Here is a 215,197-nt window from a genome sequence, read left to right on the forward strand (position 1 = left end):
CCCGGAACGGGGGCGCTCGACGACCGACGGGGGACCGAGTTCCGACCCGGCGCCCGAGCCGGGGGCGGTCGACGCGGCGGACGGTGCGGCCGCGGTCGACCCCGGTTCCGACCGCTTCGTCGCGGCGGTCGCCGTCGACGGCGAGGTCCTGTTCGCCGGTCCGTCGGTGCCGGCGGTGCTCGGCGTCGAACGCGAGGCGCTGCTCGGCGAGGACCTGCTGGCACGCGTCCACCCGAACGACCGCGACCCCGTCTCCGACGCGCTCTCCGCGGTCGCGACCGACCGGACCGTCACCCATCGGCTCCGGCACGCGAGCGGCGGCTTCGTCTGGGTCGAGTCCGTCGTCGACGAGGAGCTCGCGCCGGAGTTCGGCGGGCGCGTCGTCACCGCCCGTCGGGTCGACGTCGACCGCGCCTTCCCGGAGCGGTTCCGGCAGTTCCTCGAATACGGGACCGACCTCGTCACCGTCGTCGACGCCGACGGCCGGGTCCGGTACGAGAGCCCGTCCGTCGAGGAGGTGCTCGGCTACGAGCAGGGGTCGACGGTCGGCCGGTCGCCGCTCGGCTACGTCCACCCGGACGACCGCGAGCGCGTGACGGAGCGGTTCTATCACGCCCTCGACGACCCCGAGGCGGCGCCCACCATGGAGTACCGGTACCGCACCGCCGACGGCGACTGGGTCTGGCTGGAGTCGCGGACGCGCTCCCTGCCGGACGACGCCGCGGTCGGTCGCCTCCTCGTCAACTCCCGCGACGTGAGCGACCGGAAGGCGCGCGAGCGCCGGCTCGCCGACCGCAACGAGCGGCTTGACCGGTTCGCGGGCATCGTCTCGCACGACCTCCGGAACCCGCTGTCCGTGATCCGCGGGTCGATGGAGATGGCGCGGCTGAAGGGGGACACCGACCCGCTGGAGCGCGGCGAGCGCGCGGTCGACCGGATCGACCGGCTCGTCTCCGAGCTGCTGACGCTCGCCCGACAGGGGTCGGGGATCGACGAGCCGACCGAGTTCGACCTCGAAGGGGTCGTCCGCGACGCGTGGGCCACCGCGGGGAGCGAGGACGCGACGCTCGTCGTCGGCGCCGACGCCCGGGTCCGCGGCGACCGCGGGCGCCTGCGGCAGGCGCTGGAGAACCTCTTCCGCAACGCGGTCGAACACGCCTGCGAGGTCGACGCCGACCTCACGGTCGTCGTGAGCGCGACCGACGGGGGGGTGATCGTCGCCGACGACGGCGCCGGGATCGACCCGGCGCACCGCGAGGACGCCTTCGAGCCCGGCTTCACCACCACCCCCGACGGGACGGGTTACGGCCTCGATATCGTCCGCGAAATCGTCGAGTCGCACGGCTGGACCGTCGAGCTCCGTCCGGACGCGGACCCCCCGCTCCCGCCCGGAGCCCCCCGTCCCGACGGCGCGTGCTTCGCGATCGAGGCGCCCGGTCCCGACGCGGTCCCGGGGACCGAGCCGTGGATCGACGGCTGAGGCGGCCGGACCGTCCGGCGACCGCTCTCGGGGTCCGCCGTCCCGTCGCGTTTATTCCTCCCGCCCGCCAACTCCGACCGTGATACCCGTCGACGCCGCGATCCGCCGGGTCGAGCGCGCGGACCTGCTCGCGGTAGTGCGGATCGAGCGGGCGTGCTTCGCGGACCCGTGGCCGTACGACGCCTTCGAGCGCCTGCTCGACGAGCCGGCGTTCCTCGTGGCCGAGCGCGACGACGGGGTGGTCGGCTACGTCGTCGCGGACGCCACGCCGAACCACGGCCGCGACATCGGCCACGTCAAGGACCTCGCGGTCCACCCGGAGGCGCGGGGCGAGGGGCTCGGACGGGGCCTCCTCCGCTCGGCGCTCGCGCGGCTCCGCGGCGTCGGCGTCGCGGTCGTGCGCTTGGAGGTCCGCGAGAGCAACGCGGTCGCGCGGTCGCTGTACGCGGACGAGGGGTTCGAGCCGGTCCGCCGCGTCTCGAACTACTACCGGGACGGAGAGGACGCCGTCGTGCTCGTCGTCGACCTCGCCGAGTGGGCGACGGGAGCGTGATCGTCCCCGGCGCTCGTCGACGCTCGCTCACCCGCGAGCGTCCGCGTTTGACAAGGCTTAGTGCGCGCGGCGCGAACCGATCGGTATGAGTTCGGTTCCCGAGCGGGCGGAGATCGACGAGGCGTACAAGTGGGACCTCCGCGGGATCTACGCGGACGACGAGGCGTGGGAGGCGGCCTACGAGACGGTCGCCGACCGGATCGACGAGCTGCGCGACTACGAGGGACGCGTCACCGAGGACGCCGCCACTCTCTCGGAGCTGCTCGAACTCCGCGAGGAGATCTTCCGCGAGCTCCGGCAGGTGGCGACGTACGCCCGCCTCCGCAGCGCCGAGGACACCCGGAATCAGGAGTATCAGGCGATGTCGGCCAAGGCGTCCTCGCTGGGCTCCGAGGCGTCGAGCGCGGTCTCGTACCTCGAACCGGAGCTCCAGACGCTCACGGAGGCCGACGTCGAGGCCTTCGTCGACGACGAGCCCGCCCTCGCGGCGTACGAGCACTACCTCGACGACGTGTTGCGGATGAAAAACCACACGCGCTCGGCGGAGGTCGAGGAGGTGCTCGCCGACCTCTCGGAGGTCACCGACGCGCCGAGCGAGATCTACTCGATGTTGACGAACGCCGACATGACCTACGGCGTCGTCGAGGACCCGGACGGAGAGGACGTGGAGATCACGCAGTCGAACTTCACCAAGCTCCAGACGAACCCGGACCGAGCGTTCCGCGAGCGCGTCCACGAGACGTTCTACGAGCAGTGGGGCGACGTCCGCAACACGGTCGGCACCTCCCTGGAGAAGGCCGTCCGCGAGCACGCGACGAGCGCCGAGATCCGCGGCTACGACAGCGCCCGCGCCGCCGCGCTCGACGGCTCGAACGTCCCGGTCGAGGTGTACGACACCCTCGTCGAGACGGTCGACGACAACCTCGACGTGCTCCACCGGCACGCGGAGCTGAAGGAGCGGGCGCTCGGCGTCGACCAACTCGAAAGCCACGACCTCTACATGTCGCTGACGGGCGACCAGGGCCCGGACGTCGAGTACGACCGGGCGGTCGAGTGGGTGACCGAGGCGGTCGCGCCGCTCGGCGAGGCGTACCAGGACCGGATGGCCGAGGGGCTCGACTCGCGGTGGGTCGACGTGTACGAGAACCGCGGGAAGCGCTCCGGGGCGTTCTCCTCCGGCACCTACGACACCCAGCCGTACATCATGATGAACTACCAGGACGACATCGCCTCGCTGTTCACGCTGGCCCACGAGCTCGGCCACTCGATGCACTCCGAGCTGGCAGCCGACGCCCAGCCGTGGCACGACGCGAGCTACGAGATCTTCGTCGCGGAGATCGCCTCCACGGTCAACGAGACCCTGCTCACCCACCACCTGCTCGACACCGTCGAGGACGACGAGCTCCGCACCCACGTGCTCGACGAGTACCTCGAACGCTTCCGCTCGACCCTCTTCCGGCAGACGATGTTCGCGACGTTCGAACAGGAGATCCACGAGCGCGTGGAGGCCGGCGACGCGCTCACCCCGGACGCCTTCGACGAGCTCTACGCCGACCTGAAGGGCGACTACTACGCGCCCGCCGAGCTGACCGGCGGCATCGAGCGCGAGTGGGAGCGGATTCCGCACTTCTACTACGACTTCTACGTCTACCAGTACGCGACCGGCATCTCCGCGGCCGCCGCGATCGTCGAGCGCGTCCTCGACGAGGGCGAGCCCGCCGCCGCCGACTACCGCGAGATGCTGAAGGCCGGCGGCTCCGACTACCCCCTGAACGTCGTCGAACTCGCCGGCATCGACATGGCCTCGCCCGAGCCGATCGAGGCCGCCGTCGGGATCTACGACGACTACCTCGACGAGATCGCGGCGCTGCTCGACCTGGAGTAACGGCCGCGTTCGGGCCTCGTCCGGCCGGACGAGCCACACAAGGCCTTTATTCCGCTCGGCTCTACCCGCTCGGCGCGATGGACCGCAGGCTCCTCGCCGTCCCAGGCGCCCTCCTCCTCCTCGTCCTAGTCGCGGACGTGAGCGTCGTCGGCTGGCGGGCGGCGTTTTACCCGGGACTGGGGCTCAACCAGCACCCGGCCGTGAACGCGGCCGACCTCCCCGCGCGGTGCGCCGACGCCGCGGTCGCCCTCGCCGACGGGAACAACGTCTCGATCCGCGGATATCGGATCGCCCCCGGGTCCGTTGACCTCCTCCTAGAACACACGTCGGCCGTCGGGGAGTGGGCCATCGGCGAGACCAACTGCGCGGACCGCCTCGCCGGGGTCGACAATCTGCGCGTCGACGGGGAGTCGTACGGGGTCCTCGGAAGCTACTCGCGCGACCGGCTGGACCGAACCCCGCTGGCCGGGCTGGCGAGGCTCGGAAGCGGGATCGCCGGCGTCGCACTGCTCGCGGTCGGGCTCTTCGCAGCCGTTCACCGGGATTCCGGGTGACGGCCTCGTCGCGTTCCGACGAGACTATTTAAGTAACAGCGGTGGCGCGTGCCGACGAGCAGCCGGCAGGCTGCGAGTCGCACGCGCGAGGGAGTCGCGAGCGCTTTTAAGCGCGAGCGACGAGGCTGGGGAGGTGTGAGGCGCTGTGCGGTTGCGGTCGGGCGGGACTCAAAGGGGCAGCCGCGAGGCGGGCGCAGGTGATGCAAGGACCGCAGGGAGCGAGCACCGCGAGCGACCGAGGACCGCAGCGAGCGTGCGCCCGCCTCGCGGCTGGGGCTTTGGCGGTGTTCGCCCCTGATCTGCGATGAGTCATTTATAACCGAGCGACTGGGGCCTTGGAAGTATCTCCCACCGATCTGCGAGTGGCGATTTATAAATAAGCGACCGACTCACCGGCGAGAGTCGTCCCCGCGCCGTCGACTATTTATAAATAATCGCTGTCCCGGCACCGATTTACCCCTTCCCCGCGACGTATCCAGTACTCATGGACGAACGCGTACGCGAGCACGCCGAGGTGCTCGTCGACTGGAGCGCGCGGGTCGAGGCCGGCGACGACGTCGTCGTCAGCGTCGCCGAGGACGCCCACGACCTGGGCGTCGCCGTCGCCGAGGCGCTCGGCGAGCGCGGGGCGAACGTCACGACGCTGTACGGCTCCGACGAGCTTTCCCGGGCCTATTTAAAAGGCGCCGAGGCGAGAGCTGACGGCGACCGCAGCGGCGACAACCCCGACGACGACCCCGACGACGATTCCGCCGCCGACCCCGACGACCCCGGCGGAGTCCCCGACTTCGACGACGACCCGGCGGTCGACCGCGCGATCTTCGAGGCCGCCGACGCCTACCTCCGGATCGGGGGCGGGCGCAACACCACCGCGAGCGCCGACGTGGCGAGCGAGACGCGGCAGGCGTACGCCAAAGCGAGGAAAGGCGTCCGCGAGGCCCGGATGGACACCGACTGGGTGTCGACGGTCCACCCCACCCGGAGCCTCGCCCAGCAGGCGGGGATGGCGTACGAGGAGTATCAGGAGTTCGTCTACGACGCCGTCCTCCGCGACTGGGAGGCGCTCGCGGCCGAGATGGCCCGGATGAAGGAGGTCCTCGACGCGGGCGAGGAGGTCCGGATCGTCACCGAGCGCGACGGCGCGCCCGACACCGACGTGGCGATGTCGATCGCGGGTCGCACCGCGGTCAACTCCGCCGCCTCCGTGGCGTACGACTCCCACAACCTCCCGAGCGGCGAGGTGTTCACGGCGCCGTACGACGCCGAGGGCGAGGCCTTCTTCGACGTGCCGATGACGATCGACGCGACCCGCGTCCGAGACGTGCGCCTCGTCTTCGAGGGCGGCGAGGTCGTCGACTTCTCGGCGGAGGCCGGCGAGGACGCGCTCGCGAGCGTGCTCGACACCGACGCGGGGGCCCGGCGGCTCGGCGAGCTCGGGATCGGGATGAACCGCGGTATCGACCGCTTCACCGACTCGATCCTCTTCGACGAGAAGATGGGCGACACGGTCCACCTCGCGGTCGGCCGCGCCTACGACGCCTGCCTCCCGGCGGGCGAGTCCGGCAACGACAGCGCGGTCCACGTCGACATGATAAGCGACGTGGGCGAGCGCTCACGGCTGGAGGTCGACGGCGAGGTCGTCCAACGCGACGGCGCCTTCCGGTGGGAGGAGGGGTTCGAGGGGTAGCTCTCGCCGGCCGCGACGCCCCCGGCGGGATTGTCGAACCGCTATCGCGCCGGCGACCGCCCGGCCGCGTCGATGACCGTCGTCGCGTCGCGCACCGCGTCCCACTCCTCGGCGCACGGCACGCAGAGGTAGTAGGCGAACCCGTCGACGTCGTGGTGTGAGACCGACGCGTCCTCGCTGCAGCGTTCGCAGTTCATACCCGGCGGATACGCGAAAATAAATATATGCCTTGTGGTCAAATTATCGGAGCGCGTCGAGGTCGAACTCGAAGGCCGCGACCGGGACCTCCAGGTCGTGTTCGACGAGGACCGCGGGATGCACCTCGCCGATCACGCCGACCCGCTCGCCGTCGATCTCGACCGCGGCGGTCCGACCGTCGATGAACGACGGGTGCTCGGTGCGGGGCGTCGCCAGCTCGGCGCCGAAGTCGTCACAGACCGCCTGCAGGCGCCCCTTCGCGGCCTCGTAGGAGGCGTCGCGGCGGGCGACCGCGCCGGCGACGTGGCGCCGCTCGGCGACGCTCGTGTTCGCCGCGTCGTCGCGCTCGGCGACGAAGCCGACCTCCGCGACGTCCTGCGGGTACGCGTTGTGCGTGTTCCGCTCCAACAGCATGACGAGCGAGGGGAGCGCCCACGTGCGGAGCTGGGTGTACTCCTCGCTGTACGGCTCGGTGATCTCGACGGGGTCGCCGCCGCCGAAGGCGTCGGTCCCCGGCTCCAGGTTCATCCGGTCGTAGTTCTCCGTCCCGCTCGTCATGTGGAAGTTCAGCAGGTCCTCGAAGCCGAGCCCGACGAGGCTCGTCCGGACCGCGTCCTCCAGTCGGGAGCGCTCGTGGCGCCCGCCGACGGTCCCCACGTCGGGGTAGCGCGGCTCCAGCTCGTCGAAGCCGTACGCGCGTCCCACGTCGTCGACGAGGTCGAGCGGGTGGAGCACGTCGACGCGGTACGGCGGGATCTCGGCCTCGTAGGTGACGTCCTCGTCGAGGGTGTAGGAGGCGTCGAGCCCGGCGCGCTCGAAGCAGTCGACCACCTCCTCGGGCTCGAAGTCGACGCCGAGCAGCGTCTCGATCCGGTCGTGGCTCACCGACTTCTCGTCGGTGTCGAAGTTCGGACGGACGAGCTCGGCGCCGTACTCGTCGGGAGCGGCCGCGCCGTCGGCGTAGGTCACCTCGACCTCCTCGATCGTCGCGCCCCGCGCCGAGAGCGCGTAGCAGACGATGTTGCACATCCGGTCGATCGTCCACTGGTCGGTGCCGGTGAGCTCGACGAACAGCTCGCGCGAGCCCGTCGTCACCTCGGTGCGCTTCCCGTTGATCACGGGCGGGAACGAGAAGAGGCCGAGCTCGTCGTAGATCGCGGGGTACCGCTCCAGGTCCTCGACGAGGTCGGCGTACGTCCGGCCCGTGTCGTGCTCGTCGAGCACCGCGGCCGGGGTCAGCTCGTCGTTCGCGTCCAGCGGGACGAACGTGTCGCCCTCGGGGTCGACGCCGCGGTAGGTGATCGACGGCTCGGACCCCTCCTGGAGCGGCGCGCCCTTGATCATCGCGAGGTCGTGGATCCCGATCGCGCCCTTGGCGCGGCCGCGGCCCATCGTCGCGTGGAGCTTCTCCTGGAGTTGGATGAGGGATTCCAGCGCGCCCTCGTCGAGGTCGACCCCGCGGACCACGGCGCCCGTGACGTAGGGGCGCTCGTCGGGGACCGTCTCGTCGACCTCGATCGTCCACTCGGGGTCGTTCGTCTCGGGGACGTAGACGCCGCGGTCGTCGCCGTAGTGGTAGCGCAGCGAGCGCGCGACCCCCTCGACCGAGAGCCGGTCGAGCCGGTCGGGCGCGAACTCGAACTGGAGGAGGCCGTCGTCGGTCTTGCCCTCGAACTCCAGGCCGAGCCCGAACAGGTCCTCCTTGAACTCCTCGTCGGTCGCGTCGGTGCGGCCGGTGAGCCCGCGCAGCTCGTCGGTGTCGATGTCGACGACGGGCATCAGTAGCTCACCTCCGCGTTCCGCAGGAAGTCGATGTCGGCCAGCGTCCCGTGGAGGTCGCGGATGTCCTCCGCGCCCGTCGTCAGCATCGCGAGCCGTTCGAGGGCGAGCCCCCACGCCATCACGTCGCAGTCGACGCCGAGCGGGCCGGTGACCTCCTCGCGGAAGACGCCGGAGTTGCCGATCTCGATCTCCTCGCCGGTCTCCGGGTGCTCGCCGAACAGCTCGAAGGAGGGCTCGGTGTATGGGTTGTAGTGGGGCTTGAACCGGATGTCCGTAATTCCGAACTGCCGGTAGAACTCCTCGAAGGTGCCCATCAGGTCGCGCACCGAGAGGTCCTCGGCCATCACCCACCCCTCGATCTGGAAGAACTCCAGGAGGTGCGTCGGGTCGAGGGTGTCGTTGCGGTACACCTTCTCGACGGAGAAGTAGCGCTGCGGCGGCTCCAGCTCCGCGCCGGCGACCCCCGAGAGGTACCGCATCGACAGCGAGGTGGTGTGGCCGCGCAGGGCGACCTCGCGGGCGAACGCCTCTGACCACGGCGAGTGGTAGCCGTCGCCGTCCTCGCCCCACCCCTCCCGGTGGGCCGACTCGACCCGCCGGATCAGCTCCTCCGGAATCTCGTCCATCGGGTCGACGTCCAGCGCGAACCGGTCCCAGTGGGTCCGCGCCGGGTGGTCCTGCGGCATGAACAGGCAGTCGTTGATCCAGAAGTCGCTGTCGGCGTGGGGGCCCTCCATCTCCCGGAACCCCATGCCGACGAGGACGTCCTTCACGCGGTCGGCGGTCCGGCGGAGCACGTGCTTCCGGCCGCCGGAGACGCCGGGCGCGTCGGCCTCCACGTTGTACGCGGAGAACTCCACGTCGCGCCACTCGCCGCTGGCGAGCAGCTCGGGCGTGAGCTCCGAGACGGTCTCCGTCGCCTCGACGCCCGTCATCAGCGCGTCGACGCCCTCGTCGGTGAGCGTCACCGACCGGGTGACCGACTCGCCGCGGTCGACGAGTCCGCGGGAGTCGAGCCGTTCGAGGACCGCGTCGTCGGCGTCCGGGGTCTCACCGTCGGCGAGGGCCGCGAGCGCGGCCGCCTCCGGGTCGGCGTCGGGGGCGGCGTCGGGGTCGACGCGGAGCTCGCCCGAGTCGATCGAGCCGAACCCCTTCCGCGCGAAGTTCGAGAGCGCGATCTCGACCGCGGGGCCGTCGAGGTCGGCCTCGCCGATGACCCGCCCCATCGAGACCGGCGCCTCGTCGGCGTCGAGCGCGAGCCCCGCCCGGTAGAGCCGCGTCTCGGGGAGCCCGTCGTCGACGTAGCGCCGCCCCTCGTCGGTGAGGTCCAGGGTCTCGGCGGCGGTCTCGACGACGGACAGCAGTCCCTCGTCGCGGAGGTCGAAGGCGGCGCCGACGACCGTCTCGGGCTTCAGCCCGGTCTCCGCCGCGATCTCGTCTATCGTCCGTTCGTCCGTCGCGCTCGCGGCCTCGAGGACCGCGAGCTGTCGTTCCGGGAGTCGCATTCGAGTTGTATCCATACGCGTGTGGCTGGTTGGTAACGGTTCCGGCACGTCGCCGTCGCGGGGCGGCGCGGGGGGCGCGGAGAGCGCGGAACGGCGCGGGGCGGTTCGACTCCTCCCCCGCCGCCCTCTCTCCGTCGTCTTCTCTCCATCGTCTCCTCGCCGCCGATCCGCGCGGTTTCGCCGTCCGACCGCGGGACGGGTCCGCCGCGCGCCGATCAGTCGAAAAAGAGCTCGAACGCGTCGCCGTCGACTCTCCGGGCGATCCCAGCCGTGGCGCGTTCGAGTGCCATGCGAAAACGTCTCACACAAACGCTGTTAACCGTTTCGCTCCGGCCGACCGACCGGTCGAGTCAGTCGAATTATCAGTTCTGATTAACGACGGGGGGCGTTTATATACCGGTTCGGCGAACTGCCGGGTATGAGCAGTGTTCCGACGGGCGCTTCCGACGCCGGCCCGCTCCGCGGTGCGGTCCGCGTCGCTCACGGCCGCGACGACCGCTCCCCGAGCCGCGCGGTCGTCGAGGCGATCGCCGACCTCGCCGGCGTCGAGCCGACCGCGCTCGCCGACGAGGCGGACATCGTCCTGTACGACCACGTCGACCCCGACGCGCTCGACTCGCTCGTCGGGGGCGGTCCCGACGCCGACGTCTCCCTCTCGTTCTCCGTCGCCGAGTACGACGTGCGGGTCGACCGCGACGAGGTCGTCGCCCGACCGGCCGAGTAGCGCCGACACCGACGCGCCTCGCCCGTTCAGCGCTCGCCGTCCGCCCGTTCTCGAAGCGCCGCGATCCGGTCGCCGAGGGGCGGCTGCACCTCGAACCACGTCGACCAGTCGCCCGTCTCGGGCTCAACCCCGCGGATCGCGGCGGCGCGCTCGAAGGCGTCGGCGACGCGCCCCGCGCCGACCGCGTCCGCGGCGCGGTCGTCGGCCGCGTACTGCACTCGCCGCCCGACCCAGAACGCGGCGAGCCCCACGGCGACGAGCGACGCGAACCCGGCCTGAAACGGCACCGCGACCGTCACGATCGCCGCCAGCACCGCGAGCACCGCCGCGACGGCGACCGCGCGGAACTCGCCGTAGTACGTCTGGACGCGTCCCGCCTCCGCCGCGAGGAGGCCGATCGCGACGTCCTCGTCGAGGTCGTCGAGCACGCCCTCCGTAATGAACAGGACCCGCCTGCCGGGCGGGCCGCGGACGCCGACTTCGACCCGGCCGACGTTCGACCCGTCCTCGCCCTCGTCAGCCGTCGATTCGGCGTCGGTCTCGATCGCGACCCGTTCGACGTCGAGCCCGGCGGTCTCGCGGAGGGAGGCGAGCCGCGCGCGTTCCGCGTCGGTCGGCTCCCGCAGGTCCCGGAAGCGGTCGGCCGCGTAGAGGGGGCCGACCTCGATCACGAGGAAGGCGACGACGGCGACGGCGACGAGGAACGCGGCCGTGAGCATGACTCCCGGTCCGCCCCCGATCGGGTAAAACGACCCGATGTCCTCGCGCCGGACGACCCGTCAGCGGGGGACCCGCCCGGCCAGCTCCTCGATCGCCCGCGCGGCGTCGCCGTCGGGCGCGGCGTCGACGACCGGCCGCTCCGCGGCGACGGACCGCCCGACTCGCGGGTCGGCGGGGACCGCCGCCGCCGGCGCTCCCAGCGCGTCGGCGACGGCGTCCGTCGGCGGCTCCTCGGTCACTCGATTGACGGCGCAGCCGACGAGTCCGGCGTCCAGCTCGCGGGCGAGCTCCCGCGTCCGGATCGCGTCGGCCAGCGCGAACGCCCGCGGGGAGACGACCAGCAGACACGCCCTCGCGACCGCGAGCGGGACGCCGGCGTCCGCGCGCCGGCCGGCCGGACAGTCGAGGACGACGGTTCCGTGTTCCCGCTCGATCGCGGCCGTCGCCGCACCCAGCGCCGACAGGTCGGCGGCGCGGGCGCCGGCGAGCGTCCGCCCGCAGGGGACGATGTCGACGGGGCCCGTTCGAACGATTTCCGTCGGGTCGGCGCGCCCGGCGAGCACGTCGTGGAGGTCCGGGCCGCGACCGCCGGGGAGGTCGGCCATGCCGAGGTCCGCGTCGACGACGACCGCGTCGAGCGCGGCGGCGACGTTGTACGCGAGCGTCGTCTTCCCGACGCCGCCCTTGCCGCCGGCGACGGCGAGGATCACGAGAGCCGCTCCAGCGCGTCGACCGGGACGTCGGTCTCCGCCGCGCGCTCCGCCAGCGACGCCGCGCGCTCGCTCACCGACCGGAGCCGCTCCGCGTCGTCGTCGAGCCGGTCGTCGAGCTCGGCGAGCGCGTCGACGCCGCCCGCGTCCCCGACCACCTCCGTCGCCGTCTCGACGTCGGCGCCGGCCAGCCGCTCCGCCCGCTCGATCCGGGACTTGACCGCGGCGAACCAGTCGTCGACCGAATCGGGGTCCGTTCGCGTAAGCGCGCCGTCGTCCCCGACTTCGTCATCGTCCTCGGCGTCGCCCGCAGCACCGTCGTCGCCCTCGGCGTCGTCGTCCCCGGTGCCGTCCGCAGCACCGTCGTCGCCCTCGGCGTCGTCGCTCCCGACCTCGCCGGGACCACCGTCGTGACCGCGTCCGTCTCCGGCCGCCGCGGTGTCCTCCGACCGACCCCCGACCTCGGGATTCGCGTCCACCGCCGCCCGCGGCGGCCGGTGTTCGGCGAGCTCGCGGAGCGCGGCGGCCGGCGTCGAGCCGACGCCCCCGCCGTCGGCGGTGGGACCGGCGACATCCCGCCCGGATCCGTCGGGGTCGCTCGCGTCGACCGGCTCGACGGCGACGATCTCCACCGGCGGATCGACGGGCGGTGCCGGTGTCGCGAAGCCGAACCCGCGACGCTCGTCCGGACCCATCCGCAGGGTCACCCCGCTCGCGTCCCAGCCGTCCGCCGGCACGCCCGCCCGTCGCGGCGGGAGCACCGGCGCGTCGAACTCGCTCTCCACCCGCACGCGTCGCGGGGCGGCGTCGTCGTTGCGAACCCGACAGCGAACCAGCGACGCGTCGCCCGCCCGGTCGACGGTCCACGAGAGCTCCATACGCCGGCTGTCTCGGGATCTCATTTAAACTCCGGCCGGTACCGCCGCCGTTCACGAGTCGGGCGCGGCGGCCGGGGGGTCACCCGGACGAGCGATCGGGACGGGCGACCGCCGCGTCGAGCACCGCTTCCGGCGATCGCTCCCCTCGCTCGGCGAGCCAGCGGGCGGCCTCGACGCCGAGCGTGACCGCCCCGTCGAGGTCCGCGATCCGGACCGCCGCGAGCGACGCGGCGAGCCGCGGCCCGTCGTATTCCGACGGTTCCGAGCCGGCTCGTGACCGGGTACCGCCGGGGACCGCGGCGAGGGCGTCGCGGAACGCCGGATACGCTTCGCCGGCGAGCTCGCGGCGGGCCTCCCGTCGGCGGTTCCGCAGCCGGTCTCCGAGTTCGAGCCGTCGCTCCCGCTCGTCGCGGGCGCGGGCGGCCCGCTCGCGGGCCCGTTCGAGCGCCTGCTCCGCCGCGATCCGTTCGGTCTGCGCGGCCGAGAGCTCCGCCGCGACGGACTCGAGGTCGCCGAGCGCCCCGTCAGTCTCCGCGTCCACGGCTCGCCGCGCCCGGACGTCGCCGCGGAGCGCCGCGACGCGCTCCTTCAGTCGCTCCTCCTCGCCGCTCGCGTCGGCGACCCGCCGACGGGCCGCGGCGAGATCGACCGCGTCGACCTCGATCGCCGCGATCTCGTCGCGGAGCCGACCGAGCTCGCCTCTCGCCGACGACTCGTGCCCCCGAGACCGGGCGGCCGCCGCGAGCTCCCGCCGGAGGCTGGTCCCGGTCGGCACCCGACCGAGGACCGCCTCGGGCGCGGGGAGCGGGCGCTCGCTCGGCTCCGCGGGCTCCCCCGGCGTCGCCGGCTCCCGCCCGCCCGTCACAGCTCTTCGCCCTTCAACCGGTCCGGGTTCGGATGCTCCGTTCCGGCCGCGAACGCGGCGTACGGCGTCGACTTCGCGTCCCGATCCGCGTACGCGCTCGCGGCCTCGCGGACCGAGTCGTCGAGCGCGACGAACTCGTTGAACGGTTCCGTCCGCTCGATCTGGACGTCGCCGCCGTGCGACTCCCGGAGCCGCACGGCGAGGAACGCGGCGTACGCCGTCGCGTCGAGCAGCGCCGCCCGCCCGAACCGCCGAACGACCGGCTCCTCGTGGCGCCGACAGAGGTTTCGGAGGCCGGTGCGCGCCGCCTCCGAGTACGTCACGATCAGCAGCATGGACGCGGCTGATCGGAGGCCGAACTTATCGGTTCCGAACTACTCCGACTCCGTTACTCGTTCGACCTCGAACTCGATGACTGAGCCGTTTTCGTCGTTTGTCGGACTATTTGAACTATCGGACCCCTCCGCGTCGCTCGCGTCGGCCTTCGAGAGCGCGAGCACGCGCTCGCGGGCGGCCGGCGCGGAGGGGGCGACGACGACCCGCCCGTCGACCGGCTCGTCGCCGACCGCGCGGAACACGCCGCCGTCGCCGTCGAACTCCGTGGCGTAGGTGCGGAGCACCGCCGCCACCCGGCGCTCCGTGTCGGCGAGGTCGGCCTCGCCGTTCTCGAACGCGCGCAGGGCGTCCTCGACGTTCCGTATCGCGGAGATCCGGTCCATCTACGTCGTCCGCAGGTGGCCCTGCTTCGGCTCGTACACCTCGCCCCTCGTGCGGAGCTTCTCGATCTCCTGTTCCGCCTTCCCGGGGTCCATCCCGATCTCGCCGGCGCGGTCGAGCACCTCGTCGACGGGCGCGCCCTCCTGGTACTCCTCCTCGATGTCGGCGATGAGCCCCTTGATGTTCTTGATGCGGTCGCGCTGGCTCTTGGACGTGCCCGTCTCGACGACGTCGGCGTCGAACTGCCCCGTCTCGGGGTCGACGCCGATGTCCTTGAGACAGGACTCGACGATGTCGGTGGCGCGGTCGGCGTCCTCGCGCTCGACCGTGTCCGAGAGCCGGAGCCGCGCGCTCGCCTCCGCGAGCCGCACCATCGCCTCCAGCTTCCGAGCGGTGACGGGCACCGGCGCGTCCTCGTCGGCGCCCTTCGAGCGCAGGTCGACGTAGAACTCCTCGATCAGCTCCTTCGCCTCCTCCGTCATCGTCGGGTAACAGGAGCGCTTCGCGTGGGCGATGTACTTCCGGAGCAGCTCCGCGTCGATCTCCGGGGCGACCTCCTGGGTCACCTCCGCCACCTGGTCCGAGGTGAACTCCGAGCTCGCCAGCTCCTCGCGCTGGGTGTTGAGCTCGCCGGCGTAGTTCGTCTTGATGATGTGTTTCGCCAGCCGGGAGTCGTGTTCCGGGTCCGGGCTGTCGGTCACCGTGAAGATGAGGTCGAACCGCGAGATGAGCGCGGGCTCTAAGTCGATCTGCTCGCCGATCGGCTCGTACTGGTCGAACCGGCCGTACTTGGGGTTCGCGGCGCCGAGCAGGGAACACCGCGCCTTCAGCGTCGCGTTGATCCCGGCCTTCGAGACGGAGATCTTCTGCTGTTCGAGGCCCTCGTGCATCGCGGAGCGGTCGCTCGAATCCATTTTATCCAGCTCGTCGACTGCGGCGATTCCCTTGTCCGCGAGCACGAGAGCGCCGGCTTCGAGCGACCACTGCTGGCCGTCACCGAAGTCGTCGCGAACCGCTGCAGCGGTAAGGCCGGCCGCCGAGCTGCCTTTACCGGACGTATAAACCGATCTGGGGGCAATATTCTCGACATACGAGATCATCTGCGAGTTGTGAGATACGACCCCGTTTCCGAGATACGTATGCGTGTCTGCTACCTCGAGGTCGTATACCCACTCGTAGTCCGGTTCGACCGATTCGATGGACTCGATCCGGTCCCAGTGGATGTCGTTCGAACACAGGCGATCGAGTTCAGCGACGTCTGGACCCACCGATAAGGCCTCGTCGAGCCGATCCAAAATCACGCCCTTTGCGGCCGCTGTCTGTCCACCGTCGGGAGCAACACCGTTCCGCTCGTAGTAACTGATCGCGGTCTGAGAGACGTCCATACCGTCCGACAGCGTCTTTTGGGAGATATTCAGTTCTTCCCGCAGTGTCTCGACCGCTTGCCAGTTTCCGTCCAACAGTTCGTCACGCTTCTCTCGAAGCCAGTCCAAGCGAGTCTCGAACGTGTCGACAACCGTTCTCAGGCTCGATCTACTCGGGTTTCTGTCGTCACGTTCATAATGTTGATACGTGGGACGCGGCAATCCGATGTCGAACTGCGACAACGCGAGCGCCTCGCGGATCCGCCGGAGGTCGTCACTCAGTCCGGGAATCACGTCGGTGTTTGTGTTCTCTGGAACGTCGTCGAACGCTTTCGAGGCCGTCACTTTGCGATCGGTAACGAATCCAATCTTGTCGACGTATTTGACGAAATCCCGTCCACTGATCCGCAGTCGATAGCTGTCGTTGTGTCGTTTCCGAAGATGGCTCTGGATCCCGAACGCGAGGAGTAACGTCTGTACTCCGGTCAGCAGTTCTCTGCTCATCGAGGAAACGGTGATCTCACGTTCTTTGGGTGAGACCGTTCCCTCGCTGTCAACGTACGCCTGTAAGAACGCCTTCTTGTTCTCCGGACTCGCCCGTTTGAGACAACCTGGGACGAGTTGATCCTCAGAGTTTTTGAGTATCGCCGGTTCGAGTTCTCTGAGGAATCGGACGAACTCCAACGAAGAGCAGCTAACGATCTCAGCGGTCTCATGGCCCTGTTTATTTCGGCGAGACCACCGAACACCCAACTTCCGGAAGCAGTGTTCCACGTCCGTTAGAATCTCTTCATCGACGTTCGTGATCGCGGTAGCGGCGCTTGACTCCGACATGTGAGTGTGGCCCTCAGCAATGATATAGCCGAGAAGCCGCGCCAGTACGGGGTCGATCTGACTGGGAGGGGTGAAAGAATTTGCATTGTAGGTTTCGACCCGCTGGAACGAAACGTCGAGGGAATCATCCCAATCCGCGTCGATGTTTCCTGGGACGGCAATGAGGTCTCCTTCCGCCAATTGATCCGCTCGCTGGGGTGACAACCCTCTGTCCAACTGCCTGAAAAGGGGGTGCGACGGCGTCACTTCTACCTCTCGTCCCGAGGCCATTGTAATCTGGCACATCCGGTCTGGAGCTTCTCGTTTCCAGACTTTTGTCGCGGTCCCGGTCTCGATTTCTCCCGCTTCTGTTACGGTTTGAAGATCAATGTCAATTGATTCGTACACTCCATCATCAACTTCCATCGGATCTTCGAGGTTCGATTCTACTATCTCTCCGATAGCCCGTTCTGTTCCGTCAGCTAGTGTCACCTTAGTATCATATTTTTGACACTTACCAGTACCCGGATCTCCGATAAGGAGCATATGCAGGTCCCCCCGAATCCGCGACCCGTCGGGGAGGTGTTTGGTGACGCCGGAGAACAACTGGAGGATCATCGCGAGCTTCTCTTCCTCGTAGCCGTAGATGGCGGGCGCGATGGAGCCGACCATCGCCTCGTAGATGTCGTCGCGGTTGGAGAGCTCGATGATCTCGCGTTTGTCCGCTTCGGTGATGTCCATGTCCTCGAACTCCTCGTCCTCGATGGCGATGGAGACGCCGTCCATGTAGAGGTCGAAGATGGCGGACTTCTCGTTGCCCTGTTCGACCTGTTCGATGTGGAGGACGCCGACGCAGGTGACGTGGTCGCCGGGGCTCACCTTCCCGGTGATGTCGTCGACGATGTCGACGTCGAGCGACTGGGGCGTCTCACCGCCCCGGAGCCCCTCGGGTGACTCTTGGATGCGGAGCTTCTGGGAGTCGATGAACTCCGACTGGTCGAAGTTGACGCGGAAGGGGCCCTGTCGCTCGCAGCCCTGACACTCGTGGGGCTCCTGGAAGCCGCCGTCGCTCTGCGGGATGTACGTCATCGTGCCGCAGCGCTGGCACTCGAAGGCGGCCTCGGTCACCTTCGGGCGCACGTCGGTCGCCTTGCGGACGATCCCCTTCACGGAGACGAGCTTGCCGATGTGGTCGTCGTGGACGCGGATGCCGCGGATGTCGATGCTCTCGGGGAGGTTCTCGATCCGGACGTGCGCGCGGCCGAGGCTGACGTCGGCGGGGAGGTCGTAGAGCCGCAGCGCCTCCTCGGCGTACTCGCGCATCTGGTCCGGCTTCGTGCGGAAGTCCTCGGCGAGGTCGCGGTCGAACTGGAACAGATCGTCGTAGTCGACGTACAGGGAGCGCTGTTCGTTGGGGTACTTCTGTGCGAGGGTGCCGATCTCCTCGCGGTAGTAGTTGCGGTAGAACTGAATGAACCGCTCCGTGAGGTCCTGATTCCCGGCCTGAGCCATTACGAAACCCCTTCGTCGGCATCACGTATGAACCTCATGCTCGGGGCGGAGGTGGATCTCGGCACTCTTGTCAGACCGGAAATCCGGTTCCGTTCGGTCCGGACCGGCCCCGCTACGCCTTCGTCACGAACGTCGCGTCGGCGGAGGTACGGCCGTCGTTGAACGAGAGCACCTTCGCGCGGATCACGTCGCCTTTCCCCACGTCGCCGGGAATGTCCTCGGTGAAGAGGACGAACCCCTCGACCTTACCGACGGCGACCTCCTCGCCGGAGTGGTGGTCGGTGAGCTCGGTGACGCCGAACTCGTACGTCTCGCCGATCTCGACCGGCGGGTCGCGCTCCTGGGCCGCGTCGTGGGCACGCTTCGACTCCTTCGCCTCCCCGGACGGACCGCGCAGGCGACTGACGAGTGTTAACAGGACGAGCAGGGCGATCACGGCCACGGCCCCCAAGACGATAGGATCTGACGGTATCATACCGGTCGGTCGATCCCCGGTCACCTAAACGCTCGGGGTCGGCGGCGCGGTTCGGGCCCGCCGGACGCCAGATTCCGCCCCGACCGCTTTCGCCGCCCACATGAGAAACGCCTTTGGGCTGGAGCCCCCGGTTCGACGTGATGCGAACGACTCTCGGTCGCCGTCCGGTCGCCCGCGGGCGTGGTGCGGCGTGAAGGTCGCGGACGCGGTGCCGGAGTTCGCCGACGCCTTCGGGTTCGAGGAGTTCAACCGGATGCAACGCGAGGCGCTGCCGGGGATCTTGGAGACCGACCACAACGTGGTCGCGTCGGCGCCGACGGCGTCCGGCAAGACCGCGCTCGCCGAGCTCGCGATCTGCAGGACGCTCTCGGCGGGCGGCACCGCCCTCTTCGTCGCCCCGCTCCGCGCGCTCACCAACGAGAAGGAGAGCGAGTGGGAGCGGTTCGAGGAGTTGGGGTACTCGGTGTACGTCGTCTCCGGCGAGCGCGACCTCAACCCCCGCCGCGCCGAGCGCGCGGACGTGCTCGTGACCACCCCCGAGAAGGCCGACAGCGCGACCCGCAAACACGACTCCGCGCGCTACTCCTTCATCACCGACGTCGACTGCGTCGTCATCGACGAGGTCCACCTGCTCGACTCCGAGAAGCGCGGCGCGGTGCTCGAAGTCACCGTCTCGCGGCTCCGCCGCCTGCAGGACCCGCGCGTGGTCGCGCTCTCGGCGACGATGCCGAACGTCGCGGACGTCGCCGAGTGGCTCAACGCGCCCGCGGAGACGACGTACGCCTTCGGCGACGAGTACCGCCCGGTCGACCTGGAGACGGGCGTGAAGACGTACTCGCACGGCTCGAACGCCTTCGCCGACAAGTACCGGCGGCTCTACCGCGCGCTCGACCTAGCCGAGCCGCACGTGCGCGAGGACGGGCAGGCCTTGGTGTTCGTCTCCTCGCGACAGGACACGGTGCAGGCGGCCAAGAAGGCGCGCGACGAGATCACCGACCGCGACATCCCGATCGACTCCCGCGACGACTACGACTTCCACAACGAGGCGAAAGAGCTGACCAACGACGCGCTCCGCCAGTCGGTCACCGACGGCGTCGGCTTCCACCACGCCGGCCTCGGGAAGGACGACCGGGACCGCGTCGAGGAGTGGTTCAAGCAGGGGAAGATCAAGTTCCTCTTCTCGACCTCCACGCTCGCGTGGGGGGTGAACCTCCCGGCCCGGTGCGTCGTCATCCGCGACACGAAGTACCACGACCCGCTGGAGGGCGAGACCGACATCTCGCCGCTGGACGTGCTCCAGATGCTCGGTCGCGCCGGCCGCCCGGAGTACGACGACGTGGGGTACGGCTGGGTGGTCTGCGACCGCGCGGACGCCGACAAGTACCGGAAACTGCTTCGCGAGGGCAAAGAGATCGAGTCGCGGCTCGCCGCCGACCTCGAATCGCACCTCAACGCCGAGATCGCGATGGGGACGATCCGCGGGCTGGAGGACGTGATGGCGTGGTTGGAGACCACCTTCTACTACGTCCGCGCGGCGTCGAAGCCCGACGAGTACGACTTCGCCACCCTCCGCGACCGCGTTCGCGACACCCTCGACTCGCTCGTCGACGACGGCTTCGTCGCGGCCGACGACGACCTCGCGATCGAGCCGACGGCGCTGGGCCGACTCGCCTCGAAGTACTACCTGCGGCTGGACACGGCCCGCCGGTTCCGGCGGCTCGCGGACCGGGAGACGCTGACGGTCGACCGGATCTTGGAGGCCGTCGCGTCGGCCGGCGAGTTCGACTCGGTGTCGGCGCGGTCGGCCGAGTCGGACGCGATCGACCGGATCCTCGACGGCCGCGACACCGACCTGGAGGACGGCCACCGCAAGGTGTTCGCCATCCTGCTGGCCGGGATGGCCGACTCGATCCCCTCGGACCTGCGCTCGGACGCGTGGGTGATCCGGCAGAACGCGCTCCGCCTGATCGCGGCGCTCGCGGAGTTCCTCGACCGCTTCGCCGGCCCCCGCGCCGCCAACCTCGCGTGCCGCGTCGAGGCGCGCGTCGAGCACGGCGTCTCGCGAGAGGCGGTCGCGCTCACCGCGATCGACGGCGTCGGTTCCGGGCGCGCCGAGCGGCTCGCGGACGCCGGCCTCACCTCGCCCGCCGCCGTCGTCGACGCCGGCGCGAGCGTGCTGGAGGACGCCGGCATGAGCGACTCCGTCGCCGAGCGGATCGTCGACGCCGCGCGCGACTGCCCCCGGATCGACGTCGACTGGGGCGACTTCCCCGACGCGATCGCGGTCGGCGAGAACGAGCTGTGCGAGGTCGCGGTCTCGACCGTCTCCGGGAGCGCGCGCACGGGGATCCGAGTCACCGTCAACGACGTGGAGATGACGGCGACGACGACGTACCTCGACGGCGAGACGGCGGTCCCGGTCGGCGTCTTCGGTCCCCCCGACGCCGACGAGCTGGAGTTCGTCGTCGAGGTCGTCTTCCCCGACTTGCCGCTGATGCCGGTCAGGGCGACGCGGACGGTTCGCGTGGAGTAGGGGCGTCGGTTTCGGAAAATAGAGAAGCGGTGGCGCGCGCCTCCGAGTGGCCGGCAGGCCACGAGGAGCGCCGCGCGAGGGACGCGGTGAGCGCTCGGAGAGCGCGAACCGCGAGGTTGGGGAGGCCTGAAGCGCGGTGGCTGTGTGGTGCAGGGTGGGATTCAAAAGGGCAGCCGGGAGGCGGGCGCAGGTGATGTAAGCACCGCAGGAACGAGCGGAGCGAGTGACGAGGAGCGCAGCGAGCGTGCGCTCGCCTCCCGGCTGGGGCTTTTGAGGTGTTCACCGCAGGGGTTCCGATCACGTACGACCGAGCGGCTGGGGCTTTGGCGGTGTTCATAGTCGATCCGCTGTCGGTCACCCGGAAGCGGTCGACCGGAGCTCCGGCCCCATTCACCGCGCTAGCAACGAGAGATACCCCATATCGATCACTCGCGACACCCGCTCTATATCCCTCATAAATCCCCGCAACGACCGCTTTTCACCCATACCGCGGCCACCCGTCGTATGCCAGAACGACTCCGCGTGTTCGCCGGCGACTGCCGAGTGACCGAGCGCGGCGACCGCTCCCGGACGCACCGGGGGCGCGTCGTCGTCCTGATCAAGCCCGACGACACCACCCTCGTCCACGACGCCGACGGCTACCAGCCGGTCGCGTGGCTCACCCGGCCCGACTCGGTCGTCGTCGAGCGCGACGGCGACGGCTTCTCCGTCACCGCCCGCGACGGCACCCGGCGGCTGCGGGTCGTCGCCGAGGAGGCGACCGCCGCCCGCGCGCTGCCGGTCACGGAGGCCGGGATCCCGGTCGGTACCTGCCCCGAAGACGGCGGGCCGCTCGTGCGGTCGCGCGGCGACGTGGTCTGTCTCGACTGCGAGGAGCGGTGGGGGCTCCCGGCCGGCGCGAGCGTCACCGACGGGGTCTGTGACGACTGCGGCCTGCCGAAGATCCGGGTCGAGCGCGGCGAGCCGTTCCACCTCTGTCTCGATCCCGCCTGCGACCCGATGGAAGAGGCCGTCAGCGACCGGTTCGACCGCGTCTGGGACTGCCCCGACTGCGGCGGCGAACTGCTCGTGAAGTCGGCGCCAGGCCGCGTCTACCTCGGCTGCGAGAACCACCCCGACTGCGAGACGACGTTCTCGATCCCCTCCGGCGTCGTCGTCGACGAGTGCGACTGCGGGCTCGCGGTATTCGAGACGGCGACCGGTCGCGACTGCCTCGACGGGACCTGCGAGCGCGGGGGACGCGCGGCGGGCGAGACGGCGGGGGAGTGATCCGAAACGCGGTCGAAGCCGCCTACTCCGCCAGCTGCTCGCGTCCCGGCGCGATGAGCCGGTCGAGGTACTCCGCGAGCGCGCCCTTCGCGTCGGCGGGGTGGAGCTCGCCGGACTCCAGGTCGGCCTCGAGGGCGTCGTACCCGTCGTACTCCAGGTCGCCGCCGTACTCCGCCGGCCGCTCGACGCGGACGGTCTCGAACCGCGGGAAGACGTGGTACTCGAACACCTGGAGGACGGGGTTCTCGCGCTCGACGCCGTCGTCGGTCGGCTCGGGGTCGGCGGTCGGCGGGCAGTACGCGTCGTTCACCTTCGACTCGATGTCGTCGCGGGAGTCCTCCATCGAGATCGTGACGCCCGCGCTGGAGGACATCTTCCCGCGGCCGGTGCCCAGGTCGGCGATGAGCGGGGTGTGGAGGCTCGTCGGCGGCTCGCGGTCGATGCTCGGGAGCACGTCGCGCGCGAGCATGTGGACTTTCCGCTGCTCCATCCCGCCGACCGCGAGGTCGACGCCGAGGTACGGGATATCGAGCGCCTGCATCAGCGGGTACACCGCCTGCGACACCTTCACCGAGTCGCCGGAGGTGATCTCGGCCATCGCGCGCTCGGCCCGCGCGAGCGTCGTCTCCAGTTCGAGGGCGTGGAGGTCGAGGGTGTAGTCGTCGTCGAGCTGGAAGTCCGAGCCGAGCACGAACTGCGTGTTCGACTCGTCGAGCCCGTACGCGATGAACTGGTCGCGCATGCGCTCGGCGGTGTGGCGGATCTCCTCGAACGACCCCTTGTCGTTGAGGTAGGCGTGCACGTCGGCGAGCAGCACCGTCACCTCGAACCCGGCCTCTTGGAGGTCGATGAGCTTGTTCGCGGTGAGCATGTGCCCGATGTGGAGGACCCCCGAGGGCTCGTAGCCGACGTACGCCCGCTTCCCGTCGGGGTCGTCGGCCAGCGCCTCGATCTCCTCTTCGGTGACCACCTCGGCCGCGTTCCGGGTGATCCGCTCGTAAGCGTCCATACTCCCGATTGTGCGGTTGTCGGACATATGACTTCTGGAAGCGTGCGGGCGGGTGGCGAGGGCGATTCCGCCCGGCTGGGTCGCCAGCCGACCGCTATTCCTCGGTCTCGGGCAGCGTCCGCCCCGCCCGGTGCTCCGAGATGATCCGGTCGAGGTGCTCCTGCTTCTCCGCCTTCCGCCGCCGCTCCGCCCGCGTCTCCCAGTCGTCGATCGCGGCCTCCAGCTCCGCCTCGCCCGCGACCGCCAGCTCGTCGACCTCGCGGACGGGGACCGCGTCGGCCGGGACGACCGGCACGTCGTGGTCGAAGAGGACCCGGTCGGCGACGTCCGAGAGGTTCCCGTCGCGGATCACCGCCCGCGGATCGGTCTCGGCCAGCCGCTCGGCGGTCCGGCGGCCGGCCCCGGAGGCGTCCCGGAGGTAGACCACGTCGCCGGCGACGAGCCCGTACGCCTCGTCGGCGGCCGCTAACGCGTCGAGCGTGAACTGCTCGACCGCCTTCACGCTGACGAGCCCCCGGTCCGCGGCCACGTCGTCGAAGTTGGAGTGGTCGAGCCGCCACAGCTCCTTCAGCGTCTCCACCTTGGTCTCCAGCTCCGCGACGGTCTCGCGCGCCTCGTCGCGCTCGCGCTCCAGCCGGTCGGTCTCGCGTTCGAGCCGGGAGACGGCGCGGCGGGAGCGCGCCTCGATGCGCTCCTCGCGCTTCGCCTCCTCCAGCTCCCCCTCCAGCTCTTCGATCCGCTCGTCGCGCTCGGCGAGGTCCGCTTCCAGCGACTCCGCGTGCGACTCCAGCCGCTCGACCCGCTCGCGGAGCCGGCGGATCGTCTCCTCCTCCTCTGTGCGCTCGGGCTCGGTGGGGTCCGTCTCGTCCGCGTCGGCGTCGCCGCTTCCGTCGCTGCTCCCGTCGTCCTCGCTGAGGTCGGCGATGACCGACTCCACCGAGGCGTCGCCGGCGACGACACCCGCGATCACCGCCCCGCGGTCGAGCCGAGGCGGGGTCTTCGCCGCGACCCGCTCGAACTGGTCCTCGTGGTCGTCGTAGGCGTACAGCGCCGCCGCCAGCGCGTCGCGCTCGTGGTCGTTGTCGTAGCTCGCCTCGCGGGTCCGGTGGAGCTTCTCGTCGACGGGGAGGTCCGTGGTCGGTCGCCACCCGGCGGCGTCGAACGACCGCCGGAACTTCTCGACGGTCTCCGGCATCGGCTCCACGTCGGCGGCGACGATGATCGGGCGGCCCTGCTCGATGATCCACTCGGTCACGTCGGCGGTGTCGGCGGTCCGCGAGGAGTACAGGGCGTGAACGGTGCCGTCGAGTCCGACGACGGCCGCCGCGGTGGTCGTCCCCGGATCGATCCCGACGATCACCCGGTCGCGGCGCTGCACGAGCGGCTCGTACTCGATCCCGTCGCGGCGCTCGCGCTCGACCTCGACGCGGACGTCGCCGGCCCGCGAGTTCGACACCGGAATCTCCTCGGGGCGCGCCTCGACCGTGAACGTCGCGTTCGCGTAGCCGCCGTACTTCTCGGTCACGTCGCGTTCGAAGTCGAGGTTCGCCGCCTTCAGCTCCGACTGGACCTGCCGGGTCCGCTTCCGGACGTTACCGTGGATCCGTCGCGTGTAGCGGTCCTGGCTCCAGCCGCCCTTCCCGGTCGAGCGGCCGCGCGACACCTTCACCGTCGTCTCGTCGGTGAACGCGGTCACCTCGTGGCCGACGTTGGCCGCGGCCAGCCGGGCCGACGCCTCCGCCTCCTTCATCGGCTTCTTGCCGTACGGGATCCCGTGGCGGGAGGCGACCCGCGAGAGCGGCTCCGGGCGCTCCGCGCCGGTCACCTGCACGAGCCGGGTGCCGTCGGGCAGCGACCGGAGGAACCCCACGAGTTCGCCCTTGTCCGCCGCCAGCTCGTAGGCGTTGTCGGTGGCGACGTAGAGGGGTTCGCGGTCGTCGATCAGCCGGCAGAGCTTCCGGAACGACACCACGTCGCGGGTCACCCGCGCCATCGGTCCGTCGGCGTCGGGCGCGTCCGGGTCGTCCTCGTCGACAGGGTCCAGGATGACGAGGGCGTAGGAGGGGTCGTCGCCGCGGACGTCGCCGCTGTGCACGTCGACGCCGAACACCGGCCGGTCGCGGGCGCGGATGGTCCGGGCTGTCACGGGTTCACGTATGCCGTTCGCGCCTATATACCCCACGCCGGGTGCGGCGGTTTCGCCGCGGGATCAGGCTCCGTAGTTCTGGGGGGCTCTGACTTTCGACCAATAGGGAGAGCGGGTGAAGCAGATCGACAGTGACGATACGGTATTTAAATAACCGCGAGTGGCAGCAGCAGTTATTTATAAACGAGCGGCGCGGTGGCGCGTGCCTCCGAACGCCCGTAGGGCGTGAGGAGCACGCGCGAGGGACGCGGTGAGCGCTCGAAGAGCGCGAACCGCGAGGCTGGGGAGGTGTGAGGTGCTGTGCGGAGCGGTGCGGGGCGGGACTCAAAGGGGCAGCCGGGAGGGCGCAGCAGGCGACGCAAGCACCGCAAGGAGCGAGTGAAACGAGCGACTAAGGAGCGCAGCGAGCGTGCGGCGCCCTCCCGGCTGGGGCTTCGGAGGAGTTCACCGCGGAGTCCCCGATTACGTACTACCGGGCGGCTGGGGCTTTGGATGTCTGCTCCACAGCGCCGGCACTCACGTATAAATATCCGACTCAGTACAGATCTTCAAGCCCCTCCTCCACGTGCGAGTGCTCGTCGGCCGGGAACTCGTCGCTCTCGACGGCCTCCCGGTACGCCTCAACGGCGTCGAACATCTCGCTCCGCACGTCGCCGAACCGCCGGGAGAACGGGGGCGACCATTCGCCGAGCCCCACCACGTCGTTGATCACGAGCACCTGCCCGTCGCAGTCGGGGCCCGCGCCGATGCCGATCGTCGGGATCTCCAGCGCCTCCGTGACGGCGCCAGCGAGGTTCGCCGGGACGTGCTCCAAGACGAGCGCGAACGCGCCGGCGTCGGCGTGCGCGCCCGCGAGATCGATTATCTCCTCGGCGGCGTCTCGGTCGGTCCCCTGTCTGGTGTACCCGCCCAGCCGGTTGACGTGCTGGGGGGTCAAGCCGAGGTGCGCCATCACGGGGATCCCCACGTCGGTCATCCGTCGCGTCATCTCGACGGTGTGGGGGCCGCTCTCGATCTTCACCGCGTCGGCGCTCGCCTCCTTCAGCAGTCGGCCGGCGTTGCGGACGGACTCCGCCGGCTCGACGCCGAACGAGAGGAACGGCATGTCGGCGACGACGAGGGCGTCCTCGGCCGCGCGGGCGACCGCCGCGGTCCGGCTCGCGACCTCGTCGAGCGTGACGGGGAGCGTGGAGTCGTAGCCCAAGGCGGTGTTCCCCATGCTGTCGCCCACGAGGATCACGTCGATCCCGGCCTCGTCGACGACCGCCGCGGTGGGGGCGTCGTACGCGGTCAGCATCGTGATCGGCGCCTCGCGGTCCCGGAGTCCCCGCGTCGTGGTCATACCGGAACACGCCCCCGCGACCGGTTAAAATCGCCGGGATTCGGCGGCCGGCCCCGCTCTCCCCTCGCCCCCTCCCCGCCCCACCCCGATTCGCGTCCCGCCCCTGTTCCGTCCCGCTTCGCGCCCGCCGCGCGACCGCCACCGATTTGCCCCTCGGCGCCCGAGGAGAGGGCGTGCAACCTGTCGAGCGGGCCGAGTTCGAGGGGATCGACTACGGCTGGGTGATGCAGACGACGTTCGTGCTCACCATCGTCGTCGGCGCCCCGGTCGTCGCGGTCCTCTCCGCGTTCGTCACGCTCGACTCGTGGGGGGCCCGCGCCGCGTTCGCGGTCCGCGTCGGCGCGCCGATCTGGTTCATCACCGCCGTCGGCGTCGCGCTCTACGCGCGCCGCACCGACGCCGGGGACGGCGGGGTGGAGACGGACGATGACGGCGCCGAGGCCAGCGAAGGCGACGACGCCGAACCAGCCGAGAGCGACCGCGCGACCGACGCCGAGAGCTAGACCAAGTCCGCCGCCCACGCGAACGCGACCCCGGCGCGTTCCGCCGCCTCCGCGTCGCGCCGCGAGTCGCCGACGAAGAGGGCGTCCTCGGGCGCCGCGCCGAGCCTGTCGACCGCAGCGAGCAGCGACTCCGGGTCCGGCTTGTGCGACCCGACGGTGTCGCGGCCGACGATCGCGTCCGGATCGAGCGCGTCGCCGAGCCCGTGAGTCTCCACGGCGATCCGGCACGCCTCCTCGCAGTTGAGCGAGCAGACGCCGGCCGGCGGCGTGCCAGGCCGATCGCCGGCCCCCTCGGCCAGTCGCTCGCCGAGCGCGAGCAGCGTCGAGTCGCGCGCGCCGGCCCGCTCGTGGAGCGCGATCGCCTCCTCGACCGGCTCGCCGATCCCGTACTCGCCGGCCGCCTCCATGAGGTCCCACAGCTCGTCGGTCGGCGGCTTGACGGCGTGCTCGGCGTACACGTCGAGGACCGACGCCGCGACCGCGTCCCAGTCGACCGCGAGGTCGACGAGGGTCCCGTCGAGGTCGTAGACGACCGCGTCGTAGCCCGCGAGGCCGCCGGAGACCCCCTCCGCGACGGCGCCGTCGGCGGTCGGGGCGGCGCCGTCGGCGGTCGGAGCGGCGCCGTCCGCCCCGGGCTCGCTCGTCATTCGCCCACCACCCCCCGCGCGATGATCGTCTTCTGGATCTCCGTGGTCCCCTCGTAGATCTCCGTGATCTTCGCGTCGCGGTAGAGGCGCTCGACGTCGAAGTCGGTCGTGTAGCCGTAGCCGCCGTGGATCTGGACGGCCTCGTTGGTCACCGACATCGCCGCCTCGCTGGCGCGGTACTTCGCCTTCGAGGCCGCGACGCGGTTGTCCTCGCCCGCCTCGGCCTGCCGGCACGCCTCGCGGACGAGCAGGCGGGCCGCGGAGACGTCCGTCGCCATCTCCGCGAGCTTGTGCCGGATCGTCTGAATCTCGGCGATCGGCTCGCCGAACTGCTCGCGCTCGGCGGCGTACGACTTCGCCTCGTCGAGCGCGGCCTGCGCGACCCCGACCGCCTGCGCCGCGATCCCGATCCGGCCGCCGGTCAGGCTCCGGAACGCGGCCGAGAGCCCCTCTCCCTCCTCGGTGAGCCGGTTCTCCGCGGGGATCCGACAGCCGTCGAGGCTGATCCCGGTCGTGTCCGAGGCGCGGAGCCCGAGCTTCTCCTCCTTCTTCCCGACCTCGAACCCCTCGGCGTCGGCCGGGACGAGGAACTGGGTGATCGACCCGCGGCCGTCGCCGTCGTCCGCCGCCGGGTCGCTCTCGGCCGCCTCCTCCGCGTCGGGGCGGACGGCCTTCGCGAAGACGACGGCGACGCCGCCCCGTTCCCCGTTCGTGATCCACTGCTTCTCGCCGTTCAGGACGTACTCGTCGGCCTCGGCGTCGTACTCCGCGGTCGTCGACATCTCCGCCGGGTTCGACCCGGCGTGCGGCTCGGAGAGACAGAACATCCCGACCGGGCGCCCCGCCGCCGCCATCTCCGGGAGCCAGCGCTCCCGCTGGGCCTCGTTCCCGAACTCCGCGATGCAGGAGGTCGCGAGACAGTGGACGGAGAGCGCGGTCGCGACCGCGAGGTGGCCGTACGCCAGCTCCTCGTTGACGACCGCGTAGGTCGTCTCGTCGGCGTCGAAGCCGCCGTGCGCCTCGGGCGTCGTCAGCCCGGTCAGCCCGAGCTCCGCGAGCCCGTCCCAGGCGTCCTCCGGGAACGTCTCCGTCTCGTCGGCCTCGCCGGCCCCGGGCCGGAGCTCCTCGACCGCGAACTCCCGGACGAGCTCCCGGATCGCCTCCTGCTCGTCGGTGAGCGACGAGCCGACGCGTGCGCCAGTCATGGCTCGGAGTTCGAGCGCGCGCGGAAAAAAGGTGAGCGATCGGGGTGGGGAGGCGAGACCGCGGTGAGTCCCGGCGCGGGCCGCGACCCACGCGTCAGTCCCAGAGCGGGTAGAGCTCGTCGCGCGGCGGCTCCTCGATCCGGTCGCCGTCGAGGAGGACGGTGCCCGCCTCGGGGGTCTCGCCGTCCTCGCCGTCCCCGCCGCCCGGCGCCCGCACCTCGCCGATCTCGCCGACGCCGATCCCGGCGGCGTCAAGCGCGTCGGTCGCCTCGCCGACGCGCTCCGGGGGCACCGCCGCCAGCAGCGCGCCGGAGCCGAACGTCGCCAGCGGGTCGACGCCGACCGCCGCGCAGCAGGCCTCCGTTTCGGGCCGGACCGGGACCCGGTCGCGCTCGACCGCGAGGACCGCCCCGCTCGCGCTCGCGGTCTCGACGAGCGCGGTCAGTAGGCCCCCCTCGGTCGGGTCGTGCATGGCGCTCGCGGCGTCGCGGACCGCGGCCGCGTCGGGGACGACGCTCACCTCGTCGAGGAACGCGGCGGCGGAGTCGAGCGTCGCGGCCGGCACGCCCGCATCGGCGCACCGCTCGCGGAAGTCCGTCGCGAGGATCGCGGTCGCCTCGATCCCGGCGCCCTTCGTGAGGAGGATCCGGTCGCCCGGCTCGGCGTCCCCGCTCGACACGAACCGTTCCGTGGTCCCGAGCGCGGTCATCGAGCAGAGCGGGCGCTCCAGCGACGGCAGCACCTCGGTGTGGCCGCCGACGACCGCGACCCCGAGCCCCGCCGCCGTCGCGTCCACCTGCTCCGCGACGGTCCGGAGGCGGTCCGGGTCGCCGTCGGGCAGGAAGAGCGTGTGCGTGAGCCAGCGCGGGTCCGCGCCGCTCGCGGCCACGTCGTTGCAGGCGACGTGGACCGCCAGCTCGCCCACGGCGTCGGCCGCCAGCGACAGCGGGTCCGCGGCGACGACGAGCGTCGGCTCCGCGCCGGTCAGGTCGATCGCGGCCGCGTCCTCGCCGTAGGCGGGCCCCGCCTCGACCGCGGCGTCGTCGGCCCCGGTCGCCGCGAGCACCTCGGCGAGCGCCTCGGGTCCGAGCTTGCCGGTCATCGGTCGCGCAACCAGGCGGCGACCGCCTCCGGGTCGGCGTCGAGCCCGCCCCCCTGCGCGAACGTCGGTCCGCCGCCCCCGCCGCCGCCGAACTCGTCGGTGACCGCGTCCACGACCGCGCCGGCATCGGGGCCCCCGCCGCCCGGGCCGTCCCCGCCGGCGGCCCCCTCCGCGACCGCCGCGACCACGAACGGCGCGCTGCCGGTGCCGACCGCCGCGACCGCGTCGGGGGCGTCGCCGTCGGTCACGTCCCCGTCGCCCGCGAGGAGCGCCTCCGCCGGCTCGCGCAGGTCGTTCGGGTCGGCGTCGTCGACCGTGCCGACGGCCCACGTCGCCCCGTCGACCTCGACCGTCGGGAACTCGGCGAGCCGGGCGGTCAGCAGGTCGGCGCGGGCCGCCCTGAGCTCGCCCTCCAGCCGGTCGACCTCGTCGCGGAGACGGTCGACGGCGTCGGGGAGGTCGCCGACCCGCGCGTCGAGGCTCGTCGCGGCGTCGAGCGCGGCCGCGTGGACCGCGGCGTCGTGGTCGATCGCGGTCGGCCCGACCGCGAACTCGACGCGGGTCACCCCCTCGCCGGGGTTCGACCGGTCGAGCACCGATATCGGCCCGATCTCGCGCGTGTTCCGGACGTGCGTGCCGCCGCAGGCGGCGACGTCCCACGCCGACGCGGCGTCGGACTCCCGGTCAGCGTCGGCCTCGTCGCGCCCGCCGACCGTCACGACGCGGACCGCCTCGCCCCCGCTCATCGCGCCCTCCTCGGTCTTCGTGTTGAACGCGATCCCCGGCACCGCGCGGGCCTCCGCCTCCGGGAGCGTCTCCCACGAGACGGGCAGCGAGTCCCACACGGCGCGGTTGGCGAGCCGCTCCAACTCGACGAGGTCCGCGTCGTCGAGGGGCTCGGCCGTCGTCAGGTCGACCCGGACCTTCTCCGCCGAGATGTCGAAGCCGGCGTAGCCCAGCTCCTCGCAGGTCCGGCGCGCGGCGCCGTACAGCACGTGCGAGGCGGTGTGCGCCCGGGCGCAGTACGTCCGGAACGCGTCGTCGACGACCGCCGAGACCGTCTCGCCGACCGCGACGGACTCCGGGGGCGCCTCGCTCAGCACGTGGACGACCCGGCCGTCGCGCTCGGTCACGTCGTCGAGGAGGACGCCGTCTATCGTTCCCCGGTCCGCCGGCTGGCCGCCCGACTCGGCGTAGAAGAACGTCTCGCTCAGGACGACCTCGCGGCCGTCGACCGACTCCACCGTCGCCTCGAACGCCCTGACCTCGGGCTCCGCCGGCGCGCGTGACGCAGTCATTGCCGGCCCGTGGTGGCGGTCGGGTAAATAGGTGTCCGCCCGTCCAAATACTGATTACCGTGACGCCTCCATCCTCACGGAACGCATGCCCGAGAAACCGATCGCCGACTGGAACCTCTCCGAGCGGGACGCGATCATCCTACAGGAGCTCGCGCGGGACCCCCAGCTCACCTCCCGCGGGCTCCGCGACCTCCTCGCCGAGGAGCACGACATCGACGTCTCCCACGTCACGGTCAACGAGTCGATCCGCCGAATGCGCGACGACGGCGTGTTCCGCGAGGCGCTGGTCCCCAACGAGGAGCACCTCTTCTTCTCGCTGTTCGAGTTCCAGTTCAACCCCGAGGGGTTCGACGAGCACTGGCGTGACGCGCTCGAACACGTCCGGTCGAGCCGCCACACGTTCATGTACTTCCTCTCGGACGGCGACTACCAGTGGAAGACGATCATGATGTTCGAGGACCGGGAGCAGGAGTCGAAGTGGATCCACGAGTTCTACAAGGAGTACGGCGAGCTCGTCAACAACCTCCGCAACTCCGTCGTGACGAACGTCCTCAAGTTCGGGACCGACCCAGAGCTGTTCGAGGTGTTCCAAGCGGACGGCGACGACGAGTGACGTCGGGGGAACAGGGGGCGACCGCCGCCCTCGACCGCCGGCTCAGTCGAACTCGCCGAACCGCGTGACCGACGCCAGCTCCTCGGTCGGCGGGTCCGCGAAGGCGTCCCGCGCGATCGACCGGCGGTGGACCTCGTCGGCGCCGTCGACGAGCCGGAACTGCCGGACGTTCTCGTGGAAGCGCGCGATCGGCAGGTCGTACGCGATCCCGTTGCCGCCGCAGAACTGGAGCGCGTCGTCGATCGCCTCCTGGACGACGTTCGCGGCGAACGTCTTCGCCATCGCCACCTCGATCCGCGCCTCGTGGCCGTCGGCGATCCGCCCGGCGGCGTGCCTGACCATCGTGCGGGCGGCGTGGAGCTCGGTGCGGCGGTCGGCGATCCGGAACCGGGGGCCCTGCTTCTCCGAGAGCGGCTCGCCGAACCCCTCCCGCTCCGAGAGGTAGGCGGTCGCGATGTCGAGCGCGCGGTCGGCCATCCCGGCGTACCGCATACAGTGGGTGAGCCGGGCCGGCCCGAGCCGCCGCTGGACGAGGGTGAACCCCTCGTTCTCCTCGCCGAGCGTGTTCTCGACCGGGACCCGAACGTTATCGAACCGGATCTCGGCGTGGGTCGTCCCGACCAGCCCCTCGCCGAGGTGCGGGATGTTCCGGACGACCTCGACGCCGTCGGCGTCGGCGGGCACGAGGATGACCGAACAGCCGGCGTACGGGTGCGCCTCCCGATCGGTACGGGCGAAGACCAGCAGCAGCTCCGCCTCGACGCCCCCGGTCGTCCACCACTTGTGGCCGTTTATCACCCACTCGTCGCCGTCCTTCTCGGCCGTCGTGCCGAGCATCTTCGGGTCCGACCCCCCGCCCTGCATCGGCTCGGTCATCGCGAACCCCGAGTCGATCTCGCCGGCCGCCAGCGGGCGGAGCCACCGCTCCTTCTGCTCGTCCGTGGCCGCGATCTCCAGCGTGTGCATGTTGCCCTCGTCGGGCGCCGCACACCGGAGCGCGGTCGGTCCGAGCAGGCTCCGGCCCGCCTCCTCGAACACCGGGAGCATCTCGCGGAAGCCGAGCCCGAGCCCCCCGTACTCCTCGTCGACCTGCGGGGCGTAGACCCCCGCGTCGCGCGCGGCGTCGCGCAGCGCCTCGACCTCCGCCGGCGGGATCGGCCCCCGCCCGAGCCACTCGCGCTCGACCGGCAACACCGTCTCGTCGACGAACTCCCTGACGGCCGCGGCGATCTCCGGCCCGCGACCGATGTCGTCGTACTCCATGGTGTCGCTTGTTTAGCAATGTAAATAGTAGTTCCGGCAACGCGCGCCCAAAAGGCTATAAATCCCGAGCCTAACCGCTCTTGTATCCCAGATAGATTTACAATGTTAGTCAAATACGCCGGAAAGAGCGAACTTCGTTCGGCTCCGTCGCGGGGGGAGGACCCCCGGCCATGACGGACGCCGACTACCTCGACCGGCTGGTCGACGACGACGCGCTCGGGGCGTACCTGACCGCCGAGTTCGGGCCGGCGGACGCGTTCGCGGTCGAGCGGCACGCCGAGGGGCACTCCAACGAGACGCTGTTCGTCACGTGGGGCGACCGGGAGCTGGTGGTCAGGCGACCGCCCCCCGGCGAGACGGCCGACACGGCCCACGACGTGCTCCGAGAGCACCGCGTCGTCGACGCGCTCGGCGACACCGCGGTCCCGGTCCCCGAGGCCCTGCGGGCCTGCGACGACCACGCGGTCCTCGGCAGCGACTTCTACCTGATGGAGCGCGCCGAGGGCGACGTGCTCAGGGAGACGGAGCCGGAGCGCTTCGCCGACCCCGCCGCCCGCGAGCGGATCGGGACCGAGCTCGTCGACACCCTCGCCGCGATCCACGCGGTCGACTACGAGGCGGTCGGCCTCGGCGAGTTCGGCCGCCCCGCGGGGTACACGGCCCGACAGGTCGAGCGCTGGACCGGCCAGCTCGACTGGGCGTTCGAGACGACCGAGGTCGTCAGGGAGGTCCCAGACCTGGTCGCCGTCGGCGAGTGGCTCGCCGACAACGTCCCGGACGACCACGCCGAGACGCTCGTCCACGGCGACTTCAAGCTCGACAACGTGATGTACGGCCCCGGGACGCCGCCGGAAGTCGTCGCCGTCTTCGACTGGGAGCTGTCGACGCTCGGCGACCCGCTCGCCGACCTCGGCTGGCTGCTGCTGTTCTGGCACGACGAGGGCGACCCGGAGCCGCCGATGCCCGACCTGATGTCGACGTTCACCGCCCGGGAGGGGTACCCGACCCGCGCGGCGCTGATCGAGCGCTACGAGACCGCGACGGGCCGCGCGTTCGCCCACGAGCGGTTCTATCGGACGCTCGCGGCCTACAAGATGGCGGCGCTCGGCGAGATGTTCCTCGCGCGGCACCTGAACGACGACAGCGACGACCCGCTGTACCCGAAGATGGAGACGCAGGTGCCCGCGCTCGCGGCGCGCACCCTGGCGTACGTCGAGGGCGAGACGGAGCGGCTGTAGGCCCTCAGCGGGGCCGTCGACGGCGACGACTCACCGCGCCGTCCAGCCGCCGTCGGCCGCGAGCGTCTCGCCGGTGACGAAGCTCGCGGCGTCGCTGGCGAGGAAGGCGACCGGGCCCGCCATTTCCATCGGGTCGGCGAACCGATCGAGCGGCGTCCGGTCGAGGATCGACTCCCGGAGCCGCTCGTTCTCCCGGAGCGTCTCCGTGAGCTCCGTCGCGACGTACCCCGGCGCGACCGCGTTCACCCGAACCTCGGGCGCCCAGTCCAGCGCCGCGCTCTTCGTGAGCCCGACGAGCCCGTGCTTCGAGGCGACGTACGGGTGCTGTCTCGGCAGGCCGACCTCGCCCGCGACGCTGGCGACGTTGACGACGCTGCCGCCCGCCGCTCTCAGGTGCGGGCCGGCGGCGCGGAGGGTCCGGAACGCCCCCCGCAGGTTCACGTCGAGCACGTCGTCGACCGCGTCGCTCTCGACCTCGGCGGGGTCGCCGAGCGCGTCGCCGGGGTTGAACCCCGCGTTGTTGACGAGGACATCGAGCGAGCCGAACGCGTCGACCGCCTCGTCGACGAGCGCCTCGACGTCGGCGTCGTCGGTCACGTCGGCGGTGACCCCTCGCGCCTCGACGCCGAGCTCGCGGGCCTCGGCGGCGACCGCCTCGACCTCCGCCGCGGTCCGCGCCGAGGGGACGACCGTCGCCCCCGCGGCGGCCAGCCCGAGCGCGATCGCCTTCCCGATCCCGCGGCCGCCGCCGGTGACGACGGCGACCTCCCCGGAGAGGTCCGGGAGGGCGTCGTCCGGCGTCGGGGGGGTCTCGCCGCTCATTCCTCGCCCCCCGCCCCGGGCGCGTACGGGAGGTCCGGGTCGTCGACGGCCTCCCGGAGCGTCTTCTTGTCGAACTTCCCGGTCGCGGTCTTCGGGATCTCCTCGCGGAACCGCACGTCGTCCGGGAGCCACCACCGCGGGAACTCGTCGGCGAGGAACGCGCGCACGGCCTCGACGTCGAGCTCGCGGCCCGCCTTCGGCACGACGAACGCCAGCGGGCGCTCCTGCCAGCGCTCGTGCGAGGCGGCGATCACGACCGCCTCGGCGACGTCCTCGTGGGCCATCAGGGCGTTCTCCAGCTCGATGCTGGAGATCCACTCGCCGCCCGACTTGATCACGTCCTTGACGCGGTCGACGACCTCGACGTAGCCGTCCTCGTCGACGGTGGCGATGTCGCCGGTGCGGAGCCACCGCGCCCCGCCGTCGTCGGCCTCGGCGAAGTCGGTCTCGTCGGCCTCCGGGCGGTCGTAGTACTCGCCGACGACGGTGGGCCCCCGGACGAGCAGCTCGCCGAACGCCTCGCCGTCCCACGCGACCGGGTCGCCGTCGTCGTCGACGACCCGCATCTCCAGCCCGGGCGAGAGCAGCCCCTGTTTCGCCCGCTTGTCGAGCTCCGCCTCGCGGTCGGCGCCGGCCATCGCCGACGTCGGCCGGGAGACCGACCCGATGCTCATCGTCTCGGTCATCCCCCACGCGTGTTCGATCGTCACGTCGTGTTCGTCCTCGTACCGGCGCATAACTTCCCGGGGCGCCGCGCTGCCGCCGACGACGATCCGCTCCAACGAGGAGAGGTCGCCGCCGTGCTCGTCGAGGTGGTCCAGGACGTCGATCCACACCGTGGGGACGCCCGCGGTGAGCGTCACGTCCTCGGCCTCGATCAGCTCGACGAGGTCCGCCGGGTCCGGCGACGGACCCGGGTACACCTGCTTCGCGCCGGCCATCGTGACGGCGTACGGGAACTCCCACGAGTTCACGTGGAACATCGGGACGACGGGCATCACCACGTCGTCCTCGGCGATGTCGAGCGCGGCGGGCGTCATCACCATCATCGCGTGGGCGTAGATCATCTTGTGGGTGTACTCGACGCCCTTCGGCTTCCCCGTCGTCCCGGAGGTGTAACACATCCCGGCCGGGTCGTCCTCCGAGAGCGGCGGCCACGACGCCACCGGGTCGGCGTCGGCGATCAGCTCCTCGAACGCCGACAGCGGTATCTCCGACGCCGTCTCCGGGACCGAGTCGCCCATCACGACGACCTCGCGGACGCCGTCGATCCGGTCCCACAGCCGGTCGAGCGTCGCGACGGCGTCCTCGTCGACGATCAGCACGTCGTCCGCGGCGTCGTTGACGATGTACTCGACGTGGTCGTCCTGTAGGAGGAGGTTCACCGTGTGCAGCTGCGCGCCCGAGAGGGGGACCGCGTAGTACGCCTCGAAGTGCCGGTGCGTGTTCCAGCCGAGCGTCCCGACGCGGTCGCCGGGCTCGACGCCGAGGTCCGCGAGGGCGCCAGCCAGCCGCCGGACGCGGTCCCCGAAGTCGGCGTACGTGTACCGGTCGACCCCCTCGCGAGTGCGCGAGACGACCTCCGTCTCCGGGAACAGCCGGGTCGCCCGCCAGAAGAACGGGCGGAGGGTGAGCTCCTCAGGCATCCGCGCTCCCCACGGAGAGGTACGTTTCGAGGAGGTCGTCGCGGTCGCGGATCTCCTCGACGGTGCCGTCGAAGACGATCTGGCCGGTGTCCATGATGTATCCCCGCTCGGCGAGGTCGAACGCGAAGTCGACGTTCTGCTCGGTCAGCAGGACGGTGACGTTCTCGTCGACGACCGTCTGGACGATCTCGCGCAGGTCGTCGACGATGACCGGGGCGAGCCCCTCGGTCGGCTCGTCGAGGAGCAGCACGTCGGGCGCCTGCACCAGCGCGCGGGCGACCGACACCATCTGCTGTTCGCCGCCGCTGAGGTTCCGCCCCCTGTTCCCTCGGAGGGAGTCGAGCGCGGGGAACAGCTCGTACATCTCCTCGACCGGCCGCGGGTCGCTCGCGAGGTTGCGCGCGAGCCGGAGGTTCTCCCGGACCGTCAGGGTGGGGAACACCCGGCGGTCCTCCGGGACGAGCGAGATCCCGAGCGCGTTGATCTCGTCCGGGGACTTCCCGGCGATCTCCTCGCCGCGGAACGTGATCGACCCGGACCGCGGCGGCGACGCGCCGACGACGGACCGCATCGTCGTCGTCTTCCCCGCCCCGTTCCGTCCGAGCAGGGTCACGACCTCGCCCTCGTCGATCGAGAGCGAGACCTCGTGGAGGACGTGGCTGTTCCCGTAGTACGTGTCGATGTCGTCGACGTCGAGTATCGTCATACGCTATCACTCCCCAGGTACGCCTCCGTCACCCGCTCGTCCGTCAGCACGTCCTCCGGCGTCCCGTCGGCGAGGATCGCGCCCTCGGCGAGGACGACGATCCGGTCGGAGATGTCGGTGACGACGTCCATGTTGTGTTCGGTCACGACGAACGTGGCGTCCAGGTCGGCGTCGAGCTCGCGGATCAGCGAGACGATCTCGGTGACCTCCGTCGGGTTCATCCCCGCGGTCGGCTCGTCCATCAGGAACACGTTCGGCTCGATGGCGAGCGCCAGAGCGATCTCGACGGTCCGCTTCTCGCCGTGGCTCAGGGTGTCACACGACGTGTCCGCGATCCCGGTGAGCCCCGTCAGCTCCAGCAGCTCCTCGATGTCCGCCTCGACCGCCTCGTCCCCGGTCGCCCGCGACCGGAAGTCGAGGCGCGTCTTCTCGTGGCTGATCCGGGCGACCCGGACGTTCTCGCGCACGGTGAGCCCCTCGAAGATATTCGTGATCTGGTAGGAACGCGAGAGCCCGGCCTGCGCGACCTCGTGCGGCTCGGCGTCGGTGACGTCGCGGAGGCCGTCGTCGCCCGCCGCGGCGTCGCCGCTCCGTAGCCAGACCGAGCCCGCGGTCGGCCGGAGCACGCCCGTCAGCAGGTTGTAGAACGTGGTCTTGCCGGCCCCGTTCGGGCCGATGATGCTGGTGATATCGCCGTCGTCGATCTCGATCGACACGTCGTCGACGGCGGTCAGTTCGCCGAACTGCTTGCGGAGGTCTTCGGTCTTGAGAACGGTCGTCACGAGTCGTCACCTCGGTGGGGCCGCGAGTCGTCGCGCGGTGCGCCTGCGGCGGATCCGCCGTCGGCGGTCGCGTCGTCAGTTGCGCGACCGCCGTCGATGGTCGCGTCGTCGGCTGCGCGACCACCGTCGATGATCGCGTCGTCGGCTGCGCGACCGCCGTCGATGATCGCGTCGTCGGCTGCGCGACCGCCATCGGTCGCGGCGCCGTCGCCCGCGTCGGTCGCCTCGGAGCCGCCGGAGTCACCGGAGTCGCCGCCGCCGGCGTCCCCGTCCCCGAGCAGCCGATCGCGAAGCAGCAGGAGCCCGCCGACGGCCCCCTGCTTGAAGAACAGCACGACGGCGATGAGCAGCGCGCCGAAGAACAGCTCCCAGTACGCTTCGAGCGTCGGGAAGCGGCTGATCGCCCAGCGGATGTACAGGAAGACGAACGCGCCCACGATCGGTCCGGAGAAGTAGGTCGCGCCGCCGATCACGGTCGCGATGACGGCGATCGCGCTCGTCGACCAGTGCGTCAGCCCCGGGGACGCGACGCTCGCGAGCCCCGCGCGCAACACGCCGGCGATCCCGACGACCGTCGCCGAGACGATGAACGTCATCCAGCGGTGGTGCCTGACGTCGATCCCGAGCGCGGACGCCCGGTCGGGGCTCTCGCGGATCGCCTTACAGACGGTGCCGAACGGGGAGTTGACGACGCGCCACACCCCGTACGTCGTCGCGAGCACGGTGACGACCGTGAGCGCGTAGTACACCTGCCGACCGCCGAGCCGGACGCTCGCGGCCCCCAGGTCGACGCTCCCGAGCAGGACGATGACCCCGTCGGTCCCGTTCGTCAGCCCCGCCGGGTCCTGGATGATCAGCGAGTAGCCGAGCATCCCGAACGCGAGCGTGATCAGCGCGAAGTAGATCTCTTCGAGCCGGACGCTGAGCCACCCGACGGGCACCGCCACGGCGACGACGAGCGTCAGCCCGACGACGCCGCCGACGACGAACGTCGCGAGCGGGGCGACCCCGGCGCCGACGACGTCGGCGACGACCGGGCTCAGGTCCCGTAACACGATCGCGAGCCCGTAGGCGCCGCCCGCGTAGAACAGGCCGTGTCCGAACGACAGCAGTCCCGTGTAACCGTACAGCAGGTTGAAGCCGAGCGCGAACAGCGCGACGACGAGGAAGTCGGTGAACAGGTAGACCTGGAACGTCGGCCCGAACGCCAACAGGACCAGGCCGACCGCGGCGAGCAGGCCGAACCGTTCGCGGGTCCAGCCGTCGGCGACGGCCGCGCCGAACGCGCGGACCCGGCCGCCGGTGTCGGTCGCGCTCATTCGCCGATCCCCCCGAACAGCCCCTCCGGGCGGAACAGCAGCACGATCACCATCGCGAGGAAGGGGATCGCGATGCTACCGGCGCTGATGAACTGCGGGCCGAGGCTCTGCATCATGCCGATGAGCATCGCGCCGACGAACGCCCCGCTCATGGAGCCGAGCCCGCCGATGACGACGACGATGAACGCGTCGATGATCACCTGGTCGCCGAGCGCCGGACTGGTCGACTGCAGGGGCGAGGAGAGCGCGCCGCCGAGCCCGGCGAGCACGCTCCCGAGGAAGAAGACGCCGGTGTACAGCCGCGGCACGTCGACGCCGAGCATCGCCGCCATCTCGCGGTCCGAGGAGGTGCCCCTGACCAGCGAGCCGAAGTACGTCCGCGTGATGAACAGCCAGAGGCTCGCCAACACCGCGACGGCTAGGCCGATGACGACCAGCCGGTACGCGCTGAACGTGCTCCCGCCGAGCGACACGGAGAAGTTGAACACGTCGGGCGGGTCGATCGAGTACGACCCCGACCCCCAGACGAACCGGACGGTCTCGTGGATCACGAGCACGAACCCGAACGTGACGATGAGCTGGTCGAGGTCGGCGTCGACCCGGTCGTAGAGCCGCCGGATCGCCGCGAACTCGATGACGGCGCCGACGACGCCGACCGCGAGAGCGCCGGCGACGGCGGCGAGCCAGAAGTTGTCCACGACGTTCGTCACGACGGCGAGCGTGACGTACGCGCCGAGCATGTAGAACCCGCCGTGCGCGAAGTTGAGGACGCCGAGCACGCCGAAGATGAGGCTCAGCCCGACCGCGATCAGGAAGAGCCGGCTGCCGAGGCTCAGCCCGATGACGACGTCGGCGACCCCGATCAGTGGAACGAGAGATGGGAGACTCATGGAGGCGGCGGCGGGTTAGATTCCCGTCGGGAGGTCGGAGTCGCCGAGCGCCTCCGACAGCACCTCGGGGCCGGCGTCGTACCGGTCCACGGGGTCGAGCACGTTGCTCTCCCACTCCTCGTCGTACGTGACGGTGCCCCAGACGGACGCGACCGTCGCCTGGTTCGTCTCGCTGAACTCGTAGTCGCCGACCGGGCCCGAGTGCTCCATCCCGGTGAACTCCTCGACGAGCGCGTCGGCCTCCGTGCTCCCGGCCGACTCGATCGCCTGCTTGTACAGGTGGAGGGCGCGGTAGGCGCCCTCGGCGTTGTACGTCGGCAGCGACCCGTACTCCTCGTAGTAGGCCTCGCGGAACGAGTTGTTCGTCTCGGTGTCGGGCACGAACGGGTCGTACCGCGTGGAGGCGTACTCGCCCTCCGGGAGCGGGCTCCCCTCGCTCGGGTAGTCAGTGCCCATGCCGACGCTGAACAGCGTGTGGTCGATCTGGTCGAACCAGCCCGCGTCCTCGGCCTGCCCGATGAACGTCGTGAGGTCGGCGCCCCACAGCGGGGTGAGCACCGCGTCGGGGTCCGCGTCGAGGATGGAGCTGATGAAGGGGGTGTAGTCGCTCGTCGCCAGCGCCGGGAACTGCTCGGCCGTGAACTCGGCCTCCACGCCGAGCCCGTCGCAGAACGCCTGGAAGTAGTCCCACGTCTCGTAGCCGAACGCGTAGTCGGGGCCGATGGTGGCCCACTCGGTGGCGTCGAGCCCCTCGGCGGTGCGGGCGGCCCCGTAGATGTCCTGCGCGAGGCTGTTGGAGTCGCGGAACACGTACTCGTTCCCGACCGAGTCCTCGTGTTCCCCCTCCGGCGAGGTGACGAACGGCGTCGCGGCGTGGGTGATCATGAACGGCATCTGGAGCTGCGCCACCTGCGGCGCCACGGCCTGCGCGACCCCGCTGGAGTCGAGTCCGAACAGCCCGTCGACGTCGTCCTCCTGCACGAGGCTCCGGATCTGCTGGATCGCGGTGTCCGCGCTCGCCTCCGTGTCGCGGACGACGACCTCGACGTCCCGCCCGTCGATGCCGCCGTTGTCGTTGATCTCCGACTGCGCGAACTCGATCCCCCGCTCCGCCTCCTCGCCGTACAGCGAGGCGAACCCGGAGAGGATGTACGTGGCCCCGAGCGTCACCGGACCGCCGCCTCCGCCACCGCCCGAACAGCCGGCCAGCGCGACGGTCGCGCCGGCGCCGGCGGCCTGCAGGAACCGTCGTCGATCGACCGACGATCGGGTTTCCGAATCCGTCTCGACATCGCCAGTTCGGTTACTCTTGTTTCCGACATTCGAATCTGAACTTACCATTGTTAACGATTGTCCGTGTGTGTCCACTCCACATAAATATGTAGGTCAGAGACGCCCACTCTCGCCGCCGGACCCCCGGGAACGGCGGTAATGGCGGACGTCACGCGACGAAGACGTGTCAGTCGAGACGATAGCCTGCGCGCTCGGCCGCGCTTCTCGAAGGGGTCATAAAAAACGGAACCCGCCCGCGACTCCCCCGCGAGCGTCTCGCCTCGACGGCTCTCGGCGCTTCGTCCGAGGCTTTCGGCGCTTCGTCCGAGGCTTTCGGCGCTTCGTCCGAGGCTTTCGGCGCTTCGTCCGAGGCTTTCGGCGCTTCGTCCGAGGCTTTCGGCGCTTCGTCCGAGGCTCTCGACGCCTCAGTCCGACAGCTCGAACGCGACCTCGACCTCCGCCTGGTACTCCCGGTCGGCCGCGCTCTGTAGCTCCACGCCGAACTCCTCGACCTCCGCCCAGTAGACGTTTTCGAGCGTGTCCTCGGCGCGGTCGATCGCGTCGTCCGCGGCGGCGTCGAAGCTCTCCTCGCTCGTCCCGATCAGCGTGATCTTCTTGAACACCATGTCACGCGTTGATTGGACGCACGGGAGTATAAAACGGGGCGGTGAAAACGCCGTCAGGGGCTGCCGGGCGCGCCTTCCATCACCGCGAAGTCCTCGCCGTCGGCGTCGATGCCGATGACCGCCCAGTCGTACGGGGGCTTCTTCGAGACGAGGCGGTCGCGGAGGTCGCCGGCCCGGTCGCGCCACGTGACGAAACAGCGAAGCCGCGGGGTCTCGCCGCCGTCCGTCAGATACGGGTCCAGGTCGTCGTCGTCCATGCAAAGCACCGTCACGAGCACGCGTCGCCACTTCCGCTCCGCGACGAACTCCTGTCCGCCCTCGGAGACGGTGTAGCCGAGTTCACGGAAGACGTCTCTGGCCTCGGTCGTCGGTGGGATGCTCGCAGTGGCCATCTGTCTCGTCGTTCGCCGTCGTCCGTGATAAACCTTCTCACGATTTCTCGACGGCGGTTATTCGTGCGCTGCGTCCCACTCGTCGGGCTTTCGGATGTTGCCGCACTCCGTGCACTGGATCCGGCCCATCGTGTCCATCGCGGTGTCGAACGACTCGCAGTTCCCGCAGCGGAATCCCCACCGATCCGACCCGTCGGCGTCCGCGAAGACGACGTAGAACGGCCCCTCGGCGCCCCGCTCGGCCATCGTCCGATCGGTGTACACCCGCTCGCCGTCGGTCGTCGTCGACCCGTCGAGACTCATACCCGTCACTACCGGTCGGAACCGGTTAAAAACGTGCGTCGACGGCGACGCGGGGAGGGGCGGCCGGCGCGTCGCCTCACGTCCGGAACGACTCGCCGCAGCCGCACTCGGAGACGACGTTCGGGTTCTCGACCTCGAAGCCGGCCGCCTGCAGGCCGTGCTCGTAGTCGAGCTTGCTCCCGCCGATGTAGTTCCGGCTCGCGGGGTCGACGAACACGCGGAGCCCGTGGTGTTCGACGACGAGGTCGTCGTCCTCCGGCTCCGTGTCGAACCGCATCCCGTACGAGAGGCCCGCGCAGCCGCCCTGCTGGACGAACAGCCGGAGCCCGGCCTCCTCCGTGTCGAGGTCCTCGCCCTCCAGCAGGGAGAGCGCCTCTTCCGCGGCGTCGGGGGTCACCTCGATCGCCGGGTCGCTCGACGCGTCGACCGTTTCGGTGCTCATACGAACCAGTTCCGTTCGCACGGTAAAAACCCTGCCGGCGGAACCCCGCCCGTCGTTGCCGATGACGGTTACGTTCGCCGGCCGCGCCGCTCGCCTCCGATCCCCGCCGACCGGTGTCCCGGCCAGCGCGACCGTCCGCGGTACGTTTGTGTGGCTCGAACGCCTACTGGCCCCGTGAGCGTCCCGTCAGAGGCGGCGTTCGCCCGGCGGTACCGGTCGCTCTCGGCGGCCGAGCGGCGCGAGTTCGTTGCCGCGCTGTGGACCGCGCGCGGCTGGGAGCGAGTCCGTCGGGCGGACGAGTCGAACGTCGTCGTCGTCCGACGCGACGGCCGAGAGCGGCGCGTCGCGGTCGGGACGCCCGTCCCGGACGACGCCGACGCGGTCGTCGGCGACGGGTCGCGACGGCCCTTCTCCGCCTCGCCGCGTCGGCGGGCCGAGGCGGTCGGCGCGACGTACCTCTCCCCGGCCGACCTCCGCGAGCGGCTCCTCTACGGGGTCGACCGTGACGCGGCGGACCGCCTGTTCCGCGAGCGGTTCGGCGTCTCCCTCGCGACCGCCGCGGCGACCGACGACGGGGGGCGGGAGGGCGTCCGACGCCGCCTCTCGCGGGTCCGACGGGCGGCGGCGATCGACGGGCGAGGCGCGCTCCTCGCCGTCGTCCTCGTCGCGCTGCTGGCGGCTGCCGTCGCGGTCCTCGCCGCCGGCGGACCGCCCGCGCTCGCCGGCGTCCCCGGGTTCGGACCCGCCGCCGGCGACGCGGCCCCGGTCGCGCCCTCGCCGCCGGCCGACGGGGAGTACGCGGCCGCAGCGAGCGCGATCGGGACGGCCGAGTCCGCGGAGCGCGGCGCGGCCGCGCTCGACGACGCGGCGTCCCTCGGGCTCGACGAGGAGGCGCTCACGGGGACGATCGGGTCGACCGCCAGGACGCCGCCCGGCGTCTTCCTGACCGGGGTGTACGACCCGGACGCGCTCGCCGAGGCTCACGTCGCCACCGCGGCGAACCTCTCGTCCGCGTCCGTCCTCCTCGTCGCCTCGGGCCCGGCGAACGCGACCGATCTCGACGCGGCGACCGGCGGTCGCGTGGGGATCGCCGGCGACGGCGGCGTCGAGGTCGCGGTCGCGTCGGCGCGCCGGTACCGGCTCACCGGCTCCGCGAACGCGTCGGTCGTGAACGCGACCCGCGACGGGGTCGTCGAGGTGTTCGCCGACGGCGACGCCGTCTACCAGCGGGCCGCGGGGCCGGCGGGCGTGGAGACCCGCCGCGTCGCCCCCTCGGCGGCGCCGAACGCGACGAGGCTCGCCGCGACGGTCGCCGAGGAGCCGATCCGGCGGTTTCTGAACGGGAGCGAGTCGACCGTCCGCGCGGCCGCCACCGAGGTCCCGCTGTACCGGATCGAGGTGCGCGGCGAGCCGCGCGCGCTCGGCGACGAGGTCGACGACTTCCGGTCGGTCGCGTTCGTCACCGCCGACGGGCTGGTGCTCGAACTGTCGGCGACGTACGTCCACGAACCGACCGGGGAGCGGGTCCGGGTCGCGTTCCGGTACGACCGCCTCGGCGACACCGCCGCGGTCCCGCCGGCGTGGTACCCGGAGGTCGCGTCCGAGGAGGACGACGGCGACGGGGCGGGGTGACCGTCGCTCCGATCCTCCGAATCCCGCACCCACCGCGCTCGCCGAACTCGCTCACCGCGTTCGGTCGTCCGCGCCGTTCGCTCTCGGACGCCCCGCCCCCTCGGGCGAGCCAGCATCGACGAGCCCGATCAGCTCGCGGAGGCTCCCGATCTCGGCCGCCGGCTCGACGCCGAGGTCAAGGTCGGCGTTGTGCTCGCGCCTGAGGAACACTCCGTCGAGCCCGGCGCGCTCGGCGGCGATCACGTCGGTCGCGCGGTCGCCGACGTAGAGCCCGCCGCGGGCGCCGAGCGCGTCGAGGGCCTCGTCGAGGTAGTACGGGTCCGGCTTGCGGCGGCGGAACCCCTCGGGGCCGAGGTCCCGGCCGCGGACGAACGAGAACGCGTCGAGCCGGAAGTGGTCGACGACGAACTCGACGGTCGGGTGGTAGTTGTTGCTCACGAGCCCGACCGGGACGCGCTCGGCGACCGCGTCGATCGCGTCGACGTCGGGACAGAGCCGTCTCGTCCCGGCCGCCAGCCGCTCGACCGAGCGCTTCGCGCTCCGCTCCTCGCGGGCGCGGAACAGCGCCGCCGGGTCGACGCCGAGCGCCGCGCAGGCGTCACGGAACCCCTCGTCGTACGCGTCCGATTCGAGCGAGCGGCGGCGGTCGCCGGCGACCTCCAGTCCGCGCTCGTCGAGGACGTCGTCGAGCGCGCGGGCGTGGACCGCCGAATCGGTCCCCCAGCCGTCGAGGACCACGCCGTCCATGTCGAAGAGGACGACTTCGTCGTTCCGTCCGTCAGTCCGGGCGTCGGTATCGTGAGTCATTATCATGTATCTCGTGTCTCGTCGTCCGTTCGCGGATCGACCGCGGCGCGAGCCGTTCGTACTTACCTACCGTTCCATCTCGGCGGACCGAAGCCGGGACTGCCCCGCAGACAGGGAGTTTCAGCGCACCTTCCGGCGGGCGTACGCCGACACCCCCTCGCTCACCAGCACGACGCCGAGGATGGCGACCAGAAGCGCCGACACCGTCCGCCACGCGAACGAGTCGATCGCCTCGAACAGCTGGACGCCGATCCCGCCGGCACCGACGAACCCGAGGATCGTCGCCGCGCGGACGTTGATGTCCCAGCGGTACACGCTGAGCCCGACTAAGGCGGGCTTGATCTGCGGGACGATCCCGTAGATAAGCAGCTGAGCGGGGCTCGCGCCGGTCGCGCGGACTCCATCCACCTGTCCAAAGTCGATCTCCTCGATCTCCTCGCCGAGGAGCTTCGCGAGAAACCCGATCGACCGGACCGCGGTCGCGACGGTCCCCGCGAGCGCGCCCGGCCCGAGCATCACGACGAACAGCAGCGCCCAGACGATCGTGTGGACCGACCGCGAGACGGTGACGATGAGCTTCCCCAAGGCGTACGTCGCCCGGTTCGGCGTCGTGTTCTCGGCGGAGATGTACGCGACCGGGGCCGCCATCATCACCGCCGCGATCGTCCCGACGACGGCGATCTGTATCGTCTCGGCGAGCGGGCCGACCGCGTTCGGCAGGTACCCCCAGTCCGGCGGGACCATCCGCCCGAAGAGGTCGCCGACCTGCGCCGGCGCGGTGCTCACGTACTGGAGGCTCATGTCGAGCCACTCCCACGAGGCGACCACGACGGCGACGGCGACGGCGACGGACCCGATCCGGAAGAGCCGCTCGCGCGCGTCGAACCGGCTCCACTCGCGCGTGGCGCCCGCCATTACTGGACCCTCCGCCTGACGACGGCACTCACGAACTCGGCGACGAGGACCACGGCGATGATCGCGACGAGGATCGCCGCCACGTAGTCGTACTCGTACCGTTGGTAGGCTCGCTGGAGGAGGACGCCGATCCCACCGGCGCCGACGATCCCGACGATCGTTGACGACCGGATGTTGATGTCCCATCGGTAGACGGCGAGGCCGGCGAACCGCGGAACGACCTGTGGGACGACCCCGTAGACCACGCTCTGAAAGCCTGTCGCGCCGGTCGCTCGGACTGCCTCGACACCGCCCACGTCGATGTCCTCCAGGTCCTCGGCGAACAGTTTCGAGAAGAAGCCGATCGTCTTGAAGCTGATCGCGACGATCCCCGCGAGCGGGCCGAACCCGAGCGCGATGACAGCGATGATCGCGACGATCAGTCCATCGATGGCGCGCGTGGCGCTGATGATCCCGCGGCTCAGGTAGTACACCGGCCGCGGCGCGAGGTTCTCCGCCGCTCCGAACGCGACCGGCAGGCTGATCGCGATCCCGGCGACGGTGGCGACCATCGCCATCGCGATCGTCTCGATCATGCGGTCGAACAGCCTGAGCGTGTATTCGCTGCCGGTCTCGGGTGGCAGCATCGAGTCGATCAGCTCGTAGCCGTAGCCGAGTCCCGAGAGGAACCGCCCGAGGGTGATCTGTAGGCTCGCCACCGACCAGACGACGAGCGCGAGGACGGCCCCGTACACCGCCCACTTCGTGTACCGGTTCCGGAACGCGGTCGGGCGCCGCCACGTCCGCCGATCCGCCGCGCCCGTTGACCCCGTCGGCGAAGACGACTCGGTCGCCACGGGTCAGTCCTCCGCGGGCAGGCGGTCGGACCCGGCGTTCTGCCCGTTCCGCGAGTTCGACTCGTCGTCCGGACCCGACAGCCAGTCCGGGTCCGTCGCGGCCGATTCCGGCGGCTCCTCGCCGCGGTAGATGATTCCCTTCGACTCGTCGGTGAGGTCGCTCGCCGGCCCGTCGAAGACGAGTTCGCCGGCGTGGAGCCCGAGGATTCGGTCCGCGTACGCCTCCGCGAGGTCGACCTCGTGGATGTTGATCAGCACGGGCACGTCGCGGTCCTCGGCGATGTCGGTGAGCAGTTCCATCACGTCGCGGGAGGTCTCGGGGTCGAGGCTCGAGGTCGGCTCGTCGGCCAGCAGGATCTTCGGCTCCTGGACGACCGCCCTCGCGATGCCGACGCGCTGGCGCTGCCCGCCGGAGAGCTCGTCGACCCGCTTGTCCTCCATGCCGTCGAGCCCGACGAGGTCCAAGAGCTCGTAGGCGCGCTCGACGTCCTCCGGCGGGAAGTTCCGTCGGAGAGCCGCCCAGTTCGAGACGTAGCCGAGCCGCCCGGAGAGCACGTTCTCCATCACGGTGAGCCGCTCGACGAGGTTGTACTCCTGGAACACCATCCCGATGTTCCGGCGCGCGTCCCGCAGCCCGTCGTCGTCCAGCGCGGTCAGCTCCGTCTCGTCGAGGCGAACGCTCCCCGTCGTCGGCTCGACCAGCCGGTTGATACACCGGACGAACGTGCTCTTGCCGGCCCCGCTCGGCCCGATCATCGCGACGACCTCGCGGCCGTCGATCCGCACGGAAACGTCGCTGAGCGCCTCGTCACCGGTCGGGTACGTCTTTCCGAGGCTGTCCGTTTCGAGCATCGTTACAGGTTCCCGCTCTCGTACTCGACGCCGTTGTACCGCTGGATGATCAGGATGTCGTTGAAGACGTTCTTGTAGTCGATTTCGACGTACTCGGCCTCACCGGTGTTTTCGGCGTACTCGGTGTCCGTCCAGTCGGTCCCGATGGTCGCTTCTTTGATCCCTTCGACGATGTCCGGGTGGAGGTCGTAGCGGTGGACCATCGGACCCGGCGGGAACGGGTTGCTCGCCCAGACCACTTTGAAATCGTCGTAGTCGATGTCCTCTGTCGCCTGGACGAGGTCGTCGACGCAGGTGCTGCAGATCGGCCCGGCGTCGTAGTCGCCCACCGCGATGCCGCGGGCGGTCTGGTCGTGGCCGCCCGAGAAGTTGACCTCGTAGTCCTCTCCGGCCGTCACGTCGAAGAACTGGTCGAAAAGCGCCGACGGCGCCTGATTGCCCGAGTTCGACGCCGGTTCGGAGTGTGCGATCTCGACGTCGTCGCGCGCGAAGTCGTTGACCGACTGGATATCGTGCTCGTCGTCGCGGGTGACCGCCAGCAGCCGGTAGCCGAACTGTCCGGAGGGACTTATCGGGACCGCGAACGGGACGACGCCGCCGAGGTTGACCCCGAAGGCGGACGTTCCGGTCGAGATATCGCCCAAGTGTCCGCGTCCCGCCCGAAACGACTCGACCGTCGCCGCGTTGGAGTCGACGGGCTGCCACTCGACCGTCCGGCCCGTGGTCTCTTCGAGTCGGTCCAGCAGCGGCTGGATGGTATCCTGGTACTGCGTCTGGCCGGACTCGCCGGGCTTGTCCACGAAAATGAGCGGGTCGGGGTCGACCCACTCGCTCTCGTCGTCGGGCAGCTCCCGTGGCGGGTCGCCGTGAGCTATCTCCTCGACGTCCTGGTTCCGCATGTTCTCCAGGTCCGTCTGGCTCCCCTGGAAGTAGTCGTTCTCCGAGACCGCCGTCATCAGGTAGTTATTCTCCTCCCAGTTGGGCTCGGCTGGATCGAACTCCGAGGCGTCCGCAAGCATCGGGTCGCCCGATCCCCCGTCACCGCCGTCCCCGCCGTCGCCGCCGTCCAAGCCCGCGCCGGCCTCGTCGTTACCGCTACCGCCGCTGCTCCCACCGGTACAGCCTGCCAGTCCGGCGATGCCGACCGCTCCGCCGGCCATGATGAACTTACGCCGCGAACTCGACTCCCGCCGTTGGCCGCTGTCTTCCACCATTGCGGATCGAAAACCGCGTTTTACGGGCAAGAAGCCTGCTATGAGCCGAATATGGCCGTCTAAACCGCTCTGTGGTGGGGCGGCACACACTGTGCGGGAACGAACCGTCCCGTACCCGCTCGGACTGATCTGTGACAGTATATACCGCTCCGGAGACAAGCGTCCGCTCCGGGTCAGGCAGGGGCGGGGTGCGGGGAGGCAGCGGGACGGTAAGTCACTCGAACCGCTTCCGGACGCTCTCGGCGTGCGCCTCCAACCCCTCGGCCTCCGCGAGCGTCGTGACCGTCTCCGAGAGGTCGGCGAGCGCGTCGCGGTCGAGCCGCTGGACCGTCGACGACCGGAGGAAGGTGTCGACTGAGAGCCCGCCGTAGCGCTTCGCGCCGCCGTTCGTCGGCAGCACGTGGTTCGTGCCGGTTGCGTAGTCGCCGGCGGCCACGGGGGAGTACGGGCCGAGGAAGACGGAGCCCGCGTTCGAGATCCGGTCGAGGAGGGCCTCGTCGTCGTCGGCGACGATCGAGAGGTGCTCGGCGGCGTACTCCTCGGCGAACAGCACCGCCTCGGGCATCGAGCGCGCGTGGAGCACGCCCGAGGCCTCGTTGTCGAGGGCGGCGCGGATCGTCTCCTCGCGCTCGCGCCCCGCGGCCTGTGCGTCGACCGCCTCGGCGACCGCCTCGGCGAGGTCGGCGTCGGCGGTGACCGCGACGACCGAGGCGTTCGGGTCGTGCTCGGCCTGCGCGACGAGGTCGGCCGCGACGAGCTCGGGGTCGGCCGTGTCGTCGGCGAGCACGAGCACCTCGCTCGGCCCCGCGAGGAAGTCGATCTCGACGTCGCCCTGCACGACCGCCTTCGCGGCGGTGACCCACTTGTTGCCGGGGCCGACCACCTTCTGCGCGTTCGTCACCGTCTCGGTGCCGTACGCGAGCGCGGCGATCGCCTGCGCGCCGCCGACCTGATAGACGGCGTCGGCGCCGGCCTCGTGGATCGCCGCGAGCGTGACCCGGTTCAGCTCCTCGGCCGGCGGGGTCGCGACGGCGACGTGGTCGACGCCGGCGACGACCGCCGGGATGACGCCCATCAGCGCGCTGGAGGGGTACGCCGCCGCGCCGCCGGGCACGTACACCCCCGCGCGGTCGATCGGGCGGAACCGGCGGCCCAGCTCCCGGCCGCCGAACTCGTCGCGCCAGTCCTCGGGGCGCTGCCGCTCGTGGAACGCCCGTACGTTGGCGGCGGCCTCGCGGACCGCGTCGAGGACCGGGTCGTCCGCGTCGTCCAGTTCGGCGTGCGCGCGCTCGGCGTCGTCCGTCACGTCGATGTTGCCGACCGTCACGCCGTCGAACTCCTCGGCGAACTCCCGCAGGGCGACGTCGCCCTCCTCGCGCACTCGGCCGACGATCTCGCTCACGTCGTCGCGGACCGCGTCGACGCCGGCGTCGCGCTCGAAGAGGGCGCGCCGCTCGGCCGGCGAGAGGTCGGCAACGGTTCGTACGTTCATACGACCCCTGCGAGCCGCGGTCAAAAGGGCGTTCCGACTTCGCCCACCTCGGTCGGACGCCCGGATGTCACCGACTGGGCTTCTGTTGTGCGGTATTTAAATAACCGCGAGCGACGACGACAACCAGTCATAAACCGGTGCGGTGGCGCGTGCCTCCGAGTGGCCGCCCTCGGCGGCCAAGAGGAGCGCGCGAGGGAGGCGGCGGGTCAGCGCGGCGTCGCCCGCGCTGACCCGCCCGCCGAGGCTGGGGAGGCGTGAGGTGCGGTCGCTGTGCGGGCGGGGTGGGACTCAAAGGGGCAGCCGCGAGGACGACTCAGGCGACGTAAGCACCGCAAGGAGCGAGTGAAACGAGCGACTGAGGAGCGAGTGAAACGAGCGACTGAGGAGCGCAGCGAGCGTAAGTCGTCCTCGCGGCTGGGGCTTTGGGGGTGTCCGTCGCGGATTCGATGCCAGGAGCGTATCGTCGAGCGGTTAGGGCCGTGCGGTTGATCTCGATGTCGCCGGTCGCGTTCGGCCGAGCAGCCGGGGCGTTGGAGGCGTTCAGCGCGGAGAAGTCGATCACTCCAACTCTCTAACTCCCGTCACGTCGAGCGTCGCGAGGACGACGAGGACCGCAAGCAGCCCCGCGGCGACAAAGAGGATCGGCGCCGACAGCGCCACGGCCAGCTCGTACGGCGCGAGGAGGCGGGTCGTGCCGCGGACGACGAACGACAGAAAGACGAGTCCGAAGGCGAGCAGCGCGAGGCCGACGAAGCGGGACCGGTTCATTCCGACCCCCGACGCCCCGGTCCCCGGCGCCCCGGATCCCCCACGCTCAGTCCGACTGCGCGACGCCCGAGCCGTGCGGCCCGTGCTCCCGGTGGTCGCGGGCGCCGTCGAAGCCGCGGCACATCTCGTAGAACACCGCCTCGGGGTCCCTGTTCCACTGCCACTTCCAGCGCGTCCGGACGAGCAGCGAGATCTTGCGGGTAAAGGAGAGCTCCGGCGTCGTCGACACCGTGTCGTACCCCAGGTTCCGAATGAGCCGGTGGTGGTCAGCGTACAGCACCGCCGCGAGCAGCACCGCCAGCTGGCAGTCCTCGGGGAGGTACTTGATCCCCGCGACCCCCTCCTCGTAGAGCCGCTCCGTCCGGGCGAGCTCCTCGCGGATCGCGGCCGCGACGTTCGCGTCGAACTCGAGGTCGAGGATCTGCTCCTCGGTCACGTCGTGCCGCCGGAGCGTCTCCAAGGGGAGGTAGATCCGGTCGCGCTCCACGACGTCCTCCCGGACGTCCCGGATGAAGTTCGTCATCTGGAACGCCTCGCCGAGCTTGGTGGCGTGCGGGAGCGCCGCGGCCTCGGTCTCCTCGTCGAGCTCCATGATCGCCGTCATCATCCGGCCGACCGCGGCCGCGGAGCCGTCCATGTACGCCTCCAGCTCCTCGTACGTCTCGTAGCGGTCGGTGTCGATGTCGCTCTCCATCGCGTCGACGAACGAGTGGACGTCCTCGTCGGCGATCCCGTGCTCGGCCTTGATCTCGGCGAACGCCTCCAGCACCGGGTCGTCCGTCGCCTCCTCGCCGAGCGCGGCCCGCCGGAGCCGGTCGAGCTCGGCGCGCTGTTCGGCCGGGGGGTCGGTGTCCTCCGCGTCGACGACCTCGTCGGCGATCCGGAAGAAGCCGTACAGCACGTACGTGGCGTGGCGGATCCGCTCCGGCAGCAGCCGCGTGGCGACGTGGAACGTCTTCCCCGTGCGACGCTGGATCCGCTTGCTCCGGGCAACCTGGGTGTGCTCTACCATGATGACCCCTGGCGGTCGGCGAAGAGGGTCGAGAGCGGGTCGCCGGTCATGGCAGAAAAATCGACCTCCAAGAACATAACAGTTCGCACATCCATTGTTGTTTTCACCCCGACGCCCGTTGATTCCGTCTCGATCCGAGAGACGCGAAGGGGGTCCGGTCGAGCGAAAACCGGGGCGCCGCGGCGCTCCGCGCTCAGTAGAAGGTGTCGCTACAGTCGTAGACGACGCCGTGAGCCGGACAGACGTACTTGCAGTGTCGATGGTACATCGGCGTCCCGCAGCGCGGGCACGGTCGGCCGCCCCGGCCGGCCGCCGTCTCCTCCGAAGCGGTCCCGTCGCCGTCGCCCTCGGTCATACCGTCCCGTACCGACGCCGGAGGCATAACAGATCCCCCTCCGCGCCGCGGATCGCCCCCCGGTCATCACCGTCGTCCCTAACGAGTCAGGTCGCCGCCAGCGACTCGTACACCGACTCCGCGACGCGCTCCTCGCCGAACGGGAGCGTCAGCACCCCGCCCCACCCGTCGTCGGTCAGCGCGCTCACCGTCGGCTCGTCCAGCTCGACCCGCCGGACCTCGGTCCCGTCGAGCGTCATCGACGCGACGAACCGCTCCGGCTCGCCGACCGCGCCCGACGCCGCCAGCCGCTCCTGGAAGGCGTCGACCCCGTCGCCGTCGAGCGCGACGTACACGAGGTACTCGCCGTCGCCGTCGAAGACGCCCTCCACCTCGTCGAGGTCGGCCGCGCCGAACAGCCGCCGGTCGACCTCCCCGTCGCGGAGGAGCCGCGCCTCGAACGGGGCGTCCGGGTCGGCGTCGACCGCGCCGGCCGAGCCGCCGCTCTCGCCCGCCCCGGCCGAACCCCCGCCCACCGGGTCGCCGTCGATCGGTCCGCCGCCGCCCGCGCCGGCGTCGCTCGCGGCCCCGCCGTCCGACACCGCCGTCGCCCCGGCGAACCCGACGGCGCCGACCGCGCAGGCGGCGCCGACGCCCGCGAGCATCCCGCGTCGAGAGAGTTCCATACCCGACCGTTCCCGCCGGGGTTCAAAAGGGTTACACGCCGATTTGCGCGGCTGATAACGACGCGCCGGCCGATTCACGCCTCCGCGAACTCGACGTCCCCGAGGGCCGTCGTCTCGCCGAACAGCCAGTCCGCGTGGTCGACGGCGTACTCGCGGTGGTCCTCGGTGATGTACCCCAGCGCGTCCTCGACGACGACGGGCCGGTAGTCGCGGAGCCCCGCGCTGCCGGCGGTGTGGAGGACGCAGACGTTCGCGAGCGTCCCGCAGATCAGCAGGTCAGAGATCCCGTGCGCGTCGAGGTGTCCCTCCAGATCGGTGTTGTAGAAGGCGTCGTAGGTGTGCTTCTCGACGACGTGGTCGGCCTCGCCCACGTCGAGCCCCTCGACGAGCTCGGCGTCCCACGACCCCTCGACGACGTGCTCGCCCCAGCGGTCGAACTCGTCGTAGTAGTGCGCGTCGTCGAACTGCTCCGGCGGGTGGACGTCGCGGGTGTAGACGACGCTCGCGCCGGCCTCGCGCGCCCGTTCGACCAGCGCCGTCACCGGCCCGATCGCCGCCTCGCTCGGCTCGGCGTAGAGGCTCCCGTCCGGGTGACAGAACCCGTTCTGCATGTCGACGACGATCACCGCGGTTTCGGTCGGATCGTACGGCATGGGCGACGGTTGGGCGTCGCGACCCAAAAATCCGAAGCCGGAGCGGGGGCGACCGTCGGGCGCGTCCGGGCCGACCGCCGGGTGCGTCCGGGCCGACCGCCGGGTGCGTCCGGGCCGCCACCGCGGACCGTCCCCGGGCCGACCGCCGCACCGACGGCGCCCCCGGAGCCGCCGCACCGACAAACTACTTATCCGGTCGGTCGTAATCGCCCCTATGCGACGGGTTCTCACCCTCTCGGTCGTCGCCGCCGCGATCGCCCTCCTCTCGCTCGGCGTCGGCGGGGTCGCCGCCGCCGGCCCGGTCGCCGCCGGTCCGGTCGCCGAAAGCGTCGCGGTCAACTCGGCGGCCGCCGGGGGCGCCGCGCCGGCCAGCGCGACCGCGGCCGAGTGCGAGGCCGGCGACGGCGCCGACCTCGTCGGCTGCTGGAACGGGACCCACTACGAGGAGGAGCTCTCCTTCAACCAGAGCGACGGGCTCAACGAGTCCGAGCTGGAGGCGCTGACGCACCTGACGATGGCGCGCGTCGAGCACCTCCGCGAGCGGCCGTTCCGGGAGGACGTGCCGGTCGCGACCGTCACCCGGAGCGAGTACGCCAACGACACCGCGAGCGGCGGGAACGGCTCGACCGACGAGGCGTTCCGGCGCTGGAACGACCAGGTGTGGGAGGCGCTGTTCGTCGTCGGCGAGGACGAGAACGCGAACGACGAGATCGACGCGGTGTTCGGCGGCGCCGTCTCCGGCTTCTACTCGCCGGCGCAGGACCGGATCGTCCTCGTCGTCCCCGAGGGCGAGGAGGCCCGGATCGACCCCTCGACGCTGGCGCACGAGCTCGTCCACGGGATGCAGGACCAGTACCACGACCTCACGCGGCCCCGATACGCCGGCGCCACGCAGGACGGCGACCTCGCGGTCGACGGGATCGTCGAGGGCGAGGCCGTTCACGTCGAGGAGCTGTACGCCGCCCGCTGCGCGGCCGACTGGACCTGCCTCGACGCGCCGAGCGGCGGGGGCGGCGGGTCGCCGGCCGACTTCAACTTCGGCATCCTCCAGACCGTGCTCCAGCCGTACTCGGACGGCGCGCTCTACGTCGAGGAGCTGGTCGACGAGGGCGGGTGGGAGGCCGTCAACGAGACGATGACCGAGCCGCCGGGGAGCACCGCCGAGGTGATCCACCGGAACCCAGAGTACGAGACCCGTAACGTGACGTTCGAGGACGCCGCGACCGGCGAGTGGGAGACGTATCCCGACCAGGGGGTCGACGGCGCTGAGACGACCGGCGAGGCGTCGATGTTCGTGATGTTCTGGTACCAGAGCTTCGAGTACGGGTACCCGGTGCTCGACCCGGACGCGAGCCCCCGCGAGAACGTCCGGATCCACACGCGGCCGGACGAGGAGCTCCGGACCCGCGCGAACTACAACTACGCCCACGAGTCGACCGACGGCTGGGCGGGCGACGAGCTCTACCCGTACCGCGCCGGCGACGGCGACGACGCCCGCGACGGCTACGTCTGGGTGACGGAGTGGCAGACCCCCGGCGACGCCGCCGACTTCCGCGAGACGTACGTCACGATGATCACCGCTCACGGCGGCGACGAGTACGAGGCGGGCCGGGTGTACGAGATCGACGGCGGCGACTTCCCCGGCGCCTACGGCGTCGTGCGCGACGGGACTCGCGTGACGATCGCGCACGCCCCGACGCCCGACGGCGTCCTTGAAGTGCGTCCCGACGCGGACCTCGCGCCGCCCGCGACCGACGGCGACGGGACCGATGACACCGGCGACGGCGGCGCGGGCGACGAGGGCGGTTCGGACGGTGACGACGGGACCGACGAGGGGATCGACGGCGACGACGCCGACGGCTCGTCGGGACCGGACGCCTCGACCGGAGACGCGGCCCCCGGGTTCGGGGTCGTCGCCGCCCTCCTCGGACTGCTGGCGGCGGTGTCGCTGCTCGCGCGCCGGACCCGAGACTGACCGGCGCCGGCGGGCCGGAGGTCGGTGGAGCGTCGGCGTCGGACCCGGACCGCTTTTCTCTCGCGCGGGCCTGTTCCGTGACATGACCGAGTTCGACATCGTCGACGCGGCCGCGATCCGCGACGGTCGGGCGACGGACGCCTACTTCGAGCGGACCGAGGCCGCGCTGGAGGGCGCCGGCCGGAACCCGCGGGTCGTCGCCGAGGTGACCGCCGACCAGTTCCCCGACGGCGACTTCGAGCTGTTCGCCGGGCTGAAGGACGCGCTCGCGCTGTTGGAGGGGCGCGACGTCGACGTCGACGCGGTCCCCGAGGGCCGGCTGTTCGACGGCGGCCCGGTGATGCGGATCGAGGGGCCGTACCTCGCGTTCGCGCGGCTGGAGACCGCCCTCCTCGGCTTCCTCTCGCACGCCTCGGGGATGGCGACCGCCGCGCTCGACTGCCGGGTCGCGGCGCCGGAGTCGTCGGTGCTCTCCTTCGGCGCGCGCCACGTCCACCCCTCGATGACGGCGGCGGTCGAGCGGTCGGCGCTCGTCGCGGGGTTCGACGGGTTCTCGCACGTCGCCGCCGGTGACCTCATCGGCCGGGAGGCGTCGGGGACGATGCCCCACGCGCTCTCCATCTGCTTCGGCCGCGGCGCACAGGAGGCCGCGTGGCGCGCCTTCGACGAGGCCGTCGACGAGTCGGTGCCCCGGATCGCGCTCTGTGACACCTACTCCGACGAGGTCGACGAGACGCTCCGGGCGGTCGACGCGCTCGGCGACCGGCTGGACGGCGTCCGGCTCGACACCACCGGCTCGCGCCGCGGCGACTTCAGACACATCGTTCGCGAAGTCCAGTGGGAGCTCGACGCCCGCGGCCACGCCGACGTCGACGTGTACGTCTCCGGCGGGCTCGGTCCCGCCGACCTCCGGGAGCTTCGGGACGTCGTCGACGGCTTCGGCGTGGGCGGGTACGTCTCCAACGCCGACCCGGTCGACTTCGCGCTCGATGTCGTCGCCGTCGACGGCGAGCCGGCCGCGAAGCGCGGCAAGCTCTCGGGCGCGAAGGCCGTCTACCGCACCGCCGACGGCGCACACGCGGTCGGGCTCGCCGACCGCTCGGGCCCCGAGGACGCGGAGTCGCTCATGGAGCCGGCGATCCGCGACGGCGAGGTCGTCGCCGACGACATCGCCGACCTCGCGGGCGCGACAAAGCGCGCGCTCGCGGACGCGGAGGCGGTCGGGTACGGAACGGACGGATAGGGGGCGAAGAAGTGCGCGGATCGGCCGCGGTTCCGGCCGGTTACAGCTCCTCGACGGCGCCGCCGTCGGCGCGCTCTCGGAACACCTGGCCCTCGATGAGCGTCACCATCGTCTCCTCGTCCTGCCAAGCGTCCGGGGCCAGCTTCGCCTTCCGGCAGGCGCGCGAGAGGAACTCGGCGCCGGACCAGCCGTTCTCGACGGGCACGGTCGGGTAGAGCCAGCCGTGCGAGTTGCCGCCGTCGACGGCGACGCCGTGGGTGCCGATCTCCAGGTCGGCGAGGGGGTCGTTGGTGAGCACCGTGTTCGAGACGACGAACACGGAGACGGTGAGGTTGTCGAGCTCCTGCGGCTCGACCTCCGAGCCGCAGGAGTCGTCGGAGGCGGCCTTGATCGCGGCCTCGACGATCGCGTGGCCGAGCTGGTCGGAGGTCTCCCACGCGCCGGCGCAGCCGCGGAGCCGGCCTCGGCCCCTGGTGGACTCCAGTCGAACGAACGCCCCGGTGCGGGCGTAGAACGCCTCGCGCATGCTGCCGGGTTGTTCGCGTTGTCCGTGTCGGACGAACGACTCGACCGCCTCCCGCGCGAGTTCGACCGCTCGTGCACCGTCGTCGTACGACAGCTGAACGGTCTGGGCCTCGGACATAAAGGACCATTACGTTGCTGACGACTTGAACGCTTCCCTTGCGAATCGATAGCACGGCGTCACCGCCGAGCGTCCCCGTCTCGGTCCCGATCGCCATCGTTTCGGCTCCGATCGTTCCCGTCTCGGCTCCGACCGTCCCCGTCTCGCCCGCCAATCGGGCTCGGCCGACCCCCGACCGAATCGCTTATTCGCGCCCCCGGCGAACGTCGGGCCGGACAGAGGGAGCCCGACTCCCGTGCCTCCGGCATGAGGAAAGTCCCCCCACCGGCCGGACGGGCGACCGGGCACACGCCCGGAGTCGGAGACGGCTGGCTCTGGAACAGCAACGACACCCCCCGCCCCGACCTGTGAATCGCGTTCGGTCGGCTCGGCGACCGGCGGCGTTCGCGGGGTCACCCGCGAACGAGCGAACCGACCCGCGAGGGAAGGGAGTTAACCCGAGGAGGATCGACGGGCGGGAACGGATGGAACGGCGAATCCTCGCCGGTGCAAGTCCGCGCCACAAGGTAGTCCGGCCACGGCGCGGACGCTCAGCCGAATGTCGGGACGAACCGAAGGGGGCTTACTCCCCTCAGTCCACCGCTACTCGATAGCTGATGGTGTTTCGCTCGTTTGGTTATAACTCATTGCTTGTTCGGTCTTGGTGGACACCCCCAAAGCCCCAGCCGCTCGGTTACACGTGGGTGTCACCGGATCCCCGGTAAACACCTCCAAAGCCCCAGCCGGGAGACGGGCGCACGCTCGCTGCGCTCCTCACTCGGTCGCTCACTTTGTTCGCTTCCTCGTTGCGGTGCTTACGTCGCCTGCGCCCGCCTCCCGGCTGCCCCTTTGAGCCCCGCCCCGCACAGCACCGCGACCGCAGCCTCACGCCTCCCCAACCTCGTCGGTGGTCCTCCGCTTCGCTCCGGACCACCGACTTCCCTCGCGCGTGCTCCTCACACCCTGCGGGTGCTCGGAGGCACGCGCCGCCGCCTCAGTCGCTTACAACATCCCGTCGCCGTCGAAGGAACCCTCGATTCGCTGCCTGACGAATCAAACCGGTAGCAGCGCCGCGCTGCCGCCGGCCGCTGCTCGGAGCTCGTCGCTGTAAGCGATGGTGATGTACAGGATCGTGAAGATGACGGCGTTGTGGAGGCCGTGGAGCAGCGCCGGAACGACGAGGTTCCCGGTGTACTCGTACACCGCGCCGAAGACGATGCTCGGGAAGAAGAGGATGGCGATTGTGGTGAGTCGCCCGGAGATCCCGCCCGTCAGCGCCATCACGTGGACCGCCGCGAAGATCGCGGAGGCGATGAGGATCGCGGGCGCCGGCGACAGCGTCTCCCGGAGCCGCCCCTGCACGACGCCGCGGTACAGGATCTCCTCGGAGGGCCCGATCACGAGGAACGACGCCGCGACGAGGAGGGGAATGATCGCGGGGTTCTGCATCGCCAGCTCCGCGCTCTGATTGGACGCGGTCTCGGTGCCGAGCTGCTGGATCACGGCCGAGACGGCCGTGATCGCGACCAGGATGAGCGCCCAGCTCCCGATCACGAGGCCGATCTCCTTCAGGCTCGGCCGCCGCACCCCGAGGTACGCGACGATCCCGGCGCGGTCGAGCCCCCGCCACGCGAGGTAGCCGAGCGCCAGCCCGCCGAACGCGACGTACTGGCCCAACACCAGCGTGAGCGCGAGGCTCGCGGCGAGCGGGAGCCCGCCGGTCACGGTGTTGATCCCGAGCACCACGCCCCCGCTGGCGAGGGCGATCGCGGGACCGAGGACCCCCAGGAGCAGGGCCGTCCCGATCGCGACCGCGACGGCGCGACCGCCCGGGCCCTCCGGCGCGGTCGAGGCGACGGCGTCGTCGGCGGTCGCCGGCCCGTCGCCGGGCGCGGTCGAGCCGTCCGCCGGCTCGCCGCCGTCGGGAGCGCTCGGTTCGCCGCCGGAAGCCCCCGGCTCCCGTCGATTCCCGTCGTCGCTGGAGGGGTCAGCCATTACCCGGCGTACGGGCCCACGCATAATAGGGCTGTTCGTGCCGGGGCCCCGGGTGCGGTCGTCGCCGGCCCCACTCCCGCCTCACCGGTGCAGCAGCTCGTACCAGAGCACGGCGGTCACGGCCCGCCCGTCGCGCAGCCCCTCGTCGACGACGGCCGACAGCAGGTCGTCGTACGGGACCGTCTCGACCGCGATCGACTCGTTGTGGTCGAGGTCGCGCTCGGCCGTCGGTTCGCAGCCCGTCGCGAGGAAGTGGTGGTGGACCGCGTCCGCCATCCCGTTCGTCGGCTCGACGGTCGTCAGGCGCTCGAAGGCGTCGGCCTCGTACCCCGTCTCCTCGGCGAGCTCGCGGGCCGCGGCCCGTTCGAGGTCGGCGGCGTCCTCCGGCTCGACCGTCCCGGCCGGGAGCCCGCGGTTGACCCGGCCGACCGCCTGCCGCCACTCGTCGATGACGACGACGTCGCCGTCGGGGGTCAACGGGAGCACCACGACCGCCGGCGGCTCGTCGACGTAGTGGAAGCCGTCGGTCTCGCCGCCCGGGAACCGCACTTCGTCGCGACGCACGTCGAAGCCGGGACAGCGGTAGTCGATCTCGGTGCCGAGCGTCTCCCACGCCAGATCGTCCATGCGTCCGGGTCGGCGCTCGGGCACCTAAATCCCCTCACTCGGTCGGATCCGATCCGCTTCGAGCCCGGAACGCCTCGACCGCGCGGACCGCGACCGCGCCGGCGACCCACGCGAGCGTGCCCAAGACCAGGGCCTCGACGCCGACGAAGACGAGGCCGTCGACCGACAGCAGCGCGGCGACTCGCTCCCCGGCCGGGCGCCCGGAGAGCCCGAGCAGGTAGTGGTCGGCGCTGTACCCGAGGAGCGCGCCGTAGACGGCCGCCCACGCGAGCGCCAGCCCGGCCCGTCGATAGGCGAGGGCTACGGCCGCGACGGCGCCGAGGAGCGCCGCCTGTCCCGCGAGGAACACGACCCCGCCGGAGACCTCGAAGACCCCGAGCGCGTAGGCGGCGAAGGAGGCGAGGAACAACAGCGGCGGGGCGAGGAGCCGGTTCCGACGCGGCGAGCCGTTCCGATTCGAGCCGAGGAGGACGCGGCGAGCGAGGGACACGTTCCCGGATCGTCGCGGTCGCCTGATAAATCCACGCGCCGGTCCCGGCGTCGCTACCGCTCTCGCTCGCGGCGTCGCCGACGGTCCTCGTCGGCGGCCCCGCGGCCGAGCCTCACCCCCACTCCCCGAGCGACGCCTGGCCCTCACCGCGCTCGCTCGCCCGCCGGTCCCGCGACTCGTCCGTCTCGCCCCGGTCCCCGGCGCTCGGCTCACCGCCGACCCAGTCGGTGAGCTTGCCGCCGTCGCCGTCGGTGGCGACCGAGCGCGTCCGGCCCTCGCGGCCGCGGTCGCTCGCGGTCCCGCCTCCGCCCCCCGTCCCCTCGCCCGCGTCGAACCCTCCGAGGGTCGACTGGTCGCTCTCGGCGAAGTCGAGGTTGGAGACGCGCACGCCGAGCTTGCGGACGCGGTCGTCGGCGAACTCGTCGAGGAGGTCGAACGCGACCGACTCCACGAGGTCGGGGTCGTCGACCGGCCCGGGGAGGCTCCGCGCCCGGGTGTTGACGTCGTAGGGCGGCTGGACCGCCTTGATCCCGATGGTGCGGTAGAGGCACCCGCGCTCGCGGGTCCGCCGGGCCACGTCGGCCGCGAGCGCCGCCACGGTCTCTCGCTTCGTCCCCTCGTCCGCCGTCGGCGACAGCGACGACTCCCGCGAGAGGCTCTTGGGGAGCCCGGTCGGGGTGACCTCCCGGTCGTCGTCGCCGCGGGCGCGCCGGTGCAGTTCCGGGCCGCGCTCGCCCAGCTCGTCGGCGAGGCGGTCGGGGTCGGCGGCCGCGAGGTCGGCGGCGGTCTCGATCCCCATCTCGGCGAGCGTCCGCTCCGTCACGGGGCCGACGCCGTGGATCTCGGCGGTCGGGAGCGGCGCGAGGAACGACTCGACCGCGCCCGGCGGCACGACCACGAGCCCGTCCGGCTTGTCGGCGTCGCTGGCGACCTTCGCGGTCGACATGTTCGGCGCCACGCCGACGCTCGCCGGCACCCCGGCCTCGCGCTCGATGCGCTCCTTGACGTGCCGGGCGTACCCCTCCGCGAGGGTCCGCGCCTCGGCGGGGCCGGCCGCGGCGCTCGGCGGAGGACCGCCGCCGTCGCTCTCCCCCGCCGCCGCGCTCCCCCCGGCGACGTCCCACGCGGTCCGGTCGGTGACGTCGAGGTACGCCTCGTCGACGCTCACCTCGCGGAGCGTGTCGGCGCAGTCGCGGAGGACGGCCTTCACGTCGCCCGCGACCGCCTTGTAGAAGTCGAGGTCGACGGGGAGGTACCGGCCGGCCGCCTCGGGGTCCGGCGCGTCCGGGTCGTCGGGGTCGGCGTCGGCGCGGCGGGGGAGCAGGTCGAGCGCCTCCGAGATCGGCATCGCGCTCTCGACGCCGAACGCGCGGGCCTCGTAGCTCGCGGTCGCGACCGCGCCGATCGTCTCGCCCTCCTCGTACCCCATGCCGACGACCACGGGCTCGCCCGCGAGCTCGGGGCGCCGCAAGCGCTCGCAGGAGGCGTAAAAACAGTCCATGTCGACGTGGAACACGACGCGGTCGCTCCCGTCCGCCTCGTCGGTCGCCGTCCCGGGGAGCGTGCCGCCCGCCATCGCCCGAGGCTCCGCGCCCCGTCGCCTTAAGAATCAGCCACGCGCGGCGGTAGTGGAACCGGGGGTCGGCGTCTCGTCGTTCGGCGTCCCGCCGTCCGGCCCCGCCCCGCGCCCTCCGCCGGTTCGATCCTCAGAACTGATACCCGGGGCGGTATTCGTTTAACGGGCCGCCCCGTACCGGGTGCCATGCCCGAACGGATCGACGTGTTACACGTCGACGACGACCCCTCCGTGCTCGACCTGACGGAGGCGTACCTGGAACGCGAACTGGAGTCTGTCGCGGTGACGAGCGTCACGTCGCCCTCGGACGCGCTGGACGAGCTCGACGGCGGTCGGTTCGACTGCATCGTCAGCGACTACGACATGCCCGGCATGGACGGGCTGGCGTTCTTCGAGCGGCTCCGCGAGACCGACCGCTCGATCCCCTTCGTGCTGTACACCGGGAAGGGGAGCGAGGAGATCGCGAGCCAGGCGCTCAACGCCGGCGTCACCGGCTACTTCCAGAAGGGCGGCCCGGAGCAGCTCCGCCGGCTCGCGAACCGGGTTCACCAGGCGGTCGACGAGCACCGCACCCGGGAGATCGCGGACCGCTACTCCACCGTCATCGAGGCGCTCGGCTACCCGGTCTACGTCGTCGACGAGACCGGCGTCTTCCGGTTCGTCAACGAGCCGTTCGCGGAGCTGACCGGCTACGACCGCGAGGAGATAATCGGCAGTCCGCCGGGCTTCATCAAGGACGACGAGGCCGTCGAGGAGGCGGAGGACCGGCTCGGCACCATCCTCTCCGACGACGGCCCCGACGTCCAGCACTTCCCGGTCGACATCGTCCCGAGGGAGGGCGAGCCGGTCCCCTGCCGGGACCACATGGCGGCGCTGCCGTACGACGGGGAGTGCTTCGAGGGGAGCGTCGGTATCCTGCGCGACGTCTCGGACGAGGTGGAGCGGCGCGAGGAGCTGGAGACGAAGACCCGCGCGCTCGACGAGGCGCCCGTCGGCATCACCATCACGGACCCCGACCTGCCGGACAACCCGATGGTGTACGTCAACGACCGGTTCGTCGAGATGACCGGCTACGATCGCGAGGAGTCGATCGGCGTGAACTGCCGGTTCCTGCAGGGGCCCGACACCGACGAGGAGCCCGTCTCCGAGCTCCGCCGAGCGGTCGAGGCCGAGGAGCCGACGAGCGTCGAGCTGCTGAACTACCGGAAGGACGGCACCGAGTTCTGGAACCGGGTCAGCATCGCCCCCATCCGTGACGCGGACGGGCGGGTCACCGAGTGGGTCGGCTTCCAGGAGGACATCACGGGGTTCAAGGAGCGCGAGGCGGCGCTCGAACGCCAGAACGAGCGGCTCGACTCCTTCGCCGGCATCGTCTCGCACGACCTCCGGAACCCGCTCAACGTCGCGCAGGGCCGCGTCGACCTGGCGCAGATGACGACGGACGAGGCCGACGAGCACCTCGACGCCGCCGCCGCCGCCCTCGACCGGATCGAGTCGATCGTCGAGCACACGCTCACCCTCGCCCGCGAGGGCGACACCGTCGGCGACCCCGAGTCGGTCGACCTCGCGGCGGTCGCCGCGGACAGCTGGGAGACAGTCGACACCGGCGCGGCCGAGCTGGCGGTCGAGACCGACCGCGAGGCGCTAGCCGACCCCGACCGGCTCCGGAACCTCTTCGAGAACCTCATCCGGAACGCCGTGGAGCACGGCGGCCCGGACGTGACGGTCCGCGTCGGCGACCTCGACGGCGGCTTCTACGTCGCCGATGACGGGCCGGGGATCCCGGAGGGGGTCGCCGACGACCTCTTCGAGCCCGGCCAGAGCGGCGTCGAGGGGAACACCGGCTTCGGGCTGGCGATCGTCCAGGAGATCGCCACCGCCCACGGCTGGACCGTCTCGGCGACCGAGTCGGCCGAGGGCGGCGCGAGGTTCGAGATCCGCGGGATCGAGCGCCGTCGCCCGCCGCTGGCGGAGGCGTAGGAGTCGACGGCCTCCTCGCCTCGACCCTCCGCGAGTCGGACCGGACCGCCCGGAACCGGAACGACTCCCGCCGTTCGCAAACGCCTTTGTAATCCCGACCGAAGCGGAAGAAAATGGGGACGCTCTCCGGTATCGCCGACACCGACCGACGGGTCATCGTGCTCGCGCTCGCCCGGATGGTCGGGGCCGCCGGCAACTCCTTCCTCATCGTCGTGCTGCCGCTGTACGTCGCGAGCGACCTGATCGACGTCAGCGCGCTCCTCGGGACGGAGGTCGGCGTCGGCGCGGCGTCGGTCACCGTGACCGAGCCGCTGCTCATCGGGATCGTCCTCTCGCTGTTCGGCTTCCTCAACAGCCTCTCGCAGCCGGTCACCGGACGGCTCTCCGACCGGATGGGCGTCCGGCGACCCTTCGTGCTGATCGGCATCCTCCTCTTGGGGACCGCGAGCGGGCTGTACACCGTCGCGACCGTCTACTGGCAGCTGGTCGTCCTGCGGGCGATACAGGGGTTCGGCGCGTCCCTGATCATCCCCGCGACGGTCGCGCTGGTCAACGAGTACGCGGCGGCCGACGCCGACCGCGGCGGCAACTTCGGCGTCTACAACACCTTCCGGCTGATCGGCTTCGGCTTCGGGCCGGTGCTGGCCGGCGCCGTCGTCGAGGCGGGCCCGTACGACCTCACGGCGGTCGGACTCCCCGTGATCGACGGCTTCGACGCCGCCTTCGCCGCCGCCTGCGGCGGGGCGTACCTCAGCTTCGCCCTCGTCTTCCTCCTGGTCCGCGACGCGGCCGAGTCCAGCGAGGCGAGCGACGACCTCTCGATCCGCGTGCGGGGCGAGGGCGACCGCCTGCTCGACCCCGTGTTCGCGCTCGGGCTGGCGACGGTGGCGATGGGGATGTGTATCGCGCTGTTCGCGACGCTCCAGAACCAGGTGAACGTCCGGCTCGACCAGGCGCCGGTGTGGTTCGGAGTCCAGTTCGGCGCGGTCACCGTCGCGAACGTCCTCCTGCAGGTGCCGGTCGGCCAGGCCAGCGACCGGATCGGGCGCCGGCCGTTCCTGCTCGCCGGCTTCGTCCTCCTCGTCCCGACGACGCTGCTGCAGGGGATCGTCACGGACCCGATCGTGATGACGCTCGTCCGGCTGGGACAGGGCGTCGCCGTCGCGTTCGTCTTCGCGCCGTCGCTCGCGATCGCCGGCGACCTCGCGCGGGAGGGCGAGTCCGGGACGACCCTCTCCGTCCTCACGATGGGATTCGGCTTCGGCATCGCGCTCGGTCCCCTCGCGTCCGGCTGGCTCGTCGGCTTCGGCTTCGTCGTCCCCTTCGCGGTCGGCGCGGCGCTCGCGGTCGTCGCGTTCGCGGCGGTCGTGACGCAGGTCGAGGAGACGCTCGGCGCGAGCGACGACGCCGGCGCGGTCGCGGCGGACTGAGGGCGACCGACCGCCGCTATCTACGAAATCCGTGTCCCGACCGCAACCGATCCGTGTCCCGACTGCGACTGATCCCCGTGGCGCGCCGCCGAGCGGCCGCCCCCGGCGGCCGCGAGGCGACCGCGAGGGAGGCGGCGGGTCAGCGCGGCATCGCCCGCGCTGACCCGTCCGCCGAGGCTGGGGAGGCGTGAGGCGCGGTTGCGGTGCTGTGCGGGGCGGGACTCGAAGGGGCAGTCGCGAGGCGGGCGCAGGCGACGTAAGCACCGCAAGGAGCGAGTGAAACGAGCGACTGAGGAGCACAGCGAGCGTGCGCCCGTCTCGCGACTGGGGCTTTGTGGGAGTCTACCGTCGATCCGCAGCCAGTCACGCACAGTCGAGCGGCCGGGACTTCGGAGGCGTCTACCGTCGATCGGGCGAGATTTATTTATAAACGATCAGCGGAGTGCTCGGAGAGCGACACCGGAGTAGCGGTCGATCGCTTATAAGTTCGTGACCCGCCAACCCCGTCCACGTGCCGAACGACCGCGTTCGCTGCGTCGACTGCCGCGAGCCGATCCCGAGCGACGCCCGGGTCTGTCCCCACTGCGAGACCGTCCAGCCGTCGCCGCTCGTCGACGTCGCGGTGGCCGTCGCCGGCGTCTTCGCGTTCGCCTTCGGCCTGCTCCTCGCGACCCAGACGATCGGGACGAGCCGGCTGCTCGGCTTCCTGCTGCTCGTCGTCGGCTTCGGCCTCGCCGTCGGCGGTTACACCCGTCACGTCGACCGGCAGGCGGGGCGGCGGGCGCGGTGAGGTCGACGGGACCGACCGGTCCCCTCAGCGGCGGGACCGCCGCGACCGCCCGGTCCGGCGGCTTTTAACCGTCGCCGGCGAAAAGCCGGGCGTATGCTCACCCCAGTCAACGCCGGACTCGTCCTCGCGGGGCTGCTCCTCGCGTTCGTCGGCGCCGCGGTCTCCGTCTACGCCGTCACGCTGACCGGGCTGCTCGTCGGGGGCGGCGCGGGCTACCTCGCCGCGCCGGGCCTCGTCGGGCTGCTCGCGGTCGACGGGCTGGTCCTGACGAGCGTCGCGGTCGCGGTCGGCGCCGCCGTCGGCGGCTTCCTCGCGTACGCCGGGCTCTCGTTCGCCGTCGTCGCCATCGGCGGGCTGGTCGGCGGCTTCGCCGGTCGGTTCGCGGTCGGCCCGCTGTACGCGGCCGACGCGGCCGGGATCGAGGGGACGCTCCTGCTGGTCGGCGCGACGCTCGCGGGCGTCGCGGTCGGCGCGCTGCTCGGGTTCGTCCTGAGCCGGACGACGCTCGTCGTCTCGACCGCGTTCATCGGCGCGGCGTTCGCGTCGCGGTCGATCACCCCCGCGACGCTCGACGCGGCCGCCGCCGGGCCGTCGGTCGAGCCGCTCCTGTTCGACGTCAGCGCGCCGGCCTTCGTCGCCGTGTTCGCCCTCGGCGCGCTCTCGCAGCTGGGGCTGTTCCGGTTCGGCTACGTGACGAAACTGGTCGGGCTCCTCCCCGGCGCGCGCCGGTGGACCGCGGACGACGACCGGGACGCGAAGGGCGCCTGAGTCGGGCGCGCCCCGGCCGCCTCTCTCGTCTCCCTCGTCTTCCCCTACTCGCCGTACTCGTAGAACCCGCGCCCCGTCTTCTTGCCGAGGTCGCCGGCCTCCACCTTGCGCTTGACGAGGTACGCCGGCTTGTAGCGGTCGCCGAGCTCCGCGTGGAGCGTCTCGCTGGCGTCGAGGACCACGTCGAGGCCGATGTGGTCGGCGAGCTCTAAGGGCCCCATCGGGACGTTCGTCCCGAGCTTCATTCCGCGGTCGATGTCGGCCTTGTCGGCGACGCCCTCGTCGAAGGCGCGGACGCCCTCGTTGATCCACGGCATCAGGATCCGGTTCGTGACGAAGCCGGGCTTGTCGTCGGCCTCCCACGTCTCCTTGCCGAGGTCCGCGGCGAAGGCGTGCGCGAACTCGACGACCGGGTCCGCGGTGCGCTCCCCGACGACGACCTCCACGCCGTCCATGACCGGAACCGGGTTCATGAAGTGGAGGCCGATCACGTCGCTCGCGCGGTCCGTGGCGCTCGCGATGGTCGTGATCGACAGCGTCGAGGTGTTCGTCGCGAGGACGACGTCGTCGTCGGTCACGTCGTCGAGGTCGGCGAAGACGTCCCGTTTCACGTCCATCTCCTCGACCGCCGCCTCGACGACGAGGTCGGCGGTCGCGAGGTCGTCGAGGTCCGTGGTGCCCGCGATCCGGTCGCGGATCGCACCGGGGTCCTCGTCGAGGGCGCCCTTCGACGCCAACCGGTCGAGGCTGTCGTCGATACTTCCGAGGCCGCGCTCGACGTACTCCCGTTCGATGTCGCGCATCACGACCTCGTAGCCGGCGGTCGCGGCGACCTGCGCGATCCCGTTGCCCATCGTGCCGGCCCCTACCACGCCGACGACGTCGATGTCGGATAGCTCCCGCATGCGAATCGCTGCCCCGCCGCGGCTGGTAAGTATTGCGGCTCCGTCGGCGCGATCCCTCCGGTCGGTTCCGGCTCCTCGACCGGTTGCGACTCTCGAATCGGTTGCGATCCCCTGCCCGACCGCGACCTCCTTCTCCACCGCGACCTCCTTCTCCACCGCGACCCGCTCCGGCGGGGATCGTTTCGGACGAGAGATAATTAACTATCTGAGTAGTAAGTATGAACCACGCGAACCTCCCTTTTGAACGCGAGCGAAGCGGGCCGAGCCCGCCGAATTCGTTTCTTTACGTCCGCCGAAACGACCATAGCGTTTTTTATCGATGTAACGGGAGTACGTACTGATGCTTCCTCACGCCGCCGACGACATCTCCCGCGACGGCAAATCGCTGATCCTGGCGTACGACCACGGGATCGAGCACGGACCGGTCGACTTCGAGCCGAACCCGGACACGGCCGACCCCGAGCGGATCTTCGAGCTCGCCACCCACGAGGCGGTCACCTCGCTGGCCGTCCAGAAGGGGCTCGCCGAGGCGTACTACCCGGACTACGAGGACGAGGTGAACCTCCTGTTGAAGCTCAACGGGACCTCGAACCTCTGGATGGGCGAGCCGGACAGCGCGGTCAACTGCACGCCGGAGTACGCGGCCGAGCTCGGCGCCGACGCGATCGGGTTCACCGTCTACGGCGGCTCGAACCACGAGGTCGAGATGGCCGAGGAGTTCCGCCGGGCCCAGGAGGGCGCCCGCGCCCACGACATGGGCGTCGTCATGTGGTCGTACCCGCGCGGTCAGGGGCTCCGCAACGACGGGAGCCCGGACGTGATCTCGTACGGCGCGCGGCTCGGCCTGGAGCTCGGCGCCGACGTGGTGAAGGTGAAGTACCCCGGCTCCGCCGAGGCGATGGGCCACGCCGTCGAGATGGCCGGCCCCGCCAACGTCGTGATGTCCGGCGGAACGATGCGCGACGACGAGGAGTTCCTCCGGAACGTCTCGAACGCCATCGACGCGGGCGCGACCGGGATCGCGGTCGGCCGGAACGTCTTCCAGCGCGACGAGCCCGAGCGCATCCTCGACGCCTTGGAGGCCGTGATCTTCGACGAGGAGTCCCCGGTCGAGGCGCTCGCGGCCGCCGAGAGCGCCGACTGATGAGCGATCCCGACCCCGGCGACGACCGCGCCGACGACGACGCCGACCCCGGCGGCGCCGATCCCGCCGACTCGACCGTCGAGGCCGTCTTCGACGCGGTCGCCGCGACCGCCCCCGAGATCCGCGCCGCGCTCCCCGGCCGCCGCGTCGAGAGCGGGACGGACAACCCCTCGGGCGAGTCGGTGCTGGCCGGCGACCTCTACGCCGACGAGCTGCTCGGCGAGGCGATCACCGCGATCGACGGCGTCGGCTCGTTCGTCAGCGAGGAGCGCGAGGCCGCCGTCGACGCCGGCGGCGCGGTCGGGAGCGACGGCGACGGCGGTCCCTACGCGGTCGCGATCGACCCCCTCGACGGCTCCTCGAACCTCCGGTCGAACAACGCGATGGGCACCGTCGTCGGGGTCTACGACGCCCCGCTGCCCGCGACCGGTCGCGACCTCGTCGCCGCCGGCTACGTCCTCTACGGCCCGATCACGACGATGGTCGTCGCCGACGAGTCGGGCGTCCGCGAGGAGGTGGTGGAGGCCGATCCCGGCGGCGGTGGCGACGACGGCCCCGCCGTCTCCCGCTCCGTCGTCGAGGCCGACCTGACGCTCCCCGACCACCCCCTCGTCTACGGGTTCGGCGGGCGCGTCCCGGACTGGCCCGACGACTTCACCGCCTACGCCCGCGAGATCGAGGACGAGCTGAAGCTCCGGTACGGCGGCGCCATGGTCGGCGACGTGAACCAGGTGCTCACCTACGGCGGGATCTTCGCGTACCCGGCGCTCGTCGACGCGCCCGAGGGGAAGCTCCGGCTCTCCTTCGAGGCGAACCCGATCGCCTACGTCGTCGAGCGGGCGGGCGGCGCGGCCACCGACGGCGAGATCGACATCCTCGACGTCGAGCCAGAGGGCGTCCACGACCGCGTGCCGCTGTACGTCGGCAACGAGGAGCTGATCGAGCGGCTGCAGGCGGCGCTGGACTGACCGGCGCCGCCGAGCCGGGGTCGGCGGCGTCCGAACCCGCATGGAAAACTGTTTAGGACTCTCCGCAAATCTTGCGCCCATGAGAGTCCACGTCGGCGCGGCGGCGACGCCGGAGGAGGCCGAGGCGATCGCGAAGTCGCTCGCGGAGCACCTCGGCGTCGACGTCGACGTCCACGTCGGCGACGCGGCGGAGCCCGCCGCGAGCGCCGAGCCCCCCGAGACGGCCTACCCCCTCGACGACGACCTCGGCCCCACCGACCGCGAGCGCGACCTCCGGGCGGAGATCGACGACATCCTGCAGGGGGGACCGGAGAAGTACCGCGAGCGGCTCGCGGAGCGGGGGAAGCTGTTCGTCCGCGACCGGCTTGACCTCTGGTTCGGCGGCGAGGGCGGGACGCGCGGCGCGGGCGACGCGAGCGCGAGCGACGGCGACCCGGCCGGGCTCCACTTCGAGGACGGGAAGTTCGCCGCGTTCGACGACTGGCACCCGAACGCGCCGAATCGCGACGCCGACGACGAGGGCGACGAGCCCGAGGGGTCCGGCGACCGCCTCCCCGCCGACGGCCTGCTCACCGGGGCCGCCGAGTTCGAGGGGCGCGACGTCCACTTCATGGCCAACGACTTCACCGTGAAGGCCGGGTCGATGGCCGCGAAGGGCGTCGAGAAGTTCCTCCGGATGCAGCAGCGGGCCCTGAAGACGGGCAAGCCGGTGCTCTACCTGATGGACTCCTCGGGCGGTCGGATCGACCAGCAGACCGGCTTCTTCGCCAACCGCGAGGGGATCGGGAAGTACTACTACAACCACTCGATGCTCTCCGGCGCCGTGCCGCAGATCTGCGTCCTCTACGGCCCCTGTATCGCCGGCGCCGCCTACACGCCCGTCTTCGCCGACTTCACCGTGATGGTCGAGGGGATGTCCGCGATGGCGATCGCCTCCCCGCGGATGGTGGAGATGGTCACCGGCGAGGAGATCGAGCTGGAGGAGCTGGGCGGCCCCCGCGTCCACGCCGAGGAGTCCGGCTCCGCGGACCTGATCGCCCGCGACGAGGAGCACGCCCGCGAGCTCGTCGCCGACCTGATCGGCTACCTCCCCGACCGGGCGGGCGAGAAGCCCCCGAAACGCGAGACGAAGCCCCCGAAATACTCGCCCGAGGGGATCGACGAGGTGATCCCGGAGGCGCCGAACCGCCCGTACGACGCCCGCGACCTGCTCGACCGGATCGCCGACGCGGAGTCGGTGTTCGAGCTGAAGGAGGGGTACGGCCCGGAGATCGTCACGGCGTTCTGTCGGATCGACGGCCGCCCCGTCGGCGTCGTCGCGAACCAGCCGACGGAGCGCTCGGGCGCGATCTTCCCGGACGCCGCGGAGAAGGCCGCGGAGTTCATCTGGACCTGCGACGCCTACGGGATCCCCCTGTTGTACCTCTGTGACACGCCCGGCTTCATGGCCGGCTCGGGGGTCGAGAAGGACGCAATCCTGGAGAAGGGGAAGAAGATGATCTACGCCACCTCCTCCGCGACGGTGCCGAAGCAGACCGTCGTCGTCCGGAAGGCGTACGGCGCGGGGATCTACGCGATGGGCGGGCCCGCCTACGACCCCGAGAGCGTGATCGGGCTCCCCTCGGGCGAGATCGGTATCATGGGGCCCGAGGCCGCGATCAACGCCGTCTACGCCCGGAGGCTCGCCGCGATCGACGACCCCGACGAGCGCGCGGCCGAGGAGGAGCGCCTCCGCGAGGAGTACCGCGAGGACATCGACGTCCATCGGATGGCCAGCGAGGTCGTCATCGACGAGATCGTCCCCCCGTCGACGCTCCGCGAGGAGCTCGCGGCCCGGTTCGCCTTCTACGAGGGCGTGGAGAAGGACCTGCCGGAGAAGAAACACGGGACCGTGCTGTGAGGGCGGGACGGGTCTGCCCGGCCTACAGCGCCGCGACCAGCTCGCTCCCGTACGCGCCGACCGCGCCGTCGAGCCCGAAGCCGACGGCCAGCCCGACCGCGAGCAGCGCGCCGGCGTAGGCGGCGGACCCGACCAGCGACGCGGCGGCGAACCGCGGCGCGGTGACAGACGAGGCGTTCGCGGTCGGCACGGCGAGCCAGCCGCGCGTGCCGGGCACCGCGTTCGAGGCCGCCACCGCGGGGAGCCCCCACCGGTCGAACCAGCGCCCCGCGCCGTCCAGCCGCGCCTCGCCGACCGGAACGAGGGGGAGCGACGTCGGGTCCGCGTCGAACCGGCGGACGCCGACGAAGAGGAGGGACTGCCCGACCGTCGCGCCGGTCACCGCCGCGGCGAACACCGGGAGCACCGCGACCGCCTCGACGCCCGCGGCGACCACCGCCGCGACGAACAGCGTCCGCGCCGGTAACACCTTCCCTACGAGGGCCCCTTCGAGGGCGAAGACGGCGAAGACGGCGACGGCCCCGTAGGTACCGACGAGGGCGAGCAGCGTCTCCGCGTGGGGTCCGATCACGACCATACTCCGCGTCCCACGCGTATAACTCCCGTCGAGAGGGACGGTAGCACCCGTCAACGCGCCCACTATCGAGCGGCATGGGGCCCGCTCCGTTCGTTCCCGCACGGCCGGGGCGTGGCTATTTACTCCGGGCGCGCGCACCGATCCCCGTGACACCCGCATGATCGACGTCGGCGACACGGCCCCGGACTTCGCCGCGCCCGCGGTCACGGGCGAGCGCGCCGACGAGCTGGCGCTGTTCCGGCTCGTTGAGGCGCACGATGCGGTCGCGCTCTGTTTCGCCCCCGCGGACTTCGTCCCGACCTGCACGGCCGAGTTCGCCGCGGTGCGGGACGCGGGCTGGCACGACCGCGACGACCTCGCCGTCGTCGCGCTCACGGGCGACTCGCTGTACGCGGGGTTCGCGTACGCCGACCGGTTCGACCTCCCCTTCCCGGTCGTCTCGGACTTCCACGGCGGCGTCGCGGAGTCGTACGACCTGCTCGCCGACTCGTGGGAGGGGCATTCGGACATCCCGCGCCGCGCGACGGTCGTCGTCGGCGGGGACTGGACCGTCCGGTTCGCCGAGGCGACGGCAGACGCGCTCGACCGCCCGGCGCCCTCGCCCGTTCAGAACGCGACCGCGGCGCTCCGCGAACTCGGCGTCGACGTCGACCGGCCGCGGGTGAACTACGACGGGCCGTGGTGAGGGCGTCGCCGCCGCGGTCGGCGGCCGCCGTGTCGAGGTTATTTGAGGCCCCCGCGCCGACGGTCCGGCATGGAAGCCGCCTTCGCGGAGTACCTCGACGAGTTCACGCGCCGGGACTGGGAGACGCTCGACCCGACCGCCGTCACCGACCCCGTCCGAGTCGCGGTCGTCGGCGCCGGCTGGTTCGCCCGCGACTGGGCGCTGCCGGGCATCTCGCGGTCGGCGTACACCGAGGCGACGGTCGTCACCGACGTCGACGAGGACGCCGTCGAGGCCGTCGCCGCCGAGCGCGACGTGACCGGCGTCACGCCCGACGAGTTCCGGGCGGGCGCCGTCGCGGACGCGTACGACGCCGTGTACGTCGCGACGCCCAACGCGACCCACCTGGAGTACGTCCGGGCCGCCGCGGCGCAGGGGAAGGCGGTCCTCTGCGAGAAGCCGCTCGAAGCGACCCTCGACCGCGCCCGCAGGCTCGTGGCCGCGTGCGAGGACGCCGGCGTCCCCCTGATGGTCGGCTACCGGATGCAGACCGACCCCGCCGTCCGGCGGCTGCGCGACCTCCTCGACGCGGGCGTCGCCGGCGACGTGGTCGGCGTCCACGCGGCGATGTCGCAGACGATGCTCGGCGAGCTCGACGGCGACGCCGACCAGTGGCGGCTCGACCCGGCGCTGTCCGGCGGCTGCGCGGCCATGGACCTCGGGGTCTACCCGATCAACACCGCGCGGTTCGCGCTCGGCGAGGACCCGGAGCGCGTGTCGGGGCGGACCCGCTCGGAGCACGAGGCGTTCGCCGGCGTCGACGAGCACGCGACGTTCCGGCTGGAGTTCCCCGACGGCGTGGACGCGCTGTGCACGGTGAGCCAGAACGCCCAGCACGCGAGCCGGCTGGAGGTCACCGGCACCGAGGCCAGGCTCGTCCTCGACCCGGCGTTCTACGAGCGCGAGGACCGCGGGTTCGCGGTCGTCCGCGACGGGACCCGCGTCGACCTCGACTTCGACCAGGTCCACCAGATCGAGGAGGAGTTCGCGTACTTCGGCCACCAGCTGCTGGCGGACGAGCCGTTCCACCCGGACGGCGAGCACGCGCTCACGGACATGCGCGCGCTCGACGGGATCTACGAGTCGGCCGACACCGGGCGGCCGGTCGCGCTCGGCGACGACGCGGCGTGAGGAGGGCGAGCGACGACCGCCGGTCACGAGTCCCTACCGCTCGATGCCGTACACGTCGCTCGTCCAGTCGCGGGCCGGAGTGTCGTACACCGGCGCGTCGCGGTCGCGCTCGTCGAGGCGCCGCCGGTCGGCGTCGTCGAGCGCCCAGTCGAGGTCGGCGTTGGCCCGGACGTGGTCCGGCGTCGACGACCGCGGGAGCGGGACGACGCCCCGGTCGATCGCCCACCGGATCACGACCTGTGCGGGGTGTTTATCGTACTTCTCCGCCAGCTCGGCGACGACCTCGTCGCCGAACACGTCCGTCCGCGCGAGCGGCGCGGCCGCCTCGATCGCGGTGTCGGTCTCGCGGCAGTAGTCGACGAGGTCCGGGCGCTGGAACCACGGGTGGAACTCGATCTGGTTCACCGCGATCGGGACGTCCGAGACGTGGTGCGCGCAGCTCAGTTGGTACGCGCTGAAGTTCGAGACGCCGACGTCGCGGACGAGCCCGCGGTCGCGCAGCTCGGCCATCGCCCGGAGCGTCTCGCGCAGCGAGATGGCCGGGTTCGGCCAGTGGATGAGGTATAAGTCGAGGTAGTCGACCCCGAGCCGGTCGAGCGACGCCTCGCACGACTCGATCACCGACTCGTAGTTGAGGTTCTTCGCGAGCACCTTCGAGGTGAGGAAGACGTCGTCGCGGTCGTACTCGGCGAGGACCTCGCCGATCGCTTCCTCGTTGTGATACCCCTCGGCCGTGTCGACGTGCGCGTAGCCGGCGTCGAGCGCCGCGCGCACGCTCGCCGCCGTCTCGTCGTCGTCGAGGTCGTACGTGCCCAGTCCGAGCGCCGGCAGCTCGGCGCCGCTCGGGAGCGTCTTCGTTGGAACGGTCACACGCACGGGTTCGACGGATCGCCGATTGAAACTACCGGTCGGCGAACGATGCCCCGACGAAAACCTATGCCGTGGCGCGCGCCCGTGAGCGCCCGGCTGGCGCGAACGGCGCGTGCGAGGGAGTCGCTGGCTCCCGGAGCGAAGCGGAGGGTGCCAGCGACGAGGCTGGGGAGGCGTGAGGTGCGGTCGCTGTGCGGTGCCGTGAGAGAAACCCGATCCGTCAGTCGGGGGTCGCGACCGTTACGAGACCCTCCAGAACTCGCCTCGTGTGATTAAGAACGGCACCGGCCGAGACTCCCCGCGAGCAGCGCGAGCGGGGAGTCAGGCCGGTGGATCTTCGAGCGCAGCGAGAAGATCCACCGGCCGAGATTTGAACTAGGGAAAGACGGTCCTGCTCGCTCGCTCCGCTCGCTGCGCGGGCTGCGTCTTTCTGAGTTCAAATCCCTCTCGGTGATTTTGCTCACTCCGTTCGCAAAATGCACCGGCCGAGATTTGAACTCGGGTTGCAACCATGGCAAGGTTGCGTGATACCACTACACTACCGGTGCGTGCTTCGCGTCTGCACATAGTCCGAGTCGGAGATATAAGGGTTCCGAACGAGGGTCGGCGGAAGGGTCATCGGTGCCGCGGTCCCAGACGCACCCGAACGATGACCGACACCTCCGACCGCATCGACAGACGCACCGCCCTCCGCGCCGCCGTCGGGGTCACGGGCGCCGCCGCGCTCCCCGCGGTCGCCGGCTGTCTCGGCGACGGCGAGGGCACCGGCGCGGACGGTACCGATGGATCCGGCGACGGCTCCGACCCCACGCCCGACGACGGCGCCGACGTCGACTACGCGGTCGAGACCGTCGCCGAGGGGTTCGAAAGCCCGTGGGGCCTCGCGTTCCTCCCGGGCGACGGCCGCCTGCTGGTCACCGAACGGCCCGGCCGACTGTCGCTCGTCGACCCCGCGGACGGGAGCGTCGAGGCGGTCGCTGGCGCGCCCGAGGCGTTCGCGGCCGGACAGGGCGGCCTGCTCGACGTCGCGGTCCACCCCGATTACCCGGACGACGCGCGCGTGTACCTCACGTACTCGGCGCGCGCCGAGGACTCGCCCGCCGGCGGCGACGCGGACGGCGCGACGACCCACGTCGGCGCCGGCCGGCTCTCGCTCGACGGCGGCGACGCCCCGACGCTGTCGGCGTTCGAGGCGGTCCGCGTCGCCGAGCCGTTCCGCGACACGGACCTCCACTTCGGCTCGCGGGCGACGTTCGGCCCCGACGGCGCGCTGTTCGTCACGGTCGGCGACCGGCGGGACACCGACTTCGGGCCGGACCACGTCTCGCAGGACCGGTCGAACGAGCTCGGCGCGACGCTCCGGCTGACCCCCGACGGCGACGCCCACCCCGACAACCCGTTCGTCGGCGAGCCGGACGCGGCGGACGCGGTGTACAGCTACGGTCACCGGAACCCGCAGGCGATGGCGGTACGGCCCGAGACGGGGGCGGTCTGGCAGTGCGAGCACGGCGAGGAGGACGGCGACGAGATCAACGTCGTCGAGCGCGGCGGCAACTACGGCTGGCCGATAGCCAGCGAGGCGTGTCGGTACGGGACCGACGACCCCGTCGCGCCCGGCCACGACGAGCGGGACGACGCCGTCGCGCCCGTCCACTACTGGCCGTGCGGCTCCGGCGGGTTCCCGCCGAGCGGCGCCGTCTTCTACGACGGCGACGCCTTTCCCGAGTGGCGCGGCGACCTGTTCGCCGGCACGCTCGCCGCGCAGTACCTGGGTCGGTTCGCGGTCGAGGGGGCGGGCGCCGCCGGCGCCGACGTCACCGAGCGCGACCCGCTGCTCGCCGACCGCGGCTGGCGCGTCCGGGCGCTCGCGGTCGAGCCGGCCACGGGTCACCTCTACGTCGCTGTCGACGACGCGGACGCGCCGGTCGCGCGGATTGTCCCGGACTGAACCGCGGCGGTCGCACTCGGACCGTGCGACGGACTCCCTCGATCGTCGCCCGAATCGCCCGCCAGACCCCGTGTGAACGCGCCACAGTCCGAAATCCGGACCGCTATCCTTTTACGGTGCCGTCCGAAATCGAGGGGTACAGTCTCGCCACGATGCGTACCGAAGACGGACTCACGATCTGCGTCCCGTCTTCGGTCGTCCGGGAGGCCGAGGACGATCGCGAGGCGACTCGCAAACTCGGCTACGTCGCCCGCGCGGCGGCGGTGTTCCGGGCGGATCGACTGGTCGTCTTCCCGGACCGGGAAGGCGAGCGGCGACGGGGCGGCGAGTACGTTCGGACCGTGCTGGGGTACGCCGCGACCCCTCCGGGGCTCCGCAAGGACCTCTGGGGGGAGCGCGACGAGCTCCGGTACGCCGGCGTGCTCCCGCCGCTCCGCGTGCCGTGGCGGACCGGCTCGACCCCGAACGGGGGAGAGTCGAAAACACAGGGACTCGTGACCGAGGTCGGACCTGAAGGCCGCGTCCGGGTCAATTCCCCGCTGCGGGAACACCCGATCTCCCTGCTCGTCCCCTCCGGAACGGAGGTCGAGCGGGGGGAGCGCGTCACCATCAGGGTCTCTTCGAGAGAACCGGTCCGCGCCCGCATCACCGGGAAGCCGGAGGACGGCTTCCAGGTCGTGGCCGCGGACCTGTCGGAAGCGCTCGCCGGCGACGGACTGGCCGTCGCGACGTCGCGACACGGGGAGGAACTCTCCGTCTCGCGGCTCGGCGGCATCGTCTCGGACGCGCGGGAGGCCGGCGGCTACGCCGTCGCCTTCGGCGCGCCCGAGCGGGGGCTTCCGGAGATGCTCGGGCTCTCGCCCGACGACATTCGGGCGGCCGTCGCCGACGGCCGTCCGGTCGAACCCGATCCGGGGTTCGACCTCTGGCTGAATACGATCCCGGCACAGGCGAGCGAGGTCGTCCGAACGGAGGAGGCTCTGTTCGTGACTCTCGGCTCGCTCACACTCACGGAGTAAACACATGCCACAACCAAGCCGACCACGAAAAGGCTCGCTGGGCTACGGCCCGCGCACCCGCGCAGACCGAGAGGTCCCGCGCATTCGCTCGTGGCCAGACGACGACGGAGCCCCCGCGCTGCAGGGGTTCGCCGGCTACAAGGCCGGAATGACGCACGTCGTGATGGTCAACGACGAGGCCAACTCGCCGCGTGAGGGGATGGAAGAGTCCGTTCCCGTCACCGTCGTCGAGACGCCGCCGATGTACGCGGTGGCCCTGCGTGCCTACGAACAGACGGCGTACGGAAAGAAGCCGGTCGAAGAGGTCTGGGCGACCGAGTTCCACGAGGAGCTCGACCGCGCCCTCGACCTCCCGGCGGAAGACACCTTCGAGGAGGACGCCGAGGAGCTGCGCGCGTTGCTCGACGACGACGTCGTCGACGACGTCCGCGTCATCACCCACACCGTCCCCTCGGAGCTCGCGAACGTACCCAAGAAGAAGCCCGACGTCATGGAGACCCGAGTCGGCGGCGGCTCCCTCAAGGAGCGCGTCGACTTCGGGCTCGACCTGGTCGGGGAGGGCGGCGCCCACGAGTTCGGCGACGTCTTCCGCGCCGGTCAGTACACCGACGTCTCGGGCATCACGAAGGGGAAGGGGACCCAGGGTCCCGTCAAGCGCTGGGGCGTCCAGAAGCGGAAGGGCAAACACGCCCGCCAGGGATGGCGGCGCCGGATCGGCAACCTCGGTCCGTGGAACCCCTCCCGCGTGCGCTCCACCGTCCCCCAGCAGGGGCAGACCGGCTACCACCAGCGCACCGAGCTCAACAAGCGCCTCATCGACTTCGGCGAGGGCGACGACGCCTCCGTCGACGGCGGCTTCGTCAACTACGGCGAGGTCGACGGCGAGTACGCGCTCATCAAGGGCTCGCTGCCCGGTCCGGACCAGCGCCTGCTTCGGTTCCGCCCGGCCATCCGGCCGAACGACCAGCCGCGCCTCGACCCCGAGGTCCGGTACGTATCCACCGCATCCAACCAGGGATAACACATGAACGCAACAGTACACGACCTGGACGGCGGGGACGCGGGCAGTATCGAGCTGCCGGCGATCTTCGAGACCGCGTTCCGACCGGACCTCATCGGTCGGGCGGTCTCCGCCGCACAGGCCAACCGGAAACAGGCCTACGGCGCCGACGAGTTCGCCGGGCTGCGGACTCCCGCGGAGTCGTTCGGCTCCGGGCGCGGGCTCGCACATATCCCGCGCTCCGAGAACGTCGCCCGCCGCGTCCCGAGCGCCGTCTCGGGCCGCGCCGCGCACCCGCCGAAGGCCGAGAAGGACCAGAGCAAGAAACTGAACGACAAGGAGCGGCAGTTCGCGATCCGGTCGGCCGTCGCGGCCACGACCGACGCCGAGCTCGTCGCCGAGCGCGGCCACGCGTTCGACGACGACCTCGCGCTCCCGCTCGTCGTGAGCGACGAGTTCGAGGACCTCCAGAAGACCCAGGACGCCCTGGGCGTGCTGGAGGCCGTCGGCGCCGACGCCGACATCGAGCGCGCCGAGGAGGGCCGCTCCGTCCGCGCCGGACAGGGCAAGGCCCGCGGCCGCAAGTACAGCCAGCCGAAGTCCGTCCTCGTCGTCACCAGCGAGGAGCCGTCCCGCGCCGCCCGCAACCTCGCGGGCGTCGACGTCGCGACCGCGGGCGAGGTCAACGCGGAGGACCTCGCGCCCGGCGGACACCCGGGGCGACTCACGCTGTGGACCGAGAGCGCCGTCGAGGAGGTGGCCGACCGATGAACTCCGTCATCGAGCACCCGCTCGTCACCGAGCAGGCGATGAACGAGATGGACTTCAAGAACAAGCTGCTGTTCCTCGTCGACGTCGACGCGACGAAGCCCGACGTCCGCGAGGAGGTCCAGGACCGCTACGACGTCACCGTCACCGACGTGAACACGCAGGTGACCTCGAAGGGCAAGAAGAAGGCGACCGTCACGCTCTCCGAGGACGACGACGCGACCGAAATCGCCTCGCGCATCGGGGTGTTCTGAGATGGGACGACGAATCCAAGGACAGCGGCGTGGACGCGGCGGCCCGACGTTCCGGGCCCCCTCCCACCGCTACAAGGCGGAACTGTCGCACAAGAAGCTCGAAGACGTGGACACGGTCACCGGCGAGATCGTCGGGATCGAACACGACCCCGCCCGCTCGGCCCCCCTCGCGGAGGTCGAGTTCGAGGACGACGACCGTCGGCTCGTGCTCGCGCCGGAAGGCGTGCGCGTGGGCGAGACGATCCAGGTCGGCGTCTCGGCGGAGATCAAGCCCGGGAACACGCTCCCGCTGGCCGAGATCCCCGAGGGCGTCCCGGTCTGTAACGTCGAGAGCAACCGCGGGGACGGCGGGAAGTTCGCGCGCGCCTCCGGCGTGTCCGCGACGCTTCTCACCCACGACCGCGACGTCGCGGTCGTCCAGCTCCCCAGCGGGGAAGTGAAGCGGCTCGACCCGCAGTGCCGCGCCACGATCGGCGTGGTCGCGGGCGGCGGCCGGACGGAGAAGCCCTTCGTCAAGGCCGGCAACAAGCACCACAAGATGAAGGCGCGCGGGACCAAATACCCGCGCGTGCGCGGCGTCGCGATGAACGCCGTCGACCACCCCTTCGGCGGGGGCGGTCGCCAACACCCCGGCCAGCCGAAGTCCGTCTCGCGGGACGCCCCGCCGGGACGGAAGGTGGGTGACATCGCATCCAAGCGCACCGGACGAGGTGGCAACAAATGAGTTCCAACTACCGAACCGGCCGCGAGGGCAAGGAGTTCGCCTACCGCGGTCACTCGCTCGACGAGCTGCAGGAGATGGACGTCGAAGAGGTCGCGGAACTGCTCCCCGCACGCCAGCGGCGAAGCATCGTTCGCGGCCTCGGCACCGAACAGCAGAAGCTGCTGGAGACGGTGCGGAGCCGCGACAAGGAGACGACGGCGGACGACCCGATCCGGACGCACCTGCGCGACATGCCGGTGCTGCCGGAGTTCGTCGGCGTCACCTTCTCCGTGTACAACGGACACAGCTTCGAACGCGTGCAGGTCGAGCCCCAGATGATCGGACACTACCTGGGCGAGTTCCACCTCACGCGAAGCACCGTCGAACACGGTCAGGCCGGCATCGGCGCGACCCGGTCCTCGAAGTTCGTGCCCCTCAAGTAACAATGGGAATCAACTACAGCGTCGAGGCCGACCCGGAGACCACCGCCAAGGGGATGCTCCGCGACCGGCCCATCAGCGTGAAGGACAGCAAGGAGATCTCCCGGGAGATCAAAGGCGAGACCGTCGCCGACGCCGAGGAGTTCCTCCAGGAGGTCATCGACGAGGAGACGTCGGTGCCCATGCGCCAGCACAACGCCGGCGCGGGCCACCGCTCCGACATCGACGGCTGGGACGCGGGACGGTACCCCGAGAAGGCCGCCAAGGACTTCCTGAAGCTCTTAGAGAACGTCAAGAACAACGCGACCGAACAGGGGTTCGACGGCGACGAGATGGTCATCAAACACGTCGCCCCGCACAAGGTCGGCGAGCGACCCGGACGGAACCCGCGGGCCGCGGGCGCCACGCAGTGGAACACCACCCTCGCCGATGTCGAGCTCATCATCGAGGACCCGGAGGCCGACGACTAATGGCTGACGAACACCAATTCATCGAGGACGGCCTGCGCCGTTCACAGATCAACGAGTTCTTCGCGGACGAGCTCGGCCGAGCCGGCTACGGCGGCATGGACGTCGCCAAGACGCCGATGGGCACGCAGATCGTCCTGAAGGCCGAGAAGCCCGGCATGGTGATCGGGAAGGGCGGGAAGAACATCCGCAAGATCACCACCGAGCTGGAGGACCGCTTCGACATGGACGACCCGCAGATCGACGTTCAGGAGGTCGACGAGCCCGACCTGAACGCCCAGATCGTCGCGGACCGTCTCGCGAACGCCCTCGAACGCGGCTGGTACTTCCGGAAGGCCGGTCACACGACGATCGACCGGATCATGGACGCCGGCGCGCTGGGCGCCGAGATCGTCCTGAGCGGGAAGGTCACCGGCGCGCGCTCGCGCGTCGAGAAGTTCAACCGCGGCTATATCAAGCACAACGGCGAGCCCGCGGAGGAGGTCGTCGACCACGGCCAGGGCGTCGCGGTGATGAAGCTCGGGACGATCGGCGTCAACGTGAAGATCATCCCGCCGGGCGCGCAGCTCCCGGACGACTTCGAGGTCCGCGAGGACGCCGAGGTCCCGGAGGTCGAGCAGGCCGCCGCCGCCGGTGACGACGAGGGCGTCGAGGCGCTCCTCGAAGAGGAGCCCGAGGAGGTCCCCGACGTCGGCGCGGACGACGACGACGTCGAGGTGCCCGACGAGGACCCGACCGACCTCATCGACGAGGAGGTCGTCGAAGAGGTCGTCGAGGAGACGCAGGACACGGCCGCGGAGGCGACCGACGTCGCCGCCGAGGAACCGGTCGGCGACGCCGAGGCGGACGACGTCGACGAGCTCGACGAGGAGATCGAATCGGAGGCGGCGGACCTGGTCGCCGAGATGGAAGCCGCGGACGACGAGGAGGAGGACGAATAATGGCGATCCTCTACACCGACGAGATCCGCGACATGACGGCGGCCGAGCGCCAGGTCGAGCTCGAGGAGCTGGAGACCGAGCTGCTCAACTCCAAGGCGCAGCGCGCGGCCGGCGGCATGCCGGAGAGCCCGGGCCGCGTGAAGGAGCTGAAGAAGACGATCGCGCGGATCAAGACGATCCAGCAGGAAGAAGGCGACTTCGAGGACGAATAACGATGATATCCCCCGACACGCTCGTCCGGCACGAACTCGTCGGCCTCCCGGTTCGGGTGGCCGACGCCGCCAGCGACGCCCACGCGGGCGTCGCCGGCCGCGTGCTGTCCGAGACGTTCGGCACCCTCGTGGTCCGGACGCCGTCGGGGGACAAGCGCGTGCCCAAGTCGGGCGCGACGTTCGAGTTCGGCGTCGTCGAGACGCCGACCGCTCGCACAGATGAAGCCGCCGACGGCGCGCAGTCGTCGGGGTCCGCGTCCCAACTCGGGTCGGATACTACGGGGGTCCGCCCCCGTCAGTCTGGCCCGTCCGGGTCCGAAAGCGTCGTCACCGGTGACGGCGCGGATCCGGCGAGCCACCGCGGCGAGTGCAAAGACGCGGTCTACGTGACGGTGGATGGCGATCGGTTGCGGCATCGGCCCGCCGAACGCACCGAACGAGGTGTCACACAATGGCGATAGGAATCGACGTACCCACGCCTCCGGAGCCAGACAACCCGGAGGATTACGACTACGAGAAGTGCCCGTTCCACGGGCAGCTCTCCGTCCGCGGCCAGACCCGGGAGGGAACGGTCGTGTCGACGGATATGGAAAAGACCGTCATCGTCGAGCGAGAGTACGACGTGTTCGTACCGAAATACGACCGGTACATGAAGCGTCGCTCGCGCATCCCGGCCCACGTGCCGGGCGTGCTCGACTCGCTCGAAGTCGGTGACGAAGTGACGATCGCGGAGACGCGACCGCTCTCGAAGACGAAGTCCCACGTCGTCGTCGAGAACCTGTCGGGTGATCGGTGATGGAGGCCCTCAAGGCCGACGTCACGCAGGGGCTCTCGAAGGGCTCGCTGATCGCGTGCGCCGACAACACCGGCGCCCGCGAGCTGAAGGTGATCTCCGTGTCGGGCTACTCCGGCACGAAGAACCGCCACCCGAAGGCAGGTATCGGCGACAAGGTGACCGTCTCGGTCACCAAGGGGACCCCGGAGATGCGGCGGCAGGTGCTGGAGGCGGTCGTCGTCCGCCAGCGCAAGCCGATCCGCCGCCCGAGCGGGACCCGAGTGAAGTTCGAGGACAACGCGGCCGTCGTCATCGACGACCTCGAGGAGCCGCGGGGCACGGAGATCAAGGGCCCCGTCGCCCGCGAGGTCGCCGAACGATTCGGGAGCATCGCCTCGACCGCGACGATGATCGTCTGATCATGACGAAACAGCCACGCAAACAGCGAAAACGGTCGGAGACCGCGCCGCTCCACGAGCGGCAGAACCAGGTCCGGGCCACCCTCACGGACGACCTCCGCGAGGAGTACGGACAGCGCAACGTCCGCGTCAACGCCGGCGACACCGTCGAGGTGCTTCGCGGCGACGCGGCCGGGACGGAGGCGGAGGTCGTCGCCGTCGACCTGTCCGCGGAACGGATCACCGTCGAGGACGTCACCGTCGAGAAGGCGGACGGGGAGGAGGTTCCCCGTCCCATCCCGGCGAGCAACGTCCGGGTGACCGATCTGGACCTGGAAGACGACCGCCGTGCGGCGCGGCTCCGGGAGGACAACGAATGACGCGACACCAGAAGCGACTGTCGGTACCGAACTCCTGGCCGGTCGAGCGCAAGACGAACACGTTCACCGTGAAGGCGGGCGCGGGCCCGCACGGCGAGGCGGGCGTTCCGCTCGTCGTCCTGCTGCGGGACGTGCTCGGCTACGTCGACTCGACGAAGGAGGCGCGCTACGCGCTGAACAACGACTCGGTCCTCGTCAACGGGGACGCGGTGTCGGACGAGCAGCGTCCGATCGGGATGTTCGACATCCTGGCGTTCCCCGAGCGCGGGGAGTTCTTCCGCGTCTTCCCCGACGAGGGCGGTCGGCTCGCGCTGACCCCCGTCGACGAGGAGGCCGCGGGCAGCCGGCTCGGGAAGATCACGAACAAGACCGTCGTCCCCGGCGGCGCCGTCCAGCTGACGCTCCACGACGGGGCGAACGTCCGCGTCGACGACGACGCGCCGTACGACACCAAGGACTCGATCGTCGTCGACAACGAGTCGAAGGAGATCGTCGCCCACTTCGAGTACGAGGAGGGCGCCCTGGTCACCGCCGTCGCCGGCCAGCACGCCGGCCGGATCGGCGAGGTCGACGACATCGACGTGACGCTCGGCTCGGGCTCGAACACCGTGTACGTCGACGACGACGACGGCGGCTACGAGACGGTCGAGGAGTACCTCGTCGTCATCGACGAGAACTTCACGGGCGAGGAGGACGACGCGACCGACGCCGAGGAGGCGGGTGATTCGGATGAGTGAGTCCGAGAGCGCCGCCCACGAGATGCGCGAGCCGTACCTGGAAAAGGTCGTCGTCCACATGGGCGTCGGGCAGGGCGGTGAGCCGCTCGCCGACGCCGAGGAGATCATCGAGGAGATCACGGGCCAGCAGTCGGTCCGGACCACCTCGAAGCGCACCATCGCCGAGTTCGGGATCCGCAAGGGCGACCCGATCGGCGTCAAGGTGACGCTGCGGGGCGAGGACGCGCACGACTTCCTCGCGACCGCGCTCGACGTCGTCGACGTCTCGCGGAGCCAGTTCGACGACACGGGCAACCTGAGCTTCGGGGTCGAGGACCACACCGACTTCCCGAGCCAGGAGTACGACCCGAACATCGGCATCTACGGGCTCGACGTGACGACGACGATCGTCCGGCCCGGCTACCGCGTGTCGAAGCGGGACAAGGCGACGGCGTCTATCCCCGCGAACCACCGGATGACCGTCGAGGACGCGGCCGCGTTCCTCGAGACCAACTTCGACGTAGAGGTAACGGAATGAGCGAAGCGAACAACGACACGGGCGAACACGCGGCGAAGCGCACCGACTCCCGGCACAGCTGCCGGCGGTGCGACCGCGAGCAGGGGCTCGTCGGGAAGTACGACATCAACCTCTGCCGGCAGTGTTTCCGCGAGGTCGCCCGAGACATGGGATTCGAGAAGTACAGCTAATCATGACAGGAAACGATCCATTCACCAACGCGCTCGCCGGCATGGACAACGCCGAGAGCGTTGGCCACCTGTCGTACACGGTTGAGCCCGCCTCCAACATCATCGGCTCCGTCCTCGAGGTCCTCTACGACCGCGGGTACGTCGACGGCTTCGAGTACGTCGACGACGGGAAGGCCGGGAAGTTCGAGGTCGAACTGAAAGGCGCGATCAACGAGTGTGGCGCCGTCAAGCCCCGCTACTCCGCGGGCGCAGACGAGTTCGAGAAGTGGGAGAAGCGATACCTCCCCGCCCGCGACTACGGGACGCTCATCGTCACGACGAGCCACGGCGTCATGAGCCACTACGAGGCCCGCGAGGAGGGCATCGGCGGCCAAGTGATCGCATACGTCTACTAACAATGAACAGAGTCGAAATCGAGATTCCGGACGACGTCTCCGCCGAGACCGACCACCTCGAACTCACCGTCGAGGGTCCCAACGGGAGCGTCACGCGACGCCTCTGGTACCCCGACGTCGAGGTCACGGTCGAGGACGGTGTCGTCGCGATCGCCTCCGAGAGCGAGGACGCGAAGACGAACGCCACGGTCGGCACCTTCGAGAGCCACGTCGCCAACATGATCCACGGCGTCACCGACGGATGGGAGTACACGATGGAAGTGTACTACGCCCACTTCCCGATGCAGGTGACCGTGGAGGGCGACGAGGTCGTCATCGAGAACTTCCTCGGCGAGCGAGCACAGCGACGCACCCCGATCCGCGGGGACACGGACGTACAGGTCGACGGCGAGACGGTCACGCTCTCGGGCTCCGACAAGGAGGCCGTGGGGCAGACCGCCGCCGACATCGAACAGCTGACGAAGGTGACCGACAAGGACACGCGCGTCTTCCAGGACGGCGTGTACATCGTCGAGAAGCCGACCGGAGGTGCCTAACCGATGGCAGACGAACTGGAAGACATCAGCGGCGTCGGTCCCTCGAAGGCGGACGCCCTTCGCGAGGCCGGCTACGAGACGGTCGAGGACGTGAAGGCCGCCTCCCAATCGGAGCTCTCCGAGGTCGACGGCGTCGGCAACGCGCTCGCGGCGCGCATCAAGGCCGACGTCGGCGGGCTGGAGGTCGACGAGGAGGCGGACGCGGAGATCGAAGACGAGACCGAGGAGGAGGCGGCCGACGAGGCCGAATCCGACGAGGCGGTCGAGACGGAGCTTCGCCCCCGCGGCCACGCCGACAAGACGCCGGCGCTGGACGACGAGACCGCTCGCGCGCTCGCACAGAAGCACCGCGAGGGGAAACCGCAGTTCAACCGGCAGGACTACCACAAGAAGAAGCGGATCCCGACGTCGTGGCGCAAGCCGCGCGGCGGGCTCTCCAAGCAGCGCCGCCGCATGAAGGCGAAGGGGCCCGTCGTCGAGGCCGGCTTCCGCTCGCCGAAGGCGGCCCGCGACCTGCACCCGAGCGGCTTCGAGGAGGTCCGCGTGCACAACACGGACGACCTCGAGGGCGTCGACGGTGACACGCAGGCGGTGCGGATCGCCTCGAAGGTCGGCGGTCGCAAGCGCGAACTGATCGAAGACGAGGCGGCGGAGCGCGAGATCCGCGTGCTGAACCCGACCTACGTCGAAGTGGAGGTCGACGACGATGAGTGACCTGAAAGCACAGAAGCGGCTCGCGGCGGACGAGTTAGACGTCGGCAAGGGCCGCGTCTGGCTCGACCCCGAGGCACAGGAGGAGATCGAGGACGCCATCACGCGAGAGGACGTCCGCGAGCTCATCGAGCAGGGCACGATCCGCGCGAAGGACGCGAAGACGAACTCCCGCGGACAGGCCCGCGAGCGCGCCGAGAAGCGCTCGTACGGACACAAGTCCGGCGCCGGGACCCGGAAGGGGAAGGCCGGCGCGCGACAGAACACGAAGGACGACTGGAAGGCGCGGATCCGCGCGCAGCGCGCCCGCCTGAAGGAGCTCCGCGACGACGAGGACGTCCTCGACGCCAGCGAGTACCGCACGCTCTACAACAAGGCGAGCGGCGGCGAGTTCGAGGACGTGGCGCGACTGGAGGCGTACATCCAGACGCAGTACGGTTACGAGGTGACGGACTAATGGCGACAGGACCACGATACAAGGTGCCGATGCGGCGCCGCCGCGAGGTCCGGACGGATTACCATCAGAGGTTGCGCCTGCTGAAATCGGGCAAGCCTCGCCTGGTCGCTCGGGTGAGCAACGCTCACGTCAGGGCGCAGCTGGTGACTCCCGGACCCGACGGCGACGAGACCCACGCGGCCGCCTCCAGCGAGGACCTCGCTGCGTACGGCTGGGAGGCCCCTACGGGGAACCTCCCCAGCGCGTACCTCACGGGGTACCTCGCGGGGGCCCGCGCCGTCGACGCCGGCCTCGACGAGGCCGTCCTCGACATCGGGCTCAACACGGCGACGCCCGGCAACAAGACGTTCGCAGTACAGGAAGGAGCGATCGACGCCGGCCTCGAGATCCCGCACAACGACGGCGTGCTGGCCGACTGGTCGCGTACGCGAGGCGAGCACATCGCCGCGTACGACGAGCAGCTCGACGAGCCGCTGTACGGCGGCGAGTTCGACGCGGCCGACGTACCCGAGCACTTCGACGACGTGCTCGCGACAATCCAGGAGGACCATGAGTAGACACAACGACGGCTGGGAACCGCGGACGCGACTCGGCCGCAAGGTGCAGAACGGCGACATCTCGTCAATGGAACAGGCGCTCGACTCCGGCCTCCCGCTGAAGGAGGCCGAGATCGTCGACCAGCTCCTCCCGGGGCTGGAAGACGAGGTGCTGGACATCAACATGGTCCAGCGCATGACCGACTCCGGCCGCCGCGTGAAGTTCCGCTGCGTGGTCGCCGTGGGCAACCGCGACGGCTATCTCGGCTACGCGCAGGCCCGGGACGACCAGGTCGGCGGCGCCATCCAGAAGGCGATCGACGTCGCGAAGCTGAACATCATCTCCGTCGACCGCGGCTCCGGCTCCTGGGAGGACCAGCCCGGCGGCACCAACTCCCTGACCCGGACGGCGACCGGGAAGGCCGGCTCCGTCACGGTCGAGATCAAGCCGGCCCCGCAGGGGCTGGGCCTCGCGGCCGCGGAGACGGTCCGGAACATCTTAGAGCTCGCCGGCGTCGAGGACGCCTGGACGAACTCCGACGGCAACACCCGCACCACGGTGAACCTCGCGAAGGCGACGTTCAACGCCTTGGAGAACGCGGCGCAGTCCCGCACTCCCCAGCACGCGCGCGAGGTCCACTACGACGAGGTGAGCGAGTGATGCAGGCGATCGTCCAGCTCCGCGGCGACGTCAACCTCGAGTACGGCGTCGAGGACACGCTCGACATGCTGAACGTCGGGCGCGTCAACCACGCGACGTTCGTCCCCGAGACGGACTCGTACCGCGGCATGATCACGAAGGTCAACGACGTCGTCGCGTTCGGGGAACCGAGCGTCGACGCGGTCGCGACCACCATCGCGCGACGCGGCGAGCCCCTGGAGGGCTCGGCCGATGTCGACGACGAGTGGATCGAATCGAACACCGACTACGCCGACCTGGAGGCGCTGGCGGAGGCGCTCGTCGACGAGGAGACGACCCTGCGCGAGCAGGGCCTCTCGCCGACGCTCCGGCTCCACGCGCCCCGCGGCGGTCACGAGGGAATCAAGCATCCCGTGATCGAGGGCGGCGAACTCGGGAGACACACGACCGAGGAGATCGACGACCTCCTGGAGGCGATGCGATGACGAGCAAGAAACGGCGACAGCGCGGGTCTCGCACCCACGGCGGCGGCACGCACAAGAACCGGCGCGGCGCCGGTCACCGCGGCGGCCGCGGCGCGGCCGGCCGCGCGAAACACGAGTTCCACAACTACGGACCGCTCGGCAAGTACGGCTTCAAGCGGCCCGAGGACGCGCAGACGGACGTCCTCGAAGTCAAGGTCCAGAAGCTCGACGAGGACGCGGCGCTGTACGCCGCGGAGGGCCTCGCCGAGGAGGACGGCGACGCGTACGTGATCGACGCGCGCGACGTCGTCGACGACGGCCGCGACGCCGACGTGGTGAAGGTGCTCGGCGGCGGACAGGTCCGCCGCGAGCTCCACGTCACGGCCGACGCGTTCACCGCCGGCGCGGTCGAACTGATCGAGGAGGCCGGCGGCGAGGCGACGCTCTCCGAGCGCGCCGAGGAGGCCGCCGCCGAATCAGAAAACACTTCAGACGACGAGACTGACGAGGCGTAATCATGAGCTGGAAGGAGGCCGCCGAACCGGTGCTCTCGCGGATGCCCGTCGTGGAGCGACCGGCGGGGCACGTCCCGTTCAAACGGAAGCTCACGTGGACGGCCGGCATCCTGGTCGTCTACTTCTTCCTGACCAACATCAACCCGTTCGGGTTGGCGGTCGGACAGGGATCCGACTTCTTCGGGCAGTTCCGGTCGGTGCTCGCCGGCTCGTCCGGCTCGCTGTTACAGGTCGGTATCGGACCGATCGTCACGGCGTCCATCGTCCTCCAGCTGTTGGGCGGTGCGAACCTCCTCGGACTCGACACCGACGACCCGCGCGACCAGGTCCTGTATCAGGGCCTCCAGAAGCTGTTGGTGATCATCGTGACGGCGCTGACGGCGGCGCCGATGGTGTTCACCGGCGGGTTCCTGCCCGCGGATTCGGCCGTCGGGCAGGCGCTCGGTATCGGGACGTTCGGCGTTCAGGCGCTGATCTTCGCGCAGATCTTCGTCGGCGGCGTCCTCCTTCTGTTCATGGACGAGATCGTGAGCAAGTGGGGCGTCGGCTCCGGCGTCGGGCTGTTCATCATCGCGTCGGTGAGCCAGCAGATCGTCGGCGGCTTCTTCAGCTTCTCCGCGCTCGGTGCGCGGGGCTTCCTGGCGAACTGGTACGCGATCGCCACGGGCGGCACCGAGCTGGGGTCGCCGTTCACCGCCGGCGGGATCGACTCGCTGCTGTTCGCGCCCGGAAACCTCCTCGCGCTGTTCACGACGGTGTTCATCTTCGGGATCGTCGTCTACGCGGAGTCGGTCCGCGTCGAGATCCCGCTGTCGCACGCCCGGGTGAAGGGCGCGCGCGGCCGGTTCCCGGTGAAGCTCATCTACGCGTCCGTCCTGCCGATGATCCTCGTCCGCGCGCTGCAGGCGAACATCCAGTTCGTCGGGCAGCTCCTCTCCTCGCAGTGGGCGGGGATGCCGGCCTGGCTGGGGATGTACAGCGATCAGGGACAGCCCACGTCCGGGCTGTTCTACTACCTGAACCCCATCCAGCAGCCGGAGCAGTGGATGTGGTTCCGCGGCACGGCGACCGGCGAACCGTGGATGATCGCGATCCGGCTCGGGATCGACCTCACCTTCATGATCGTCGGCGGGGCGATCTTCGCCATCTTCTGGGTCGAGACGACCGGGATGGGCCCGGAGGCGACCGCCAAGCAGATCCAGAACTCCGGGATGCAGATCCCCGGCTTCCGCCGGAACCCGCAGGTCGTCGAGAAGGTGATGGAGCGGTACATCCCGCAGGTGACCGTCATCGGCGGCGCACTCGTCGGGTTCCTCGCCGTGATGGCGAACCTGCTCGGCACCATCGGTTCGGTCTCCGGGACCGGCCTGCTGCTCGCGGTCTCGATCACGTACAAGCTGTACGAGGAGATCGCCGAGGAGCAGCTGATGGAGATGCACCCGATGATGCGCCAGATGTTCGGCTCAGACGACTGAATATCCGCGGGCCTTAGGCCCGCTAACGGTTTCTCTTTCTTTCTTAGCAAACCGAAGAGACGTATCCGGATATCCTGATCAGACACCGCTAGCAGCTGCTCCGGGGGTGACGGCCTGATGGCGGTCTGTACCGCCCTCGGCTGTACCGCCGACGCCGAGGTCGTCATCCGCCTTGACGACGGCCGCGAACGTCCCGTCTGCCCCGACGACGCCGACGCGGGCGAGGTGGTCGACGATGTCTGACGAGGATGTCTCCGCCCGTGACGCGCTCGCAATCGCGCAGCGAGCGCTCGCGAAGGCCAACCGCGTGGACGACCTCGAAGACGAGATCAACGAACTCCAGGAAGAGGTGGCCGTGCTGGAGCTCCGGCTCTCGGAGTTCGACGACGATCGTGATTACCAGCAGCTGAGCCGCGCCGAGCGTGTCGGCCTCGTCCGCGAGCACGCCTTCCAGAAGGCCACGGCCGGGAGCGGCGTCGCCGCGCTCGACTACGACGACATCAAGTGGGAGGTGTTCGAGGGCGAACCCTCGGCGGACTACTGCTACACGTTGATGCAGCTCGCCGCCGACGTCCGCGGCTTCGAAGTACGGACGCCGGCGAACGGCAACCGCAGCCTCACCGTCGACGCCCAGGAGGCGAAGCGCGGTGCCGTGTTTTCGTCCGCGAATAAAACCGCCTCGGAGGAGGTGCGCTAGCGATGGCGGTCTTCTCCCGTGGGATTCCGCCGCCGCTTGTACTCCTCATAGATCACCACAAGCAGCGCTGTGTAAGCAATGGTCCGTTAGCTGTGAGGCCGTCGTTCTGGCCGGCGTCTGGCCGGCGTCGTTCGACGGTCCGAGCGGTTGGACGGGCTTTATTCGCGGACAAAAACCCACGATGTCCACCACCCACGACCGACGCAAGGAGAACGAGACGCTGACTGAGACGCTGATCCGGTTCTACCGGGAACGGTACCGTGACGCGGTCGGCACGCTCGCCCAGCGGTACGATGACCAGAAGTCACTCGTCATCGACTACGACGAGCTCTACGAGTTCGACCGGGAGATCGCCGAGGACGTCCTCACAAAGCCCGGGGAGATGGGCGAGTACCTGGAGGAAGCGCTCCGCAACTACGACCTCCCGGCTGATGTCGACCTCGCGAACGCGCACGTCCGCGTGTCGAACCTGCCGCCCGAGCACACCTACTACCCGGGCGGGTTCTCCCCGACGGACCAGGCGAGTAACTACCGTGCGATCACGGGCGAGGTGTCGAAGGTCACCGACGAGTACTCGAAGATCGTCGAGGCGGCGTTCGAGTGCCAGCGCTGCGGGACGATGACCTACATCGCCCAGAGCGACTCAGGCTTCCAGGAACCGCACGAGTGCCAGGGCTGTGAGCGACAGGGCCCCTTCCGCGTCAACTTCGACCAGTCGGGGTTCGTCGACGCCCAGCAGTTCCGCCTCGCGACGCCGCCGGAGATCGCCGAGGGGAGCGGCACCGAGATCGACGTCTTCGTCGAGGACGACCTCGCCGATATCGTCACCGCGGGCGACCGCGTCACCGTCGCCGGGACGATCCACCTTGAGCAGCAGACGCAGGGCAACCAGAAGACCGGGAAGTTCGAGCCGTACGTCGACGCCGGCGCGCTCGCCGTCGACGAGACGGACCACACCGACGTGGATACCACGCCCGAGGAGCGCGAACGCATTCACGAGCTCGCGGACGGCGCCGAGGGTGACCCGCTCGACCTCGCAGCCGAGTCGCTCGCGCCGAAGATCCACGGCAACGACGCGATCAAGCGCGTGCTCATCCTCGCGATGGTCGGCGGGTCGAAGACGGTCTACCCTGACGGCACCCACGACCGCGGCGAGTTCCACGTCCTCCTGCTGGGCGACCCCGGCACCGCGAAGTCGAAGCTTATCGACCGCGTCGAAGACCTCGGGTGGCGGACGGTCGGCGTGAGTGGGAAGGGCGCGACTGTCGCCGGCGTCACCGCCTCCGCCGTCCAGGACGACTTCGGCGACGGCGGCTCTGCGCTCGAAGCGGGCGCGTTCGTGAAGGCACACAAGGGCGCCGTCTGTGTCGACGAGCTCGACGACATGCCGGCCGACGTCCGCGCGGCGATGCTCGACCCGATGAGCAAACAGCGGATCTCCGTCAACAAGTGGGGGATCAACGCGACGCTCCGGACGGAGACGGCAGTGGTCGCGGCGGGCAACCCCAAGTACGGACGGTTCAACCCGTACGAGAACGTCCAGGACCAGTTCGACTTCGAGAGCAACCTCCTGAGTCGGTTCGACCTCGTGTTCACGCTCACTGACCAACCCGACCCCGAGCGTGACAGTACGATCTCCCGGCACATCCTCGACGCTCGCGACGCCGCGAAGCGGCAGATGGCGGGGCTGGATGTCGCCGATGAGGTCGCCGAGACGATCGCGACGCCGGTCGATCGTGACCTCCTCCGGAAGTGGATCGCCCTCGCGAAACAGCAGCCTGAGCCGGTGTTCGCAAGCCAGGAGGTGAAAGAGTGGCTCGACGAGAGCTTCACCGACCTGCGCTCGCTGAACGGCTACGACGAGGAGTCACCTGTCCCGGTGACGTTCCGGAAACTGGAGGGGATCGTCCGCATCGCGGAAGCGGCGGCGAAGTTCGAGTTCTCGGAGACCATCGAGATGCGCCACGTCCAGTTCGCGACGAACGTCGTCGGCGAATCGATGCGCGACTACGGCACCGATGAGGATGGCGTCTACGACGCGGACGTCCAGGAGACGGGCCGCTCGATGAGCCAAAAGCAGAAGATCAAGCTCCTAGAGCAGACGGTCACCGACCTCCAGCCGGACACCGCGGGCGGCGCCGAGATCGGCGACGTCGTCGATGCACTCGAAGATGAGGGGATCCAGTCGCCGTGGGACCTCATCGAGGCCGCAAAGAACGATGGTCGCGCCTACGAGCCGGGCGGTGGCGGCATCCGCTGGGTGGGTGATGCTTGATGCCGGCGACCACCCAGCACAACGAGCAGGCGACCGAGGTGCCGGACCTCAACGCCACAGAAAGCGAGCGCCTCGGCGAGAATCCGGCGCGGTTCCTCGTCGAGGACGTCGCCGCGGACAACGGCGACGGCACCACGGGCGAGCTCATCTTCGCTCGGATTCGCGGGATTGTCTCGACCGAGCTCGTCGACTACTGGCTCGGCGTCGAACGTTGGCTGGCGATGCAGGACGACCGTGAGCCGCGCGATCGCGTCATCGACGCGCTCGAAGCGCGGAAGGCCGAGCTCGACGAACACGGCGAGGGGCTCGCGCAGGCCGGGCTCTCACCCGCAGAGCGCCGCGAGCGGGCCGCCAAGCGTGACGCCGAGTCCGTGGCGGTGCTTGTCGACGAAGACGGCGAGGAGGTCTCCTGGAGTCGCCAGCGCGGCGCCGTCGTGGGGGCCAATTCGTGACGCCGTACTACAGCTGCGACGAGTGCTTCGCCTATTTCGCGACCGAGCGCCAGCGCGACTGTCACGAGGAGCGCGTCCACGGAGGCGACGATGAGTGATGTCGCTGTCAGTGATCTCGATGCTCACACTCGCGACCAGCTCGCTGAGCTCCCATGGTCGTCAACAGTCGTCTATCTCGAATTAAAAGCGGCATCCGGGCCCCGAACCGTCCGGAAGCTCGCTTACGACCTGTGTCGTTCGGAGCGGACGGTGCTGAGTGCGCTCCGCCGACTCCATCAGGCAGGACTCGTCTCCTGTGATCCACGTCATGAGGATCCACCGACGTCTGAATGGAGTGTTGCCGAGTGATCGCAGGATCTGCGCTCGGGGGTTCGTATAAGAGTTTGGCCAAGCAACACACGGGTGACGACAGCCGGGTGACCGGCGCGGCCGGGTGCCAGCACCAGAGGCGATCGGGCTGATGACGGCACCACACCCGCCGCGACACGACAGGACCGGAGAGACGGTTGGTCGTGAGTTTTTTGCAACTATGCCTGAGCAACCCGCCTACCACGAGCACGTGCTCGACGCATCGGACGTGTGTAACTCCTGTCACAGAGTCATCCGCGTCGAGCGGCAGAACCCGACACGCGGCGGGCTCACGCGGGAGTACGAGACCCATCACGAACGCCATCGTGATCACACGGTCGTCGACTACGGGCCCGCGGATACCGTCAGCGACCAACAGGGCACGTTCTGCGACCGCTGCGGGACCGAATCACCCTGGGACCGCTACTGGGACGATCACCGGACCGATGCCCACGAACTCGCGACCGCGCTCGGATGGCTCGACGACACCGACGAGCCCGCCACGACCCCCTGCCAGGAGCGCGCGGTCTCGCCGGCGAAGTTCCGCGAACTCCTCAAAGCGACCATCCGGACACTCGACGAGAAGGGTGTCACCCTCCATCGTAAGACGCTCGCTCGGGAGGCACTCCGCCGCCGTCGCGACGGCGAACACGTCGACGACTGTCTCGGCGAGGCGACCGAGGCGGCCATCCGACGCGCCGTCACGCGGGAGGACGCCGCCCCCGACCAGGTGCGAGGTGAGCTCCCGGCATGAGCGCCTCGCAGTACGACCGTGTTGCGTTCCCGTTCGGCGACCGGCAACTCGAGGGCGACGTCGTGGGGTTCGAGCCCGCTGGCGACGTGCGCGGCCCGGACGGTCTCCTGATCGTCGACGTGGACGGGCTGACGTACCGAACGACAGAGTCCGACGCGGAGCGACCGGATCGATAGCTCAGTCTGGGAGAGCTCGACGCTGAAGACGTCGCACGCCTCGGTTCGAATCCGAGTCGATCCATCTCCTGAGGGCGTGGTTCTCACTCGGCTTTTCTCCGAGGGGGCCCAGACCAGGTCAGCGCCCGAGGGAGTGCAGCGCCACACGAGCGACCGGCAGCCACGCGGCGAGATCGTGACATGCTCGTCCTTCGTGAGGACATTCGCGTCGATCGTTCCGTTCGGTTCGGTTCAAACCTGCCAAGTCCGGTCGCCTTGCCGTGCCTGTGGAGGTGACAGACGCCCCTATTGGGAGTGGCGAGATCCAAGCCCTCTACGGGGCTACCCTGTCCGGGGTTCGACTCCCCGCGCGGCCGTTCGAGACGCAGTAACACCCCTCCGTTTCACCTCCAGATGGACGACGACACACCTGAGTTCACCGAGCGCCAGCGCGACCTCCTGGAGATGCTCCCGGCGACGTCCCGGGATATCGCCGAGGAGTTCGACGTTGCGCTGACGACCGTCGAGTCGCATCGCAACGCGCTAAAGGATAAGGGCGTCCCGCTGGAGTTCGACCGCGAGACGAACGAGTGGTTCGTTGACGGCTCGCCAGGCTGGAAGGCCAGCGCTGCCGATCAGGACGATGGAGACGACGACGAGGACACCACGTTTCCGGAGGAACCAGACCCGTCCGACCTGACGGAACGCGAGCGGTACATCCTCCATCAGCTCCAAACCGCGACTGACACGGAGGAGCTCGCCGAGGACCTCGGTGAGTCGCCGTCGGTCGTCGAGAGCTACTTCCAGACGCTCGAAGCGAAGGGGTGGCAGATATACCACGACGAGACGGCCGACCTCTTCGAGATCGAAGGCGACCACACGCTCCGGTCGAGCGAACACAAGGGCACTCGCACCCGGAAAGCAAACCGCTGGTGGGAGAAGCGTCACAACGAGCTCGTCAAGGCGTGGAAGCGGATCGACACGCCGGAGATCGAGACGACAGCCACGGACGGCAACGAGGACTGGGTAGTCCACATGACGGACCTCCACGCCGGCGACCTCGTCCGTGGGTACGACGACTCGGTCGTCCACCAGAGTGAGGACCTCCCACCGATCATCGACTACATCACGGATCGGTCACTTGCTCTCAAGGAAAAGCACGGGAGCGCCTACGACACGGCGTACCTGCTCTGGGGTGGCGACTTCGTCACCAATGAGGGCATCTACGAGGGCCAACACGAGAACCTCGACCAGTGGCTCGACGAGCAGACCGACACGCTCCACCCGCCGCTGATGCGGCAGGTGAAAGCCTACTCGCAGGCGTTCGACAACGTCGTCATCATCTGCCAGGCGGGCAACCACGGCGACATCCGCGCGTCCGGCTCCTCGAAACAGGCCAACGCCGACCTCCTCCTCTACAAGTCGATCCGGAACGCGGTCGGCGAGCTCGCGGAGGTCGGCTACTGTGAGAACGTCGGGTTCAACATCGGCCGGGCAGGGTCGCCGACACCGTTCTGGCTCCGCGACGGCGCGATCCACGGCCAGCTCCGCCACGGCCAGGACCGGAAGCCGCAGGCGGAGACGTCGTCGCGAAAGAAGGAGTGGCTCTCGACGGTCGTCGACTCGCTCAACTTCGGGCAGGCGGTCGACATCATCTGGATGGGCCACTATCACGTGAGCGGCAGGATCCCGTGGAACGGCCCGCCGATCTTCGTCACGGCGTCGCCGCTGCCCGTCGGTGAGTACCCGCGGAAGCTCGGTGAGGTTGACGGGCTCAACGAGCCGGACATCGCGACGTGTCACGGCGTGAGCGACGACGGCGTCACCGGCGTGTTCCCGATCGACCCGCGGAAGTTCGACGGGAAAATCGGAGAATGATGCATCAGGACCCCACCGCCTCACACCAGTTCGACACGGACACGGTGTCCGTCGTCACGACTGAGGGCGAGGCGAGCCCGCTCGCGTTCTACGACCCGTCGAGCTCCCGCGCGTGGTTGACGATGCGCGACCCGCTCGACCTGCGCGCCTACCGCTAGGACCATGACTCGAACAGATGTCCCTCGACCGTCGACGTACAGACCGAATCGGTGCTCCGAGTGCGGCTGCCGGCTGGACTCCGAGAGACCATGCCAGTGTCAGCCCCTGATGGATGTCTCATGACGCCACCTCTCAGCGACCCTCAAGACGAGGCCCACTGCCTCGCGAAGTCCATCATGCCTAACGGACATCGACCCCTCGCAAGCATCACCGCTGGCGCGCTCGTGCTCGTGTGGCTCGCCATCACGCTGTCACTCACGTTTGAGGGGATCGAGGCGGTGGCCCCGCCGTACTACGGGATTTTTACAGCGCTGGTGTTCTTACTTGTCGGGAGACTCTGGGGTATCGAGCGCGAGCTGATGGAGGCGGCCGCCGACTCGCTTCCGATCAGCATCGACCTCAGCCAAGAGGACACGCAAGACGAGGACTAATGCAAGAGAAGCCTATCCGAACGCTTGTCGCTGGCGTCATCATCCTCGCGTTTTTCGGAACGTGGCTCGGGATGGAGTGGACCGGCCGCGAAGCTGACACGCTGATCCTGCTCGGCGCTGTCGCGATCGTGCTCGGCGCTGGCTATCACCTCTGGGACGACTCAATGGGCGAGGGCGTCGCCGCCGCTCAAGAGCTCCAAGGCGACGAGGAGAGCAGCGACGAGGGCGAGTGATGGCGTGGACCTGCTCCGAGTGCGACACGCAGTACTTGTTCGATGCGCCATCGAAGTGGCAATCGGGCGCTGACGAGGACGACGGACCGGTCTGCAGTGACTGTCGCGAGGAGTAATTACGTAATTATGACCACGACCATCTCGCTCCCGGACGACGTCGTCGACGAGCTTGACGCGTTGCTTCCGGACGACGACCGGACCCGCGCCGAGCAGTTCCAAGAGGTTGTTCTCCCAGCGCTCCGGGGCGACAACGTTGAGATCGTCCACGAGGCAGACGCCGACGCCGAGGTCCTTGAGCGCCTCGGCGAGCTGGAGAACCGGATCGAAGAGGTTCCGACACTCACGTCGTCGAAGGTCGTCACGGATCTCCAGTCGGCGCGCTAGTAATTACGTAATTATGCTCTCAGAGGAACACCAGCGCCCGGCAACACTGGTCAACCGCATCCGCTGCTGGCTTAGCTTCCACTCGTGGGAGCGTGTCCGCTGTCACGACTGCCGCGAAGACCGGCTTGTCCGGCAGGCCTTCGAAGACCGCGACGCACCGGCCCAGAAGTGTGGCGGGTGCGGGTCGCCGTCACTGTGGCCGATCGAGCGCCAGTCGTCGGCGGCGTTCTGTCCCGGTTGCGACCACGACCTCCTGCATCAGAAGGACGCGACGATCGACGAACGCGACGACGAAGCCACCGAGTTCACCTGCCAGTACTGCGGGACGACGTCTGGCTGGCTGCTCGGTGCGCCCGCGCCGATCCGACTCGACATCGAGAAGCTACGGTGAATTCACGAATTCACTGTTTGCTGACACACCCGACACCGGCATCGTGATGTCGACGCTATCCACGACGGCCCCCATTTAAAATATAAAACCCGCCAGGACGCTGCGGGACGCTTCTACCCCATGAGCAACAGAGACCGCCGAGTCAACCTCGCGCTAAAGTGGCACTATCTCGACAATCTCTCAGCCAAAGAGGTTCGAGACCGCTTCGAGCGCGAAGGGATCGCTGACCTGACGACGTCGACGATCCGGAACTACCTCAACGAGAAGCCGAAGGAAGAGATAATCCAGGCGATCGAAGAGGAGAACGCGAACGTTCGTCTCCAAGCCGCCGAACGGTTTGAGCGACTCTACCAGCAGGCGATCGAGGACCACGACGAACTCGCCGTCGACGACGAGCCGGTGTTGGCGATGGTCCCGCAGATGGAGGTCAACGAGGGCGAGACCGATCTCCGTGTTTCCGACTGGGAGCAGCTCGACCCCGACGACGACCGATGGCCCGAGTGGGCTGACGAACGCGACATCCCGATCGCGTTCACGAACGACCCTCGCCACATCCAGCCGGGCGAGGAGTACCCCGTCGGCGCGAAGCGTGGACGTCGCCCCGAGTACCGAAAAGCCGTCGTCGGCCTTCAGCGCGATCAGCCTGACCGCGTCGGGCGGAGCTACGCCCGCCAAGAGGCCGCCTCCCACATGCGCGAGAAGGCGGACGTCCTCGGCATCTACGAGACCGACATCAACCTGAACACCGACCTAGAGGGCGCGCTCCTTGAGTCGCTGAAAGGTGCGTACGAGGGCGACGATGACTGACTGGGAGAAGGTTCAGGAAGGCGCGTTCTACGAAATCCTCGCCGAGCAAGTGGATGAGGGTTACTTCGACACGGAGGACGACGATGAGTAGCACCCCAGCCACCACCGACGACGTCGACGGCGACGGGCCGTCCGTTCGTCCCCCGGAGCACTACGCCACTCGGGCCAAGCGTGGCGACGAGACGTGGCTCGAAGACGCCATCGAGGACTATCTCGGGCTCACGGTCACGGCGGCCCAGCAGCGCATCTGCCGGGCGCTCGTCAACAACGAGAAGGTGGTCGTCGTCACGGCGAACGGGCTGGGGAAGTCGTACATCCTCGCAGCGATCGTCAACGTCTGGCTGCTGACGAAGTACCCGGCGATCGCCTTCGGGACGAGCGGGACGTACGCCAAGCTGAAGCGGACGTTCTGTAAGCCGATCGAGGCGCTTCACGACAACGCACTCGAAGGCGTCGGCCTGCCGGGGACGTACAAGCAACAGCCGCCGCGCATCGAGATCGACGGCGAGCCCGAACACTACTTCGAGGCGGCCAGTCCCGAGGACGCCGGCGAGCTCGAAGGCGTCCACACGGCCTACACGCTCGGCATCATCGAGGAGGCCGACAAGAAGGCGATCGACAAAGACGTCCTCGACGCGATGACGTCGCTGGTGACCGACCACCGCGACCGTCTCATCGCTATCTCGAACCCGCCGGTCGACTCGACGAACGTCGTCGCGGACCTGATGGACGATCCGACGTGGGAGACAGTCCAGCTGTCGAGCTTCGAGAGCCACAACGTCCAGGTCGAGACAGGTGAGGCAGACGGGCCGCTGATCGACGGGCTGGCCACGCTGGGGAAGATCCGCGACGACTGGGAGAGCTTCAACGATGAGCCGTGGCCGGGCATCGAGCAGGCGCGGACGGCACACGAGCGACAGAAAGGCCTCGACACGCGATGGTACCGCCGGCGTGCGGGTGTCATCCCGCCGGACACAGCCAGTGCGTACCGGCCGTACAAGGCGAACACGGCGAAGCAGGCGTACACGGATCCGGCCGCGACGAACTACTTCGGCTCGGCCGACACGACCAACCGGCCGCTCGGGACCGGGATCGACGTCGCCGGCCCGGGCAGTGACCGGACGGTCGCGATCACCTACTTCCGGAACGGCGACTTCGAGGTTCGCTACACGACGCAGGATGCGGACTACCCGGCGCAGGAGACGGCGCTCATGCACGACTCGCGGCTCGGCGGCGACCGTTACCACCCGGTCGCCGTGGACGCCTCGGGCGAGGGGAGCGGCCTCGCGAGCTACCTCGACGACCGGCTGCCCGACGTCCACCGCTTCGGGAGCGATAAGAAGCCGCTCACGGAGGGCACGGACGACGACAACCCGTACGGCCTCGTGAACTACGCCTCGCAGCGGGCGGAGGCGCTGGCCGCTCTCGGCGACGTCCTCCCGGATGCGACGTACATCGACACGGACCTCCGCGAGGAGCTGGTCATCGGCGGCCGGACGATCGAGTACGGCACGAAGACGATCGACTCGCGGGGTGAGCACGGCGCGGAGGTCGTGACGGTCAACTCCAAAGAAAAGGTCGAGGAGCGACTCGGTCGGTCGCCGGACTTCCTTGACGCAGCGGCACAGGCAGTCTGGGCGGCCGAGTGTACCGACGGCGGCTTCGACCCGGACGATGCCATCGTGTTCTAATTCAACCAATCATGCAGGTAACAGTACTCTGGACGAGAGACACAGCCGACGCACAGGGCCGTGAAACGACGTGGGCAGGGATTGACTGGGTCGACGAGTATCCTGACGAGCTCAAGCTCCACCCGACCGACAGCGAGCACCCGGTCGTGGTTGATCGCGACCACGTGGCTGCGTACAACCGGACGGAGTGACCTGACCAATGCGTGATGCTTCCACTGGCCGGTCGGTCCCCGACGACACGACGGCAGCGCTCGCCGATGGGGACGGCGACGACGACGCTGAGGCGCAGCCCCAGGCCCGGGACAAGCAACCGATCCTCATCGGCAGTCGCGAACACACGGCAGAGCCGGATCAGGATGACATCCAGCAGTGGATCGACGCGTACGACAACAACCCACTGATCCGTGTTCCGGTCCAGAACTTCGCGTCTGACGTCCTCGAACCGGGCGTGTCGGTGATCCTCGACGCACGGCTGCCGGGTGGTGAGGCTGACACACCGACTGTCCCCAGCGACTACCCTGACTCGGAGTATCAGGGGATGGATCTCGATGACGCGCTCGAACGCTGGCTCGCAGAGAGCTACGTCGACGGCTGGGACTTCGACGCCTCGGCGGTTGACCTTCTTGAGGCTGTCGTCAAGGACCGGCGTGGCCGTCGCGGAACCGCGATCGTCGAACACGCGTGGGGCGAGCCGACCGACCGGAAACGCTTGCTCGCCCTCCGGCCGATCAAGACGGAGTCGGTCACGGCCTACACTCGCGAAGGGAAGAACATCGTGCTCCGCCCGGACGACGAGACTAACGACTTCGAGTCGGTCGCCATCCAGAACCTCGGCGACAACTCGCGTGAGGCGGCTCCGGAGACGCCGGCGGGCAAGACCGCGGCGATCGCCCAGTACGACGACGTCTTCGGGACGGACGAACGGGATGAGATCCCCTTTGCACTCGACGACATCACTGTGTCCGCGTATGACGCCGACACGGGCTCGCTGTTCGGTCGTCCGGACTCAGCGTCGGTTGTTGGTCGGGCCCAGGCAGTCTACAACAAACTCGAACACATCGACCAGGCGATCTTGAACACGGCATTCGCGAACATCATCGCGAAGGTCGACACTGACGATCGCGAGCTCGCCAAGAAAATCCGGAGCGACCTCGACGTCAACTCGCCGGATACGGTGTCGGGGACGAACGTTCCGGTCGAGATCCAAGAGCTCGAAGGGGCAGTCCCGGATGCAGTCGCGCAGATCCAACAGGAGATCGAGATGGTGCTTGCGGCGATGCCGACGCCGCTGTACCGAGTCGGGTTCGCCGGCGACATCAATCGCGACATCACGAAAGAGCAGCGCGAGGACTACCGCGACGAAGTCGAACGCGAGCGCAACCGGTTGGAGGCAGACCTTCAGAAGCCGCTGATACAGAAGGCCAAAGAGTTCCTCTACGGCGACGCACACAGCGACAAGTCGCTTGACGTCGTCCCACGGCTCCAGATCCGCCCGGAGGATGCGGAGTCGCCGCTGCGCAACGAGGAGTTCGATCCGGAGGCGTTCGCCTCGCTGATGAACGGGCTGGCGACGGCGGCGGGTCCGAAGGGCGGTGCCGATGTCATCATCCCGCGTGAGGAGATCGTCGGGACTATCCTCGAGATGGACACCGACGAGATACTCGACGGCGATGGCGAGGCGGCCGAGCTCGAAGCGCTCGATGAAGCCGACCCGCGTGTTCGGGCGGCGTTTGACGAGTTCACTGGGGCGTCACTGGCTACACCATCGGACTCGCCGGATGACAACCACGTGTTCGGCCCGGCGACGAACGGCGTCTCGTATCGCCTCGAGGCTGACGAAGCGTACTGTGAGCGCGAGGGTGAGCAGTTCGAGCAGTTCGACGAGGCCGACACCGATGCGAACGGACGCCGGCTCTGTCCGTACTGTGGCGATCCGCTCCAAGAGTATGACAAAGCCTACAACGCGCACCTCGCTGACGGTGGTGTCTACTTCGGCAACGTCGGGGGCGACCCCTTCGAGGACCAAGACACGCTTGAGGCGTTCCTCGATGCACTCGATGATGCAGCTGCTGGCGCGGTCGAGGTCGGGGACACCGAGTGGCCGGCGGACGACTACAGCATCCACGATCGCACGGTGACGGCCGCCGGGATCACACCGTCCGAGGCAACCACCATCTGGGAAGAGCATGCGGACAAGGCCGCCGGGCTGATGGGTCCACGACCTACGGCAGAACTCGCTACACGGTACACTCCCGGGTGACTGACCTATGTCCGAAGTGCCTGAAGACGTCCGCGAGGCGATGCGGAAGGAGATCCGTCGTCGCTTCCGCCGGCTCCGCGGCCGCATCCGCGAGTGGGTCGGCTACAGTGAGGACATCTTCGGCCTCGCCGAGAACGGGAGCGCGGCAGCGAGCCAGTCCGACCTTCCCGACGACGCGCCCAACGTCTACCGCTTTCAGACGGACTCCGCGAAGGTAGGGGCGTTTCTCGTGTGGTACCAGCAGCGCCTCCAAGCGGATATCTTCGAGCCACTGGCTCGTGAGCGTGTCCGGCGCGGCGACCACTGGACGGGCGAGTACCTCCGCCAGGCCTTCGCCCGAGCGTGGCAACAGTCGCGGAGCCGACTCCAGTCGGAAGGCGTCAGTGTTGGTTCGCTTCCCGGTGACGGTGACACAGACCTCATCGAGGCGCTGTTCGACATGCCCGCACCGCGGCGGGCGCTCCAGGAGGTCTACACCCGGACGTATGACAACCTGCAGAGCATCGACGAGGACGCCGTTGAGCCTGTCCGCGAGACACTGCTGGAGGGGATCGACGAAGGCTGGAATCCGCGGAAGACTGCCAGTAAGCTGACGAAAGAAGTCGAGACGCTACAAAAAACGCGAGCAGAAACGCTCGCCCGGACGGAGACGGTGAACGCCTACTCGGAGAGCACGATCGAGCGCTACCGCCGCGCCGATGTCGACAGTGTCGCCCACGGCGAGTGGTCTGACGCGAACGACTCCCGTGTATGCCCAATCTGCGAGCGACTCGACGGACGAGAAGTACCGCTATCAGACATTCATGAGGCGACGTTCACGTTCGAACCAGGTGAGGATGAGCCGGATCATCTCGCCGGTGAATACGGGCTCCGTCCTCCGATCCACCCGAATGATCGCTGTGTGCTGCTTCCCTCAGTAAACTGATAACCTACCGATGACCCCGCCGGGGCGAGGCCCTCCCGGTACGGACGCGAGACACAGTTTATGCCACAGACAGCAACGACAGAGAGTCGCATCGCCTACTGCCGCGAGCGCGACGCCGACGACTATGCACAGGTCGTTCACGGCGTCGCGCACGGGGCCGATGAGCTAACCCGTGGCCTCAACGGGCCAAAGTACTGGCCGGCGGCCGAGCTCAAACAGGCGGCTCCCACACTCGAAGGTCGGACCGTCTACAAGATTCACGGCGACGGCGAGCGAGAGGCTGTCGGCGAGGTTCTCCGCGCGGCCTATCAGGCGAATCTCGGCGTCGTCTACGAGGCCGGCATCGACGATCCCGACGTCGCCGAGGAACTTGCATCGGGCCAGCGCGAGGTCTCGATCGAGGCAGGCAACCCGAGTACGGTTGACCAGCACGACGAGACCGGCGCGGTGATCATGCGCGACTACGAGTACACTGGCCTCGCGACGCCGAAGCGCGGCGCGTCGGAGGCGAACTACACGGCTCCGGGGCCGGCCAACCAGAACCCGGCCGTGGCAGCGCTCTCGGCGGCCGATGTCCAAGGGGCACTCGATGACGATGCGTTCGATGTCGAGGCAGCGCTGAACGCCTACCAGTCGGCTGGTGGTGTTCGCTTCCGTGGCACGCGAGACGGCAAACTCGACCGGAGTGCGATCCCCTCGGACGGCTACGAGGAGTACTTCCTGTTTGACGGCGACACGAAGTCGGCGTCGAGCTATCCCGTCGTCGACGCCGAGGGATACCTCCGACGTGGCAACGTCGTGGCGGCCTACAGCGTCGGCCCGCGTGGCGGCGTCACTCGCGAGGAGCTGTACGAGAGACTCCGGGCCCTCAACCAAGCGTTCTCGACGCCGCCGATCACCGCGGACAAACTCCGGCTCGACATGAGCGAGTCGGCGCTGTCGGCCGGCGATCTCCGCACCGATCCCGCTGTGTTGTCTGAGGCAGCGGACGCAGTACTGGGGGATACGGTGTCACCGCCCCAGCCCGATGACCCGCAAGGCGAGGTCCCGGACGGTAGCGATACTGACACCACCACTGATTCTGACACACCCATGAGCGACGACAACGACGACAAGGATGTTGAGGCGTTCCTCGAACGCCTCGACGAGAAGGACGAACAGATCAACGACCTCGAGGCAGACCTCGAAGAGACGGAAGCGGAACTGTCTGAGAAAGAGGCTCGCGTCGAGGAGCTCGAAGACGAGACTGACGACCGGATCGCCGAACTCGAAGACGAGGTCGAAGAACTCCGCGAGCAGAACGAGGCGGCCCGCGAGCAGTATGCGGCCGCGCTCGCTGCGGCAGACACCGTCTTCGATGAGGATGAGCTGGCCGAGAACTACACGCTCGCTGAGCTCTCCGCGAAGATCGAGGAGGCCGACTTCTCGACTGACGACAGCGGGACGGAGCCGTTCATCCGCTCGGGCAGCGGCGAGGGGGCCGAGGCAAACCTCTCTGCGGCCGAGCAGGAGGAGAAGGCCGAACTCGAGGCCAAGCTCGACAACCTCGACGACAAGGAGGGCCCGCTCGTCGAGAAGGAGCGTGAGCGTGTCGAAGCTGAACTCGCCGACCTGACCGGAGGTGAAGCATGAGCCTCCGACCCGGCCAGTCCCACAAGGGCGACGCTCAGCACACCGAGACCCGGACCGCAGGTGAAGCGCTGTCGGGCGGTGACGCTGTCGCACTCGACGCGAACGACGAGCTCGTCACCGCCGACGGCACGGACAACCCGGTGGTGTACGGCATCGTCGGCTACAACCAAGGCGACGGTTACGAGGCCGGCGACGACGTGCTCGTCACCTACTCCGGGCCGGTGGTCGCGAACGTCGCGGCCGGCGTCGCCGGCGGCGTCGAACTCGGCTCGTCGGCGACCGAAGGCCAGCTCGCTGCTGGCACGTCGACGAAGGGCATCATGACGATGTACGCCGAGGGTGCGGCACCGGGTGGTATCCCGAATGTCCCCGACGGCTACGCCCATGTCGACGTGTAGAGCCGCCGAGACCATCACCAACTGACACCCACAGAGACACCACATCATGGCACTTCCTAACGTCAATCAGATTGTCGACCCGACGACCGTCCGCGAATTCGCCGCGGATCGCGTCGACGCACGCACCGTCGTTCGCGAGTTCTTCCAGGACGAAGACGTCCCGGACGGAGCTGGCGAAGAGTACGAGATCCCCGTTCCTGCGGAGGAGCTGGGCGAACCCGAAGAAGTCGAGCCCGGCGCGGACACCTCCTACGACCGTGAAGAGTACGGTCGCCCGCGTATCGTCCGCCAGATCTTCAAGAAGGGCTCGAAGATCCCCGAGGAGGACATCAACGACAACGTCTTCGACCTCCTGCAGGACCACTTCGACGGCCATGCGAAGAACATGGCCAAGCGGCTGGACCGCGCCGCGTTCGCGGTGCTCGATGGCGCTGCGCCTGCTGGGGAGGCAGTCGGCGATGCGGACGGCACGCTCTCGTTCCAGGACGTCAACGCCGGCGCGACCGAGCTCGCCAACCGTGGCGAGGACGGCTTCACCGCCGACATGGCGCTTGTCGGCCCGACCGGCAAGGAGTCGATCACCAACTTCCTCGCCGAACGCGGGACGGATATCGGTGACGAGGTCGTCCGCAACGGCGAGATCGGTGAGTTCGGTGGCATCACCTACATGTTCACCACCAACGTCGCGCTGAACGCGACGGCGAATCCGGAGGCCATCCTCGTCGATTCGAGCCAGTTCGGCTACGAGGGCGAGTGGCAGCCGGTCGACACCGATCAGAAGACGGACTTCGACGCCGACTCAATCAAGACGAAGATCAAGGCGGCCTACGGCTGGACTGAGAAATTCAGTGAGGCGGCCGTGAGAGTAGAAGGGTGACACCACATGCCCCACGAAGTTCGGCTCGCTGACGACGTGGCCGACGACGCCACGCTCACACTCGGGGCACACCCCGATGGAGAGCTCGCGTTCGAGGGCGGCACCGCGACCGTCGAGGGCGAAACACTCGCCCGACGACTCGCTGAGCGGTACGTCCGACTCGAGTACGTTGATGGAGGCGCCGAAGACGAGTCGGACAGCCCCGACGGTGACGGCGAAGCTGATGATGAGCCGTCGCCGGACGCGGCGGACGACGAGTCGGTCTCGGCACCGGTCGATCCCGGCGAGTACACGAACGCCGAGCTCGAGGCACACCTCGACGAGGAAGCGTACTCAGACGCAGAACTGCAGGCGCTGCTCGACGCCGAGGAGGCGGGGCGGGACCGCACCGGCGCGACGGACGCTATCGAAGCGGCCCTCGAGGAGTAGTGATCATCCGTGAGCTACGACGCCGAATCGGATCTCAAGTACATCGAGTCAGTCGACGATATCCCGCTGACAGGACCGGACCTGTGGGAGGGAGACTCCGACGCCAAGCTCGACGCGGCGGAGACGGCCGAGAGCAAGCTCGAAGCCGACGTCAACGACGGCGTCGTAATCGGCGACGCGACGACACTCCACGCGAAGGCTGCCAACGCCTACGCAAGCTATCTGCTGTTCATTGGGCCCGAGCACCCAGAGGACGCGCTCTCGGGACAGATGTACGGCGGCGCTGGCGATGACACGATGGAGTTCGCGACCGAGGTCCACGACGTCTACCGCTCGCTGCGGTCGAGTATCGAGGGCTCAGACGCAGACTCGAGTCAGGACACTACGGAGTTCGTCCTCTAACGCATGAGGTCCGAGCGTGCGCATTGATGGGTTCGAGGAGTCGGCCGATGACTTCGCCGAGTTCGCCGAGGGCCTCCGTGAATTCGCCGACGGTATGGATGACGCCGTCGACGAAGGCACGCGGGAGACGGTCAAGCAGATCGAGCGGACGGCCAAGCGACTCGTCGCGGTCGACAGCGGGACGCTTCGGTGGTCGATCGCGTTCCGCCGGATCGATCTCGCGGAGTACATCATCGGCACCCCCGTCGATTATGCGCCCGACGTCGAATTCGGGTCAGCGCCGCACGTGATCACGCCGACGACCGGTGAGTTTCTGTACTTCGAGGGTGAGGACGGCCACCTCATCCGCAAGCGCTCTGTCCAGCACCCCGGAACGCCTGCCCAACCGTTCATGCGGCCAGCACTCCGGGAGCATCGCTCCGATCTCGCCCGTAACATCCAGGCCGAGATCGACGCCCTCGCGAAGAAGGCCTTCAGCTAGATGACACCCCAAGACGTTCTCGACGCCATCGTCGCTGCACTCACGCAGTCGACAGCATTCGATGGTGGCGACTACATCACCGAAGAGATCGACGCGCCGGGGGCGAACAGCCGCCTCAAACAGCCGGTCGTGGAACTGCAGTTCATCGCCGGCGCACGGGCGGAGCAGTGGAATACTGATCGCGTCGGCTACACGACTGATGACTCCGGTAACCGAACCGGAGAGATCTTCGAGCCGACGTGGGAGGACGTCGAGATCCAGGCCGACATCAGGGTCGCTGCCGGGAATGCCCAGCTCGACGCGACCGAACTCGGGGGTAACTTCGAGCGGGCACTATACCGGCACGACTCGCAGGGCCCAGACATCCCACTTCCCGATGGGGCGGGCGGTACGGCCGATGGGATCGAGGAGTTCCTTGTCGGCGATGGGCGTCGGCAGGATGACCTCGCCGGGCCGGGCATCCGGCGCTGGCGACATGACCTGACAGTCACATTCACCGACCGGGTCACGACCGACACGGAGTACGTCGAGGTCGTCGAGACGCCGACGAGTGGCACTGCTTCGGGCGGCGACGACGTCGCCATCGAACTGACGGTTTCCAACTGATACGCAATGACAACCTACGGCAATCCAGCCCGGATCTTTGTCGACGTCGAAGGCGGCGGTATCGGGGCGCTGAACCTCGACACCGCACAGAAGATCGTCCTCTTCGGCGCCGGCGATCCGGGCAGTGGTAGCGCACAGACAAACGACCCGACGCAGGTGTCGGGCCCGGGCGAACTCGCATCGACGTTCGGCGCTGACTCCGAGCTCGTCGAGCTGTTCCGCGGGGCAGCCGCGAACGGCGTCGCCTACTCCATGATGTATGGCGTGATGCCCGCCAAGCAGTCCGTCACCGGCGAGGCGATCGCCGGCGGCAGTGGCGAGCTTGGCAACGCACCCATCCTCGAGGACACCGCCGAGATCACGGTCCAGAACACGACCGCCGGGCAGGAGGCGACGCCCGTGTGGCGGTACGAATCGCCGCCGCAGACGGGCGACCTCGCCGACGACGAAGTCGCAGTCAACCCCTTCTCGGGCGAGGTCGAAGCCGGCGACACCGACGACTACGAGGTCGACTACAAGTACTACCAGTGGCAGGACGCCTTCGACGCGGCGACCGGCGTCATCCAGGAGCAGGAGGAAGGCCTCTGGTACGTCCGGTCCGAGGCCGAGTCCATCATCTCGGACGCCATCGCGACGGCCGTCCCGCTGCGAGAGAACCAGTGGAAGATGGTGCGCGTCGCCGGCGACGCCCAGCCGAACGCGACGGCCGCCGACGGCTCGGCATCGATCGACGTCGACGCCTACGCGGACAACCTCGACAACGACGCGCTGTTCGTCACCGGCCCCGTCCGACAGGCGAACAGTTCCTACACTGTGTCTGGAGAAGTCGCCGGCGTGTTCGGTGGCGTCGACACGGACGAGTCGGTCATCGGCCAGACGCTCACCGGCGTCGGTGAGCTCACCCAGACGCTGAACGTCCCCGACCAGGAGGCGCTCGAAGACGAGGGCGTCATCCCGCTGTCGAACGCCGGCGCGGTGTCGATCGAGGGCAACCTCTCGACGTCGACGGCGACCGGGTGGACGCGGAGCTACTTCGCCCGTCGACTGGCCGACCAGCTCATCCTCGCTGCTCGGGCCATCGGCCGGGCCACGCGGGGCGACATCGCCAACGACGACACGACCCGGCTCATCGAGAGTCGGCTCGGCGATGAGATCGTCGACCTCGTCGATGACGGCGTGCTCGAACCGAACTCGCGGACGGAGACGAACTGGTTCGTGACCGCGGTCGAGGACGACGCCAACCCGCGCAAGCTCAACGTGAGCTTCGGGTTCACGCCGGAGGGCATCGTCGACACGATCGAGTTCTCCGCGACCATCAACACCTGAGGTAACAATACATGGATCAGAACGAGACTGGCAAGGACGGAGAGCTCACGGTCGAGACGCCGAATGGGACTCGCAACGTGCCGTTCACAAACGCCGACTACGAGATCAGCTACGACATCGCCGAGTCGGAGTTCAACGACTCGATGGAGAAGCCGTCGGCGTACACGGGCAAGCGGGCCGCAGGAACGATCGAGGCCGAGGGCTCGAAGGCGGAGCTCAAGCGGCTCCTCATGGACGAGCAGGGGATGCCCGTCGACGACATCCGCATCGAGATCTTCGGCAGCGAGGGCGGCGACCGCTTCACCGAGGTGAAGATCGAGTCGTTCGGCCGGGAGTTCCCCGGTGGCGACAAGACGACCACCGAGATCCCCTTCCAGGCCGACAAGCATCGCCCGATCAACCTCTAGCGTAACCCACCATGAGCAACAACGCACTCGACGTCTACGACGAGATCACGGGCGGTGACCGAGCCAACGGCACGTTCACGTTCGTGTACAACGACCAGCCCATCGAGTGGGACGTGAGGCCACTCCCGAAGCCACAAAAGAACGACCTGCTCTCGCAGCTCCCTGACGGCTACTTCGACCCCGTCCTCGACCTGGAAGAGCTCGACATCGACGAGGATGAGCTCGAGGAGATGGACGAGGACGAGGTGATGTCGCTGCTCAAAGAGCACGACGTCGACCTTGCCGAGGCCACGCGGAGCATGCTCCTCGACGAGGAGGGGACCAGGACAGCGATCAACGCGATCGTTGATAGCTTCAATCACCCCTCGCTGTCGGACCAGAAGACCAAGAACATCATCCTGTCGCCGGCCTTCCCCGACCGGGCGTTCGAGGAGGCGCTCCGCACCGTACTGGAGGTGTCGCAGGCGGACGACGACGTCGTCGAGTTTCGCTCGGAGAGATAAAGCCCAGAATCTGTTGGAGAACATTGAGCAGTTCGGGCTGCCAGAGGTTGACAACGTCCGCGACCTGACTGAGGCGCAAGCCGTCTTTGTCGCCGAAGCCCGACGCATCCGTCGCGAGAAACAGCAACCCGACACGAATCGAGGTCGATACTAAATGGAACTAGAAACGCTCAAAGCGAAACTCGTCGCCACCAACGAGATCTCGAAGTCGCTTGAGACGACTGCCGCATCCGCGGACCGGGTCGCCGACTCGATGCGCGAAGGGGCCGTGGCGGGTGCGGAACTCGCGACAGCCGCGGCGCGGACCGACGAGGAGGCGACGGACCTCGCGCGGTCGCTCGGAAAGGCGAACTCCGAGCTCGCTGAAGGCGCCGCACAGGGGGCCGTCTACGCCGAGGGCATGGGCGAGGTAGCCCAACAGCAGGCAGAGGCCTCCGCCGCGGCCGCGCTCTTCGAGCAGCGCCTCGAATCAGTTGGTGACGAAGCGACGCAATCGGCGGCCCAGCTGGGCGCGTTCAGCGGTGCCGCTGAGAGTGCTGCTTCGAGCTCGGTCCGAGCAAACGTTGCGGGGCTCTCCGGTCCACTGACCCGTGTCGGCGCCGTCGCCGCCGCTGCGACTCCTGCAGTACTCGGGCTCGGGTCGGCCCTCAGTGGCATTGCCGGCTTCAGCGGACTCGGCGGCCTCGCCGCCGGCGGGCTCACCGCTGCCGGCATCCAGGCGCGGGCAGAGGAGATGGCCGCCATGTCCAGCGAGCTAGAGGACGCGGCGGCCGCTCGAGAAGAGTTGTTCGCGAACTTCAAGGACCAACTGGCTGATGCATTTGCCCCAATCCAGAACGCCGACGTCACGCAACAGTTCGCCCTGCGGAACCTCGAGGCCGTCGTCGACGTTGCCGAAGACGCGTCGACGTCGCTGCAGGCCGTCGACGATACCGTGATCGGCGTCGCAAGTGGGCTGCGTGAAGCCGCGGTCGCGACGTCGCCTGAGGCGTTCGCAGCGCTGGCCGACCAGACCGAGCGCCTCGCGCCGCTGTTCAGTCGGCTTGACGGCGCGATCAGTGACCTCCCGCAACTCATCAACTTCCTCGGCGACGCCACCGCACGTGTCGGCCCTGACCTGTTTCAGCTCGCAGCAGCTGCGGTCCCGGTCGCAGCGGGACTTGCTGAAGTCGGGATCGCTGCCTCGGATGTCCTCTTACCACCCCTGAACGCGAGCCTCTTCGTTCTGGGTGGGCTGCTTGGCACATTTCAGGCACTTCCGAGCCCGATACAGAACGCGGCCGCTGGAATGGTTCTCGCTGCTGGGGCAGCCTCTATTGCGAGTTCGGCGATGGCCGCCTACTCTGCATCGACGTTTGCGTCTACGGTAGCGACCAAAGGACTGATTGCTGCCATCGGAACCCTGCTAGGCCCAGTTACCGCAACCGGGCTCGCTATCGCAGCCGTTGGCGGCGCTGTTCTTGGGCTAGCGTCACACTTTGGCCTCCTCGATGATGCCGCCGGTGTCCTGACAGGAACGTGGAACACCCTCGTAGAAGTTCAGGAGATGCTCCTCAACACTGTTCTCGGCACTGCGAAGGCACTCGGCGACTTCCTCGGACCGGTCTCCCTTCTCCTCGGCCCGATAGGGCTACTGTCATTCGCGATCTCGAACTGGGCCGAAATAATGGACTACGCCAACAACAGAATCGACTGGATGCAGCGCAAGATCAAAGCGCTTGCGAGAGTGGCTAACAACGTCCTTGGCCCAGTGCTCGACATGGTCAGGAAAACCTCAGAGGAGATCGATGAGGCTGGCGGTGTCGAGCTTGACGCCGCGAAGTTCGGCGACGAAGGTGACGATGGTGATGGTTCGTCTGGTCTAGGTGGATCCGACGGAGAAGGTCCGCCGCCAGCTGCACCGGCAGCGACGACTGGATCGGGCTCGACGGATCAGTCGGTCAACATCGACACGCTCGTCGTCGAGGACCGCAGCGGCAACGCCGACCAGACGGCTGACAAGGTCATCAGACGACTTAGGAAACAAAGCCGGCGAGAGGGCGGGCACCCAACCGGATAGCGAGTCATCCATGACTGACACACGCCCACAGACACGCCTCGGGCCGGTCGAATTCACCGATTTCCCACACCCTGAACTCTCCAGTTCTGGCTCGGGGAAGAAGGCAGAACTGGAGGTGCTCCCACAATCAGAGGCCGACAACACTGCGACGGTCATCCAGCCGATGGGGCGTAAGGCGCGGAAGTTCACCCTGCGGGGCACAACCACACGGGCGAACGCGACCGCGCTCGACGAGCTCGACGGCGAGGTCGTCGGCCTCCGCCACGCGAGGCATTCGGGAGACGTCTTCGTCGATGGCGTCGATACCGACCCGTTCGGCGGCGGCGATGATCCCGACGGCGACCCGGACCAGCGCTGGTACACGTACACCGTGTCGCTGTTGGAGGTGCGCTGATGCCAATCGCGACCGAGCCCGTCTACGGCTCCGTCTCCGTTGGCGGCGAGACATACCGCATCGTGCTCGGCGGTGAGACGCCGGCTGGGTCGACATCCCCGGACGGGCTCACCTACGACATCGACCGGTTCAACACAAGCGCCGAACTCGAGGCGGACATTCTCATGGAGACGCCGCCAACAGAGGATCGCATCGTCTCCTGTTCGCTCCAGGGCGAGACGATCTTCACGGGAAGCGTGACGAAAGCCGAGCAGCGAAGCGGGTTCGTGCACCTCATCGCGAACGACGTTGTCCATGAGCTGAAGCGGGCGACGCTGACGCAATCGTTCACCGAAGCCGATATCGCGACGATTGCTAAGGCCGCACTCGGCGCGGCGGACTTCAACGCGCGGTCGTCAGCGATGATCGACCTGCCGGCAGAGACGACATCGGCGGAGTTCTCCGAAGAGCGCTGTGACAAGATTCTGGAGGACGTCTCTGACTGGGGGAATGCGGTCTGGGGCGTCGACACCGCCGATAGCGTGTACCTCACACAGTTGATCGGCGCGCGGACGACACGGCATGAACTCGAGCAGGTCGTCGACGCCGCACCGGGCGAGCGCACCATGCCGTACCAGTCCGTCCGCGTCGAGGGTGCGTCGCCGGCCTCGCGAAAGGGCCAGCAGTCCATGCATCTCGTCGCCTCGGAGTCAGTCCGTGCGACCGCCGGCGACGGCGAGCCACAGTTCACCCACCAAGACTCCCGGATCAAGACGAAGGCGATGGCCGAGAACGCCGCGGAGGCCATCCTGACGGAACTCAAACGCCAGCGCGGCACCGGCACGATCACGGTGGCCGGCGACCCGACTATCCGGCCGTACGACACGGTCTCGCCGCTCGACACGATCGACACAGGTGAGTATCTCGTGAGTGGTATTCAGCATCGGATCACGAGTCAGGATGGTTTCCGGACGACCATCCAGTGCGGCGGGGTGGTGTCGTGACTGACGAACTCGACCCGAATCGACGAGGCGACACACTCCGCCGCATCAGCGACGCGAGCAGCCCGCCACGCGTCGGGCGCGTCGTTGCTGTGCGCGCACATACCGGCGAGGAGTCGCAGCCGTCGAACCACGAGGCCGACGTCGCCGTCCCGCCCGGTGGCGAGGTCGACCAGCAGCATCGGGAGATCCCGGTTCGACAGCCCGGTGCGGGCGTGGCGGTCGTCCCGCGCGAGGGCGACCTCGTCCTCGTGGGGTATCGGAACGGTGACGACCCGTACGTCGACGGTGCGATCTACGGCGACGCCGATGACGACCGGGCGCCGACCGCGTCGGCAGGCGACATCCGCCTCCGCCGAAAGGGCGCGACGATCGAGATCGCGTCGACGGACGCCGGCGACGACGTCGTCCGCGTCACGCGCCAGCCCGAGGACAGCGACGCCCCCGACATGGGACTAGAGCTGAACCTGTCGACAGGTGAGTTCCAGATCGGCGACGGCTCGGGCTACGGCATCGTCTCGGACGGCGCTGGGAACTTCCAGTGGTTCCTCGAGTCGCTCGACTACGTGACCGACGGCTCGACGCTCTCGTGGTGATGCCTCGTGGCAACTGACACACTCGCACTCGTCGGCGCGTCCTGTGAGGCGACCGGCCACCCCTCAGTGTGCGGCGAGACAGCGTCAGGAACTGTTCAGGACGCCGACAACGCCGCAGCCGTCACCCTCGACGGGGATGGACTCGCCACGCATGGCGACCGGATGCACTTCCCGAGTCACGGGCATGCAGTGAGCCCGACCGGCGGCTGTACCGACTATCAGACACACGATCTCGTCCCGGACCAGTCACCGCCGATCACGGTCGACGGCAACCCGGTGATGCGCGTTGGCGACTCGACGACTGATCCCAGGAGCGGCGGGACAGCGTCGATCGTCGACGCCGGCGGGACTAACGCGCTGACACACACGCATGGCTGAATCAACAGACGCCGATGACCCAAATGGCGAGGCACTCCTGACTGATGTGTCAATCTTTCCCTGCCCACCGTGAATAGGAGCAGTTGCCTACAAGTCACGACTCCTGTGTATCTGGTCGTGCAATCTCCCATGTTGTCCCATCGGAGGTGCCACCGCGGCGTTCTAACTCAACGCGAGGATCGTCGCTTTCGATCCGAGACAAGAGATGCCCCGCACGCTTAGCCGAAATACCCAGATCGGCCGCTACATAGCGGCTCTTCACAAACGGCTTCTCGTCTGCAAGGCGCCCGAGAAGATAGTCAACAATCCGGTCTTGGGCGGCGTCGCGGTCCGCAGTAGGCATCATTCACTAAATCAATGTCCGCTGTGTATCAATCTTTGTCTCGGACCCAGATTCACACAACACATTACCAATGGCTGAGCTAACAGACGCCGAGCGATTCGGCACCGGCATCGAGTTCGAACAGTCGTGGGACGTCGTCGCGTCGGAGACTGGGTCGATCGGGAAGACGTCCGGGCTGGCGGTCCTTGAGCGCGACCTCGCGTTCGCGCTGGGACGGGCTGCCCGTGAGGAGGACCTTCGCGGCCGGCGGTTCAACCCGAACCTCCGCGAGGATGTGCGGATTCTCGTGCGGTCGGTCGTGTCGGACATCGGCCGCATCCAGCAGCTCGTCGACGCCACGATCACCCAGCCCGATGACGCCCGGCGGACGGCCGAGGTCCAGCTGGTCGTCGAGGCGACGACCGGCACGCGCGGCGAGTTCGTCTTCACCGTCTGACCGACACCCTGCGGATCAACTGGAGGTACGATACTGTGCCTATTTCACCACCCACACAGAGCGACATTTACACCGACATCCGCGACCGGGTGATCGCATCCGACGCGGACCTGACGAACTGGTCGCCGAACAGCCCGGAGAAGGCGCTCACCGACGAGGGCTACGCCTCGCTGCTGGCAGTACTCTGGCACGCCACCCTCGCCGCCCAGCTATCGGGGTGGATCGCCTACGCCGGCGGGCCGATCACCACCGATGACCTCGACGAGCTCGGGCTCACGCCCGCGAGCGAGGGTGGCAGCGTCGACCTCGACCTGCTGAACAGCATGATGCGGGATGCTGACCTCGATGCGAAGGCGGCGCAGAACTCGGTGACACGCGACCCCGGCGCGTTCGCGACGGGCGAGCTCGAGATCACCACGACAAGTGACGCAGTCGTCGTCGACGAGGGCTTCCGCGTGACCACCGGCGGCACAGAGTCGCGGGCGTTCGTCACGACCGAGGAGGTGACGCCCGCCGACGGCTCGACCACGGTCACCGCGTCGATCGAGGCAGCCGAGCGTGGCAGCGAGTACAACGTCGGCTCGGACACGATCACCGTGATGCCGTCGCCGCCGCAGGGCGTCCAGGGCGTCACGAACCCCGCGGCGACGACCGGCGGGGAAGACGCCGAGACGAACGCCGAGCTCCGGGCGCGGGCCCAGCAGGCGATCGTCCAGAACTCCGGCGGCGGCACCACGGGCGGCATCGAGGGCGGCATCGTCTCCGCGTTCGACGGCGTCGCGACGGCCGACGTGATCGTCGACGAGTTCAAAGACGCAACCCCGGTGTACGCGGACGTCATCGTCGACGGCGGGCCCTCGGACGCGGAGGTTCAAGCCCGGATCGACGAACTCCGTCCGGTCGGTATCCAGCACAACCTGATCCGCCCGACGCAGATCACGATCGACGTGACTGCGGACGTCACCGGGACTGGTGCTGACGCCAGTGCACTCGAGAGCGCCGTGACGGAGTACATCGGCGAGCTGGGCATCGGGGAGGATGTCGTCCGCGACAGCATCGTCGCGACGCTGATGACCGAGGATCCGGATGTGACGGGCATCGACTCGCTGACTGTGTCGGACTCCTCGGGAACGATTGCTGACGACCGCGTGATCGGTGCTCGCGAGAAGGCTATCCCGGGGACGGTCTCGGTCACGGTGGTCTAGATGCTTGAGCGCGATGCAGACGCCGATGTCCCGCTTGGTGAGCGGGTGCCGTACCCACTTCCGCAGGATGACGATACGACGCTGCAGCAGTGGCTCGCCGAGCTGCAAGTCGAGGCCGACGACGTCGACGCCGCGGTCGACGCCGTGCTCGCGTCGGTCCAGCCGCGTGCTGCGAGCGGGCAGGCGCTCGACGAGCTCGGTCGTGACTTCGGCGTGCTCGGCCGCCGGCGTGGGCGTGATGACGAGCAATACCGGTCGTTCCTGCTTGGCCTTGTGGCGGCGTTCGACGGCCGCGGGACGGTTCCCGGCGTGGAGACGGCGATCGCCGCCGGCGTTCTCGCGACAGCCGACGACGTCTCGCTCACCGAGGACTTCGACACCCAGCAGTACGAGGTCACACTCGAAAACGAGGCGTGGAGCGCCCACCAAAGCGGGACGGTGCGTGAGCTCGCTGACCTCGCCGACCCGTCAGTTGTGGAGCTCCGGGAACCCGTGCACAATCGGCTCTCTCCGGCTGGGGTACAGGTCGTGTCCGGGGAGACCGAGATCACGGTGATGCACGTCTCAGCGTCGGCGACGCCGACTGTTCGGGCGGCCGACACACAGCACGAGACTGTCGACAGTGCGGGAACCTTCGGGACGGAGCAGTTCGGGACGGGCGAGTTCAGCTAGCGAGTTGCTGCAACCCACCCATCACTCGTGCTCACGACGGTGCCAGGCATAGAGATATTCCATCCCGGCTGGCACCCACCAGTCACAGCCCTCCTGCGGACAGCAGGCACGGCCATCAACATGTTTGAGCTCGCTCTCACTGTCCATTTTCGGGCACCTCAGATGGGGCGACTGCACCGTGTTCTTGCAGTTCCGAATCGAAGGAGACAAGCGTTGCATTTGCGCCCTCTGCGCAGGCGAGAATCATCGCATCCATCGGATACAGGAGCGTGTCACGCTGCAGTTTCACTGCCGTAGTGAAATCCCCGCTATCGGGAATGAAGACGTTGACGTCGCGTGTGAGATCCGTGATGATCGCTTCAACGTCGTCCTGTGGAAGTCGTTCTCGCTTCGTGAGGACAGCCCGCAATTCCATCGTCGTCAGCGCCGAGATGACAAAGTCGTGGCTCTGGGTGTCCAAAAGCGTGGCTGCCACGTCGGCGGTGTCACTGTCGTCGATGACGGTCGCGAGAATGATGTTCGTATCCAAGCACAACCTCATATCTGCTCGCGCATCTCACGAACAGCGTCGACGGGATCTACATCGACGTCCGAAGCGCGCCCACGAAGGCGCGTTCCGAGCGGTTCGCGAGGTGTGTCGTTCTCACCCATCTCGAAGAGGTCGGCGATATCTGCAGTGTACACGCCCATAGGCGAGTGTTGAGTTCGCGTCGGCAAAAGCATTCGGTGGCTCACGCAACTGGTTGACCGTCTCGTTGCCCCTCTCCGTTCTCCCGATGACCCGGAAGGCGAGGGCCTGCAGACGCTGTAACGCTTCTTGACTGCTTGCGATGACGAAAACAGACCCAGACACCTGTGACAACACTCACTGATCAGGGACTCGAGGCCATCGGCGACCGCCTGCGGGAGGCGGTCGCGTTCGTGGCACTCGGGTCCGGACAAAACGAATCGACCACGGCCACGGGCCTCGCCACGCGCGAGTACCTGGCCGATGTCTCGAACAACAACGTCGAGCTCGTCGAGACCACCACCACCGGCGCGTTCGAGGTGATCATCCGCGTGAAGGGTGGCACCGAAGTGGCTGGTGGGACCGCCATCTCCGAGATGGCCGTCTTCGATGGCGACCCTGACGCCGACGGTGTTGTGCTGGCGATCGACGAATTCGCCGCCAAGACCGTCGAATCCGGCCACTCAGAGGAGTTTACTATTCCTGTGGCACCGGGCCGTGACTGACTGCAGTGCAATCAACCATGACTGACACAGACACGACAGCCGAGACGGACGATCAGGACGCACAGAACGACCAGAACGATGCCGAGGAGCAGGACGCACAGCGCGACCAGGACGATCAGGATGACACGTTCACCGAATTCGGCGATGGCTGCTTCGACGGCCACGGGAGGTTCAGCTGATGGCTGAGTACACACTCGTCCAATCTGGAGAGGGGAACGCGGCCGAGAGTATCGGCTCGCTCGTCGGCACGATCCCCGTTGGGCGCATCATCGACGGGTTCGCCCTCTCCGGGTACGATCCGGCGGCGCCCAGCATCGAGGTGGGAGAGGGCAAGGCCGCCCACATCCTCGAGTCGGCGCTCGCCGAGTGGACGCTCAATGACGGCACCCAGCGGAGTGGCGAGCGCGACCTCGTCCAGCTCGCCACGCATCTGGACGGGCGGACGGTCCAGCTGGAGAGTGGGGCAGTGAACCACCTCTACGTCGATCCGAACGTGGGGACGAGTAACTCGCCGCAGCTGATCGTGACCACCGGGAGTGTGTCGGCTGCCGGCGCGCTGAAGATCGGCGCGGTCGACACGGCGGCGGACGAGGTGTCCGGTCAGTGGCGGCTTGTCGCTGCTGATGGGACGCTCACGTTTCCCGACGAGGCCGCGGCGAGTGCGGCGGCTAGCGAGCTCCCGAACGGGACCGTGGTCTACACCCGCAGCGAGGCAATCCACTGGTCGACGATCGCGGGCTCGCTCAAGCGGCTGGCCACATGGTCGGACCCGGACGGTGACGGGGTCTACCAGCTCCCAAGTGACACAGATGGGATAGATGTGGCATCGGTCAGTGCGAGCGATGGGGGGTTCAGCGACTCATTTACTGACCCATCGGGGACCGAACACAACGATGAGATAGCGGATACTGCTGATCTCGTCAAAGACCACGCGAATCTCACGAACGTCCAAAGCGATCAACATCACTCCCCATACACGGATTCAGACGCTCAGGCTGCTGTTGATGCGGGGAAAATATACTTTCAAGAAACCGAACCGACTGAAACACCCGATCCTACTAATGGTGAGGGAGGAGTCTGGTATCCGCTTACTAAGATTGTTACGAGTTTAGATAGTCAACAGTGGTCATTTTCGTCCCCCTCTTATGTACGATCTTCGGTAACCAGTAAGGATGGTACTGTTGTTTTCGGAAATGATGATGGAACTGTATACGGTGTGTCACTGAGTGATGGTACTGAACAGTGGACGTACTCAACTGGTGCTGCCGTAGACGCAGGTGTAGCTATCAGCGATGGTATTGTTGTTTTTGCAAGTAGTGCTGGTGACACAGATGTTGGTGGCTTGTATGCTGTGTCACTGAGTGATGGTACTGAACAGTGGACGTACTCAACTGGTGCCTTTGATTTTACGAGCGGAATTGCAATTAGTAATAACACGGTATTTGCGGGTTATTACGAAGATCTCCTCGCTTTGTCACTCAACGACGGTTCAGAAAAGTGGAGTGCGACCCCTGCCGACGATATACAGTCAGGTGTCGCAGTCAGTGATGGGACCGTTGTTTATGCGGACGATACTGGTGCCGTGTACGCGAGGTCAGTATCAGATGGGGGTGGAGAGTGGGAGTTCTCGGTGAATGATAGGGTGCGGTCAGATATAGGTATACGAAACGGTACTGTTGTTTTTGGGTCTGATACGAACAAAATATATGGAGTGTCACTAAGTGATGGTACTGAACAGTGGTCGTACTCAACAGGGTCGGGTGTAGAATCGGGCGTGGCGTTCACCGACAATATTGCTGTCATGGCGAGTGGGGACGGTAATGTGTACGCGCTCTCACTAAACGACGGGACTGAGCAGTGGTCTACAAATACAGGGAATGATAGTCAGGCAGGTGTAGCAATCAAAAACAACGCCGTTTTTGCCACTGCTAATTCCGTCTACGCACTCTCACTAAGCGATGGTTCTGTACTGTGGGACTACTACACAGGAAGTGGTTCTGGACCTGGACTAACAGTAGAAGATAAAACAGCGGTTACTCCAGCTGGCGACAACGTGCTTGCGCTGGAAAGTAATCTATCAAACAAGTACAAAACACAGTTGGTTTCAGATGGAGATAATTGGGTTGGGAAACTATGACACGACTCACACTCCGCTACGACGACGAGACGTATCGCATCACACAGACTTACTGGGGCAACGACGATCCTGAGTGGGCCGATAAGCAACGCGATGGTGAGACAGTCACGACGACCGAGACGACGCAACAGGCTCGTACTGATGCGCTCACCAACGCACTCAACAGCGTCGAAGCGGGCACTGACTACAATCCCGACACCGAGACGGCTGTTGGGAAGTTATGCTACGACCCCGACGCTGACGAACTATACGCTGAGGTCAAGATTCAACTGCTCCCTGACCAGTCGTGAGGCTGAGTAGCCACCCAGACAGTCTACGCTTCTAACAGACTGACACGAGACTCACCGAGCAAGGACTGGAGGGGCGGTCGTGGGAGCACACGATTGCCCCTCGCTGGAGGGCGTCTGCCCTCGCGGTGATACACACCGAAGTGCCAAGTAAAATTTGCGATATTCACCATGCGTATCCAGCGTATACTGACACTCGACACGCTGAGCCACATCGCTCACGAACCACTCGCCACAGCCGATGTCTAAGACCGAGTGGTTGCCTACACCGTCCACGTTGGTAGGTATGCGCTATCGGTCTTTATCAACCTGAGTTGGTCTGCTTGGCCAATATTTTTAAGACAAGTCAGATAGATAGTTTATGTTGGTTGAAATGAATGGGCACCCCCACCCGTACCACGCACGTCGCACCAGTACTCAACCAGCGGCTGGTCGAGCCACACTCAACCGCTTGGTGTGCGATTCGGCCAGAATACGCCTTCCTACCGTCAGCTCGCAAACCGAGAGGGTGATAGTATGATGAACCACCGTCGTCTGTGTGTGCGAGCGCGGAAGCCCCGAGCTACAGCAGCCGTAGCGGTGCCGTCAGGGGTGAGAGCATGAGTAGCGACTATCGTGTGAAGGCTCGTGCGCTCTTTCTGGCGGTGATGATGGTTCTGTCCGTTGTTGCGATGACGACGGCGTTTACGGGGAATGCGGCCGCAGTCCCCGATGAAGGGTCCGGAACGGCAGAGGACCCGTATCTGATTGATGACTGGGCCGATCTTGATGCCGTTCGTGATGACCCTGGTGCTAACTACGAACTTGCCAGCGATCTCGATGAAGATACCACTGGTTATCGCGAGGTTGTCGAGAGTGATGGGTTCGATCCAATTTCTGGGTTCAGCGGTACGCTAGATGGCCAAGGCAACACGATCAACGACTTGCAGGTTGATTCAAGTGGTCACGCTGCCCTGTTTGGCACAATCAACGGTGGGGTGGTAGAGGACCTAACAATAGACGGTGCGAGCGTCACTGGTGGTACCGATACAACTGGCGTTGTTGCTGGATTGATGGACGGTGGCACGTTATCTGACGTGACCGTTACCGGTTCCAGCGTTGAAGCAGATAACAACTTGGCCTTCGGTGGTGGGCTGGTCGTTGGAGCAACTTTCTCTAAATCTGTGAAGCTTGAACGTGTAGATGCAGATGGTAGTATTACTGTTACCACCTCAAACGATGATGCCAGTCGCATTGGCGGCCTTGTTGGGAAGATTGGACTTACCTCGGTAGGTGGTCCTGGTGCATCTATTACAGACTCATCCGCGAATGTTGAAGTGGATGGGAACGGCGCTCAGGGTGGTCTAGTGGGCGTCATCGGGGCCGCTGGAACAACAACGATTACAGGAACCACGGTAAGTGGCAAAATAACCCAAAATACTGGTTCCATAGGTGACAACCATGGCGGTCTCGTTGGCCTTGCAAAAGGAAGTGGAACCCTAAGAATCGAAAGGAGTGAGTTCACCGGCTCGTTAAATCTCAACACTGACGGGAACGGTGCTAATGAAGCGGGAGGCATCATTGGGTACACCACAATTGAGACGACGATCACTGAATCGGCCACTGACGCAAGCCTCTCATTTGCTAATAATGGTGGTGGAATTGTCGGAAGAAGTACTGCTAGTCTAACAATCACCGACTCATACTCAGACGCTAGGCTTGAGGTAGAGGGTCCGAAGACGGCTGCAGGCCGTGCAGGCGGGGTTATTGGTGCGATTACAGGTGGCTCTGTGACACTGGAGAACACATATGCTACTGGTTCAGCCGAATCTCTTATTGACGACCCTGAGACAGCGAACGTCTTCGGTGGTGTGACGGGACTGCTTGAAGATGAAGTCGGTTCTGAGGGGATTACTGTCGTGGATCAGAGTGTCTACTATGATTCCACTGTCGAAATTAACGGTGAGTCTGCAGACGCCCGCGGCCCTGGACAGAGTGGGCCAGACCAACCAGCAAAAAAATCCCTTTCAGACGTTGAATCCCTCTCAAGCAACGATTTGCAGGGATCGGCTCCGATCGATACGATGTCTGAGTTCGACTTTGGACGCATCTGGACTACTCAGGAAAATGACTACCCGGAGCTTCGTGCACTCGTCGATGAAGATACGCTTCCCGTATCTATCGGAGATCGGCGGTACGGGACAATCAGTAGTGCGGTTACTAACGCTAACTCTGGCGACACCATCCAAGTCGAGTCAGGAACATACACTGAGGATATAAAACTCGGCACAGATGACCTCACGCTCTCGGGAGCTGGTGCAAAGAGTACGACACTTGTTGGCCAAGGGACCCAGCCCGCAACCGTATTTATTCCGTCGAATCATCCCGGAATTACTGTTACCGGATTCAGGATAGAAGCCGGGAGTAACGATAATGCAGTTGACACTGCTACAGGTGCGGGAAGCACAGAAATAACGGATGTTACGTTCTCAAAGAATACGCTTGTTGCTGGTAGCGGCGAGGTTACAGCGTTCATTGGCGGCGATCACGAAGAGATTACGTTTGATCAAAACACGTTCACGAGCAGTGCTGGAGATGTTGGCAAACACCTCTTCTTCGGAGGTCAGTCATCCTATGGCTCTGGATTAGCATCTGCAACATCTGAGAGTTCGCAAAATGTCGTTACTAATAACGACTTTGATAGTTATAGCACAAACGCGATTGAATTTGAAGCCAGACACGGCACGATCAGTCGGAATTCGTTCGCTGCGAGTGGGACGGCAATCGCTATTCCGGGGGCCGTTGGAGCGGGGAACAACATAAATATTGACGGCGCTGACATAACCGTCTCGGAGAATAATTTCCCCGCTGGCGCTACTGGAGTCGACTTTGCTGGTAGTGGTACGCTCGACGCTACCCTCAACTGGTGGGGCGATGCGAATGGTCCGAGCACAGCGGCGAATCCGGCTCAAACATCTGGGGCAAGCATTACTGGCAGTGTCGAGTTTGAGCCGTGGGCAGATGCGCAAATCAATACCGACAATCCAGACCCCTCATTTACGTCAGCCGACCAGATCAGCGATGGCTCAACAACGGTTGATGAGACAGACTCATCGACGGTCTCCAGTACGACAATTCAATCGAATACGGACGAAGACGGAAGTGTCACGGTCTCGGTGTCTGACGAGCTTCCAGACACTGGTAGCCAGAGTAAAGACGATCTCGAAGAGGATGTGTCGACAGTTGACGAGAGTGCAGAGGTCGTGTCCGCGGTCGAGATAGATCCAAGCGACACAGAGATTGAGAGCAGTTCGGCCACGCTCGAGTTCACGCTCTCGCGCTCGAATATTGATGATCCGGCGAACATTCGCGTGGTGCGATTCAACGACAACACAGGGAGCTTCGAAAGCCTCTCAACGAGCTGGATTGATACAACGGCGGCCTCGTTTATTGTCCAGACACAGACCGATGGGTTCTCGCTGTTCACAATCGTGGAGACGGCCGAGACAACGGCTGGAGACCCAGTCGAACCAGACCCACTGAGCCTTACAGCTGACAGCGACACCGTCGCAGTCGGTGAGAACGTCACACTCTCTGTCACCAATGACGCCACCAACGACCCGGTCGCTAACGCAACTGTTGATCTGCCGAACCGGACCGTTCAAACCAACACAAATGGAACCGTGTCCGTCTCGTTCACCACCTCGGGAGACAAGAGGCTCATTACGACTGGGGCTCCCGGCGCTGAATACCTAGCCGACACGCTCACACTTACTGTAGTTGAGGCCGACATGCCTAATGGGTCGCTGATTCCGCTGAACCTTACTGCAGACAGCAACACCGTTGTAGTCGGCGAAAATGTGACACTCACCCTTAGCAATACCAACACAAGCGAACCAGTCGCTGGCATCCCGATTGCGCTGCCAAATCGGACTGTCCAAACTGGTGCTGATGGGACTGTGACGGTCGCCTTCGAGACGACAGGCAACCTGACAGTTGAAACGGCCGCCCCGACCGATACGTATGAGCAGGATAGCATCACGCTCTCGGTGGAACGTGCTGAGTCACCGCTCGGTGGCACAGCCGGCGAATACGATGACGACGGTGACGGCACGATCACGGCCTCCGAACTCGGAGACGCCGTCAACGCGTTCGGCCAGGGTAACCTGACCGCTGCCGAACTCGGAGATGTCGTCACCGCATTCGGACAATCCCAATAGGGCTGGTCGCACAACAGAATTTTTCCAAGTCTAACGAGAAGCTGAGCGCGAGTTCGTTAGAGTGCTCCTTGTCAGAAAGTAACCTCTATTTCTGACAGCCTAACGCGCCGCCCGATGTCTGTGTCGACGCCGATCGTGATCGAATCTTAACCTACACCAGCAGCGACAGGACCCGCGCTGTTGGGTAAGACGCGACGAGGAATCACTATGCAAACGCTACTGACGCTCGACACGTTGAGACGCATCGCTCGTGACCCACTAGCCACCGTCGACGTTTGGGGGCCGATCGCTGTGCCGGCGCTCGCGCTCGTGCTGCTGCTCGCAGCGCGGCAGTATCTGGGTCGGTGGCCCGACCTATGGCGGTTCCGACGTCGGGTACTCCCGATCGCCGACCGGCTCGCCGACGGCGACTACGACGAGCAGCTTGACGTCGTCGACGAGCGGGTCGGCGTCGACCTTGAGGCCGTGGCCGACGCGCTCCCGGAGAAGACTGGCGTACCACTCCAACAGTTCTCGGTGATCCGATTATCTTTATTAATCTGTCTCTGTGAAACTAACCCCTTGGATACCGAGGAGAGGATTGGCCCTCTCAGGGGCTCGTTTCTATCGTACTATCACGAACCAGATTACTTTTACTGGTAGTATCTCCTTCTTGATTATCACCTCGCTTCGGCACCGGTTTGACCCGGAACTCTCCGAAGCCGTACTTCGAGTGGTTCCCGACGCGAGTGATGCCGTTCTTCGCGGTCTCAATCGCCCGGTCGCCGTCGTAGCCGACGACCACGCCGTGATCGACCGTCTCCAACTCGTACACGTCGTCCCCTTCGACAACCTTCTCCAGGCGGTGGCGTAGCTGCGCTTCGTCGTCCACGCTCCACCACCACGGCACGTCCACGTTGTTCGCCGCCGGGTACTCTGACCGGAGTACGAACGGCGTCACGAGTTCGAGGATGAACCCCTCGCCGCCTTCGAGCCGGGAGTAGTCCAGTTCGTTGAGGTCCACGACCTGGGTGTCTTTCAGGGTGGTCATGCCGTAACCGTAGTTGCGCTTCCCACCGAACTGGAGCCCGTCAAGCACGTCCTCGCCCAGCGGCAGGAGATCGGGGTCATCGGCGTGCAGGTAGGCGTTCACGTACCAGCGCGTGGTCTGCTGCTGTTTCCGAGCATCATCGGGTCGACCCATGATGGTCTGGTGAGCCAGCGCGGGCATTCCGCTCTGAAATCGGATGTCGTGAGTGTTGAGCGCATCCCGGGGGCGAGAGTCAAGCAGCCACGGGTGGTCGGGGTGCCGGAAGAGGAACAGGTCATCGTAGGACTCCATGTCGGGGAGCGACGATCCCATGTACGGCCGGACGCCGGATTCACTGTGTTCCTCGAGAAACCTTCCGAACTGACCGGGCACGAACATCCCGTGGCTGGCGTTGATGTGCTGGTGAGCGTCGTGGTCCAGCTGCATCCCGAGTGCGTGGTAGATCGCGTTCCCCGAGACGTAGTAGGGATGCCCGAGGTAGTCCATGTTGAGCTCCCAGTGGACCTGCTGGATGCGGGTCATGAGTCCACCTCGCGCTCGTAGTCCTCGATGTACTGTAGTGCCGTTGACCAGCTCCAGATCCGGCGAAGGTTCGCGTCCAACACCATGTCGTGCTTGTGAGTATCGACATCGAGCGGATGTGCGGTCAGGCGCGCCCAGGTGGACGCCCACGAACGCCACGGGCGGCTTCCAAGGCACGCCCACGGGTTCCTGCCCGCGCTCTCGTCGATGCGGAGCGTGAAGCGGTCGCCCGCGTAGACCGTCCGGTGGGGCACGATCTCCTCGGAGACGTCCACGACCAACAGCAGATCCTCAAACGCGTGCCCGGAGCGGTAGTTGTCCAAGAGCGCCGCCACAAGCAGCGTGTGGTACTTCAGGCTCGTGTACGGGTAGTAGATGCTCTCGTTGAACCCGCTCGCTACGTCCGAAGAGAGCCACGCCCGATGCATCGCCTCTGGATCGGAGCCTGTTAGCAGGTCGCTGATGGCCTCAGAGAGGCGCGGACGCGAGAAATTCTCGGCGTCGTAGTGAGAGTCGCCCGTCAGCAGCGAGAGCCGGTAGAGCGTCTCGTGGTTCTCGACGGTCTGCTCAGGCTGGCCGCTGGGTCGGCTCAGCGCCGACGCATCACCGTCCGCGCCGTGGGAGACCGTCTGGTTCACGGGGACGCCCGCGAACGTCTCTGGAGCGTAGTCGTGGGGCTGGCCGTTCATTTTGTGCGCATCGTGGCGGTAGACCGCCACCATCTCGTCACTCATGGTCCCTCCTCGATGCACTCCTCGAGCGCGTCGACGAACGCCGGGCGGTACTCTTCGGCCCACTGGTCGTTCTTCTCGTCCATCGCGTTCGTGTTGCCTTTCCCGCGGTCGAAGACACGCTTCAGTTCGCGCTCCTCGTAGAGTGGGTTGATCAGGTGGCAATCGACGACCCCCGCACCGAAGTTGCGGGCACCGCCCAGCTGGTGCATGAAGTCGGTCTTGTGAGCATCGAGGAAGTCGATGCCTTCGGCTAGCAAGCCGATGAACTCCGGCTTCATCTCCCGGAAGGAGAGGTGCCAGCAGCCATCGAGGTTGGCGACGGCGTCGATCTCCGCGTTCCGCAGCGGTTCGCGGTTGTCCTCACGGTTCCGGGAGACGACGTTCCGGTTGAGCCGGCGGTAGTGACCCTCGGCCTGACCGCGCGTGTAGTCTACGCTGGAGCGGACGGGGTTGAACTTGATCGGGCGGCGCATCACCTTGCCGGGGATGCCACCGAAGCCGCCGAAGAGGTCGAAGACCACACAGCCGTCGTCTTCCTTCGGGTCGTCAGTGCACGTGCCCTTCTCGTGGTAGCCGGCGTTGAGGTCGCGGTCGTACACGCCGTCCTTCATGAAGTTCGCGTTGGCCTCGCCGGGATGGCAGGCCGTTCCGCCGTACTCCTGAACAGTCTCTTCCATCCCGTGGCGGAGCCAGCCGGAGAGCGGAAAGGCAGGGATGATGCCGCCGATCTGGTTCTGCGGGTCATCATCCTCGTAGTTACCGTTCGAGGCGTGATGCCGGTCGGTCATGATGCTGTCGCCGACCACCAGTAGGTCGGTCTGAATCCGTACGAACACGTCGCGGTCGATGTTTTCAATCATCTGCGTGATGGGTCACTTCGGTTGTTTCAGCGAGATCGGCTCGCTGTGCGATGCTGAGGGCGGCACTCTCGTCTCGGGAGACTGTGCCGACGGGACAGTCCTCGGTGGTGCACTCCACGGCATCCTGGCTGACAGAGCCGGGTTCGCCGCAGACGTGGCACTGCTGCGTCGTGTACTTCGGATCGATGTACGTCACCGGGATGCCCGCGTCGCGGGCCTTCACCGCGATAGCGTGCTGGAGCGCCGGGAGCAACCACGTCCCGACGTCGTCGGCTGTCCGGCGCTCCCACAACGTCGCTCCACAGAACGACAGGTCTTCGAGCACCAGCATCGGTCCGGCGAATTCCTGAGCGTACCGAACGACGCGGACAGCCGCGTCGTAGACCTGTGGGCGAATCTGGTGCCAGAGCGCCGCGAACAGTTGGATCTGCCCCTCGGTGCTGTCGAACTTCGCGCCCTGGAGCGCCCGCATCGCTTCCACAAGCGCCTCGTGGCGCGTCCGGATGTGGCTGCCCTCGATGGTGAACGCCGACTCCACGTCGCCGTTCGCCGGGACTGCCGCGATGAGGTTCTTCACGCCGACGTCCACGCCGACCGGCGTGACGGCGAGCGAGTGACACTGGCCGACCGTCGTCGGGAGTGGGGTGCTGCTCATCGGCTACTCACCCACTCGTCGCGGTCGGTCGGATCGTAGGCCACGATCTCGTCAAGGAGTTGTTCGACTTCGGTGATCGTCCGGAAGGCGTTGAGGTTGACCGTCTCAACGTAGTTCTCGTCGGCGGTGTAGATGTCGTACACGGGGACGCCGTTCTTGCACTGGCACCGGTTGTGCAGCTTCAACCCGTGGTAGTCCAGCACCACACCGTCCGGGTACGCGCCACCCATCATCTCTTGGAGGTAGCCCGAGGTCTCGTAGGGAAGATCGTCGCCCCGCGGCGCGATCACGTCGGTCGGGTCGGGGAGCGTCATTCCAACTCCTCCAGTTCGTTCATCCGCCGGGTCTCTTCGTCGATGATGGTGATCAGCTGGTCGCTGGCGTCGTCGTCGGCGTCGATGCCGTTGTAGTTGATGTCGCAGGCGAGCCATCCAGCGCAGTCGCCACACAGCTGGCCAGCGAGCATCCCGGGGAGTTCAGCCGCGCCGAGCGGGAACTTCACCTCGAAGTAAAAGCCGGGAGAGACGTCGTCGCCACACTGCATGCACTGCCCGTCGCCCATCTCGTGGTTCTGGACGTGCTGGCACGCCCGGCAGATGTCTGCTTCGAGCGGGGCGATGGTTTCGACGGTCGTCCGTTCGACCATCTCCGCGGGCTTCTCAGCGTCACAGACGTCGCACACCTGCGTGTCCGGAGCTTCGTCGCCGGTGCTGGCCGCTTCGACCGTGGGGAGCGTCGTGAGCGCCGCCGCAGCGCCGAGGAACGTACGGCGCTGCATCAGGGCCCCCCACCGTCGCACTTGCATCCGCCGTCGCGGAGGTCGCGGTGGCGCATCGCTTCGATGCCGCAACCGGTACACCGGAAGTAGTCGTAGCCGGTGTAGTCGCCGTACTTGTCGAACTCCGGGATCGGGCCTTCGATTCGCGCTTTACCGGTCGATTCGTCCGTCGTGCCGGAAGTCTGAAGTCCGGCAGATGTCTTCATTGGCATGCTTCCTTCCGGAAGCGCGGGGTCGGTGGCTTCAACACCGGCCTCACCTTCTGCGAGGCGTCCCGCGCTTCTCACTACCCTCTACAGTGGGATACTACTTAGTCTTTATGCTAAGCAAAATATTCAGCATAATGCTCCAAAAAGCATTAGGCAAAGAACTGAGTATTATGTCCCGTGCCCACGATGCAAGAACAACAGATGGTCAACGAGAACTACGAGCCGAATGATCGGGAGGAAGCTGTCATCGACCTGTTCAAGGAAGGCCGCGACTCCGGTGACCCTTGGGGCCGTGTGAATCCCCTCTTCCTGCGTCAGAGCTCCTCTCTTGACAAGGGGCAGGTTGAGTACGCACTCCGAAATCTGAAAAATGCTGGATGGGTCAAGCAAGTAAATCAGGGAGGACTCTACGAATTTGTTGAAGACCCACGCGAGGACGGATGATGAGTAGCGTCGAGTGCCCTACTTGCGGCAAGGACAATTTTGCCAGTGAAGGGTCAATGCGCAGCCATCACACCCGGGTTCATGGGGACAGTTTGCGGGAGATGGTAGAACTATCCTGCGAGTGGTGTGGAGAACCGTATGAAGTCCCGTCATACCAGGAATACAACTCCAGCTTCTGTTCCGGTTCCTGCCGAAGCAAATCGATTGGTGCGGGGCGTGATCCTGAACCTTAGCGCCGGGAAATCGCCTTGGAACGTGATGATCACACCTACCAGAGATGTGGTGATGAAGTGATTGACAATCTTGAGGCCGCAAAAAGCGCGAATGTTCATCACATCATACCTGTGGTCGCTGGCGGCCCTGACGTCCCCGAGAACTTGATAACCCTTTGCGAGGGCTGCCATTCTGAAGCCCACCGCGATATGAAGCACATCCACGAGTCGAACCCCGAGCTGCTCGGAAAACTCCGCGAAGTCGTCTGCGAGGACGACTGACCTGGCGAATAAAGAAATCGTATTACCAACAACTGATACGCGTCACTGTTTGCGAGTGACGCACGGTTCACGCCGAGTGAGCGCGCTGTTGAGCTACTGTCTGCTCGATAGTGTTGTCACTCAACGCGTGAGCCGTCCAAAAAATGAAGCCGCAAGCCGCAGCCGCACCGCAAAGAACCCGTGTGGGAGCGGGTGGTTACTTACGACTGACCGAACGCGTTGACGACCTCACCGAGTTCGGCAGCGGTCAGGTTACCCTGGCCGAACGCGTTGACGGCGTCACCGAGTTCGGAGGCGGTGATGGTGCCGTCACCATCATCGTCGAACTCGCCAGCCGCACCGTCAAGCGGCGAGTCAGTCGGGGCGACAACCTCTGCGTCGACGGTGAGTTCGTCATCGTCGGACGCGAACACGTGCGTGTAGTTGCCCGTGTCGAGGCTGTTCGTGTCGCTCGCAGCGACCTCGAAGGTGACCTCCGTCGAGCTACCCGCGTCGAGGGAGATCTCCTGACTGGCCGAGAGCTGCGAGAGGCCAGCCTCGTCGTCGAGGTCGTACGTGATGTCCTGCGTGCCAGCAGCGTCACCAGTGTTGGTCACGTTCACCGTGGCACTGAAGGACTCGTTCTGGGTGATGGTCGTCGGACCATCAACCAGATCGACCGAGAAGTTGGCCTGCGCTTCTTCAACTGTGGTGATTGTCACCGAGTCAGAGAAGCCCTGGTCATTGTAGATGCCAGTCACTTCAACATCGACTCCAGCCGTGTCAGCGGAGAACTGGAGCTGGGCCTGCCCGTTTGCGTCGGTGTTCTGTTCACGGATGATCGTGTTGACACCCGCATCCGAGCTGTTGTCGATAGCGAACGAGACTGCGTCATTATTGGAACTCAGCGGGTTCCCATTCTCGTCGACAACTTGGAGCGTGACGTTAGCGGTCTGGCTGTCATCGGCGACGAGCGTTTCCGTGTCAGCGGTCACTTCAACGCCAGCCGGGCTGCTCACGAACGTTTGGACAGCCGAACCAGATGTCACGAGACCGTCCGTATTCTGGGCGGTTAGCGTGAACTCCCCGGTCTCGGTGCTCTGGATGTTATTGTACACGAGCGGATCTGCCGCGTCCGCGCCGGTACCAGCATTGGGTGTTCCAAGATTACTCAGCGGGCCACTCGGATCCGCTGTGAGCACCGTGTTAGTGTCGTCAGCATCGCCGGCAAGGTCGTCATCAAGCACAGCGACGAGGGCGGTTGCCGAATCTGTCCCAGCCACACGGTCACGCGGGTCGTCCACAACCACGTACTGATCGGTCGGCAGCGTGTCGACCGACTCAGTCAACCATGGCGCGGTCACGACGTTACCTGCCGTGCCAGCGTTCGTCACATCCCCTTCGTTAGCGTCATCTTCGGTGACGCTCGGGGCAGTGTCGTCGCCCCACCAGTTGGCGCGGAGGCTCTGACCATCCTGACCATTGAGGTCAACGTCAACGGTGTTGTCAACGAGGTCGTTGAAGTGGATCGTGAGGTCATCCGTGCCACTGCTGGCTTGGATGCCAACTGCGTTGTCCGTGATGGTGTTGCGAACCACGTTCGTGTTGACGCCGTCATCGTTGTGGTTCACACCAAGCGCGTATCCGCTGATGGTGTTGTCCGACACGGTCGGAATACCATCACCGCCATCGGTGATAGTGTCCAGAGCGATCGCGGTGCGGTCACCCGTTCCGGGGCCATTGAACACGTTGTTCTGGATCACCGGATCTTCAGCACCACCAACTTCCACGTCGGGGTTGTTGTTATCAGCTGTCGGGTTGAATGTCAGCCCTTCAACGACAACATCGTCAGTGTCGACGTTGAGGATGGGGCTGGCTGCTTCGGTCGTGATTACCGTGTTTGAAGCGCCGTCAGCGGATGCGATCGTCACATCTGCGTGCTGCGTCGTGACGCCACTTTCCTCGTAGACACCCGAGCCAACCTCAACGTACTGGCCACTAGTACTAGTAGACTCCACACCAGCCTTGAACGTACCGTAGACGGCGTTCTCCTGGATGGTGCCGCCCTCTTCATCGAGGATTAGGACAACAGGCTCAACGGTATTGTCGTCGAGTACCGTCTGCTCGTCGTAGTTGTCCCCGGCGTCGTCGAAGTGCAGGGCGTTGCTTGCGAGCTCGTTGTTTTCGACAGTCACACCGGAGGCACTGATATCGAGAGCCGTCCCACTACCAGCGCCATCGTTGATATTCGAGATGTCGTTGTTCGTCACTTCGATCGTGTTGACCGAGCCAGCAGGGTTGTCAGCAATGCGAACCGCCTCTGCATTGCTACCTGCGTCGCCGCTGGTGATCGTGTTTCCGTCAATGACAATCTCGTCTGCGTTAATCTTGTCATCGCCGGGGGTTGCACCTTGTGTCCCAGCCTCATCCTGCTGAATGTCGATACCCTGGCCACCATTATCCAGTAGTTCGATATCGTTGTTTTCGATGGCAACCGCGAGGTTGTCTGAATCCTGATCGTCCGGAATCACTAGGATCCCGCTATCAGCGGCGGAGATAGTGTTTCCAGAGATGACAGCCTCAGTCGGAGAACCATCGTCACTTAGTCGGGTACCACTACCAGCGCCGGCGTCGGCCAGATTAATAGCAACGTAGTTGTTACCCTGACTGCGCGGCGTGAAGGTGTTATCGCTGATCGACACACCCTGGATTTCCGAGCCGGCATTGGCCTCAATACCAGTATGGTCGTTAGCAAGCTCAAACTGGACATTTTCGACGGTCAAGCCATCGATGGCGTTACTGCCGTCGTTGTCATCAATTGCTGCGGATGCACCACCACTCGTCCTGAGCGTCAGATCTTGGACGTTAATGTTGCTAACACCAGCGTTACTGGTGTCGATCTGGAAGATGTCGCTACCAGCTGCACCAGTTACGACAACATCCTCAGCAGCAGCACTACTTGCCGACCGGATTGTCACGTCACTTGCGGCGGAGCCAGTGGCCGTGCTAATCGTTCCGGTGAGGGTGTGTTCACCAGTGAGGATGACGGTTTCACTGTCAAGCAGATCGCCAGTCCCTTCAGTCCGGGCAGCGTCAAGCTGGCCGAAGATCGCGGTCTGGATGTTGTCTGAGGAGTCCTCAACAATTGCGTACTTGTTGAAGTCGTTGTTGCTGAAGACGTTGTCCAGAGAGACATCAGTCCCATCACTGACGTGGCGAGCGTTGTTTTCGAAGGAGTTGCTCTCAACCGTCAGTGTGTTCGTGTCGTCGGCGTTACTGAAGTCAACACCGATCATACCGTTATCGGCGCTGAAGTCAGTAATTGTGTTGGCGGTGAGCGAGATGTCGCCACCAGATCCATCGGTGAAGACGATCGCACCGTCACCGCTGGAGTCGGCATCTGCTCCGTTGAACGTGTTGTTCTGGAGGGTGACGCTGGCACCTTCATCAATGTCCAGCATCGCACCACCGTCGGGGTCACCCGAGAAGACGTTATCTTGGAGCGTGAGGCCCTGAACTGGTTCTTCAACGGTCGATGCGGAACCGGTGTTGATGTCGAGAGTAAAGCCCTCAACAGTCAGACCGGAGTAATCACCGTCGGCGGTGAAGATCGACCCTCCGGCGGCCTGAATTGTTGTCTGGCTTGGCCCTTGAGTAGCCACGAGGGTCACATCGTCGACCGAAAGGCTATCTTCGATGTTATTTTCGCTGTACGTTCCCGGTCCAACTTCGACGGTGTCACCAGCTTCGGCGTTGGTTAGTGCAGCACTGATCGTGTCGTAGCCAGTGTTACCGATTTTCACCGACGTGGTGGTGAAATCAACTGCCTCGGTATCTTCAACCGCGAACTGATCCCACGAGCCGATGCGACCGTCTTCAAGGTCGAATAGCACATCGTATCGGAGACTCTCTCCCGAACTAACGCCATTCGTGTCAATATTAGTAATATCAACAGCGGCGGTGAATGAGGTTGTGCCCGTTGCTGCTTCTTCAACAACAACTCGCAGTTCAGGAGAACCATCAATTACTACAACGTTAGCGTACTGGACATTCTCTGATATACTACTACTATCGCCTGAAGTGTCTTGAACACTCGCCTGTGCATTGCTAAAGTCAGCACCAGCAATACCAGCTTCCTCCAAATCAACAATAAAGGAGTTCCTATCTTGGGTGCCTGTTGACAGCCCAGACACGTCGATAGTAACCGTCTGACTGGTACTATCAGAATCAACGGCAACGTTAGTAGCCGAACTCGTGCTGTCAACTGACTGCGCAGCTGCGGGCGCAGCAGCCACCGACAGCACCATCAGCACGGCCATGAAGATAGCCGCACCAGTACCAAGTTTCTGCGGTATATTCATGCTGTCACCTCGTCGTGTGGGCTCGTCGCCCCCACGCGCGTCGTTTGACCGCCTGTCATGCGATTCCTCCGTCGTTATACCCGGGCAACCGGGTCCGATTGTGTACCATAATAAGTTGGTTACGCATTGTCGTCCTCAAGCTCGACGTGTGCCCGCAGGATCTCCTCGAGCTTTTCGGAGACATTTTTACCTTCACTCACGGCCTCGGCGCGCACTTGCCGCCAGACCTGGCGGTCGACCTCGATCGTCGTCCGCGCCATCGGACCGTTGCTATCCTCGTTTGTCATTGCTTCGCTCATACCGCTGTCATCCGTGTCTCATTTTCTGGGTGGTTCAGTGTAGCCTGTCGGCACGCTACAACCCACACGTTGTGCGCACCTATGTTAATGCTAACGGTGACGCGAACGTGTGCCGCAAGTAACATATGAGGGCAATAGAGCGGCTGTACCTCGCAATTCGTCACCGTGACACCCTATTCATGTGAGTTGGTCACACAGTCCTTGTACCGGCAGTGTTGGGATCTGGCTCACAGCTGGCGGCGTGAGGATCGCGGTCCGGCCCGGTTCTGTGCTGGGTGTGGCTGGTGCCGGGGCGGACCGACAACCGGCACCCACACCAAGCGTCCGCGACGGCGACACAAACCGATCCGTCTACAGGCTGCTTTGTTCGAAGATGCGCTTAGTATCGTCGTGTGGCGTGGTATCGTCAGCCTCGGCGAGTTGCTCGCGGCCGGCCGCGGTCAGCCGCCAATGGTTCGTCTTCTGACTATCGTCGCGCTCGACGACCCCCTTGTCGTGCATATCCATCAGCCGGACGCGAATCGTCGATTTCGCGTATGGGAGCGCATCGTACAGCATGCTCGTCGGTGTCCACTCGGCTTCGTAGATGGCAATCTCGTGGAGGATGGTGTTCGGGTTGAGGCTGGTCTGGCGTCCGGCAAAGTACTCCTCAAGATCCACCTCTTCGATCGGCGGGAGATCGGCCTCGTCAACCACGGCGCGACCAGCGTCAGTCAGCCACCACTTAAAATCGCGTTGCGGGGGTTCCTCGTGCTCGACGTAGGTGCCATCGAAGCGTCGCAAGCGCATGTAAGCGCCCTTATATGAGGTTGGGAGGTGTTCGGATATCTCACGTGTGCCCGCCGGGCCGATCCAATCGAGGACCCAACAGAACTCGGCTTCGGTGACGAGAGAATAAGACATGCTGTATTATTTCGCCACCTGACTAATAACGGTATCGGCGCGAAAGACTGTGTATGGCCAGTGCACAGGCGTCTCGCCGGTGTGGCGTCGGTAGCCATCACAGCGGGCCACGGAGGCAGTCCACGACATCAGTCGGGGACGAATCCGACAGCAGACGGCGTGGGGGATCTGGGTCCGGCCCGATCCGGTTCTGTGCTCGGTGTGGCTGGCGCCGGGGCGGATCGACCACCGGCACCAACACCAATTGTCCGCGACGGCGACACGCCGGTGGCCCAACACAGTGTGACGAGCGACGCAAACCGATCCGTTCAAACAGGAGGTTCTTCGAAGATGCGCTTGGTATCGTCGTGTGGCGTGGTGTCGTCAGCCTCGGCGAGTTGCTCGCGGCCGGCCTCGGTCAGCCGCCAGTGGTTTGTTTTCTGGCTGTCGTCGCGCTCGACGATCCCGTCGTCGTACATGTTCGTCAGGCGGCGCCGAATCGTCGATGTCCCGTACGGGAGCGCATCGTACAGCACACTCGTCGGCGTCCACTCGTCCTGATAAATCGCGATCTCGTAGAGGATCGTGTTCGGGTTGAGGGTGGTCTGGCGCCCGGCAAAGTATTCCTCAAGATCTACCTCTTCGATCGGCGGGAGGTCGGCCTCGTCAACCACAGCGCGACCAGCATCAGTTAGCCACCATGTGAAATCGCCTTGTGGGGGTTCCTCGTGCTCGACGTACGCGCCATCAAACCGTCGCAAGCGCGCATGGGTGCCACTATGTGAGATCGGGAGGTGCGCAGCGATTTCACTGGTGCCTGCCGGCCCAAGCCAGTCGAGGACCCAACAAAACTCCGCTTCGGTGACGAGAGAATATGCCATTGTGCATGATATCGCCGATTGACTAATAACGGTATCGCCGGGAGACACCCCGTTTCCCGGTGCGCAGGCGTGTCTCCGCTGCGAACGGCGCTGTTCGGCCGTACTTGATCAGTCGTGTTGTATCTACGCGTACGCATGACGCGCCCGCGAGCGAGCCCGTGTGAGAGTATGAGGTAAGCGGGTGGCGTTGCTTTCGTCTCGTCGACGTGCGGCCTCTGATTCTCGCCTGGGGCGTGGCTACCGTTCTTGCCACTCGTCGACGTCGCGCGCCTCGGTGCCGACGCTCGCAGAGGCGCCACACGAGCAGTAGAGCCGACCTGTAGCGCCTCGACCGAGATCGACAGCCGCTCTCGTGGAGTCGTCGTTGGCGGCAGCACCCTCCGCAGCACGGGCCACTGGCCGGGAACGTACAGAAGAGCTATACCTCGGAGAAAGACGATGATACACGAGCAATGACAGATGGGACAAATCGCCGATCTTTCCTCGCCGTAACTGGGACGAGTACCGCTGCGGCCCTCGCCGGCTGCTCTGGAGGGTCGCCGTCCCAAACCGATGACGGCAACGAGACGACAGCGAATGACGACGAGTCCGAGGCAGAAGCGCCAGACCCGACGGAAGCGACGCAAGCGACACTGACAATCCAGGTCCAACCGGACCAAGAGGCACTGACAACCGCTCAAGAGGACCTTCAGGAGCAAATCGAGGAAGGGGAACTCACCCGACAAGAGGCGCAAGAAGAGCTTCAGAGTACACAAGCGGAATTGACGGCGGAAGCGGTACGCGCCTACGAGGAAACCGCGGCGGACGCCGACGGCGTCTCAGTCGAGGACGCGGGACCGGAGTACGGTCTTCTCCGTGTCAACGCGCCTGCTGCGACGTTCGTCAGGGGGCTTCAAGACGGCGATGTGAGCGCGGTCCTGCCCAGTGAGTACTACGTTCAGTATATCCGGCAACAGCGGATCCAAGAACAGATCGCCACCCAGCAGGAAGACAACGGGAACACGACCGACGAGTAACGTTGCCGGGCGGTCGCAGGATCACTATTGAGGGCGCTCGTGTAGCCCGCTTTGCGAGAGCCGGCCTACCCGGCAGTTCGGTCAGTCGTCGACGGCGCCGATCTCCTCCAGCGTGGTCGTGTCCGCGAGGTCGCGTCGTGGTTCGCGAGTGATCGGCGGTTTGAGCCGGGTGAGCGGACGAGAGAGCTGATATCGGGGTTTTTAGCAAAACTTTTCAACGCGCTAGTAGTAGTAGTAGTCGGGGCCACTGAGAAAAACTGCTATCGAAGCCCCATGACCTGGCCCATGCCTCGCCGCTGTGACGGCGAGTAAGCCTGCTCCTGCGAGGGGGCGAAATCAGGCATATCCATCCTTTGAATCCAACATGAATAGTGCCACCAGCGGTCAGCTGGTGGCTACATTTCAGTTCACGTACGACCACGCAGCGAGTCCAGCGAGGGCGAGCCCTGCGCCGACCACCACGATGCCGCCGTGAACGAGCCATGCTCCTGCGAGAACCGCAAATCCTGGAGCTGTGACCCCAGGTAGAAGCGAAATATCAGACATATCCTTACCTCCTGCGTGGTATTTCATCCACGCAGATCGCCGCTCGTCGGCGACTTGCGGGCGCTTTGACACGACCGCTATCTACCGGGTGGGCGCGACCGTACTAAAGAATTCACCACCCGCTCATTTTGTCGCGTGTTCTCGTTGTTAATCCCGCTCCTGCCACTCGTCGATGTCGCGCGCCTCGATGTCGACGGAGAACGAAACGCCACACGAGCAGTGGACGCCGATCGTGCCGGCGTGGTCAGTCATCGGCCCCTTCGTCGTCCCGCAGCCCGGGCAGTCGACGCTGAACGTGTCGGCCATATCTCGAACTCAGTCACGAGCACCAAAGAGCGTGTAGGGTCGTTCCCTGTTGTCACGAAGCAAAGTGTTTTGACACGTGGTGTGGTACCGCCGTTTGCTGGCACCCACTGTACGAGATAGGGTGAGACACATCACGCACACGCGGCCAGCCATGAGGGGCCCCGGGTGCCAGCCCCCTGCTGAAGGGGCTCTCCGGTGTGATGAGACTCGTTACGCATCCAGGAGTGCGTCCCGCGCCTGTTTCAGCTCCGCGACGTCGTACGCTTCGTTGCCGCCCTGGTCGCTGTGGCCCATCTCACGAGTTCGCCGGCTGTCCGATCAGTCGTTGACGGCGTCGATCTCCTCCAGTGTCGGTGCGTTTTCGTGGAGCTCAAGGACGCGCTCTTTCGCGTCGGCCGCCTTCGACGCACACTCGTTCGGGTTGCCTGTCGCGGCGGCTGTGGTCGCGTCCGCGAGGTCGCTGTAGAGCTCCTGGAGTTCGCGCTCGTCGATGACGATCGGCTCAGGCATCGCGCTCCACCTCATCAAGCAGGCGTATCTCGCCGACCTCGTCGCCGGCAGCACGGACGTGGCGCCGGACTGTATCCGGGTCGTCGTTATCGAGCGCCTCGTTGGCTGCCTCGATGTGTGTCTCCAGTGCGACTACGTACTCGACCGGCGCATCCTCCGGGACGCTCCCTTGATCGACGTCGTCGCGCGGGTCGTCGACGAGCTCGTAGAGCGCGGTTGTGTCATGGAGCGACTGGACCACGTCACCAGCTTCTAGCACATCCAAACGGTTCCCGACCGTGTTGCGGTGGAGCCCGGTCTGGTCGATAAGATACTTTTTCGTTCGGGCACCCTCCTGGAGTTCATCGAGTATCGCCCGATCTGCGTCGGTGAGATCACCGGCTTCTATCACACGCTGCTGTTCCACAGCCATGAGTATGTGTCTATCGCACAGTCACTTAGCACTTATGCATACTGCATACATAAACTAACTATGCAGTATGCACAATCTATAAGTGCAAGTAGCACATACTGGGTAGTAGGAAGCACCGGATGGCCGCGGCTGGCAACGAGTCAGGGTGGCCGGGTGTAGGAGCACCCGACCGGTGCTCTCCACAAACGAGAGCATGTCCGCATTCGAAACCCAACCGCAAAACGGTACTGATAGCACCGAGACGATCACCGACCTGCGCGCCCTTGACGTGGGCGACCAGGTGCTCTTTGCCGGCCGGCAGCGCCAGCTCGACGTCGTCGCCGTCGGCACGCGCACGGTCGTCGACGAGCGCATCAACGCGGAGATCGAGACGCCGGTCGTCCGCGTCCAGGGCGACTGGGACGGCGCCGTCGACCGCGTGCTCGCGCACAAGCTTGACCGCTACGACGGCGGTATCCAGCTGGAGGAGCTCGACGACATCGTCGCCTGCGAGGGCGCCGACCTGGAGCGTGGCGAGGATGTGACCGTCCGGCGCGTTGCCTGCGGCGCGGAGGTGAGTGCCTGATGTCCGAAGGCACGTGCGGCGTCTGTGGTGACACCTACGTGTTCGGTCACGATGGCGATGATCCGTTCACCACGATCACGGTCTCGTTCCACGATGATGAGCGGGCTAACTTCTCGCACTCCGTCTGTCAGGAGTGCGGTGACGAGCTCCTCAGCGACGTCTACGACGAGGTTCTCCCGGAGGTGTCGGCCGATGCCTGAGGGCGCGGTCGACGCCGACTTCGACGACGCCGAGCTCCCGTACGAGCAGCGCGTCGCGAATGCCCTGGAGGACGTCCAGACCGAGCCTGTCGAGGGCGGCGTCGCGATCGACGTCATCACTCGGCAGGCCGTGTTTGTCAGGCAGCGCTCATACGACGATCTTGAAGCGCACTACGAGGCCGAAGGGTACGACCTCGCGACGTACAAGATGCATCCATACCTGCCCGGGATCGACGTCGACAACGCCGTCTACGAGTGCGTGTACGTCGACGGCAACCCACAGAACGCGCACAAGCCGGGGAAGACCTACGACTTCCCCAGCGCGCGGCTGATGCATCTACCCGTCGAGCAGGCGTGGGGCGACATGGAGGTCGACGATGTCTAAAGCCGACAGTGTCGACGCGACGGCCGGCCCCGGGACGTTCGACGAGCGGGCCGCCCGCGCCCTGACAAAGCCGATGACGGTCGTCGACACCCACGTTGACCGCGACCTTCGCGATGAGGAGTTCCGCGTCTACCGGCCGCACACGACGTACGTCGTTGACGCCGTCGCTGAGACGTGCGGCTGTCGGGATGCACTCCACCGCGGGACGAGATGCTTGCACCAGCGGCGGGTTGATTACGCAAGAGGTGCCGTCCCCATCCCTGGGTGGGTCAACCGCGATGCACTCGATACCGGGATCGGCGCCGCCGTGCGCGGTGCGCCACGCATCGCGACGGCGGACGGCCGGACGGAGGTGTTCGAGTCGTGAGCGACGAGCCCGGGCACGCCTCGGCGGTCAACGAACAGCTGCGCCAGGCCGAAGAGGACGACGAGCTCCCGGCGTCGACGGCCGACCGGAGCTCCCTTCGGCTCGCCGTCGACGGCGAGCTGCTTGCCGCCGACAACCCGATCGACTACCTCGTGCTGCTGCTCCTGGAGGGCACGCGCTACGACGGCGCGTGGGACGGCGACCAGATGGCCGTCGCGCAGTACGCGATCGCCTCGTGGTGTCAAGAGCTCGGCTGGGCGCCGGATCTCACCGGGTACGAGCCGGGCGAGCAGGTCGCGTTCGGCGACGAGATCGACTACTGTAATGCTGCGTTCTACGGCGCCGGCGACGCCGAGCAAGAAGAGGACAATAGCGAAGACCTCGGTGAACTCGTCGACGGCCACGAGCGCGGCGTCGTGGCCATCATCCGCGAAGGGATCAAGCAGCACCGTGGCAACGTGTACGATGCCACCGTTCCAATGACAAAGGATGAGCTCGACGCGGCGGCCGACGTGGCGAAGGCCGTCGAAGACGTCGCAACGGAGGGCGACGATGCCTGACGAGGAGGCGGGCGACCTCGCGAGCCTGCTCGACGACGTCGAGGCGTCGGTCGTCGATGACCTGACCAGCACGCCCCAGCAGCAGGTCGCCCGCGCGACCCTCCAGCGCGTCCGCCGCCGGCTCACTGCGGAGGCGCGCGACTCCTCGACGTCGACCGCGCCCGACGACCTCCCGACGGTCATCTACGAGACCGAGCACGGCGAGCGCCGGCGCGTCCGGTACGAGCGTGTCGCTGGGGAGCCCTGGAAGGTCGAGCGTCGTGTTGACCGCCACGATGGCCGGACGTGGGTGCCGTGTGGCGCCGACCCGCTCACCGAGCTCGTCGTCGACGGTGAACACCGCGCGGCGGTGCGCGTCACGGAGGGGCCGTAGATGGCGATGCGCTCGTTCGCCGATCCTGAAACCAAGTTCCGGATTGAAGCGTCCGGCACGCCGCCCTCGGTCGACGGGCTCGCGATTACTGAGCCGAAGTGGCTCGTCTGTGAGGAGTGCGGCGCGAAGGTCCGTATCGACGGCCCGGACGGTCACCAGACGACGATCGACAACCTCCCTCATGACCGCGACTGCGAACAGCGGGATGTGGTAAGTCGGTACTTCGAAGAGCAGTACGTCCGCTAATCGCACCTCACTTTTCAGCCTCTCCCTTTTCGTGTCGTCATCTTCGGTGTCGGCCTTACAACAGCGAATAGATTATATTGCATGACATTCTATACCAAGGTACCAGGATCGGATCGATCGCCTAACTAAGGGATACCGGCGAACGAACACACACCGATCCTGGGTCGCGATGCCGGTTTGGAGGGCCGGCAACACAAGCACACGCGGGGTTTGCACGCTGACGCTGGTCGCACCATCGTGGTGCGGCCTTTCGCACGGGTCTGCTCACCCCCGGAAGCGAGGCGGCGGTTTATTACCCCTGTCCACATCAGCAGTCACCTGTATGATACGTCGTCCAGAGGTCTTCGACGACGAGACCCCGCCACCTGACCTCCGGCATCGCGAAGCTCACGTCCAGGAGCTGATCCGACTCCTCCACCGAGCGCGCTCAGACCACGATCAGGGCGCACTGCTCGCTGGTCCGAGTGGCGTCGGGAAGACGGCGCTCGGGCGGACTGTCCTTCAGGAGTTCGCTCGCGAGTTCGGGACGCGTTGGGTATGGATCCAGGCACTCGGCACGACGACCGGCGAGCTCTTCCGCGAGGCCATCCGTGGCGCCGGTGGTACTGTTGCCGACAACGCTCCGAACGACGAGCTCCCAGCGCGGCTTCGGGAGACGCTCGCTGGTGAGGAGCTCTTCCTCCTGCTCGACGAGGCCGACGACATCGCGGGGACGGATGCGGTCGGCCAGCTCACGTCAGTTCCAGGTGTCGAGATCGTTGTGATCTGCCACGAGCCAGACGACTGGCTCGCCCGTGCTGAGTCGGGCGTCCGACAGTATCTCCACGGCGGCCGGATCGAACTTGACCGGTTCGGTGTCGACGAGCTCGCCGACATCCTTCGCGACCGGGCGCGCGTCGGGCTCGTCGATAACGCCGTCACACGCGACCAACTGGAGACAATCGCCGACGATGTCGCCGGCGTCGCTCGCGAGGGTATCCAGACGCTGCGAGCAGCGGCGGAGATCGCGGTCGAGCGCGAGCATGGTCGCATCTACGATGCCGACGTCGATGACGCCTACGAGCGCGCTCGTGCCAGCATCCGGAAGGCGAATCTTCGGTCACTCCCGTTCCATCATCGCGTCCTCTACGAGTTGATTCGCGACGCCGGTGAGATCACAGGGCGCGAGCTGCACCAGCAGTACGAGGAGATTGAAGAGCAGGTGTACGCGAACCGAGAACGGACGCCGATCAGTCGTCGCGACCGGCGGAACAAACTTGACAAGCTTCGTGCCTATGACCTCGTTGAGCGAGAGCGGCTCGACCACCGGTGGTTGTACTCAACTAAGCAGAAAAATTTGTCAAGCGGTATTGAGTTAGTGACTGAAATGGCTACAAATTAGTGCTTGTGTATCTATTTCAGTAGACGTACGGAACATCCCGTTCTTCATCTGGAGACATCTCTGATTCTACAAACTCCTCAATATCAAACGCTTGCTGAACTAACTGAACCGCGTTTACTCCATTACTAACTACTGTCTGGACAGAGTGATTGAACTCTGTTTGAGAGAAACCAGAGTCATTAGGGAATATCTTCCTGGTTACTTGAAACGCTTCAGGTGTCCCGGTATTCATCGTATCAATACTGAATCCAGACGTTGGACTAGATAGTAGTTTTATCAGATGATACGAGAGCTTCTCCTGATTTTCTGGCCTCATCTGTGACAGTAGTTCCCGAGCAGCTTCCTTCTTATGCTCCTCGGTGATTTTCTGCTCATCGAGACCTAAGATGCTCTTTATATCTGGTTCATTAAACACTGTGGCTACATTATTGACAATACTGAAAGCAAATGTCACAGTGACATGGTGCCCATTCGAGCCAGCAGATAACCAATATACCCAGTCGCCATGCCTAGCGGCATACTCGACGATCTTCTCCTCGCCGTCGATCTCTGTAGTCCGCTCGTGTGTTATTTCATCACCGATCTTCTCTACTTTCCCATCTAAACCAGCTAAAATATCGACAACGGGGACTTCGTCCGACATTTATTTGTCCAGTTCGTCCTGGAACTCCTTACTCAAATTATTCGCAAACTCATAGTCATCGTCCGCTTCTAATGTGACAAGGTCCTCATCGGACGACTCAGCACGCTCTATCAACGCAGATTTTACTGCGTTGGTATCACTAAATTTAAGCCGGTTTTCCAAGTCGTGTGACTTGGCTTTGGACGAGATGCTCTCATCTGTCGTGCGGACACGTTCCTGTGGCATGTGTAATGGTACAAGATTCTAACAATATATAACTTCTCTCCCAGGCGAATTATTAGTCTAGTTCTTTATCACCCCGGAAGTACGGCCCCCTTTTACTGTCTATCCACTCCTCGCCGCAGGTATGCCCTCACAGGCTGCCCGAACGACGGTCGAGTTGAGTGAGCTCGGCTTCGACGCCGCCGACGCCGCCGTCGCGGTCGCGATCGACGAGCGTGACGAGACGACGGTCGTCGACGTCGAACACGACACAGGCGACTGGACGCTCACGTTTAACGAGTACGGCGAACTGCAGCGCTCCCCTGGCCGGGCGGCGCCGCGCTGGCTCGGTCCCGTGGTGAAGAAGGCGGCGCCCGAGCTCCGGGTGACCTGATGGCGGTCGCGATCGACCGTGATGGCGCCGACAAGTGGCGGTACGCCTGTCCGAAGGGGCATACCAACTGGGAGCTCCTCGAGGACACGATCGTCTGTCGGACGTGTCCGCACGGGCGGCTGCCCAGATCGATGAGCTACAGCGTGTTGATCGACCGGAAGACCGGTGAGGAAATTGCGGTGAGTGAGGTGCGGCTGGTGTGAGGCTACTCGACCGGATCGAGGTCGGCTTCGACGCCGCCGATGCTGCCGTCGCGGTCGTGATCGACGAGCGTGACGAGATGACAGTCGTCGAGGTGGAACACGACACAGGTGAGCTGGGCGTCACAAGTGAGTGCTCGGGTCTCGCGTCGCATCCCGAACGGATGGCCATAATTTAGTAGCGGCCGCACCCATAGTAGGGTGTGTCCTCCACCCCACATCACACAACAGTCGATATTGCGTCCCTTGGTTTCGACACCCCCGGTAGTGATACAGCCGAGGTCATGATCGCTACCGCCGATGGCGCCACGCTCATCGAGGTCGCACACGCCGACGACGTCTGGTCGCTCACCTTCGACGAGGACGGGACACTTACTGACAGCCCCACACGATCGCCACCTGACTGGCTCGGGCACGTCATCACAGAGGCCGCACCAGCGTTCCAGATGACGTAAGAGACCGGACTTGGTTGAGGGCCGGGAACTGACGGTGCACGGCCACGGCGGTAGACGCACGACGGCAACGCGACTCTGGCGGCAAGCAATCGGACACTATTACGGTGGCATCGGTGGCTCGTGTTGTCGAGGCCATCACATCGCTCGGGGGGCGGAAGTACGGCCCCGGTTTACATTCCAAGCGCGCCAGCGTGTGGGTGTGGTCGCGATGACACACTCGGTCGCCCCCTCCGAAATGCACCCCTCGCTTATGCCGGGCGCGAGCGACAGCCAGAATGCGATGTCAGGAATCAGTCGGGTCGAGCTCGGCGGCGTCGAGCTCCTCGTCGAGATAGGCACGGCCGTCGTCGGTGAGGCGGTAGAGGCCTCGGTCGACGCGCTCGATGAGACCATATCGGCAAAGTTCTCGAAGCCGCCCTCCTGCGTAGTCCCGAGTCGCGTCGACGCGAGCGACCTCGCCTTCACGAGAGACTGCTCGCGGAGTCATGTTTCCCTCCTCGCGGAGGACCTCCAGGATGCGGTCATCAGTCGGCTGCCGCATCCAATCCGCGTCTTTTCGCATCTCAGTCTCCCGTGCGACGGTCGTACTCATAGTAACACCGATGTACCTACTACTTCTATCCACTCGCCCTTAATAATTCGGCCAATAGCTGGTAGTATCCAGTTAGTAGCGGGAAAAGACTAAGTATAGGGCGGGGTAACTATCGGTTGACCTGGCCTCCGCGGTGAAAACCCGCCGGCGTTGGAGCGCCGACGGCCAGGTCACAGACAGACCGCCTCTACACGAGGCATTTGCGAGTGACCCATGAGCAACTCACGTACGGGGCCTATTCAAGATAGCCCCAACGACAGCGGAGACGGCACAGAGCAGCGTGAGTATCAGTTTGGCGGCGACTACGTCATCAGCTCCAGCGCGAGCGCCGGCGCGTGGGTGTCGGCCACCTACCCGATGCTCGCCGTCGACCAGATCGACACGGGGGTGGCGTAAATGTCTAAATATAAGGATAAGTCGTATCTCCGAACTGAATATTGTGAAAAAGAAAAGACATTGAGAGAGATAGCCGACGATTGTGGCGCCTCAATTGACACAATCAGACGGTGGATGGAGAATTACGGCATAGATCGGCGGCCACGCGGTTCGTATCAGGTTAAGCCCTATGCCAAGTTTCAGACACTCCAAAACGGCTATGAATACTGGCATGATGGGGAGGCAGGCGGCACCACAAAGGATTGGGTTTTAGTCCATCGACTGCTCGCGGTTGCTGAGTTTGGTTTTGATTCCGTACAGAGCGACATTGATGTTCATCATAAGAACGGCGTTCGATGGGATAACCGGCCTGAAAATATCGGTCTGATGTCTCACAGTAAACACGCATCGTACCACAACAACGAGAGTTCCAACCAAGGTGGTAAGCATGCGTGACGGTGGCGACCGCCCCGGCACGTACGCGGCGTTCATCAACTCGGAGATCCTGCCGTTCGCGTCGCTCCCGGAGGAGTACCAGGGCGCGCTCGGTGATGCCCGCGAAGCTGAGGAGGTGGAGGCTGATGCCTGAGTCGTACGACATCGGTGATGCGAGTCGGGCCGCGGCGCTTGTCGTGTCGGAAGAGCGAGACAGCCACGGCGACGCCTACACGAACCACCGTCAGATTGCGGCGCTGTGGACGGCGTTCCTCGACGAGCAACTGGAGTCGGATATTGCGCCGTGGCAGGCCGCGATTATGATGCAGCAGGTCAAGCAGTCGCGGATGCAGGCTGGCGAGCTGATCGCTGACCACTTCGTCGACATCGCAGGCTACAGTGACGTCGGACTATACAGTGCGCTTCAGGACCCGGACACGGAGGTGGGTGACGTTGACGACCTCTAAGTCGACAACCGTCTACCTCGCTGGGCCAGTCGCGGCACTCGATGATGGAGGCGCTGAGTGGCGCGAGCGTGTCGGCCGTGATTACGGCGAGCAGTACGACTTCCAGAACCCGCTCGCGAAGTACAACGTTCCAGTCGAGGACCTGACCGTTGTGGATGGCGTGTCCGATCCCGACGATCACACGACGGTCGGCGCTGACGAGATCGTCACCAACGACAAAGCGAAACTGCTGGCAAGCGACGCGGTGCTTGTCGGGTACGTCGACACGCAGTCCATCGGGACACCAATGGAGGTCATGTACGCGTTCGAGCGTGAGATGCCCGTCGCGATCTGGATTCGTGATGACACGGACATCATGGATCTGAGTCCGTGGTATCTCCATCACGCCAGTGCGATCACGAACTCAGTCGAGATGGCGCTTGGCCGCCTCGATCGGGAGGTGAGTATCAATGCCGCGTGACGAGCTCGACGCGACTACGGACGTCGTCACGCTCGCCGAGCACACGAACGGCGTCGGGACGAACGTCGCGAGTCGACTGGAGGACGCCGGCATCGAGACGGTTGCGGACATCCTCATCACCGAGGAGGGTGCGCTCACCGAGGTGCCGTACGTTTCGGATCTGCGTGCCCATCGGATTCGCGAGGCCGCTAAGGACATCGTCGGTGTGCTCCCTCGCGACGTCGACTTCGCAGAGACGGAGAGCGTCGTGAGCGAGGCCGCGATCCCGCTGTCGGTGCGGCGCGGGGAGGCGGTACTGACGGCGAGCGGTCAGTCCGGGACGAACGGCACGTACCACACGACCGACTGTTCGGTCGTCCGTGGAGCTGGCACCCTTCGTGAGCGCGACTGGACGTGGGTCGAGAACAGAGCCGTCGAGGAGTGCCGTGCCTGTCGGAATCCGAACGTCCACAGCGAGGGGGCTGATGCGAGCCAGGACTCGGAGCTCGAACCCCTGGTCGACAGTCGCGAGGTCGCACTCGAAGCGACCGTCGGAGAGAAGCTGACGCTGACGATGACCGAACGGGACGGCTACGCGAACCCGTGGGCGGTCATCGACACCGCAGAGCCGACCGAGTGGGAAACGCCGACCGGCGACACGTGGCGGACGCGGCGGCTCCGGATCTCGAAGAAGATGAACGGCGAGGAGCACTACTCGGAGTGTGATCTCGTTGTTGCGGCCGACGAGATCCGGCTCGAAGACCCGCCGGTGAAGCGGCGGAGTGCACAGCCCGATGCACCGAGCTGGCGTGTCGAGTCCGTCGGCGCGGTCGGCCGCGTCTCGCCGTCGACGTACGCCCAGCTGCAGGGCCGGCTCGAACAGCAGGAGGCCCGCCCCGAGGGCGACGACTCCTGGAAGCAGTACCAGAAGCGGGGTGAAGCATGAGCGAGACCGACGCTCGCGACGAGGTGCGGACGGTCATCCAGCGGCACGCTGCCGAACTCGATGCTGAGGATCTCCGGGAGATCGCTGCGGACATCGAGTCAACTGCCGAGAAGTGGGGTGGAATTGATGTCTGACAGCGGAAAGGATGAGCGGGACGCGGGTGAGCCTCTGACAACTAGGGAATGTTTCCCCAGTGATAATATACTCGTCCGTAAACAAATAAATTGGACAACCAGAAATCAATGCCTGATTACAGACGGCGGTCAAGATGCCGATGAAATTGCTCATCGTGATGATATAGTAGTCGGACGTCCGATTAACCGCGAGACCATCAGGTCTGTTCGCGAGGGCATCCTCGTCACGTGCAACGATAACCACTGTATCCGAGAAGGTCGATGGCAAGGCCTCTTCCCGAACCCTGAACTCGCGAAGGAGGCGGTTGAATCACATTACGACCACGAACGCCGGAGCGGCGAGTATCACTTCGGTCAGCGGTCGTTCACAATTGTCCGACTCCTTGACGAGGAGACCGCACAAACCGTCGACGAGTCAAGTCTCGGCCTCACCGTTGAGGAGAATCGACTACGTTCAATCGACGGATCCGTTCGGGAGGTGGAGTTCCCACGGACGACGGGTGATGTTAGCGAACTCGTCCAACGCGGCGATCGTATCCTTGTCCCGCCGGAACGAGAGCAGAAGGTCACCAGCGTCACTGAGTCACGCTCGCACGGCCTCCCGACGTGGTCGGTCGGCTTCTGTGGCGTCGACCTCGATCTGGTGAGTGACCAGCTCCCGCCCCGTGGACAAAACGAGCTCATCGCCCGCGACGGAGAGGTTTACAGATCATTCGGCCCCGACCCGCTCGCGGCACCGGCTTTCGAGGTCGTTGGTCTCGCAGATCACCAAGCGGATTTCGCGAGGTTTGCAAACGGAGGTGAGGCGCGTGCCGAGTAATCGAACCGGGGGGGTCGACCGGACCTGTTCGGTCCATCACTGCGCGGCCGATCCATGCGTTCTCCATCGTGATGATGCTCAGGTCCGTTACATCGATGACACCACGCCGATCGAAAATCCGGAGTGTTGCGGTCGGGCGATGGACAACACTGCCCTAGCGGCTGGCGGAGACCTCGATCGGCACGTCCGCCACCGGTACGAGTGCGGGAGCTGTGGCGACCTCGCCGTCGTGCGAGAGCGAGAGCCACAACGCTCTCTAGCAGAGTTTGGAGAACCGATCACCGACGGCGGTCGTGTTCAAGACGGAGACGGAGTCTCGTGCGAGTGGGACGGCTGTGAGGAGACGTTCGACACCCAGCAGGGGATGCGGATCCATCACGTCCGCGTTCACGACGAGCGCGTCGTCGAGATGGAGACGTGTGACTACTGCGGCGAGGAGTTTGAGCCCGGCGCCGGCAGCACTGGAACCTACTGCTCGGTCGAGTGTTCGAGTCGCGCGCGCTCAAGCCGCGTCACGCTCACCTGCGAGCACTGTGGCAAGGAGTTCGAGCTCGCACCCTCGGAGGCTGAAGGGCGGCGGTACTGCTCGACCAACTGCTACGGTGAGGCAACGAACACGACGGAAGTCCGGACGTGCCCCTGTGGCACAACGTTTCGAGTCCGGCCAGACGACGACCAGCGAGCGTGTTGTCACCCGTGTGAGGGTGAGATTCGGACCTCAAAGCCGCGTCCAGACGACCTAGAGGCGCTGCTGTGGCTCTTGTACGTCTATGAGGACCACAATATGCGCCAGACGCACAAACGGGTCAACCACCACCGAGATCGCGACGAGCGGCTCACGCGGGATGCGGTGAGCGACCGGCTGATCGAGATGGGGGTTCACGCTAATCAGGCGCAGGAGATCGCCCGCCGAGCGACTGACCGCCCGGCGAGTGAGGCGCCTGACGGTGACGACTCCTGGAAGCGGTATCAGCAGGGGCGAGGTGAGGCTGATGACTGAGCCGCATCGCTGGGTCGCTCGGTGGGTGGCGGTCGGCCTCGCCGTGACGCTCGGCGTCACCATCCTCGTCGAGGTGATGGGATGAGCGCCGAGACCCAAAACGGCATCCACGCCACCTGGCACGCTCGCGACCGGTTCCACGACCGGGCGTCCGACCCTGCTGATTCGGTGTTAGCCGCCTGGCGGGACGGCGAGCCGCTCGCGATGCCCGAGGAGGCGCCGCTCCCGCATAACGACGAGCTGCGCTACGACCGCGTGAGCGATGTCGTCGTCTGTCGGCGTAACGAGGAGTTGACGACGGTGTGCGGGCTCACCCCAGAGTGCATTTCCAACATCCACGGCGTGGCCGTCGCAGCCGCCGTCGACGCACAGTTCGGGACCGACTACCGGTCCGGAATCCATGCCGCGAATCTGGAGAAGGTAAACCGATGAGTGCTACATCAAACGACGAACAGGCGTCTAAAGACGCGACCCGAGCGGAGACAGCCGTCGATCGCCACGGCGACGTCTACCGGGAGTGGGCTGGTGAGGACACGCCACGCGGCCGGCTCGCGCGGGCGATCCTCACTGTCGGAGGTGACGACGAGGATGCCGGAGATGACGATGATGGCGGGGCCGCCAACGAGGATGTCGGAGGTGACGACGATGCCGAGTGAGTCACTCGTCGAGGTGTCCGTCCTCGATCGCGAACTCCTCAGCGACGCGCTCGTCATTCTCGACGACGGTCGCTGCGTCGGCGGCGGCTTCGCGCTCGGCCCGTTCGTCGGCGTCGACGGTTGTCTCGCGCATCTCCGCGCGGGCGGCGTCGATGGCGTTCTGGATCTCCTCGCGAAGCGGGAAGCCACACCGGGGACAGTGGTATGCGGTGGATTTCACCTCGGCACGGCAGTTCGAGCAGGCGACGATCTCGGGCGCACCCTCGGACTCGTCACCCTCGTCGGGGTCGACGAACCCGTGACTCTGGAAGATGGAGTCGTTCCGCTCGGCGTCGCCGGTGTGATCGTAGCGGTCGCGCATCCGCATCCGGTCGTCGACGAGCATCGACATGTGCTCGATGTCGCGGTCGTTCAGCTCGGAGTCGCTGATCCGCGTCATGAAGACGTGCCGGAAGTGGTGGGGATGGACACGCTCGACATCGATATCAGCGCGGTCGGCAGCCCGCTTCATCGATTTTCGGACGGTCGAGGTGTGTGCTGCCATCATCTCTCGGTTGTCGGGGTCGTAGTGTTCGACGACGGGGAACAGCGGTGCCTCGTCGTGTGCGCGGCCGTTCGGTCCGGTGTGGTCGGGGTGGTTGCGGTTGACCCACTCTCGGAGCTCGGCCCGCGAGTAGAGAATCGGGTAGGAGACGTCGCGGACGCCCTTCAGGCTGAGCGCGTCGGTGTTCGGCGAGAAGGTCGGTCGCGGCGTCTCCAGACCGTCGATATCGCCGACGCGAAGCGAGGTCGCCAGCGAGATGCGTGCCCCGACGTCGGCGAGGAAGTCGATGAGGACGGGATCCCGGTTGTTCATACAGGCGCGCTTCAGCCGCTCAATCTCGTCTTCGGTGAGGAGCTCGTCTTTCGAGATGGTCTCCTCCTTGGTGTTGCGGTCGGGCAGGCTGATCCGCTCGCCAAACCCATACTCACCGTAGTGGGGCTCAGCGTCGAGCCACTGGAAGAAGACGCGGAGGACGCGCTTGTAGCCGAACATGCCGGATCCGTCGGGGTCGAGCCCGTAGCCGCCGCTCGCCTTCGGCGCGGCCAGCCGGCCAACAAAGGCTCGGGCGTCGCCGATGTCCATCTCCAAGAGTGGGGTCTCGGCGCGCTCGGCGGCCCGACGGAGGTTTCCTATATCGCTTATCAGTGTATTGAGCGACTTATCCTCCATCTGCCGGCGGTGCGTGACGAACTCGCGGATGGCCCGGCGGTCGGCCTCGTCGATGGTGGCGTCTTCGAGGAGCTCCTGCTCGCGCTCGAACTTCGCGCGGGTGGAGTTCGTGTCATTGACGTCGGCCATACACAGTCGAAAGACGCCCACATATTTGGAACCCCCAGCAAGAAATGCGCCAGATGTTCGGCAACGAGTAGCGTCGCTCTCCGACGTCTTTTCTCGCCAGACTTGCGCCCCGAGCAGACGCGCTCCGCGACGACCGTCTCGCCTCTCGGTTCGTTCGCGGCGGAGGGCGCCTCCGCGCCGTGAGTAAACCATATTACGGCCTGGCGGGTACGGCTGGACATGACGCTCCTTCGACGGCGCGGGTCGGTATCGACCGGACCGGGAGGCGGTCGACCGTGAGCCACCACCTCGACGAGATCGACCGGCAGATCATCCACGCGCTGATGTCGGACGCGCGGAACACCTCCGCACCGATGATCGCGGAGGAGATGAACGTCTCCGCGGGGACGGTCCGGAACCGGATCGAGCGCCTCGAAGAGGCCGGAGTCATCCGCGGCTACACGGCCATCGTCGACTTCGAGCAGGCGGGCGGGCGGCTCACCTCGGTGTTCATGTGCACCGTTCCCGCCGACGAGCGGGAGCGACTGGCGCTCGCGGCCCGCTCCATTCCGGGCGTGATCAACGTCCGCGTGCTGATGGCGGGGCGCCGGGACCTGCAGGTGGTCGCGGTCGGCGAGGAGACGAGCGACCTCCGCGAGATCGCGCGCACGCTCTCCGGACTCGACATCCGCATCGAGGACGAGGAGCTGCTCCAGACGGAGCTACACACCCCGTACTCCCGGTTCCTCTCCGACGACGCGGAGGGGTCGGTGGTCACGGACACCGTCACGCTCGCGGACGGGACCGCCGTGATCGAGGTGTGCGTCACCGACGACGCGCCGATCGTCGGCCACTCGCCGTCGGAGGCCCGCACCGACGGGCTCCTTTCCGACGACACCGTCGTGACGTCGATCGAACGGGACGGCTCGATCATCCATCCGGTCGGCGACGTGTCGATCCGCCCGAACGACGTGGTCACGGTGCTCCCGAAGGAGTCGTCCGAGGACGACGTCCTCGACGCGTTCCTCGCCGACGGCGACGAGCCCCCGGCGGCGACGTCGTGAGTCTCGCCGTTTATTGTTCCGGGCGGTCAACCGCCGGCCATGGCAGACACGATCCTCGTCCCGCTCGAACTCCCGGACCCGGAGCCGCTGTCTCCGGTGCTGATCGAGGACCTCTCGTCGCTGACGGTCGTCGTCCTCGGTCACTACGACCTCCCCGAGCAGACCCCGGTCAGCGCCGCGCGCGAACAGTTCGGTGAGGGGGCGCGGGCGACGCTTGACGAGGTCGCCGACGCGTTCGCCGAGGCCGGCGCGTCCGTCCGGACGCGACTGGTGTTCGGAAAGGACCGGGCCGCCGCGATCCGGCAGATCGCGGCCGAGGAGGACTGCGCCGCAGAGCTCGACCCCGCGCCGACCGAGGGGATAGAGCGGATCCTCGTGCCGCTCCCGGACGTCGCCGAGTTCGATCGCCTGCCGAGGTTCATCCGGGTGTTGAGCGAGGACGGCACCCGGCGGATCACCCTGTTCCACGTCGTCGAGGGCGAGGAGCGTCGCGAGCGCGGCGAGGCCGTCGTCGAGGAGACCCGAGAGCGCCTGATCGCGGACGGGTTCGACGCCGGATCGGTCGACACGCTGGTCGTCGAGGGGGAGGGGCACGACGAGGAGATCGTCCGCGTCGCGGCCGACTACGACGCGGTCGTGATGTACGAGCCGGAGTCGCGCCTCGGCGACCGCGTCTTCGGGACGCTGGCGGACCGGATCGCCGACGAGACCGGCGACCCGGTGATCGTCGTCAACCGGGACTACTGACCGCGTCGGCTCGCCCGCCGGCCCTCGCCGCCCCTCACTCCGGCTTCGTCTGGGTGACCCCGTCCTCTTCCTCGCCGCGACGGGCGCGGAGGATCGTCCCGATCGCTCCGGTTCGGTCGGTCCGGGACCGGCCGTACGCGAGGTAGACGAGCGCGCTCCCGACGATGATCCCGACCGCCCCGAGGATCGGGACCGCTCCCATCTGCGTGAGCAGGGCGAGCCCCGCGAGGAAGCCGAACACCTGGACGAACGGGTAGCCGGGCGCCGTGAACTCCGGGTCGTACGAGGGCGCGTCGGCGACCCGAAAGGCGACGAGCGCCATGTTCTCGAACGAGAAGACGAGGATCTGGAACGCGCTCGCCAGCTTCGCCAGCTCGATCACCGGGACGAATCTGATGAGGAGGACCAGCACGATCCCGGTGAGCAGCACGGCGTTCCGCGGCGTCTTGAACCGCGGGTCGATGGCCCGGAGCGCGGGCGGCAGGAGGTCGTCGCGGCTCATCGCGAGCGGGAACCGCGAGGAGGAGAGGACCCCGGCGTTCGCCATGCTCGTGAGCGCGACCACGGCGATCACGGAGATGAAGAGCACGCCGGCGCCGCCGAGGAGCGCGCCCGCGCCGTCAGCCATCGGCGTGAGCGACGCCGTGCCGCCCGGCCCGCCCGTCCGCAGGACCGCCGGGTCGCTGAGGCCGATGATCGCGCCGACCACCCCGATGTACAGGACCGTCATGACCGCCATCGACCCCAGCATCGCCCGCGGGAGGTTCTTCGCCGGGTCCTTCACCTCCTCGGCGACGCTCGCGATCTTCGTGACGCCGGCGTACGAGACGAAGACGAAGGCGGCGGCGGTGACGACGCCGACGGTCCCGTCGGTCCTGAACGGCGTGTAGCGCGCGCCGTCGGCGACGAGTCCCGCGTTGACGACGTACGCGACCAGCCCGGCGACGACGAGGGTGACGATGACCGCCTGGATCCCGCCGCTCATCTTCGTTCCCGAGACGTTCAGGGCGACGACGAGGACCGCGAGCGCCAGCGCGACGTACACCACCGCCCCCTGCGAGAGCGGCGCGAACAGCAGCAGGTACGCGCCGAGGCCGACGAGCGCGAACGAGCTCTTGAACACCAGCGAGAACCACGCCCCGATCCCGGCGATCGTCCCGAACAGCGGCCCGAGCGCCCGGTCGATGTAGAGGTACGTTCCCCCGGACTCCGGCATCGCCGTCGCCATCTCGGCCTTCGACAGCGCGGCCGGCAGGACGACGACCGCGGCCAGCACGTACGCGACGATCACCGCCGGTCCGGCCTTCTTATACCCCAGCGCCGGCAGCACGAAGATCCCGCTGCCGATCATCGCGCCCATGCTGATCATCATCGTCGGGTACAGCCCGAGACTCCGATCCAAATCGTGCTGGCCCATGCGTCCGGTATCGGGTAACGGCCGTCCGGATTTATGACCTTCGGAAAACTCAAAATAGCCGGGGCTAAATTACGCATTCAGGAAATCAAGAGCCGTCGCCGTCGGCCGTCCGTTCCGTCGGCGGCTACGTGTCGCCGCGCCGATAGTCGACGTCGCTCTCGTCTTCGGCGTCGTCTGCGTCGCCGTCTCGGTCTTCGGCGTCGCCTTCGTCGCCGTCTCGCTCTCCGTCGCCCACCTCCTCGTCGATCGTCTCCTCGACCTTCTCGGTAACCGTCTCCTCGACCTTCTCATCGACGGTCTCCTCCACTTTTTCGCCCACCGTCTCCTCGACGGTCTTCTCCACGGTCTCCTCGACCTTCTCGTCGACCGTCTTCTCGACCGTCTCCTCGACCTTTTCACCGACGGTCTTCTCCACCGTCTCCTCGACGGTCTTCTCCACCGTTTCGCCCACCGTCTCCTCGACCTTTCCGCTCACCTCCTCGCTGACGTCGTCGGCGACTCCGCTCACCTCCTCGTTGACGGTGTCGCCCACGGTCTTCTCGACCGTCTCTTCGACTTTCTCGCCCACCGTCTCTTCGACCTTTTCACCGACCGTCTCTTCGACCTTCTCGCCCACCGTCTTCTCGACTTCCTTGCTGACGGTCTCGCCGACGCTCTTCTCGACTTCCTTGCTGACGGTCTCGCCCACGCTCTTCTCGACCTCTTTGTTGACGGTCTCGCCCACGCTCTTCTCGACCTCTTTGTTGACGGTCTCGCCCACGCTCTTCTCGACCTCCTTGCCGACCTGGTCGGCGACCTCGCGCGTCATCCAGTCGGGGTCGAACCGGGCCATCTTCCAGACGACGTGGACGACGTAGGAGGCGAACACCCCGATCCCGAACGCCACCCCGACGTCGGTCCCGTTCAGCGTCGCGATGAGGACGATCGACAGGATGATCAGCGCGCCGTAGGCGAGGTCGGTGAGCGCGTCGACGCGGGCGGGGCTCACCATCGCCGATCCGCCCCCGCGGTCGCGTCGCGTTCGCGCGTCGGACGGCCGCTCCGGTCTCGGTCGAGCGTAGCGTGCATCAGTGTGTTCGTCTATCCGCGGTGAGGGGCTAAAAGCCCCGCTTCGCGGCCGCGCCGTTCGCGATCGCCGGAGCGATCGCGGAGGGGACCGGAGGAACCGCGAACGGGCGGTCGACGAGAGCGCTCCGGCGGAGCGCGGTCCTTTTGTGCCGGATGGCCGAAGCCGGGGCATGGACATCGAGGAGGGCGGGCTCACCGTCTCCGTCCCCGAGGCCCGCGACGGGGCCAGCGAGGGCACCGGCGGCGGGGTCTTCTTCAACCCGACACAGGAGCTGAACCGCGACGTCACCGTCGCGGCGCTCCGCGCGTACCGCGAGCGGGAGCCGCGCGCGGCGTCGTACCTCGACGCGATGGCGGCCTCCGGGGTCCGGGGAGTGCGCGCCGCCGCCGAGGGGTACGACGTCACCTGCGCCGACGTCGACCCGGACGCCGTCGACCTCGCGGCCGAGAACCTCGCCGCCAACGACCTCGACGGGGAGGCGGTCCACCGCGACGTCAACGCGCTGCTGTACGACGAGGGCCCGTTCGACGTCGTCGACCTGGACCCGTACGGGACGCCGATCCCCTTCGCGGACGCCGCGCTCGCGAACGCGCGGAACCTCGTCTGCGTCACGGCGACCGACACCGCGCCGCTCTGCGGCGCCCACCTCAACAGCGGGATCCGGAAGTACGGCGCCGTCCCGCGCAACACCGACTACCACCCCGAGATGGGGCTCCGGACGCTGATCTCCGCGCTGGTCCGCACCGCCGCGCGCTACGACAAGGCGGCGACGCCGGTCGTCTCGCACGTCTCGCGTCACTACGCGCGGACCTACCTCGAACTGGAGTCGGGCGCGCGAGCGGCCGACGACCGCGTCGCCGAGCTCGGCCACGTCGACAACTGCGAGGACTGCCTCTGGCGGGAGCCGACCCGCGGGCTGATCGCGGACCCGGTCGACGCGTGCCCGGAGTGCGGGAGCGACCGCGTCCTCACGGCAGGTCCGATCTGGCTCGGCCCGGTCGCCGACGCCGACTTCGCCCGCGCGGTCCGCCGCGAGGTGTCCGACGACATGGGCGAGGCGAAGCGCGCCCGCGAGCTGCTCGGAACCGTCGCGCGCGAGCTCGACACGCCGACGCATTACGACCAGCACCGGCTGTACAAGCAGTGGGGCGAGCCCGCCATCGGCATGGACGAGTTCGTCGACCGCCTGCGGGGCGCGGGGCACGAGGCCAGCCGCGCGCACTACCGCGGCACCGCCGTCAAGAGCACGGCGTCGATCCCCGAGATGCGGGCGGCGGTCCTCGGCGACGGGACGGCCTGACGGCCTCGTCGCCGTCTCGGCCGCACCGCCCCGCTTTTGTCGGCATCGCCCGAACCCCGGAGCGTGTCCCGACACTCGACCACCGCCTTCGGCGCGGCGCGGCGCGTCGTCGACGTCGCGCTCGACCGCCAGGTGACGTTCCTCGCCGCCGCCATCGCCTACTACGCGTTCGTCTCGCTGATCCCCGCGCTGCTGCTACTCGTCGTCGTCGCCACCGCCGTCTTCGGCGAGGTTATCGCCGCCGAGCTCGCGGCGTCGGCCGGAGGGTTCCTCACCCCCGCGGGCGAGGAGGCCGTCGTCGGCGCGATCTCCGCCGCGGGCGGCCGGACCGGCGCCGGCGTGCTCGGCGTGGCCGTCCTGCTCTGGTCGACCCTGAAGGTGTTCCGCGGGCTCGACACGGCGTTCGTCTCGCTGTACGGCGTCGAGGGGTCGCCGGACTTCCTGAAGCAGGTCACCGACGCCGCCGCCGTCGTCCTCGCGGTCGGCGTGGGGATCGCCGTCATGGTCGGCGTCGGCGCGTTCGTCGCGGCCGCCGACGCGGTCCCCGCCGCGGAGGCGGCCAGCATCCTCGCGCTGCCGGCGTTCCTCGCCGTCGTCTTCCTCCCGATGTACTACCTGCTCCCGCAGCCCGCGATCGGGGTCCGGGAGGCGTTACCGGGCGCGCTGATCGCCGCGGTCGGGTGGACGCTGCTGCAGGCCGGCTTCCAGGTGTACGCCGCGGGCGCCGCGCAGTACCAAGTGTACGGCGTCATCGGCGGGGTCCTGCTGCTCGTCACGTGGCTCTACCTCGCCGCGGTCGTCGTCGTGGTCGGCGGGGTCGTCAACGTCGTGTTGGCCGGGCGAGACGCGTCCGGTTCGCCGGGCGGCGTCGACTCCCGGACCGCCTCGGCCGCCGTCGGCCACGCCGCGGACCGGCAGTTACAACACGACCGCGGCCGACCCACGGGTATGAACGGCGAGTCGGACGGCGCTGACGACGCCGGCGACGAGGAGCGGCCGCAGGGGGCGCCGGACGTCGCGGCGCTGGAGGAGGAGGTCGGGCGGCTGCGGGCGGAGTTCGACGAGTTCGAGGACGACGTCGAGCGGCGCACCGTCGACAGGCCCGCGGTGGAGTCGGAGCTGAAACGCTACGTCCGGTCCCGGATGCGGCGCGGCCACGCCCGCGGGTGGGGACCGTACCTCGTGCTGCTGTACGGGACGGTGCTGATACTCGGCGCGTTCTCCTTCCTCGACGGGCTCTACGCCATCGCGGCGATGCTCGTCCTCGGGCTGTCGACGCTCGGGCTGTACACGCTCTTCATCCTCGTCGGCGTCGGCCTCAACCTGCTCGAAACGCCCGGGAAGGCGCTCGACTACGCCCGGGACCGGGGCGACGACTGAGCCGTGACCGGGCTCGTCTCCGCGGAGCGCGGGGTCGGCGAGACCGCCCTCGTCGACGCGCTCCCCGAGGTCGCCGTCGTCCTCTTCGCGGCCGTCACCCACCTCGCCGACCCGTGGTTCCTCTTCGGGCTGCTGGCGGTCGCCTACTGGTTCGCCGGCGATCGGCTCGCGGCCTCGCCGCGCCGCGCCGGCGCGACCGCGATCGCCGTCGTCACCTGCGCGTACGCCGCCGTCGCGCTCGGCAAGGCGTGGTTCGCCCTCCCCCGACCGCCGGGCGCGATGCCACCGGCCGACGTCCCGACGTGGCTTCCCGCGCTCCTGACCGGCTGGTACGAGGCGCAGGTGCTCTCGGACGGGTTCGGCTTCCCGAGCGGGCACGCGACTGGCGGCGCGGCGGCGTACCTCGCGCTGGCGCTCGTGTACGACCGGGCGTGGACCGGCGGGAGACGGCTGCTCGCGGCCGGCGTCGTCGCCGTCGCCGTGGCCGCCTCCCGGGTGGTCATCGAGGTCCACTACCTCGTCGACGTGGTCGCCGGGCTGGCCGTCGGCGCGGGAACCGTCGGCCTCGCGCTCTGGCTCGCCGGCGATCCGCGAGTCCGGAGACGGAGCGCCTCGCCGGCGGACCGGCGCGATCCGACGACCGAACTCGACCCCGCCCCGGCGTTCCTGCTGGCCGCGGTCGTCTCGCTCGCGGCGGCCGGCGTCGCCCTCGCCGGCGGACACACCGGCGAGGTCGTCGAGGCGGGGATCGGCATCGCCACGGGGGTCGGCGGCGCGGTCGGTTGGCGGCTCGTCGCCGGCGACGAGTCGTCGGTCCCGGTCGGGATCGCGGTCCCGGCGCTCGCCGTCACCGGCGCGCTCTGGGTGGGGGCGTACGCGCTCGCCGACTCGGTCGTCGTCACGCTGACCGCGACGACCGCGGCGGTCGTCGCCGTCGTCGCCCTGCCCGCGCTCCCGGAGCGGATCGGTGCGGTCCGTCCGGACCGCGACGCGGGCGGCTGGTCGGACGGAAATAACTGAGAAGGAGACGGGGATCGGCGACGCGGACGCGGACCGGCCTAGAACGTCTCGAGGTAGCGGTCCTCCTCCCACTCCGAGACCTGGGTGAGGTACTCGCTGAACTCCTGGGACTTCGCCTCGGCGAACTTGTCGGAGACGTGCGGCCCGAGCGCGTCGGAGACGACCTCGTCCTGCTCCAGCTCCTCGACCGCGGCGCCGAGGTTCGGCGGGAGCGTGTCGATGCCGTACTCCTCGCGCTTCGCGTCGTCGAACTCGTAGATATCCTCCTGGACCGGGTCGCCGGGGTCGGCGTCGGTCTCGATCCCGTGGAGCCCGGCGGCGATGAGCGCCGCGTAGCCGAGGTACGGGTTACAGGACGGGTCGGGGCTGCGGACCTCGAAGCGCGCGGAGACGCCCGCGGCGTCGGGGACGCGGACGAGCGCCGAGCGGTTCGTGTCGGACCACGCAACGTAGATCGGCGCCTCGTAGCCGGGCACGAGGCGCTTGTAGGAGTTCACGGTCGGGTTCGTGACGGCCGTGAACGCCTGCGCGTGGTTCAGAACGCCGCCCATGAACTGGTAAGCCGTCTCGCTCAGGTTGAACTCGTCGTCGTCGTCAGCGAAGGCGTTGTTGCCGTCCTCGTCGAACAGCGAGATGTGGCTGTGCATCCCCGAGCCGTTGATCTCGGCGATCGGCTTGGGCATGAACGTCGCGTGGAGGTCGTGCTGCTCGGCGACGGCGCGGACGACGGCGCGGAACGTGGCGATGTTGTCCGCCGTGCCGAGCGCGTCGTCGTACTTGAAGTTGATCTCGTGTTGGCCCTCGGCGACCTCGTGGTGGGAGGCCTCGATCTCGAAGCCCATGTCCTCCAGCGTGAAGATGATCTCCTTGCGGACGTCGGACGCGAGGTCCTTGGGCGCGAGGTCGAAGTAGCCGCCGTTGTCGTGCGGGATCGTCGTCGCGTTGCCGTCCTCGTCCTTCTCGAACAGGAAGAACTCCGGCTCGGGGCCGATGGAGACGGAGTACCCCATCTCCTCGGCGTCTTCGAGGACGCTCTTCAGCACCTGGCGCGGACCGCCGACGAACGGCTCGCCGTCGGTGTCGACGATGTCACAGATGAGCCGCGCCGCGCCCGAGTCGCCGTCGTTGCGCCACGGGAGCACCGCGAACGTCTCGGGGTCGGGGACGAGCCGCATGTCCGACTCCTGGATCCGCACGAACCCCTCGATGGAGGAGCCGTCGAAGTAGATCCCCTCGGTGAATGCCTTCTCCGCCTGGTGGGCGGGGACGGAGACGTTCTTCACGACGCCGAGGATGTCGGTGAACTGGAGCCGCAGGAAGTCGATGTTCTCCTCTTCGATCTCGTCGAGTACCGCCTGTTCTTCGGCCGTGAGGCCGCCGTCTGGTTTCGCGTGTTCGTCCGTCATGTTCTGGACGGTCTATTCGTTATCTGCCAGTATAAAGGCCTTATCGCTTGGCGCATGAACCGCCAGTGCGGCAATACTGCTGGACGTTCGTAAAATTATAAACCCCTGACGGCGTGGATAGGTGTGATGACGTACGAAAACCTCGACGCCAAGCTCGTCAACTCGCTTCTCAGTAACGGCCGCGCGAGCCTCCGGAGCCTCGGCGACGAGCTCGACGTGTCCGTGACCACCGTCTCGAACCACCTCCGAGACCTCGAAGACGAGGGCGTGATCCGCGGGTACACGCCCATCGTCGACTACGACAAGCTCGGCTACGACGTGACGGCCGTGCTCCAGCTGAAGGTGGAGGGGAGCGCGCTCCCCGACGTGACGGAGAAGCTCAAGGCGGAGAAACAGATGGTGAGCGTCTACGAGGTCACGGGCGACTACGACGTGATCGCGATCGGGAAGTTCACCGACACGGACGGGATGAACGACCAGATCAAGTCGATCCTCACCGACGCCGACATCCGCGAGTCGAACACGAGCGTCGTGTTGAACGCGGTCACCGAGAACGAGCAGTTCGACCTCGACCTCAACGAGGAGTAGCCCTACCGCCGCCCGGCCGCCGCCTCCAGGGCCTCCACGGCCGGGAGCGGCTCGCCCGTCAGCGCGCGGATGTACGCGCCGCCGGCGATGGAGACGTGCGAGAAGTCGTCCTCGCTCAGGCCGTACATCTCGATCGCCCGCGAGGTGTCGCCGCCGCCGACGACCGAGAAGCAGTCGGTCTCGGCGATGGCTTCGAGCACGCCGACGGTGCCGTCGGCGAACCGCTCGTCCTCGAAGACGCCGAGCGCGCCCTTCACGAACACCGCGTCGGAGTCGCGGATCGGGGGCTCGTAGTCGGCGACCGTCTCGGAGCCCACGTCGAGGTACCCCTCGGTCTTCTCGTCGATTTCGTCGACGGCGACCTCGGCGCGCCCGCCGTCCGGTCCCTCGTACGCGAGGTCGGTCGCGAGGCGGACCGCGTCGCCGCGCTCGGCGAGCACCGACTCGATCAGCTCGCGGTTCTCCGCCCACTGCTCGTCGAACAGGTCCATCTCGCCCACGTCGTGGCCGACCGGGTGGCCCGCGGCGCGGAGGAAAAGCTCGCCGGCGACGCCGCCGAGGAGGAACCGGTCGACCCGGTCGTCTAACGCGTCCATCACGCCGATCACGTCGGTCGCCTTCGTCCCACCGACGACCATCGTCACCGGGCCGTCGAACTCGCGGGTCGCGATGGCGGTGTTGGCCTCGTACTCCGTCTCCATCACGCGCCCGGCGTACGCGGGGAGCGCGAGCGGGAACCCGACCAGCGAGGCGTGCTCCCGGTGGGCCGCGGAGTACGCGTCGTTGACGTACGCGTCGAAGCGCGGGGCGAGCGTCCGGACGAACTCGGTCTTGGCCTTCTCTTCCGGTGATTCCTCCGGGAGCTCGTCCTCGCACATCCGAGTGTTCTCTAAGAGGAGCACCTCGCCCGCGCCGAGCGCGTCGATCGCGTCCAGCGCCTCGCCGCCGTAGGTGTCGGCGACGAACGCCACGTCGCGGCCGACGTGGTCGGCGAGGATCGCGGCGTGGCCCGCGAGCGACGTGAAGTCGTCGCGGCCGGGGCGGCCCTGGTGGGCCATGCAGACGACGCGGTGGCCCGCCTCGGCGAGCTCGCGGACCGTCTCCGCGTGGCGGTCGAAGCGGCGGTTGTCCTGCGGTTCTCCGTCCTCGATCGGGGAGTTGAGGTCGAGCCGGACGAGGACGCGTTTGTCTGCCGGGAGGTCGTCGATGGTGTCGAAGTCGGCCATGGATGGGTGGTCGTCGACGGGGTATTTAACGAGTGGTTCTCCGGGTGAACGTTGCCGTCGGGGCCCCGACCGGGGCGACGGCGTCGAGGGAGGCGCGTCGAGCGCGACCGGCCGCCTACGCCTCGTCGTGGACGTACGCGGCCATGTCGAGCATCCGGTTCGAGAAGCCGTACTCGTTGTCGTACCAGGTGAGCACCTTCAGCAGCTTCCCGCCGGCGATCACGTTCGTCGACCGGAGGTCGACGTAGCTGGAGAAGGGGAGCCCGACGATGTCGCTGGAGACGACCTCGTCGTCGGTGTAGCCCAGGACGCCCGCGAGCGGGCCGGAGTCGGCGGCGTCGCGGAAGGCGTCGTTGACCGCCTCGGCGGTGACGGTCTCGTCGAGGCTGACGACGAACTCGGTGATCGAGCCGCTCGGGACCGGGACGCGCATCGCCATCCCGTCGATCTTCCCCTCCAGCTGCGGGAGGACCTCCTGGGCCGCGCCGGCCGCGCCCGTCGAGGTCGGCACGATGTTCTCGGCGGCCGCGCGGCCGCGGCGCGTCTTCGCCTTCGGGCCGTCGATGAGGGCCTGCGAGCCGGTGTAGGCGTGGACGGTGGTGAGCGTACCGGCGTCGATGCCGAACTCCGCGTCGAGCACCTTCGCGACCGGCGTGATGGAGTTCGTCGTACAGGAGGCGTTCGAGATCACGTCGTCGCCCTCGTACTCGTCGTGGTTGACGCCGTAGACGAGCTGTTTGACCGGCTCCTCGCCCTTCGGCGGCGCCGAGATGATCACGGTGTCCGCGCCGCCGTCGAGGTGCGCGCTCGCGTCCTCGCGCGTCCGGAAGACGCCCGTACACTCTAAGGCGACGTCGACGTCGAGCTCGTCCCACGGGAGGTCCGCCGGGTCCTGCACGTTGTACAGCGGGACCGAGGTGCCGCCGATCGTCAGCGCGTCGCCCTCGCGCTCGACGCCGTCGAGCCGACCCATGACGGTGTCGTACTTCGCGAGGTACGCCATGTCGTCGAACTCCATCACGTCGTTGATCCCGACGAGCTCGGTCCGCGGCGACTCCAGCACCGCGCGGAACACGTTGCGCCCGATCCGCCCGAACCCGTTGAGCCCCACTCGAACGACCTCGTCGTCGCTCACGCCGTCGTCCGCTGCGAGATATGATTTACTCATATCCGAAAAAGGCGAGCCGCAGATACTTAAATCCGGGCGAGTCGCCCGCGAGATGGTCACTATCGTTCGATTTCGTTACGTCCGGTGTCGATCGCGACGGATCCCCGCCGGCCAAAACGGCGACCGACAGAAGGCTTATCGGGGTCACCACCCTCACGTCGAGTATGGACAGAGACGACCGTGACGATCCGTTCGGCGATTTCTTCGAGGAGATCGAACGGATGATGAACGAGATGGCGAGCGGCGAACCGGGCACCGAGGACGCCGGCTTCGGGTCGGCGACGCACGTGGACGCGTACGCCACCGACGACGGCGTGCGGCTCGTGGCCGACCTCCCCGCCGTCTCGAAGGAGGAGCTCTCCCTGCAGTGCGACGGCGAGGCGCTCACCATCTCCGCGGCCTCCGACCGGCGGGAGTACGACGAGACCGTCGACCTCCCGGTCCCCGTCGACGAGCACTCCGCGAACGCGACGTTCAACAACGGCGTCCTCGAAGTCTCGTTCGACCGCGACGACGACTCCGCCTCGATCGATCTGGAGTAATCGCCCCGCGTTCCCCGACCGCTCTCTCCTCCCCTGACCGCTCTGCTCCCCCGTCTACTCCCCGCTTCCCCGACCGCTTTCCCCCGCTCAGTCCTCGCTCCCGGCGGTCCGCTCGATGAGCCCCGCGAGCCGGTCGTAGAAGTCGGGCTCGTACTTCGTCGCCGCGTCCACCGTCGGCCGCGCGTTGGTCTCGCTGACGACGAGTCGGTCGTCCGTTTCGAGCAGGTCGACGCCGAGGTAGTCGATGCCGAGGGTCTCGGCCGCCCGCTCGACCAGCTCCCGCGCGCGCTCCGGGAGGTCGACGCCGGTCGCCTCGGCGCCGCGGTGGACGTTGTGCTTCCACCGGCCCCGCTCTCTGGCGTCCGCGGGGAGCTCCCGGCGCACCGCGCCGGCGTACGCGCCGTCGACGACCATCGCGCGGTAGTCGCGCGCGTCGGGGAGGAACTCCTGGATCAGGTACGACTTGTCGCCGGTCGCGCGGTAGTCGTGGACGAGGTTCAGGTAGTCGACGACGCCGAGCAGGGAGTCGAGGTCGCCCGCGGTCGCGACGCCGACGCCCCGCGTCGCGGAGTTCGGCTTGACGACGACGGGGTAGGAGAACCGGGAGACCGCGTCGGCCACGACCGCCTCGCTCACGGGATTCGACACCAGCGTCGTGCGCGGCGTCGGGAGCCCGGCGTCGTCGAGCGCGGCGAGCGCGCCCGCCTTGTTCCGCGAGGCGAGGACGGCGTCGCGGCCGTTCACCCACGGGACCGACAGCCGCGCGTCGACGACGGCGCCCTCCATGAGCCGGGAGGGGTAGACGAAGCCGACGTCGAAGCCGTCGAACTCGGCGTTCCCCTCGCTCCCGTCGCCGCCCGCGCCTCCGCCACCCTCGCCGAGCGCGTCGGCTTCGCCGCCCGAGACGCGGAGCGACCGCTCCTTCGCTCGCACGTGCTCGACCTCGATCCCGCGGTCCGCGAGCGGCTCGCGCACCCGATCGAACGTCTCCGCGTCGGTCGTCATCGCGAGCCGGAGCATACGCTCGTTCGGGGTCGTTCGGACTTAAAAACGGCGCGGCGGTCGGTGGCGGTTCGCTCCGCGCGCGGCCCGCGCTACTGCAGGTGACCTTCCTCGCGGAGCTGCTCCGCCTCGCTCTTCTCGTAGCGCCACGCGATGTCGCCCTTCTCGTCTTGCCAGTCCCACGGCTCGACGAGGACGATGTCGTCCTCGCGGATCCAGACCCGCTTCTGCATCCGCCCGGGGATACGCGCCGTCCGCTCCTTCCCGTCCGCACAGCGGACGCGGACCCGGTTCGCGCCGAGCATCTCGACGACCTCCGCGAACACCTCGTCGTCGTCGGGCATCCGGAGGTCGTTTCGACCGTCGCCGTCTCCGTTGCTCATGCGTACGCGGTGATACGCGCTCCCGGAAATAAAAGGGCCGCTCTCGCGCGGAAGCGCCCTTTTAATACACGACGCCGGGGACGCGGCGGTCCGCGCCGCACTCGAAAGAGTCATGTCCCGTGACCGTCGCGGGCCGATATGGTCGAAGCACCCGCGGTCGCGGTCGAACTCGCGGAACTCCTCGCCGTCGTCGTCGGGGCCGGCGCGGCCTCGGCGGTCGGCGTCGTGCTCGAACGGTTCGGACTCTCGGCGGCCGCCGCCGGCGACCTCGCGCTCGCGGCGTGGGCCGTCGCGATGGGACTGCTCGCGCTGTACGTCGGCGTCGTCGCGCTCGGCTACGAGCAGGCGCTCCCCCGGCTGCGGCGGCTCGCGGGCGGCGAGTAGGACCGCCGCGCCGTCGCGCCGACTCCCGATTCTCCTACAGCTCCCCGTCCGCCGCCAGCTCACGTACCGCCGCGGCCCGCTCGCGGATCGCGGCCCACTCCTCGTCGTCCTTGTCGTCGACGTGCGAGTACATCAGCCCCATCCGACCCGTCCCGCGGAGCGTCTCCTCGTTCTCCTTCAGGAAGTCCCAGTAGAGGGCGTTGAAGGGACACGCGCCCTCGCCCGTCGTGCGGGAGACGGCGTAGGGACACGACGCGCAGTGGTCGCTCATCCGGTTCACGTAGCTCCCCGAGGAGGCGTACGGCTTCGAGGAGAGCACGTCGGTGCCGAACGACCCCATCGCGACCACGTTCGGCGTCGTCACCCAGTGGTAGGCGTCGACGAAGCCGAGGTGGAACCACTCGTTCACCTCGGCGGGGTCGGCGCCGTAGATCAGCGCGAAGTTCGACAGCACCATCAGCCGCTCGATGTGGTGAGCGTAGCCGTGCTCGCGGACGTGGTCGACGGCCTCGGAGAGACAGGTCATGTCGGTGTCGCCGTCCCAGTAGGCGGGCGGGAGGTCCCGGGTCTGGTCCAACTGGTTGGCCGCCGAAAGCTCCGGCATCGCCTCGCGGTAGACGTGACGCGTGAACTCCCGCCAGCCGAGCACCTGCCTGACGAACCCCTCCGCGGCGTTGAGGGGGACCGGGGGGAGGTCGGCGTCTGAGTCGTCGCCGTCGACGCTCCCCTCGTCGCCGTCGACGCTCCCCTCGTCGCCGTCGACGCTCCCCTCGTCGTCGCCGAACGCGTCGAGGGTCGCCTCGGTGCCGCCCGCCGCGTCGCCGTCGGCCGGATCGTACGCCCCGGGCTCGACGCCGCGCTCCTCGTACGCCGCCTCGACCGCCCGCACCGGCTCGCGCGGGTCGAGCAGGCCGAGGTTGATCGCGGGCGACAGCAGGGAGTGCGAGAGGAACGGCTCGCCCGTCACCATGGCGTCCTGATACCGGCCGAACGAGGGAAGTCCATCGCGGACGAACCGGTCGAGGGCCTCGCGGGCCGCCGCGCGCGTGACCGGCCACGCGAACCCGTCGAGCGAGCCCTCGCCCCACGTGTCGAAGCGGTCGCGGACCCAGGCGTGGGTCTCGCGGGTGAGCCCGTCCGGCTCGAACCGCGGGCGCTCCGGCGGCTCCCAGTCGTCCGGCGGCGTTTCCCGGTTCAGGTCGTCGTAGTTCCACTCGCCGCCGACGGGATCGTCGCCGTCCATCAGCACGCCCGTCTCGCGGCGGACGTGGCGGTACCACCCCTCCTGTCGGTAGGTGCGTTCGGCGGTCCCGTCCCCGTCGAGGAGCGAGCCGCCGTCCCATCCCCCCTCGGGCTCGTCCGCCCACTCGCGCCAGTCGGTCGGCGTCGTCCAGAACAGCTCGTTCTCCGTCAGCTCCAGCGACCCGCCCCGCTCGTCGACGAGCTCGCGGAGGCGCTCGCCCGCGCCGTGGCTCGCGGGGCGCATCAGCCGGAGGCCGGGGTCGGACCGGTCGGCGAGGAACGCGTCGAGGCCCTCGCCGAACGACGCCGCCTTCAGGTACGTCACGTCGTGGCCGCGCTCGCGGAGCTCGTCCCGGAAGTGGCGCATCGCGGAGAAGACGAGCGTCAGCTTGTGGGCGTGGTACGGCTTCCGGTCGGCGAAGCCGTGCGCCTCGATCAGGAGCACCTCGCCGGCGTCGTCGAGGGCGTCGAGCTCGGGGTTGAGCTGGTCGCCGAGCAGCCACTGGATCGGTCGCTCGCTCACGTCGGATCGCACGGGCTCCGGAACCATAGCTCCGGTGGAGAGCGCGGGTCCGACGCCGCCCGCCCGCGGGTGGTTTTTTGTCCCGGCTCCGCCTGCCCGGCGTATGGAGTACACCACGCTCGGCGACACCGGCACCACGGTGTCGGAGATCTGTCTCGGCTGCATGAGCTTCGGCGACTCGGACTGGCGCGAGTGGGTCCTCGACGAGGAGGAGGGGAAAGAGCTCGTCGAGCGCGCGATCGACCTCGGCGTGAACTTCTTCGACACCGCCAACATGTACTCGAACGGCGAGTCGGAGCGCGTCCTCGGCGAGGCGCTCGACGGCTACGACCGCGACGAGTTCGTCGTGGCGACGAAGGGATACTTCCGGATGGACGAGTCGAATCCGAACTCGGGCGGGCTCTCGCGGAAGGCGATCGAACAGGAGCTATCGAACTCCCTCGACCGGCTCGGCACCGACACGATCGACCTGTACCAGATCCACCGCTGGGACTACGACACCCCGATCGAGGAGACGCTCGCCGCGCTCGACGACGCGGTCCGCCGCGGCGACGTGCGGTACGTCGGCGCCTCCTCGATGTGGGCCCACCAGTTCGCCGAGTCGCTGCACGCGAGCGACCGCGAGGGGTACGAGCGGTTCGCGGCGATGCAGAACCACTACAACCTCGCGTACCGCGAGGAGGAGCGCGAGATGCTTCCCCTCTGTGAGAAGGAGGGGATCGGCGTGATGCCGTGGAGCCCGCTCGCCCGCGGCTACCTCGCTCGGCCGCACGAGGAGGTCGACGCGACCCTCCGCGGGGAGACCGAGGAACACCTCTACGAACACCCGTACCGCGAGGGCGGCGGCCCGACGGTCAACGAGCGCGTCGCGGAGCTGGCCGACGAGAAGGGCGTGAAGATGGCCCAGATCGCGCTGGCGTGGCTGTTCCGCAAGGAGTGGGTCGACACGCCCATCGTCGGCACGAGCAGCGTCGAACACCTGGAAGACGCGGTCGAAGCGCTCGATATCGACCTCTCCGCGTCCGACGCGGAGTGGCTGGAGGAGCCGTACGAACCGGTCCGGGTCTCCGGACACGAGTGAACGGTCTCGGTGCGCGATCGATCACCCGTACCGGACTTCGCTCCCGCTCCAATCGCCTTTGTGGCGTTTTAGGGATATAGTGACAAGCTATTAGTGTGATAACTGGTGTCACGGAACTATGACCGACGACACGGAACGGTCTCCGGTCCCGTCGAGCACCGAGTACGCTCGCGGTCGGACGCGGTGCCCGAACTGCGGCGACCACGTCCCGGCGGTCGGCCGCGACACGGAGACGACGGAGTGCCCGAACTGTCACCGCCCGGTCCGCGCCTGACGCTCGGGAGGGCGTTCGCGGGGCGACCCGCGCACGAAACGACCCGATATAAACGCAGCGTCGAGAGCCGAGCAACAACCCTTTTCGGCCGGGCTACCGAACCGGACTCCATGGCAGACGACGAGACCGACGACGCCGACGCCGGCGGAGAACAGGGCGGTGACCCCTCCGGAGATCAGGGCGACGACGCCGCCGGGAGCCAGGGCGACGACGGCGGCGAGGAGAAGTCCTTCCGCGAGCGCGTCGAGGAGATCCGCGAGCGGCGCGAGCAGGAGCGCGAGGAGGGCGACCGTCCCGACCCGGAGGAGATGATGGGCGGCGGCGGTCCGGGCGGCGCCGGCGGTCCGCCGGGCATGGGCGGCGGTGGCGGCGGCGGCAACCCCTTCGCGCAGATGATGTCCGGCATGATGGGCGGCGGCGGTCCGGGCGGGGCCGGCGGTCCGCCGGGGATGGGCGGCGGTGGCGGCGGCCGCGGCGAGGAGGGCGGCGACCAGGCCGGCAACGAGGAGCTCGTGCGCGAGGTGCGCCAGCTCCGCGACGAGGTCCGCGACGCGACCCGCCAGCTCCAGCGCATCGCGCAGGCGCTCGAAGACGACTGACCCGGCGATCGCGACTCTGTTTCGTTTTTAATACGTCGAAGCGGTACGCTCGTCTCTCGATCGGTAGCGGAAGAGCGTGTTGCAGATCGACGGCAACGATTCCGTATTTAAATAACCGCGAGCAGCAACGACGATCTCTGATATACGGGTGTGCGGTGGCGCGTGCCTGCGAGGCCGCCTTGCGGCCGAGCAGCACCGCGTGAGGGAGTCGCTGGCGGCGATAGCCGCCAGCGACGAGGCTGGGGAGGGGTGAGGTGCGGTCGCCGTGTGGGTGGGACTCAAAGGGGCAACCGCGAGGACGCCGCAGGCGACGCAAGCACCGCAAAGAGCGAGTGAAACGAGTGACTGAGGAGCGTGGTTCGAGAGAGCGAAGCTCTCTCGTCATCACGAGACGCCTTCGGCGTCCTCGCGGTTGGGGCTTTGGAGGCGTTCAGGCCGGAAACGCGTAAAAATCGCACTGCAAGCGTCGAACGACCGACTCGCTACGCTCTCAGCACTCCGACCAGCCGCACGACTCGCACGTCTTGCAGCCCTCGGAGTAGTAGAGGTTCATCCCGCCGCAGTCGGGACACTCGGGCGACTCGCCCGCCGCGATGAGCTCCTGCATCGCGTCGTCGGCGCCGGCCGCGTCGTCCTCGGCCGCCGGGCCGGCCCCGTTCGCGCTCGGGGCGTCGGTCGCCGCGTCCGCGTCGACCGCGCCGACCGCGCCGCCGTCGGTCTGGCTCGTCGGCTCGCTCGCTAGGTCGCGTTCGACGTCGTCGAGGCTCTGCTGTTGGGGGATCCCCTTGTCGACGTCGTCGTCGAGGTAGCGGCGGAGCGCGGTGCCGATCGCGTCCGGGATCGACTGGATCTGCTCGCCCTTGTCCCAGGCGACCTTCGGGCTCCGGGTGCCCTGCAGCTCGTCGACGATCTCCTCGGGGTCGACGCCCGAGCGGAGCGCCGTCGAGATGACCTTCGCGAGCGCCTCGGTGAAGGAGTTGGTGTAGCCGCCGGAGTGACCGATGTTCGCGAACAGCTCGAACGGCAGGCCGTTCTCGTCCTCGTTGATGGTGACGTAGAGCTTGCCGTACCCCGTCTCGACGCGCTGGGTGACGCCCGACAGCGAGTCGGGCCGCGGGCTGCGCTCGCTGTAGTCGATGCTGGGCTGCTCGCTGGCTTCGAGCAGGTCCGAGATCTCCGCGTCGATCGCGGCCTGCACGTCCTCGTTGTCGAGGAACGCCTCGATGCCGCCGAACACCTCGCCGATCTGCTCGACGATCGCCTCGGCCGCCTCGCTCTCGTCGGCGAACTCCGTGTTCTTCGCGCGGGTCGTGAGCACCTGCTTCGAGCGGGTTCCGTCGCGGTAGACGGTGACGCCCTTCCCGCCGTGGTCGTAGATGTAGCGGTACACCTCCTCCATCTCCTCGGCGGTGGCGTCGTTCGGGAAGTTACACGTCTTCGAGATGGCGGAGTCGACGCCCTCCTGGCAGGCGCACTGGACCGACGCGTGCTGCTTGCCGGAGAGGTCGCCGGTGACGACGAACAGCTCGCCGATGGCGTCCGGCACGGTGTCGAGGCCGTCCACGCCGTCGAACTCGTTCGCGGCCATCTGCTCCTGGGCCTCCGCCTTGACGGCGTCGACGTCGACGTCGTTCTCCTCTAAGGTGCGCAGGAAGTAGTCGTCGAACTCGACGAGCATCTCGTCGCCCTGCACGTCGTCGGAGACGTTCTTGTAGTAGGCGACGTTGTAGATGGGCTCGCAGCCGCCCGTGGTGTTCCCGATCATCGACGTCGTGCCCGTGGGCGCGATCGTCGTCGTGTTGTGGTTGCGGATCGGGAAGCCGTCCGCCCACTCGTCGGCGTCGAGGCCGGTGTAGTGCTCGAACCACTCGCGGTACTCGGTGGGGTCCGCGTACTTCGACTCCTCCCAGTCGTTGAACGTCCCGCGCTCCTGCGCGAGCTCGTGGGAGGTCCGCTTCGACGCGTGGTTGATGTGGGTCATCAGCTGGCGGGCGACCTCGTTGCCCTCCTCGGTGCCGTACTGGATGCCGAGCTGGATGTACAGCTGGGCGAGCCCCATGATCCCCAGGCCGATCTTCCGCATGTCCCGGACCTTCTGCTCGATCTTGTCGACCGGGAAGTCGGACATCGTCACGACGTTCTCGAGGAAGCGCGTGCCGTAGTCGATCCGCTCGTCGAACTCCTCGAAGTCGATCGCCTCCTCGAGGAACGCCGACATGGCGGCCTCCTTCGACGCGTACTCGTCGGCGTGCTCCGCGGACCAGACGCGCCAGTCCGGCGCGTCCTGCGCCGCGAGCGTCGAGAGGTTGATGTGGCCGAGGTTACACGCCTCGTACTCCTCCAACGGTTGCTCGCCGCAGGGGTTCGTCGCGAGGATCCGGTGGTCGGGGTGCTCCTCGGTGTCGAACGAGTGCTCCTTGTTGACGCGTTCGAGGTAGATGACGCCCGGCTCGCCGTTCTCGTGGGCGCCCTCGATCATGTCGTCCCACAGCTCCTGGGCCGGGATAGAGAGCTCCTCGCCGACCTCGACGTGCTCGCCGAGGCCGAACATGTCGTAGATCTCCTTCGTCTCCGGCGTCGTAATGTGCGGCTCACCCGTGCGCGGGTTGGTGAAGGTGAACTCCTCGTCGTTGTACAGCGCCTCCATGAAGTCGTCGGTGACGCCGACGCTGATGTTGAAGTTCGAGAGGTGTCCCTCCACCGCGTTCCGGAGGTGCTCGGGGACCTTCCCGTCCTCGTCGATGAGGCCCCGGGCCTCCTCTAGCGCCTCCTTGAAGGAGTTGTGCGTGAAGTCGTCGGGGTCGTTCAGGCGCAGCGAGTGGGCCAGGGAGACGTCCTTGTTCTTCGCGTGGATGAACTGGATCACGTCCGGGTGCGAGACGCGCATCACGCCCATCTGGGCGCCGCGGCGCGCGCCGCCCTGCGCGATCGTCTCGCACATCTGGTCGAACGTCCGCATGAACGTGATCGGGCCGGAGGCGATCCCGCCCGTCGAGCCGACGGAGTCGCCGTAGGGGCGGAGCTTCCAGAACGCGTACCCCATGCCGCCGCCGGACTGGAACACCTCTGCCGCCTCCTTGGCGGTCTGGTGGATGTCGGTGATGTCGTCCGCGGGAGAATCGACGAAGCAGGCGGAGAGCTGCTGGAGCTCGTCGCCCGCGTTCATGAGGGTCGGCGAGTTCGGCATGAACGAGAGCGACTCCATCCCGTCGCGGAACCGGTCCGCGGTCGCCTCGACGTGGTCGCGCACGCTCTCGGGCAGCTCGGGGACGACGGTGTCGTACGCGAACTTGTTGACGTTGTGCGCGGTCAGCGTCGTCTCCGCGTCGTCCGCGGCGGTCGTGCCGGCGCCGAACACCTCTTCCGCGAGCTCGTCGCGCCGCGGGTGGTCGGGCTTCAGCTGGTCGGGCGTGACGGTGACCTCGACGCCCTGCTTCTCGGCCTCGAAGACCGCCTCCGCGAGCGCGACGTTGCGCGCGACGCGGTCGAACAGCTCCTCGGGGCTCTCGACGTTCTCGCCGTCCGCGTTCTTCCGGAGGTAGCGCGCGGGCAGGATGTTGTGGTAGGCGTTGGCCGTGAGGCGCTCCTCCATCGTCTCGCCCGTGGTTCGTTTGATCGGCAGTTCGAGTTCGTCGGCGGCGACGCCGTCGCTGCTCATTCGACGGCCACCCCGCTCGGTTGACGTGCGTTCTGGCTCATGTATGGTGTCTACGTACTGTCGCAGCAGGCCCTTCTGTGTTCCGCTCCCGGCCCGGATAGGTGGCTACCTGTTCGATACGATATGTAATTCCCGGTCCGCCTGTCTGACGCCGGATCAGATTACGTTACACTCGCACGTGTTCCGGACACATAAACATGGCCAGAGCGGAGTGAAACTGGTCGTTCTCGTGAGAAACCGACCGACGTGACGGCTCTCCCACCGGAACAAAAGGGGGGTTGATACCTCTCGATTTTGGGCGTCCTGTCCCGTGTTACCGCGATCGCGACCGCCAAACGGCCGACTCCTTCGGTCCGGTTCCGCAGTTTTCACCGGTGTACGTATCAGAATCCAATAACCGCGGACGGGCCCTCTCATTCTCCCCCACAAGCTTATGCCGGACGTGCTCGTGGGGCCGGACATGACCGCTTCGCTCGCCGCGTCGGTGTCGTCGCTGCCGCTTCAGGCCGGGCTCCTCGGGAGTCAGGCGGGACAGCTCCTCGTCGCGCTCGTCGCCGTCGCGCTCGTCATCGTCGTCGGCAAGTTCGTGCTGAAGCTCGCGTGGCGACTGGTCACGATCGGGATCGTCCTCGTCGCCGCGTTCTTCCTGCTGTCGACGGCGGGAGTGATCTGAAAAGACGCCGCGTCCGGGGCTGTCAGAGACCGACCGGGGAACGCCGGCGGGCCGACGCTCCGGCTACTGGAACGCGGTGCCGGGCTCGGCGTCCGCGCGGTCGACGTCCGACCGCTTGAACTGCTTCTCGATCTCCTCGTAGCGCTCCCGCGTCTCGGGGGTGACGCTCGGGTTCACCTCGCCGAGGGCGTCCTCGAAGTGCGCCATCGTCACGCGGACGTTGCCGACGGACTCGCCGACCTCCTCGCGCGGGACGCTCCCGATGAACTCCCGGGAGGCGTTCATCGACGCCTCGCGCGCGACCGCTTCGAGGTCGGCGCCGACGTACCCCTCGGTCTTCCGGGCCAGCGCGTCGAGGTCGACGTCGTCGGCCAGCGGCTTGTTCCGGGTGTGGACCTCCAGGATCTTCCGGCGCGCGTCCTCGTCCGGCACGGGCACGTGCACGTGGCGGTCGAGCCGGCCGGGCCGGAGCAGCGCCGAGTCGATGAGGTCCGGGCGGTTCGTCGTGGCGATGACGACGACGTCCTCCAGCGATTCGAGCCCGTCGAGCTCGGTCAGCAGCTGGGAGACGACGCGCTCGCCGACGCCGGAGTCGCCGGAGTTCTGGCCGCGCTCGCTCGCGATCGAGTCGATCTCGTCGAAGAACACGATCGTCGGCGCGTTCTCGCGGGCCTTGCTGAACACCTCGCGGACGCCCTTCTCGGACTCGCCCACGTACTTGTTCAGCAGCTCCGGCCCCTTGATCGAGATGAAGTTCGACTCGCTCTCGTTGGCGACGGCCTTCGCGAGCAGGGTCTTCCCCGTGCCCGGCGGGCCGTACATCAGGACGCCCTTGGCGGCCTGCATGTCGAGCTCCTCGAACACCTCGGGGTACTCCAGCGGCCACTGGATCGTCTCGCGGAGGCGCTCTTTGGTGTCTTCGAGGCCGCCGACCTGGTCCCAGCTGACGTCCGGGACCTCGACGAACACCTCGCGGAGCGCGGAGGGCTCGATGCCCTTCATCGCCTCCTTGAAGTCCGCCTCGGTGACCTGGATGGAGTTCAGCACGTCGGCGTCGATCTCGTCGCTTTCGAGGTCGAGCTCGGGGCGGATCCGGCGCAGCGCGTGCATCGCGGACTCCTTCGCGAGCGACTCCAGGTCGGCCCCGACGAAGCCGTGGGTGTTCTCCGCGTACTCGTCGAGGTCGATCCCGTCCACGAGCGGCATGTTCCGCGTGTGGACCTGCAGGATCTCCTTGCGCCCGTCGCGGTCGGGGACGCCGACCTCGATCTCGCGGTCGAAGCGCCCGCCGCGCCGGAGCGCGGGGTCGATGGCGTCGACGCGGTTCGTCGCCCCGATGACGACGACCTCGCCGCGGTCTTCGAGCCCGTCCATCAGCGAGAGCAGCTGGGCCACGACGCGCCGTTCGACGTCGCCGCCGGCCTCCTCGCGCTTGGGCGCGATCGAGTCGAGCTCGTCCATGAAGATGATCGAGGGCGCCTCCTCGGAGGCCTCCTCGAAGATCTCGCGGAGCTGCTCCTCGCTCTCGCCGTAGTACTTCGACATGATCTCCGGGCCGGAGATGTTGTGGAAGCTGGCGTCGATCTCGTTGGCGACGGCCTTCGCGATCAGGGTCTTCCCCGTGCCCGGCGGGCCGTGCAGGAGGACGCCCTTCGGCGGGTCGATGCCGAGCCGCTTGAACAGCTCCGGGTGCCGCATCGGCAGCTCGATCATCTCGCGGACCTGTTCGAGCTCGCCGTCGAGCCCGCCGATGTCCTCGTAGGTCACGTCGGGGCCCTCGCTGGCGCCCTCGCCGCTCCCGCTCCGCTCGGCGAGCTCCTCGGCCGGGACCTCGGAGATCTCGATCTCGGTGTCGTCGGTGATGACGACCGTCCCCGACGGGACCGTCGAGGCGACCTTCATCGGCACCGCCTGCGACTGGCCGCCCATCAGGCCGAAGCCCATCGACGTGCGGATCGTCTGTCCCTCGGTCACCGGCTGGCCGGAGAGCTTGTCGCGGATGAACGGGGCGATCTGCCCGCGTACCCGAAGCTGGCTCGGGAAGGCGATCGTGACCGACTCCGCCCGCGAGACGTCGACCGACTCGACCGTCACGCGGTCGTCGATACCGACGTTCGCCTCCTGGCGGAGCCGCCCGTCGATGCGCACGACGCCGGTGCCGTCGTCCTCGGGGTAGCCGGGCCAGACGCGGGCGATCGCGGCCCCGTCCGACCCCTCGACGCGGACGATGTCGCCGCCGGAGAGCCCGAGCTCCTCGGCCGCGACGCGGTCGATCGCCGCGAGGCGGCGACCGGCGTCCTTCTGCTTGAGCGGTCTGACGGTGAGCTTCATCGCTCGCCCTCCGCCGTGTCGCCCTCGGTGGCCTCGTCTCCGTCCGCGCCGCCTTCGACCGTGACGACGCCGTTCGCGACCGCGCTCGACGCGGCCGGGCCCGGCAGTTCGAACTCCGACTCGACCGGCTCGCCATCGCCCTCGACGACGACGATCGCCGTCTCGCCGACCGTGTCGACGCTCACGTTCGCGGCGTCGGCGCCCAGATCGGCGGCGACGATCCACCCGTCCTCGTACTCGAACCGGCGGAGCAGCGGACCGTCGCCGGTCGATCGGGTCTGTTGGTGATTCATGCTAACTACAAGTTAGGCGCGAGGGTATATAAATACGTCGCTAAAAATCGCATGACGTGAGATATCGCGAGCGTATCGGTAGTGTTGCGGTTCGGGCCGCTTTCGGACGGAGACCGGCCGCCGACTTACCCTCGGGTGACGGCGTCCGCCGGACGGTTAGTGTCCGCCGAATGGTCAGCGTCCGCCGAATGGTCAGCGTCTGCCGAATGGTTAGCATCCGCGGGACGTTTATCACCTCCCGCGCGGGACGGCGACCATGCAGCGGGTCACCCACGACGGCCGCGACACCGCGTACCGGGTCTCCGACCGGGGCGGCGACGGCCCGACGGTCTGCTTGGTTCACGGGAGCGGCGGGAGTAAGGACGTCTGGAAGGCGCAGGCGCGCCTGAGCGACCGGTTTCCGGTCGTCGCGCTCGACCTCTCCGGGCACGGCGACAGCGACGACGTCGACGCGCCGCCCGGCCCCGAGACGCTCGACGCGTACGCGGACGACGTCGTCGCCGTCGCAGAGGCGACGAGGGCGACCGTCCTCTGCGGGAACTCGCTCGGCGGCGCCGTGGCGCTGTGGATCGCCTTGGAGCGCGAGCTCCCGCTCGACGGGCTCGTCCTCGCGGGCACGGGCGCGAGGCTCGCGGTCGCCGAGCCGCTGCTGGACGCGCTCGCGACCGACTTCGACCGGGCGATCGACCTGCTCCACGGGCCCGACCGCCTCTTCCACGACGCGCCCCCGGAGTACGCCGAGTTCTCGCGCGCCGGCATGCGCGAGTGCGGCCGCGCGGTCACCGAGCGCGACTTCCGCACCTGCCACGCGTTCGACGTGCGCGACCGGCTCGACGGGGTCGCGGCGCCGTCGCTCGCGGTCGTCGGCGAACACGACGCCCTCACGCCGCCCGAGTACCACGACTACCTCGCGGACCGGATCGGCGACTGCGAGCGCGCGGCGATCGAGGGCGCCGCGCACCTCGCGATGCTCGAACGCCCCGCCGCGTTCAACGCGGCGCTCTCGTCGTTCCTCGGTCGCCGCTCGGAGGGATCCGAGTAGCGGCGCGAGCGGTCGACGATCGATCGGTGACTTCGAAGCCGCGGGTAGCGGGGCGCGAGGGTCGGATCCGGGGGGAACGCCCCGCCGCGAAACGAGTGGATCGGACAGATTGCGGTCGCACGGTACCGCCGACGGTCGATGGGGACGTGATCTGGTCTCGGATGTCGTCGGTACTCACCTCGTGGTCCGTGTTACCATCTACCAATACATAAACCGTTCGCCGCCGGCTCTCCCCCGATGGAGTCCCCGTCCGGGCAGTCGCGCCCGCCGCCGAGACGATCGCGTCCGTTCCCGACGCGTTCCCGGCCGTCGACACGCTTTTGCGACGCCCGGTCGACCGTTCGCCAATGGACGGCGACGACTCGGGACGACGGTCCGTCGGATCGAGCTCGCCTCCCGACGCGGGCGGCTCGGAGCGATCGACCGACGGGGCGGGCGAGCGCGCCCCTCCGAACGGTCCCGAAGACCCCGACATCAACGACCTACTCGCGACGCTCGACGCCCTCAGCGACACCGTCGACGAGGGCCACGAGCGGGAGAAGGTCCGGCAGACGATCTCGCTCGTCGAGCGGATGCCGGGGAGCGCGGCGTTCCGGACCCGGATCACGAAGTACACCTCCCGCGACATGGCCGAGGCGTTCGTGGGGTCGGTCCTCTTCGCGCTCCCCCTGCTCGTCGAGGGCGGCGTCTTCGAGATCGCGGCGTGGTTCACCGCGGTCACCCCAAGCGGCGTCCCCGTCTTCCTGCTCGTGCACGTGGGGTTCGTGCTGGTCATGACCGCCGGGCTACTCTACTTCGCCGACTTCCGGCAGATCGAGATCAGCCATCCGATACTCGGCGTCGTCCCGCGGCGCTACGCCGGGATCCTGCTCGTCTCGCTGTTCACCTCCGTGCTCATGATGCTCCTCTGGGGGCGGCTCCACGAGGGCGACCCCGGCGCGCTCGAACGGCTCTCCCGGGTGGCGGTCGTCTGGGCCGGGGGAGCGTTCGGCGCGAGCCTCGGCGACATCCTCCCGGGGGAGTCCCAGGGCGAGGACATCAACGACCTCGACCTCGATTTCGACCTCGACGACTGACCGTTCCCTCCGTTCCGACCCCCTCTCTGGCCCCCTTTCCACACCTTTTTCGCCGCGGCGACCGTATCCGTCTCCATGTCAGCGCTACGCGACGCGCTCCGGGACCTCCCGGACGCGGTGTTTGCGGACCTGCTCGAATCAGACGACGGGTACGTCCTCGTCGTCGACCTCCCCGGCGCGACCGCGGAGACGACCGAGGTCCTCGCCGAGGACGGTCGGATCGTCATCGAGGGGCGCCGCGACAAGGGAGTCCCCGAGGGGTTCCGCTACGTCAGCGAGGACCGGCCGCTGTTCCTCGACGCGGAGCTCCCGCTCCCGGCCGACGCCGACGGGAGCGGCGCGGACGCCGAGATGGACCGCGGGGTCCTGGAGGTCGAGATCCCGAAGCGGACCGGCGACGTCTCGCGCACCATCCCGGTCGACGACGCCGACGGAGGCGACGCCGACGAGGACGACGGCCCCGCCGACGAGGCCGACGCCTGACGGGTGGTCACGCTGGTCAACCTTCGCGCCTACTGGCGGTTCTTCGTGGTCCTCCGGCAGTTCTCGCCGCTTATCGTCGCCTACTGGCGGGACCGGAAGCGGTTCCTCCTGTTCGGCGGGGGCCGCGACGTCGACGCGGAGACCCAGCGCGAGCGCGCCGCGGTCCTCCTCGACATCCTGCTCACCCTCGGCCCGACGTTCATCAAGCTGGGGCAGATCCTCTCGACGCGCCCCGACATCCTCCCGCCGGCCTACATCGAGGTGCTGGAGGGGCTCCAGGACGACGTGCCGCCGGCGCCGTGGGAGGAGTCGCGGGTCGTCCTCGAAGACGAGTTCGGTCCCGTCGACGAGACGTTCGACGACTTCGACCGCGACCCGATAAGCGGCGCGAGCCTCGGACAGGTGTACACCGCCACCTACGAGGGCAACGACGTCGCCGTGAAGGTGCGCCGGCCCGGGATCGAGTCGCTGGTCGAGGCCGACCTCCGGACGATCCGCTGGTCGATCCCGATCGTCAAGCGGTTCACCGGCAGCGGGCGGGCGTTCTCGCTGGAGAACCTCGCCGACGAGTTCGCGAAGACGATCCGCGAGGAGATGGACTACGAGCGCGAGCGCGAGATGCTCGAAGAGATCCGGGGGAACTTCGCCGACAACGACCGGATCCGGATCCCCACCGCCTACGAGGCGGTCTCCGGCCCCAGAGTGCTCACGATGGAGTACGTGCCGGGCGTGAAGATCAACCGGCTCGACGAGCTCGACGCGGCGGGGTTCGACCGCAACGCCATCGCCGAGACGCTCCAGGAGGTGTACCTGCAGATGATCATCGACGACGGCGTCTTCCACGCCGACCCCCACCCGGGGAACCTCGCCGTCGACGACGACGGCACCGTGATCTTCTACGACTTCGGGATGGCCGGGCGCGTGGACCCGTTCATTCAGGAGAAGATCGTCGAGTTCTACGTCGCCGTCGCCCGGCAGGACATCGACGCCATCCTCGACACGCTGATCGCGATGGGGACCCTCTCGCCCGAGGCGGACCGCGAGGTGATGGGGAACGTGATGGAGCTGGCCATCGCCGACGCCAGCGGCGAGGACATCGAGCAGTACCAGGTGAACCAGATCATCGAGCAGGTGGAGTCGACAATCTACGAGTTCCCCCTCCGGCTCCCGCCCGACCTCGCCTTGGTCCTGCGCGTCGCGACCGTCGTCGAGGGCGTCTGCGTCACCCTCGACCCCGAGTTCGACTTCATCTCGACGGCGACCGAGTACCTCCGCGAGGAGGGGTACTACGAGCAGACCGCCCGCGACCTCGCCGAGGACGCCGGCCGCCAGGTCCAGCGCACGACCGAGGCGCTGTTCACGGTCCCGCCGAAGGCCGATGACTTCCTCGAACGGGCGAACCGCGGCGACCTCCACGTCGACGTCACGATCGAGGACGACTCCAACGTCCTCGACAAGCTCGCGATGCGGATCGCCTACTCGGTGCTGCTCGCGGTCGGCGTCCTCTCCGCGACGATCCTCTACTCGTTCGCGGACGCCTGGCGGCTCGCGGGGATCGTGCTCCTCCTCGCGGTCCCGCTCGCGGTCGCGCTCTACCGCTCGTTCCGGAAGAAGCGCGGCATCCGGGCCACCCCCCAGTTCACCAGACAGGGGATGAAGGAGCGGCGCGACGACTGACCGGGGCCGCCCGCCTCACGTCGTGACGACCTGGATCGGAACGAGCAGGAAACAGAGCGCGCCGAGGCCGAACGTCGCGAGCCCGACGGCGACCCGGGGCCAGCCGAGCCGCTCCTCGTCGGCGGGGTTCGCCGGTCCGTTGAACGCGATCACGAGCGCGAACACCCCCCAGAACGCCCACAGCCCGACCGACTCGTCGAGCCCGAGGCCGCGCCAGAAGTAGAGGTACGCGGCGACGGAGAAGAGCGCGCCGGGCACGAGCGCCGCGATCGTCTCCTGACGCGGCCCGACCATCGCGCGGACGATGTGGCCCCCGTCGAGCTGGCCGACGGGCAGGAGGTTCAGGAGCGTGAAGAACATCCCCACCCAGCCGCCGATCACCACCGGGTGCGCCGTGAGCGTCGGGTCCTCGTACCCCGTCGGCTGGCCGACGAGGGCGGCGATGATGTCGAGCAGCGGGGGGTTGTTGAACCGGATCACGGTCCCGGAGGCGTTCGCGAGCTCCGCGGGGACGCGGATCGGGTCGAGCGAGAGGCCGATCGCGGTGACGACGACGGTGGCGACGAGCCCCGCGATCGGCCCGGCCGCGCCGATGTCGAACAGCACCTTCCGAGAGGGCATCCGCCCGCGCATCCGGATCACCGCCCCGAGCGTGCCGAGCGGGGGGAGGAACGGGATGACGTACGGGAGCGACACGTCGACGCCGTGGTACCGGCCGGCGGCGTAGTGGCCGAGCTCGTGGGTCATCAGGACGCCGAGCACCGCGGCCGTGAACGGCCACGCCCGCAAGGCGGTCAGCGGGTTCGCGGTGATCTCCCCGATCGGGACGTAGTACCAGCCGACGGCGCCGACGAGCAGCGTCGACAGGACCGTCGCCGCGAACATGGCGACGTTGACCCACGGGATCCCGTCCCGGCCGCGGTCGAAGGGCGTCGCGACGACGACGTGGCCGCTCTCGACCGTCTCCACGTCGACGTCGTACCCGGCGTCGCGGAACTGCGGGACCAGCTTCCGCAACAGCGTGCGCTCCGGGATGTACGACTCCCCGACGTACCGGACGCGGCCGTCCTCCCGGCGGACCTCGTCGATCCGGAAGAACGTCCGGAGCGGCTCCGGACGCGGAACGTCGGACGCCTCCGACGGCTCCCCGTCCTCGCGTTCTGGCATCGTCGATCGTAACCGGTCGGCGAGTATAAACCCCGCGTCGACCGCCGCACGCGTCGGTCGACGCGGGCGCCGCGGCGATCGTCGGCGTCAACGCGGGTCTGGAAAACGGCCGACCCCGAACGGCGGGGATCGGGCGGGGTTCGCGGGGAGAAAGCGGGGACGCGCGAGAGCGCGTGGTTTCGTCGGGAACGGGCGGGTTCGACGGTCCTCGTCAGGCGGGCTCGATGCGCCAGGTCGTCGCGCCGGTGTACGACCACTTCTCGACGGTGAGCTCCGTCGCGGAGTCGCGGAGCTTCACCATCAGGGCGCCGATCTCCTTCGGCGAGAGGTCCACGTCGTCGGCGATGAACTTCCCCTTGAAGTACATCTCGCCGTCCTGGGCGCGGTCGAGCAGGTACCGCTTCAGCCGCTCTTCCTTGCTGAGGTCGTCGGTGGAGTCCGCGTTCGCGGAGGGGTTCGCAGTCGCGCTCATGGTACACTCCCCGCTTGTCCCCGGAGGGTGTTATAAAGGTGAGACCGTTGGACGGTGTTCAGCGACTTTTGCGGCGTTTCAGACCGACCGCGGCGGCTAAAACGTGTCTGACGAACCGTTTAAAACTGTTTCAGAATGACGTAGACATTTTATAATACGATCAGAACCGTTCAAACGCTTCCGTTACCGCAGGGGCCTCCTGGTCTCGGCGAACGGGTCGTGCTCGGTCTCGCCAGCAAATGTTACCGGCAGATCCGCGACCGAGGCCGGCCCTCGTCCGGTGCGCGCGGCGGCCCCGGCCGGAGCTCTCGGCCGCGGACGCCGCCGCCCGGAGAGCGAGCGCCCGTCAGTCGCGCCGGTGAACCCAGAACTCCTCGGCCTCGGTCGCCTCCTTCTTGAAGATCGGCACCTCGTCTTTCAGCCGGTCGATCCCGTCCTCGACGGTCCGGAACGCCTCGCGCCGGTGTCCCGCGAGGACGACGACGAAGACGATGTCCTCGCCCGCCTCGATCACGCCCGTCCGGTGGTGCATCCGGACGTCGAACACGCCGTCGCGCTCGGTCAGCTCCGACGCGATCGCGTCCATGCGCTCCGCGGCGACGCCCTCGTACTTCTCGAAGGCCAGGTGGGTGGTGCGGTCGTCGCCGGGGGCGTCACGCGCCCGGACCCGGCCGGTGAACGTCGCCACGGCACCCGCGCGGTCCGCGTCCGCGGACGCCTCGACCCGCCGCACGAGCGTCTCGCGCGTGATCCACGGTTCGGCGGCGTCGAGGTCGGCGACGAGGCGATCGAGGTCGACTCCCTCCGGCCCGTCCGCCGCGGCGATCACCGTCCCGGGCACGTCCTCCGGGTCCGCGTCCGCTCCGAGCAGGACCGTCGGCACCCGCAGCCGGGAGTCCCCGACGGCGACGAGGTAGTCGTGGTCGGGAGCGAACCCGTCCAGGAGGTCGTCGAGGCCGTCGACCCGCCCACGCCCCGTCCACTCGCCGCTCGCCGCGAGCGTCACCTCGGCGTCGGCGTCGGTCCGGTCCGCCGGGGACTCGACCGCGACGCCGCCGTCGGTTGCCTCGTCGCTCTCGTCGGCTCCGTCGAGAACGCCGCGCTCGCCGCCGGCCCCGTTCACCACGGCGGTTCGGCCGTCGAGTCGGTCGACGAGCGCCGCCGCCAGGTCCGCCGCGCCGGGGCCCGCGATCGCTATCGGTTGCATACCCGAGAGCGGGGTGCGAGCGGCTTAGGCGTTTCCCGGCCGCGGTCGCCGATCGCGACGATCGGGCTGCTCGCCCGCGAGGCTGACGCCCGGACCCGGTCGCGTCCGGGCTTGATAATCCTTAAGAGCGAGACAGGGGTATGCGACGGTAATGAGAGTCGTCGTTTCTATCGGCGGGAGCGTGCTCGCGCCCGATCTCGACCCCGACCGGGTGGCCGCGTACGCCGAGGCGATCGAACGGATCGCCGCCGACGGCTGCGAGGCCGGCGTCGTCGTCGGCGGCGGCGGCGTCGCCCGTGACTACATCGGGACGGCGCGCGACCTCGGCGCCAACGAGGTCGAGCTCGACCAGCTCGGCATCGGGACCACCCGACTCAACGCCCGCCTCCTGATCGCCGCGCTCGACGGCCGCGCGAACCTCTCGCCGGCGACGGGCTACGACGAGGCGGCCGCGGCCCTCCGGCGCGGCGAGGTGTCGGTGATGGGCGGCGTCACCCCCGGTCAGACGACAGACGCCGTCGCCGCCGCGTTCGCCGAGTCCGTCGACGCCGACCTGCTCGTGTACGCGACGAGCGCGAACGGCGTCTACGACGCCGACCCCAACGCCGACCCGGACGCGACCCAGTTCGGCTCGATGTCGCCGGCGGAGCTCGTCGACGTCGTGCTCCCGATGAGCCGCGACGCCGGCGCCTCGGCCCCCGTGGACCTGCTCGCGGCCAAGCTGATCGACCGGGCGGGGATCCGCTCCGTCGTCCTCGACGGGACGGACCCGGAGGCCGTCGTCGACGCCGTGCTCCGCGGCGACCACACCGGGACCGACGTGGTCCCGATCGGCAGCGACGAGCCGACCTACTGGACGGGGGCGAGCGACGCGTGAGCGGCGACGACTCCCCGCACATCCTCTCCGAGGGAGGAGGGGACGCGGTCGGCGCCGCGGCGGCGGACGCGGCCCCGGAAGGCGCCGACGACGGCGACGGACGAGCGGCCGAGCGCGCCGGCGACTACCGCGCCTTCTGGGCCGACGTCGTCGCCGACGAGGTCGAGGCCCGCGACCCGGACGATCCGATCGTGATCAAGGGCGGCGTCTCCCCCTCGGGCGTCGCGCACCTCGGCAACTTCAACGAGATCATGCGCGGCTACTTCGTCGCCGCCGTGCTCCGCGAGCGCGGCCACGAGGTCCGGCAGGTGTTCACCTCCGACGACAAGGACCCCCTCCGCAAGCTCCCCCGGAAGCTGGCGAACGCCGACGGCGAGATCGTCGGCCTCGGCGAGGTCGACGCCGGCGCGCTGGGCCGTAACCTCGGGAAGCCGTACACCGCGATCCCGGACCCGTTCGGCGAGCGCGAGTCGTACGCGGCCCACTTCGCCGCCCTGTTGAAGGCGGACGCCGACCGGCTGGGCGTCCCGGTCGAGATGATATCGAACACCGAGCTGTACGCCGACGGCGACTTCGACGCCGTGACCCGGACGGTGCTCTCCGACCTGGACGGCGTCCGCGAGGTGCTCTCGGAGTATCAGGACAAGGTCGACGACGAGTACGTCCCGTTCAACCCGATCTGTTCGGAGTGCGGGAAGGTCACGGAGACGGTGACCGCGGTCGACCTCGACGCGGAGACCGTCGACTACGTCTGCACCGACATGGAAGTCGGCGACGAGGTCGTCGACGGGTGCGGCCACGAGGGGACCGCCACGTTCCGCGAGGGGAAGCTCCCGTGGCGCCTGGAGTGGCCGGGCCAGTGGGAGGTGCTCGGCGTTGACTTCGAGCCGTTCGGCAAGGACCACGCGGAGGGGTCGTGGCCCTCCGGCGTCGACGTCGCGCGCAACGTCCTCGGGATCGAGCCGCCGGTTCCGATGGTGTACGAGTGGTTCACGCTCAACGGGGAGCCGCTCTCCTCGTCGGCCGGGAACCTCGTCACCGTCCCGGAACTGCTCGACCTCCTCGAACCCGAGGTGCTCCGCTACTTCTTCGCGCTCCACCCGAAGAAGGCACGCGACCTGGACATCGAGCGGCTTGACCAGCTCGTCGACCGGTTCGACCGCTTCGAGCGCGCCTACTTCGGCGAGGTCGACGACGAGGACCTGACCGCCTTCGCCGAGCGCGCCTACCCGTTCGTCGTCGGTCGCGCCGACGACCCGCCGACCGAGAAGCCCGTCCGGCTCCCGTACACGTTCGCGGCCGTCCTCGGGATGGTCGACGACCTCGACTTCCGGGAGCGGCTCGCCCGCGACGAGGGACACATCCCGGCGGACGCCTCCGACGAGGTCGTCGCGGCCGCGCTCGCCCGCGTCGAGAAGGCGCGCAACTGGGCCGAGCGCACCGGCAACGAGTACGACTACAGACTTCAGACCGACCTGCCGGACGCCGAGTTCGACGACGACGTGGCCGCCGCGCTCGACGACCTCGCCGACTTCGTCGCCGCGGGCCACGACGGCGACGCGATCCAGGCGGAGATGTACGAGACGGCGCGGGCCCACGACGTCGACGTCGGCGACTTCTTCGCGGCCGGCTACCGCCTCTTCTTCGACGACACCCAGGGGCCGCGGCTCGGGGAGTTTCTCGGCGAACTGGAGCGCGACTACGTCGTGGCGCGGCTCCGCCGCGAGGCGTAGATGACCGAGGACTACTCGCTCGACGAGTTCGCCGGGGGCGACGCGGACGGAGGGGCGGAGTCGTCCCCCGGCGACGACGAACGCGAAACGGGCGGCGGCAGCGTCGACGCGGACGATGTCGACGCGGACGGAGAAGCGACGGCCGACGCCGACCCAGCGACCCCGACCGCGACGTGGACGACCGACGGCGCCGCCTGCGACCGGTGCGGCGAGTCGGTCGCGCGGCGCTGGTTCGACGACGGCGCCCTCGTCTGTCCCGCCTGCAAGGAGTGGTGACGCGGTCAGATTTAAGACGGCCCGCGCTATCGTTACTTACGACTGAGATAGTCTGAGGTTTACAGACACCATTATGAAATTTTCTCTGGACCGGATCTACGACCGCTCGCCGCGGGGGCTGGCGGTCGGCTTCCTCTGTGCGGGGTCGGTGCTCGTCCTCGCGGTCGACGTGGCGGTCGCCGTCGCCGCCGGCGACGCGGCCGCGTGGACGCCCGCCCGCCTCGCGGGCGGCTGGGCGGTCGTCGGCGTCTCCTCGCTGTTCCTCTACGGCGCGTTGACGTACCACCGCCGCCGCGCCGAGGCGGCCCGTCGGGAGCTGGAGACCTCGAACCAGCAGCTTCAGGTGTTGAGTCGGGTGTTCCGGCACAACGTCCGCAACGACCTCAACGTCATCCGGGGATACGCGGACCTGCTCGGCGAGCGCGTCGACGACGACCGGAGCCGGGCGCTCCTGGAGACGATCCGGGAGACGACCGACGACGTGGTCGAGATAAGCGAGAAGCTGCGCGTCATCGAGGAGTCCTCGCCCGAGGCGCCCGCGGAGCGGATCGACCTGGTCGAGGCGGCCCGCGAGGCGGCCGCGGACGTCGACGACTCGGACGTGGCGGTGCGGATGGAGACGCCCGAGGAGGCGTGGATCCGCGCCGACCGCTCCGTGGAGTACCCGATCCGCGAGGTGTTCGAGAACGCGGTCACGCACAACGACGCGTCGACGCGACGAGTCGAGGCGCGGATCGAGGAGAACGGGACGACCACCTGCCTAGAGGTCAGCGACAACGGTCCGGGGATCCCCGAGGACGAGCGCGCGGTGCTGCGCGCGGAGCGAGAGACCCCCCTCTCGCACGCGAGCAGCATCGGGCTCTGGCTCGTCAAGTGGATGTGCGAGACCCAAGGGGGGACCGTCGGGTTCGAGGCGACGGACGACGGGACCACGGTCCGGCTCCGCTTCGAGTCCGCGGCGGCCGCGGACCGGCCGGCGGCGGATCGGGCGGGAGCCGGGCCGGCGGCGGAGTCGGAGAGCGTCGAGAACCGGTAGGCTGACGCCGAAGAGGTGCCCGGGGCGCGAGGGCGCTCCGGTCAGTCGAGCTCGGTGATCGTCACCGCGTACACCGCCCCGCAGTTGCCGCATTCGACGTGGACGCCGCGGCTCGTTTCCCCGCGCGTGAACTCGGAGATCTCCTCCGAGCACGAGCATTCGAACTGAACTCTCATTGTTCCGGTTACGGCGTTCCGGTATTTAAAATACGGCGTCTCGGAATCGATCGCGAGAACCGGACGAGAGCGTCCACCGGCGCCCTCCGCGGCGATCGGAGCGACGACCCTCCTCGCGGCAATCGCAGCGACCGCGGCGACGCGCTCAGTCGTCCTCGACGATCACTTCGACGGGGCCGTCCCCGTCTTCGTCCGCGTCGGCGTCGCCGGCGTCATCGCCGACGGACTGGCTCTGCTGATAGTAGAGCCCGCCGGCGACCGCGAGGACGACCCACGACCGCCAGTTGGCGAGGTTCAGGGTGTAGCCGATGCCGAACGGCTTCTCCACTAGCATCCCCTTGCCGGGCTGCCAGTACGAGGACAGCAGCCGGCCGAGGCTCGGCCGCTCGAAGTTGTACGGGATCCCGAGTATCTCTCCCGAAGACGGTTTGTCTGCCATACCGGGACATCGCCCGCCGGGGATATAAATCGTGGCGGGACCGCGGCCCGGTCGCGGGGTCACCGCCGCCGCCTCCGGTCGCCGGTCAGCGGTACCGCCCGCGTCCCTCGACCTCGCGCAGCCGGTCGAGCACCTCGCCGTCGCCCGCCTCGGCGTAGCCGGCCTCGAACGCCTCGATCGGCGGGTCCGGGTCGCTCGCCGTCGCGCGGACGGACCCCTCGAACACGTGGAGGTCCATCGCGTGGTCCTCGACGTGGCCGGTGTGGTAGGCGAGCCCGAAGTCGATGAGCGTCGCCCGCCCGTCCCCGCCTTCACCGCCCTCGATCCGGACGTTTCGCGTCGTCGGGTCGCCGTGCACGATCCCCGCTCCGTGGAGCCGCGCGAGGTGGCGGCCGACGGCGGCCGTCCACCGCTCGTCGAGGGCGGCGGCGAGGTCGCGGTCGCCGACGTGCTGCAGTGTCAGCGTCGCCGCCGGCACGTCGACGTCGTACACCAGCGGGGTCGGGACGCCGGCCCGCCGCGCCTCGCTCGTCAGGCGCGCCTCGGCGACGGTCCGGTCCCGTCGGAGCGCGCGGTCAAGCTCGGGATGGCGGTACCGCTTGGGGATCCGGCGCTTGATCACGCGGCGGCCCTCGTTCCCGATGGCGTTCCCGTCGTCGGGCGCCGCGATCTCCACGGTCGCCTCCGCGCCCCGCCGGTCGGCGTCGCCGCCACTATCACCCGCCGACCTTTCGCCCTCGCGCTCTCGATCTCCCCGCCCGCGGGCGACCGACGCGTCGCCCTCGCGCCAAGTCACGGGCACCTGATCCGGCCGGAAGTCCGGGTCGATGGCGGAATCGGGGATCGACACCGTGTCGCCGGCCGCGGCCATCTTCGCGCCCAACACGGCGATCATCCCCGCGTTGTCGCGGAGGAACCGCGGCTCCGGCGCGTGGAAGTCGGCGCCGCGGGCCGCGCACATCGTCCCCAGCATCTCGCGGAGCCGGTCGTTCTGCGCGACGCCCCCGCCGAGCACGAGCTCGTCCGCGCCGGTCAGCGAGAGCGCCCGCTCGGACACCTCCGTCAGCATCGCGAAGGCGTGCTCCTGCAGCGAGAGGCAGATCTCTCCGACGGGCACGCCGTCGTCGTACGCGTGGTTGGCGGCGGAGCTGATCCCCGAGAAGGAGAAGTCCATCCCCTTGACGACGTACGGGAGGTCCACCAGATCGGCGTCCGGGTCGCGCTCGGCGGCCGCCTCCGCGGCCGCGGCCTCGACCTTCGGCCCCCCGGGGTGGTCCCAGCCGACGTGGCGCGTGAACTTGTCGATCGCGTTGCCGACGCCGGCGTCCATCGTCTCGCCGAGCACGCGGTAGCGACCGTCGTGGTGGCCGAGCAGGTGCGCGTTCGCCCCCGAGGCGTTCAGACACACCGGGTTCTCGAAGCCCGACCGGTGGCGACCGATCTCTAAGTGCGCCACCATGTGGTTGACGCCGACGAGGGGGACATCGAGCGTCCCCGCGAGCGCCCGCGCCGCCGTGCCGACGGTCCGGAGACAGGGGCCGAGCCCCGGCCCCTTCGAGAAGGCGACCGCGTCGACCGCGTCCGGGCCGTGCGCTTCCTCGGCCGCCGTCAGGACCGCGTCGACGACCTCGGGGACCGCCTCTGACATGTGTTCGGCGGCCTCGCGCGGGTGAATCCCGCCGCTGTCCGGCTCGTACGGGTCGGATTCGATGAGAACGGAGTCGGTCTCGGCGTCGTACAGCGCGGCGCTGGCGCACCACGCGGTCCCCTCGATGCCGAGAACGCGCATCCGGCGCGGCGTTACGCCTCTTCGGCGTCCGCGTCGGCCTCGTCGCCGATCTTGTTGCGGTCGAGCATGTGGTCCTGTTCGACGTCGAGCGCGTCCTCGGCGGTGTCGTACGCCTTCGCGTAGCCGACCGTCTTGCGCATGCCGAACTTCGTGTTCAGCTCGTGGACGACGACCTCCTCGGAGGCCTTGTCCAGCTTGGCCGCGAGCGAGTCGCGGACCGAGAGGCGGGAGGGCGTCGCCTCCTCGTGAGTCGTCTCGAATCGGATGTCCGTGCGGTGCAACATCGGGTTCTCCTCCTCGGAGATGATATCGACGTCCATGGTTCAGTTAGGCGTATATCCCCCCGAAAGCTGTAAAAGGATTTCGAAGCGGGGGTGACGCCGCCGAACTGCTCGCTGACCGTCGACTAATAGCCCTTTCTATATCAGGGTTCACTTCTTTGGGCCATGAGATTAATTACCATACAGATGCCCGACGACTACCAATTCGACCCGACCGACCGCTCGGAGTACGACCTCGTCCGGGCAGGGACCGTCATCGTCCCCTTGTCGCCGCTCCGCAAGGCCCGGGTCTGCGGCGCCGTCGCGCTTCTGGCTTCGTTCGCGGCACCGCTCGCCGCGACGCTGCCCGTGGCGGTCCGTGAGGCGGTGTTCACGAGGCCGCCAGTCACGACGCCGCTCGGCGTCGCGGCGGTCGTCTTGGTCGGGGCCGTCGCGGCCGGCGGGGCCGGCCTCGGCCTCGTCGCGCTCCAGCGCCACCTCGCGCGCGGCCCCGACCCGACCGGCGACGCCGTCTGGTCGGTCCTCGCCGTCGAGGACGTGCTCACGGGAATCGGGTTCGTCACCGGCGGCCTCGGCGTCGCCGTCGGCCTCTCGCTGCTGACGAGCGGTCACTGGGGTGTCGACGCGCTCGGCGGCCTCCGGCGTACCGGGATCGAACCGTACGCCTCGGTCTTGACGGTCCCGGTCACGCCCCGGCTGGCGACCGCGGTAGCGCTGGGGACCGGTCTCGCCGTCTTCGCGGCGACCGCCGTCGTCGACGGCGAATGATCCGATTGCTCGGCTCGTTCACTCCGCGTTCTCCCCGTCGAAGCTCTCGGGGTTGACGCCCAAAATCTCGTACGCGGCCGCGGTGTCGCCGTCGAGCCCCTCGAACAGCTCTCGGGCCTCCGCGCGCGACGTCGGCGTGACCGCGACGCGAACCATCCCCTCGCCCGGCTGGCCGTAGACGACGCTCGCGCCGTCGGGCGCCGCGAGTATCGCCGGCAGGGCGGCCAGGTCCTCCTCTCCGGTCACCTCGATGATGACCGGGTCGGCGGCGGAGAGCGCCTCGCCCAGCGCCGCGAGGAGTTCCGCCGACAGCGACGCGGCGGGGTTCTCGACGCGCACGCGGCGGTCCTCGGCGGCCGCGAGCGCGGACTCGATCTCCGCGTCGACCGCCTCGCGCTCGGTCTTGCCGTCGATCAGCGCGACGTCGGGGACGCGGCCCGCCTCTCGCAGGTGGTACGTCACCACGTCGCCCACCGCGACGATCGGAGCGTCGGGCGCGTCCCGCTCGGCGCGGGTCTCGGCCGCGGCCGCGAGCAGCTCGTCGGCGTCGGTCGTCACCGGGCCGAGCGGCTCCTTGAACGCGTCGCGCATGGCGTCCGGGAGCGTGAGCATGGGTGGTAGTGTCGAAGTGTGAAAGGCGTCGGCGTCGCTACCGGACCTTCAGCGCGTACGACCCGGCCTTCGTGACGTTCATCTCCTCGGCGATCTGGCTCTCCTCGGGCTTCGTGATGATGACGTAGCCCGCCCAGTCCTCCGTCAGCGACGACGACCCGCAGTGCTCGCAGGTCTGCGAGTCGGGGTCGTTGACGTGGTGACACTCACGGCAGGCGAGGCGGTCCTCGGCCATCAGTCGGCCTCCTCACCGGTCTGTTCGCGGTGGAGCCGCTTCCCCTCCAGCCACTCGTGTTTCCCGAGCCCCGGCTGCTTCGCCGTGAGCCCGATCTTCGAGTCGCGGGGGTTGCGCTCGTCGATGCTCTTCGTCACGACGCGGACCCGGACGGCGTCGTCGACGCCGAGGGTCTTGTCGGAGTCAGAGGAGGCGAGCTGCTGGTTCGCCCCGTCGAACGTGAGGTACTCGTCGGTGATCTGCGAGACGTGGAGCAGGCCGTCCACCGGCCCGATCCCGACGAAGGCGCCGAACTCGACGGTCTCGACGACCGTCCCGTCGGCGACCTCCTGCATGTCGGGGTCGTACGTCAGCGCGTCGAACTCGGCCTCGTAGTAGACGCCGGGGCGGTTGTGTAACACCGCGCCGTCGCCGATGTCGTGGACCTCGATGACGCTCACGACGCTGCCGACGTCCTCGTCCATTCGTCCTTCCAGTTTGTCCTGCAGCAGGGCTTTCACCCGCTCGTCGGTGACGTCCGCCAGGTGTTTCGGCGGCACCTCGACCGTATCCTTGAGTCGAACTCGTTTGTACATGATTGGTTGTCCGCGTCCGCTAGGGTTCCGTTATCGCCAGTGCGTTCCGACCCCTTAAACCGATTACTGGTGCGCCCGCCTCCAGCACCCGGTTCGCCAGCGGTCGATCGTTGGTGACGACGCCGTCGACCCGGCCCTCGGCGACCAGCTCGACCAGCGCGTCGTCGGCGTACGATTCGTCCGTCGCCACCGCCTCCGCCCGCGCCGCGAGGTCCGCGCCCACGCTCGCCGCGGTCGCCGCCTCGCCGTTCCCGCCCTGCAGCCGGTCGAGCTCCGAGACGACCGCCGTCGGGACGACCGCCTCGTACGCGCCGAGGAGCCGGTCGAGCTCCTCGAACAGCCGCAGGTCCGCCTCAACCGGCGCCATCAGCGCGCTCGCGTCGAGCGCGACGACCGGGGCGCCGTCGCCCCCGAACTCCGCGTCGGGGTCGCCGCCCGCGTCGATCGTCTCGCGGCCGTCCGCGCGGGCGTCGTCGGTCACGCTACGAGAGCGTCCCGACGCCGATGAGCCGCCAGCGCGCGCCGACGCGCCGGTTGATCGCGATCTGCGCGCCCGCCTCGGCGCAGACCGGCCGCTTGAGGCTCACCTCGCACTCGCCGTCGCGCGCGCTCGTCACCGCGCCGACCGTCGTCGCGGTGCCGACCGTGAGCATCAGGGGCTCGCCGGTGCTGATCTCCTCGATGTCGCTCTCGCCGCTCTCGTCGTCCTCCTTCCCGACGACGCGGTCGAGGAGGTCGACCTGCATCTCGAACTCGTTGCGCGTCGGCGGGAGCGTGCCGGGCTCGCCGGCGACCTGGCCGGCGAGCGCGTCGCCCTTCGTCAGGCTCGGGTCGAGCCCGGTGCCGACGCCGAGCAGTCCGCCCGGTCGGGCGCTCTCGACGTCGTTGCTGCCGGCCTGCAGCGAGCGGACCGTCGTTTCGAGGGGCCGCCACTCCGTCTGGCCCCCCTCGTCGACCTCGCGGCCGGGGCGGATCTCCAGGCCGTCGCCGACCGAGAGCTCGCCGCTGACGAGCGAGCCGCCGACGACGCCGCCCTTGAGGTCCGCCGCGGTCGCGCCCGGGCGGTTGATGTCGAACGAGCGCGCCGCGTACATCCGGGCGCTCTCGCCGGGGTCGCGGTCCGGCGTCGGGATCTCGGACTCGATCGCGTCGATGAGCAGGTCCATGTTGACCTCCTGCTGGGCCGAGACGGGGACGATCGGCGCGTCCTCCGCGACGGTGCCCTCGACGAACTCCCGGATCTGCTCGTAGTTGTCGACGGCGCGGTCGCGGTCGACCAGGTCGACCTTGTTCTGCGCGACGACGATGTTCTCGATCCCGATCAGGTCGAGCGCCATCAGGTGCTCCTCCGTCTGCGCCTGCGGGACGTCCTCGGTCGCGCTCACGACCAGCACGGCGCCGTCCATGATCGAGGCGCCCGAGAGCATCGTCGCCATCAGCGTCTCGTGGCCGGGCGCGTCGACGAACGAGACCGTCCGGATCGGCTCGCTCGCGGAGCCGTCCGCGCACTCCTCGTCGACGGTGTAACACTCGGGCGCGTCGACGCCGGGGCAGCGCCGGAACGTCGCGTCCGCGTACCCCAGCCGGATCGAGATGCCGCGCTTCATTTCCTCGCTGTGCTGGTCGGTCCACGAGCCGGACAACGCCTGCACGAGCGTCGTCTTCCCGTGGTCGACGTGACCGACGAGACCGATGTTCACCTCCGGTTGTGTGTTGGCTTCAGTCACTGTTGAACCTCCTAACGGAGTAGTCTTACCGGAAATTCGCCCCGTGCGAGTGATAAAGTTGCTGTTATAGTGGCGGCAGCGTCCTCAGGTGGCACGGCCGAGTCCGACGACGCGATGCCGATACCCGGGCGCGACGGCGACGATAGCCTATAAATAAGCGTGCGGTGCGGTGGCGCGTGCCTGCGAGGCCGCCTCGCGGCCGAGCAGCACGCGCGAGGGAGTCGGCCACTCGGAGCGAAGCGAAGAGTGGCCGACGAGGCTGGGGAGGTGGGAGGTGCGGTCGCTGTGGGGGTGGGACTCAAAGGGGCGGCCGCGAGGACGACGGCGCGGGAAGCAAGGACCGCAGGGAGCGAGCACCGCGAGCGACTGAGGACCGCAGCGACCGCACCGAGTCCTCGCGGCCGGGGCTTTGAAGGTGTTCACCGCCGCTCCACAGTCACCCGTTTATAACCGAGCGGCCGGGGCTTTGGAGGTGTTCACCACCGGCCCGGAGTTATCCGCTTATAAACGTCGTCAGCTCCGTATTCGTCCGACGCCGATTTACGCCTCACGCGCAAACTCACGCGCATACATGGGATACGCGTGCCCCATCTGCGAGACCCCGCAGCGCGACGGCGAACACCTCGCGCACCACCTCGCGTTCACGGCGATGCTCCACGGCGACGACCACGAGGCGTGGCTCGACGAGCACATTTCCGACTGGAACGACCGTGACCCCGACGGGCTCGCGGCCGAGGTGACGCCGCACGCCGAGACGGCCGAGTACCACGAGGTGTTCGAGGACACCGTCGACCGCGGGCGACCGGACGTCGACCTCGGGGACCACGACCACGCGGGGCACGGTCACGGCGGAGACCACGTCGCTCCCGGCGGTCGCGGCGCTCCCGGCGCGTCCGGCCCGGTCGACGAGTCGAGCGCGACCGATCCGGAGACCGAGGCCGCGCTGCGCGAGGCCCGCGAGCTGACGCGGAAGATGTTCGAGGAGGACGGAGAGGGCGACGCCACCGGAAGCGACGCCGCCGATGCCGAGGACGGCAACGACGCCACCACCGACGCCGACCCGTCCGCGTAACGGAACGCCCTTTCCGGTCGACGCCGAACCCGAGGTATGCACACCAGAGGGACGTTCGCTCCGGAGACCCGCGCCGACGCGCTCGAACGCTACGAGGAGGTCGGGCCGGTCGCGCAGGTCGTCGTCCGCGAGGCGACGAAGGCGATGGCGTTCGACGCCGACGAGTACGACGAGCGCGTCACCCCCGAAGTGGTCCGGACCGCGCGCGACGCGACCTTCGCCGAGCTGCTCGCGGTCCACGTCGGCGACGAGGCCGAGTTCGACGCGTGGCTCGCCGACAGCGAGTTCGACGCGGACGACGTCGTCCGGATCGGCTCCGACAACGTCGACAACCTCGTCTGGCACCCGATCCCGTTCGCCGACACCGTGATCGCGGCGACGTTCCAAGACGAGCCCGACGCGGCCGCCAGCACCCTCCGCCGGAACGCCTTCGGGCGCGTCTACCGCGAGGAGTTCTACGAGTCCGGTCGGTAATTCCCTCGGCGCTACCCTTCCGGCGCCGTCGCTCGGTGTCGGAGCAGGGCAGAATAAAAGACGAAACGAGACGGAGAGCGGCGCTTACGCGAGCTCGTTGATGTTCCCGGAAATCGGGGATTTCCGGGCGCTCGAAAAGCTCGCCTAGGCGAGCTTTTCGATGTTCTCGACGACGGCGTCGGCGAACTCGCTGGTGGCGAGCTTCTCGCCGCCCTCGATCTGGCGGTGGAGGTCGTAGGTGACCTTCCCGGAGGCGATGGTCTCCTCGACGGCCTCGCGTACGAGGTCGGCGGCGTCGGACCAGCCGAGGTAGTCGAGCATCTCGCGGCCCGAGAGGATCATCGCGGTGGGGTTCACCTTGTCCTCGCCGGCGTACTTGGGCGCGGAGCCGTGGACGGGCTCGGCGAGACAGCGACCGTGGCCCCGATTAATTCCCGGCGCGATGCCGAGGCCGCCGATCTGCGCGCCGGCGGCGTCGGACATGTAGTCGCCGTTGAGGTTCATCGTCGCGATGACGGAGTACTCGTCGGTGCGGGTCAGCAGCTGCTGGAGCATGTTGTCCGCGATGCGGTCCTTGACGACGAGGGCGCCCTCGGGCCGCTCGCCGTCGTGCTCCTCCCAGAGCTGGTCCTCGGTGATGACGTCGTCGCCGTACTCCTCCTCGGCGACCTCGTACCCCCAGTCGCGGAACGCGCCCTCGGTGAACTTCATAATGTTGCCCTTGTGAACGAGCGTAACCGAGTCGCGATCGTTCGCGAGCGCGTAGTCGATCGCCTCGCGGATGAGACGCTTCGAGCCGAACTCGGAGATGGGCTTGACGCCGATCCCGACCGGGCCGTCGTGGATGACGTCGGCCACGTCCATGTCCTCTTCGAGGAAGTCGCGCACCCGCTCGGACCCCTCGCTGCCGGCCTCCCACTCGATGCCGGCGTAGACATCCTCGGTGTTCTCTCGGAACGTGACCATGTCCATCTCGCCCGGGTTCTTGACGGGCGAGGGGACGCCGTCGATGTAGTAGGTGGGGCGGACGTTCGCGAACAGGTCGAGCGTCTTCCGGAGCGCGACGTTCAGCGAGCGGAAGCCGGCGCCGACGGGGGTCGTCAGCGGGCCCTTGATCGCGACGCGGTGGTCGCGGATGGCCGAGACGGTGTCGTCGGGGAGGTTCTCGCCGTACATCTCGCGGGCGCTGGCGCCGGCGTAGACGCGCATCCAGGCGATGGAGCGGCCGGTCGCCTCCGCGGCCGCGTCGAGGACCTGCTGTGCCGCCGGTCCGACGTCGGTGCCGATCCCGTCGCCGTGGATGATCGGGATGACGGGGTTCGACGGGACGTTCAGCTCGCCGGTCTCCTCGTCGGCGAGCGTGATCGCCTCGCCGTCGTCGGGGACGTCGACCTTATCGTAGCTCATGAACGTCCGTGGATTCTTGTGGCCCCCTAAAGTGCCTGCCGTTTTCGGCGGGAGCGGCGCGCTCGCAGGTGTTGCCGGTTTTCGGGCTCAGGCCGGCTCCACGTCCACGTCGAACATCGACCGCCACCGGTACCGCCGACCGCCCCAGACGAACGTCCGCCGCGCGAGGGCGTACGCGAGGAAGACCGGCGAGACGATCACCGAGGGCCCGGCGAGCAGGAACGTCGCCCGCCGGACTCCGAACCGCGCGTACGCCGCCCCCGCGAGCGCCGTGACGAGCGCCACGCCCGCGACCGGCGCGAGCAGGCACAGCGACGCGAGGGCGACCGAGAGGACGACGTTGACCGCGGTCGCCGGCGGCGCGTGGCGCCGCGTGATCTGGAAGAAGCGGACGAACCGCTCCAGCGACTCCCGCGGCGACCCGCCCGCCGCGACGGTCCGAGTCCGGTCGGCGGCGCTCACGTCGAGGTGCGCCGAGAGCGTCCCGTCGTCGCTGACGGTCCGGCGGAGGTCGGCGAGGAAGGCGTCCTCGTCGAGGTCGTCGCGCTCGAAGACGACCGCGCCGCCCCACGCGATCCCGCCCCGGGAGACCGGCAGCGTCCCGCCGATGACGTACGCCGGCTCGAAGAACCGGCCGAGCGGGTCGGCCCCGACGAACACGGGGACCTCCGTGGTCGGCCCCCGTCGGTCGTAGTCGGCGTTGAGCGCCGCGAGCCACCCCGGCGGGTGCCGGAAGTCGTCGTCGGTCCAGACGATCCGGTCGCGCTCGGCGGCCTCCATCCCGGCCGCGATCGCGTTCGCCTTGCCGGAACAGCCCTCGGGCTCCCCGGCGACGACGACGCGGACGCCGTCGGGGAGGCCGTCGCCGTCTCCCTCAACACTGGCCTCGTCGCCTCCCTCGACACCGCCCCTACCCTCTCGACGCCGAGCCACCGGGTCGTCGCCGGTGTCACAGATCACCAGCAGCTCGTCGCTCCCGTCGAGCTGGGCGGCCACCTCGGAGCACGCCTCGGTCCAGCGCACCGTCGGGAGGAGCACCGATGTCGGCGGATGGGTTCGCTCGCTGTCCGTCACGCCCGCCGGTTCGAGGCGCGGAGCAATAAGTAGGCGGCCGCCCGTCGGCCGTCCCGGACGCGGCCACCGTTCCGGACCTCACCCCGACCGACACGCCCGCGTCCCGAGCTCTCGGACCCGGGTCTCCCCGCCCTCCGTGACGTCGGTTTCAACCGTCTCGACGGTCACCGACGCGACCGCCTCGCCCGCGGGCCCCGCGGATCGATCACAGAGGTACGCGAGGAGCGGGTCGACGCGGGCGGGCGCCCCGTCGCCGGCCAGCAGGGTGAGGTACTTCCGCCAGCGCGCGGTCGGGTACGCCCGGGCGTCCGACGGGGGCCGGTCGAGAGCGACGGGGTCGCCGTACAGCGCGTCGACCGCGTCGCCGTCGGCGGTCGTCGCCGTCGCCAGGAGGCGCGCGTCGATCGAGCTCGGGTTCGGCGCGAACATGTCCCACCCGTACTCGGTCGGCTCCGCCGTCGCCGCCACGGGCTCGGGCGCGTCGACGAGGCCGACGGCCATCCCGTTCCACGCGAGCAGCGAGACGAGGAGCACGGCGGCGACGGCGGTGACGGCGCGGCCGCGGAGCGCCCGACTCGGAAGGGGGCGCGTCGATCGGTCCCTCGGTCCCTCGCGTCGCGGGTCGCCGGCGGGCGTCGACTCCGCGAGCCCCCGCAACCGCGCGCCCGTCGGTCCGACGAACCCCTCGACGCGGTCCCAGACGAACGGCGGGAAGAAGGGGAGCAGGGCGGCCGCCGATATCAGCGGGAAGACGCCGAGCTGGAGCGTGAGCGCCATCGAGCAGTGCGCGGCGAACAGGGTCCCGGCGAGGGCCGCCCTGACCCGGCCGGCGGACGCGACGAGCAGCGGCGACGCGACGAGCAGCGCGAGCCAGCCGTAGGTGGCGACCGAAAACAGCGCCGGCGCCTCGGGCAGCAGTCCCCCGAGCGGGCCGTGGAGGTACGTGAGCCGGAACACCCGGCCGACCGCCTCGCCGCCGGTCCACGCCGTCCCCCGGAGCTTCTCGACCGCGTTGGCGACGTAGATTACCACGACGACGGCCAGCGGGAGCGCGGAGGCCGGACCGATGAACCGCTCGCCCTCCGGCGCGCCGCTTCCGTTCCCGCTCTCCCCTCCCCCGGGCGAGCCCCGGCGACGGACGGCGTCGACCGACCAGCGCGCGCCGAGCGGACAGAACAGCCCGGCCGCGAGCAGGTGCACGAGCAGTTTGTCGCCAGCGTTGAGCACGAACGGGTTCCGCGCCTGCAGCGAGGCGAGCAGGACCAGCGAGACCGCGGCCGCGAGCCGGCTCCGGTGACCGACCGCGAGCGCGCCGGCGGCGACCCCGGCGACGAGGAACAGGGCCGCGACGGGCCACGTCGCGCCGGAGAGCGCGTGCAGCGAGAGCCGGGCGGCGAGGGGGTACGCCTCCGCGAGCGCCGACCGCGGGAGGGCGCCGGCGTCGGTGTAGAAGGCCGTGAGGTTCCGGGCGCGCAGCGCGAGGTCGACGAGGAGGACGACTCCGAGCGCGACCCGGAACGCCGCGAGGGCCCGCCGGTCGATCCCGACGCGGGCGCCGACCGCGGCCCGGAGGCGGCGGCGGACCGATCCCTCGTCCGTCGGCCCTCCCCCGACGCGGGACTCCGAGTTGCTTGCGGCGGCGCGTCCCCGATGCTCGTCCACGATGGGTGCGACTCCCCGAGCGGCGGGAATAGTTCTTGCGGCGCCGGACCGGGGGGCGGCCGCGGGGATCGCTCTGTGCTCGGCGTCATCACCCGCCGTTTTCCGGGGGCTTATCCGCCCGCCGCGGGACCCTCGCGTATGTCACGGCGATCCCCGATGCGCGTCGTCGTCCACGGCGGCGCCGGCGGCGCCCCGGACGAACCGGCGCCGAGACAGCAGGCGCTCGACCGGGCGGCCGAACGCGGCGCCGACGCCCAGACCCCCCTCGACGCGGTCGAGGCGGCGCTCGCGCCTCTCGAATCGAGCCCCCGGTTCAACGCCGGCGTCGGCGGCGCGGTCCAGTCCGACGGCGTCGTCCGCACCGACGCGGGCGTGATGACCTCCGACCGCGAGGTCGGCGCGGCCTGCTCGATGCCGGGCGTCGAACGCGCCGCGAGCGTCGCTCGCGTCGTCCACTCGGAGACGCCGCACGTCCTCGTCTCGGGCGGGCACGCCGTCGACCTCGCGAGCGAGTTCGGGACCGAGACCGGCGTCGACCTGCTCACCGACGAGACGCGCGAGCGTTACGAGGCGGAGGACCCGCCGCGGGGCGGCCCCCGCGAGCACCTCGGCTGGCTCGCGACGCGGTTCGGGTCGGGTGGCGATCGGGCCGGTGGAGGGTTGAACAACGGCGGAGCGGGCGGAGACGAACCGGGCCGCGCCCCCGACCACGACACGGTCGGCGCGGTGGCCTCGGACGGCGAGCGGTTCGCGGCGGCGACCTCCACGGGCGGCCGGTCGTTCGCGCTCGCGGGTCGGGTCGGCGACGTGCCGCAGGTCGGCTCGGGCTTCTTCTGTACCGAGGCCGGCGGCGCGAGCGCGACGGGCGCCGGCGAGGACATCGCGCGCGTCACGCTCTCTCGGCGGGCCGTGGGGCATCTCGAAGACGGGCTCGGGGCGCAGGCGGCGGCCGACCGGTCGATCGAGGAGTTCGAGGCGATTACCGAGTCGGGTGCCGGCGTGATCGTCCTCGGCGACGACGGCGCCGGGAGCGCGTTCAATACCGAGGAGATGCAGACGAGTATCGCGTATAAGTAGCCGAACGTGGATCTTCGGTCAACACCTCCAGAGGCCCAGCCGCTCGCTCATACGTGGCAGACTGCCGATCAGCGGTAATCAACTCTAAAGCCCCAGCCGCGAGGACTCGCGCACCTCGCTGCGGTCCTCAGTCGCTCGCGTTGCTCGCTCCCTGCGGTCCTTGCGTCGGTGTGCTTCGCCCTCGCGGCTGCCCCTTTGAGTCCCACCCCGCACCGCAACCGCACCTCACGCCTCCCCAGCCTCGGCGGACGGCCCGGCGCGGGCGGAGCCGCGCCGGCCCGCCGCCTCCCTCGCGCGTGCGACTCGCGGCCTGTCGGCCGCTCGGCGGCACGCGCCAATCATAAGAATCGGTTGAACGACGTCTATCATTTATAACCGAAGCCGTACGTCCATTCCGCTTCACGCCGTCGCCGCTCACGGAGGCGAGGATACAAATCCGCCCGCCGCCTTGCCCGCGTATGGTCACGTTCCTCGCCGGCGGCACGGGGACGCCGAAGCTCCTCGACGGGGCGACCCGCGTCTGGGATCCGGAGGCGATCGCGGTCGTCGCCAACACGGGCGACGACGTCGAGCTCGGCGGCCACCTCGTCTGTCCCGACGTCGACACGGTGCTGTTCGCCGGCGGCGGCGTCCTCGACCGCGAGACGTGGTGGGGGATCGCGGACGACACCACCGAGACCCACGCGGAGCTGCGCCGGCTCGCGGACGAGCTCGGGCTCGGCGCGGCCCCGCGCTACCTCGACGCCGAGGCGCAGACGAGCGGGCGCGAGATCGCGCGGTGGCGGCGGTTCTCGGGCGTCGGCGAGTTCATGGAGATCGGCGACCGCGACCGCGCGGTCCACGTCACCCGAACGAGCCTGCTCGACGAGGGGCGCACGCTCACCGAGGTCGTTCGGACGCTCGCCGACGCCTTCGGGCTCGATGTCGACCTCCTCCCGATGTCCGACGACCCGGTCGCGACGCTGATCCACACGGAGGCGGGCGAGACGATCCACTTCCAGGAGTACTGGGTCGCGCGCCGGGGCGAACCGGCCGTCGCCGACGCGGAGTTCCGGGGCGCGGACGACGCCGAGCCGACGGCGGAGGTCCTCGACGCCCTCGCCGAGCCCATCGTGATCGGGCCGTCGAACCCCGTCACGAGCGTCGGCCCGATGCTGGCGCTCCCCGGCTTCGAGGCGGCGCTCCGCGAGACGCCGGTCGTCGCGGTCTCGCCGTTCGTGGGCGACGAGGTCTTCTCCGGCCCGGCGGCCGACCTGATGGCGGGCGTCGGTCGCGACCCGTCGACCGCGGGCGTCGCCGCGGCGTACCCGTTCGCGGACGCGTTCGTCCTCGACGAGGCCGACCCGACCGAGCTCCCGGAGCGCCACGTCGAGCGCACCGACACCGGGATGGACGGCGCGGACGACGCCGAGCGCGTCGCCCGGGCCTGCGAGCGCGCGCTGGCGGCGGTGAGGGACGCGCCGGCGACCGATCCGGAGGTGGCCGAGTGACGGCGGACGGAGACGGGGGACCGGCCCCCTTCCTCGTCGCCGCCAGCCTCAGCGGCGCGGCCGACGCCGACTGGGCGCGCGCCGCGGCCCCGCACGTCGACGCGGCGGTGCTCGGCGGGATCGCGCTCGACCCGGCGAGCCGGGCCGCCGCGCGCGACCTCGTCGCTCGGGGGCGCACGGAGTTCCTCCCCGACGACCCGCTCGCGTGGGTCGACCGGCAGCTCGCCGCGCTCGCCGACGCCCCGGTCCGACCCGGGATCAACGTCCGCAGCGCGACCGTCGAGCCGGTGCGCGAGGCGGCGGCGGTCTGCGCCGACCGCGACGCGGTCTGCGAGGTCAACGCCCACTGCCGCCAGCCGGAGCTCCGCGCGGTCGGCTGCGGCGAGTCCCTCCTGCGCGACCGCGACCGGCTGACCGACTACGTCGCCGCCGCGGCCGCGACCGGCGCGACGACGAGCGTGAAGGTCCGCGCCGAGGTCCCCGGCGCCGACCTCGTCGCCGTCGCCGACGCGGTCGCCGAGGCGGGGGGCGACTGGCTCCACGTCGACGCGATGGACTCGGAGGGCGTCGTCGCCGACCTGACGGCGGGAGACGACGCCGCGGCCGGAGCGGCCCCCCGCGCCGGCCTCACCGCGATCGCCAACAACGGCGTCCGGGGCCGGGAGACGGTCGCCGAGTACGCCGCGCACGGGGCCGACGCCGTCAGCGTCGGGCGGCCGACCGAGCATCCCACGGAGCTCGCGCGCGTCGCCGAGGCGGTGCGCGCGTGGCGTGACGGGGAGCTGTCGGCGGGGGAGTCGGAACGCCGACGGGAGGCGCCGCCGTGACCGCCGACCGCGCCACGGTCGACGACGCGGTCCTCGCGCTCCTGCTCGAAGTCGCCGGGACCCCGAAGCCCGGGAACGTCGACCGACGCCGCGACCTCGCCGACCTCCGGTTCGAGGCGTTCCTCGGCGGGGCGGTCGGCGCCCGCGAGGGGCTCGAACTGGCGGTGGACGAGGCGGCTCCCGTCGGCGACGCCTTCGAGCGCGCGGTGGCGGGGATGGCCGACCGCGCGGGAACGAACACCCAGTTCGGCTGTCTGCTGCTGCTCGTCCCGCTGATCCGCGCGACGGTCGCGGGCGGGGACGCGTCGCCTCCGGGCGACCTCGGGCCCGACGCCGTCGACCGCGCGACCCGCGACACCGACGTCGCCGACGCGGTCGCCTTCTACCGCGCGTTCGAGCGCGTCGACGTCGCGGTCGGGGACCCGCCCGCGGGCGCGGCCGACCTCGACGTGCGCCGAGGGAGCGACGCGGCGCCGGCGCTCCGCGAGCGCGGGCTGACGCTGCGCGACGTGCTGGCGCTCTCGGCCGACCCCGACGACCCGGACCGCGTCCCCGACCGCAACGCGCGGGAGTGGGTCGAGGGGTTCCCCCGGACGTTCCGCGCCGCCGAGTGGATCCGCTCCGACGAGGGGCCGCTGACCGACCGGGCCGCGCGGGCGTTCCTCGGCCTGCTCGCCGCCGAGCCCGACACGCTGGTCGCCGCGGCCCGCGACTCCCGAACGGCCCGGGAGGCGAGCGCTCGGGCGGCCGCGCTGCTCGACGGGGCGGACGGCGTCGGCCCGGACCCCGCCGCGGGCGTCGACGCGATCGACGCCGACGCGGTCCACGGGGCCGACCTCGACGCCGCGGAGGGACTGGCGACCGCGTTCGTCGACGAGGGGATCAACCCCGGGACGACCGCGGACCTCACCTGCGCGGCGCTGTACGTCGCGCTCCGACGCGGCGCGGAGGTGGCGCCGTGAACGGGGAGGGCCCCGACGGGGACCGCGGAGCGTCGGCGGAGGGCGCCGACGCCGTCACCCCCGACGGCTGGCCGGTCGCGCTCCGCGGCGTCACGGAGTCGGTCGTGACGACGCTCGGCCCGAACGACCGGTGGAACGTCGCGGCGCTCGGACTCCACGCCCCGGACGATCCCGAAGACCCCGTGACCGCGCGGACCTACGGCCGCACCCGGACGTGGCGGAACTTCACCGAGCGCGGCGGCGGCGTCGTCCAGTTCACGACCGACCCCCGGACGTTCGTCGACGCCGCGCTGACGGTTCGCGAGGTCGACGAGCCCGTCCTCGAAACGGCCGACGCGTGGGTCGAGGTGACCGCCGAGGCGGTCGGGAGCGAGACCGAGGGCGACACGACGATCCGGACGTGGACGCTCTCTCCCGTCGAGGCCGAGATCCGCCGGGAGCGCGTCCCGACGGTCAACCGCGGGTTCGGCGCGGTCGTCGACGCCACCGTGGCCGCCTCGCGGCTCGACGTGCCCGCGTTCGACGCGGCGGACCTGCTCGACCGCCTGACCTACTTCGCCGACGTGGTCGACCGCTGCGGCGGGCCGGCCGAGCGCGAGGCGTTCGCCCGCATCGACGAGGCGACCGGGTGGCGGGCGCTCGCCGAGGCCGAGCGGCGTTCCGGGGCGGGACGCGACGACCGCGACGGCGACGCCTGAGCGACCGCGCGGCCGACGGACCGGCGTGATACCGCCTCGCGGCCGCTCGCGGCGGAACGAACCCTTTTAGTTCGGCCCGGCGGTAGCGCTCGGTATGGCCATCAAACCCAAGTACATCAAGCAGCTCGGGAACGTCCTGCTCGAACGGTATCCCGACTCGTTCAACACGAACTTCGAGACGAACAAGGAGAGCGTCACGGCCCTGACCACCGTCGAGTCGAAGGGCGTCCGCAACCGGATCGCCGGCTACGTCACCCAGAAGAAGTCGCAGGCGGCCCAGAAGGCCTAACGAGACCGAGTTTTCGACCGTTCGTTTCGCTCTCCCGGAGCCGCGGCGCTCGGTCTCACCGCGCACCCCCCGGCTTATCACCGAAGCCGCGGCCACCTCCCCGCGATGGACGCCCTCGTCCGCCCGGTCGTCGATCCGACGTTCGCGGCCGCCGCGCTCGCGTTCCTGTGCGGGGGCGCCGCGCTCGGCACGCTGAGCGGGCTCGTCCCGGGCCTCCACGCGAACAACTTCGCGCTGCTGCTCGCGGGGCTCGCCCCCTCGGTCGCCGCCGACCCCCTGCTCGTCGGCGTCGCGATGCTCGGGGCCGGGGTGGTCCACTCGTTCCTCGACATCGTGCCCGCGCTCGCGCTCGGCGTGCCCGACGCGGCGACGGCGGTCGCGGCGCTCCCGGGTCACCGGCTCGTGATCGCGGGGCGCGGCCGCGAGGCGATCCGGCTCTCGGCGGTCGGCTCCGGGCTGGCGGTCGCGCTCGCGGTCCCCCTCGCCGTGCCGATCACCTGGGTCATGATCCGCGGCTATCCCGCGGTGCGGGCGCACCTCCCACTGCTCCTCGCGGGCGTCGTCGCCTTCCTCGTGCTCACCGAGTCGTCGAAGCGGGCCGCGGTCGGCGGGTTCCTCGCGTTCCTCGCGAGCGCCGCGCTCGGGCTCGCGACGCTCGACGTCGACCCCGCGGCGCCGCTCGACGCCGGCGGCGTCCTCGCGCCGCTGTTCGCCGGGCTGTTCGGCGCGCCCGTGCTCGTCGACGCGCTCGGCGGCGAGGGCGTCCCGCCGCAGGCCGACGCGCGGGTCACGATGAGCCCCCGCGACCTCGGCGTGAGCGCCGGCGCCGGGTCGCTCGCGGGCGCGGTGGTCGGCTACGTCCCCGGCGTCTCCGCGGCGATCGCCGCCGTCGCGGCGCTGCCGGCGGTCCCGCGAGAGGACGGCGACCGCGGGTTCGTCGTCGCCACGAGCGGCGCGAACACGGCGAACACGATATTCGCGCTGTTCGCGCTCGTCGCGCTCGGCACGCCGCGGACGGGCGTCACGGTCGCGATCGACCGGGCCGGCGTCCCCTTCGCGCTCCCGATCCTCCTCGTCGCCGCGGGGGCCGCCGCGGCCGTCGGCTTCGCGCTCGTCCTCCTCGTCGGGGACGCCTACCTCCGGGTCGTCGGCAACGCGGACTACACCCGCCTCTCGCTCGGCGTCCTGGCGCTGCTCGCCGGCGTCTCGTTCCTGTTCGCGGGGCCGCTCGGCGTCGGTATCTTCGCCGTCGCCGGCGTGCTGGGACTCGCTCCGCCCCGGGTCGGCGCCCGGCGGGTCCACCTGATGGGCGTGTTGATCGGGCCGCTGATTATCGGGTGACGCGGCATCGGTCTCCGGGATGCCTCGGAACCGGAACGCGCTCGACGGGCGGGACGCGCGAGCGCCGCGGTACCGCGGCGCACCCGGCGTTCTCCCGTCGACCCCAAAGAACAACGGTTAAAAGTCGCGCGGTGGTGTTTCAGTGTATGAGCGAGAGTGAAACGCAGGGCACGCGGCAGTGCGTCTCCTGTGGCATCCAGGTGGCCGGTATGAACGCCGCGCGCTTCTCCTGCCCGGACTGCGGGGCGACGATCCACCGGTGCGCGAAGTGCCGGAAGCAGAGCAACCTCTACGAGTGCCACGACTGCGGCTTCCGAGGGCCCTAGTATGGGAGACGTCGCCGCCAAGATCAAGGTCATGCCGAACAGCCCCGACGTCGACCTCGACGACCTGCAGGACCGGCTGGAGGAGTCGCTCCCGCAGGGCGCGAAGATCCGCGGCTTCCAGCGCGACGACGTCGCGTTCGGCCTCGTCGCCCTCCTCCCGACCGTCATCGTCCCCGACGGCGCGGGCGGCACCGAGGCGGTCGAGGAGGCGTTCGCCGACGTCGACGGCGTCGAGTCCGTCGCCGTCGAGAACGTCGGTCGGCTGTAAGGCCGATTTCGCCGGGGCTCGACCCGGCGCTCGGTCGCGGTTTCGTTTCGCTCCGTGTCTCTCGTCCCGCGAGCGACGAGCGCGTCCCGGGCCCCGTCCGATCACTCGACGTGCTCGCGGACCCACGCGGCGAGCTCGTCGCCGGGGACGAACCCCTCGGCGCGGCGGGCGACGGGTTCGCCGTCGACGAACAGCACGAACAGCGGGACGCTCCGCACGTCGAACCGCTCGACGAGCGGCGGGTCGTCGCGGGGGTTGATCAGGGCGGCGTCGACGCCGAGGTCGCGGGCGACGTTGGCGAGGACGGGTTTCATCCCGTCGCAGAGACCGCAGCCGTCGGTGTAGAACTCCACGAGCGCGGCGTCGGCGTCGGCGACGAACGCGTCGAGCGCGTCCGCGTCGGCGAGCGAGGCCGGTCGCCGACGCCGCTCGTCTCCGCCGGACTCGGCATCGGTGGCAGTGGTATTGGGCATGATGGGCAATATCGGCTCCGAGCGGTAATAAACGCTCGCTCGACGCGCCGGCGTCGACCGCGGTGAGCGGTCCGGCGCGCGCCGACCCGTTACGACACGTCCACCGCGCCGCCCTCGGCCGCGCTCTCGGCGAGCGCGTCGACGACCCGCATGTTCGCGATCGCCTCCGCGCCGTCGGTCAGCGGGGCGGTGCCGTCGGCGATACGGTCGGCGAAGTGCTCCACCTGCAGGCGGTACTGGTCCACGGGGTCGAACGTCTCGACGCCGCGCCGGCCGTCGACCTCGTAGGTCAGCTCCACCGGCTCGTCCGCGGGCGCGTCGAACGCCCGCTCGACCTCGATCCAGCCGTTCGTCGCGTCGATCCGGTAGCGCTGCACGAGCTGCGTGTCGAAGCCGGAGGCGACCCGCGCGGACCGGCCGTCCGCGTACTCCAGCACGCCCGCGAGCTCCGTGTCGACGCCGGCGTCGCGGGTGTCGCTCGCGTGCGCGTACGCCCGCTCCGGCTCGCCGAGGACGGTCCGGGCGAGCGAGACGGGGTAACAGCCCACGTCCATCAGCGATCCCCCGGCGAGCGCCGGATCGAGGCGCACGTCGTCCGGCCGGCCGTACAGCGGGAACCGGAACGTCGAGGTCACCGTGCGCACGTCGTCCAGTTCCCGCTCGACCAGTTCGAGGACCCGTTCGGTGCGCGGGTGGTACCGGTACATGAACCCCTCCATCAGCGTGACGCCGCGGTCCTCGCAGCGCTCGGTCACCTCGCGCGCCTCCGCCGCGTCGACCGCGAGCGGCTTCTCGCAGAGCACGTGGAACCCGGCGTCGGCCGCGCGGGTCGTCCACTCGGCGTGGAGCCCGTTCGGGAGCGGGACGTAGACGGCGTCGAGCCCGCCGTCGTCGAGCAGGGCCTCGTAGGAGCCGTAGTTCCGCGGGATCGACTGCGCCTCCGCGAACGCCGCGGCCCGGTCGGGGTCGCGCGACGCGACGGCCCCGACCGCGTGGTCGCTCGCGGCGATCGCCGGGATCACCGCGTCGCGAGCGATTCCCGCGGTACTGAGCACGCCGAACGTGAGCGGATCGTCTCGTGTTGACATACGCGACCACCGACGCCCCGGCGTCTCAAAAGGACCGGTGACTCCGGCCCGGACCGGTCTCGCCGCGTCACCGATCGGTGCGGGGTCGGGCGGCGACGCCGTCGCCTACGCCGGCTCGTCGCGCTCGGGGTCGGTCCGCCAGCCGCCCGTGAGCGTGACGATCCACAGCAGGACGCCGGCGAGCGCGAAGACGCCGGCCATGTAGGGGATGAGCGGGAGCTCGACGCCGACGAAGTCGAGGACCGTCCGGAACTCGTAGACGATCACGCCGAACACCGCGAAGGCCACGAGGAGGCCGCCGCGGGTCCTGTCGAGGCTCATCGGCCCACCTCGACGAGCGCGGCGACCGCCTCGCCGACGGCGCCGACGAGGGGGGTCGCGGCGCCGACGAGCGCGTCGCGCAGCGGCACGAGCCACGCCGGATACGTGCCCACGCCGGGACCGAGCAGCCCGCCGCGCCGAACGATCGCCGCCAGCGGGAGGGCGTACGCGAGGACGACGAGCGTCAGCGCGATCCCCACCCAGAGCCGGAGGTTGTCGAGCACGGGCGGGGCGTCGTCGGGGCCGGACAGCGCCGGCGGCAGCGACTCGGCG

Annotated in this window: 248 protein-coding genes, 2 tRNA genes and 1 other RNA gene (2 of these 251 only partly in view); 150 read left to right on the plus strand and 101 right to left on the minus strand. The window is 68.4% G+C overall.

Going from position 1 to position 215,197, the window contains the following annotated elements; genetic code table 11:
- The 5 genes from ACFQMF_RS00880 to ACFQMF_RS00900 all read left to right on the plus strand — a co-directional run.
- A protein-coding gene (locus ACFQMF_RS00880; protein WP_256407806.1) for a PAS domain-containing protein crosses the window boundary here: on the plus strand, positions 1–1,480 show its 3' portion. 74 nt of this gene lie to the left of the window's left edge; 1,480 of the gene's 1,554 nt are visible here — the last part of the coding sequence; the start codon falls outside the window, past its left edge; the stop codon is at positions 1,478–1,480.
- Positions 1,481–1,559: 79 nt separating this feature from the next.
- Positions 1,560–2,033, plus strand: coding sequence for a ribosomal protein S18-alanine N-acetyltransferase (gene rimI / locus ACFQMF_RS00885; RefSeq protein ID WP_256407233.1), 474 nt, complete (start codon positions 1,560–1,562; stop codon positions 2,031–2,033).
- Positions 2,034–2,118: 85 nt separating this feature from the next.
- A complete protein-coding gene (gene pepF, locus ACFQMF_RS00890; RefSeq protein WP_256407234.1) occupies positions 2,119–3,918 on the plus strand; it encodes an oligoendopeptidase F in 1,800 nt (599 codons plus the stop codon).
- A gap of 77 nt (positions 3,919–3,995) precedes the next feature.
- Positions 3,996–4,472 (plus strand): hypothetical protein, encoded by a 477-nt coding sequence (locus tag ACFQMF_RS00895; protein ID WP_256407235.1) that lies wholly within the window; start codon positions 3,996–3,998, stop codon positions 4,470–4,472.
- A 484-nt stretch (positions 4,473–4,956) separates the two neighbouring features.
- The gene (locus tag ACFQMF_RS00900; protein WP_256407236.1) at positions 4,957–6,159 is read left to right on the plus strand and encodes an aminopeptidase; all 1,203 of its coding nucleotides are present in this window, start codon (positions 4,957–4,959) and stop codon (positions 6,157–6,159) included.
- Between the two features lie 41 nt (positions 6,160–6,200).
- Here the strand turns inward: ACFQMF_RS00900 and ACFQMF_RS00905 are convergent, their stop codons facing one another.
- From ACFQMF_RS00905 to pheS, 3 genes are read right to left on the minus strand one after another with little or no spacing between them, the layout of a single operon-like run.
- Positions 6,201–6,356, minus strand: coding sequence for a hypothetical protein (locus tag ACFQMF_RS00905; RefSeq protein WP_256407237.1), 156 nt, complete (start codon positions 6,354–6,356; stop codon positions 6,201–6,203).
- A 43-nt stretch (positions 6,357–6,399) separates the two neighbouring features.
- Positions 6,400–8,136, minus strand: a complete 1,737-nt coding sequence (gene pheT / locus ACFQMF_RS00910; protein ID WP_256407238.1) for a phenylalanine--tRNA ligase subunit beta — start codon at positions 8,134–8,136, stop codon at positions 6,400–6,402.
- The gene (gene pheS, locus ACFQMF_RS00915) at positions 8,136–9,644 is read right to left on the minus strand and encodes a phenylalanine--tRNA ligase subunit alpha (RefSeq protein ID WP_256407808.1); all 1,509 of its coding nucleotides are present in this window, start codon (positions 9,642–9,644) and stop codon (positions 8,136–8,138) included. Before pheS ends, pheT begins: the two co-directional genes overlap by 1 nt.
- Positions 9,645–10,062: 418 nt before the next feature.
- Here pheS and ACFQMF_RS00920 point away from each other — a divergent pair, with 418 nt between their 5' ends.
- Positions 10,063–10,368 (plus strand): HalOD1 output domain-containing protein, encoded by a 306-nt coding sequence (locus tag ACFQMF_RS00920; RefSeq protein ID WP_256407239.1) that lies wholly within the window; start codon positions 10,063–10,065, stop codon positions 10,366–10,368.
- Positions 10,369–10,394: 26 nt separating this feature from the next.
- Here ACFQMF_RS00920 and ACFQMF_RS00925 read toward each other — a convergent pair whose 3' ends face one another.
- The 8 genes from ACFQMF_RS00925 to ACFQMF_RS00960 form a co-directional block, all read right to left on the minus strand.
- Entirely contained in the window at positions 10,395–11,087 is a 693-nt protein-coding gene (locus tag ACFQMF_RS00925; protein WP_256407240.1) for a peptidase, read from the minus strand.
- A gap of 60 nt (positions 11,088–11,147) precedes the next feature.
- Entirely contained in the window at positions 11,148–11,798 is a 651-nt protein-coding gene (locus ACFQMF_RS00930; protein WP_256407241.1) for a MinD/ParA family ATP-binding protein, read from the minus strand.
- Entirely contained in the window at positions 11,795–12,676 is an 882-nt protein-coding gene (locus tag ACFQMF_RS00935) for a DUF7857 domain-containing protein (RefSeq protein ID WP_256407242.1), read from the minus strand. The genes ACFQMF_RS00930 and ACFQMF_RS00935 overlap by 4 nt, the downstream gene beginning before the upstream one ends.
- Positions 12,677–12,755: 79 nt before the next feature.
- Positions 12,756–13,541: a DUF7856 family protein gene (locus ACFQMF_RS00940; RefSeq protein WP_256407243.1), complete on the minus strand. Its 786-nt coding sequence runs from the start codon at positions 13,539–13,541 to the stop codon at positions 12,756–12,758.
- Positions 13,538–13,876 carry a DUF7855 family protein gene (locus ACFQMF_RS00945; protein ID WP_256407244.1) on the minus strand — a complete coding sequence of 113 codons (339 nt, stop codon included), beginning with the start codon at positions 13,874–13,876 and terminating at the stop codon, positions 13,538–13,540. The genes ACFQMF_RS00940 and ACFQMF_RS00945 overlap by 4 nt, the downstream gene beginning before the upstream one ends.
- 39 nt (positions 13,877–13,915) lie before the next feature.
- Positions 13,916–14,260 (minus strand): DUF7854 family protein, encoded by a 345-nt coding sequence (locus ACFQMF_RS00950; protein WP_256407245.1) that lies wholly within the window; start codon positions 14,258–14,260, stop codon positions 13,916–13,918.
- Positions 14,261–17,947: an LAGLIDADG family homing endonuclease gene (locus ACFQMF_RS00955; RefSeq protein WP_256407246.1), complete on the minus strand. Its 3,687-nt coding sequence runs from the start codon at positions 17,945–17,947 to the stop codon at positions 14,261–14,263.
- A gap of 112 nt (positions 17,948–18,059) precedes the next feature.
- The gene (locus ACFQMF_RS00960; protein WP_256407247.1) at positions 18,060–18,422 is read right to left on the minus strand and encodes a TRAM domain-containing protein; all 363 of its coding nucleotides are present in this window, start codon (positions 18,420–18,422) and stop codon (positions 18,060–18,062) included.
- Positions 18,423–18,612: 190 nt separating this feature from the next.
- Here ACFQMF_RS00960 and ACFQMF_RS00965 point away from each other — a divergent pair, with 190 nt between their 5' ends.
- Entirely contained in the window at positions 18,613–20,955 is a 2,343-nt protein-coding gene (locus tag ACFQMF_RS00965) for a DEAD/DEAH box helicase (RefSeq protein WP_256407248.1), read from the plus strand.
- Positions 20,956–21,459: 504 nt separating this feature from the next.
- Positions 21,460–22,224, plus strand: coding sequence for a topoisomerase DNA-binding C4 zinc finger domain-containing protein (locus ACFQMF_RS00970; RefSeq protein WP_256407249.1), 765 nt, complete (start codon positions 21,460–21,462; stop codon positions 22,222–22,224).
- 22 nt (positions 22,225–22,246) lie between these two features.
- Here ACFQMF_RS00970 and ACFQMF_RS00975 read toward each other — a convergent pair whose 3' ends face one another.
- The 3 genes from ACFQMF_RS00975 to panB form a co-directional block, all read right to left on the minus strand.
- Positions 22,247–23,233, minus strand: coding sequence for a tyrosine--tRNA ligase (locus tag ACFQMF_RS00975; RefSeq protein ID WP_256407250.1), 987 nt, complete (start codon positions 23,231–23,233; stop codon positions 22,247–22,249).
- 94 nt (positions 23,234–23,327) lie between these two features.
- Positions 23,328–25,379: a DUF460 domain-containing protein gene (locus ACFQMF_RS00980; RefSeq protein ID WP_256407251.1), complete on the minus strand. Its 2,052-nt coding sequence runs from the start codon at positions 25,377–25,379 to the stop codon at positions 23,328–23,330.
- A gap of 535 nt (positions 25,380–25,914) precedes the next feature.
- Positions 25,915–26,721, minus strand: a complete 807-nt coding sequence (gene panB / locus ACFQMF_RS00985; RefSeq protein WP_256407252.1) for a 3-methyl-2-oxobutanoate hydroxymethyltransferase — start codon at positions 26,719–26,721, stop codon at positions 25,915–25,917.
- Between the two features lie 173 nt (positions 26,722–26,894).
- On the opposite strand from panB, the gene ACFQMF_RS00990 reads away from it, so the two are divergent.
- Positions 26,895–27,224 carry a DUF5822 domain-containing protein gene (locus tag ACFQMF_RS00990; protein WP_256407253.1) on the plus strand — a complete coding sequence of 110 codons (330 nt, stop codon included), beginning with the start codon at positions 26,895–26,897 and terminating at the stop codon, positions 27,222–27,224.
- On the opposite strand, the gene ACFQMF_RS00995 is transcribed toward ACFQMF_RS00990, so the two are convergent.
- From ACFQMF_RS00995 to ACFQMF_RS01010, 4 genes are all read right to left on the minus strand, one after another.
- Positions 27,221–27,871 (minus strand): HAD family hydrolase, encoded by a 651-nt coding sequence (locus ACFQMF_RS00995; protein WP_256407254.1) that lies wholly within the window; start codon positions 27,869–27,871, stop codon positions 27,221–27,223. The two genes, ACFQMF_RS00990 and ACFQMF_RS00995, sit on opposite strands and share 4 nt — an antisense overlap.
- The gene (locus ACFQMF_RS01000) at positions 27,868–29,076 is read right to left on the minus strand and encodes an acyl-CoA dehydrogenase family protein (RefSeq protein WP_256407255.1); all 1,209 of its coding nucleotides are present in this window, start codon (positions 29,074–29,076) and stop codon (positions 27,868–27,870) included. Before ACFQMF_RS01000 ends, ACFQMF_RS00995 begins: the two co-directional genes overlap by 4 nt.
- Positions 29,077–29,170: 94 nt before the next feature.
- On the minus strand, positions 29,171–30,178 hold the full coding sequence (locus ACFQMF_RS01005) for an AIR synthase family protein (RefSeq protein ID WP_256407256.1): 1,008 nt from the start codon (positions 30,176–30,178) through the stop codon (positions 29,171–29,173).
- The gene (locus tag ACFQMF_RS01010) at positions 30,175–31,476 is read right to left on the minus strand and encodes an alanyl-tRNA editing protein (RefSeq protein WP_256407257.1); all 1,302 of its coding nucleotides are present in this window, start codon (positions 31,474–31,476) and stop codon (positions 30,175–30,177) included. Before ACFQMF_RS01010 ends, ACFQMF_RS01005 begins: the two co-directional genes overlap by 4 nt.
- An 85-nt stretch (positions 31,477–31,561) precedes the next feature.
- On the opposite strand from ACFQMF_RS01010, the gene ACFQMF_RS01015 reads away from it, so the two are divergent.
- Positions 31,562–32,089, plus strand: a complete 528-nt coding sequence (locus tag ACFQMF_RS01015; RefSeq protein WP_256407258.1) for a winged helix-turn-helix domain-containing protein — start codon at positions 31,562–31,564, stop codon at positions 32,087–32,089.
- Between the two features lie 42 nt (positions 32,090–32,131).
- On the opposite strand, the gene ACFQMF_RS01020 is transcribed toward ACFQMF_RS01015, so the two are convergent.
- The gene (locus ACFQMF_RS01020) at positions 32,132–33,352 is read right to left on the minus strand and encodes an acyl-CoA dehydrogenase family protein (protein ID WP_256407259.1); all 1,221 of its coding nucleotides are present in this window, start codon (positions 33,350–33,352) and stop codon (positions 32,132–32,134) included.
- 170 nt (positions 33,353–33,522) lie between these two features.
- Between ACFQMF_RS01020 and ACFQMF_RS01025 the strand changes: the two genes are divergently transcribed.
- The gene (locus tag ACFQMF_RS01025) at positions 33,523–34,590 is read left to right on the plus strand and encodes a phosphotransferase family protein (RefSeq protein WP_256407260.1); all 1,068 of its coding nucleotides are present in this window, start codon (positions 33,523–33,525) and stop codon (positions 34,588–34,590) included.
- 30 nt (positions 34,591–34,620) lie between these two features.
- Here ACFQMF_RS01025 and ACFQMF_RS01030 read toward each other — a convergent pair whose 3' ends face one another.
- The 11 genes from ACFQMF_RS01030 to ACFQMF_RS01080 form a co-directional block, all read right to left on the minus strand.
- On the minus strand, positions 34,621–35,412 hold the full coding sequence (locus ACFQMF_RS01030; protein ID WP_256407261.1) for an SDR family NAD(P)-dependent oxidoreductase: 792 nt from the start codon (positions 35,410–35,412) through the stop codon (positions 34,621–34,623).
- Positions 35,409–37,058 (minus strand): long-chain fatty acid--CoA ligase, encoded by a 1,650-nt coding sequence (locus ACFQMF_RS01035; protein WP_256407262.1) that lies wholly within the window; start codon positions 37,056–37,058, stop codon positions 35,409–35,411. The genes ACFQMF_RS01030 and ACFQMF_RS01035 overlap by 4 nt, the downstream gene beginning before the upstream one ends.
- Positions 37,051–37,764: an ABC transporter ATP-binding protein gene (locus ACFQMF_RS01040; RefSeq protein ID WP_256407263.1), complete on the minus strand. Its 714-nt coding sequence runs from the start codon at positions 37,762–37,764 to the stop codon at positions 37,051–37,053. The genes ACFQMF_RS01035 and ACFQMF_RS01040 overlap by 8 nt, the downstream gene beginning before the upstream one ends.
- Entirely contained in the window at positions 37,761–38,546 is a 786-nt protein-coding gene (locus ACFQMF_RS01045) for an ABC transporter ATP-binding protein (protein ID WP_256407264.1), read from the minus strand. The genes ACFQMF_RS01040 and ACFQMF_RS01045 overlap by 4 nt, the downstream gene beginning before the upstream one ends.
- On the minus strand, positions 38,543–39,865 hold the full coding sequence (locus ACFQMF_RS01050; RefSeq protein WP_256407265.1) for a branched-chain amino acid ABC transporter permease: 1,323 nt from the start codon (positions 39,863–39,865) through the stop codon (positions 38,543–38,545). Before ACFQMF_RS01050 ends, ACFQMF_RS01045 begins: the two co-directional genes overlap by 4 nt.
- Positions 39,862–40,755: a branched-chain amino acid ABC transporter permease gene (locus ACFQMF_RS01055; protein WP_256407266.1), complete on the minus strand. Its 894-nt coding sequence runs from the start codon at positions 40,753–40,755 to the stop codon at positions 39,862–39,864. Before ACFQMF_RS01055 ends, ACFQMF_RS01050 begins: the two co-directional genes overlap by 4 nt.
- Before the next feature lie 15 nt (positions 40,756–40,770).
- Positions 40,771–42,096: an ABC transporter substrate-binding protein gene (locus ACFQMF_RS01060; protein WP_303654637.1), complete on the minus strand. Its 1,326-nt coding sequence runs from the start codon at positions 42,094–42,096 to the stop codon at positions 40,771–40,773.
- 356 nt (positions 42,097–42,452) lie between these two features.
- Positions 42,453–42,653 carry a dodecin gene (locus ACFQMF_RS01065; RefSeq protein ID WP_256407268.1) on the minus strand — a complete coding sequence of 67 codons (201 nt, stop codon included), beginning with the start codon at positions 42,651–42,653 and terminating at the stop codon, positions 42,453–42,455.
- A gap of 53 nt (positions 42,654–42,706) precedes the next feature.
- Complete coding sequence (locus ACFQMF_RS01070) at positions 42,707–43,045, minus strand: DUF7116 family protein (protein WP_092566821.1); 339 nt, start codon at positions 43,043–43,045, stop codon at positions 42,707–42,709.
- Positions 43,046–43,102: 57 nt separating this feature from the next.
- Entirely contained in the window at positions 43,103–43,348 is a 246-nt protein-coding gene (locus tag ACFQMF_RS01075; protein ID WP_256407269.1) for a DUF5816 domain-containing protein, read from the minus strand.
- 76 nt (positions 43,349–43,424) lie between these two features.
- Positions 43,425–43,790, minus strand: a complete 366-nt coding sequence (locus ACFQMF_RS01080) for a HesB/IscA family protein (RefSeq protein WP_256407270.1) — start codon at positions 43,788–43,790, stop codon at positions 43,425–43,427.
- A 174-nt stretch (positions 43,791–43,964) separates the two neighbouring features.
- Between ACFQMF_RS01080 and ACFQMF_RS01085 the strand changes: the two genes are divergently transcribed.
- Entirely contained in the window at positions 43,965–45,422 is a 1,458-nt protein-coding gene (locus tag ACFQMF_RS01085; RefSeq protein ID WP_256407271.1) for a hypothetical protein, read from the plus strand.
- A 51-nt stretch (positions 45,423–45,473) separates the two neighbouring features.
- On the opposite strand, the gene ACFQMF_RS01090 is transcribed toward ACFQMF_RS01085, so the two are convergent.
- The 11 genes from ACFQMF_RS01090 to ACFQMF_RS01140 form a co-directional block, all read right to left on the minus strand.
- On the minus strand, positions 45,474–46,235 hold the full coding sequence (locus ACFQMF_RS01090) for an HAD family hydrolase (protein WP_379791418.1): 762 nt from the start codon (positions 46,233–46,235) through the stop codon (positions 45,474–45,476).
- A 114-nt stretch (positions 46,236–46,349) separates the two neighbouring features.
- The gene (phnE, locus tag ACFQMF_RS01095) at positions 46,350–47,144 is read right to left on the minus strand and encodes a phosphonate ABC transporter, permease protein PhnE (protein ID WP_256407273.1); all 795 of its coding nucleotides are present in this window, start codon (positions 47,142–47,144) and stop codon (positions 46,350–46,352) included.
- Entirely contained in the window at positions 47,144–47,980 is an 837-nt protein-coding gene (gene phnE / locus ACFQMF_RS01100) for a phosphonate ABC transporter, permease protein PhnE (RefSeq protein ID WP_256407274.1), read from the minus strand. The genes phnE (ACFQMF_RS01095) and phnE (ACFQMF_RS01100) overlap by 1 nt, the downstream gene beginning before the upstream one ends.
- A 3-nt stretch (positions 47,981–47,983) precedes the next feature.
- Positions 47,984–48,832, minus strand: a complete 849-nt coding sequence (gene phnC, locus ACFQMF_RS01105) for a phosphonate ABC transporter ATP-binding protein (protein WP_256407275.1) — start codon at positions 48,830–48,832, stop codon at positions 47,984–47,986.
- A gap of 2 nt (positions 48,833–48,834) precedes the next feature.
- Entirely contained in the window at positions 48,835–50,046 is a 1,212-nt protein-coding gene (phnD, locus tag ACFQMF_RS01110) for a phosphate/phosphite/phosphonate ABC transporter substrate-binding protein (protein ID WP_256407276.1), read from the minus strand.
- Between the two features lie 214 nt (positions 50,047–50,260).
- Positions 50,261–51,538 carry a histidinol dehydrogenase gene (gene hisD, locus ACFQMF_RS01115; protein ID WP_256407277.1) on the minus strand — a complete coding sequence of 426 codons (1,278 nt, stop codon included), beginning with the start codon at positions 51,536–51,538 and terminating at the stop codon, positions 50,261–50,263.
- Positions 51,539–52,096: 558 nt separating this feature from the next.
- On the minus strand, positions 52,097–52,306 hold the full coding sequence (locus ACFQMF_RS01120; RefSeq protein WP_256407278.1) for a hypothetical protein: 210 nt from the start codon (positions 52,304–52,306) through the stop codon (positions 52,097–52,099).
- A 46-nt stretch (positions 52,307–52,352) separates the two neighbouring features.
- Positions 52,353–53,318, minus strand: a complete 966-nt coding sequence (locus ACFQMF_RS01125) for a phytoene/squalene synthase family protein (RefSeq protein WP_256407279.1) — start codon at positions 53,316–53,318, stop codon at positions 52,353–52,355.
- A gap of 193 nt (positions 53,319–53,511) precedes the next feature.
- Positions 53,512–53,673 (minus strand): HVO_2523 family zinc finger protein, encoded by a 162-nt coding sequence (locus ACFQMF_RS01130; RefSeq protein ID WP_256407280.1) that lies wholly within the window; start codon positions 53,671–53,673, stop codon positions 53,512–53,514.
- Between the two features lie 86 nt (positions 53,674–53,759).
- Entirely contained in the window at positions 53,760–54,338 is a 579-nt protein-coding gene (locus ACFQMF_RS01135) for a hypothetical protein (RefSeq protein WP_256407281.1), read from the minus strand.
- Positions 54,339–54,412: 74 nt separating this feature from the next.
- Positions 54,413–54,991: a cysteine hydrolase family protein gene (locus ACFQMF_RS01140; RefSeq protein ID WP_256407282.1), complete on the minus strand. Its 579-nt coding sequence runs from the start codon at positions 54,989–54,991 to the stop codon at positions 54,413–54,415.
- A gap of 214 nt (positions 54,992–55,205) precedes the next feature.
- Here ACFQMF_RS01140 and ACFQMF_RS01145 point away from each other — a divergent pair, with 214 nt between their 5' ends.
- Together ACFQMF_RS01145 and ACFQMF_RS01150 are read left to right on the plus strand one after the other, a co-directional pair.
- The gene (locus ACFQMF_RS01145; RefSeq protein ID WP_256407283.1) at positions 55,206–56,966 is read left to right on the plus strand and encodes an Hvo_1808 family surface protein; all 1,761 of its coding nucleotides are present in this window, start codon (positions 55,206–55,208) and stop codon (positions 56,964–56,966) included.
- Positions 56,967–57,048: 82 nt separating this feature from the next.
- Positions 57,049–58,209 (plus strand): nicotinate phosphoribosyltransferase, encoded by a 1,161-nt coding sequence (locus ACFQMF_RS01150; RefSeq protein WP_256407284.1) that lies wholly within the window; start codon positions 57,049–57,051, stop codon positions 58,207–58,209.
- Positions 58,210–58,249: 40 nt separating this feature from the next.
- On the opposite strand, the gene ACFQMF_RS01155 is transcribed toward ACFQMF_RS01150, so the two are convergent.
- Positions 58,250–58,852, minus strand: a complete 603-nt coding sequence (locus ACFQMF_RS01155) for a TIGR00296 family protein (protein ID WP_256407285.1) — start codon at positions 58,850–58,852, stop codon at positions 58,250–58,252.
- Positions 58,853–59,066: 214 nt separating this feature from the next.
- Here ACFQMF_RS01155 and rnpB point away from each other — a divergent pair.
- Positions 59,067–59,429: RNase P RNA component (gene rnpB, locus ACFQMF_RS01160), an RNA gene on the plus strand.
- Positions 59,430–59,884: 455 nt separating this feature from the next.
- Here the strand turns inward: rnpB and ACFQMF_RS01165 are convergent.
- The 4 genes from ACFQMF_RS01165 to ACFQMF_RS01180 form a co-directional block, all read right to left on the minus strand.
- Positions 59,885–60,826: a CPBP family intramembrane glutamic endopeptidase gene (locus ACFQMF_RS01165; RefSeq protein ID WP_256407286.1), complete on the minus strand. Its 942-nt coding sequence runs from the start codon at positions 60,824–60,826 to the stop codon at positions 59,885–59,887.
- A gap of 81 nt (positions 60,827–60,907) precedes the next feature.
- On the minus strand, positions 60,908–61,453 hold the full coding sequence (locus ACFQMF_RS01170; RefSeq protein ID WP_256407287.1) for an NUDIX hydrolase: 546 nt from the start codon (positions 61,451–61,453) through the stop codon (positions 60,908–60,910).
- A 34-nt stretch (positions 61,454–61,487) separates the two neighbouring features.
- Complete coding sequence (locus ACFQMF_RS01175; protein ID WP_256407288.1) at positions 61,488–61,943, minus strand: hypothetical protein; 456 nt, start codon at positions 61,941–61,943, stop codon at positions 61,488–61,490.
- A gap of 112 nt (positions 61,944–62,055) precedes the next feature.
- Entirely contained in the window at positions 62,056–63,519 is a 1,464-nt protein-coding gene (locus ACFQMF_RS01180; RefSeq protein WP_256407289.1) for a Y-family DNA polymerase, read from the minus strand.
- A gap of 186 nt (positions 63,520–63,705) precedes the next feature.
- Here ACFQMF_RS01180 and ACFQMF_RS01185 point away from each other — a divergent pair, with 186 nt between their 5' ends.
- The 4 genes from ACFQMF_RS01185 to ACFQMF_RS01200 all read left to right on the plus strand — a co-directional run bounded on the left by ACFQMF_RS01185 (position 63,706) and on the right by ACFQMF_RS01200 (position 68,487).
- Positions 63,706–65,499, plus strand: coding sequence for a PAS domain-containing protein (locus ACFQMF_RS01185; protein WP_256407290.1), 1,794 nt, complete (start codon positions 63,706–63,708; stop codon positions 65,497–65,499).
- 113 nt (positions 65,500–65,612) lie between these two features.
- Entirely contained in the window at positions 65,613–66,929 is a 1,317-nt protein-coding gene (locus tag ACFQMF_RS01190) for an MFS transporter (protein ID WP_256407291.1), read from the plus strand.
- A gap of 511 nt (positions 66,930–67,440) precedes the next feature.
- Entirely contained in the window at positions 67,441–67,719 is a 279-nt protein-coding gene (locus ACFQMF_RS01195; protein ID WP_256407292.1) for a zinc ribbon domain-containing protein, read from the plus strand.
- Positions 67,720–67,812: 93 nt separating this feature from the next.
- Positions 67,813–68,487: a phosphate ABC transporter permease gene (locus tag ACFQMF_RS01200; RefSeq protein WP_256407293.1), complete on the plus strand. Its 675-nt coding sequence runs from the start codon at positions 67,813–67,815 to the stop codon at positions 68,485–68,487.
- Positions 68,488–68,531: 44 nt separating this feature from the next.
- Here the strand turns inward: ACFQMF_RS01200 and ACFQMF_RS01205 are convergent, their stop codons facing one another.
- A complete protein-coding gene (locus ACFQMF_RS01205) occupies positions 68,532–69,392 on the minus strand; it encodes a 3-hydroxyacyl-CoA dehydrogenase family protein (protein WP_256407294.1) in 861 nt (286 codons plus the stop codon).
- Positions 69,393–69,732: 340 nt separating this feature from the next.
- Here ACFQMF_RS01205 and ACFQMF_RS01210 point away from each other — a divergent pair, with 340 nt between their 5' ends.
- The 3 genes from ACFQMF_RS01210 to ACFQMF_RS01220 all read left to right on the plus strand — a co-directional run bounded on the left by ACFQMF_RS01210 (position 69,733) and on the right by ACFQMF_RS01220 (position 73,404).
- Positions 69,733–70,536, plus strand: a complete 804-nt coding sequence (locus tag ACFQMF_RS01210) for a class I fructose-bisphosphate aldolase (RefSeq protein ID WP_256407295.1) — start codon at positions 69,733–69,735, stop codon at positions 70,534–70,536.
- Positions 70,536–71,504 (plus strand): class 1 fructose-bisphosphatase, encoded by a 969-nt coding sequence (locus ACFQMF_RS01215; RefSeq protein ID WP_256407296.1) that lies wholly within the window; start codon positions 70,536–70,538, stop codon positions 71,502–71,504. The genes ACFQMF_RS01210 and ACFQMF_RS01215 overlap by 1 nt, the downstream gene beginning before the upstream one ends.
- Before the next feature lie 79 nt (positions 71,505–71,583).
- Positions 71,584–73,404 carry an acyl-CoA carboxylase subunit beta gene (locus ACFQMF_RS01220; RefSeq protein WP_256407297.1) on the plus strand — a complete coding sequence of 607 codons (1,821 nt, stop codon included), beginning with the start codon at positions 71,584–71,586 and terminating at the stop codon, positions 73,402–73,404.
- Between the two features lie 22 nt (positions 73,405–73,426).
- Here the strand turns inward: ACFQMF_RS01220 and ACFQMF_RS01225 are convergent, their stop codons facing one another.
- Complete coding sequence (locus ACFQMF_RS01225; RefSeq protein WP_256407809.1) at positions 73,427–73,975, minus strand: DedA family protein; 549 nt, start codon at positions 73,973–73,975, stop codon at positions 73,427–73,429.
- 163 nt (positions 73,976–74,138) lie between these two features.
- On the opposite strand from ACFQMF_RS01225, the gene ACFQMF_RS01230 reads away from it, so the two are divergent.
- Both ACFQMF_RS01230 and gfo6 read left to right on the plus strand, forming a co-directional pair.
- Positions 74,139–74,666: a redoxin domain-containing protein gene (locus ACFQMF_RS01230; protein ID WP_256407298.1), complete on the plus strand. Its 528-nt coding sequence runs from the start codon at positions 74,139–74,141 to the stop codon at positions 74,664–74,666.
- Between the two features lie 69 nt (positions 74,667–74,735).
- Complete coding sequence (gene gfo6, locus ACFQMF_RS01235; RefSeq protein WP_256407299.1) at positions 74,736–75,836, plus strand: D-xylose 1-dehydrogenase Gfo6; 1,101 nt, start codon at positions 74,736–74,738, stop codon at positions 75,834–75,836.
- Between the two features lie 33 nt (positions 75,837–75,869).
- Here gfo6 and ACFQMF_RS01240 read toward each other — a convergent pair whose 3' ends face one another.
- Together ACFQMF_RS01240 and ACFQMF_RS01245 are read right to left on the minus strand one after the other, a co-directional pair.
- Complete coding sequence (locus ACFQMF_RS01240; RefSeq protein WP_256407300.1) at positions 75,870–76,706, minus strand: aldo/keto reductase; 837 nt, start codon at positions 76,704–76,706, stop codon at positions 75,870–75,872.
- A gap of 477 nt (positions 76,707–77,183) precedes the next feature.
- Positions 77,184–77,254 (minus strand) — tRNA-Gly (locus tag ACFQMF_RS01245).
- Between the two features lie 101 nt (positions 77,255–77,355).
- On the opposite strand from ACFQMF_RS01245, the gene ACFQMF_RS01250 reads away from it, so the two are divergent.
- From ACFQMF_RS01250 to ACFQMF_RS01540, 59 genes are all read left to right on the plus strand, one after another.
- Positions 77,356–78,654, plus strand: a complete 1,299-nt coding sequence (locus ACFQMF_RS01250) for a PQQ-dependent sugar dehydrogenase (protein ID WP_256407301.1) — start codon at positions 77,356–77,358, stop codon at positions 78,652–78,654.
- Between the two features lie 152 nt (positions 78,655–78,806).
- Positions 78,807–79,673 (plus strand): RNA methyltransferase, encoded by an 867-nt coding sequence (locus ACFQMF_RS01255; RefSeq protein WP_256407302.1) that lies wholly within the window; start codon positions 78,807–78,809, stop codon positions 79,671–79,673.
- 4 nt (positions 79,674–79,677) lie between these two features.
- On the plus strand, positions 79,678–80,694 hold the full coding sequence (locus ACFQMF_RS01260) for a 50S ribosomal protein L3 (RefSeq protein WP_256407303.1): 1,017 nt from the start codon (positions 79,678–79,680) through the stop codon (positions 80,692–80,694).
- Positions 80,695–80,697: 3 nt separating this feature from the next.
- The gene (gene rpl4p, locus ACFQMF_RS01265) at positions 80,698–81,444 is read left to right on the plus strand and encodes a 50S ribosomal protein L4 (protein ID WP_256407304.1); all 747 of its coding nucleotides are present in this window, start codon (positions 80,698–80,700) and stop codon (positions 81,442–81,444) included.
- Positions 81,441–81,695 carry a 50S ribosomal protein L23 gene (locus ACFQMF_RS01270; protein ID WP_256407305.1) on the plus strand — a complete coding sequence of 85 codons (255 nt, stop codon included), beginning with the start codon at positions 81,441–81,443 and terminating at the stop codon, positions 81,693–81,695. Before rpl4p ends, ACFQMF_RS01270 begins: the two co-directional genes overlap by 4 nt.
- 1 nt (position 81,696) lies before the next feature.
- Complete coding sequence (locus tag ACFQMF_RS01275; protein ID WP_049930183.1) at positions 81,697–82,419, plus strand: 50S ribosomal protein L2; 723 nt, start codon at positions 81,697–81,699, stop codon at positions 82,417–82,419.
- Positions 82,416–82,841 (plus strand): 30S ribosomal protein S19, encoded by a 426-nt coding sequence (locus ACFQMF_RS01280; protein ID WP_256407306.1) that lies wholly within the window; start codon positions 82,416–82,418, stop codon positions 82,839–82,841. The genes ACFQMF_RS01275 and ACFQMF_RS01280 overlap by 4 nt, the downstream gene beginning before the upstream one ends.
- Positions 82,842–82,843: 2 nt before the next feature.
- The gene (locus ACFQMF_RS01285) at positions 82,844–83,308 is read left to right on the plus strand and encodes a 50S ribosomal protein L22 (protein WP_256407307.1); all 465 of its coding nucleotides are present in this window, start codon (positions 82,844–82,846) and stop codon (positions 83,306–83,308) included.
- A complete protein-coding gene (locus tag ACFQMF_RS01290) occupies positions 83,308–84,246 on the plus strand; it encodes a 30S ribosomal protein S3 (protein WP_256407308.1) in 939 nt (312 codons plus the stop codon). The genes ACFQMF_RS01285 and ACFQMF_RS01290 overlap by 1 nt, the downstream gene beginning before the upstream one ends.
- Positions 84,246–84,458 carry a 50S ribosomal protein L29 gene (gene rpmC, locus ACFQMF_RS01295; RefSeq protein WP_156586269.1) on the plus strand — a complete coding sequence of 71 codons (213 nt, stop codon included), beginning with the start codon at positions 84,246–84,248 and terminating at the stop codon, positions 84,456–84,458. Before ACFQMF_RS01290 ends, rpmC begins: the two co-directional genes overlap by 1 nt.
- A 2-nt stretch (positions 84,459–84,460) precedes the next feature.
- Positions 84,461–84,919, plus strand: coding sequence for a ribonuclease P protein component 1 (locus ACFQMF_RS01300; protein ID WP_256407309.1), 459 nt, complete (start codon positions 84,461–84,463; stop codon positions 84,917–84,919).
- Entirely contained in the window at positions 84,910–85,254 is a 345-nt protein-coding gene (locus ACFQMF_RS01305) for a 30S ribosomal protein S17 (RefSeq protein ID WP_256407310.1), read from the plus strand. The genes ACFQMF_RS01300 and ACFQMF_RS01305 overlap by 10 nt, the downstream gene beginning before the upstream one ends.
- Positions 85,254–85,652 (plus strand): 50S ribosomal protein L14, encoded by a 399-nt coding sequence (locus ACFQMF_RS01310; protein ID WP_256407311.1) that lies wholly within the window; start codon positions 85,254–85,256, stop codon positions 85,650–85,652. The genes ACFQMF_RS01305 and ACFQMF_RS01310 overlap by 1 nt, the downstream gene beginning before the upstream one ends.
- Before the next feature lie 2 nt (positions 85,653–85,654).
- A complete protein-coding gene (rplX, locus tag ACFQMF_RS01315; RefSeq protein ID WP_256407312.1) occupies positions 85,655–86,011 on the plus strand; it encodes a 50S ribosomal protein L24 in 357 nt (118 codons plus the stop codon).
- Positions 86,008–86,748: a 30S ribosomal protein S4e gene (locus ACFQMF_RS01320; RefSeq protein WP_256407313.1), complete on the plus strand. Its 741-nt coding sequence runs from the start codon at positions 86,008–86,010 to the stop codon at positions 86,746–86,748. The genes rplX and ACFQMF_RS01320 overlap by 4 nt, the downstream gene beginning before the upstream one ends.
- The gene (locus ACFQMF_RS01325) at positions 86,741–87,265 is read left to right on the plus strand and encodes a 50S ribosomal protein L5 (protein ID WP_256407314.1); all 525 of its coding nucleotides are present in this window, start codon (positions 86,741–86,743) and stop codon (positions 87,263–87,265) included. Before ACFQMF_RS01320 ends, ACFQMF_RS01325 begins: the two co-directional genes overlap by 8 nt.
- A complete protein-coding gene (locus ACFQMF_RS01330) occupies positions 87,262–87,435 on the plus strand; it encodes a 30S ribosomal protein S14 (RefSeq protein WP_256407315.1) in 174 nt (57 codons plus the stop codon). The genes ACFQMF_RS01325 and ACFQMF_RS01330 overlap by 4 nt, the downstream gene beginning before the upstream one ends.
- 2 nt (positions 87,436–87,437) lie before the next feature.
- Complete coding sequence (locus tag ACFQMF_RS01335) at positions 87,438–87,830, plus strand: 30S ribosomal protein S8 (protein WP_004047215.1); 393 nt, start codon at positions 87,438–87,440, stop codon at positions 87,828–87,830.
- 2 nt (positions 87,831–87,832) lie between these two features.
- The gene (locus tag ACFQMF_RS01340; protein WP_256407316.1) at positions 87,833–88,366 is read left to right on the plus strand and encodes a 50S ribosomal protein L6; all 534 of its coding nucleotides are present in this window, start codon (positions 87,833–87,835) and stop codon (positions 88,364–88,366) included.
- 3 nt (positions 88,367–88,369) lie between these two features.
- Entirely contained in the window at positions 88,370–89,080 is a 711-nt protein-coding gene (locus ACFQMF_RS01345) for a 50S ribosomal protein L32e (protein WP_256407317.1), read from the plus strand.
- On the plus strand, positions 89,073–89,534 hold the full coding sequence (locus ACFQMF_RS01350; RefSeq protein ID WP_256407318.1) for a 50S ribosomal protein L19e: 462 nt from the start codon (positions 89,073–89,075) through the stop codon (positions 89,532–89,534). The genes ACFQMF_RS01345 and ACFQMF_RS01350 overlap by 8 nt, the downstream gene beginning before the upstream one ends.
- Positions 89,534–90,091, plus strand: coding sequence for a 50S ribosomal protein L18 (locus tag ACFQMF_RS01355; protein ID WP_256407319.1), 558 nt, complete (start codon positions 89,534–89,536; stop codon positions 90,089–90,091). Before ACFQMF_RS01350 ends, ACFQMF_RS01355 begins: the two co-directional genes overlap by 1 nt.
- Entirely contained in the window at positions 90,084–90,731 is a 648-nt protein-coding gene (locus tag ACFQMF_RS01360; protein ID WP_092566242.1) for a 30S ribosomal protein S5, read from the plus strand. Before ACFQMF_RS01355 ends, ACFQMF_RS01360 begins: the two co-directional genes overlap by 8 nt.
- Positions 90,731–91,195, plus strand: a complete 465-nt coding sequence (locus ACFQMF_RS01365) for a 50S ribosomal protein L30 (RefSeq protein WP_256407320.1) — start codon at positions 90,731–90,733, stop codon at positions 91,193–91,195. Before ACFQMF_RS01360 ends, ACFQMF_RS01365 begins: the two co-directional genes overlap by 1 nt.
- Positions 91,192–91,689 (plus strand): uL15m family ribosomal protein, encoded by a 498-nt coding sequence (locus tag ACFQMF_RS01370; protein ID WP_256407321.1) that lies wholly within the window; start codon positions 91,192–91,194, stop codon positions 91,687–91,689. Before ACFQMF_RS01365 ends, ACFQMF_RS01370 begins: the two co-directional genes overlap by 4 nt.
- 2 nt (positions 91,690–91,691) lie before the next feature.
- Positions 91,692–93,164, plus strand: a complete 1,473-nt coding sequence (gene secY, locus ACFQMF_RS01375) for a preprotein translocase subunit SecY (protein WP_256407322.1) — start codon at positions 91,692–91,694, stop codon at positions 93,162–93,164.
- 117 nt (positions 93,165–93,281) lie between these two features.
- Entirely contained in the window at positions 93,282–93,407 is a 126-nt protein-coding gene (locus ACFQMF_RS01380) for a hypothetical protein (RefSeq protein ID WP_256407323.1), read from the plus strand.
- Positions 93,400–93,861 carry a hypothetical protein gene (locus ACFQMF_RS01385; RefSeq protein ID WP_256407324.1) on the plus strand — a complete coding sequence of 154 codons (462 nt, stop codon included), beginning with the start codon at positions 93,400–93,402 and terminating at the stop codon, positions 93,859–93,861. The genes ACFQMF_RS01380 and ACFQMF_RS01385 overlap by 8 nt, the downstream gene beginning before the upstream one ends.
- Positions 93,862–94,042: 181 nt before the next feature.
- The gene (locus ACFQMF_RS01390; protein ID WP_256407325.1) at positions 94,043–96,136 is read left to right on the plus strand and encodes a minichromosome maintenance protein MCM; all 2,094 of its coding nucleotides are present in this window, start codon (positions 94,043–94,045) and stop codon (positions 96,134–96,136) included.
- On the plus strand, positions 96,136–96,588 hold the full coding sequence (locus tag ACFQMF_RS01395) for a DUF8129 domain-containing protein (RefSeq protein WP_256407326.1): 453 nt from the start codon (positions 96,136–96,138) through the stop codon (positions 96,586–96,588). The genes ACFQMF_RS01390 and ACFQMF_RS01395 overlap by 1 nt, the downstream gene beginning before the upstream one ends.
- A 529-nt stretch (positions 96,589–97,117) precedes the next feature.
- A complete protein-coding gene (locus tag ACFQMF_RS01400) occupies positions 97,118–97,690 on the plus strand; it encodes a peptide ABC transporter substrate-binding protein (RefSeq protein WP_256407327.1) in 573 nt (190 codons plus the stop codon).
- On the plus strand, positions 97,687–97,866 hold the full coding sequence (locus ACFQMF_RS01405) for a hypothetical protein (RefSeq protein ID WP_256407328.1): 180 nt from the start codon (positions 97,687–97,689) through the stop codon (positions 97,864–97,866). The genes ACFQMF_RS01400 and ACFQMF_RS01405 overlap by 4 nt, the downstream gene beginning before the upstream one ends.
- Positions 97,857–97,930: transfer RNA gene (locus tag ACFQMF_RS01410), tRNA-Phe, on the plus strand. The genes ACFQMF_RS01405 and ACFQMF_RS01410 overlap by 10 nt, the downstream gene beginning before the upstream one ends.
- A 329-nt stretch (positions 97,931–98,259) precedes the next feature.
- Positions 98,260–99,723, plus strand: a complete 1,464-nt coding sequence (locus ACFQMF_RS01415; protein WP_256407329.1) for a helix-turn-helix domain-containing protein — start codon at positions 98,260–98,262, stop codon at positions 99,721–99,723.
- Entirely contained in the window at positions 99,723–99,881 is a 159-nt protein-coding gene (locus ACFQMF_RS01420; RefSeq protein ID WP_256407330.1) for a hypothetical protein, read from the plus strand. The genes ACFQMF_RS01415 and ACFQMF_RS01420 overlap by 1 nt, the downstream gene beginning before the upstream one ends.
- Before the next feature lie 177 nt (positions 99,882–100,058).
- On the plus strand, positions 100,059–100,313 hold the full coding sequence (locus ACFQMF_RS01425; RefSeq protein ID WP_256407331.1) for a hypothetical protein: 255 nt from the start codon (positions 100,059–100,061) through the stop codon (positions 100,311–100,313).
- Complete coding sequence (locus ACFQMF_RS01430; RefSeq protein WP_256407332.1) at positions 100,313–100,546, plus strand: hypothetical protein; 234 nt, start codon at positions 100,313–100,315, stop codon at positions 100,544–100,546. Before ACFQMF_RS01425 ends, ACFQMF_RS01430 begins: the two co-directional genes overlap by 1 nt.
- A gap of 126 nt (positions 100,547–100,672) precedes the next feature.
- A complete protein-coding gene (locus tag ACFQMF_RS01435; RefSeq protein ID WP_256407333.1) occupies positions 100,673–100,930 on the plus strand; it encodes a hypothetical protein in 258 nt (85 codons plus the stop codon).
- 13 nt (positions 100,931–100,943) lie between these two features.
- Positions 100,944–101,321: a hypothetical protein gene (locus ACFQMF_RS01440; protein ID WP_256407334.1), complete on the plus strand. Its 378-nt coding sequence runs from the start codon at positions 100,944–100,946 to the stop codon at positions 101,319–101,321.
- 120 nt (positions 101,322–101,441) lie between these two features.
- Complete coding sequence (locus tag ACFQMF_RS01445; protein ID WP_256407335.1) at positions 101,442–102,128, plus strand: hypothetical protein; 687 nt, start codon at positions 101,442–101,444, stop codon at positions 102,126–102,128.
- Between the two features lie 83 nt (positions 102,129–102,211).
- Positions 102,212–103,819: a hypothetical protein gene (locus ACFQMF_RS01450; protein WP_256407336.1), complete on the plus strand. Its 1,608-nt coding sequence runs from the start codon at positions 102,212–102,214 to the stop codon at positions 103,817–103,819.
- Positions 103,820–103,830: 11 nt separating this feature from the next.
- The gene (locus ACFQMF_RS01455) at positions 103,831–104,010 is read left to right on the plus strand and encodes a hypothetical protein (RefSeq protein ID WP_256407337.1); all 180 of its coding nucleotides are present in this window, start codon (positions 103,831–103,833) and stop codon (positions 104,008–104,010) included.
- An 8-nt stretch (positions 104,011–104,018) separates the two neighbouring features.
- Positions 104,019–106,079, plus strand: coding sequence for a hypothetical protein (locus ACFQMF_RS01460; RefSeq protein ID WP_256407338.1), 2,061 nt, complete (start codon positions 104,019–104,021; stop codon positions 106,077–106,079).
- Between the two features lie 16 nt (positions 106,080–106,095).
- Complete coding sequence (locus ACFQMF_RS01465; protein ID WP_256407339.1) at positions 106,096–107,004, plus strand: phage minor head protein; 909 nt, start codon at positions 106,096–106,098, stop codon at positions 107,002–107,004.
- Positions 107,005–107,064: 60 nt separating this feature from the next.
- The gene (locus tag ACFQMF_RS01470; RefSeq protein ID WP_256407340.1) at positions 107,065–108,636 is read left to right on the plus strand and encodes a hypothetical protein; all 1,572 of its coding nucleotides are present in this window, start codon (positions 107,065–107,067) and stop codon (positions 108,634–108,636) included.
- Complete coding sequence (locus ACFQMF_RS01475) at positions 108,633–109,034, plus strand: hypothetical protein (protein ID WP_256407341.1); 402 nt, start codon at positions 108,633–108,635, stop codon at positions 109,032–109,034. Before ACFQMF_RS01470 ends, ACFQMF_RS01475 begins: the two co-directional genes overlap by 4 nt.
- 46 nt (positions 109,035–109,080) lie before the next feature.
- Positions 109,081–109,911 (plus strand): phage major capsid protein, encoded by an 831-nt coding sequence (locus ACFQMF_RS01480; RefSeq protein ID WP_256407342.1) that lies wholly within the window; start codon positions 109,081–109,083, stop codon positions 109,909–109,911.
- A 6-nt stretch (positions 109,912–109,917) separates the two neighbouring features.
- Entirely contained in the window at positions 109,918–110,340 is a 423-nt protein-coding gene (locus ACFQMF_RS01485) for a hypothetical protein (RefSeq protein ID WP_379791440.1), read from the plus strand.
- 9 nt (positions 110,341–110,349) lie between these two features.
- Positions 110,350–110,742, plus strand: a complete 393-nt coding sequence (locus ACFQMF_RS01490) for a hypothetical protein (protein ID WP_256407344.1) — start codon at positions 110,350–110,352, stop codon at positions 110,740–110,742.
- Between the two features lie 16 nt (positions 110,743–110,758).
- A complete protein-coding gene (locus ACFQMF_RS01495; RefSeq protein ID WP_256407345.1) occupies positions 110,759–111,223 on the plus strand; it encodes an HK97 gp10 family phage protein in 465 nt (154 codons plus the stop codon).
- Positions 111,224–111,829 (plus strand): hypothetical protein, encoded by a 606-nt coding sequence (locus ACFQMF_RS01500; RefSeq protein WP_256407346.1) that lies wholly within the window; start codon positions 111,224–111,226, stop codon positions 111,827–111,829.
- Positions 111,830–111,835: 6 nt separating this feature from the next.
- Positions 111,836–113,155: a hypothetical protein gene (locus ACFQMF_RS01505; protein ID WP_256407347.1), complete on the plus strand. Its 1,320-nt coding sequence runs from the start codon at positions 111,836–111,838 to the stop codon at positions 113,153–113,155.
- Positions 113,156–113,166: 11 nt separating this feature from the next.
- Positions 113,167–113,562 carry a hypothetical protein gene (locus ACFQMF_RS01510; RefSeq protein ID WP_256407348.1) on the plus strand — a complete coding sequence of 132 codons (396 nt, stop codon included), beginning with the start codon at positions 113,167–113,169 and terminating at the stop codon, positions 113,560–113,562.
- An 11-nt stretch (positions 113,563–113,573) separates the two neighbouring features.
- Positions 113,574–114,065 (plus strand): hypothetical protein, encoded by a 492-nt coding sequence (locus tag ACFQMF_RS01515; RefSeq protein ID WP_256407349.1) that lies wholly within the window; start codon positions 113,574–113,576, stop codon positions 114,063–114,065.
- Between the two features lie 154 nt (positions 114,066–114,219).
- Positions 114,220–116,124: a hypothetical protein gene (locus ACFQMF_RS01520; RefSeq protein ID WP_256407350.1), complete on the plus strand. Its 1,905-nt coding sequence runs from the start codon at positions 114,220–114,222 to the stop codon at positions 116,122–116,124.
- Between the two features lie 10 nt (positions 116,125–116,134).
- Complete coding sequence (locus tag ACFQMF_RS01525) at positions 116,135–116,518, plus strand: hypothetical protein (RefSeq protein WP_256407351.1); 384 nt, start codon at positions 116,135–116,137, stop codon at positions 116,516–116,518.
- Complete coding sequence (locus ACFQMF_RS01530; RefSeq protein WP_256407352.1) at positions 116,518–117,501, plus strand: hypothetical protein; 984 nt, start codon at positions 116,518–116,520, stop codon at positions 117,499–117,501. Before ACFQMF_RS01525 ends, ACFQMF_RS01530 begins: the two co-directional genes overlap by 1 nt.
- A gap of 89 nt (positions 117,502–117,590) precedes the next feature.
- Positions 117,591–118,094, plus strand: a complete 504-nt coding sequence (locus ACFQMF_RS01535) for a hypothetical protein (RefSeq protein ID WP_256407353.1) — start codon at positions 117,591–117,593, stop codon at positions 118,092–118,094.
- 6 nt (positions 118,095–118,100) lie between these two features.
- The gene (locus tag ACFQMF_RS01540) at positions 118,101–118,472 is read left to right on the plus strand and encodes a hypothetical protein (protein ID WP_256407354.1); all 372 of its coding nucleotides are present in this window, start codon (positions 118,101–118,103) and stop codon (positions 118,470–118,472) included.
- 94 nt (positions 118,473–118,566) lie between these two features.
- Here the strand turns inward: ACFQMF_RS01540 and ACFQMF_RS16270 are convergent, their stop codons facing one another.
- Positions 118,567–118,818 carry a DUF7123 family protein gene (locus tag ACFQMF_RS16270; protein WP_425492654.1) on the minus strand — a complete coding sequence of 84 codons (252 nt, stop codon included), beginning with the start codon at positions 118,816–118,818 and terminating at the stop codon, positions 118,567–118,569.
- Positions 118,819–118,885: 67 nt separating this feature from the next.
- On the opposite strand from ACFQMF_RS16270, the gene ACFQMF_RS01545 reads away from it, so the two are divergent.
- From ACFQMF_RS01545 to ACFQMF_RS01555, 3 genes are read left to right on the plus strand one after another with little or no spacing between them, the layout of a single operon-like run.
- Positions 118,886–119,251, plus strand: coding sequence for a hypothetical protein (locus ACFQMF_RS01545; protein WP_256407355.1), 366 nt, complete (start codon positions 118,886–118,888; stop codon positions 119,249–119,251).
- A gap of 35 nt (positions 119,252–119,286) precedes the next feature.
- A complete protein-coding gene (locus tag ACFQMF_RS01550; RefSeq protein ID WP_256407356.1) occupies positions 119,287–120,456 on the plus strand; it encodes a baseplate J/gp47 family protein in 1,170 nt (389 codons plus the stop codon).
- On the plus strand, positions 120,457–121,128 hold the full coding sequence (locus ACFQMF_RS01555; protein WP_256407357.1) for a hypothetical protein: 672 nt from the start codon (positions 120,457–120,459) through the stop codon (positions 121,126–121,128). It begins immediately after the preceding gene.
- 136 nt (positions 121,129–121,264) lie between these two features.
- On the opposite strand, the gene ACFQMF_RS01560 is transcribed toward ACFQMF_RS01555, so the two are convergent.
- On the minus strand, positions 121,265–121,657 hold the full coding sequence (locus ACFQMF_RS01560) for a type II toxin-antitoxin system VapC family toxin (protein ID WP_256407358.1): 393 nt from the start codon (positions 121,655–121,657) through the stop codon (positions 121,265–121,267).
- Between the two features lie 8 nt (positions 121,658–121,665).
- Positions 121,666–121,818 (minus strand): hypothetical protein, encoded by a 153-nt coding sequence (locus ACFQMF_RS01565; RefSeq protein ID WP_256407359.1) that lies wholly within the window; start codon positions 121,816–121,818, stop codon positions 121,666–121,668.
- A gap of 165 nt (positions 121,819–121,983) precedes the next feature.
- Between ACFQMF_RS01565 and ACFQMF_RS01570 the strand changes: the two genes are divergently transcribed.
- The 6 genes from ACFQMF_RS01570 to ACFQMF_RS01595 all read left to right on the plus strand — a co-directional run bounded on the left by ACFQMF_RS01570 (position 121,984) and on the right by ACFQMF_RS01595 (position 129,626).
- A complete protein-coding gene (locus tag ACFQMF_RS01570) occupies positions 121,984–122,361 on the plus strand; it encodes a hypothetical protein (RefSeq protein WP_256407360.1) in 378 nt (125 codons plus the stop codon).
- A 17-nt stretch (positions 122,362–122,378) separates the two neighbouring features.
- Positions 122,379–122,540, plus strand: coding sequence for a hypothetical protein (locus ACFQMF_RS01575; protein WP_256407361.1), 162 nt, complete (start codon positions 122,379–122,381; stop codon positions 122,538–122,540).
- Positions 122,540–124,498, plus strand: a complete 1,959-nt coding sequence (locus tag ACFQMF_RS01580) for an outer membrane protein assembly factor BamB family protein (RefSeq protein ID WP_256407362.1) — start codon at positions 122,540–122,542, stop codon at positions 124,496–124,498. Before ACFQMF_RS01575 ends, ACFQMF_RS01580 begins: the two co-directional genes overlap by 1 nt.
- Entirely contained in the window at positions 124,495–124,788 is a 294-nt protein-coding gene (locus tag ACFQMF_RS01585) for a hypothetical protein (protein ID WP_256407363.1), read from the plus strand. The genes ACFQMF_RS01580 and ACFQMF_RS01585 overlap by 4 nt, the downstream gene beginning before the upstream one ends.
- A 596-nt stretch (positions 124,789–125,384) precedes the next feature.
- On the plus strand, positions 125,385–128,984 hold the full coding sequence (locus tag ACFQMF_RS01590) for a surface glycoprotein (RefSeq protein ID WP_256407364.1): 3,600 nt from the start codon (positions 125,385–125,387) through the stop codon (positions 128,982–128,984).
- Positions 128,985–129,191: 207 nt separating this feature from the next.
- Positions 129,192–129,626 carry a hypothetical protein gene (locus ACFQMF_RS01595; protein WP_256407365.1) on the plus strand — a complete coding sequence of 145 codons (435 nt, stop codon included), beginning with the start codon at positions 129,192–129,194 and terminating at the stop codon, positions 129,624–129,626.
- On the opposite strand, the gene ACFQMF_RS01600 is transcribed toward ACFQMF_RS01595, so the two are convergent.
- Genes ACFQMF_RS01600 through ACFQMF_RS01630 form a run of 7 tightly spaced genes read right to left on the minus strand, consistent with a single transcriptional unit; the run spans position 129,574 to position 133,769 of the window.
- Positions 129,574–130,536: a hypothetical protein gene (locus ACFQMF_RS01600; RefSeq protein ID WP_256407366.1), complete on the minus strand. Its 963-nt coding sequence runs from the start codon at positions 130,534–130,536 to the stop codon at positions 129,574–129,576. The genes ACFQMF_RS01595 and ACFQMF_RS01600 overlap by 53 nt on opposite strands.
- Complete coding sequence (locus ACFQMF_RS01605; protein WP_256407367.1) at positions 130,533–131,270, minus strand: DUF8168 family protein; 738 nt, start codon at positions 131,268–131,270, stop codon at positions 130,533–130,535. Before ACFQMF_RS01605 ends, ACFQMF_RS01600 begins: the two co-directional genes overlap by 4 nt.
- A complete protein-coding gene (locus tag ACFQMF_RS01610) occupies positions 131,267–132,130 on the minus strand; it encodes a hypothetical protein (protein ID WP_256407368.1) in 864 nt (287 codons plus the stop codon). The genes ACFQMF_RS01605 and ACFQMF_RS01610 overlap by 4 nt, the downstream gene beginning before the upstream one ends.
- Positions 132,123–132,785 (minus strand): zinc ribbon domain-containing protein, encoded by a 663-nt coding sequence (locus ACFQMF_RS01615; protein WP_256407369.1) that lies wholly within the window; start codon positions 132,783–132,785, stop codon positions 132,123–132,125. The genes ACFQMF_RS01610 and ACFQMF_RS01615 overlap by 8 nt, the downstream gene beginning before the upstream one ends.
- Entirely contained in the window at positions 132,782–133,099 is a 318-nt protein-coding gene (locus tag ACFQMF_RS01620; protein WP_256407370.1) for a hypothetical protein, read from the minus strand. The genes ACFQMF_RS01615 and ACFQMF_RS01620 overlap by 4 nt, the downstream gene beginning before the upstream one ends.
- On the minus strand, positions 133,096–133,563 hold the full coding sequence (locus ACFQMF_RS01625) for a hypothetical protein (protein ID WP_256407371.1): 468 nt from the start codon (positions 133,561–133,563) through the stop codon (positions 133,096–133,098). Before ACFQMF_RS01625 ends, ACFQMF_RS01620 begins: the two co-directional genes overlap by 4 nt.
- Entirely contained in the window at positions 133,563–133,769 is a 207-nt protein-coding gene (locus ACFQMF_RS01630) for a DUF8118 domain-containing protein (protein ID WP_256407372.1), read from the minus strand. Before ACFQMF_RS01630 ends, ACFQMF_RS01625 begins: the two co-directional genes overlap by 1 nt.
- Before the next feature lie 204 nt (positions 133,770–133,973).
- On the opposite strand from ACFQMF_RS01630, the gene ACFQMF_RS01635 reads away from it, so the two are divergent.
- Positions 133,974–134,216, plus strand: coding sequence for a MarR family transcriptional regulator (locus tag ACFQMF_RS01635; RefSeq protein ID WP_256407373.1), 243 nt, complete (start codon positions 133,974–133,976; stop codon positions 134,214–134,216).
- Between the two features lie 290 nt (positions 134,217–134,506).
- Positions 134,507–134,710 carry an HNH endonuclease gene (locus ACFQMF_RS01640; protein WP_379791521.1) on the plus strand — a complete coding sequence of 68 codons (204 nt, stop codon included), beginning with the start codon at positions 134,507–134,509 and terminating at the stop codon, positions 134,708–134,710.
- Positions 134,711–134,910: 200 nt separating this feature from the next.
- Here the strand turns inward: ACFQMF_RS01640 and ACFQMF_RS01645 are convergent, their stop codons facing one another.
- The 4 genes from ACFQMF_RS01645 to ACFQMF_RS01660 all read right to left on the minus strand — a co-directional run bounded on the left by ACFQMF_RS01645 (position 134,911) and on the right by ACFQMF_RS01660 (position 141,112).
- On the minus strand, positions 134,911–139,050 hold the full coding sequence (locus tag ACFQMF_RS01645) for a NosD domain-containing protein (protein WP_256407375.1): 4,140 nt from the start codon (positions 139,048–139,050) through the stop codon (positions 134,911–134,913).
- Between the two features lie 119 nt (positions 139,051–139,169).
- Positions 139,170–139,349, minus strand: a complete 180-nt coding sequence (locus ACFQMF_RS01650; RefSeq protein WP_256407376.1) for a hypothetical protein — start codon at positions 139,347–139,349, stop codon at positions 139,170–139,172.
- A 351-nt stretch (positions 139,350–139,700) separates the two neighbouring features.
- A complete protein-coding gene (locus tag ACFQMF_RS01655; RefSeq protein WP_256407377.1) occupies positions 139,701–140,252 on the minus strand; it encodes a hypothetical protein in 552 nt (183 codons plus the stop codon).
- A 308-nt stretch (positions 140,253–140,560) separates the two neighbouring features.
- Positions 140,561–141,112, minus strand: a complete 552-nt coding sequence (locus tag ACFQMF_RS01660; protein ID WP_256407378.1) for a hypothetical protein — start codon at positions 141,110–141,112, stop codon at positions 140,561–140,563.
- Between the two features lie 452 nt (positions 141,113–141,564).
- Here ACFQMF_RS01660 and ACFQMF_RS01665 point away from each other — a divergent pair, with 452 nt between their 5' ends.
- Positions 141,565–142,128, plus strand: a complete 564-nt coding sequence (locus ACFQMF_RS01665; protein ID WP_256407380.1) for a prolipoprotein diacylglyceryl transferase — start codon at positions 141,565–141,567, stop codon at positions 142,126–142,128.
- Positions 142,129–142,821: 693 nt separating this feature from the next.
- Here ACFQMF_RS01665 and ACFQMF_RS01670 read toward each other — a convergent pair.
- The 3 genes from ACFQMF_RS01670 to ACFQMF_RS01680 form a co-directional block, all read right to left on the minus strand.
- Positions 142,822–142,980 carry a hypothetical protein gene (locus ACFQMF_RS01670; RefSeq protein WP_256407381.1) on the minus strand — a complete coding sequence of 53 codons (159 nt, stop codon included), beginning with the start codon at positions 142,978–142,980 and terminating at the stop codon, positions 142,822–142,824.
- Positions 142,981–143,298: 318 nt separating this feature from the next.
- Positions 143,299–143,490: a hypothetical protein gene (locus tag ACFQMF_RS01675; RefSeq protein ID WP_256407382.1), complete on the minus strand. Its 192-nt coding sequence runs from the start codon at positions 143,488–143,490 to the stop codon at positions 143,299–143,301.
- Entirely contained in the window at positions 143,483–143,902 is a 420-nt protein-coding gene (locus ACFQMF_RS01680) for a hypothetical protein (protein ID WP_256407383.1), read from the minus strand. The genes ACFQMF_RS01675 and ACFQMF_RS01680 overlap by 8 nt, the downstream gene beginning before the upstream one ends.
- A 193-nt stretch (positions 143,903–144,095) precedes the next feature.
- Here ACFQMF_RS01680 and ACFQMF_RS01685 point away from each other — a divergent pair, with 193 nt between their 5' ends.
- The 8 genes from ACFQMF_RS01685 to ACFQMF_RS01720 all read left to right on the plus strand — a co-directional run bounded on the left by ACFQMF_RS01685 (position 144,096) and on the right by ACFQMF_RS01720 (position 147,979).
- Positions 144,096–144,467, plus strand: coding sequence for a hypothetical protein (locus ACFQMF_RS01685; protein ID WP_256407384.1), 372 nt, complete (start codon positions 144,096–144,098; stop codon positions 144,465–144,467).
- On the plus strand, positions 144,467–144,667 hold the full coding sequence (locus ACFQMF_RS01690; RefSeq protein WP_256407385.1) for a hypothetical protein: 201 nt from the start codon (positions 144,467–144,469) through the stop codon (positions 144,665–144,667). Before ACFQMF_RS01685 ends, ACFQMF_RS01690 begins: the two co-directional genes overlap by 1 nt.
- The gene (locus ACFQMF_RS01695) at positions 144,660–145,052 is read left to right on the plus strand and encodes a hypothetical protein (RefSeq protein ID WP_256407386.1); all 393 of its coding nucleotides are present in this window, start codon (positions 144,660–144,662) and stop codon (positions 145,050–145,052) included. Before ACFQMF_RS01690 ends, ACFQMF_RS01695 begins: the two co-directional genes overlap by 8 nt.
- On the plus strand, positions 145,045–145,419 hold the full coding sequence (locus ACFQMF_RS01700) for a hypothetical protein (protein WP_256407387.1): 375 nt from the start codon (positions 145,045–145,047) through the stop codon (positions 145,417–145,419). The genes ACFQMF_RS01695 and ACFQMF_RS01700 overlap by 8 nt, the downstream gene beginning before the upstream one ends.
- Positions 145,416–145,979, plus strand: a complete 564-nt coding sequence (locus tag ACFQMF_RS01705) for a hypothetical protein (protein ID WP_256407388.1) — start codon at positions 145,416–145,418, stop codon at positions 145,977–145,979. The genes ACFQMF_RS01700 and ACFQMF_RS01705 overlap by 4 nt, the downstream gene beginning before the upstream one ends.
- Positions 145,972–146,352 (plus strand): hypothetical protein, encoded by a 381-nt coding sequence (locus ACFQMF_RS01710; RefSeq protein WP_256407389.1) that lies wholly within the window; start codon positions 145,972–145,974, stop codon positions 146,350–146,352. Before ACFQMF_RS01705 ends, ACFQMF_RS01710 begins: the two co-directional genes overlap by 8 nt.
- Positions 146,353–146,598, plus strand: a complete 246-nt coding sequence (locus tag ACFQMF_RS01715; protein ID WP_256407390.1) for a hypothetical protein — start codon at positions 146,353–146,355, stop codon at positions 146,596–146,598. It abuts the gene before it with no gap.
- A 322-nt stretch (positions 146,599–146,920) separates the two neighbouring features.
- Positions 146,921–147,979 (plus strand): Cdc6/Cdc18 family protein, encoded by a 1,059-nt coding sequence (locus ACFQMF_RS01720; protein WP_256407391.1) that lies wholly within the window; start codon positions 146,921–146,923, stop codon positions 147,977–147,979.
- Between the two features lie 16 nt (positions 147,980–147,995).
- Here the strand turns inward: ACFQMF_RS01720 and ACFQMF_RS01725 are convergent, their stop codons facing one another.
- Both ACFQMF_RS01725 and ACFQMF_RS01730 read right to left on the minus strand, forming a co-directional pair.
- The gene (locus tag ACFQMF_RS01725; protein ID WP_256407392.1) at positions 147,996–148,622 is read right to left on the minus strand and encodes a type III secretion system chaperone family protein; all 627 of its coding nucleotides are present in this window, start codon (positions 148,620–148,622) and stop codon (positions 147,996–147,998) included.
- A complete protein-coding gene (locus ACFQMF_RS01730) occupies positions 148,623–148,847 on the minus strand; it encodes a hypothetical protein (RefSeq protein ID WP_256407393.1) in 225 nt (74 codons plus the stop codon).
- Positions 148,848–148,968: 121 nt separating this feature from the next.
- Between ACFQMF_RS01730 and ACFQMF_RS01735 the strand changes: the two genes are divergently transcribed.
- The 4 genes from ACFQMF_RS01735 to ACFQMF_RS01750 are packed head-to-tail and all read left to right on the plus strand — an operon-like array spanning position 148,969 to position 149,872.
- Positions 148,969–149,217, plus strand: coding sequence for a hypothetical protein (locus tag ACFQMF_RS01735; RefSeq protein ID WP_256407394.1), 249 nt, complete (start codon positions 148,969–148,971; stop codon positions 149,215–149,217).
- Positions 149,217–149,420, plus strand: a complete 204-nt coding sequence (locus ACFQMF_RS01740) for a hypothetical protein (protein WP_256407395.1) — start codon at positions 149,217–149,219, stop codon at positions 149,418–149,420. The genes ACFQMF_RS01735 and ACFQMF_RS01740 overlap by 1 nt, the downstream gene beginning before the upstream one ends.
- Positions 149,417–149,596, plus strand: coding sequence for a hypothetical protein (locus tag ACFQMF_RS01745; protein ID WP_256407396.1), 180 nt, complete (start codon positions 149,417–149,419; stop codon positions 149,594–149,596). Before ACFQMF_RS01740 ends, ACFQMF_RS01745 begins: the two co-directional genes overlap by 4 nt.
- Before the next feature lie 24 nt (positions 149,597–149,620).
- The gene (locus ACFQMF_RS01750) at positions 149,621–149,872 is read left to right on the plus strand and encodes a hypothetical protein (protein WP_256407397.1); all 252 of its coding nucleotides are present in this window, start codon (positions 149,621–149,623) and stop codon (positions 149,870–149,872) included.
- Between the two features lie 283 nt (positions 149,873–150,155).
- On the opposite strand, the gene ACFQMF_RS01755 is transcribed toward ACFQMF_RS01750, so the two are convergent.
- The gene (locus ACFQMF_RS01755) at positions 150,156–150,464 is read right to left on the minus strand and encodes a DUF2161 domain-containing phosphodiesterase (RefSeq protein ID WP_256407398.1); all 309 of its coding nucleotides are present in this window, start codon (positions 150,462–150,464) and stop codon (positions 150,156–150,158) included.
- Positions 150,465–150,677: 213 nt separating this feature from the next.
- On the opposite strand from ACFQMF_RS01755, the gene ACFQMF_RS01760 reads away from it, so the two are divergent.
- From ACFQMF_RS01760 to ACFQMF_RS01810, 11 genes are all read left to right on the plus strand, one after another.
- Positions 150,678–150,860 (plus strand): hypothetical protein, encoded by a 183-nt coding sequence (locus ACFQMF_RS01760; RefSeq protein WP_256407399.1) that lies wholly within the window; start codon positions 150,678–150,680, stop codon positions 150,858–150,860.
- A 114-nt stretch (positions 150,861–150,974) separates the two neighbouring features.
- Positions 150,975–151,295, plus strand: coding sequence for an HNH endonuclease (locus ACFQMF_RS01765; RefSeq protein WP_256407400.1), 321 nt, complete (start codon positions 150,975–150,977; stop codon positions 151,293–151,295).
- Positions 151,288–151,428, plus strand: a complete 141-nt coding sequence (locus tag ACFQMF_RS01770) for a hypothetical protein (protein WP_256407401.1) — start codon at positions 151,288–151,290, stop codon at positions 151,426–151,428. The genes ACFQMF_RS01765 and ACFQMF_RS01770 overlap by 8 nt, the downstream gene beginning before the upstream one ends.
- Entirely contained in the window at positions 151,421–151,741 is a 321-nt protein-coding gene (locus tag ACFQMF_RS01775) for a DUF6378 domain-containing protein (protein ID WP_256407402.1), read from the plus strand. Before ACFQMF_RS01770 ends, ACFQMF_RS01775 begins: the two co-directional genes overlap by 8 nt.
- Positions 151,728–152,201, plus strand: a complete 474-nt coding sequence (locus tag ACFQMF_RS01780; RefSeq protein WP_256407403.1) for a hypothetical protein — start codon at positions 151,728–151,730, stop codon at positions 152,199–152,201. The genes ACFQMF_RS01775 and ACFQMF_RS01780 overlap by 14 nt, the downstream gene beginning before the upstream one ends.
- Positions 152,191–153,126, plus strand: coding sequence for a helix-hairpin-helix domain-containing protein (locus ACFQMF_RS01785; protein WP_256407404.1), 936 nt, complete (start codon positions 152,191–152,193; stop codon positions 153,124–153,126). The genes ACFQMF_RS01780 and ACFQMF_RS01785 overlap by 11 nt, the downstream gene beginning before the upstream one ends.
- Positions 153,123–153,260: a hypothetical protein gene (locus ACFQMF_RS01790; protein WP_256407405.1), complete on the plus strand. Its 138-nt coding sequence runs from the start codon at positions 153,123–153,125 to the stop codon at positions 153,258–153,260. Before ACFQMF_RS01785 ends, ACFQMF_RS01790 begins: the two co-directional genes overlap by 4 nt.
- The gene (locus tag ACFQMF_RS01795; RefSeq protein ID WP_256407406.1) at positions 153,253–154,080 is read left to right on the plus strand and encodes a hypothetical protein; all 828 of its coding nucleotides are present in this window, start codon (positions 153,253–153,255) and stop codon (positions 154,078–154,080) included. Before ACFQMF_RS01790 ends, ACFQMF_RS01795 begins: the two co-directional genes overlap by 8 nt.
- 139 nt (positions 154,081–154,219) lie before the next feature.
- On the plus strand, positions 154,220–155,080 hold the full coding sequence (locus ACFQMF_RS01800) for an eL24 family ribosomal protein (RefSeq protein ID WP_256407407.1): 861 nt from the start codon (positions 154,220–154,222) through the stop codon (positions 155,078–155,080).
- A gap of 81 nt (positions 155,081–155,161) precedes the next feature.
- On the plus strand, positions 155,162–155,512 hold the full coding sequence (locus ACFQMF_RS01805) for a hypothetical protein (protein WP_256407408.1): 351 nt from the start codon (positions 155,162–155,164) through the stop codon (positions 155,510–155,512).
- Complete coding sequence (locus ACFQMF_RS01810) at positions 155,509–155,736, plus strand: hypothetical protein (protein WP_256407409.1); 228 nt, start codon at positions 155,509–155,511, stop codon at positions 155,734–155,736. The genes ACFQMF_RS01805 and ACFQMF_RS01810 overlap by 4 nt, the downstream gene beginning before the upstream one ends.
- A 1-nt stretch (position 155,737) precedes the next feature.
- On the opposite strand, the gene ACFQMF_RS01815 is transcribed toward ACFQMF_RS01810, so the two are convergent.
- The gene (locus tag ACFQMF_RS01815) at positions 155,738–157,078 is read right to left on the minus strand and encodes a site-specific integrase (protein ID WP_256407410.1); all 1,341 of its coding nucleotides are present in this window, start codon (positions 157,076–157,078) and stop codon (positions 155,738–155,740) included.
- A 275-nt stretch (positions 157,079–157,353) separates the two neighbouring features.
- On the opposite strand from ACFQMF_RS01815, the gene ACFQMF_RS01820 reads away from it, so the two are divergent.
- Both ACFQMF_RS01820 and ACFQMF_RS01825 read left to right on the plus strand, forming a co-directional pair.
- On the plus strand, positions 157,354–158,121 hold the full coding sequence (locus ACFQMF_RS01820; protein ID WP_256407411.1) for an Lrp/AsnC family transcriptional regulator: 768 nt from the start codon (positions 157,354–157,356) through the stop codon (positions 158,119–158,121).
- Positions 158,122–158,160: 39 nt separating this feature from the next.
- Positions 158,161–158,868: a universal stress protein gene (locus ACFQMF_RS01825; protein WP_256407412.1), complete on the plus strand. Its 708-nt coding sequence runs from the start codon at positions 158,161–158,163 to the stop codon at positions 158,866–158,868.
- Positions 158,869–158,902: 34 nt separating this feature from the next.
- Here the strand turns inward: ACFQMF_RS01825 and ACFQMF_RS01830 are convergent, their stop codons facing one another.
- Positions 158,903–160,285, minus strand: a complete 1,383-nt coding sequence (locus tag ACFQMF_RS01830; protein ID WP_256407413.1) for an APC family permease — start codon at positions 160,283–160,285, stop codon at positions 158,903–158,905.
- Positions 160,286–160,409: 124 nt separating this feature from the next.
- Positions 160,410–161,276 carry a hypothetical protein gene (locus ACFQMF_RS01835; protein ID WP_256407414.1) on the minus strand — a complete coding sequence of 289 codons (867 nt, stop codon included), beginning with the start codon at positions 161,274–161,276 and terminating at the stop codon, positions 160,410–160,412.
- Positions 161,277–161,523: 247 nt separating this feature from the next.
- On the opposite strand from ACFQMF_RS01835, the gene ACFQMF_RS01840 reads away from it, so the two are divergent.
- The 3 genes from ACFQMF_RS01840 to ACFQMF_RS01850 all read left to right on the plus strand — a co-directional run bounded on the left by ACFQMF_RS01840 (position 161,524) and on the right by ACFQMF_RS01850 (position 165,054).
- On the plus strand, positions 161,524–162,654 hold the full coding sequence (locus ACFQMF_RS01840) for a tRNA (guanine(26)-N(2))-dimethyltransferase (RefSeq protein ID WP_256407415.1): 1,131 nt from the start codon (positions 161,524–161,526) through the stop codon (positions 162,652–162,654).
- Between the two features lie 63 nt (positions 162,655–162,717).
- Positions 162,718–164,034: a YihY/virulence factor BrkB family protein gene (locus ACFQMF_RS01845; RefSeq protein ID WP_256407416.1), complete on the plus strand. Its 1,317-nt coding sequence runs from the start codon at positions 162,718–162,720 to the stop codon at positions 164,032–164,034.
- 3 nt (positions 164,035–164,037) lie between these two features.
- Complete coding sequence (locus ACFQMF_RS01850; protein WP_256407417.1) at positions 164,038–165,054, plus strand: phosphatase PAP2 family protein; 1,017 nt, start codon at positions 164,038–164,040, stop codon at positions 165,052–165,054.
- A gap of 38 nt (positions 165,055–165,092) precedes the next feature.
- Here ACFQMF_RS01850 and glnA read toward each other — a convergent pair whose 3' ends face one another.
- The gene (gene glnA, locus ACFQMF_RS01855) at positions 165,093–166,460 is read right to left on the minus strand and encodes a type I glutamate--ammonia ligase (protein ID WP_256407418.1); all 1,368 of its coding nucleotides are present in this window, start codon (positions 166,458–166,460) and stop codon (positions 165,093–165,095) included.
- Between the two features lie 126 nt (positions 166,461–166,586).
- Between glnA and lrp the strand changes: the two genes are divergently transcribed.
- Entirely contained in the window at positions 166,587–167,048 is a 462-nt protein-coding gene (gene lrp, locus ACFQMF_RS01860; RefSeq protein WP_092566218.1) for an HTH-type transcriptional regulator Lrp, read from the plus strand.
- Between the two features lie 2 nt (positions 167,049–167,050).
- Here lrp and ACFQMF_RS01865 read toward each other — a convergent pair whose 3' ends face one another.
- Together ACFQMF_RS01865 and gap are read right to left on the minus strand one after the other, a co-directional pair.
- Positions 167,051–168,274, minus strand: coding sequence for a phosphoglycerate kinase (locus tag ACFQMF_RS01865; protein ID WP_256407419.1), 1,224 nt, complete (start codon positions 168,272–168,274; stop codon positions 167,051–167,053).
- Between the two features lie 115 nt (positions 168,275–168,389).
- Positions 168,390–169,442, minus strand: coding sequence for a type I glyceraldehyde-3-phosphate dehydrogenase (gene gap, locus ACFQMF_RS01870; protein ID WP_256407420.1), 1,053 nt, complete (start codon positions 169,440–169,442; stop codon positions 168,390–168,392).
- Between the two features lie 164 nt (positions 169,443–169,606).
- On the opposite strand from gap, the gene ACFQMF_RS01875 reads away from it, so the two are divergent.
- Positions 169,607–169,984, plus strand: coding sequence for an Hsp20/alpha crystallin family protein (locus ACFQMF_RS01875; RefSeq protein WP_092566213.1), 378 nt, complete (start codon positions 169,607–169,609; stop codon positions 169,982–169,984).
- Positions 169,985–170,071: 87 nt separating this feature from the next.
- Here ACFQMF_RS01875 and ACFQMF_RS01880 read toward each other — a convergent pair whose 3' ends face one another.
- On the minus strand, positions 170,072–171,004 hold the full coding sequence (locus ACFQMF_RS01880) for an ATP-grasp domain-containing protein (RefSeq protein WP_256407421.1): 933 nt from the start codon (positions 171,002–171,004) through the stop codon (positions 170,072–170,074).
- Positions 171,005–171,078: 74 nt separating this feature from the next.
- A complete protein-coding gene (gene eif1A, locus ACFQMF_RS01885; RefSeq protein WP_094527997.1) occupies positions 171,079–171,369 on the minus strand; it encodes a translation initiation factor eIF-1A in 291 nt (96 codons plus the stop codon).
- Between the two features lie 138 nt (positions 171,370–171,507).
- Here eif1A and ACFQMF_RS01890 point away from each other — a divergent pair, with 138 nt between their 5' ends.
- Positions 171,508–171,753, plus strand: coding sequence for a hypothetical protein (locus ACFQMF_RS01890; RefSeq protein WP_092566207.1), 246 nt, complete (start codon positions 171,508–171,510; stop codon positions 171,751–171,753).
- Positions 171,754–171,787: 34 nt separating this feature from the next.
- Here the strand turns inward: ACFQMF_RS01890 and ACFQMF_RS01895 are convergent, their stop codons facing one another.
- Positions 171,788–173,545 (minus strand): cryptochrome/photolyase family protein, encoded by a 1,758-nt coding sequence (locus ACFQMF_RS01895; protein WP_303654640.1) that lies wholly within the window; start codon positions 173,543–173,545, stop codon positions 171,788–171,790.
- Between the two features lie 76 nt (positions 173,546–173,621).
- Between ACFQMF_RS01895 and ACFQMF_RS01900 the strand changes: the two genes are divergently transcribed.
- The 3 genes from ACFQMF_RS01900 (at position 173,622) to ACFQMF_RS01910 (ending at position 175,472) form a co-directional block, all read left to right on the plus strand.
- Positions 173,622–174,599, plus strand: coding sequence for an aldo/keto reductase (locus ACFQMF_RS01900; RefSeq protein WP_256407423.1), 978 nt, complete (start codon positions 173,622–173,624; stop codon positions 174,597–174,599).
- A 118-nt stretch (positions 174,600–174,717) separates the two neighbouring features.
- Positions 174,718–174,873 (plus strand): hypothetical protein, encoded by a 156-nt coding sequence (locus ACFQMF_RS01905; protein WP_256407424.1) that lies wholly within the window; start codon positions 174,718–174,720, stop codon positions 174,871–174,873.
- Between the two features lie 110 nt (positions 174,874–174,983).
- Positions 174,984–175,472 (plus strand): hypothetical protein, encoded by a 489-nt coding sequence (locus tag ACFQMF_RS01910; protein WP_256407425.1) that lies wholly within the window; start codon positions 174,984–174,986, stop codon positions 175,470–175,472.
- 490 nt (positions 175,473–175,962) lie between these two features.
- Here ACFQMF_RS01910 and ACFQMF_RS01915 read toward each other — a convergent pair whose 3' ends face one another.
- Positions 175,963–179,130, minus strand: coding sequence for an adenosylcobalamin-dependent ribonucleoside-diphosphate reductase (locus tag ACFQMF_RS01915; protein ID WP_256407426.1), 3,168 nt, complete (start codon positions 179,128–179,130; stop codon positions 175,963–175,965).
- A 433-nt stretch (positions 179,131–179,563) separates the two neighbouring features.
- Here ACFQMF_RS01915 and ACFQMF_RS01920 point away from each other — a divergent pair, with 433 nt between their 5' ends.
- Positions 179,564–179,803: a hypothetical protein gene (locus ACFQMF_RS01920; RefSeq protein WP_256407427.1), complete on the plus strand. Its 240-nt coding sequence runs from the start codon at positions 179,564–179,566 to the stop codon at positions 179,801–179,803.
- 63 nt (positions 179,804–179,866) lie between these two features.
- Here the strand turns inward: ACFQMF_RS01920 and ACFQMF_RS01925 are convergent, their stop codons facing one another.
- A complete protein-coding gene (locus ACFQMF_RS01925) occupies positions 179,867–182,134 on the minus strand; it encodes a CDC48 family AAA ATPase (RefSeq protein ID WP_256407428.1) in 2,268 nt (755 codons plus the stop codon).
- Positions 182,131–182,427, minus strand: coding sequence for a DUF7127 family protein (locus ACFQMF_RS01930; protein ID WP_256407429.1), 297 nt, complete (start codon positions 182,425–182,427; stop codon positions 182,131–182,133). The genes ACFQMF_RS01925 and ACFQMF_RS01930 overlap by 4 nt, the downstream gene beginning before the upstream one ends.
- A gap of 256 nt (positions 182,428–182,683) precedes the next feature.
- Here ACFQMF_RS01930 and ACFQMF_RS01935 point away from each other — a divergent pair, with 256 nt between their 5' ends.
- From ACFQMF_RS01935 to ACFQMF_RS01950, 4 genes are all read left to right on the plus strand, one after another.
- Entirely contained in the window at positions 182,684–183,469 is a 786-nt protein-coding gene (locus ACFQMF_RS01935; protein ID WP_256407430.1) for an alpha/beta fold hydrolase, read from the plus strand.
- 347 nt (positions 183,470–183,816) lie between these two features.
- Positions 183,817–184,545 carry a DUF2391 domain-containing protein gene (locus ACFQMF_RS01940; protein ID WP_256407431.1) on the plus strand — a complete coding sequence of 243 codons (729 nt, stop codon included), beginning with the start codon at positions 183,817–183,819 and terminating at the stop codon, positions 184,543–184,545.
- 75 nt (positions 184,546–184,620) lie between these two features.
- On the plus strand, positions 184,621–185,028 hold the full coding sequence (locus tag ACFQMF_RS01945; protein ID WP_256407432.1) for an Hsp20/alpha crystallin family protein: 408 nt from the start codon (positions 184,621–184,623) through the stop codon (positions 185,026–185,028).
- A 3-nt stretch (positions 185,029–185,031) separates the two neighbouring features.
- Positions 185,032–186,705, plus strand: a complete 1,674-nt coding sequence (locus tag ACFQMF_RS01950) for an ABC1 kinase family protein (protein ID WP_256407433.1) — start codon at positions 185,032–185,034, stop codon at positions 186,703–186,705.
- A gap of 15 nt (positions 186,706–186,720) precedes the next feature.
- Here the strand turns inward: ACFQMF_RS01950 and ACFQMF_RS01955 are convergent, their stop codons facing one another.
- From ACFQMF_RS01955 to ACFQMF_RS01965, 3 genes are all read right to left on the minus strand, one after another.
- Complete coding sequence (locus ACFQMF_RS01955; protein WP_256407434.1) at positions 186,721–187,872, minus strand: site-2 protease family protein; 1,152 nt, start codon at positions 187,870–187,872, stop codon at positions 186,721–186,723.
- A 211-nt stretch (positions 187,873–188,083) separates the two neighbouring features.
- The gene (locus ACFQMF_RS01960) at positions 188,084–188,344 is read right to left on the minus strand and encodes a DUF7123 family protein (protein WP_256407435.1); all 261 of its coding nucleotides are present in this window, start codon (positions 188,342–188,344) and stop codon (positions 188,084–188,086) included.
- A 346-nt stretch (positions 188,345–188,690) separates the two neighbouring features.
- On the minus strand, positions 188,691–189,551 hold the full coding sequence (locus ACFQMF_RS01965) for a molybdopterin synthase (RefSeq protein ID WP_256407436.1): 861 nt from the start codon (positions 189,549–189,551) through the stop codon (positions 188,691–188,693).
- A 151-nt stretch (positions 189,552–189,702) separates the two neighbouring features.
- On the opposite strand from ACFQMF_RS01965, the gene pyrH reads away from it, so the two are divergent.
- The 4 genes from pyrH (at position 189,703) to ACFQMF_RS01985 (ending at position 193,473) form a co-directional block, all read left to right on the plus strand.
- Entirely contained in the window at positions 189,703–190,428 is a 726-nt protein-coding gene (gene pyrH / locus ACFQMF_RS01970) for a UMP kinase (RefSeq protein WP_256407437.1), read from the plus strand.
- The gene (lysS, locus tag ACFQMF_RS01975; protein ID WP_256407438.1) at positions 190,425–192,161 is read left to right on the plus strand and encodes a lysine--tRNA ligase; all 1,737 of its coding nucleotides are present in this window, start codon (positions 190,425–190,427) and stop codon (positions 192,159–192,161) included. The genes pyrH and lysS overlap by 4 nt, the downstream gene beginning before the upstream one ends.
- Complete coding sequence (locus tag ACFQMF_RS01980) at positions 192,162–192,437, plus strand: DUF7573 domain-containing protein (protein WP_256407439.1); 276 nt, start codon at positions 192,162–192,164, stop codon at positions 192,435–192,437.
- Positions 192,438–192,510: 73 nt separating this feature from the next.
- A complete protein-coding gene (locus tag ACFQMF_RS01985; protein WP_256407440.1) occupies positions 192,511–193,473 on the plus strand; it encodes a sensor histidine kinase in 963 nt (320 codons plus the stop codon).
- Between the two features lie 41 nt (positions 193,474–193,514).
- Here the strand turns inward: ACFQMF_RS01985 and ACFQMF_RS01990 are convergent, their stop codons facing one another.
- The 4 genes from ACFQMF_RS01990 to ACFQMF_RS02005 form a co-directional block, all read right to left on the minus strand.
- Positions 193,515–193,649 carry a hypothetical protein gene (locus ACFQMF_RS01990; RefSeq protein ID WP_254921679.1) on the minus strand — a complete coding sequence of 45 codons (135 nt, stop codon included), beginning with the start codon at positions 193,647–193,649 and terminating at the stop codon, positions 193,515–193,517.
- A 145-nt stretch (positions 193,650–193,794) separates the two neighbouring features.
- Positions 193,795–194,088, minus strand: a complete 294-nt coding sequence (locus ACFQMF_RS01995; RefSeq protein WP_256407441.1) for a DUF5808 domain-containing protein — start codon at positions 194,086–194,088, stop codon at positions 193,795–193,797.
- Positions 194,089–194,173: 85 nt separating this feature from the next.
- Positions 194,174–195,877: a bifunctional N(6)-L-threonylcarbamoyladenine synthase/serine/threonine protein kinase gene (locus tag ACFQMF_RS02000; RefSeq protein ID WP_256407442.1), complete on the minus strand. Its 1,704-nt coding sequence runs from the start codon at positions 195,875–195,877 to the stop codon at positions 194,174–194,176.
- Positions 195,878–195,888: 11 nt separating this feature from the next.
- Positions 195,889–196,197 carry a 30S ribosomal protein S24e gene (locus ACFQMF_RS02005; RefSeq protein ID WP_092566026.1) on the minus strand — a complete coding sequence of 103 codons (309 nt, stop codon included), beginning with the start codon at positions 196,195–196,197 and terminating at the stop codon, positions 195,889–195,891.
- Between the two features lie 147 nt (positions 196,198–196,344).
- Here ACFQMF_RS02005 and ACFQMF_RS02010 point away from each other — a divergent pair, with 147 nt between their 5' ends.
- Entirely contained in the window at positions 196,345–196,926 is a 582-nt protein-coding gene (locus ACFQMF_RS02010) for a hypothetical protein (RefSeq protein WP_256407443.1), read from the plus strand.
- An 18-nt stretch (positions 196,927–196,944) separates the two neighbouring features.
- On the opposite strand, the gene ACFQMF_RS02015 is transcribed toward ACFQMF_RS02010, so the two are convergent.
- The 5 genes from ACFQMF_RS02015 to ACFQMF_RS02035 are packed head-to-tail and all read right to left on the minus strand — an operon-like array spanning position 196,945 to position 200,075.
- Positions 196,945–197,538: a GTP-dependent dephospho-CoA kinase family protein gene (locus ACFQMF_RS02015; RefSeq protein WP_256407444.1), complete on the minus strand. Its 594-nt coding sequence runs from the start codon at positions 197,536–197,538 to the stop codon at positions 196,945–196,947.
- Positions 197,539–197,575: 37 nt separating this feature from the next.
- On the minus strand, positions 197,576–197,773 hold the full coding sequence (spt4, locus tag ACFQMF_RS02020) for a transcription elongation factor subunit Spt4 (protein WP_008001262.1): 198 nt from the start codon (positions 197,771–197,773) through the stop codon (positions 197,576–197,578).
- Positions 197,773–198,348, minus strand: a complete 576-nt coding sequence (locus ACFQMF_RS02025) for a DNA-directed RNA polymerase (RefSeq protein WP_092566032.1) — start codon at positions 198,346–198,348, stop codon at positions 197,773–197,775. The genes spt4 and ACFQMF_RS02025 overlap by 1 nt, the downstream gene beginning before the upstream one ends.
- A gap of 19 nt (positions 198,349–198,367) precedes the next feature.
- Positions 198,368–198,829, minus strand: coding sequence for a PIN domain-containing protein (locus ACFQMF_RS02030; RefSeq protein WP_256407445.1), 462 nt, complete (start codon positions 198,827–198,829; stop codon positions 198,368–198,370).
- Position 198,830: 1 nt separating this feature from the next.
- Positions 198,831–200,075: a translation initiation factor IF-2 subunit gamma gene (locus tag ACFQMF_RS02035; RefSeq protein ID WP_256407446.1), complete on the minus strand. Its 1,245-nt coding sequence runs from the start codon at positions 200,073–200,075 to the stop codon at positions 198,831–198,833.
- A gap of 571 nt (positions 200,076–200,646) precedes the next feature.
- On the opposite strand from ACFQMF_RS02035, the gene ACFQMF_RS02040 reads away from it, so the two are divergent.
- Together ACFQMF_RS02040 and ACFQMF_RS02045 are read left to right on the plus strand one after the other, a co-directional pair.
- On the plus strand, positions 200,647–201,147 hold the full coding sequence (locus tag ACFQMF_RS02040) for a DUF5810 domain-containing protein (protein ID WP_256407447.1): 501 nt from the start codon (positions 200,647–200,649) through the stop codon (positions 201,145–201,147).
- Between the two features lie 36 nt (positions 201,148–201,183).
- Positions 201,184–201,621, plus strand: a complete 438-nt coding sequence (locus ACFQMF_RS02045; RefSeq protein ID WP_256407448.1) for a DUF5809 family protein — start codon at positions 201,184–201,186, stop codon at positions 201,619–201,621.
- A 144-nt stretch (positions 201,622–201,765) separates the two neighbouring features.
- On the opposite strand, the gene icd is transcribed toward ACFQMF_RS02045, so the two are convergent.
- From icd to ACFQMF_RS02060, 3 genes are all read right to left on the minus strand, one after another.
- Positions 201,766–203,028 carry an isocitrate dehydrogenase (NADP(+)) gene (icd, locus tag ACFQMF_RS02050; RefSeq protein WP_256407449.1) on the minus strand — a complete coding sequence of 421 codons (1,263 nt, stop codon included), beginning with the start codon at positions 203,026–203,028 and terminating at the stop codon, positions 201,766–201,768.
- A gap of 87 nt (positions 203,029–203,115) precedes the next feature.
- Entirely contained in the window at positions 203,116–204,102 is a 987-nt protein-coding gene (locus ACFQMF_RS02055; protein ID WP_256407450.1) for a glycosyltransferase, read from the minus strand.
- Positions 204,103–204,180: 78 nt separating this feature from the next.
- Complete coding sequence (locus tag ACFQMF_RS02060; protein ID WP_256407451.1) at positions 204,181–205,764, minus strand: HTTM domain-containing protein; 1,584 nt, start codon at positions 205,762–205,764, stop codon at positions 204,181–204,183.
- A gap of 156 nt (positions 205,765–205,920) precedes the next feature.
- Between ACFQMF_RS02060 and ACFQMF_RS02065 the strand changes: the two genes are divergently transcribed.
- The 9 genes from ACFQMF_RS02065 (at position 205,921) to ACFQMF_RS02105 (ending at position 213,042) form a co-directional block, all read left to right on the plus strand.
- The gene (locus ACFQMF_RS02065; RefSeq protein WP_256407810.1) at positions 205,921–206,841 is read left to right on the plus strand and encodes an isoaspartyl peptidase/L-asparaginase; all 921 of its coding nucleotides are present in this window, start codon (positions 205,921–205,923) and stop codon (positions 206,839–206,841) included.
- 458 nt (positions 206,842–207,299) lie between these two features.
- Positions 207,300–208,331 (plus strand): 2-phospho-L-lactate transferase, encoded by a 1,032-nt coding sequence (gene cofD, locus ACFQMF_RS02070; RefSeq protein ID WP_256407452.1) that lies wholly within the window; start codon positions 207,300–207,302, stop codon positions 208,329–208,331.
- On the plus strand, positions 208,328–209,158 hold the full coding sequence (locus ACFQMF_RS02075) for a beta/alpha barrel domain-containing protein (protein WP_256407453.1): 831 nt from the start codon (positions 208,328–208,330) through the stop codon (positions 209,156–209,158). Before cofD ends, ACFQMF_RS02075 begins: the two co-directional genes overlap by 4 nt.
- Positions 209,155–210,120: a triphosphoribosyl-dephospho-CoA synthase gene (locus ACFQMF_RS02080; protein ID WP_256407454.1), complete on the plus strand. Its 966-nt coding sequence runs from the start codon at positions 209,155–209,157 to the stop codon at positions 210,118–210,120. Before ACFQMF_RS02075 ends, ACFQMF_RS02080 begins: the two co-directional genes overlap by 4 nt.
- Positions 210,117–210,818, plus strand: coding sequence for a DUF447 domain-containing protein (locus tag ACFQMF_RS02085; protein WP_256407455.1), 702 nt, complete (start codon positions 210,117–210,119; stop codon positions 210,816–210,818). The genes ACFQMF_RS02080 and ACFQMF_RS02085 overlap by 4 nt, the downstream gene beginning before the upstream one ends.
- Positions 210,819–210,912: 94 nt before the next feature.
- A complete protein-coding gene (locus tag ACFQMF_RS02090) occupies positions 210,913–211,107 on the plus strand; it encodes a 30S ribosomal protein S17e (protein WP_256407456.1) in 195 nt (64 codons plus the stop codon).
- A 105-nt stretch (positions 211,108–211,212) separates the two neighbouring features.
- Positions 211,213–212,448, plus strand: a complete 1,236-nt coding sequence (locus ACFQMF_RS02095) for a tripartite tricarboxylate transporter permease (protein ID WP_256407457.1) — start codon at positions 211,213–211,215, stop codon at positions 212,446–212,448.
- Between the two features lie 146 nt (positions 212,449–212,594).
- Positions 212,595–212,774, plus strand: coding sequence for an HVO_2753 family zinc finger protein (locus tag ACFQMF_RS02100; RefSeq protein WP_092565370.1), 180 nt, complete (start codon positions 212,595–212,597; stop codon positions 212,772–212,774).
- A 1-nt stretch (position 212,775) separates the two neighbouring features.
- Positions 212,776–213,042, plus strand: coding sequence for an elongation factor 1-beta (locus ACFQMF_RS02105; protein ID WP_256407458.1), 267 nt, complete (start codon positions 212,776–212,778; stop codon positions 213,040–213,042).
- Between the two features lie 101 nt (positions 213,043–213,143).
- On the opposite strand, the gene ACFQMF_RS02110 is transcribed toward ACFQMF_RS02105, so the two are convergent.
- The 4 genes from ACFQMF_RS02110 to ACFQMF_RS02125 form a co-directional block, all read right to left on the minus strand.
- Positions 213,144–213,518, minus strand: coding sequence for a thioredoxin family protein (locus ACFQMF_RS02110; protein ID WP_379791523.1), 375 nt, complete (start codon positions 213,516–213,518; stop codon positions 213,144–213,146).
- An 86-nt stretch (positions 213,519–213,604) separates the two neighbouring features.
- Positions 213,605–214,603, minus strand: coding sequence for a Gfo/Idh/MocA family protein (locus ACFQMF_RS02115; protein ID WP_256407460.1), 999 nt, complete (start codon positions 214,601–214,603; stop codon positions 213,605–213,607).
- A gap of 105 nt (positions 214,604–214,708) precedes the next feature.
- On the minus strand, positions 214,709–214,924 hold the full coding sequence (locus ACFQMF_RS02120; protein WP_256407461.1) for a CbaC protein: 216 nt from the start codon (positions 214,922–214,924) through the stop codon (positions 214,709–214,711).
- Positions 214,921–215,197, minus strand: the 3' end of a protein-coding gene (locus tag ACFQMF_RS02125; RefSeq protein ID WP_256407462.1) for a b(o/a)3-type cytochrome-c oxidase subunit 1. Its footprint extends 1,517 nt past the window's final position; 277 of the gene's 1,794 nt are visible here — the last part of the coding sequence; the start codon falls outside the window, past its right edge — the gene reads right to left on this strand; its stop codon occupies positions 214,921–214,923. The genes ACFQMF_RS02120 and ACFQMF_RS02125 overlap by 4 nt, the downstream gene beginning before the upstream one ends.

It is taken from the genome of Halorubrum rutilum (assembly GCF_042665015.1).
GTDB lineage: Archaea > Halobacteriota > Halobacteria > Halobacteriales > Haloferacaceae > Halorubrum > Halorubrum rutilum.

Excerpts from the sequence above, each read along its gene's own strand:
- ACFQMF_RS02040 (WP_256407447.1), top strand. The coding sequence starts at position 200,647 with ATGGGATACGCGTGCCCCATCTGCGAGACCCCGCAGCGCGACGGCGAA.
- ACFQMF_RS00975 (WP_256407250.1), bottom strand. The coding sequence starts at position 23,233 with ATGGACGCTTACGAGCGGATCACCCGGAACGCGGCCGAGGTGGTCACC.
- ACFQMF_RS01320 (WP_256407313.1), top strand. The coding sequence starts at position 86,008 with ATGACGCGACACCAGAAGCGACTGTCGGTACCGAACTCCTGGCCGGTC.
- ACFQMF_RS01875 (WP_092566213.1), top strand. The coding sequence starts at position 169,607 with ATGGACAGAGACGACCGTGACGATCCGTTCGGCGATTTCTTCGAGGAG.
- ACFQMF_RS16270 (WP_425492654.1), bottom strand. The coding sequence starts at position 118,818 with ATGATGCCTACTGCGGACCGCGACGCCGCCCAAGACCGGATTGTTGAC.
- ACFQMF_RS02015 (WP_256407444.1), bottom strand. The coding sequence starts at position 197,538 with ATGCTCACGCTCCCGGACGCCATGCGCGACGCGTTCAAGGAGCCGCTC.
- ACFQMF_RS01135 (WP_256407281.1), bottom strand. The coding sequence starts at position 54,338 with ATGGAACTCTCTCGACGCGGGATGCTCGCGGGCGTCGGCGCCGCCTGC.
- ACFQMF_RS01670 (WP_256407381.1), bottom strand. The coding sequence starts at position 142,980 with ATGGCCGACACGTTCAGCGTCGACTGCCCGGGCTGCGGGACGACGAAG.
- ACFQMF_RS00935 (WP_256407242.1), bottom strand. The coding sequence starts at position 12,676 with ATGGAGCTCTCGTGGACCGTCGACCGGGCGGGCGACGCGTCGCTGGTT.
- ACFQMF_RS01515 (WP_256407349.1), top strand. The coding sequence starts at position 113,574 with ATGAGCAACAACGCACTCGACGTCTACGACGAGATCACGGGCGGTGAC.
- ACFQMF_RS01595 (WP_256407365.1), top strand. The coding sequence starts at position 129,192 with ATGCAAACGCTACTGACGCTCGACACGTTGAGACGCATCGCTCGTGAC.
- ACFQMF_RS00950 (WP_256407245.1), bottom strand. The coding sequence starts at position 14,260 with ATGGACCGGATCTCCGCGATACGGAACGTCGAGGACGCCCTGCGCGCG.
- ACFQMF_RS01740 (WP_256407395.1), top strand. The coding sequence starts at position 149,217 with ATGGCGGTCGCGATCGACCGTGATGGCGCCGACAAGTGGCGGTACGCC.
- ACFQMF_RS01305 (WP_256407310.1), top strand. The coding sequence starts at position 84,910 with ATGGCGATAGGAATCGACGTACCCACGCCTCCGGAGCCAGACAACCCG.
- ACFQMF_RS01365 (WP_256407320.1), top strand. The coding sequence starts at position 90,731 with ATGCAGGCGATCGTCCAGCTCCGCGGCGACGTCAACCTCGAGTACGGC.
- ACFQMF_RS01415 (WP_256407329.1), top strand. The coding sequence starts at position 98,260 with ATGGACGACGACACACCTGAGTTCACCGAGCGCCAGCGCGACCTCCTG.
- ACFQMF_RS01220 (WP_256407297.1), top strand. The coding sequence starts at position 71,584 with ATGAGAGTCCACGTCGGCGCGGCGGCGACGCCGGAGGAGGCCGAGGCG.
- ACFQMF_RS02025 (WP_092566032.1), bottom strand. The coding sequence starts at position 198,348 with ATGTACAAACGAGTTCGACTCAAGGATACGGTCGAGGTGCCGCCGAAA.
- ACFQMF_RS01995 (WP_256407441.1), bottom strand. The coding sequence starts at position 194,088 with ATGGCAGACAAACCGTCTTCGGGAGAGATACTCGGGATCCCGTACAAC.
- ACFQMF_RS01480 (WP_256407342.1), top strand. The coding sequence starts at position 109,081 with ATGGCACTTCCTAACGTCAATCAGATTGTCGACCCGACGACCGTCCGC.
- ACFQMF_RS01140 (WP_256407282.1), bottom strand. The coding sequence starts at position 54,991 with ATGCCGTACGATCCGACCGAAACCGCGGTGATCGTCGTCGACATGCAG.
- ACFQMF_RS01300 (WP_256407309.1), top strand. The coding sequence starts at position 84,461 with ATGATATCCCCCGACACGCTCGTCCGGCACGAACTCGTCGGCCTCCCG.
- ACFQMF_RS01900 (WP_256407423.1), top strand. The coding sequence starts at position 173,622 with ATGGAGTACACCACGCTCGGCGACACCGGCACCACGGTGTCGGAGATC.
- ACFQMF_RS01580 (WP_256407362.1), top strand. The coding sequence starts at position 122,540 with ATGGCTGAGTACACACTCGTCCAATCTGGAGAGGGGAACGCGGCCGAG.
- ACFQMF_RS01865 (WP_256407419.1), bottom strand. The coding sequence starts at position 168,274 with ATGGCCGACTTCGACACCATCGACGACCTCCCGGCAGACAAACGCGTC.
- ACFQMF_RS01960 (WP_256407435.1), bottom strand. The coding sequence starts at position 188,344 with ATGAGCGCGACTGCGAACCCCTCCGCGAACGCGGACTCCACCGACGAC.
- phnE (WP_256407273.1), bottom strand. The coding sequence starts at position 47,144 with ATGGCGGGCGCCACGCGCGAGTGGAGCCGGTTCGACGCGCGCGAGCGG.
- ACFQMF_RS01065 (WP_256407268.1), bottom strand. The coding sequence starts at position 42,653 with ATGGTGTTCAAGAAGATCACGCTGATCGGGACGAGCGAGGAGAGCTTC.
- ACFQMF_RS01980 (WP_256407439.1), top strand. The coding sequence starts at position 192,162 with ATGACCGAGGACTACTCGCTCGACGAGTTCGCCGGGGGCGACGCGGAC.
- ACFQMF_RS00925 (WP_256407240.1), bottom strand. The coding sequence starts at position 11,087 with ATGCTCACGGCCGCGTTCCTCGTCGCCGTCGCCGTCGTCGCCTTCCTC.
- pheS (WP_256407808.1), bottom strand. The coding sequence starts at position 9,644 with ATGCGACTCCCGGAACGACAGCTCGCGGTCCTCGAGGCCGCGAGCGCG.
- ACFQMF_RS02115 (WP_256407460.1), bottom strand. The coding sequence starts at position 214,603 with ATGTCAACACGAGACGATCCGCTCACGTTCGGCGTGCTCAGTACCGCG.
- ACFQMF_RS01815 (WP_256407410.1), bottom strand. The coding sequence starts at position 157,078 with ATGGCCGACGTCAATGACACGAACTCCACCCGCGCGAAGTTCGAGCGC.
- ACFQMF_RS00960 (WP_256407247.1), bottom strand. The coding sequence starts at position 18,422 with ATGATACCGTCAGATCCTATCGTCTTGGGGGCCGTGGCCGTGATCGCC.
- ACFQMF_RS01505 (WP_256407347.1), top strand. The coding sequence starts at position 111,836 with ATGACAACCTACGGCAATCCAGCCCGGATCTTTGTCGACGTCGAAGGC.
- eif1A (WP_094527997.1), bottom strand. The coding sequence starts at position 171,369 with ATGAGCAACGGAGACGGCGACGGTCGAAACGACCTCCGGATGCCCGAC.
- ACFQMF_RS01690 (WP_256407385.1), top strand. The coding sequence starts at position 144,467 with ATGTCCGAAGGCACGTGCGGCGTCTGTGGTGACACCTACGTGTTCGGT.
- ACFQMF_RS01610 (WP_256407368.1), bottom strand. The coding sequence starts at position 132,130 with ATGATTGAAAACATCGACCGCGACGTGTTCGTACGGATTCAGACCGAC.
- ACFQMF_RS01985 (WP_256407440.1), top strand. The coding sequence starts at position 192,511 with ATGAAATTTTCTCTGGACCGGATCTACGACCGCTCGCCGCGGGGGCTG.
- ACFQMF_RS01785 (WP_256407404.1), top strand. The coding sequence starts at position 152,191 with ATGCCGCGTGACGAGCTCGACGCGACTACGGACGTCGTCACGCTCGCC.
- ACFQMF_RS01485 (WP_379791440.1), top strand. The coding sequence starts at position 109,918 with ATGCCCCACGAAGTTCGGCTCGCTGACGACGTGGCCGACGACGCCACG.
- ACFQMF_RS01435 (WP_256407333.1), top strand. The coding sequence starts at position 100,673 with ATGACCACGACCATCTCGCTCCCGGACGACGTCGTCGACGAGCTTGAC.
- ACFQMF_RS01035 (WP_256407262.1), bottom strand. The coding sequence starts at position 37,058 with ATGCCTGAGGAGCTCACCCTCCGCCCGTTCTTCTGGCGGGCGACCCGG.
- ACFQMF_RS02005 (WP_092566026.1), bottom strand. The coding sequence starts at position 196,197 with ATGGACGTCGATATCATCTCCGAGGAGGAGAACCCGATGTTGCACCGC.
- ACFQMF_RS02045 (WP_256407448.1), top strand. The coding sequence starts at position 201,184 with ATGCACACCAGAGGGACGTTCGCTCCGGAGACCCGCGCCGACGCGCTC.
- ACFQMF_RS01215 (WP_256407296.1), top strand. The coding sequence starts at position 70,536 with ATGAGCGATCCCGACCCCGGCGACGACCGCGCCGACGACGACGCCGAC.
- ACFQMF_RS01000 (WP_256407255.1), bottom strand. The coding sequence starts at position 29,076 with ATGACTGGCGCACGCGTCGGCTCGTCGCTCACCGACGAGCAGGAGGCG.
- ACFQMF_RS01925 (WP_256407428.1), bottom strand. The coding sequence starts at position 182,134 with ATGAAGCTCACCGTCAGACCGCTCAAGCAGAAGGACGCCGGTCGCCGC.
- ACFQMF_RS01395 (WP_256407326.1), top strand. The coding sequence starts at position 96,136 with ATGCCGGCGACCACCCAGCACAACGAGCAGGCGACCGAGGTGCCGGAC.
- ACFQMF_RS01250 (WP_256407301.1), top strand. The coding sequence starts at position 77,356 with ATGACCGACACCTCCGACCGCATCGACAGACGCACCGCCCTCCGCGCC.
- ACFQMF_RS01060 (WP_303654637.1), bottom strand. The coding sequence starts at position 42,096 with ATGGTAAGTTCAGATTCGAATGTCGGAAACAAGAGTAACCGAACTGGC.
- ACFQMF_RS01635 (WP_256407373.1), top strand. The coding sequence starts at position 133,974 with ATGGTCAACGAGAACTACGAGCCGAATGATCGGGAGGAAGCTGTCATC.
- ACFQMF_RS01380 (WP_256407323.1), top strand. The coding sequence starts at position 93,282 with ATGGCGGTCTGTACCGCCCTCGGCTGTACCGCCGACGCCGAGGTCGTC.
- ACFQMF_RS01185 (WP_256407290.1), top strand. The coding sequence starts at position 63,706 with ATGCCCGAACGGATCGACGTGTTACACGTCGACGACGACCCCTCCGTG.
- ACFQMF_RS01990 (WP_254921679.1), bottom strand. The coding sequence starts at position 193,649 with ATGAGAGTTCAGTTCGAATGCTCGTGCTCGGAGGAGATCTCCGAGTTC.
- ACFQMF_RS01835 (WP_256407414.1), bottom strand. The coding sequence starts at position 161,276 with ATGGTGAGCCCCGCCCGCGTCGACGCGCTCACCGACCTCGCCTACGGC.
- ACFQMF_RS01955 (WP_256407434.1), bottom strand. The coding sequence starts at position 187,872 with ATGCCAGAACGCGAGGACGGGGAGCCGTCGGAGGCGTCCGACGTTCCG.
- panB (WP_256407252.1), bottom strand. The coding sequence starts at position 26,721 with ATGACCACGACGCGGGGACTCCGGGACCGCGAGGCGCCGATCACGATG.
- ACFQMF_RS01370 (WP_256407321.1), top strand. The coding sequence starts at position 91,192 with ATGACGAGCAAGAAACGGCGACAGCGCGGGTCTCGCACCCACGGCGGC.
- ACFQMF_RS01735 (WP_256407394.1), top strand. The coding sequence starts at position 148,969 with ATGCCCTCACAGGCTGCCCGAACGACGGTCGAGTTGAGTGAGCTCGGC.
- ACFQMF_RS01935 (WP_256407430.1), top strand. The coding sequence starts at position 182,684 with ATGCAGCGGGTCACCCACGACGGCCGCGACACCGCGTACCGGGTCTCC.
- ACFQMF_RS01915 (WP_256407426.1), bottom strand. The coding sequence starts at position 179,130 with ATGAGCAGCGACGGCGTCGCCGCCGACGAACTCGAACTGCCGATCAAA.
- ACFQMF_RS01930 (WP_256407429.1), bottom strand. The coding sequence starts at position 182,427 with ATGAATCACCAACAGACCCGATCGACCGGCGACGGTCCGCTGCTCCGC.
- pyrH (WP_256407437.1), top strand. The coding sequence starts at position 189,703 with ATGAGAGTCGTCGTTTCTATCGGCGGGAGCGTGCTCGCGCCCGATCTC.
- ACFQMF_RS01825 (WP_256407412.1), top strand. The coding sequence starts at position 158,161 with ATGGCAGACACGATCCTCGTCCCGCTCGAACTCCCGGACCCGGAGCCG.
- lrp (WP_092566218.1), top strand. The coding sequence starts at position 166,587 with ATGACGTACGAAAACCTCGACGCCAAGCTCGTCAACTCGCTTCTCAGT.
- ACFQMF_RS01125 (WP_256407279.1), bottom strand. The coding sequence starts at position 53,318 with ATGGTAGAGCACACCCAGGTTGCCCGGAGCAAGCGGATCCAGCGTCGC.
- ACFQMF_RS00900 (WP_256407236.1), top strand. The coding sequence starts at position 4,957 with ATGGACGAACGCGTACGCGAGCACGCCGAGGTGCTCGTCGACTGGAGC.
- ACFQMF_RS02010 (WP_256407443.1), top strand. The coding sequence starts at position 196,345 with ATGCCCGACGACTACCAATTCGACCCGACCGACCGCTCGGAGTACGAC.
- ACFQMF_RS01555 (WP_256407357.1), top strand. The coding sequence starts at position 120,457 with ATGCTTGAGCGCGATGCAGACGCCGATGTCCCGCTTGGTGAGCGGGTG.
- ACFQMF_RS02065 (WP_256407810.1), top strand. The coding sequence starts at position 205,921 with ATGCGCGTCGTCGTCCACGGCGGCGCCGGCGGCGCCCCGGACGAACCG.
- ACFQMF_RS01660 (WP_256407378.1), bottom strand. The coding sequence starts at position 141,112 with ATGGCATATTCTCTCGTCACCGAAGCGGAGTTTTGTTGGGTCCTCGAC.
- ACFQMF_RS02095 (WP_256407457.1), top strand. The coding sequence starts at position 211,213 with ATGGACGCCCTCGTCCGCCCGGTCGTCGATCCGACGTTCGCGGCCGCC.
- ACFQMF_RS01430 (WP_256407332.1), top strand. The coding sequence starts at position 100,313 with ATGCAAGAGAAGCCTATCCGAACGCTTGTCGCTGGCGTCATCATCCTC.
- ACFQMF_RS01005 (WP_256407256.1), bottom strand. The coding sequence starts at position 30,178 with ATGACCGGCAAGCTCGGACCCGAGGCGCTCGCCGAGGTGCTCGCGGCG.
- ACFQMF_RS01275 (WP_049930183.1), top strand. The coding sequence starts at position 81,697 with ATGGGACGACGAATCCAAGGACAGCGGCGTGGACGCGGCGGCCCGACG.
- ACFQMF_RS01730 (WP_256407393.1), bottom strand. The coding sequence starts at position 148,847 with ATGCCACAGGAACGTGTCCGCACGACAGATGAGAGCATCTCGTCCAAA.
- ACFQMF_RS01205 (WP_256407294.1), bottom strand. The coding sequence starts at position 69,392 with ATGCGGGAGCTATCCGACATCGACGTCGTCGGCGTGGTAGGGGCCGGC.
- ACFQMF_RS01755 (WP_256407398.1), bottom strand. The coding sequence starts at position 150,464 with ATGAGTACGACCGTCGCACGGGAGACTGAGATGCGAAAAGACGCGGAT.
- phnD (WP_256407276.1), bottom strand. The coding sequence starts at position 50,046 with ATGGTGGAAGACAGCGGCCAACGGCGGGAGTCGAGTTCGCGGCGTAAG.
- ACFQMF_RS02100 (WP_092565370.1), top strand. The coding sequence starts at position 212,595 with ATGAGCGAGAGTGAAACGCAGGGCACGCGGCAGTGCGTCTCCTGTGGC.
- ACFQMF_RS01010 (WP_256407257.1), bottom strand. The coding sequence starts at position 31,476 with ATGACTGCGTCACGCGCGCCGGCGGAGCCCGAGGTCAGGGCGTTCGAG.
- ACFQMF_RS01565 (WP_256407359.1), bottom strand. The coding sequence starts at position 121,818 with ATGGGCGTGTACACTGCAGATATCGCCGACCTCTTCGAGATGGGTGAG.
- ACFQMF_RS01590 (WP_256407364.1), top strand. The coding sequence starts at position 125,385 with ATGAGTAGCGACTATCGTGTGAAGGCTCGTGCGCTCTTTCTGGCGGTG.
- ACFQMF_RS01545 (WP_256407355.1), top strand. The coding sequence starts at position 118,886 with ATGGCTGAGCTAACAGACGCCGAGCGATTCGGCACCGGCATCGAGTTC.
- ACFQMF_RS01090 (WP_379791418.1), bottom strand. The coding sequence starts at position 46,235 with ATGATAATGACTCACGATACCGACGCCCGGACTGACGGACGGAACGAC.
- ACFQMF_RS01760 (WP_256407399.1), top strand. The coding sequence starts at position 150,678 with ATGAGCAACTCACGTACGGGGCCTATTCAAGATAGCCCCAACGACAGC.
- gfo6 (WP_256407299.1), top strand. The coding sequence starts at position 74,736 with ATGGAAGCCGCCTTCGCGGAGTACCTCGACGAGTTCACGCGCCGGGAC.
- ACFQMF_RS01665 (WP_256407380.1), top strand. The coding sequence starts at position 141,565 with ATGACAGATGGGACAAATCGCCGATCTTTCCTCGCCGTAACTGGGACG.
- ACFQMF_RS00920 (WP_256407239.1), top strand. The coding sequence starts at position 10,063 with ATGAGCAGTGTTCCGACGGGCGCTTCCGACGCCGGCCCGCTCCGCGGT.
- cofD (WP_256407452.1), top strand. The coding sequence starts at position 207,300 with ATGGTCACGTTCCTCGCCGGCGGCACGGGGACGCCGAAGCTCCTCGAC.
- ACFQMF_RS01920 (WP_256407427.1), top strand. The coding sequence starts at position 179,564 with ATGCCGGACGTGCTCGTGGGGCCGGACATGACCGCTTCGCTCGCCGCG.
- ACFQMF_RS01965 (WP_256407436.1), bottom strand. The coding sequence starts at position 189,551 with ATGCAACCGATAGCGATCGCGGGCCCCGGCGCGGCGGACCTGGCGGCG.
- rpmC (WP_156586269.1), top strand. The coding sequence starts at position 84,246 with ATGGCGATCCTCTACACCGACGAGATCCGCGACATGACGGCGGCCGAG.
- ACFQMF_RS01790 (WP_256407405.1), top strand. The coding sequence starts at position 153,123 with ATGAGCGAGACCGACGCTCGCGACGAGGTGCGGACGGTCATCCAGCGG.
- spt4 (WP_008001262.1), bottom strand. The coding sequence starts at position 197,773 with ATGGCCGAGGACCGCCTCGCCTGCCGTGAGTGTCACCACGTCAACGAC.
- ACFQMF_RS01285 (WP_256407307.1), top strand. The coding sequence starts at position 82,844 with ATGGGAATCAACTACAGCGTCGAGGCCGACCCGGAGACCACCGCCAAG.
- ACFQMF_RS01655 (WP_256407377.1), bottom strand. The coding sequence starts at position 140,252 with ATGTCTTATTCTCTCGTCACCGAAGCCGAGTTCTGTTGGGTCCTCGAT.
- ACFQMF_RS02105 (WP_256407458.1), top strand. The coding sequence starts at position 212,776 with ATGGGAGACGTCGCCGCCAAGATCAAGGTCATGCCGAACAGCCCCGAC.
- ACFQMF_RS00945 (WP_256407244.1), bottom strand. The coding sequence starts at position 13,876 with ATGCTGCTGATCGTGACGTACTCGGAGGCGGCGCGCACCGGCCTCCGA.
- ACFQMF_RS01080 (WP_256407270.1), bottom strand. The coding sequence starts at position 43,790 with ATGAGCACCGAAACGGTCGACGCGTCGAGCGACCCGGCGATCGAGGTG.
- ACFQMF_RS01525 (WP_256407351.1), top strand. The coding sequence starts at position 116,135 with ATGACTGACACACGCCCACAGACACGCCTCGGGCCGGTCGAATTCACC.
- ACFQMF_RS01030 (WP_256407261.1), bottom strand. The coding sequence starts at position 35,412 with ATGAGCGGCGAGACCCCCCCGACGCCGGACGACGCCCTCCCGGACCTC.
- ACFQMF_RS00905 (WP_256407237.1), bottom strand. The coding sequence starts at position 6,356 with ATGAACTGCGAACGCTGCAGCGAGGACGCGTCGGTCTCACACCACGAC.
- ACFQMF_RS01325 (WP_256407314.1), top strand. The coding sequence starts at position 86,741 with ATGAGTGAGTCCGAGAGCGCCGCCCACGAGATGCGCGAGCCGTACCTG.
- ACFQMF_RS01470 (WP_256407340.1), top strand. The coding sequence starts at position 107,065 with ATGCCACAGACAGCAACGACAGAGAGTCGCATCGCCTACTGCCGCGAG.
- ACFQMF_RS01290 (WP_256407308.1), top strand. The coding sequence starts at position 83,308 with ATGGCTGACGAACACCAATTCATCGAGGACGGCCTGCGCCGTTCACAG.
- ACFQMF_RS01400 (WP_256407327.1), top strand. The coding sequence starts at position 97,118 with ATGCCTGAGCAACCCGCCTACCACGAGCACGTGCTCGACGCATCGGAC.
- ACFQMF_RS01520 (WP_256407350.1), top strand. The coding sequence starts at position 114,220 with ATGGAACTAGAAACGCTCAAAGCGAAACTCGTCGCCACCAACGAGATC.
- ACFQMF_RS01585 (WP_256407363.1), top strand. The coding sequence starts at position 124,495 with ATGACACGACTCACACTCCGCTACGACGACGAGACGTATCGCATCACA.
- ACFQMF_RS01425 (WP_256407331.1), top strand. The coding sequence starts at position 100,059 with ATGCCTAACGGACATCGACCCCTCGCAAGCATCACCGCTGGCGCGCTC.
- ACFQMF_RS01025 (WP_256407260.1), top strand. The coding sequence starts at position 33,523 with ATGACGGACGCCGACTACCTCGACCGGCTGGTCGACGACGACGCGCTC.
- ACFQMF_RS01945 (WP_256407432.1), top strand. The coding sequence starts at position 184,621 with ATGTCAGCGCTACGCGACGCGCTCCGGGACCTCCCGGACGCGGTGTTT.
- ACFQMF_RS01695 (WP_256407386.1), top strand. The coding sequence starts at position 144,660 with ATGCCTGAGGGCGCGGTCGACGCCGACTTCGACGACGCCGAGCTCCCG.
- ACFQMF_RS01840 (WP_256407415.1), top strand. The coding sequence starts at position 161,524 with ATGGACATCGAGGAGGGCGGGCTCACCGTCTCCGTCCCCGAGGCCCGC.
- ACFQMF_RS01210 (WP_256407295.1), top strand. The coding sequence starts at position 69,733 with ATGCTTCCTCACGCCGCCGACGACATCTCCCGCGACGGCAAATCGCTG.
- ACFQMF_RS01475 (WP_256407341.1), top strand. The coding sequence starts at position 108,633 with ATGAGCCTCCGACCCGGCCAGTCCCACAAGGGCGACGCTCAGCACACC.
- ACFQMF_RS01630 (WP_256407372.1), bottom strand. The coding sequence starts at position 133,769 with ATGAAGACATCTGCCGGACTTCAGACTTCCGGCACGACGGACGAATCG.
- ACFQMF_RS01345 (WP_256407317.1), top strand. The coding sequence starts at position 88,370 with ATGGCAGACGAACTGGAAGACATCAGCGGCGTCGGTCCCTCGAAGGCG.
- ACFQMF_RS01190 (WP_256407291.1), top strand. The coding sequence starts at position 65,613 with ATGGGGACGCTCTCCGGTATCGCCGACACCGACCGACGGGTCATCGTG.
- ACFQMF_RS01350 (WP_256407318.1), top strand. The coding sequence starts at position 89,073 with ATGAGTGACCTGAAAGCACAGAAGCGGCTCGCGGCGGACGAGTTAGAC.
- ACFQMF_RS01165 (WP_256407286.1), bottom strand. The coding sequence starts at position 60,826 with ATGGCTGACCCCTCCAGCGACGACGGGAATCGACGGGAGCCGGGGGCT.
- ACFQMF_RS01200 (WP_256407293.1), top strand. The coding sequence starts at position 67,813 with ATGCTCACCCCAGTCAACGCCGGACTCGTCCTCGCGGGGCTGCTCCTC.
- ACFQMF_RS01440 (WP_256407334.1), top strand. The coding sequence starts at position 100,944 with ATGCTCTCAGAGGAACACCAGCGCCCGGCAACACTGGTCAACCGCATC.
- ACFQMF_RS01460 (WP_256407338.1), top strand. The coding sequence starts at position 104,019 with ATGCGTGATGCTTCCACTGGCCGGTCGGTCCCCGACGACACGACGGCA.
- ACFQMF_RS00895 (WP_256407235.1), top strand. The coding sequence starts at position 3,996 with ATGGACCGCAGGCTCCTCGCCGTCCCAGGCGCCCTCCTCCTCCTCGTC.
- ACFQMF_RS01715 (WP_256407390.1), top strand. The coding sequence starts at position 146,353 with ATGGCGATGCGCTCGTTCGCCGATCCTGAAACCAAGTTCCGGATTGAA.
- ACFQMF_RS01810 (WP_256407409.1), top strand. The coding sequence starts at position 155,509 with ATGAGTGCTACATCAAACGACGAACAGGCGTCTAAAGACGCGACCCGA.
- ACFQMF_RS01675 (WP_256407382.1), bottom strand. The coding sequence starts at position 143,490 with ATGCCTGAGCCGATCGTCATCGACGAGCGCGAACTCCAGGAGCTCTAC.
- glnA (WP_256407418.1), bottom strand. The coding sequence starts at position 166,460 with ATGACGGACGAACACGCGAAACCAGACGGCGGCCTCACGGCCGAAGAA.
- ACFQMF_RS01685 (WP_256407384.1), top strand. The coding sequence starts at position 144,096 with ATGTCCGCATTCGAAACCCAACCGCAAAACGGTACTGATAGCACCGAG.
- ACFQMF_RS01070 (WP_092566821.1), bottom strand. The coding sequence starts at position 43,045 with ATGGCCACTGCGAGCATCCCACCGACGACCGAGGCCAGAGACGTCTTC.
- ACFQMF_RS01075 (WP_256407269.1), bottom strand. The coding sequence starts at position 43,348 with ATGAGTCTCGACGGGTCGACGACGACCGACGGCGAGCGGGTGTACACC.
- ACFQMF_RS01340 (WP_256407316.1), top strand. The coding sequence starts at position 87,833 with ATGAACAGAGTCGAAATCGAGATTCCGGACGACGTCTCCGCCGAGACC.
- ACFQMF_RS01720 (WP_256407391.1), top strand. The coding sequence starts at position 146,921 with ATGATACGTCGTCCAGAGGTCTTCGACGACGAGACCCCGCCACCTGAC.
- gap (WP_256407420.1), bottom strand. The coding sequence starts at position 169,442 with ATGAGTAAATCATATCTCGCAGCGGACGACGGCGTGAGCGACGACGAG.
- ACFQMF_RS01405 (WP_256407328.1), top strand. The coding sequence starts at position 97,687 with ATGAGCGCCTCGCAGTACGACCGTGTTGCGTTCCCGTTCGGCGACCGG.
- ACFQMF_RS01880 (WP_256407421.1), bottom strand. The coding sequence starts at position 171,004 with ATGCTCCGGCTCGCGATGACGACCGACGCGGAGACGTTCGATCGGGTG.
- ACFQMF_RS00995 (WP_256407254.1), bottom strand. The coding sequence starts at position 27,871 with ATGACGAGCGAGCCCGGGGCGGACGGCGCCGCTCCGACCGCCGACGGC.
- ACFQMF_RS01600 (WP_256407366.1), bottom strand. The coding sequence starts at position 130,536 with ATGACCCGCATCCAGCAGGTCCACTGGGAGCTCAACATGGACTACCTC.
- ACFQMF_RS01420 (WP_256407330.1), top strand. The coding sequence starts at position 99,723 with ATGCATCAGGACCCCACCGCCTCACACCAGTTCGACACGGACACGGTG.
- ACFQMF_RS01765 (WP_256407400.1), top strand. The coding sequence starts at position 150,975 with ATGGAGAATTACGGCATAGATCGGCGGCCACGCGGTTCGTATCAGGTT.
- ACFQMF_RS01390 (WP_256407325.1), top strand. The coding sequence starts at position 94,043 with ATGTCCACCACCCACGACCGACGCAAGGAGAACGAGACGCTGACTGAG.
- ACFQMF_RS02090 (WP_256407456.1), top strand. The coding sequence starts at position 210,913 with ATGGCCATCAAACCCAAGTACATCAAGCAGCTCGGGAACGTCCTGCTC.
- ACFQMF_RS01500 (WP_256407346.1), top strand. The coding sequence starts at position 111,224 with ATGACACCCCAAGACGTTCTCGACGCCATCGTCGCTGCACTCACGCAG.
- ACFQMF_RS01450 (WP_256407336.1), top strand. The coding sequence starts at position 102,212 with ATGAGTAGCACCCCAGCCACCACCGACGACGTCGACGGCGACGGGCCG.
- ACFQMF_RS01360 (WP_092566242.1), top strand. The coding sequence starts at position 90,084 with ATGAGTAGACACAACGACGGCTGGGAACCGCGGACGCGACTCGGCCGC.
- ACFQMF_RS02120 (WP_256407461.1), bottom strand. The coding sequence starts at position 214,924 with ATGAGCCTCGACAGGACCCGCGGCGGCCTCCTCGTGGCCTTCGCGGTG.
- pheT (WP_256407238.1), bottom strand. The coding sequence starts at position 8,136 with ATGCCCGTCGTCGACATCGACACCGACGAGCTGCGCGGGCTCACCGGC.
- ACFQMF_RS01775 (WP_256407402.1), top strand. The coding sequence starts at position 151,421 with ATGCCTGAGTCGTACGACATCGGTGATGCGAGTCGGGCCGCGGCGCTT.
- ACFQMF_RS01145 (WP_256407283.1), top strand. The coding sequence starts at position 55,206 with ATGCGACGGGTTCTCACCCTCTCGGTCGTCGCCGCCGCGATCGCCCTC.
- ACFQMF_RS01895 (WP_303654640.1), bottom strand. The coding sequence starts at position 173,545 with ATGGTTCCGGAGCCCGTGCGATCCGACGTGAGCGAGCGACCGATCCAG.
- pepF (WP_256407234.1), top strand. The coding sequence starts at position 2,119 with ATGAGTTCGGTTCCCGAGCGGGCGGAGATCGACGAGGCGTACAAGTGG.
- ACFQMF_RS01310 (WP_256407311.1), top strand. The coding sequence starts at position 85,254 with ATGGAGGCCCTCAAGGCCGACGTCACGCAGGGGCTCTCGAAGGGCTCG.
- ACFQMF_RS01510 (WP_256407348.1), top strand. The coding sequence starts at position 113,167 with ATGGATCAGAACGAGACTGGCAAGGACGGAGAGCTCACGGTCGAGACG.
- ACFQMF_RS01180 (WP_256407289.1), bottom strand. The coding sequence starts at position 63,519 with ATGGCGGGCGGCACGCTCCCCGGGACGGCGACCGACGAGGCGGACGGG.
- icd (WP_256407449.1), bottom strand. The coding sequence starts at position 203,028 with ATGAGCTACGATAAGGTCGACGTCCCCGACGACGGCGAGGCGATCACG.
- hisD (WP_256407277.1), bottom strand. The coding sequence starts at position 51,538 with ATGAACGTACGAACCGTTGCCGACCTCTCGCCGGCCGAGCGGCGCGCC.
- ACFQMF_RS01055 (WP_256407266.1), bottom strand. The coding sequence starts at position 40,755 with ATGAGTCTCCCATCTCTCGTTCCACTGATCGGGGTCGCCGACGTCGTC.
- ACFQMF_RS01255 (WP_256407302.1), top strand. The coding sequence starts at position 78,807 with ATGCGTACCGAAGACGGACTCACGATCTGCGTCCCGTCTTCGGTCGTC.
- ACFQMF_RS01050 (WP_256407265.1), bottom strand. The coding sequence starts at position 39,865 with ATGAGCGCGACCGACACCGGCGGCCGGGTCCGCGCGTTCGGCGCGGCC.
- ACFQMF_RS01575 (WP_256407361.1), top strand. The coding sequence starts at position 122,379 with ATGACTGACACAGACACGACAGCCGAGACGGACGATCAGGACGCACAG.
- ACFQMF_RS01530 (WP_256407352.1), top strand. The coding sequence starts at position 116,518 with ATGCCAATCGCGACCGAGCCCGTCTACGGCTCCGTCTCCGTTGGCGGC.
- ACFQMF_RS01020 (WP_256407259.1), bottom strand. The coding sequence starts at position 33,352 with ATGGAGTACGACGACATCGGTCGCGGGCCGGAGATCGCCGCGGCCGTC.
- ACFQMF_RS01770 (WP_256407401.1), top strand. The coding sequence starts at position 151,288 with ATGCGTGACGGTGGCGACCGCCCCGGCACGTACGCGGCGTTCATCAAC.
- ACFQMF_RS01615 (WP_256407369.1), bottom strand. The coding sequence starts at position 132,785 with ATGAGCAGCACCCCACTCCCGACGACGGTCGGCCAGTGTCACTCGCTC.
- ACFQMF_RS01830 (WP_256407413.1), bottom strand. The coding sequence starts at position 160,285 with ATGGGCCAGCACGATTTGGATCGGAGTCTCGGGCTGTACCCGACGATG.
- ACFQMF_RS01455 (WP_256407337.1), top strand. The coding sequence starts at position 103,831 with ATGCAGGTAACAGTACTCTGGACGAGAGACACAGCCGACGCACAGGGC.
- ACFQMF_RS01700 (WP_256407387.1), top strand. The coding sequence starts at position 145,045 with ATGTCTAAAGCCGACAGTGTCGACGCGACGGCCGGCCCCGGGACGTTC.
- ACFQMF_RS01170 (WP_256407287.1), bottom strand. The coding sequence starts at position 61,453 with ATGGACGATCTGGCGTGGGAGACGCTCGGCACCGAGATCGACTACCGC.
- ACFQMF_RS01620 (WP_256407370.1), bottom strand. The coding sequence starts at position 133,099 with ATGACGCTCCCCGACCCGACCGACGTGATCGCGCCGCGGGGCGACGAT.
- ACFQMF_RS01040 (WP_256407263.1), bottom strand. The coding sequence starts at position 37,764 with ATGACGATACTCGACGTCGACGACATCGACACGTACTACGGGAACAGC.
- ACFQMF_RS00970 (WP_256407249.1), top strand. The coding sequence starts at position 21,460 with ATGCCAGAACGACTCCGCGTGTTCGCCGGCGACTGCCGAGTGACCGAG.
- ACFQMF_RS01130 (WP_256407280.1), bottom strand. The coding sequence starts at position 53,673 with ATGACCGAGGGCGACGGCGACGGGACCGCTTCGGAGGAGACGGCGGCC.
- ACFQMF_RS01280 (WP_256407306.1), top strand. The coding sequence starts at position 82,416 with ATGAGTTCCAACTACCGAACCGGCCGCGAGGGCAAGGAGTTCGCCTAC.
- ACFQMF_RS01795 (WP_256407406.1), top strand. The coding sequence starts at position 153,253 with ATGTCTGACAGCGGAAAGGATGAGCGGGACGCGGGTGAGCCTCTGACA.
- ACFQMF_RS01330 (WP_256407315.1), top strand. The coding sequence starts at position 87,262 with ATGAGCGAAGCGAACAACGACACGGGCGAACACGCGGCGAAGCGCACC.
- ACFQMF_RS01150 (WP_256407284.1), top strand. The coding sequence starts at position 57,049 with ATGACCGAGTTCGACATCGTCGACGCGGCCGCGATCCGCGACGGTCGG.
- ACFQMF_RS01645 (WP_256407375.1), bottom strand. The coding sequence starts at position 139,050 with ATGAATATACCGCAGAAACTTGGTACTGGTGCGGCTATCTTCATGGCC.
- ACFQMF_RS01445 (WP_256407335.1), top strand. The coding sequence starts at position 101,442 with ATGAGCAACAGAGACCGCCGAGTCAACCTCGCGCTAAAGTGGCACTAT.
- ACFQMF_RS01230 (WP_256407298.1), top strand. The coding sequence starts at position 74,139 with ATGATCGACGTCGGCGACACGGCCCCGGACTTCGCCGCGCCCGCGGTC.
- ACFQMF_RS00955 (WP_256407246.1), bottom strand. The coding sequence starts at position 17,947 with ATGGCTCAGGCCGGGAATCAGGACCTCACGGAGCGGTTCATTCAGTTC.
- phnC (WP_256407275.1), bottom strand. The coding sequence starts at position 48,832 with ATGCTCGAAACGGACAGCCTCGGAAAGACGTACCCGACCGGTGACGAG.
- ACFQMF_RS01335 (WP_004047215.1), top strand. The coding sequence starts at position 87,438 with ATGACAGGAAACGATCCATTCACCAACGCGCTCGCCGGCATGGACAAC.
- ACFQMF_RS01270 (WP_256407305.1), top strand. The coding sequence starts at position 81,441 with ATGAACTCCGTCATCGAGCACCCGCTCGTCACCGAGCAGGCGATGAAC.
- ACFQMF_RS01725 (WP_256407392.1), bottom strand. The coding sequence starts at position 148,622 with ATGTCGGACGAAGTCCCCGTTGTCGATATTTTAGCTGGTTTAGATGGG.
- ACFQMF_RS01015 (WP_256407258.1), top strand. The coding sequence starts at position 31,562 with ATGCCCGAGAAACCGATCGCCGACTGGAACCTCTCCGAGCGGGACGCG.
- rplX (WP_256407312.1), top strand. The coding sequence starts at position 85,655 with ATGACGAAACAGCCACGCAAACAGCGAAAACGGTCGGAGACCGCGCCG.
- ACFQMF_RS01890 (WP_092566207.1), top strand. The coding sequence starts at position 171,508 with ATGGTCGAAGCACCCGCGGTCGCGGTCGAACTCGCGGAACTCCTCGCC.
- ACFQMF_RS01805 (WP_256407408.1), top strand. The coding sequence starts at position 155,162 with ATGAGCGCCGAGACCCAAAACGGCATCCACGCCACCTGGCACGCTCGC.
- ACFQMF_RS01385 (WP_256407324.1), top strand. The coding sequence starts at position 93,400 with ATGTCTGACGAGGATGTCTCCGCCCGTGACGCGCTCGCAATCGCGCAG.
- ACFQMF_RS02000 (WP_256407442.1), bottom strand. The coding sequence starts at position 195,877 with ATGCGCGTTCTCGGCATCGAGGGGACCGCGTGGTGCGCCAGCGCCGCG.
- ACFQMF_RS01605 (WP_256407367.1), bottom strand. The coding sequence starts at position 131,270 with ATGAGTGACGAGATGGTGGCGGTCTACCGCCACGATGCGCACAAAATG.
- ACFQMF_RS01680 (WP_256407383.1), bottom strand. The coding sequence starts at position 143,902 with ATGGCTGTGGAACAGCAGCGTGTGATAGAAGCCGGTGATCTCACCGAC.
- ACFQMF_RS01625 (WP_256407371.1), bottom strand. The coding sequence starts at position 133,563 with ATGCAGCGCCGTACGTTCCTCGGCGCTGCGGCGGCGCTCACGACGCTC.
- ACFQMF_RS01120 (WP_256407278.1), bottom strand. The coding sequence starts at position 52,306 with ATGAACCGGTCCCGCTTCGTCGGCCTCGCGCTGCTCGCCTTCGGACTC.
- ACFQMF_RS01800 (WP_256407407.1), top strand. The coding sequence starts at position 154,220 with ATGGACAACACTGCCCTAGCGGCTGGCGGAGACCTCGATCGGCACGTC.
- ACFQMF_RS01155 (WP_256407285.1), bottom strand. The coding sequence starts at position 58,852 with ATGTCCGAGGCCCAGACCGTTCAGCTGTCGTACGACGACGGTGCACGA.
- secY (WP_256407322.1), top strand. The coding sequence starts at position 91,692 with ATGAGCTGGAAGGAGGCCGCCGAACCGGTGCTCTCGCGGATGCCCGTC.
- ACFQMF_RS01650 (WP_256407376.1), bottom strand. The coding sequence starts at position 139,349 with ATGAGCGAAGCAATGACAAACGAGGATAGCAACGGTCCGATGGCGCGG.
- ACFQMF_RS01905 (WP_256407424.1), top strand. The coding sequence starts at position 174,718 with ATGACCGACGACACGGAACGGTCTCCGGTCCCGTCGAGCACCGAGTAC.
- ACFQMF_RS01910 (WP_256407425.1), top strand. The coding sequence starts at position 174,984 with ATGGCAGACGACGAGACCGACGACGCCGACGCCGGCGGAGAACAGGGC.
- ACFQMF_RS01710 (WP_256407389.1), top strand. The coding sequence starts at position 145,972 with ATGCCTGACGAGGAGGCGGGCGACCTCGCGAGCCTGCTCGACGACGTC.
- ACFQMF_RS01355 (WP_256407319.1), top strand. The coding sequence starts at position 89,534 with ATGGCGACAGGACCACGATACAAGGTGCCGATGCGGCGCCGCCGCGAG.
- rpl4p (WP_256407304.1), top strand. The coding sequence starts at position 80,698 with ATGAACGCAACAGTACACGACCTGGACGGCGGGGACGCGGGCAGTATC.
- ACFQMF_RS01940 (WP_256407431.1), top strand. The coding sequence starts at position 183,817 with ATGGACGGCGACGACTCGGGACGACGGTCCGTCGGATCGAGCTCGCCT.
- ACFQMF_RS01260 (WP_256407303.1), top strand. The coding sequence starts at position 79,678 with ATGCCACAACCAAGCCGACCACGAAAAGGCTCGCTGGGCTACGGCCCG.